This window comes from Mangrovivirga cuniculi (genome assembly GCF_005166025.1).
Lineage (GTDB): Bacteria > Bacteroidota > Bacteroidia > Cytophagales > Cyclobacteriaceae > Mangrovivirga > Mangrovivirga cuniculi.
In genome coordinates, this window is record NZ_CP028923.1 from 2,218,089 (window position 1) to 2,448,774 (window position 230,686).

Annotated in this window: 218 protein-coding genes and 2 pseudogenes (1 of these 220 running past the window's edge); 130 read left to right on the plus strand and 90 right to left on the minus strand. The window is 34.7% G+C overall.

Annotated features, from left to right (window positions below; translation table 11 throughout):
• A protein-coding gene (locus DCC35_RS09705) for a hypothetical protein (RefSeq protein ID WP_137090601.1) crosses the window boundary here: on the plus strand, positions 1 to 66 show its 3' end. Its footprint begins 162 nt before the window's first position; 66 of the gene's 228 nt are visible here — the last part of the coding sequence; its start codon lies beyond the left edge, outside the window; it ends in the stop codon at positions 64 to 66.
• A gap of 71 nt (positions 67 to 137) precedes the next feature.
• The gene (locus DCC35_RS09710) at positions 138 to 1,709 is read left to right on the plus strand and encodes an ATP-binding protein (protein ID WP_137090602.1); all 1,572 of its coding nucleotides are present in this window, start codon (positions 138 to 140) and stop codon (positions 1,707 to 1,709) included.
• On the opposite strand, the gene DCC35_RS09715 is transcribed toward DCC35_RS09710, so the two are convergent.
• Both DCC35_RS09715 and DCC35_RS09720 read right to left on the minus strand, forming a co-directional pair.
• Positions 1,706 to 2,140 carry a BamA/TamA family outer membrane protein gene (locus tag DCC35_RS09715; RefSeq protein ID WP_246070200.1) on the minus strand — a complete coding sequence of 145 codons (435 nt, stop codon included), beginning with the start codon at positions 2,138 to 2,140 and terminating at the stop codon, positions 1,706 to 1,708. The two genes, DCC35_RS09710 and DCC35_RS09715, sit on opposite strands and share 4 nt — an antisense overlap.
• Positions 2,141 to 2,184: 44 nt before the next feature.
• Entirely contained in the window at positions 2,185 to 4,155 is a 1,971-nt protein-coding gene (locus DCC35_RS09720; RefSeq protein WP_137090604.1) for a POTRA domain-containing protein, read from the minus strand.
• 9 nt (positions 4,156 to 4,164) lie between these two features.
• On the opposite strand from DCC35_RS09720, the gene DCC35_RS09725 reads away from it, so the two are divergent.
• The 4 genes from DCC35_RS09725 (at position 4,165) to DCC35_RS09740 (ending at position 12,268) form a co-directional block, all read left to right on the plus strand.
• Positions 4,165 to 4,920, plus strand: coding sequence for an RNA methyltransferase (locus DCC35_RS09725; RefSeq protein ID WP_137090605.1), 756 nt, complete (start codon positions 4,165 to 4,167; stop codon positions 4,918 to 4,920).
• Between the two features lie 60 nt (positions 4,921 to 4,980).
• Positions 4,981 to 7,947 (plus strand): amidohydrolase family protein, encoded by a 2,967-nt coding sequence (locus DCC35_RS09730; protein WP_137090606.1) that lies wholly within the window; start codon positions 4,981 to 4,983, stop codon positions 7,945 to 7,947.
• Positions 7,948 to 7,963: 16 nt separating this feature from the next.
• Positions 7,964 to 9,253, plus strand: coding sequence for an amidohydrolase family protein (locus tag DCC35_RS09735; RefSeq protein WP_137090607.1), 1,290 nt, complete (start codon positions 7,964 to 7,966; stop codon positions 9,251 to 9,253).
• 87 nt (positions 9,254 to 9,340) lie between these two features.
• Positions 9,341 to 12,268, plus strand: a complete 2,928-nt coding sequence (locus DCC35_RS09740; protein WP_137090608.1) for a glycoside hydrolase family 3 N-terminal domain-containing protein — start codon at positions 9,341 to 9,343, stop codon at positions 12,266 to 12,268.
• 109 nt (positions 12,269 to 12,377) lie between these two features.
• Here DCC35_RS09740 and proC read toward each other — a convergent pair whose 3' ends face one another.
• A complete protein-coding gene (proC, locus tag DCC35_RS09745; protein ID WP_137090609.1) occupies positions 12,378 to 13,208 on the minus strand; it encodes a pyrroline-5-carboxylate reductase in 831 nt (276 codons plus the stop codon).
• 129 nt (positions 13,209 to 13,337) lie between these two features.
• Here proC and DCC35_RS09750 point away from each other — a divergent pair, with 129 nt between their 5' ends.
• From DCC35_RS09750 to DCC35_RS09760, 3 genes are all read left to right on the plus strand, one after another.
• Entirely contained in the window at positions 13,338 to 15,713 is a 2,376-nt protein-coding gene (locus DCC35_RS09750; protein WP_137090610.1) for a transglycosylase domain-containing protein, read from the plus strand.
• Between the two features lie 475 nt (positions 15,714 to 16,188).
• A complete protein-coding gene (locus tag DCC35_RS09755; RefSeq protein ID WP_137090611.1) occupies positions 16,189 to 16,773 on the plus strand; it encodes a hypothetical protein in 585 nt (194 codons plus the stop codon).
• A 339-nt stretch (positions 16,774 to 17,112) separates the two neighbouring features.
• Positions 17,113 to 20,112 carry a PAS domain S-box protein gene (locus DCC35_RS09760; RefSeq protein ID WP_137090612.1) on the plus strand — a complete coding sequence of 1,000 codons (3,000 nt, stop codon included), beginning with the start codon at positions 17,113 to 17,115 and terminating at the stop codon, positions 20,110 to 20,112.
• Here the strand turns inward: DCC35_RS09760 and DCC35_RS09765 are convergent.
• The 5 genes from DCC35_RS09765 to DCC35_RS09785 all read right to left on the minus strand — a co-directional run bounded on the left by DCC35_RS09765 (position 20,102) and on the right by DCC35_RS09785 (position 25,253).
• Positions 20,102 to 20,812: a tetratricopeptide repeat protein gene (locus DCC35_RS09765; RefSeq protein WP_137090613.1), complete on the minus strand. Its 711-nt coding sequence runs from the start codon at positions 20,810 to 20,812 to the stop codon at positions 20,102 to 20,104. The genes DCC35_RS09760 and DCC35_RS09765 overlap by 11 nt on opposite strands.
• 444 nt (positions 20,813 to 21,256) lie before the next feature.
• Positions 21,257 to 21,679, minus strand: coding sequence for a DUF2147 domain-containing protein (locus tag DCC35_RS09770; RefSeq protein WP_137090614.1), 423 nt, complete (start codon positions 21,677 to 21,679; stop codon positions 21,257 to 21,259).
• A 127-nt stretch (positions 21,680 to 21,806) separates the two neighbouring features.
• On the minus strand, positions 21,807 to 24,002 hold the full coding sequence (locus tag DCC35_RS09775; RefSeq protein ID WP_137090615.1) for a sodium-translocating pyrophosphatase: 2,196 nt from the start codon (positions 24,000 to 24,002) through the stop codon (positions 21,807 to 21,809).
• 173 nt (positions 24,003 to 24,175) lie between these two features.
• Positions 24,176 to 24,883 carry a GTP cyclohydrolase I FolE gene (gene folE / locus DCC35_RS09780; RefSeq protein WP_137090616.1) on the minus strand — a complete coding sequence of 236 codons (708 nt, stop codon included), beginning with the start codon at positions 24,881 to 24,883 and terminating at the stop codon, positions 24,176 to 24,178.
• On the minus strand, positions 24,846 to 25,253 hold the full coding sequence (locus DCC35_RS09785) for a 6-pyruvoyl trahydropterin synthase family protein (RefSeq protein ID WP_137090617.1): 408 nt from the start codon (positions 25,251 to 25,253) through the stop codon (positions 24,846 to 24,848). The genes folE and DCC35_RS09785 overlap by 38 nt, the downstream gene beginning before the upstream one ends.
• A 72-nt stretch (positions 25,254 to 25,325) precedes the next feature.
• On the opposite strand from DCC35_RS09785, the gene DCC35_RS09790 reads away from it, so the two are divergent.
• The 3 genes from DCC35_RS09790 to DCC35_RS09800 all read left to right on the plus strand — a co-directional run bounded on the left by DCC35_RS09790 (position 25,326) and on the right by DCC35_RS09800 (position 28,517).
• Positions 25,326 to 26,780, plus strand: a complete 1,455-nt coding sequence (locus DCC35_RS09790) for a phytoene desaturase family protein (RefSeq protein ID WP_137090618.1) — start codon at positions 25,326 to 25,328, stop codon at positions 26,778 to 26,780.
• 139 nt (positions 26,781 to 26,919) lie between these two features.
• Positions 26,920 to 27,576 carry a phosphoadenylyl-sulfate reductase gene (locus tag DCC35_RS09795; RefSeq protein WP_137090619.1) on the plus strand — a complete coding sequence of 219 codons (657 nt, stop codon included), beginning with the start codon at positions 26,920 to 26,922 and terminating at the stop codon, positions 27,574 to 27,576.
• 20 nt (positions 27,577 to 27,596) lie between these two features.
• On the plus strand, positions 27,597 to 28,517 hold the full coding sequence (locus tag DCC35_RS09800) for an NAD-dependent epimerase/dehydratase family protein (protein WP_137090620.1): 921 nt from the start codon (positions 27,597 to 27,599) through the stop codon (positions 28,515 to 28,517).
• Here DCC35_RS09800 and DCC35_RS09805 read toward each other — a convergent pair.
• Entirely contained in the window at positions 28,514 to 29,437 is a 924-nt protein-coding gene (locus tag DCC35_RS09805; protein ID WP_137090621.1) for an ion channel, read from the minus strand. The two genes, DCC35_RS09800 and DCC35_RS09805, sit on opposite strands and share 4 nt — an antisense overlap.
• Before the next feature lie 326 nt (positions 29,438 to 29,763).
• On the opposite strand from DCC35_RS09805, the gene DCC35_RS09810 reads away from it, so the two are divergent.
• The 4 genes from DCC35_RS09810 to DCC35_RS09825 all read left to right on the plus strand — a co-directional run bounded on the left by DCC35_RS09810 (position 29,764) and on the right by DCC35_RS09825 (position 33,044).
• Positions 29,764 to 30,282: a hypothetical protein gene (locus DCC35_RS09810; protein WP_137090622.1), complete on the plus strand. Its 519-nt coding sequence runs from the start codon at positions 29,764 to 29,766 to the stop codon at positions 30,280 to 30,282.
• Between the two features lie 413 nt (positions 30,283 to 30,695).
• On the plus strand, positions 30,696 to 31,742 hold the full coding sequence (locus DCC35_RS09815; RefSeq protein ID WP_137090623.1) for a serine protease: 1,047 nt from the start codon (positions 30,696 to 30,698) through the stop codon (positions 31,740 to 31,742).
• Between the two features lie 71 nt (positions 31,743 to 31,813).
• Positions 31,814 to 32,029, plus strand: a complete 216-nt coding sequence (locus tag DCC35_RS09820; protein ID WP_137090624.1) for a hypothetical protein — start codon at positions 31,814 to 31,816, stop codon at positions 32,027 to 32,029.
• 331 nt (positions 32,030 to 32,360) lie between these two features.
• On the plus strand, positions 32,361 to 33,044 hold the full coding sequence (locus DCC35_RS09825) for a hypothetical protein (RefSeq protein WP_137090625.1): 684 nt from the start codon (positions 32,361 to 32,363) through the stop codon (positions 33,042 to 33,044).
• 117 nt (positions 33,045 to 33,161) lie between these two features.
• Here DCC35_RS09825 and DCC35_RS09830 read toward each other — a convergent pair whose 3' ends face one another.
• Positions 33,162 to 33,575, minus strand: a complete 414-nt coding sequence (locus tag DCC35_RS09830; protein WP_137090626.1) for a transposase — start codon at positions 33,573 to 33,575, stop codon at positions 33,162 to 33,164.
• A 511-nt stretch (positions 33,576 to 34,086) separates the two neighbouring features.
• Between DCC35_RS09830 and ltrA the strand changes: the two genes are divergently transcribed.
• On the plus strand, positions 34,087 to 35,349 hold the full coding sequence (gene ltrA / locus DCC35_RS09835; RefSeq protein WP_217495942.1) for a group II intron reverse transcriptase/maturase: 1,263 nt from the start codon (positions 34,087 to 34,089) through the stop codon (positions 35,347 to 35,349).
• Between the two features lie 546 nt (positions 35,350 to 35,895).
• On the opposite strand, the gene DCC35_RS09840 is transcribed toward ltrA, so the two are convergent.
• The 8 genes from DCC35_RS09840 to DCC35_RS09875 all read right to left on the minus strand — a co-directional run bounded on the left by DCC35_RS09840 (position 35,896) and on the right by DCC35_RS09875 (position 42,531).
• Positions 35,896 to 36,312 carry a BrxA/BrxB family bacilliredoxin gene (locus tag DCC35_RS09840; protein WP_137090627.1) on the minus strand — a complete coding sequence of 139 codons (417 nt, stop codon included), beginning with the start codon at positions 36,310 to 36,312 and terminating at the stop codon, positions 35,896 to 35,898.
• 18 nt (positions 36,313 to 36,330) lie between these two features.
• Complete coding sequence (locus DCC35_RS09845; RefSeq protein WP_137090628.1) at positions 36,331 to 36,648, minus strand: SUF system Fe-S cluster assembly protein; 318 nt, start codon at positions 36,646 to 36,648, stop codon at positions 36,331 to 36,333.
• Positions 36,649 to 36,654: 6 nt separating this feature from the next.
• Positions 36,655 to 37,080 (minus strand): SufE family protein, encoded by a 426-nt coding sequence (locus DCC35_RS09850; protein ID WP_137090629.1) that lies wholly within the window; start codon positions 37,078 to 37,080, stop codon positions 36,655 to 36,657.
• A 3-nt stretch (positions 37,081 to 37,083) separates the two neighbouring features.
• Complete coding sequence (locus tag DCC35_RS09855) at positions 37,084 to 38,325, minus strand: aminotransferase class V-fold PLP-dependent enzyme (RefSeq protein ID WP_137090630.1); 1,242 nt, start codon at positions 38,323 to 38,325, stop codon at positions 37,084 to 37,086.
• 3 nt (positions 38,326 to 38,328) lie between these two features.
• Positions 38,329 to 39,654 (minus strand): Fe-S cluster assembly protein SufD, encoded by a 1,326-nt coding sequence (gene sufD / locus DCC35_RS09860; RefSeq protein ID WP_137090631.1) that lies wholly within the window; start codon positions 39,652 to 39,654, stop codon positions 38,329 to 38,331.
• Between the two features lie 31 nt (positions 39,655 to 39,685).
• Positions 39,686 to 40,438, minus strand: coding sequence for a Fe-S cluster assembly ATPase SufC (gene sufC, locus DCC35_RS09865; RefSeq protein ID WP_137090632.1), 753 nt, complete (start codon positions 40,436 to 40,438; stop codon positions 39,686 to 39,688).
• 36 nt (positions 40,439 to 40,474) lie between these two features.
• Positions 40,475 to 41,920 carry a Fe-S cluster assembly protein SufB gene (gene sufB / locus DCC35_RS09870; protein WP_137090633.1) on the minus strand — a complete coding sequence of 482 codons (1,446 nt, stop codon included), beginning with the start codon at positions 41,918 to 41,920 and terminating at the stop codon, positions 40,475 to 40,477.
• 140 nt (positions 41,921 to 42,060) lie between these two features.
• Complete coding sequence (locus tag DCC35_RS09875; RefSeq protein ID WP_137090634.1) at positions 42,061 to 42,531, minus strand: Lrp/AsnC ligand binding domain-containing protein; 471 nt, start codon at positions 42,529 to 42,531, stop codon at positions 42,061 to 42,063.
• 574 nt (positions 42,532 to 43,105) lie between these two features.
• Here DCC35_RS09875 and DCC35_RS09880 point away from each other — a divergent pair.
• Positions 43,106 to 44,788 (plus strand): AMP-binding protein, encoded by a 1,683-nt coding sequence (locus DCC35_RS09880; protein ID WP_137090635.1) that lies wholly within the window; start codon positions 43,106 to 43,108, stop codon positions 44,786 to 44,788.
• Between the two features lie 132 nt (positions 44,789 to 44,920).
• Here the strand turns inward: DCC35_RS09880 and DCC35_RS09885 are convergent, their stop codons facing one another.
• Positions 44,921 to 45,502: a hypothetical protein gene (locus tag DCC35_RS09885; RefSeq protein WP_137090636.1), complete on the minus strand. Its 582-nt coding sequence runs from the start codon at positions 45,500 to 45,502 to the stop codon at positions 44,921 to 44,923.
• Positions 45,503 to 45,636: 134 nt separating this feature from the next.
• On the opposite strand from DCC35_RS09885, the gene DCC35_RS09890 reads away from it, so the two are divergent.
• On the plus strand, positions 45,637 to 46,086 hold the full coding sequence (locus DCC35_RS09890) for a TerB family tellurite resistance protein (RefSeq protein WP_137090637.1): 450 nt from the start codon (positions 45,637 to 45,639) through the stop codon (positions 46,084 to 46,086).
• On the opposite strand, the gene smc is transcribed toward DCC35_RS09890, so the two are convergent.
• Entirely contained in the window at positions 46,075 to 49,626 is a 3,552-nt protein-coding gene (smc, locus tag DCC35_RS09895; RefSeq protein WP_137090638.1) for a chromosome segregation protein SMC, read from the minus strand. The genes DCC35_RS09890 and smc overlap by 12 nt on opposite strands.
• A 142-nt stretch (positions 49,627 to 49,768) precedes the next feature.
• Here smc and DCC35_RS09900 point away from each other — a divergent pair, with 142 nt between their 5' ends.
• Positions 49,769 to 50,260: a hypothetical protein gene (locus tag DCC35_RS09900; RefSeq protein ID WP_137090639.1), complete on the plus strand. Its 492-nt coding sequence runs from the start codon at positions 49,769 to 49,771 to the stop codon at positions 50,258 to 50,260.
• Here DCC35_RS09900 and DCC35_RS09905 read toward each other — a convergent pair whose 3' ends face one another.
• Positions 50,261 to 51,244 carry a phosphatase domain-containing protein gene (locus DCC35_RS09905; protein ID WP_137090640.1) on the minus strand — a complete coding sequence of 328 codons (984 nt, stop codon included), beginning with the start codon at positions 51,242 to 51,244 and terminating at the stop codon, positions 50,261 to 50,263. It lies immediately after the preceding gene.
• Positions 51,245 to 51,293: 49 nt separating this feature from the next.
• On the opposite strand from DCC35_RS09905, the gene DCC35_RS09910 reads away from it, so the two are divergent.
• Positions 51,294 to 52,184 carry a diacylglycerol/lipid kinase family protein gene (locus DCC35_RS09910; protein ID WP_137090641.1) on the plus strand — a complete coding sequence of 297 codons (891 nt, stop codon included), beginning with the start codon at positions 51,294 to 51,296 and terminating at the stop codon, positions 52,182 to 52,184.
• A gap of 8 nt (positions 52,185 to 52,192) precedes the next feature.
• Here the strand turns inward: DCC35_RS09910 and DCC35_RS09915 are convergent, their stop codons facing one another.
• The 3 genes from DCC35_RS09915 to DCC35_RS09925 are packed head-to-tail and all read right to left on the minus strand — an operon-like array spanning position 52,193 to position 54,684.
• The gene (locus tag DCC35_RS09915; RefSeq protein WP_137090642.1) at positions 52,193 to 53,587 is read right to left on the minus strand and encodes a M56 family metallopeptidase; all 1,395 of its coding nucleotides are present in this window, start codon (positions 53,585 to 53,587) and stop codon (positions 52,193 to 52,195) included.
• Complete coding sequence (locus DCC35_RS09920; protein ID WP_137090643.1) at positions 53,584 to 53,979, minus strand: BlaI/MecI/CopY family transcriptional regulator; 396 nt, start codon at positions 53,977 to 53,979, stop codon at positions 53,584 to 53,586. The genes DCC35_RS09915 and DCC35_RS09920 overlap by 4 nt, the downstream gene beginning before the upstream one ends.
• Before the next feature lie 48 nt (positions 53,980 to 54,027).
• Entirely contained in the window at positions 54,028 to 54,684 is a 657-nt protein-coding gene (locus DCC35_RS09925; protein WP_137090644.1) for a DUF4159 domain-containing protein, read from the minus strand.
• Between the two features lie 275 nt (positions 54,685 to 54,959).
• Between DCC35_RS09925 and DCC35_RS09930 the strand changes: the two genes are divergently transcribed.
• From DCC35_RS09930 to DCC35_RS09940, 3 genes are read left to right on the plus strand one after another with little or no spacing between them, the layout of a single operon-like run.
• Entirely contained in the window at positions 54,960 to 56,069 is a 1,110-nt protein-coding gene (locus DCC35_RS09930; RefSeq protein WP_137090645.1) for an NAD(P) transhydrogenase subunit alpha, read from the plus strand.
• Positions 56,045 to 56,359, plus strand: a complete 315-nt coding sequence (locus DCC35_RS09935) for an NAD(P) transhydrogenase subunit alpha (protein ID WP_137090646.1) — start codon at positions 56,045 to 56,047, stop codon at positions 56,357 to 56,359. Before DCC35_RS09930 ends, DCC35_RS09935 begins: the two co-directional genes overlap by 25 nt.
• On the plus strand, positions 56,356 to 57,753 hold the full coding sequence (locus tag DCC35_RS09940) for an NAD(P)(+) transhydrogenase (Re/Si-specific) subunit beta (RefSeq protein ID WP_317129008.1): 1,398 nt from the start codon (positions 56,356 to 56,358) through the stop codon (positions 57,751 to 57,753). Before DCC35_RS09935 ends, DCC35_RS09940 begins: the two co-directional genes overlap by 4 nt.
• A gap of 47 nt (positions 57,754 to 57,800) precedes the next feature.
• Here DCC35_RS09940 and DCC35_RS09945 read toward each other — a convergent pair whose 3' ends face one another.
• Both DCC35_RS09945 and DCC35_RS09950 read right to left on the minus strand, forming a co-directional pair.
• On the minus strand, positions 57,801 to 58,706 hold the full coding sequence (locus DCC35_RS09945) for a mechanosensitive ion channel family protein (RefSeq protein ID WP_137090647.1): 906 nt from the start codon (positions 58,704 to 58,706) through the stop codon (positions 57,801 to 57,803).
• A gap of 3 nt (positions 58,707 to 58,709) precedes the next feature.
• Positions 58,710 to 59,908, minus strand: a pseudogene (locus DCC35_RS09950) (S-adenosylmethionine:tRNA ribosyltransferase-isomerase).
• A gap of 43 nt (positions 59,909 to 59,951) precedes the next feature.
• Between DCC35_RS09950 and DCC35_RS09955 the strand changes: the two are divergent.
• The 3 genes from DCC35_RS09955 to DCC35_RS09965 all read left to right on the plus strand — a co-directional run bounded on the left by DCC35_RS09955 (position 59,952) and on the right by DCC35_RS09965 (position 62,154).
• Positions 59,952 to 60,389: a hypothetical protein gene (locus DCC35_RS09955; RefSeq protein ID WP_137090648.1), complete on the plus strand. Its 438-nt coding sequence runs from the start codon at positions 59,952 to 59,954 to the stop codon at positions 60,387 to 60,389.
• Between the two features lie 12 nt (positions 60,390 to 60,401).
• A complete protein-coding gene (locus DCC35_RS09960) occupies positions 60,402 to 61,787 on the plus strand; it encodes a M28 family peptidase (protein ID WP_137090649.1) in 1,386 nt (461 codons plus the stop codon).
• Positions 61,788 to 61,860: 73 nt separating this feature from the next.
• Entirely contained in the window at positions 61,861 to 62,154 is a 294-nt protein-coding gene (locus tag DCC35_RS09965; protein WP_137090650.1) for a hypothetical protein, read from the plus strand.
• A gap of 61 nt (positions 62,155 to 62,215) precedes the next feature.
• Here the strand turns inward: DCC35_RS09965 and DCC35_RS09970 are convergent, their stop codons facing one another.
• Complete coding sequence (locus DCC35_RS09970; RefSeq protein ID WP_137090651.1) at positions 62,216 to 63,133, minus strand: hypothetical protein; 918 nt, start codon at positions 63,131 to 63,133, stop codon at positions 62,216 to 62,218.
• Between the two features lie 161 nt (positions 63,134 to 63,294).
• Between DCC35_RS09970 and DCC35_RS09975 the strand changes: the two genes are divergently transcribed.
• Together DCC35_RS09975 and DCC35_RS09980 are read left to right on the plus strand one after the other, a co-directional pair.
• The gene (locus DCC35_RS09975) at positions 63,295 to 63,702 is read left to right on the plus strand and encodes a DUF4332 domain-containing protein (RefSeq protein WP_137090652.1); all 408 of its coding nucleotides are present in this window, start codon (positions 63,295 to 63,297) and stop codon (positions 63,700 to 63,702) included.
• 64 nt (positions 63,703 to 63,766) lie between these two features.
• Positions 63,767 to 65,326 (plus strand): helicase HerA-like domain-containing protein, encoded by a 1,560-nt coding sequence (locus DCC35_RS09980; RefSeq protein ID WP_137090653.1) that lies wholly within the window; start codon positions 63,767 to 63,769, stop codon positions 65,324 to 65,326.
• On the opposite strand, the gene DCC35_RS09985 is transcribed toward DCC35_RS09980, so the two are convergent.
• Positions 65,323 to 65,541 (minus strand): hypothetical protein, encoded by a 219-nt coding sequence (locus DCC35_RS09985; RefSeq protein ID WP_137090654.1) that lies wholly within the window; start codon positions 65,539 to 65,541, stop codon positions 65,323 to 65,325. The two genes, DCC35_RS09980 and DCC35_RS09985, sit on opposite strands and share 4 nt — an antisense overlap.
• A gap of 108 nt (positions 65,542 to 65,649) precedes the next feature.
• On the opposite strand from DCC35_RS09985, the gene DCC35_RS09990 reads away from it, so the two are divergent.
• A complete protein-coding gene (locus DCC35_RS09990; RefSeq protein WP_137090655.1) occupies positions 65,650 to 66,732 on the plus strand; it encodes an o-succinylbenzoate synthase in 1,083 nt (360 codons plus the stop codon).
• Here the strand turns inward: DCC35_RS09990 and DCC35_RS09995 are convergent.
• Both DCC35_RS09995 and topA read right to left on the minus strand, forming a co-directional pair.
• On the minus strand, positions 66,716 to 67,408 hold the full coding sequence (locus tag DCC35_RS09995; protein ID WP_137090656.1) for an SIR2 family NAD-dependent protein deacylase: 693 nt from the start codon (positions 67,406 to 67,408) through the stop codon (positions 66,716 to 66,718). The genes DCC35_RS09990 and DCC35_RS09995 overlap by 17 nt on opposite strands.
• Position 67,409: 1 nt before the next feature.
• Complete coding sequence (gene topA / locus DCC35_RS10000) at positions 67,410 to 69,731, minus strand: type I DNA topoisomerase (RefSeq protein ID WP_137090657.1); 2,322 nt, start codon at positions 69,729 to 69,731, stop codon at positions 67,410 to 67,412.
• A 198-nt stretch (positions 69,732 to 69,929) separates the two neighbouring features.
• Here topA and DCC35_RS10005 point away from each other — a divergent pair, with 198 nt between their 5' ends.
• Positions 69,930 to 70,430, plus strand: coding sequence for a SixA phosphatase family protein (locus DCC35_RS10005; protein WP_137090658.1), 501 nt, complete (start codon positions 69,930 to 69,932; stop codon positions 70,428 to 70,430).
• Here DCC35_RS10005 and DCC35_RS10010 read toward each other — a convergent pair whose 3' ends face one another.
• Positions 70,431 to 70,907 (minus strand): TlpA family protein disulfide reductase, encoded by a 477-nt coding sequence (locus DCC35_RS10010; RefSeq protein ID WP_175402779.1) that lies wholly within the window; start codon positions 70,905 to 70,907, stop codon positions 70,431 to 70,433.
• A gap of 102 nt (positions 70,908 to 71,009) precedes the next feature.
• Between DCC35_RS10010 and DCC35_RS10015 the strand changes: the two genes are divergently transcribed.
• A complete protein-coding gene (locus DCC35_RS10015; RefSeq protein ID WP_137090660.1) occupies positions 71,010 to 72,716 on the plus strand; it encodes a hypothetical protein in 1,707 nt (568 codons plus the stop codon).
• 35 nt (positions 72,717 to 72,751) lie between these two features.
• Here the strand turns inward: DCC35_RS10015 and DCC35_RS10020 are convergent, their stop codons facing one another.
• From DCC35_RS10020 to DCC35_RS10035, 4 genes are all read right to left on the minus strand, one after another.
• The gene (locus tag DCC35_RS10020) at positions 72,752 to 73,204 is read right to left on the minus strand and encodes a DUF7832 domain-containing protein (RefSeq protein WP_137090661.1); all 453 of its coding nucleotides are present in this window, start codon (positions 73,202 to 73,204) and stop codon (positions 72,752 to 72,754) included.
• Positions 73,205 to 73,320: 116 nt separating this feature from the next.
• Positions 73,321 to 74,562, minus strand: coding sequence for a nucleoside recognition domain-containing protein (locus DCC35_RS10025; protein WP_137090662.1), 1,242 nt, complete (start codon positions 74,560 to 74,562; stop codon positions 73,321 to 73,323).
• A gap of 54 nt (positions 74,563 to 74,616) precedes the next feature.
• Complete coding sequence (locus DCC35_RS10030) at positions 74,617 to 75,321, minus strand: 16S rRNA (uracil(1498)-N(3))-methyltransferase (protein WP_137090663.1); 705 nt, start codon at positions 75,319 to 75,321, stop codon at positions 74,617 to 74,619.
• A 70-nt stretch (positions 75,322 to 75,391) separates the two neighbouring features.
• Positions 75,392 to 76,678 (minus strand): citrate synthase, encoded by a 1,287-nt coding sequence (locus DCC35_RS10035; RefSeq protein ID WP_137090664.1) that lies wholly within the window; start codon positions 76,676 to 76,678, stop codon positions 75,392 to 75,394.
• 337 nt (positions 76,679 to 77,015) lie between these two features.
• Here DCC35_RS10035 and DCC35_RS10040 point away from each other — a divergent pair, with 337 nt between their 5' ends.
• From DCC35_RS10040 to DCC35_RS10075, 8 genes are all read left to right on the plus strand, one after another.
• Entirely contained in the window at positions 77,016 to 78,470 is a 1,455-nt protein-coding gene (locus tag DCC35_RS10040) for a cryptochrome/deoxyribodipyrimidine photo-lyase family protein (RefSeq protein ID WP_137090665.1), read from the plus strand.
• 28 nt (positions 78,471 to 78,498) lie between these two features.
• Positions 78,499 to 79,734 (plus strand): metallophosphoesterase family protein, encoded by a 1,236-nt coding sequence (locus DCC35_RS10045; protein WP_175402780.1) that lies wholly within the window; start codon positions 78,499 to 78,501, stop codon positions 79,732 to 79,734.
• A complete protein-coding gene (locus DCC35_RS10050) occupies positions 79,721 to 82,327 on the plus strand; it encodes an ATP-binding protein (protein WP_137090667.1) in 2,607 nt (868 codons plus the stop codon). The genes DCC35_RS10045 and DCC35_RS10050 overlap by 14 nt, the downstream gene beginning before the upstream one ends.
• 85 nt (positions 82,328 to 82,412) lie before the next feature.
• Positions 82,413 to 83,270, plus strand: a complete 858-nt coding sequence (locus DCC35_RS10055; RefSeq protein ID WP_449405365.1) for a DUF748 domain-containing protein — start codon at positions 82,413 to 82,415, stop codon at positions 83,268 to 83,270.
• Entirely contained in the window at positions 83,219 to 84,298 is a 1,080-nt protein-coding gene (locus tag DCC35_RS10060) for a DUF748 domain-containing protein (RefSeq protein WP_137090669.1), read from the plus strand. Before DCC35_RS10055 ends, DCC35_RS10060 begins: the two co-directional genes overlap by 52 nt.
• A gap of 163 nt (positions 84,299 to 84,461) precedes the next feature.
• Positions 84,462 to 84,725: a hypothetical protein gene (locus DCC35_RS10065; RefSeq protein ID WP_137090670.1), complete on the plus strand. Its 264-nt coding sequence runs from the start codon at positions 84,462 to 84,464 to the stop codon at positions 84,723 to 84,725.
• Positions 84,726 to 84,856: 131 nt separating this feature from the next.
• On the plus strand, positions 84,857 to 85,747 hold the full coding sequence (locus DCC35_RS10070; RefSeq protein ID WP_137090671.1) for a lysophospholipid acyltransferase family protein: 891 nt from the start codon (positions 84,857 to 84,859) through the stop codon (positions 85,745 to 85,747).
• Positions 85,748 to 85,783: 36 nt separating this feature from the next.
• On the plus strand, positions 85,784 to 87,055 hold the full coding sequence (locus tag DCC35_RS10075) for a BamA/TamA family outer membrane protein (RefSeq protein ID WP_137090672.1): 1,272 nt from the start codon (positions 85,784 to 85,786) through the stop codon (positions 87,053 to 87,055).
• Here the strand turns inward: DCC35_RS10075 and DCC35_RS10080 are convergent.
• Entirely contained in the window at positions 87,052 to 87,321 is a 270-nt protein-coding gene (locus tag DCC35_RS10080) for a hypothetical protein (protein WP_137090673.1), read from the minus strand. The genes DCC35_RS10075 and DCC35_RS10080 overlap by 4 nt on opposite strands.
• 304 nt (positions 87,322 to 87,625) lie before the next feature.
• Between DCC35_RS10080 and DCC35_RS10085 the strand changes: the two genes are divergently transcribed.
• Positions 87,626 to 88,126 carry a hypothetical protein gene (locus DCC35_RS10085; RefSeq protein ID WP_137090674.1) on the plus strand — a complete coding sequence of 167 codons (501 nt, stop codon included), beginning with the start codon at positions 87,626 to 87,628 and terminating at the stop codon, positions 88,124 to 88,126.
• On the opposite strand, the gene DCC35_RS10090 is transcribed toward DCC35_RS10085, so the two are convergent.
• The 12 genes from DCC35_RS10090 to DCC35_RS10140 all read right to left on the minus strand — a co-directional run bounded on the left by DCC35_RS10090 (position 88,117) and on the right by DCC35_RS10140 (position 98,375).
• Positions 88,117 to 88,440, minus strand: a complete 324-nt coding sequence (locus DCC35_RS10090; RefSeq protein ID WP_137090675.1) for a DUF5522 domain-containing protein — start codon at positions 88,438 to 88,440, stop codon at positions 88,117 to 88,119. The two genes, DCC35_RS10085 and DCC35_RS10090, sit on opposite strands and share 10 nt — an antisense overlap.
• Positions 88,441 to 88,481: 41 nt before the next feature.
• Positions 88,482 to 89,309 carry a DUF4249 family protein gene (locus tag DCC35_RS10095; protein WP_137090676.1) on the minus strand — a complete coding sequence of 276 codons (828 nt, stop codon included), beginning with the start codon at positions 89,307 to 89,309 and terminating at the stop codon, positions 88,482 to 88,484.
• Between the two features lies 1 nt (position 89,310).
• Entirely contained in the window at positions 89,311 to 91,608 is a 2,298-nt protein-coding gene (locus DCC35_RS10100) for a TonB-dependent receptor (RefSeq protein WP_137090677.1), read from the minus strand.
• Positions 91,609 to 91,720: 112 nt separating this feature from the next.
• Complete coding sequence (locus tag DCC35_RS10105) at positions 91,721 to 92,200, minus strand: thioredoxin family protein (protein WP_137090678.1); 480 nt, start codon at positions 92,198 to 92,200, stop codon at positions 91,721 to 91,723.
• A gap of 55 nt (positions 92,201 to 92,255) precedes the next feature.
• Entirely contained in the window at positions 92,256 to 92,618 is a 363-nt protein-coding gene (locus tag DCC35_RS10110; RefSeq protein ID WP_137090679.1) for an Hpt domain-containing protein, read from the minus strand.
• 42 nt (positions 92,619 to 92,660) lie between these two features.
• The gene (locus DCC35_RS10115; protein WP_137090680.1) at positions 92,661 to 93,527 is read right to left on the minus strand and encodes a metal ABC transporter permease; all 867 of its coding nucleotides are present in this window, start codon (positions 93,525 to 93,527) and stop codon (positions 92,661 to 92,663) included.
• Complete coding sequence (locus DCC35_RS10120) at positions 93,527 to 94,822, minus strand: metal ABC transporter permease (RefSeq protein ID WP_137090681.1); 1,296 nt, start codon at positions 94,820 to 94,822, stop codon at positions 93,527 to 93,529. The genes DCC35_RS10115 and DCC35_RS10120 overlap by 1 nt, the downstream gene beginning before the upstream one ends.
• 4 nt (positions 94,823 to 94,826) lie before the next feature.
• A complete protein-coding gene (locus tag DCC35_RS10125; RefSeq protein WP_137090682.1) occupies positions 94,827 to 95,603 on the minus strand; it encodes a metal ABC transporter ATP-binding protein in 777 nt (258 codons plus the stop codon).
• Positions 95,600 to 96,292, minus strand: a complete 693-nt coding sequence (locus DCC35_RS10130) for a metal ABC transporter solute-binding protein, Zn/Mn family (RefSeq protein ID WP_246070201.1) — start codon at positions 96,290 to 96,292, stop codon at positions 95,600 to 95,602. Before DCC35_RS10130 ends, DCC35_RS10125 begins: the two co-directional genes overlap by 4 nt.
• Positions 96,289 to 96,516: a metal ABC transporter substrate-binding protein gene (locus DCC35_RS21235; RefSeq protein WP_246070202.1), complete on the minus strand. Its 228-nt coding sequence runs from the start codon at positions 96,514 to 96,516 to the stop codon at positions 96,289 to 96,291. Before DCC35_RS21235 ends, DCC35_RS10130 begins: the two co-directional genes overlap by 4 nt.
• Positions 96,501 to 97,157, minus strand: coding sequence for a metal-dependent transcriptional regulator (locus DCC35_RS10135; RefSeq protein ID WP_137090683.1), 657 nt, complete (start codon positions 97,155 to 97,157; stop codon positions 96,501 to 96,503). Before DCC35_RS10135 ends, DCC35_RS21235 begins: the two co-directional genes overlap by 16 nt.
• A 129-nt stretch (positions 97,158 to 97,286) precedes the next feature.
• Positions 97,287 to 98,375: a glycosyltransferase family protein gene (locus tag DCC35_RS10140; protein WP_137090684.1), complete on the minus strand. Its 1,089-nt coding sequence runs from the start codon at positions 98,373 to 98,375 to the stop codon at positions 97,287 to 97,289.
• 18 nt (positions 98,376 to 98,393) lie between these two features.
• On the opposite strand from DCC35_RS10140, the gene DCC35_RS10145 reads away from it, so the two are divergent.
• Together DCC35_RS10145 and DCC35_RS10150 are read left to right on the plus strand one after the other, a co-directional pair.
• Positions 98,394 to 99,209, plus strand: coding sequence for a 2,3,4,5-tetrahydropyridine-2,6-dicarboxylate N-succinyltransferase (locus tag DCC35_RS10145; RefSeq protein ID WP_137090685.1), 816 nt, complete (start codon positions 98,394 to 98,396; stop codon positions 99,207 to 99,209).
• A 152-nt stretch (positions 99,210 to 99,361) separates the two neighbouring features.
• On the plus strand, positions 99,362 to 101,035 hold the full coding sequence (locus DCC35_RS10150; RefSeq protein ID WP_137090686.1) for a DEAD/DEAH box helicase: 1,674 nt from the start codon (positions 99,362 to 99,364) through the stop codon (positions 101,033 to 101,035).
• Positions 101,036 to 101,077: 42 nt separating this feature from the next.
• On the opposite strand, the gene DCC35_RS10155 is transcribed toward DCC35_RS10150, so the two are convergent.
• From DCC35_RS10155 to DCC35_RS10160, 3 genes are all read right to left on the minus strand, one after another.
• Entirely contained in the window at positions 101,078 to 101,917 is an 840-nt protein-coding gene (locus DCC35_RS10155; RefSeq protein ID WP_137090687.1) for a prephenate dehydrogenase, read from the minus strand.
• A 61-nt stretch (positions 101,918 to 101,978) separates the two neighbouring features.
• Positions 101,979 to 102,182, minus strand: a complete 204-nt coding sequence (locus DCC35_RS20890) for a hypothetical protein (protein ID WP_217495943.1) — start codon at positions 102,180 to 102,182, stop codon at positions 101,979 to 101,981.
• Between the two features lie 2 nt (positions 102,183 to 102,184).
• On the minus strand, positions 102,185 to 103,093 hold the full coding sequence (locus DCC35_RS10160; protein WP_217495944.1) for a pyridoxal phosphate-dependent aminotransferase: 909 nt from the start codon (positions 103,091 to 103,093) through the stop codon (positions 102,185 to 102,187).
• Positions 103,094 to 103,465: 372 nt separating this feature from the next.
• On the opposite strand from DCC35_RS10160, the gene DCC35_RS21830 reads away from it, so the two are divergent.
• The 4 genes from DCC35_RS21830 to DCC35_RS10170 are packed head-to-tail and all read left to right on the plus strand — an operon-like array spanning position 103,466 to position 106,765.
• Positions 103,466 to 103,729: an AAA family ATPase gene (locus DCC35_RS21830; RefSeq protein WP_317129009.1), complete on the plus strand. Its 264-nt coding sequence runs from the start codon at positions 103,466 to 103,468 to the stop codon at positions 103,727 to 103,729.
• A gap of 11 nt (positions 103,730 to 103,740) precedes the next feature.
• Positions 103,741 to 105,558 carry a phosphate acetyltransferase gene (gene pta, locus DCC35_RS10165; protein ID WP_317129020.1) on the plus strand — a complete coding sequence of 606 codons (1,818 nt, stop codon included), beginning with the start codon at positions 103,741 to 103,743 and terminating at the stop codon, positions 105,556 to 105,558.
• Entirely contained in the window at positions 105,558 to 105,731 is a 174-nt protein-coding gene (locus DCC35_RS21500; RefSeq protein ID WP_262710384.1) for a hypothetical protein, read from the plus strand. Before pta ends, DCC35_RS21500 begins: the two co-directional genes overlap by 1 nt.
• Positions 105,732 to 105,784: 53 nt before the next feature.
• Positions 105,785 to 106,765 carry an acetate/propionate family kinase gene (locus DCC35_RS10170; protein WP_262710385.1) on the plus strand — a complete coding sequence of 327 codons (981 nt, stop codon included), beginning with the start codon at positions 105,785 to 105,787 and terminating at the stop codon, positions 106,763 to 106,765.
• 3 nt (positions 106,766 to 106,768) lie between these two features.
• On the opposite strand, the gene DCC35_RS10175 is transcribed toward DCC35_RS10170, so the two are convergent.
• Both DCC35_RS10175 and DCC35_RS10180 read right to left on the minus strand, forming a co-directional pair.
• Entirely contained in the window at positions 106,769 to 107,905 is a 1,137-nt protein-coding gene (locus DCC35_RS10175; protein ID WP_137090688.1) for a sensor histidine kinase, read from the minus strand.
• Between the two features lie 138 nt (positions 107,906 to 108,043).
• A complete protein-coding gene (locus tag DCC35_RS10180; protein ID WP_175402782.1) occupies positions 108,044 to 111,439 on the minus strand; it encodes a sensor histidine kinase in 3,396 nt (1,131 codons plus the stop codon).
• Positions 111,440 to 111,731: 292 nt separating this feature from the next.
• Here DCC35_RS10180 and DCC35_RS10185 point away from each other — a divergent pair, with 292 nt between their 5' ends.
• The 5 genes and pseudogenes from DCC35_RS10185 (at position 111,732) to DCC35_RS10205 (ending at position 116,552) form a co-directional block, all read left to right on the plus strand.
• Entirely contained in the window at positions 111,732 to 112,517 is a 786-nt protein-coding gene (locus DCC35_RS10185; RefSeq protein ID WP_137090690.1) for an SOS response-associated peptidase, read from the plus strand.
• 485 nt (positions 112,518 to 113,002) lie between these two features.
• A pseudogene (locus DCC35_RS21835) lies at positions 113,003 to 114,039 on the plus strand (glutamate synthase-related protein).
• Position 114,040: 1 nt separating this feature from the next.
• The gene (locus tag DCC35_RS10195) at positions 114,041 to 114,577 is read left to right on the plus strand and encodes a hypothetical protein (RefSeq protein ID WP_137090691.1); all 537 of its coding nucleotides are present in this window, start codon (positions 114,041 to 114,043) and stop codon (positions 114,575 to 114,577) included.
• A gap of 1 nt (position 114,578) precedes the next feature.
• On the plus strand, positions 114,579 to 115,106 hold the full coding sequence (gene msrA / locus DCC35_RS10200; RefSeq protein WP_137090692.1) for a peptide-methionine (S)-S-oxide reductase MsrA: 528 nt from the start codon (positions 114,579 to 114,581) through the stop codon (positions 115,104 to 115,106).
• Between the two features lie 6 nt (positions 115,107 to 115,112).
• Positions 115,113 to 116,552 carry an FAD-dependent monooxygenase gene (locus DCC35_RS10205; RefSeq protein WP_137090693.1) on the plus strand — a complete coding sequence of 480 codons (1,440 nt, stop codon included), beginning with the start codon at positions 115,113 to 115,115 and terminating at the stop codon, positions 116,550 to 116,552.
• Here DCC35_RS10205 and DCC35_RS10210 read toward each other — a convergent pair.
• From DCC35_RS10210 to DCC35_RS10220, 3 genes are all read right to left on the minus strand, one after another.
• The gene (locus tag DCC35_RS10210; RefSeq protein ID WP_137090694.1) at positions 116,542 to 117,162 is read right to left on the minus strand and encodes a hypothetical protein; all 621 of its coding nucleotides are present in this window, start codon (positions 117,160 to 117,162) and stop codon (positions 116,542 to 116,544) included. The genes DCC35_RS10205 and DCC35_RS10210 overlap by 11 nt on opposite strands.
• A gap of 274 nt (positions 117,163 to 117,436) precedes the next feature.
• Positions 117,437 to 118,081: a TPM domain-containing protein gene (locus DCC35_RS10215; protein ID WP_137090695.1), complete on the minus strand. Its 645-nt coding sequence runs from the start codon at positions 118,079 to 118,081 to the stop codon at positions 117,437 to 117,439.
• A gap of 14 nt (positions 118,082 to 118,095) precedes the next feature.
• Positions 118,096 to 119,004 carry a TPM domain-containing protein gene (locus DCC35_RS10220; protein ID WP_137090696.1) on the minus strand — a complete coding sequence of 303 codons (909 nt, stop codon included), beginning with the start codon at positions 119,002 to 119,004 and terminating at the stop codon, positions 118,096 to 118,098.
• Positions 119,005 to 119,066: 62 nt separating this feature from the next.
• On the opposite strand from DCC35_RS10220, the gene DCC35_RS10225 reads away from it, so the two are divergent.
• The 5 genes from DCC35_RS10225 to DCC35_RS10245 all read left to right on the plus strand — a co-directional run bounded on the left by DCC35_RS10225 (position 119,067) and on the right by DCC35_RS10245 (position 122,286).
• On the plus strand, positions 119,067 to 119,660 hold the full coding sequence (locus DCC35_RS10225) for a LemA family protein (protein WP_137090697.1): 594 nt from the start codon (positions 119,067 to 119,069) through the stop codon (positions 119,658 to 119,660).
• Between the two features lie 91 nt (positions 119,661 to 119,751).
• The gene (locus tag DCC35_RS10230; RefSeq protein ID WP_137090698.1) at positions 119,752 to 120,216 is read left to right on the plus strand and encodes a hypothetical protein; all 465 of its coding nucleotides are present in this window, start codon (positions 119,752 to 119,754) and stop codon (positions 120,214 to 120,216) included.
• A 101-nt stretch (positions 120,217 to 120,317) separates the two neighbouring features.
• Positions 120,318 to 120,662: a hypothetical protein gene (locus DCC35_RS10235; RefSeq protein WP_137090699.1), complete on the plus strand. Its 345-nt coding sequence runs from the start codon at positions 120,318 to 120,320 to the stop codon at positions 120,660 to 120,662.
• Between the two features lie 108 nt (positions 120,663 to 120,770).
• The gene (locus tag DCC35_RS10240; protein ID WP_137090700.1) at positions 120,771 to 121,421 is read left to right on the plus strand and encodes a sigma-70 family RNA polymerase sigma factor; all 651 of its coding nucleotides are present in this window, start codon (positions 120,771 to 120,773) and stop codon (positions 121,419 to 121,421) included.
• Between the two features lie 88 nt (positions 121,422 to 121,509).
• On the plus strand, positions 121,510 to 122,286 hold the full coding sequence (locus tag DCC35_RS10245; RefSeq protein ID WP_137090701.1) for an acyl-CoA desaturase: 777 nt from the start codon (positions 121,510 to 121,512) through the stop codon (positions 122,284 to 122,286).
• A 458-nt stretch (positions 122,287 to 122,744) separates the two neighbouring features.
• On the opposite strand, the gene DCC35_RS10250 is transcribed toward DCC35_RS10245, so the two are convergent.
• The gene (locus tag DCC35_RS10250) at positions 122,745 to 123,689 is read right to left on the minus strand and encodes a sterol desaturase family protein (protein WP_137090702.1); all 945 of its coding nucleotides are present in this window, start codon (positions 123,687 to 123,689) and stop codon (positions 122,745 to 122,747) included.
• Positions 123,690 to 123,818: 129 nt separating this feature from the next.
• Here DCC35_RS10250 and DCC35_RS10255 point away from each other — a divergent pair, with 129 nt between their 5' ends.
• On the plus strand, positions 123,819 to 124,715 hold the full coding sequence (locus DCC35_RS10255; protein ID WP_137090703.1) for an ATP-binding cassette domain-containing protein: 897 nt from the start codon (positions 123,819 to 123,821) through the stop codon (positions 124,713 to 124,715).
• Positions 124,715 to 126,283, plus strand: a complete 1,569-nt coding sequence (locus DCC35_RS10260; RefSeq protein WP_137090704.1) for an ABC transporter permease/substrate-binding protein — start codon at positions 124,715 to 124,717, stop codon at positions 126,281 to 126,283. The genes DCC35_RS10255 and DCC35_RS10260 overlap by 1 nt, the downstream gene beginning before the upstream one ends.
• Here DCC35_RS10260 and DCC35_RS10265 read toward each other — a convergent pair whose 3' ends face one another.
• Both DCC35_RS10265 and DCC35_RS10270 read right to left on the minus strand, forming a co-directional pair.
• Entirely contained in the window at positions 126,284 to 126,739 is a 456-nt protein-coding gene (locus DCC35_RS10265; RefSeq protein WP_137090705.1) for a DUF4174 domain-containing protein, read from the minus strand. It lies immediately after the preceding gene.
• Positions 126,740 to 127,360, minus strand: a complete 621-nt coding sequence (locus tag DCC35_RS10270) for a DUF6992 family protein (protein WP_137090706.1) — start codon at positions 127,358 to 127,360, stop codon at positions 126,740 to 126,742.
• 164 nt (positions 127,361 to 127,524) lie between these two features.
• On the opposite strand from DCC35_RS10270, the gene DCC35_RS10275 reads away from it, so the two are divergent.
• The 4 genes from DCC35_RS10275 to DCC35_RS10285 all read left to right on the plus strand — a co-directional run bounded on the left by DCC35_RS10275 (position 127,525) and on the right by DCC35_RS10285 (position 130,699).
• Positions 127,525 to 128,832: a DEAD/DEAH box helicase gene (locus DCC35_RS10275; RefSeq protein ID WP_246069988.1), complete on the plus strand. Its 1,308-nt coding sequence runs from the start codon at positions 127,525 to 127,527 to the stop codon at positions 128,830 to 128,832.
• Positions 128,829 to 129,299 (plus strand): DUF6495 family protein, encoded by a 471-nt coding sequence (locus DCC35_RS10280; RefSeq protein WP_137090707.1) that lies wholly within the window; start codon positions 128,829 to 128,831, stop codon positions 129,297 to 129,299. Before DCC35_RS10275 ends, DCC35_RS10280 begins: the two co-directional genes overlap by 4 nt.
• Before the next feature lie 87 nt (positions 129,300 to 129,386).
• Complete coding sequence (locus tag DCC35_RS20895; protein WP_217495808.1) at positions 129,387 to 129,821, plus strand: helix-turn-helix domain-containing protein; 435 nt, start codon at positions 129,387 to 129,389, stop codon at positions 129,819 to 129,821.
• Between the two features lie 14 nt (positions 129,822 to 129,835).
• Positions 129,836 to 130,699, plus strand: coding sequence for an IS3 family transposase (locus tag DCC35_RS10285; protein WP_246069989.1), 864 nt, complete (start codon positions 129,836 to 129,838; stop codon positions 130,697 to 130,699).
• Between the two features lie 33 nt (positions 130,700 to 130,732).
• Here the strand turns inward: DCC35_RS10285 and DCC35_RS10290 are convergent, their stop codons facing one another.
• Positions 130,733 to 132,346 carry an ABC-F family ATP-binding cassette domain-containing protein gene (locus tag DCC35_RS10290; protein WP_137090708.1) on the minus strand — a complete coding sequence of 538 codons (1,614 nt, stop codon included), beginning with the start codon at positions 132,344 to 132,346 and terminating at the stop codon, positions 130,733 to 130,735.
• A 106-nt stretch (positions 132,347 to 132,452) separates the two neighbouring features.
• Here DCC35_RS10290 and DCC35_RS10295 point away from each other — a divergent pair, with 106 nt between their 5' ends.
• Entirely contained in the window at positions 132,453 to 133,055 is a 603-nt protein-coding gene (locus tag DCC35_RS10295; RefSeq protein ID WP_137090709.1) for an FMN-binding negative transcriptional regulator, read from the plus strand.
• Positions 133,056 to 133,161: 106 nt separating this feature from the next.
• Complete coding sequence (locus tag DCC35_RS10300; RefSeq protein WP_137090710.1) at positions 133,162 to 135,153, plus strand: IGHMBP2 family helicase; 1,992 nt, start codon at positions 133,162 to 133,164, stop codon at positions 135,151 to 135,153.
• Here the strand turns inward: DCC35_RS10300 and DCC35_RS10305 are convergent.
• On the minus strand, positions 135,124 to 135,822 hold the full coding sequence (locus tag DCC35_RS10305; protein ID WP_137090711.1) for a uracil-DNA glycosylase family protein: 699 nt from the start codon (positions 135,820 to 135,822) through the stop codon (positions 135,124 to 135,126). The genes DCC35_RS10300 and DCC35_RS10305 overlap by 30 nt on opposite strands.
• Positions 135,819 to 136,973 carry a PAS domain-containing sensor histidine kinase gene (locus tag DCC35_RS10310; RefSeq protein WP_217495809.1) on the minus strand — a complete coding sequence of 385 codons (1,155 nt, stop codon included), beginning with the start codon at positions 136,971 to 136,973 and terminating at the stop codon, positions 135,819 to 135,821. The genes DCC35_RS10305 and DCC35_RS10310 overlap by 4 nt, the downstream gene beginning before the upstream one ends.
• Positions 136,974 to 137,343: 370 nt before the next feature.
• On the opposite strand from DCC35_RS10310, the gene DCC35_RS10315 reads away from it, so the two are divergent.
• The 3 genes from DCC35_RS10315 to DCC35_RS10325 all read left to right on the plus strand — a co-directional run bounded on the left by DCC35_RS10315 (position 137,344) and on the right by DCC35_RS10325 (position 140,859).
• Positions 137,344 to 139,584 (plus strand): heavy metal translocating P-type ATPase, encoded by a 2,241-nt coding sequence (locus tag DCC35_RS10315; protein WP_317128935.1) that lies wholly within the window; start codon positions 137,344 to 137,346, stop codon positions 139,582 to 139,584.
• Between the two features lie 11 nt (positions 139,585 to 139,595).
• Positions 139,596 to 139,808 carry a heavy-metal-associated domain-containing protein gene (locus DCC35_RS10320; protein WP_137090713.1) on the plus strand — a complete coding sequence of 71 codons (213 nt, stop codon included), beginning with the start codon at positions 139,596 to 139,598 and terminating at the stop codon, positions 139,806 to 139,808.
• An 82-nt stretch (positions 139,809 to 139,890) separates the two neighbouring features.
• Complete coding sequence (locus DCC35_RS10325) at positions 139,891 to 140,859, plus strand: glycoside hydrolase family 113 (protein WP_217495810.1); 969 nt, start codon at positions 139,891 to 139,893, stop codon at positions 140,857 to 140,859.
• Here DCC35_RS10325 and msrB read toward each other — a convergent pair whose 3' ends face one another.
• Positions 140,860 to 141,384, minus strand: a complete 525-nt coding sequence (gene msrB, locus DCC35_RS10330; protein WP_246069990.1) for a peptide-methionine (R)-S-oxide reductase MsrB — start codon at positions 141,382 to 141,384, stop codon at positions 140,860 to 140,862. It abuts the gene before it with no gap.
• A gap of 142 nt (positions 141,385 to 141,526) precedes the next feature.
• Here msrB and DCC35_RS10335 point away from each other — a divergent pair, with 142 nt between their 5' ends.
• Positions 141,527 to 142,243 (plus strand): hypothetical protein, encoded by a 717-nt coding sequence (locus tag DCC35_RS10335; RefSeq protein WP_137090715.1) that lies wholly within the window; start codon positions 141,527 to 141,529, stop codon positions 142,241 to 142,243.
• A 58-nt stretch (positions 142,244 to 142,301) separates the two neighbouring features.
• Here the strand turns inward: DCC35_RS10335 and DCC35_RS10340 are convergent, their stop codons facing one another.
• From DCC35_RS10340 to DCC35_RS10355, 4 genes are read right to left on the minus strand one after another with little or no spacing between them, the layout of a single operon-like run.
• Positions 142,302 to 142,523 (minus strand): DUF3820 family protein, encoded by a 222-nt coding sequence (locus DCC35_RS10340; RefSeq protein WP_137090716.1) that lies wholly within the window; start codon positions 142,521 to 142,523, stop codon positions 142,302 to 142,304.
• Positions 142,524 to 142,555: 32 nt separating this feature from the next.
• Positions 142,556 to 143,221, minus strand: coding sequence for a glycosyltransferase (locus DCC35_RS10345; protein ID WP_137090717.1), 666 nt, complete (start codon positions 143,219 to 143,221; stop codon positions 142,556 to 142,558).
• The gene (locus DCC35_RS10350) at positions 143,211 to 143,972 is read right to left on the minus strand and encodes a DUF547 domain-containing protein (RefSeq protein WP_137090718.1); all 762 of its coding nucleotides are present in this window, start codon (positions 143,970 to 143,972) and stop codon (positions 143,211 to 143,213) included. Before DCC35_RS10350 ends, DCC35_RS10345 begins: the two co-directional genes overlap by 11 nt.
• Positions 143,973 to 143,981: 9 nt before the next feature.
• Positions 143,982 to 144,278 carry a GNAT family N-acetyltransferase gene (locus DCC35_RS10355; RefSeq protein WP_137090719.1) on the minus strand — a complete coding sequence of 99 codons (297 nt, stop codon included), beginning with the start codon at positions 144,276 to 144,278 and terminating at the stop codon, positions 143,982 to 143,984.
• A 335-nt stretch (positions 144,279 to 144,613) separates the two neighbouring features.
• Here DCC35_RS10355 and pgmB point away from each other — a divergent pair, with 335 nt between their 5' ends.
• The 5 genes from pgmB to DCC35_RS10380 all read left to right on the plus strand — a co-directional run bounded on the left by pgmB (position 144,614) and on the right by DCC35_RS10380 (position 149,527).
• Positions 144,614 to 145,273, plus strand: coding sequence for a beta-phosphoglucomutase (pgmB, locus tag DCC35_RS10360; RefSeq protein WP_137090720.1), 660 nt, complete (start codon positions 144,614 to 144,616; stop codon positions 145,271 to 145,273).
• An 18-nt stretch (positions 145,274 to 145,291) separates the two neighbouring features.
• On the plus strand, positions 145,292 to 147,601 hold the full coding sequence (locus DCC35_RS10365) for a glycoside hydrolase family 65 protein (RefSeq protein ID WP_137090721.1): 2,310 nt from the start codon (positions 145,292 to 145,294) through the stop codon (positions 147,599 to 147,601).
• Between the two features lie 138 nt (positions 147,602 to 147,739).
• Positions 147,740 to 148,510: an exodeoxyribonuclease III gene (locus DCC35_RS10370; protein WP_137090722.1), complete on the plus strand. Its 771-nt coding sequence runs from the start codon at positions 147,740 to 147,742 to the stop codon at positions 148,508 to 148,510.
• Positions 148,510 to 149,028: a DUF4268 domain-containing protein gene (locus DCC35_RS10375; protein ID WP_137090723.1), complete on the plus strand. Its 519-nt coding sequence runs from the start codon at positions 148,510 to 148,512 to the stop codon at positions 149,026 to 149,028. The genes DCC35_RS10370 and DCC35_RS10375 overlap by 1 nt, the downstream gene beginning before the upstream one ends.
• Positions 148,970 to 149,527, plus strand: a complete 558-nt coding sequence (locus DCC35_RS10380; RefSeq protein WP_137090724.1) for an inorganic diphosphatase — start codon at positions 148,970 to 148,972, stop codon at positions 149,525 to 149,527. Before DCC35_RS10375 ends, DCC35_RS10380 begins: the two co-directional genes overlap by 59 nt.
• Here the strand turns inward: DCC35_RS10380 and DCC35_RS10385 are convergent.
• On the minus strand, positions 149,524 to 150,171 hold the full coding sequence (locus DCC35_RS10385; protein WP_137090725.1) for a hypothetical protein: 648 nt from the start codon (positions 150,169 to 150,171) through the stop codon (positions 149,524 to 149,526). The two genes, DCC35_RS10380 and DCC35_RS10385, sit on opposite strands and share 4 nt — an antisense overlap.
• A 189-nt stretch (positions 150,172 to 150,360) precedes the next feature.
• Here DCC35_RS10385 and DCC35_RS10390 point away from each other — a divergent pair, with 189 nt between their 5' ends.
• From DCC35_RS10390 to DCC35_RS22065, 5 genes are all read left to right on the plus strand, one after another.
• Complete coding sequence (locus DCC35_RS10390; protein WP_137090726.1) at positions 150,361 to 150,567, plus strand: hypothetical protein; 207 nt, start codon at positions 150,361 to 150,363, stop codon at positions 150,565 to 150,567.
• Between the two features lie 93 nt (positions 150,568 to 150,660).
• On the plus strand, positions 150,661 to 152,544 hold the full coding sequence (locus tag DCC35_RS10395; protein ID WP_137090727.1) for a tetratricopeptide repeat protein: 1,884 nt from the start codon (positions 150,661 to 150,663) through the stop codon (positions 152,542 to 152,544).
• A 173-nt stretch (positions 152,545 to 152,717) separates the two neighbouring features.
• Complete coding sequence (locus tag DCC35_RS10400; RefSeq protein WP_137090728.1) at positions 152,718 to 154,802, plus strand: S-layer homology domain-containing protein; 2,085 nt, start codon at positions 152,718 to 152,720, stop codon at positions 154,800 to 154,802.
• A gap of 224 nt (positions 154,803 to 155,026) precedes the next feature.
• A complete protein-coding gene (locus DCC35_RS10405; RefSeq protein WP_137090729.1) occupies positions 155,027 to 155,887 on the plus strand; it encodes a hypothetical protein in 861 nt (286 codons plus the stop codon).
• Positions 155,884 to 156,027, plus strand: a complete 144-nt coding sequence (locus DCC35_RS22065; RefSeq protein WP_394347725.1) for a helix-turn-helix domain-containing protein — start codon at positions 155,884 to 155,886, stop codon at positions 156,025 to 156,027. The genes DCC35_RS10405 and DCC35_RS22065 overlap by 4 nt, the downstream gene beginning before the upstream one ends.
• On the opposite strand, the gene DCC35_RS10415 is transcribed toward DCC35_RS22065, so the two are convergent.
• Both DCC35_RS10415 and DCC35_RS10420 read right to left on the minus strand, forming a co-directional pair.
• Positions 156,011 to 156,322: a hypothetical protein gene (locus tag DCC35_RS10415; RefSeq protein ID WP_137090730.1), complete on the minus strand. Its 312-nt coding sequence runs from the start codon at positions 156,320 to 156,322 to the stop codon at positions 156,011 to 156,013. The two genes, DCC35_RS22065 and DCC35_RS10415, sit on opposite strands and share 17 nt — an antisense overlap.
• A gap of 1 nt (position 156,323) precedes the next feature.
• Positions 156,324 to 156,947 carry a M15 family metallopeptidase gene (locus tag DCC35_RS10420; protein ID WP_137090731.1) on the minus strand — a complete coding sequence of 208 codons (624 nt, stop codon included), beginning with the start codon at positions 156,945 to 156,947 and terminating at the stop codon, positions 156,324 to 156,326.
• Positions 156,948 to 157,093: 146 nt separating this feature from the next.
• On the opposite strand from DCC35_RS10420, the gene DCC35_RS10425 reads away from it, so the two are divergent.
• The 4 genes from DCC35_RS10425 to DCC35_RS10440 all read left to right on the plus strand — a co-directional run bounded on the left by DCC35_RS10425 (position 157,094) and on the right by DCC35_RS10440 (position 160,116).
• On the plus strand, positions 157,094 to 158,032 hold the full coding sequence (locus DCC35_RS10425) for a succinylglutamate desuccinylase/aspartoacylase family protein (RefSeq protein ID WP_137090732.1): 939 nt from the start codon (positions 157,094 to 157,096) through the stop codon (positions 158,030 to 158,032).
• A 176-nt stretch (positions 158,033 to 158,208) separates the two neighbouring features.
• On the plus strand, positions 158,209 to 158,652 hold the full coding sequence (locus tag DCC35_RS10430) for an Hsp20/alpha crystallin family protein (protein WP_137090733.1): 444 nt from the start codon (positions 158,209 to 158,211) through the stop codon (positions 158,650 to 158,652).
• A 121-nt stretch (positions 158,653 to 158,773) separates the two neighbouring features.
• Complete coding sequence (locus DCC35_RS10435; RefSeq protein ID WP_137090734.1) at positions 158,774 to 159,724, plus strand: DnaJ C-terminal domain-containing protein; 951 nt, start codon at positions 158,774 to 158,776, stop codon at positions 159,722 to 159,724.
• A 20-nt stretch (positions 159,725 to 159,744) separates the two neighbouring features.
• Positions 159,745 to 160,116, plus strand: a complete 372-nt coding sequence (locus DCC35_RS10440; RefSeq protein ID WP_137090735.1) for a hypothetical protein — start codon at positions 159,745 to 159,747, stop codon at positions 160,114 to 160,116.
• 5 nt (positions 160,117 to 160,121) lie between these two features.
• On the opposite strand, the gene DCC35_RS10445 is transcribed toward DCC35_RS10440, so the two are convergent.
• Genes DCC35_RS10445 through DCC35_RS10455 form a run of 3 tightly spaced genes read right to left on the minus strand, consistent with a single transcriptional unit; the run spans position 160,122 to position 162,684 of the window.
• Positions 160,122 to 161,033 (minus strand): aminotransferase class IV, encoded by a 912-nt coding sequence (locus tag DCC35_RS10445; protein ID WP_137090736.1) that lies wholly within the window; start codon positions 161,031 to 161,033, stop codon positions 160,122 to 160,124.
• Positions 161,034 to 161,036: 3 nt separating this feature from the next.
• On the minus strand, positions 161,037 to 161,750 hold the full coding sequence (locus DCC35_RS10450; protein ID WP_137090737.1) for a sulfotransferase-like domain-containing protein: 714 nt from the start codon (positions 161,748 to 161,750) through the stop codon (positions 161,037 to 161,039).
• Between the two features lie 10 nt (positions 161,751 to 161,760).
• On the minus strand, positions 161,761 to 162,684 hold the full coding sequence (locus DCC35_RS10455; RefSeq protein WP_137090738.1) for an AraC family transcriptional regulator: 924 nt from the start codon (positions 162,682 to 162,684) through the stop codon (positions 161,761 to 161,763).
• Positions 162,685 to 162,882: 198 nt separating this feature from the next.
• On the opposite strand from DCC35_RS10455, the gene DCC35_RS10460 reads away from it, so the two are divergent.
• The 4 genes from DCC35_RS10460 to DCC35_RS10475 all read left to right on the plus strand — a co-directional run bounded on the left by DCC35_RS10460 (position 162,883) and on the right by DCC35_RS10475 (position 165,620).
• The gene (locus DCC35_RS10460; RefSeq protein WP_137090739.1) at positions 162,883 to 164,406 is read left to right on the plus strand and encodes an aldehyde dehydrogenase family protein; all 1,524 of its coding nucleotides are present in this window, start codon (positions 162,883 to 162,885) and stop codon (positions 164,404 to 164,406) included.
• 75 nt (positions 164,407 to 164,481) lie between these two features.
• Complete coding sequence (locus DCC35_RS10465; RefSeq protein ID WP_137090740.1) at positions 164,482 to 164,856, plus strand: DUF779 domain-containing protein; 375 nt, start codon at positions 164,482 to 164,484, stop codon at positions 164,854 to 164,856.
• A 298-nt stretch (positions 164,857 to 165,154) separates the two neighbouring features.
• Positions 165,155 to 165,412, plus strand: coding sequence for a cold-shock protein (locus DCC35_RS10470; RefSeq protein ID WP_137090741.1), 258 nt, complete (start codon positions 165,155 to 165,157; stop codon positions 165,410 to 165,412).
• Between the two features lie 13 nt (positions 165,413 to 165,425).
• Positions 165,426 to 165,620: a cold-shock protein gene (locus tag DCC35_RS10475; protein ID WP_137090742.1), complete on the plus strand. Its 195-nt coding sequence runs from the start codon at positions 165,426 to 165,428 to the stop codon at positions 165,618 to 165,620.
• Between the two features lie 94 nt (positions 165,621 to 165,714).
• On the opposite strand, the gene DCC35_RS10480 is transcribed toward DCC35_RS10475, so the two are convergent.
• The 4 genes from DCC35_RS10480 to DCC35_RS10495 are packed head-to-tail and all read right to left on the minus strand — an operon-like array spanning position 165,715 to position 170,361.
• On the minus strand, positions 165,715 to 166,800 hold the full coding sequence (locus tag DCC35_RS10480) for an amidohydrolase family protein (RefSeq protein ID WP_137090743.1): 1,086 nt from the start codon (positions 166,798 to 166,800) through the stop codon (positions 165,715 to 165,717).
• Positions 166,801 to 166,807: 7 nt separating this feature from the next.
• Positions 166,808 to 167,842 (minus strand): glutaminase A, encoded by a 1,035-nt coding sequence (glsA, locus tag DCC35_RS10485; RefSeq protein WP_137090744.1) that lies wholly within the window; start codon positions 167,840 to 167,842, stop codon positions 166,808 to 166,810.
• A gap of 18 nt (positions 167,843 to 167,860) precedes the next feature.
• Positions 167,861 to 169,045, minus strand: coding sequence for a porin family protein (locus DCC35_RS10490; RefSeq protein ID WP_137090745.1), 1,185 nt, complete (start codon positions 169,043 to 169,045; stop codon positions 167,861 to 167,863).
• 23 nt (positions 169,046 to 169,068) lie between these two features.
• Positions 169,069 to 170,361 carry a hypothetical protein gene (locus DCC35_RS10495; RefSeq protein WP_137090746.1) on the minus strand — a complete coding sequence of 431 codons (1,293 nt, stop codon included), beginning with the start codon at positions 170,359 to 170,361 and terminating at the stop codon, positions 169,069 to 169,071.
• Between the two features lie 179 nt (positions 170,362 to 170,540).
• Here DCC35_RS10495 and DCC35_RS10500 point away from each other — a divergent pair, with 179 nt between their 5' ends.
• On the plus strand, positions 170,541 to 171,593 hold the full coding sequence (locus DCC35_RS10500) for an App1 family protein (protein ID WP_137090747.1): 1,053 nt from the start codon (positions 170,541 to 170,543) through the stop codon (positions 171,591 to 171,593).
• A gap of 84 nt (positions 171,594 to 171,677) precedes the next feature.
• On the plus strand, positions 171,678 to 172,532 hold the full coding sequence (locus DCC35_RS10505) for a dienelactone hydrolase family protein (RefSeq protein ID WP_137090748.1): 855 nt from the start codon (positions 171,678 to 171,680) through the stop codon (positions 172,530 to 172,532).
• A 49-nt stretch (positions 172,533 to 172,581) separates the two neighbouring features.
• Here DCC35_RS10505 and DCC35_RS10510 read toward each other — a convergent pair whose 3' ends face one another.
• The 4 genes from DCC35_RS10510 to DCC35_RS10525 form a co-directional block, all read right to left on the minus strand.
• Positions 172,582 to 173,472: a cation diffusion facilitator family transporter gene (locus DCC35_RS10510; RefSeq protein WP_137090749.1), complete on the minus strand. Its 891-nt coding sequence runs from the start codon at positions 173,470 to 173,472 to the stop codon at positions 172,582 to 172,584.
• 99 nt (positions 173,473 to 173,571) lie between these two features.
• Entirely contained in the window at positions 173,572 to 174,741 is a 1,170-nt protein-coding gene (locus tag DCC35_RS10515; protein ID WP_137090750.1) for an efflux RND transporter periplasmic adaptor subunit, read from the minus strand.
• A gap of 15 nt (positions 174,742 to 174,756) precedes the next feature.
• The gene (locus DCC35_RS10520; RefSeq protein WP_137090751.1) at positions 174,757 to 179,085 is read right to left on the minus strand and encodes a CusA/CzcA family heavy metal efflux RND transporter; all 4,329 of its coding nucleotides are present in this window, start codon (positions 179,083 to 179,085) and stop codon (positions 174,757 to 174,759) included.
• Positions 179,086 to 179,164: 79 nt separating this feature from the next.
• Positions 179,165 to 179,470, minus strand: coding sequence for a DUF6660 family protein (locus DCC35_RS10525; protein WP_394347704.1), 306 nt, complete (start codon positions 179,468 to 179,470; stop codon positions 179,165 to 179,167).
• A gap of 151 nt (positions 179,471 to 179,621) precedes the next feature.
• Between DCC35_RS10525 and DCC35_RS10530 the strand changes: the two genes are divergently transcribed.
• From DCC35_RS10530 to DCC35_RS10545, 4 genes are all read left to right on the plus strand, one after another.
• Positions 179,622 to 180,302: an aspartate/glutamate racemase family protein gene (locus DCC35_RS10530; protein WP_137090753.1), complete on the plus strand. Its 681-nt coding sequence runs from the start codon at positions 179,622 to 179,624 to the stop codon at positions 180,300 to 180,302.
• A gap of 209 nt (positions 180,303 to 180,511) precedes the next feature.
• Entirely contained in the window at positions 180,512 to 182,737 is a 2,226-nt protein-coding gene (locus tag DCC35_RS10535; RefSeq protein WP_137090754.1) for a hypothetical protein, read from the plus strand.
• A gap of 433 nt (positions 182,738 to 183,170) precedes the next feature.
• The gene (locus DCC35_RS10540) at positions 183,171 to 184,802 is read left to right on the plus strand and encodes a hypothetical protein (RefSeq protein ID WP_137090755.1); all 1,632 of its coding nucleotides are present in this window, start codon (positions 183,171 to 183,173) and stop codon (positions 184,800 to 184,802) included.
• Positions 184,803 to 184,826: 24 nt separating this feature from the next.
• Entirely contained in the window at positions 184,827 to 185,306 is a 480-nt protein-coding gene (locus DCC35_RS10545) for a hypothetical protein (RefSeq protein ID WP_137090756.1), read from the plus strand.
• A 39-nt stretch (positions 185,307 to 185,345) separates the two neighbouring features.
• Here the strand turns inward: DCC35_RS10545 and DCC35_RS10550 are convergent, their stop codons facing one another.
• Complete coding sequence (locus DCC35_RS10550; protein ID WP_137090757.1) at positions 185,346 to 186,053, minus strand: YebC/PmpR family DNA-binding transcriptional regulator; 708 nt, start codon at positions 186,051 to 186,053, stop codon at positions 185,346 to 185,348.
• Between the two features lie 326 nt (positions 186,054 to 186,379).
• Here DCC35_RS10550 and DCC35_RS10555 point away from each other — a divergent pair, with 326 nt between their 5' ends.
• From DCC35_RS10555 to DCC35_RS21525, 5 genes are read left to right on the plus strand one after another with little or no spacing between them, the layout of a single operon-like run.
• Entirely contained in the window at positions 186,380 to 187,726 is a 1,347-nt protein-coding gene (locus tag DCC35_RS10555) for a TolC family protein (protein ID WP_394347726.1), read from the plus strand.
• On the plus strand, positions 187,726 to 188,916 hold the full coding sequence (locus DCC35_RS10560; protein WP_137090759.1) for an efflux RND transporter periplasmic adaptor subunit: 1,191 nt from the start codon (positions 187,726 to 187,728) through the stop codon (positions 188,914 to 188,916). Before DCC35_RS10555 ends, DCC35_RS10560 begins: the two co-directional genes overlap by 1 nt.
• A gap of 3 nt (positions 188,917 to 188,919) precedes the next feature.
• The gene (locus tag DCC35_RS21515; RefSeq protein ID WP_262710336.1) at positions 188,920 to 190,029 is read left to right on the plus strand and encodes an efflux RND transporter permease subunit; all 1,110 of its coding nucleotides are present in this window, start codon (positions 188,920 to 188,922) and stop codon (positions 190,027 to 190,029) included.
• Between the two features lie 8 nt (positions 190,030 to 190,037).
• Positions 190,038 to 190,247, plus strand: a complete 210-nt coding sequence (locus tag DCC35_RS21520) for an efflux RND transporter permease subunit (RefSeq protein WP_262710337.1) — start codon at positions 190,038 to 190,040, stop codon at positions 190,245 to 190,247.
• Positions 190,214 to 192,052: an efflux RND transporter permease subunit gene (locus tag DCC35_RS21525; RefSeq protein WP_262710390.1), complete on the plus strand. Its 1,839-nt coding sequence runs from the start codon at positions 190,214 to 190,216 to the stop codon at positions 192,050 to 192,052. The genes DCC35_RS21520 and DCC35_RS21525 overlap by 34 nt, the downstream gene beginning before the upstream one ends.
• A 12-nt stretch (positions 192,053 to 192,064) precedes the next feature.
• Here DCC35_RS21525 and DCC35_RS10570 read toward each other — a convergent pair whose 3' ends face one another.
• Positions 192,065 to 192,505 (minus strand): hemerythrin domain-containing protein, encoded by a 441-nt coding sequence (locus DCC35_RS10570; protein ID WP_137090760.1) that lies wholly within the window; start codon positions 192,503 to 192,505, stop codon positions 192,065 to 192,067.
• A 202-nt stretch (positions 192,506 to 192,707) separates the two neighbouring features.
• On the opposite strand from DCC35_RS10570, the gene DCC35_RS10575 reads away from it, so the two are divergent.
• The 3 genes from DCC35_RS10575 to DCC35_RS10585 all read left to right on the plus strand — a co-directional run bounded on the left by DCC35_RS10575 (position 192,708) and on the right by DCC35_RS10585 (position 194,990).
• Positions 192,708 to 193,493 (plus strand): glucosaminidase domain-containing protein, encoded by a 786-nt coding sequence (locus DCC35_RS10575; RefSeq protein ID WP_137090761.1) that lies wholly within the window; start codon positions 192,708 to 192,710, stop codon positions 193,491 to 193,493.
• Positions 193,468 to 194,559: a polysaccharide deacetylase family protein gene (locus tag DCC35_RS10580; protein ID WP_175402785.1), complete on the plus strand. Its 1,092-nt coding sequence runs from the start codon at positions 193,468 to 193,470 to the stop codon at positions 194,557 to 194,559. Before DCC35_RS10575 ends, DCC35_RS10580 begins: the two co-directional genes overlap by 26 nt.
• 146 nt (positions 194,560 to 194,705) lie before the next feature.
• Positions 194,706 to 194,990 carry a response regulator transcription factor gene (locus DCC35_RS10585; RefSeq protein ID WP_137090763.1) on the plus strand — a complete coding sequence of 95 codons (285 nt, stop codon included), beginning with the start codon at positions 194,706 to 194,708 and terminating at the stop codon, positions 194,988 to 194,990.
• Here the strand turns inward: DCC35_RS10585 and DCC35_RS10590 are convergent.
• Positions 194,983 to 195,720, minus strand: coding sequence for an EcsC family protein (locus DCC35_RS10590; RefSeq protein WP_137090764.1), 738 nt, complete (start codon positions 195,718 to 195,720; stop codon positions 194,983 to 194,985). The two genes, DCC35_RS10585 and DCC35_RS10590, sit on opposite strands and share 8 nt — an antisense overlap.
• A 269-nt stretch (positions 195,721 to 195,989) precedes the next feature.
• On the opposite strand from DCC35_RS10590, the gene DCC35_RS10595 reads away from it, so the two are divergent.
• The 8 genes from DCC35_RS10595 (at position 195,990) to DCC35_RS10630 (ending at position 206,424) form a co-directional block, all read left to right on the plus strand.
• Positions 195,990 to 196,772: a hypothetical protein gene (locus DCC35_RS10595; RefSeq protein WP_137090765.1), complete on the plus strand. Its 783-nt coding sequence runs from the start codon at positions 195,990 to 195,992 to the stop codon at positions 196,770 to 196,772.
• Positions 196,773 to 196,874: 102 nt separating this feature from the next.
• A complete protein-coding gene (locus DCC35_RS10600; RefSeq protein ID WP_137090766.1) occupies positions 196,875 to 199,748 on the plus strand; it encodes a S8 family serine peptidase in 2,874 nt (957 codons plus the stop codon).
• A 12-nt stretch (positions 199,749 to 199,760) separates the two neighbouring features.
• Positions 199,761 to 201,458, plus strand: a complete 1,698-nt coding sequence (locus tag DCC35_RS10605) for an amidohydrolase family protein (protein WP_137090767.1) — start codon at positions 199,761 to 199,763, stop codon at positions 201,456 to 201,458.
• 48 nt (positions 201,459 to 201,506) lie between these two features.
• A complete protein-coding gene (locus DCC35_RS10610; protein ID WP_137090768.1) occupies positions 201,507 to 202,772 on the plus strand; it encodes a glycosyltransferase in 1,266 nt (421 codons plus the stop codon).
• A 9-nt stretch (positions 202,773 to 202,781) separates the two neighbouring features.
• A complete protein-coding gene (locus tag DCC35_RS10615) occupies positions 202,782 to 203,465 on the plus strand; it encodes a DUF6920 family protein (RefSeq protein WP_137090769.1) in 684 nt (227 codons plus the stop codon).
• Between the two features lie 133 nt (positions 203,466 to 203,598).
• The gene (locus tag DCC35_RS10620; protein ID WP_137092631.1) at positions 203,599 to 205,014 is read left to right on the plus strand and encodes an amidohydrolase family protein; all 1,416 of its coding nucleotides are present in this window, start codon (positions 203,599 to 203,601) and stop codon (positions 205,012 to 205,014) included.
• Positions 205,015 to 205,303: 289 nt separating this feature from the next.
• Positions 205,304 to 205,957, plus strand: a complete 654-nt coding sequence (locus tag DCC35_RS10625; RefSeq protein WP_137090770.1) for a DinB family protein — start codon at positions 205,304 to 205,306, stop codon at positions 205,955 to 205,957.
• Between the two features lie 68 nt (positions 205,958 to 206,025).
• Positions 206,026 to 206,424 (plus strand): hypothetical protein, encoded by a 399-nt coding sequence (locus DCC35_RS10630; RefSeq protein ID WP_137090771.1) that lies wholly within the window; start codon positions 206,026 to 206,028, stop codon positions 206,422 to 206,424.
• Positions 206,425 to 206,433: 9 nt separating this feature from the next.
• Here DCC35_RS10630 and DCC35_RS10635 read toward each other — a convergent pair whose 3' ends face one another.
• Positions 206,434 to 207,648: a multidrug effflux MFS transporter gene (locus DCC35_RS10635; protein WP_137090772.1), complete on the minus strand. Its 1,215-nt coding sequence runs from the start codon at positions 207,646 to 207,648 to the stop codon at positions 206,434 to 206,436.
• 280 nt (positions 207,649 to 207,928) lie between these two features.
• Between DCC35_RS10635 and DCC35_RS10640 the strand changes: the two genes are divergently transcribed.
• The 4 genes from DCC35_RS10640 to DCC35_RS10650 all read left to right on the plus strand — a co-directional run bounded on the left by DCC35_RS10640 (position 207,929) and on the right by DCC35_RS10650 (position 209,574).
• Positions 207,929 to 208,180 (plus strand): hypothetical protein, encoded by a 252-nt coding sequence (locus DCC35_RS10640; protein ID WP_137090773.1) that lies wholly within the window; start codon positions 207,929 to 207,931, stop codon positions 208,178 to 208,180.
• A 133-nt stretch (positions 208,181 to 208,313) separates the two neighbouring features.
• Positions 208,314 to 208,601 carry a hypothetical protein gene (locus DCC35_RS10645; protein ID WP_137090774.1) on the plus strand — a complete coding sequence of 96 codons (288 nt, stop codon included), beginning with the start codon at positions 208,314 to 208,316 and terminating at the stop codon, positions 208,599 to 208,601.
• Positions 208,601 to 209,176, plus strand: a complete 576-nt coding sequence (locus DCC35_RS21240) for a hypothetical protein (protein ID WP_246069991.1) — start codon at positions 208,601 to 208,603, stop codon at positions 209,174 to 209,176. The genes DCC35_RS10645 and DCC35_RS21240 overlap by 1 nt, the downstream gene beginning before the upstream one ends.
• Positions 209,113 to 209,574 carry a DUF3370 family protein gene (locus DCC35_RS10650; protein WP_246069992.1) on the plus strand — a complete coding sequence of 154 codons (462 nt, stop codon included), beginning with the start codon at positions 209,113 to 209,115 and terminating at the stop codon, positions 209,572 to 209,574. Before DCC35_RS21240 ends, DCC35_RS10650 begins: the two co-directional genes overlap by 64 nt.
• Before the next feature lie 53 nt (positions 209,575 to 209,627).
• On the opposite strand, the gene DCC35_RS10655 is transcribed toward DCC35_RS10650, so the two are convergent.
• Together DCC35_RS10655 and DCC35_RS10660 are read right to left on the minus strand one after the other, a co-directional pair.
• A complete protein-coding gene (locus tag DCC35_RS10655; RefSeq protein ID WP_137090776.1) occupies positions 209,628 to 209,939 on the minus strand; it encodes a hypothetical protein in 312 nt (103 codons plus the stop codon).
• 17 nt (positions 209,940 to 209,956) lie between these two features.
• Positions 209,957 to 211,843 (minus strand): TonB-dependent receptor, encoded by a 1,887-nt coding sequence (locus DCC35_RS10660; protein ID WP_137090777.1) that lies wholly within the window; start codon positions 211,841 to 211,843, stop codon positions 209,957 to 209,959.
• Positions 211,844 to 212,418: 575 nt separating this feature from the next.
• Here DCC35_RS10660 and DCC35_RS10665 point away from each other — a divergent pair.
• Positions 212,419 to 212,670, plus strand: coding sequence for a hypothetical protein (locus DCC35_RS10665; RefSeq protein WP_137090778.1), 252 nt, complete (start codon positions 212,419 to 212,421; stop codon positions 212,668 to 212,670).
• A gap of 393 nt (positions 212,671 to 213,063) precedes the next feature.
• Positions 213,064 to 213,351: a hypothetical protein gene (locus DCC35_RS10670; RefSeq protein WP_137090779.1), complete on the plus strand. Its 288-nt coding sequence runs from the start codon at positions 213,064 to 213,066 to the stop codon at positions 213,349 to 213,351.
• Positions 213,352 to 213,355: 4 nt separating this feature from the next.
• Here the strand turns inward: DCC35_RS10670 and DCC35_RS10675 are convergent, their stop codons facing one another.
• Positions 213,356 to 214,729: a transglutaminase-like domain-containing protein gene (locus DCC35_RS10675; RefSeq protein WP_137090780.1), complete on the minus strand. Its 1,374-nt coding sequence runs from the start codon at positions 214,727 to 214,729 to the stop codon at positions 213,356 to 213,358.
• A 148-nt stretch (positions 214,730 to 214,877) separates the two neighbouring features.
• Here DCC35_RS10675 and DCC35_RS10680 point away from each other — a divergent pair, with 148 nt between their 5' ends.
• The 6 genes from DCC35_RS10680 to DCC35_RS10705 all read left to right on the plus strand — a co-directional run bounded on the left by DCC35_RS10680 (position 214,878) and on the right by DCC35_RS10705 (position 221,872).
• The gene (locus tag DCC35_RS10680; protein WP_137090781.1) at positions 214,878 to 215,291 is read left to right on the plus strand and encodes an effector-associated constant component EACC1; all 414 of its coding nucleotides are present in this window, start codon (positions 214,878 to 214,880) and stop codon (positions 215,289 to 215,291) included.
• Positions 215,269 to 216,942: a caspase family protein gene (locus tag DCC35_RS10685; protein WP_175402786.1), complete on the plus strand. Its 1,674-nt coding sequence runs from the start codon at positions 215,269 to 215,271 to the stop codon at positions 216,940 to 216,942. Before DCC35_RS10680 ends, DCC35_RS10685 begins: the two co-directional genes overlap by 23 nt.
• On the plus strand, positions 216,939 to 217,880 hold the full coding sequence (locus tag DCC35_RS10690; protein ID WP_137090783.1) for an nSTAND1 domain-containing NTPase: 942 nt from the start codon (positions 216,939 to 216,941) through the stop codon (positions 217,878 to 217,880). Before DCC35_RS10685 ends, DCC35_RS10690 begins: the two co-directional genes overlap by 4 nt.
• A complete protein-coding gene (locus DCC35_RS10695; protein ID WP_137090784.1) occupies positions 217,877 to 220,129 on the plus strand; it encodes a tetratricopeptide repeat protein in 2,253 nt (750 codons plus the stop codon). Before DCC35_RS10690 ends, DCC35_RS10695 begins: the two co-directional genes overlap by 4 nt.
• A 328-nt stretch (positions 220,130 to 220,457) precedes the next feature.
• On the plus strand, positions 220,458 to 220,886 hold the full coding sequence (locus DCC35_RS10700) for an MlaD family protein (protein WP_137090785.1): 429 nt from the start codon (positions 220,458 to 220,460) through the stop codon (positions 220,884 to 220,886).
• A gap of 248 nt (positions 220,887 to 221,134) precedes the next feature.
• Entirely contained in the window at positions 221,135 to 221,872 is a 738-nt protein-coding gene (locus DCC35_RS10705; protein WP_137090786.1) for a glutamine amidotransferase, read from the plus strand.
• 182 nt (positions 221,873 to 222,054) lie between these two features.
• On the opposite strand, the gene DCC35_RS10710 is transcribed toward DCC35_RS10705, so the two are convergent.
• Positions 222,055 to 223,539, minus strand: coding sequence for a serine hydrolase domain-containing protein (locus DCC35_RS10710; protein ID WP_137090787.1), 1,485 nt, complete (start codon positions 223,537 to 223,539; stop codon positions 222,055 to 222,057).
• Positions 223,540 to 223,707: 168 nt separating this feature from the next.
• On the opposite strand from DCC35_RS10710, the gene DCC35_RS10715 reads away from it, so the two are divergent.
• Positions 223,708 to 224,247: an NADPH-dependent FMN reductase gene (locus DCC35_RS10715; RefSeq protein WP_246069993.1), complete on the plus strand. Its 540-nt coding sequence runs from the start codon at positions 223,708 to 223,710 to the stop codon at positions 224,245 to 224,247.
• A 56-nt stretch (positions 224,248 to 224,303) separates the two neighbouring features.
• On the opposite strand, the gene DCC35_RS10720 is transcribed toward DCC35_RS10715, so the two are convergent.
• Complete coding sequence (locus DCC35_RS10720; protein ID WP_137090788.1) at positions 224,304 to 224,501, minus strand: PLDc N-terminal domain-containing protein; 198 nt, start codon at positions 224,499 to 224,501, stop codon at positions 224,304 to 224,306.
• A 175-nt stretch (positions 224,502 to 224,676) separates the two neighbouring features.
• On the opposite strand from DCC35_RS10720, the gene DCC35_RS10725 reads away from it, so the two are divergent.
• The 8 genes from DCC35_RS10725 to DCC35_RS10760 all read left to right on the plus strand — a co-directional run bounded on the left by DCC35_RS10725 (position 224,677) and on the right by DCC35_RS10760 (position 230,152).
• Positions 224,677 to 225,555, plus strand: a complete 879-nt coding sequence (locus DCC35_RS10725) for a helix-turn-helix domain-containing protein (RefSeq protein WP_137090789.1) — start codon at positions 224,677 to 224,679, stop codon at positions 225,553 to 225,555.
• Between the two features lie 83 nt (positions 225,556 to 225,638).
• Positions 225,639 to 226,235, plus strand: coding sequence for a DapH/DapD/GlmU-related protein (locus tag DCC35_RS10730; RefSeq protein ID WP_246069994.1), 597 nt, complete (start codon positions 225,639 to 225,641; stop codon positions 226,233 to 226,235).
• A gap of 4 nt (positions 226,236 to 226,239) precedes the next feature.
• On the plus strand, positions 226,240 to 226,740 hold the full coding sequence (locus tag DCC35_RS10735) for a cupin domain-containing protein (RefSeq protein WP_137090790.1): 501 nt from the start codon (positions 226,240 to 226,242) through the stop codon (positions 226,738 to 226,740).
• Positions 226,741 to 226,752: 12 nt separating this feature from the next.
• Positions 226,753 to 227,955, plus strand: a complete 1,203-nt coding sequence (locus DCC35_RS10740; protein WP_137090791.1) for an NAD(P)-dependent alcohol dehydrogenase — start codon at positions 226,753 to 226,755, stop codon at positions 227,953 to 227,955.
• A 19-nt stretch (positions 227,956 to 227,974) separates the two neighbouring features.
• Entirely contained in the window at positions 227,975 to 228,835 is an 861-nt protein-coding gene (locus tag DCC35_RS10745) for an aldo/keto reductase (RefSeq protein WP_175402787.1), read from the plus strand.
• A 69-nt stretch (positions 228,836 to 228,904) separates the two neighbouring features.
• Complete coding sequence (locus DCC35_RS10750; protein ID WP_137090792.1) at positions 228,905 to 229,300, plus strand: (R)-mandelonitrile lyase; 396 nt, start codon at positions 228,905 to 228,907, stop codon at positions 229,298 to 229,300.
• Positions 229,281 to 229,679 carry a DUF2255 family protein gene (locus DCC35_RS10755; protein WP_217495811.1) on the plus strand — a complete coding sequence of 133 codons (399 nt, stop codon included), beginning with the start codon at positions 229,281 to 229,283 and terminating at the stop codon, positions 229,677 to 229,679. The genes DCC35_RS10750 and DCC35_RS10755 overlap by 20 nt, the downstream gene beginning before the upstream one ends.
• Before the next feature lie 11 nt (positions 229,680 to 229,690).
• Positions 229,691 to 230,152, plus strand: coding sequence for a cyclophilin-like fold protein (locus DCC35_RS10760; protein WP_217495812.1), 462 nt, complete (start codon positions 229,691 to 229,693; stop codon positions 230,150 to 230,152).
• Positions 230,153 to 230,686 lie beyond the last annotated feature (534 nt).

A 230,686-nucleotide genomic window follows, 5' to 3' on the forward strand; every position in this document is an offset into this window, starting at 1 on the left:
AATTTATATAGGGATAAAAAGGAACCATATGGGTTAGTACCAATGGGCAGGGGCTTTTTAGAATAAAGGAAAAGTCAGTTTCTAAAATAGCAGACAATGATGCAAATGATGGAAATATCGTTTTCAGAGCAACGGAATTGAATGATGGAACTTTAATATTTGGTTCTATTCTGGGACTTTTTAAAATAGAAGGCCATAAACCAAAGTTTATTACTGACAATAAAAACATCCTAAAACAAACTGTCTTTCAGATCATAAAAGGTAAGAGGGGAGACCTATGGTTTACTACTAATAACGGTTTATTACGAGTCAATGAAAAAGAGTTAATAAACTTTATTCATGGGAATACATCCTCTTTGCCATCTGCAAAGATGTATTCTCGAAGTGATGGTATGTTATCTAATGAAATTGCCTCTTTATCTATTGGATTTGCGGATGAAAATGGTGGTACCTGGGTATCTACTTCCCGGGGTATATCCATAATCTATCCTTCAGAGATAAAACAAAATCTATCACCGCCTGCTATACACATTGAAAATATAATTCTTGATGGTGAAAGTGTAGATGAAAATAAAAATATAAAGATCAGTCCCGGGAAACACAGGCTTGAGGTACAATTTACAGGAATTAGTCTCAGTCAACCTGATAAAGTTTCATACGAATATATGTTGGATGGGTATGATGAGACATGGATTAAAAGAGGGAATAACCGATCTGCTTTTTATAATGACATTCCGGAAGGAGAATATACTTTTATGGTGAGAGCCATAAATGGTGATGGCGTCCAAAGTAAAAATGCTGCATCCTTTTCCATAGAAAAGGCAGAGTATTTTTATAAAAAACTCTGGTTTATTATTCTCCTGGCGGGAATTATCATTTTGCTTTTCTTATTTATTCAACGTAGCAGGGTAAATGCTCTTAAGAAGCGAAATAAAATGCTGGAAGAAATGGTCGCTCAGAGAACTTCCGACATAAATAACCAAAAAGAACAAATTCGGAAACATAGAGATGAATTATTACAGTTAAATTCGGTGAAAGACCGTCTGTTTTCTATAATTAGCCATGATCTCAGAGGTCCATTAAATTCATTTGGATCTGTGTTAAGACTATTAGCAAGTGGTAATCTAAGCGCTGATGAATTGAAAATGCTAGCGGGTAATCTAAGCAGGGACGTAGTAAAGATTCAATCATTTTTAGAGAACCTACTACAATGGGCAAAAAGTCAAATGAGTGGGATTAAACCAAAACCGGAATCAGTGAATTTGAGATTAATGGTAGATAGTTGTGCTCAGCTTATTGATATGGATCTTAAATTTAAGAATATTACTTTTGTCAATAATGTAGATGAAAAAATCACTGTTCGTTATGATAATAATATGTTAAAAACAGTGGTTAGGAATCTGGTAAGCAACGCAGTCAAATTCACCAATGAAAATGGTGAAATTATTGTTACTGCTAAAGTTAGGAGTGGAGTACTTTGGCTTTGTGTGAAAGACGATGGTGTAGGTATGAACAAAGAAACAGTTAATAATCTATTCAGTAAAGATGACGTTTTATCTAAGCCAGGCACTTTTCAGGAAGCTGGAACAGGTCTTGGATTAAATTTATGTAAAGATTTTGTGGAGGCACAGGATGGTGAAATAGAAGTTTCATCAGAAGAGAAAAAAGGTACTCAGATATGTTTTAGTATTCCTGATTTTTCTATTTAGAAAGGATATCCAACACCAATATTGAGGACAAATGGATTTGCCGCTCTGGTGTTGTATGGATATTTAGTGAATCCTTCGTCCCATATGAATCTTCTCCCCTCAGCTCTGCCCGGATCGTGGATCTTGACACCGACATCAAATCGAACAACAATATAGGAAAAGTCTAATCTGAGACCGGCTCCGCTACCAACAGCTATTTCTTTATAGAAATTTTCAAATTCGAATTTCCCATTTTCAGTATTAGCGCTTCCTTCGGGGTTAAGATTGACATCCTTCAATCTCCAGACATTTCCTGCATCGATAAAAAATGCGATGTCTATAAAACCTGCCAGGTTTTGTCTGAATTCAATACTTGCTTCTAATAAAATCTCGCCTGGTTGTTCAAATCTATCATCATATGCTAAAGAATCAGTATCTCCTACAAAAAACAAGGGTTGATAATCTCCGGGACCCAGTCTTTTTGATCTCCAGGCTCTTATAGAATTACTCCCCCGGTGAAAAAGTATTTTTCATAAGGTAAGGGGGCAAGATTATCACTACCTGATCCATATGGTACAGCAATCCCACCTTTGATTTTATAAGCTAACTGAGTCCGTTCATCAAAGACTATCAATCGACGAAAATCGACTGAGACCTTATCATATTTAAAAAAGGTTAAGCTGCTATTGAATTCCGGTATTATTCCACCATGCTCTAGTAATAATCTAAAATATGCAGAATTATTATCGCTTCCCTGCCCGTACTGGTTAATGTTTTTGGTGAAAGTAAAATAGGTTGCGCTGACAAAAGATGGGTCAAAACTTCTGATCAAGCTATTTCCTTGTAATTCAAGCTCCCTTAATCTGGCCTGAAACAACGAATCTTTGATTTCTGAGTCAATTAAATATACTTCAAGAGGGGTTAAATTATAATAGTTTTTCTGATTCTTAAACCATTGATAGGAAATGTATGAATTAATATTTTCCCGTTGATATTCTGGAGTTGATACGTAATTGTAACCTGTTAAAATTTTAGTCGTCGGGTTTAATTTACCCATGTTTGTTTTTCTTGCTTCACCCAAAGGAAGAATAAACTGAGGAAATGTTAAACTTAAATTTGCTCCATATTCATTGTTGTTGTAGAACTCATTATTAGCCTCATTTTCAGTAGCCACTCTCTCAAAACCAACCCTTGCATTTAATTGCAGTATCTCAAGTCCTCCAAATGTATTCCTGTTTTTTAAAGTTAGATTATAAAAAGGTCCCGGAACACCCTGGCTTATATTAATGCCCAAACCAAACTCATTCGCCATCTGAAATTTTTTCAACGGGGTAACTGATATAAATACATCAATATTTCCACCTAGAGTGTCATAGGTTATGTTAATAGTCCTGAACATATCAAGTGTTCCTAACTGTCTCTGAGTATCAAAAATATTTTCTCTGCTATATAATTGTCCGGGTTTTACAAAAATACGACTTGTTAAAACTTTGGAAGAATATGTCTTTTCAAAATACTTATAACTGATTCCCCTGTAATATATCTTTTGTCGTTGCTCTTCCTGAGTTTTTACATCTGAATCAGTAACCATAGTTACCGAATCTATTTTATAAAGGCTGTGGGAACTTTTGTTTTCCGGGTTCAGAACGTTGATGTTAATATCTACTACATTCAAAGAGTCATATTTTTTTACGGTTGCCCTGATATATTCCCTGTTAAAATTAAAGTAACCATGGTTTTTAAGATAAGCATCAAGTTCATTTCGCTTGTTTATGAGAATTGCCTGGTCATAAGCTATGCCAGTCTTGATATTTTTTATGTCTTCAGCTTTTGATAAAGTTTCTTTTAATGTTGAATCCTGAATGTCGTAGGATACATCTCTAATCAGGTACCTGGCTTGTGGATTAAGCTCATAAGTAACTGTAACTTTTTCATTGTTGCTGGCCGTATCTATGTTATAATCTACTTTTGCATTGAAATATCCTTTATTTTTTAGAAGCTGCTCAATTGCGGCGGCTGAAGTTTCCGAAAGAGAACTATCATAAACTGCTAAGGGCTCTCCCCAACGCATTAATAAGTTACCTTCCTCCAGCTTCTTATCTATCTTAGATACTTTTTTACGTCTTTTTCTTTGTAGTTTGTTCTTTTTCTTCTCTTTTTCAGCAGCTTCAATTCTACTATTGTATTTTTCGATCACTTCTTGCTTTTCTTCAAGGGTCTCATCTACATCATAATATCTTTCACCGGTTTCATAAAACCATACGTAAATGGCAAATGGAATTATAGGTAATTTTTTATTTGGTTTTTGAATAATTACCGGTTCAATGTCACTATTTGGTATATTTACCTCACCTTTGATCTTATTTTTAACTAATAGCTTTTCATTATCCTCTAAATAACGAGTGCCTAGACAGCCTGATAACAGAAGGGTAATAAGGGGCAATATTATTAGATTATACTTATTCAAATTTGGCCTATGCTATCTAAAAATGCTGTTAAACGAATAAAACAATTGCAATTAAAAAAATACAGGAAGAAAACTCAAAGGTTTTTAGTCGAAGGTGCTAAAAATATTAATGAGTTACTTCATTCCACTGTAAAGATAGAAAAACTGTACCTTACATCTTCGTTTTTTAATACAATTAACACCTCAGACATACAAGATGTAAGTAGTGTACTTGAAATAGTTAAAGAGAACGAACTTGAATCTATTTCATTTTATCAAACAAATAATGCCGGGCTTGCAATTGCGGAGATTCCAGAAAATCAGGTGGATATCAAAAATGATACATGGACTCTACTATTAGATGATATAAGAGACCCCGGGAACCTTGGGACTATTATCCGCATTGCAGATTGGTACGGCATTAAAAATGTGGTATGCTCACAGGAATCAGCGGATTTTTATAATCCCAAAGTGATCAGTGCGACAATGGGATCTTTTACCCGGGTTAATGTTGTATATAGCAATATAGCTGATGTATTAAATAATAACCCAAATATTCCCTCATATGGCGCCTTGCTTGGTGGTGAAAATATTCACTCCTTAGCAGACCTACCCAAAGCAGGGTTTTTAATTATTGGAAATGAAAGTCATGGAATATCTTCTCAGGTGGAATCTTTGTGCAAGAATAAAATATCTATTCCCGGATTTGGTATGACCGAATCTTTAAATGCTGCTGTTGCCACAGGAATTCTTTGCGATAATATCTTTCGATTAAAAAAGAAATAATTTTCCTATATTGTAGCTTAATTGTTTAAACGAATTTTTATAACTCAATAGACTTTATAAATGAGGAAACTTTTATTTTTCTTCTTGTTGATGAATGGGCTGAACATTTTTGCTCAAAACCCTTTTCCAAGAAATGATGTTGAAGATGACCGCAGAGGTCGTTATGCTTTTAAAAATGGTACTGTTCATATTGATCCTTATACTGAAATTGCTAATGCTACTTTGCTGATCGAAGATGGAAGAGTGATCTCAGTAAAAGAGAATGGAACTATTCCTGCTGGATTTAGTATTACTGATCTTAAAGGTAATCATATTTATCCTGCCTTTATTGATCCTAATTCAACCTTTGGTATGCCTGAGGTAAAAGACGGAGGATTTAGCTGGGGTAGAAAAGAGCAGATAACTTCTCCCCGCAAAGGTCCATACAATCCAAATATGGCAATCAGGTCAGATATTCAGGCTTCTCAACTTTTTCAATTTGATAAAAAGAAGGCTGATAAATTAAGGAAAGCCGGATTTTCCAGTGTAGTGAGTTATCATAAAGATGGAATAGCACGAGGAACTTCTGTTTTAATCAACCTGGCTGGAGAACAAACCAATGAAATGATTTTAAAAGCTAATGCGGCTGCCCATTACAGTTTTGATAAAGGATCAAGCAAACAGGATTATCCTGCTTCACTGATGGGAGCTATGGCTTTGCTGCGTCAAACCTTTCTTGATGCTAAATGGTATAATGAAACGGATCCATATTTTGATCTTACTCTTGAAGGACTTAATAATTCTTTAGATCTTCCTCAGATTTTTGAGGTTGAGGATAAGCTATCAGTTCTAAGAGCCGATAAAGTAGGAGATGAATTTGGTATTCAGTTTATCATAAATGGTGTAGGTGACGAATATCAAATGGTAAAGGAAATAAAAGAATCCGGAGCCTCTCTGATTATCCCGGTTAATTTTCCTAAAGCCTTTGATGTTAGCGATCCATATGCTGCTATGGATATCGGTCTTGCTCAAATGAAACATTGGGAAATGGCTCCTGCAAATGCGTCATTATTACATCAAAATGAGATAAGATTTGCATTTACAGCAAGTGGTTTGAAGAATACTACAGATTTTATAAAAAATGTGCGTAAAGCTGTAGAATATGGTTTGCCGTCTGATCAAGCTCTGGCAGCCATGACTACAATTCCTGCAGAAATGATTGGAGTTAATGATGTAGGGAATTTAAAACCCGGATCATATGCGAATTTCATAATCACTGATAAAGAATTATTTGAAGATGAAGCTACTATAATTGAAAACTGGACAGGTGGAGATAAACTAATTGTTCGAGATCTGCCTGAAGTGGATTTAACTGGGTATTTCACACTCAAAGTAGGAGATGAAGAATTTCAATTAGTAGGAAAAGGAAGCCCGGCAAAGGTTAGTCATGAGATCAAAGTAAATGATTCTACCACTGTTAAGACCAAAAGTAGCTGGAAGAATGATCATCTGTCTCTTTCTTTCGATCATAACGGCTTTATATATTTATTGTCAGGATGGAAGTCTGAAGATGGTTTTAAAGGCAGAGGCCAAATTGATTCTGAATGGGTAACCTGGTCTGCAAAACGCGATAGTACATATCAAAAGAAAGAAAAGAAAGAGGAAGAGAAGGATACAAGTATTGGTAATATGATTTATCCTTTTGTTGCTTATGGTAAGGAGAAGTTGGCTGATCAAAAAACATATCTCATTAAAAATGCTACTGTCTGGACAATGGAAGATGAGGGAATCATCGAAAATACAGACATTTTGGTAGAAGGCGGAAAAATTGTTTCCATTGGTGAAAATATAAATTCAAGTAATGCGATTGAAATTGATGGTACAGGAAAGTATGTTACTCCGGGAATTATAGATGAGCATTCGCATATTGCCCTTGATGGCGTCAATGATGTAGCTGTAAACAGTTCGATGGTCAAAATGAAAGATGTTGTCGATAACTCGGATATAAATATTTATCGTCAATTGGCAGGAGGTGTAACTGCAGCACAATTACTACACGGTTCAGCTAACCCAATAGGAGGGCAGTCTGCAATAATTAAAATGAGATGGGGAATGTCTCCGGAGGAAATGCTGATAGAAGATGCAGATGAATTTATAAAGTTTGCCCTAGGTGAAAATGTAAAGAGAAGTCGTAGTAGTAATAGTATTCGATTCCCTCAGACTCGTATGGGAGTTGAACAAGCTTTAGTGGATGCTTTTAACAATGCTCTTGATTATGAAAGAAAGTGGAAATCATATAATGAGCTAAGTAAAAGAGAAAAAGAAAAAACGAATGCCCCACGAAGAGACCTTGCTCTGGAAGCAATTCTTGAAATTATAAACGAAGAAAGGTTTATTACTTGTCACTCCTATGTCCAATCTGAAATAAATATGTTAATGCATGTTGCTGAAAGATTTGGATTTAGAGTAAATACATTTACTCATATACTTGAGGGTTATAAGGTTGCTGATAAAATGGCGGAGCACGGTGTGGGAGGTTCTACATTTGCTGATTGGTGGGCTTATAAATGGGAGGTTCGATATGCAATACCTTATAATGCTTCTTTGATGGCCGAAGCGGGTGTTACTACAGCAATTAATTCAGATGATGCTGAAATGGGGCGCCGATTAAACCAGGAGGCAGCCAAATCGATAAAATATGGAGATATGGATCCATATGAAGCTTTAAAAATGGTAACAATCAACCCGGCTAAGTTATTACACCTTGATGATCGAATGGGGTCGATAAAGGAAGGTAAAGATGCTGATCTTGTTATATGGACTGAAGAGCCAACTTCTGTATATGCACGTGTTGAAAAGACCTTTGTTGATGGAAGAGTAATGTTTGATACAGAGGAGAATGAAAAAATGCAGGAGGAAATAGCTGAAGAGCGAAACAGGCTTATAAAGAAGATGTTAAAGGTGAAAGAAAATGGAGGCGATACTCAGGAACCTTCCAGAAAAGGCCAGAAAAACTTCCACTGTGATGATTTCTACTACCAATTTTAATTCAAAACATTTCGAAATGAGATTCTTAATATATATCGTAATAATTTTTATAGCAGGCTTGAGTAGTGTTTTTGCTCAGGTTCCGGCTCCCGGTGAAACTCAGACCCAACCAATATTAGTCACCAATGTGACTATTCATACAGGTACAGGAGAGGTTATTACCGATGGTGCACTAGTTTTTAATGAAGGAGAAATTATTTCAGTTGGTAAGACAACCGAGGTTGAGACTCCGGAAGGAGCGACTGAGGTTAATGGACAGGGCCAACACATTTATCCTGGTTTTATCTTACCAAACTCAAAAGTCGGGTTAATAGAGGTATCATCTGTTAGTGCCACTGTCGATGCCTCAGAGCCTACTTCAATTTCTCCGAATATCAGAAGTATTGTTGCTTACAACACAGATAGTGAAATTATTCCTACTTTGAGATTCAATGGTATATTATTAGCTCAGGTTACTCCATCAGGAGGATTAATACCGGGGCAATCATCAATAGTACAATTAGATGCCTGGAACTGGGAAGATGCAGTTGTTAGTATGGATGAAGGAATTCATATTAATTGGCCGAGGGCTAAACTGCCACCACGATGGTGGAGAAATGAAACAGAGTGGAGGGATAATGATAATTATGATGAAAGCATAAGTAAAATAAAGCAATTGTTTATTGATGCCGCTGCTTATTCCCAAACTGATCCCACTGATGAGAATCTAAAGCTTGAAGCAATGAAAGGCATATTTGAGGGGTCAAAAACTCTCTATGTGCATGCTAACAGAGCGAAGGAAATTGTATCTTCTCTTTCTTTTGCCTTTGAAAATGGTGCTAAAAAAGTAGTATTGGTAGGAGGTGCAGACTCAAGATATGTATTGGATTTCATCAAAGACAATGAAATATCTATAATACTGGCAGATGTTCACAGACTTCCGATGAGAGCTGAAGAAGGAGTATATGATCCGTATAAGTTGGCCGGATATCTGACCAATGAAGGAGTAAAAGTTGCATTAGCCTATAATAATGTTGCCAATAGTCGAAACCTTGGATTTTATGCAGGAACAACAGCAGCTTATGGCCTGGATAAGGAAGAAGCACTTAAGCTGATTACAGCAAACCCTGCAGAGATTCTTGGGCTGGATAATTATGGAACCATAGAGGAGGGTAAGTCAGCGACCTTTTTTATTTCATCAGGTGATGCAATGGATATGTCCGGAAATAAAATATCTCAAGCTTTTATAAATGGTAGAGAAGTGCCCCTTGAAGCTTTACAGCAGAGATTATATAAAAAGTACAAGAAAAAGTATGACTTAAAATAAGTGTTTTTCTTTTTCGTTGAATTAATGCCCGTTTAAGATTGCAATTTTGTCTTAACGGGCATTAATTTATATGTAAAATCTTAATAAATGAATTTGACTAGCAGGACAAAGTCTATACTAATTTTATTTTTCGTCTTTACATTTTTTAATCTTCTATCCCAGGAAATTAAAAATGATGAGTCCGGGTTTCAAAACAAATTGGATCAACTGACTTTGAAGCAAAAGGTGGGACAATTATTTATTGTTCCTGCTTATCCAAACAGAGGGCAAGCTCATGTGGATTCTATTAATTATCTGATTGATTCATTGAATATAGGCGGGTTAATTTATTTTCAGGGTACTTCTTCTGAATTAAGTGAATTACAGGAAAAACTATCTCAATCAAAATTTCCTCTGGTTCATTCGATGGATGCCGAGTGGGGGGCTGCTATGCGCATACGGGATACCTACAGACTTCCATATGCGATGACTTTAGGAGCAACAAGAGATACTTCCCTGGCTTATGAATATGGTGTATTGGCCGGAAAGAAACTTAAATCAATGGGTATAAATGTTAGTTATGCCCCTGTAGTTGATATAAATAATAATCCTGATAACCCTGTAATAAGTTTCAGGTCTTTTGGAGAAGAAAAAAAGCTAGTTAATGATCTTGCATTTGCTTATGCCAGAGGTCTTATGGATCAAAAGGTTTTACCGGTTTTTAAACATTTCCCGGGTCACGGAGATACTGATTCAGATTCACACAAAGATCTAATTACTTTAAACCATAATTATGATAGATTAAAAAGAGTTGAATTATATCCTTATAATAATTTAACAGAATTACCTGCCGCTGGAATAATGATCGGACATTTAGCAGTACCCGAAGTGACGGGTGATGATGTGCCTGCTTCTATAAGTCCGGAGATCATTACCGGTTTATTAAAAGATAGCTTAGGTGTTGATAATATGGTGTTTAGTGACGCTATGGATATGAAAGGAGCATTAAAATATGCTAAAACAGGAGACCTGGAGTGGAGGGCATTGGTTGCTGGAACAGATTTTTTATTGATGAGTAAGGATGTGATAAAAGCAATCGATTTTATTGTCGATAAAATTGAAGAATCTCCTTATTACGAAAAATTACTTGATGAACATGTATTGAGAATTTTGAAATACAAATCAAATTTACCTGATATACAGGGGAATTATTATTCTATGGCTGAAAAGCAATTAGAATATGAGTATAAGGTGTTTGAAAGAAAGGTGTTGCAAAATGCTACCACGATTCTCGGAGACAGTTCGTTGGTTCCATTAAAAGATCTTGGAACTTATAAAACGGCTTTTGTACAGTTCAGATATAATCCGGATAGCAAGACATTATTAAATACTATCAATAAGTATGATACAGTAGATTTTTATCCGGTTATTAAGGGTGAAAAAATAACTGAAAATATTTTAAATCAACTAAAATCCTATGATCGAATTATAATTCATCATGAGGGATTATGGATGAGTACAGCCGCAAACTATGATCTTGGAGAAGCAGAATTGAAATCGACAGAAGAACTTTTGCAGCTGCCAGGGCAAAAAGTGTTACTGGTGACGGGAAATGCTTATGCAGTTAATGTTCTGGATTCAAATGGAAATGCAGATGTGACAATTCTAACATACCAGGGTAGAGAGGAGGGCGAAAGATCAGCTGTTCAGGCTCTTTATGGTGGATTTTCTTCTAAAGGTCAACTTCCGGTATCTTTAAATAACTATAATTTTGGAGATGGAATAAACACAAAAAAAATACGATTAGGATATAAGTACCCGGAACAATTAAATATTAACTCGGATATCATACATTCAAAAGTTGATTCGATTGTTCAGTATGCTATTAATAGTAGTGCTTTTCCAGGTTGTCAGATTCTTGTGGCAATAGATGGAGATATATTTTTTCATAAAGGATATGGTTATCATACCTATGATAGTATCAATGAAGTATCAATTAGTGATATTTATGATATAGCATCAATTACAAAAATCACTTCAGCATTACCATTGTTAATGAAAATGGTTGATGATGGCAGGATTCAATTAGATAGCAAGTTTTCCAATTATAATGATTATTATAAAAATAGTGTAATTGGTGATGCTTCAATAAGATCAATACTTGCTCATAATGCAAGATTGAAAAGCTGGATACCATATTATAAGGAAGCCCAAAGACGAAATGGGAAATGGAGATGGAGAACCTTCAAGTCTAAACCGTCAAGAAGATTTCCGATCAAGATCACAGATGATCTATATATGCATAGAACATTCAGGAAAAGGTATGTATATAAAGGAATAAAGAAAGCCCCGGCAAATCCCGATTCCGGTTATGTATATTCTGGTTTATCCTTTTATTTATGGCCGGATATTATTAAAAAACAGACCGGAGAAAGAATCGATGTTAAACTTTTTGATGAGTTTACTAGTAGGTTAAGTGCTACGACGCTCACCTACAATCCATTAGAAAGGGGTTTCGAATTAAGACGAATCATTCCTACAGAGCAAGATAATTATTTTAGAAATGAACAAATACATGGTACAGTTCATGATGAAGGAGCGATAATCATGCAGGGGTTGTCTGCAAATGCAGGTCTTTTTAGTAATTCCATGGATTTAGCTAAAATGATGCAGATGTATCTTAATTATGGTTCATATGGTGGAGAAAGATATATATCTGAAGAAACCTTAAAAGAGTTTACAAGGTGTCAATATTGTGATGAAGGAAATCGTCGTGGATTGGGGTTTGATAAACCATTACTTGAAGATAAATGGAAAGGTACACCTTCGCCTGACGCAAGTGACTCAAGCTTTGGCCATACAGGATATACCGGGACTTTTGCCTGGGCAGATCCTCAAAATGGACTGCTTTTCATCTTTTTATCTAACAGGGTTTATCCTACAAGAGATAATAAAAACCTTTACAGGCTAAATATAAGGCCTTCAATTCACCAGGTTTTTTATGATGCTTTAAAAAAAATAAGTTCCGAAAATTAATTCGGAACTTCACAACAAAGGTTTCATCTATGATGGTATCAAAGACCAAATGATTATTTAGTCTTATACCTGTTTATACATCTCGAGTAAGATTTGTAACCTGTCAGGTCTATTTATTTAGAATAATATTTTTCAATTCCTGTCCAAACTCTTCGGATCTTTCATTAGCCCTGTTTATTCCCTGAATAAAATTATCACCAAGATTATATTCATTGAATACCTGGAAAGCAGCTTCAGTGGTTCCTCCCCTGGAAGAAACTTTTTGAATTAGTGTCTCGCAAGTATCTTCACTATTCTCCAGAACTTTCAATGCGCCTTTTAATGTCTGGATGGCTATCATTCTTGCCTGCTCTTTGGAAAAACCTTTATTTATTGCAGCATTTTGCAATTGTTCAATAAAGTAAAAAAAATATGCCGGCCCACTACCACTTAAAGCTGTAATCGCATTGAGGTCATTTTCATCTTCAACTTCCAGGATTTTTCCACCAAGTGTAAGAAGATCTAAGATATTTTTCTTTTCAATGTCAGTGAGTAGGCTTTTCGAGGAAATATAAAATCCCGTTAGTCCTTCTTTAAATGGTATAGCCAGGTTAGGCATAGTGCGAATAATCTTTTTATGTTTCAGGTTTTCTTTGATCAATTCACAACTGATTCCTGCCATTATAGATATAAGCCACTGATTATCTTGAATGTGTTTTTCAAGCGGAGTTGCTATAGAAATAAAGTCCTGAGGTTTTACTGCAAGAATAATGTAATCGTAACTTTTGAAATTTTCGGGAATACTATTTGAACACAAAAATCCGAGAGATTTAATTTTTTTTATATTTTCTTCCCTTTTCTCCACAATAAAAACATGGTCTTTAGCGTGATAATATTCTGAAATGGTTTTAGCATATACTAACCCCATATTTCCACCACCATAAATCAGTATCTTATTCATCACATTTATTATTTATATTATTCTAGCTAATTTTACAGTTATTTAAAACTCTTTTTAACGTTTTTTAGACGTTTGCAGTATTTCGTTACAATTATTTTAATTAGAATAGCTTTTCATTGAAATAAATATATGGGTAGGCCAAAACAAAATAATAAAAAGAAGATCTTTAGAATAATCTTTCGCTGGGCAATCGGGTTGTTTGCTCTGGGCGTTGCAGTCATGGGATTATTTATAGGCGCTATATATGCAGGAGTATTTGGTAAACTTCCTGATAAAGAAGAATTGAGAAGTTTTTCTAATCCTGAGGCGTCGATGGTTTACTCTTCTGATGGAAAAATCCTTGGACAATATTTTTATGTTAACCGGCAAGCTGTTGAAAAAGAAGAAATTCCTGATTATTTGATTAATGCATTGGTAGCAACGGAAGATGTTAGGTTTTATGATCATGAAGGAATTGATTTTCAAAGTTGGTTCAGAGTTTTAATCAGAACAATTATCCTTCAACAGGAATCAGCGGGAGGAGGGAGTACAATTACCCAGCAACTAGTTAAAAATATCTATGGCCGTCAGGAGTATCCTTTTTTGGCCCTTCCGATAAGTAAATTTAAGGAGGCGATTATTGCCGGACGTATTGAAGATATTTACAGTAAAAAGGAGATAGTAGCAATGTATCTCAATACTGTTCCTTTTGGCGAGGAAGTATATGGTATTGCTGCAGCCGCGGATAGGTATTACAGTAAAAATGTTCAGGATCTGACGGTAGATGAAGCTGCAGTATTAGTTGGAATGCTTAAAGCAAACACCTACTACAACCCAAGGCTTAATCCTGAGAATAGCTTTAAGAGAAAGTCTGTTGTTCTAAGTCAAATGGCTAAATATGGTTATATATCAGAGGATCTTAGAAAAGAATTCAGTCAAAAACCGATTGATCTTGATTACAACAATAGAATTATTAATACTAAAGCCGGTTATTTTGTTAAACAAGTCAAAAGTCAGGTTCAGAAAATTTTAGAGGAAAAAACCAAAGAGGATGGGACTCCTTATATACTTGAAAAGGATGGCTTGAGAATTACCACAACCTTAGATAGCCGTTTACAGGAAAGAGCAGAAACATCTGTCAGGGAACATCTTACAAAACTTCAAAAGTTGATGAATGAGGACCAGAGCGTAAAAAATAAGTTATCTCCGGATAATCCTGCCTTTAAAGAAAAGGTGAAAAGAACAGAAGCATTTCAACAACTTAGAAAGAAAGGGTTGTCGGAGAAGGAAATATATGATTCTTTAAGTATTAAGAAGAAAATGAGGGTCTTTACCTGGGATGGTATTGACGATGTGAATTTTTCTGTGTTGGATAGTATAGCCTACTACGAATCTTTTTTGCAATCTGCAGTCTTATCTATTGATCCCGGTACAGGTGATGTCAAGGCCTGGGTAGGAGGTGCGGATTTTAGATTTTTTCCTTACGATAACGTGTTTGCCCGCAGACAGGTAGGTTCCACTATAAAACCATTTATTTATTTAGGAGCATTAAATCAAGGATATAATCCATGCGATTTTGTGGCAAACAGAGTTAAAACCTACGTGGATTACGATGATTGGTCTCCAGAAAATGCAGGGAATAATAACAATGAAGGGAAATTTTCTATGATGGGTGGGCTGGCCAATTCTGTTAATCTGATATCTATTGATTGGTTGTTAACTATTGGTCCGGAATATTTTGTTGAATTGTTACGTTACAGCGGCGTTGAAAGCCCACTCGAACCGGTTCCTTCCCTGGCATTAGGTAGTTTCGAAATTCCGGTATATGAGATGGCCAAAGCATATACTTCTATTTTAAATGATTTCCCAATTGATAAACTGAATCTCATTACTAAAATTGAAGATAGTAATGGGAGAGTGATCTACCCTGAGGCTAAGGAGGTACAAAAAATTGCTACAGTTAAGAATAATAAAACTGACAATGAACCCTTGTTTGATGAATCCGACAGAAGAATAATTATTGAATTCATGCAAGAGGTAGTTAGAAGCGGAACTGCTACCAGGCTTAAAAATTATAAACTAAAGGGAGAGGTAGCTGGAAAAACAGGTACAACCCAGAATGGAGCAGACGGTTGGTTTGTTGGCTATAGTCCGGAATTGCTTACTGTAGTTTGGGTTGGAGCACCCAGCCCTGATGTACATTTTGGTAGTTCTTCAATCGCACAGGGAGCGGCGATGGCATTACCAATATGGGGTAGGATATATTCCTCGATTTCAAAAAAACCTGAAATGAGTGATTTATATCTGGGTAGGTTCAGGAAACTATCTTCTAAAGAGGAAAGAATGATCAACTGCCCTATGTATAAGGAAGATAATATATTCGATGATATAGGAGATATTTTTAGAAAGGATGAAGTGTCTAATGATAAATTAGAAAGAAGAAGAAAGCGAAAACAATTTTTCAGAGACCTCTTTAAAGGTAAAAACGAGGAAAAAGAAAAGGATAAAGATGGCTCTGAGCTTTAAGAATAATCTTTTACCAATATTATAGTTGTATCCTCAATTACGGATTTGTTATTGTGAATTCTATTTAGTTAGGATATTGGCAATTAAATTTCTGATTATTTTAGAATAAGATAGTAAATATCTCAATTTTTTGCATTTCAGATAAATAGTTTAGTTATTATATTTTGTTAAATGACATTTTTGCAAATAATAATTTCCTTCCAACTCCAAACACCTTAATGATTCTATTGTCATTGCACTAAAAACGGAAAGAAAACTGCGTTTACAGTGAGATAGGGTGGTTTTTTTAATAAAAATTTAAAATAAATAGATTCCACATCTCTTTTTTGCCATACTCATAAATAGAAATCGTTTGTATTTTTATATTATTAATAATTAATCTATAACTGGTGTTAATTTTCATTAATTACCCTTATTTGTTGCCAATTCCATAATTCAGGTCTACTTTTGTAATATAATTCAATACCAAACAATTATGAGAAAGTTAACATTAACAATTTTACTTGCAGTAGGAGTTACAATAAGTTCAGTAGCAGCTACGAGCGTTAAGGCGGACACAACTAAAAATGATGATCTGGCTTTAGAAAGAGTTTCTGAAAAAAGTGTATATCATTTATCTTATTATAATAAGGCTTTTGATCTATACACTTTAATAGTAAAGAAAGGCAATACTGTGATTTTCAAAGATCAGGTTACCGGAAATGGAATCGATAAGGTTTATGATTATGGTAAGCTTGAGAGTGGAGAATACAAAGTAGTAGTCAACTCTTCTAAATCTGGAAAATTAATCGAAAAAACAATCACTGTAGTAAGTGACATCGATTTCCTTAAAAGCAGATTCATTGTTTCGAAACAGGACGATGGTCGTGTTTTAATTAAAAATAGAACTGGTGAAAAGGTTGAAGTAATGATTAATATAAATGGTCATAGAGATACAATTACTAAACTTATTACTTTTAATCCTCTTCAAACAAAGATTTTGAAGATTGAAGATGATGTTGATACTTCAGAATTAACAGTATTTTACAACGGTGAAAATTTGGCATCATTAAATTTCTAAAATATTTAAGATCGGTTTTTCATGTTTATTTGGGTTAAAAAGGGGAAGCAATAAGCTTCCCTTTTATTTTTTCAATAAAAGGAGAATTGGACTGGATATAATTTAGTTATTTTCATATTTATGTCTATATTTTTAATAAAATAATAATTATTTTATTTTTAAGTGTTGTATTTGATATGAAAAAGGCTAATTATTTGAAATATATGTAAAAAGTTGCATATTACAATCAAACACACAGTTTTTCATGTTTATTTGGGTTAGTTAAGGGGAGCAAAGCTTCCCTTTTTTTATGTTTATTCGTTAAATAATCATTAAATTTGACGTATAATTTTTGAGAGTATGCTAAGTGAAGGATTTTTTGAGAATTTCAGAGATGTAGCTCTGATAGTGCGGGACAATAATGTGGTCAGTTTAAATAAGACAGCAAGATCTTTATTTGAAACTATTTACCTTCCGGTTTCTCTTGATTCCTTTATCCATTCCAATCTTTATAGTCAACAACCAATAGGGATAGGGTTGGCCTCATTATTTCAGGATTATCTTAAAAAATCCAGTCTGGAAGGAAGTTCTTCTTTTGAATATTTACATAAAAATAGCTGGTATGAAATTACGATTATAAAAAATGATGATAATTCTTTTTTTATATCGTTTAAGGATATTTCATTTTATAAAAAATTCGATCCACAGAACAAGATTAATTATAAAAGCCTTGCGGAGTGTTCTCCTGATACGATCATAAGATTTGATAAAGAATATAAATTTCTTTATGTCAGTGAAAATATTTATGATCTCCTGCATTTAAAAGCTGATAATCTTATTGGTAAATCTATTTTTGATATAGGCTTTAATAATGAGATAATTGATCTTTTGTCTTTTCACGTTTCTTCTGTTTTTATTCATAAAAGTAAGCAACGAGTGGAATTGAGATTACCGACTGGTGTATTCATAGATTTATATATGGTTCCTGAGTTTGCTATAGGAGATGAAATATCTTCGGTTGTAGCTACCGCCAGGGATATAACCGAGTTGAAAGATACCCAGGAGCAAGTGAGTAGAAGTCATGAGGTACTTGCTGATGCATTTCGTATGGCAAAACTATCTACCTGGGAAATTGATGTGAAACTGAATAAAATCACTGTAAATAATTTTCTACAGGAGAACACAACCAGGGATTATCACTTTAAGGATTTTTTAAATCAATTCATCCTGGAAGAATATCATGAAAAAATAATCCAGGCAGTAAAGGATTGTATCTCCGCAAAAGATGAGAGCTTCAAGGCTACATTAAATTACCAAATTGTAGTAGGACAGGAGATCAGAACTTTCATGACCAATTTGAGAATTCGCAAAAATAGTCTGGGAAATACAATTGTTATTTATGGTACCAGTTATGATATAACCGAATTAAAAAAGGCTAAACAAGATTTGAGAGTTTCCAATGAAAAACTCTGGGATGCAATGAAAACTGCCAATTTAACCAACTGGGATTTAAATCTTGTAACTGGTAAAGGTCAGGTCCAAAAGCATTTTCTTTCAAATATCGGTATTGAGGTTGATGATGATGTCTACAGCTTCACTCTAAAGGAATTGTTTAGCTTTGTTGTGGATTCTGATAAAAGAAGGTTATTAAGAACTTTTAATGAATCCTTCAATTCTAATGAGCCACATTCACTGAAGTTTTTCGAATTTAAGGTTAATGTAAATAATAAGGTTTTTACTATTTCAGCTAGCTTCAGAATGAAGTTAAGTTCTAATGGAAAAGCGGTTTATTGTTTTGGAACTGCCCAGGACATAACCAGACTCAAAGAAGCTGAAGATGAGTTAAGAGATTACAGGGAAAACCTGGAATCTTTGATTGAAATAAGGACCCAGGAACTTATAAGTAGTAGAAGAAATCTACAGGACGCACTTGATCTGGCGCAGCTTGGAACCTGGGAAATAGATATAGTAAATAATCCGGGATATTTTTCAGGAAGTAAAATATCACAAAATATTATTGGACTCAGCAGCGCTCATTGGCCAATTGAGGAATATATCAGTCTTATTCATCCTGAAGATTTTCAATATTTCAGGGAGACGCAGGAGAAAACTGTTAATGCCAGGCCAGGAGATAAAATAGATAACATTGAATATAGAATAATTAAACCTAATGGGGATATTGCCCATCTATATATCTCGACTAAAGTTGTGCATGATGACGATGGTAACCTGATCAAGATGTATGGAAATATTCAGGATATAACCCCAATAAAAAAGACTCAGGAAGAAAAGGATAGGCTTACCAAAATAATCGAAAGTTCTTCTGATATAATCTGCCTTATAAATAAGGATAAGACTATTCAATATATGAATAAGGCAGGGAAAATTTTCTATGGAATTGAATCAGAAGATGAACTTAAGGGACAATCCATTGAAAAGTATCAGCCTCAAAAATCAATTAGCCGTGATCCTGAACTTTGGAATTTACTTGAGAGGGATGGCTTCTGGATGGGTGAAAATATTGAAGTTAAATATGATGGAACAGAATTTCCTGTTTCTCAACTATTGATGGCTCACTATGGCAAGGATGATCAGCTTGATTGTTATTCTACCGTTATCAGGGATATATCAATGCAGAAAAAGATTGAAGAGGAGCTGAGATATAAAAATCACGAATTGGATACTTTTGTATATAAAGCCAGCCATGATTTAAAAGGGCCTATTTCATCTCTTATCGGATTATATACATTGGTGAAATACGATGTGACAGATGAAAAATCTCTGGAATATTTTGAAAGGTATAATGCCCAGATTACCAGATTAAATGATCTGCTAAATGATTTATTGAATCTTACAAAGATAAAAGATAAGGAAGCTGAAAAGTCTAAGATAGACCTTAATTCTGAAATCAATGATTTTATTGAAACTTATTCGGATAAATCATCAAATTCGGAACTTGATATCATGTTAGATGTTGAAGAAGAACTGGTTATTTACTCAGATAAATTATTAATCAGAACAATCCTTCAGAATCTAATTGAAAACGCATTTAAATATTCGGATAATAGTAAAGAAAGCTCATTTGTTGGTATAAATGCAAAAATAGATGGTGGTAGTCTTAATTTAATGGTGGAAGATAATGGTATAGGTATCGATGTTGAGCATCAAAAAAATATCTATAACATGTTTTACCGAGCTACTGAGAATAGTTCAGGTTCCGGGTTAGGGTTATACCTATTAAAAAATGCAGTAGATAAGTTAAATGGAACTATAAATTTACATAGTGAACCAGGAAAGGGGACTATTTTTAAATTAAATATTCCATTTTCTCAAAGTCCTAAAGAAGAACCTACTTTTTAGTTAAGGACTTGATGAAATCAAAGAAATCAGCTCTTTCTTTTTTATCAGATATAATGTTACGAGTAGTTTTTAAGAGTTGAGTAAAACTTAACTTTTTACTATTCTTTGATTGACTTGTTTTTATTTCAGTTTTAGGCTCAGGTATTTCAGGAGAAACATTTTCAGAGTTTGAATTTTGTTCTTCAGGTTTCCCATCAGCTATAGAATCAGCCCGCTTAAATGAAATTTGAGCAGCTTCTTTTCTTCCTAGTTTTTCCTCAACTAATCCTCTATTGTTGTAAGCAATCGCATCTTCAGGGTCTAATTCAATTGCTTTAGTGTAATCTTGTATGGCGCCTTCCAAATCACCAAGTCGGTCTTTTATGAAAGCCCTGGAAGAATAACGGTAAGGATTTTCAGGATCTAACTCTGCTGCAAGGTTAAGGTCCTTAATTGCAGCTTCCTGGTTTTTATTAAGAAAATAAGCTAAAGCTCTTTCACTAATCATGGATGGACTGTTAGTTTGATCCACAAGCTTATCAAAATCAGAAATTGATTTTTCAAACATGTTAAGCTTCGAGTATGCTTTTGCCCTGTTATAAAGAGCATCGAGATTTTTATCATTTTCTTCCAGGATCTGGTTAAAATGAAATATAGCCTCTTCAAATTTTTCCTCGCTGCACAACTGTTTTCCCTTTGCTAAAACCTCTTCCACAATCATAATTAATTAATCATTTTGACCCGCTTAGTCCTCTTTTTTCTTTTATGCCTTTTTGAGTCATATAGTTTTTTCCTTGTTTTTGGTTTTACCACGTATATAGTCGATCCTGAATCATTTGATTTACAAGATACTGTGGAAAATGAAAATCCACTGATCAGGATTGTCATTACCAAAGCGGATGAAAAAACTCTGTTTTTAATTCTAAAACCTATTTTCATAGATGGGTGTTACAATTTTGTTGAATTTTATACGGCTCAGGCTTATAAAATCGTAATTCAATGCAAATATGGTAAAAACCACGCACTTTAACTGTTAATAATATGGGTTGGATAGTACCTGGTAAAGAAAAATTTAATTCTTCTATTTTAATTAGAACGTCTTATAAAAAATAAATTATAAAAATACTGAAATAAAAAAAACCGGCATCTGCCGGTTTGTGTTTTCTTAATTGACTGGATACCATGTCTGAGTCCTGAAAAGAAAGGCGAGATAACCTCTTACTTTTAGAGTTTTACCTTCCCTCCAAATCTTACATCTGTAAACACTTCCGTTTTCAGGGTCAAGAATTGTTCCGTCTTCATACTCTCCATCATCATTTTTTTCTAATCCTTTGATGATTTCCATTCCCTGTACAGGTTTCATATATCTTGGATCGTCTTCATCGCACTCTTCACATTTAGCATTTTTACGATCTTCATTTAATATTTCGACAACCTTTCCATAAATCTCACCATTTTTTTCATAGATAGAAACAATGGATTTAGGTTCACCGGTTTCATCATCAATAGTTTTCCATTTCCCGGTTATTTGAGCTGATACTGTTTGGTATCCGAAAACCAGCAGTAAAATCAATAAAAAATTTCGCATATTTTTAAAAGTTGATTAATCGATTACAAGAACGAATTAATGACTAAAATAGTTTAAATAATTTCAAATTAAAGAATTGATGTAAATGAAAATAAAAAAACTCCGGTCGGAACCGGAGTTTTTAAGTTTATTTTTCTGCTTGTTTATTTTCTTTAATTTTTATCTCTACCTTCTCAATCTTTTTATCTACATGAGAAGTATGATGATCATTAACAGATATATAAGGAGCAATAACTAATGCAACAATTGACATCAGCTTTATGAGAATATTCATAGAAGGTCCTGAAGTATCTTTAAATGGATCACCCACTGTATCACCAGTAACTGATGCTTTGTGAGCTTCAGAGCCTTTGTATTCCATTTCCCCATCAATCTCAACACCCTTTTCAAATGACTTTTTAGCATTGTCCCATGCTCCACCTGCGTTGTTTTGGAAAATACCCATAAGGACACCACTTACAGTCGTACCTGCAAGTACCCCACCAAGTACTTCCGGACCAAATGACAATCCGACTATGATTGGAGTTAAGAGTGCAATAGCTCCAGGAAGAATCATTTCTCTGATTGAAGCTCTTGTTGATATTTCAACACATTTGTCATACTCAGGCTCCTGTTTGTATTCCATTATACCAGGCATTTCTTTAAACTGCCTTCTTACCTCATTTACCATATCCATAGCGGCTCTACCAACAGCAGCAATGGCAAGAGAAGAGAATATAAATGGAATCATACCTCCAATAAATAAACCTGAAAGTACATCTGCTTTATAAATATCTATTGAACTGATACCTGCAATTCCTACATAAGCAGCAAATAAAGCAAGTGCTGTAAGTGCTGCAGAAGCAATAGCGAATCCTTTACCTGTAGCAGCAGTTGTGTTACCTACTGCATCAAGGATATCCGTTCTACCACGCACTTCCTCTGGAAGACCGCTCATTTCTGCAATACCACCTGCGTTATCAGCGATCGGACCGAACGCATCTATAGCCAGCTGCATCGCCGTTGTCGCCATCATTCCTGCAGCAGCAATACCTACTCCGTACAGACCCGCAAAAGAATATGAAGCGTAAATACCACATGCAAGGATGATGATTGGAATAAAAGTAGATTCCATACCAACAGATAATCCACCGATCACATTAGTTGCATGTCCGGTAGAAGATTGTTTAATTATCGAATTTACAGGCTTTTTGCCCATTGAAGTATAGTATTCGGTAACTATACTCATTAATGCTCCAACGACCAATCCGGTTACTACAGCATAGAAAATGCCCATTTTAGTAAAACCTGCAGATCCTTCACGCATTAAAACTAACTCACCATCTGGTAATAACCAGTCGATGATAAAATAAGAAGCTGCAACGGTTAAGATAATCGATGCCCAGTTACCAAGATTAAGTGCATTTTGAACACTACTGTTTTCTCCTTTAATTCGAACCATTTGAGCGCCAATAATAGAAAAAACAATACCAACACCACCAATGATCATTGGAAGTAGGATAGGGGCGATACCACCAACAGCATCATCAGATTGAATTTCTCTGCCAAGAACCATTGTAGCCAATATTGTTGCTACATACGATCCGAATAAGTCTGCACCCATACCGGCTACATCACCTACGTTGTCTCCCACGTTATCAGCGATAGTCGCAGGGTTACGAGGATCATCTTCCGGGATTCCGGCTTCTACCTTACCTACAAGGTCAGCTCCAACATCTGCTGCTTTTGTGTAGATACCACCACCTACACGAGCAAATAGGGCGATACTTTCAGCTCCCAGTGAAAAACCAGCAAGAACTTCAAGTGCAGTTTCCATCTCGATGCCATTTGCACTGGCACCGGTAGAAAGGACATAATAATTATAAAAGACGATAAATAAACTACCTAGACCAAGGATCGCCAGTCCGGCAACACCAAGTCCCATTACTGTACCGCCTGTAAAAGAAACGTTTAAGGCTTTCTTGAGTGAGGTTTTAGCAGCTTCAGTCGTTCTTACGTTTGCTTTGGTAGCAATTCGCATTCCAATAAAACCAGCTAATGCAGAGAAAAAAGCTCCAATGAGGAAAGCAACTGCAATCACCCAGTCAGAATTTTCAACAAGACTTCCGGAATAAGCCAGGAGGGCTCCGACAATCACCGCAAAAATCGCTAATACTTTCCATTCGGCTTTAAGAAAAGCCATTGCTCCTTCAGCGATATAACCCGCCAATTTCTGCATCTTATCCTCTCCGGCATCCTGCTTGCTTACCCAAGCTGCTTTCATGTACATGACCAAAAGGCCAACCAAACCAAGTGCCGGCACCACGTAAATTATATTACTCATATTGTCTTAGTTGGATTAGTTAAAAAGTTTAAAGATTCACAAATATATAAGATGAGCGGAGAATAGAAAATAAAATTTTGTTTTCTCTGTTTGCTGTAAGTGGCAATAATTAAAATGAATAGGCATAAAAAAAGCTGCCTTCAAAAGGCAGCTTAACAATTATCAATGTATATTTATCTTGTGCTATCTTTATAGATATGATTTAAAAACTCTTTCTTTTTATCCTCATTTAAGAATTTACCGCTATAATGAGTGGTAACGGTTGAGGAATTGGTGTCATTCACACCTCTTGAAGAAATACACATGTGGTCAGCATCAATAACCACTGCAACATCCTCAGTTTTTAAAACTTCTTTTAATTCATTAGCGATTTGAACAGTCATTCTTTCCTGTACCTGAGGTCTCTTAGCATAATATTGGACTATGCGATTTAATTTGGAAAGACCTATGATGTTTCCATTAGATATATATGCTACATGTGCATGTCCGTAGATAGGTACGAAATGGTGTTCGCAATTTGAGTGAAATGTGATATTTTTTTCAACCAGCATTTCGTGATACCTGAACTTATTCTCAAAAAGTGTAATGTCAGGTTTATTCTCTGGATTTAGTCCGCTAAAAATTTCTTTAACATACATTTTAGCTACTCTCCTTGGAGTTCCTTGTAAGCTGTCATCGCTCAGGTCCAGACCTAAGATGGTCATAATTTCTTTGAAATGTTTCTCGATCAGTTCGATCTTGAGTTCATCATCCTTGTCGAAAGCATCTGCTCTCATCGGGGTTTCAAGTGATGTTCCTACATGCTCATCACCTAAATCATCTATCCTTTTTTCTATTTTCTCGTCAACACGGGTATTCAACGAAGTTTCTCGGTGTTTCATATAATCTGACTGTTAAATCAAGTTTCTTATCAATTTCTTTTCTTAAAATATTCCAAATAACCACAGCAATGTTTTCTGCTGTTGGGTTAACATCCCGAAAGTCGTCGACATCGAGATTGAGGTTTTTGTGATCATAACGTTTTAAAATTTTATCTTTTATAATATTACTTAACTCCTTCATGTCGTAAACGTAACCCGTTTCCGGATCAGGTTCACCCACGAGCTTTACGATTAATTCGTAATTGTGCCCGTGAAAATTAGGATTATTGCACTTACCAAATACTTTATCGTTCTTCTCGTCACTCCAATTCCGATTATATAAACGGTGTGCAGCATTAAAGTGTTCCTTTCTATATACAGCTATTTTCATATTTCTAACATTTTATTAAACCTCATTCTAAAAATTTTGTTTAATTATTGACTTAAAATTATTAAACAAAAAATGAAGAATACTGACGTTGCCATCGTGGGAAGCGGTTTATCATCTCTGGTTTCAGCAGCTTTACTGGCTACTGAAGGCGTAAAAGTAAGTATTTTTGAACAGAATTACCTCCCCGGAGGCTGTACAAGTTCCTATTGGCGAAAAGGATATACTTTTGATAGTGGGGCTACCACCATTGTTGGCTTTGATGATGGAATGCCGATGAAAATCTTTTCTGATCGCACTGGGATTGATTTTCATCTTAGAAAGCTCGATCCACCAATGCAGGTTCACATGCCTGATAAAAAAGTTCTTACCCGGTATAATGACATTAATAGTTGGATCAAAGAAGCAGAGACCTACTGGGGTGGTGATGCTGAGCTGAGAAAGTTTTGGAAAGAAATGCACCAGGTTAGTAAAAGAGTCTGGAAGGTAAGCGGTCAGCAAACCCAATTTCCTCCTTCAAAAGCAAAGGATCTTATTAGTCTGGTTAAGAATTTTAAACCCGGACAGTTAAAATTAGTGCCAGAAGTATTTAAAACTGTACAGCAGGAAATAGATAATTATAAGTTAAATGATCTAAAGCACTTCAAACAATTTATCAATGAACAGCTTTTAATCTCAGCACAGAATTTTGCCGAAGAGGTAAATAAGCCTTTTGGAGCAGCAGCCTTATGCTACACAAATTATTCAAATTACTATGCTGATGGAGGCTTAATGGGATTAATTCAGCCTATTATCGATTATCTTGAAGAGATGGGAGTAGACCTTATGCTGAGAAATCCAGTGGAAAATATCAGCAAAGAAAATGGAGGTTATTCTTTAAAAACCAAGAAAGGAGAGTTTACTTCCAAATATCTTATTTCAGGTATTCCTGTTAATAATACTGTACAACTATGTGATTTTGAGATTAGAAGATCTAACACCTCTAAAATAATGCCATCGGAAAAGCTTTATAGTGCTTTCCAGATGGGGATTGGGTTTAAAGGAAGATTAAATTCAGAGGCTATACATCACCAGATTCTGCTTGATAATAAAATTCAGGAACTTGATGCAGAATCATTTTTTCTTTCTGTAAATCATCCTAAAGATAAATTCAGGGCACCTGAAGGCCACAGTGTGGCAAATATCAGTATGCATATTCGCAATCCCGGAAACACCAGATTTGAAAAAGAAGATGTCGTAGAAAGGGTCTTAAAAGAACTCGATCAAAGAAACCTTATAAAAAGAGATTCCGTTGATTACCTTCATAGCTCCACTCAATTTAGTTGGGAAAAATGGACCAATAGAGCTTTTGGATTTGTTGGTGGTTATCCACAATATTATTCTATCAAGCCCTGGCAAATGATCGATGCGAGAATTGATGGTGATAAAGCTTATCAGTGTGGTGATTCTACCTATCCCGGACAAGGTATACCGGGCGTTGCGTTAAGTGGAATGATTGCTGTTGAAAAGCTGAAAGCAGACTGGTTATAGAATCATTTCTGTTAACAGTTTTGGTGTTTTGTAAGCTAATTATCAATAAATCAGGCTTTTCGTAATAATTATGATAACAAATTATTGATTTGGTGGTGAAATCGTATATTTGTGAACTTAAAATCAATGGGAGGAAATTTTGACATTCGAAGAATTTAAATCCAAAATCGAGTTATATCATCACCAGGGCAAGAAAGTGTTTACTTCGTCCAGTTTTCAAACTCACAGTTTGGTGATGCTTCATATGATCAGTCGAATAGATAATTCTATTCCGATTTACTTTATTAATACTGGATATCACTTTCCTGAAACACTGACTTTTAGAGACCAGGTGGCGAAGGAATTTGGTTTGAACGTGATCGATATCAAATCAACAACTCCCAAAATGATGCAAAAAGACGCAAATGGAAGACTTCTTTTTACAAGCGATCCGGATCATTGTTGCTATTTAAACAAAGTTCAACCAATGGAACCGCTTTTAATGGAGTATGACGTCTGGATTAATGGTGTTCGAGGTGATCAATCTGCCGTTAGAAAAGCAATGACAGTTGAACAGCCAGCACCTAACGGAGCAATTCGTTTTCACCCTATGCTGGACTGGACAATGCGCGATATTTTTGCATACATCAAAGAACACAACCTTCCAAGGCATCCACTTGATGCAAAAGGCTATAGCAGTATTGGTTGCGAGCCTTGTACCAGGAAACCAGACCCTGAAATGCACGAAAGGGAATCAAGATGGTTTGGTATGAAAAAAGTTGAGTGTGGCCTTCACACTGATTTAGTTAAAAAATAAACTCTATTTACCACAACAACATGCGAATATTAATCACTGGAGGTACAGGATACATTGGTACCGCACTGACTTCAACTTTACTTGAAAGAAATGATGTAGAAGAAGTTATCGTGTTTGATAACCTTTCAAAGCAGAATTATAATTTTTTCCTGGGTCATACCTATAGCAATAAAGAAAAACTCACTTTTATTGAAGGAGATCTTCTGGATTCGAGATCACTAAAACAAGCTTTAGATGGTGTAGATGTGGTTTATCACCTGGCAGCTAAAGTAACAACTCCATTTGCTAATTCAGATCCGCATTTTTTCGAACAGGTTAATCATTGGGGAACTGCAGAACTGGTTTATGCCCTGGAAGAAAGTAAAGTTAAAAAACTGATTTATGCCGGGAGTACTTCGGTTTATGGATCCTCCAAGGAGGAAGTAACAGAAGGGACTGAACCCAATCCACGGACTTTTTACGGAATTTCCAAAATGAGAGGAGAGGAGCATGTCCAAAGACTGGTTGATAAGATGGACACATATATTCTTCGTTGTGGAAATGTATATGGATATAATAAATCAATGCGATTTGATGCCGTTATTAACCGTTTCATGTTTGAGGCGAACTGTAACGGCAGAATAACAATTCATGGAAATGGAAAGCAGGGAAGAGCCTTTATTCATATTGATCTATTGACTAAAGTACTAAAAGAAATTGCCTTTAATGAGGTAGAAAAAGGAACTTACAATGTAGTTGATAGAAATTTATCAGTATTAGACCTCGTGGATGTAATGAAAGAAATATATCCTGAGCTTGAATATTTATTTATAAATCAACATCTCAAATTAAGAGAACTGAGAGTATCGCAGGATTCCGCATTGAGATCACAGATTGACTATACCAATGAGAGATCTTTGAAGGATGAATTACTTGATTTTAAAGAAAGGTTCTCTTTTTAATCAACTTTTTCGTATTCGCTAATTTTATTAAGGTCAAAGACTGTATGGCCATGGCGGTCTGAATGATAAGCCGGTACAAACTTGCAACCAAACGCTATTTCATTTGAGGTATACGAATATCGCTGATGTACATGTTCGCTAAATGTATCATCGAAGGCTTTAAAGTGGATCATTAATTCAAAATTGAAATCTTCCTTGTTGCTCTCGTTAAATCCGTATAGTGGACTTTTCTCATCAATTTCATGCACTATTGTCCAGTTCAAAGGGAAAAATAAAATATAATTCCGTTCAAGTTTAAGATTATAGAAATTGTATACAGGTCCTCCGGGACCTATCTCTTTTTTCTGCATGATTACCTCAATTTCAGCTTCCATTAAGGTGTTGCTTTTAATATTACCTATCCTGAATTGAAGCATCTTTTTATCCTTTTTATCAACCAGCAAGGCATGATCGCTAAATAAAATCTTTGCTTTAGGTCTGGAAAAACGACTATAAAGTAAACCAGTAGCGATTGCAAACATCATGAAGCCCAGGAATGCTTCAAAACTGGCAATAATGTTAGTAGTCAATCCCAACGGATGTAAAGCCCCGTATCCTACAGTCGTGAAGGTCTGAAAACTGAAAAAATAAGCAATGAAAAAAGGATTATTGGTAGATAAAGTATCTATTCCACCTATATTTTCAACTCCTATTTTATAGTAGATAATAGCAAAAATCAAATTGGTAAATACATATCCTAGAATCAGGACGAGAAAAAATAAAGACCATCTGATATTTATCAGCCACTCAAAAGTGCTGACAAGGATATAAGTTCTTCCTTTGCGCTTAACATTAAAGCTGCCATCCTTATTAATAGTTCTTCCAGCTCTGTATTGAACTTTATCGCCTGTGCCCGGATCCCGACGTTGATTTTTAATCATAGATTTTTCAGTTGATTAAATTTATTCTGATTACAGATTAAAAGCAACTAATTAATCATACGGTCAATTATTTAAATTAATTTTTTTATTAATTATGTTTAATTTTGACTGTATGTTTTATTTAAACCTATCATAAATAGGCTTAAAGCTATTTTTATATAATTGTTTAAATTATTATTGACTAATTGGTTAATGCTATTGACTGAAAATTAAGTTTTTGTAACTAAATACATTTAGCCAAAATTATATAATTATTACTTTTCTTGTCTTGAGAGTAATAAGGGATTATTTTGGAGCTTTATTTTTTCATTTAGGATTTATTTTTTATGAAACTAGCATTCAGATTTAAAGAGGGATTTAATTTTTTATCCATTATAGGCTTATCGCTTGTTTTATTTACAGCTTGCATGAATAATGGGCCTGTCAAACTGCCTTTGGAGCAAATTGATGAAAGTACTCGTTCATATGGCTCTCATATTGTTCAGGATATTTTAAAATCTATAAGATCAGATGAAGGAGCTCATTATTTGATAGAAAAAGAGTATATCACTCCAAAGATTTACCAGGGAATTAGAAATAGCGGTAGTGCTTTTGGAGAGTCTTATTTTCTAATAAATATGATGCTCGGGAATGTCAAATCATATAAGCTGTTTGGCGGGGAACAAACACAAATTATCAAATCACTCAGATATAAGCTCAAAGTTGAAAATCAAGATTTAAAATTTGTCGAGTTAAAAATCGACTTGAACGCAGAAGATGACCTGGCCGGCTATTATCTATATGTCACCTCTAAAGATGGAAAATTGAAGCATGAAAACCTGCTTCCTAAAATCGTGTTGAGGTAATATAGGTTGAAATAATCTAAAATTTTTGAAACCATTATCTTAAGTATTTTAACATGACTTAGTAAAATAATGGGCTTTTATAGACTTAAATATTACTTGGCTACATTAACCAGGAGACAGTTTGTGATAGTGTGATAACTCTAAATACCCATCCTTGGGTATTGACTTTACCTTATCCACTTCCTATAATTGCTTATCACCTCTTATCAACTATTTCGAAGCTTTCATTACTGTCGATAATCTATGGCAGTTTTCTATGCTTGTAGAACAGGCAAGTTCCATTTAATACCTAAAATTTGAATATTATCAATTAACAGAGTCTGCATACTCACCTCTTTTTAATTCTTTCATTAATCAATAGCAAAATTTGGCTTCAGCAGGCACCAAGTATGCTATATTAATCAAAACTTATCATGGCTAAATCAAATGGAAAGTCACTAGACAAAATTTATGAAGTTCAGGCCCAAATGGAACCTGAGCTATTAGAAAAAGACAATGTTGTTGGCGTTGCGATCGGTCATAAGATCAAAAATGGTTTAGAGAAAAAAGAAGATGTAATGACCTTATTTGTAAACCAGAAACTTCCAGAAAATCTGCTGTCATCCGATCAGATGATTGAAAAGGAGTATGAAGGAATTCAAACTGATGTAGTGGAAGTTGGAGATATTTTTGCAGGATTCATCGATCCTGAGACAGGTGTGGAAGTTGATGTAGAAACTGAAACCCATGTAGATCATGAGCCCATGGCAGATTATATTGTGCAGGCAGGAGCTTCATCAAATTTAAAACGCAGGGTACGGCCTGCTGAGGGAGGCTACAGTTGTGGTCATTATAGAGTAACTGCTGGTACCATTGGCACATGCTGCTACGACCTGACCCCATTCCCGGGTATTCCAAGTAAGTATTACATTTTAAGTAATAATCACGTCATTGCAAATTCCAATGACTGTCGTATTGGAGATCCGATTTTACAGCCGGGACGAATAGATGGGGGGACTTATCCAAAGGATATGATAGCCCGCCTAACCAGGTATGTTCCTATTAAATGGATCAATGGCGACAGAAAGCCGTGCAACTATGTAGATGCAGCGATTGGCGAAGGTAACTTCCAGGATCTGGATAGGGAGATATATTGGCAGGGAACAGTTAAAAAGCTGTATGACGCACCTAAAATAGGGGAGATTGTACAAAAAACCGGTCGAACCACCGGATTCACCACAGGTAAAATCACCAATATCAATGCCACTGTTAATGTAAATTATGGCAGAGGTCGTGTTGCAAGATTTTGCCGGCAAATTGTGACCACCCGTATGAGTGCTCCCGGTGACTCCGGTAGTTTAATCCTGGACAGAGATGAAAACGCAGTAGGATTGTTATTTGCAGGTTCAAGTACAAGGACAATTGTTAACAATATTCTATATGTTCAGTCCTTATTAAAAGTAAGACTTACTGAAAAATAATCTCTTATTATGTAAATTATATAGGCCAGAGCATTCTTAATGTTCTGGCCTATTTAAAAAATTATTTAATTATGGAAGATATAAAGACCGCGATCAATAAAGCAACAAAGTGGATGGATGAGTATGAGGGTGTAGAAGGAGTGGCAGAAGGAAACAAAGGAGGGAAGCAATGTATTACAGTATTCATTTCAGATGAGAAGATAAAAAGCAAATTGCCTGAAGAAGTGGACGGATACCCGGTAGTAATTGAAGTAAGTGACCAATTTAATGCAATTGATGATAAATAAATAATTCCATGTTTAAGTAAAATTTTTTTAAAACTTACATTTAATTTAAAATCATAGTTTCAATTTTGTTTTGATAACAAAGTCATATTATTACTGGCCTTCCTGTAGTTGAATTCCCCCCTGGCGCTCGTTGCTTTTTCAGCAAAACGCGTGCTGTACACTAATCATATCAATTGCATCAATTATTTTGATATAATCTCTATCTGATATAATTTTCCAGAACCAACTATTTAGCCGTTATTATAGTCACGCGTATTGCTTCGCTATGCGCGCCAGCGGGAGTTTTGCTTCACAACGCGCGCCAGCGGGACTTAGAATCTTTATTAAAATAATGGGGACATTTGGATTAAATGAGGTTAAAAGCGTTGTAACTCAAGAATTCATTGGGCATCTATCTCCTGTTAATTGGATAGTGAGAGATGAGAACTATGGTCTGTGGATTGAGAAAGAAACAAGTGAGACGAAAGACTTTATATATTTTACTATCAAAGATCATTATGATGAAAAACACCTTTCAAAATATCATTTAGCCAGACCATCTGCATCAAGACGGTTTCATCGGGTAGAAAAGGTTTTGTCTGAATGTTTTGATCAATTTGATGAAATGGATAAAGCTACCATTTTTCCATTTGACTACTATGATGGAGGGATGGATAATCGTTTGCCACCTCCATTGACAGGCGTTGTTAATGAGGAAGAACTCAAAAGGGATGTGGAAATAATGAAAGAGTATTTAGATCAATACATTCTTCCATTTTTCATTGACTACCCTACTTTAAAGGAAGTGGATGCCAAAATCCAACAGATCCCAATTGTTGACCTGCATAAGTTTATTGGTCAAGAGGTGATCGGTAGGCGCATGGTCATAATGAAACTGGCGGGTAATCCAGGCTATGAAGAATATGTAAAAATGATACTGGATTATTTTGAGGGAGAAGCCAAGAAGGGCAATGCCGAAGCAAAAGCAGACTTGGAGAAGTACACCAAGTTGAAAGAATACCTTGCTAACAATTAAGCAGAAAGATTAAGGGCATTCGTGAGATTGTCCTTTAATTTTTTCTTGGCTATGAGTGAATGCCCCCCCCACCCCCTGGCGCATTCTATGATAAAAGTAAAGTAATTTCTTAATTATTTATGCAGCGAATTTATATGTATTTATGTAGGGTGTTTGTCTATTAATAACGGCAAATACTCTGCTTAAAAGCTTACATCTTATATTGTTTAAGACAAGCATTTTGTTTTTACCTTCTTTGATTTTTCTATCAAAATAATTTTTCATCTGTGGGTCATACTTTTTACTGCTCAATGCACACATGTTTAAAAGCGATTTGAGTTGTTTATCTGCATAATGGCTGACTCTGGTTTTACCTTTAATACTTGATCCAGAAGAATATTCAAATGGCGCTACCCCGGCATAACAAGCTAGTTGCCTCCAATTTGTGAAGTTTTCAAATCCATTTGTTGTACAGATTAATTGGTAAGCCGTTTGTTCCCTCACTAGCGCAAGGTGTGCCGAGAAGTGAAAGCTCGGATTAAGATCTTTCACATGCTGTAATTGAGATGGAGGTAGGTCCTCTGAAGGCGCTGTTCAGGCGGAGCCTTCAAACTACCCTGCGGTGCTGGATGAGTAATTATCTGGTGTTGAGCGGAATAGGGAAAAGGTCTTGTTAAGAGATCAAGTGTGTATATAGGAGATGAACGAAAGTCGAAAGATACTGACCGAAGCGTCAGTGTGAACCATCGAAGACGTGTCGAGAAAGTGGAATATATCGTCAAAACTTGACCTGGCTTGCGAGGGTCTTGGACAAAATCTAGCGGTTACCTGATTACTGGCTAGGTGGCGGTCGTCATTAAGGTGGCATGAACTATATACAGGCTCAATTATGGAACTCGGGAGATCCTTAGAAAATAGAAAGTGAAAGCACAAGTGAAGATCTCACAAGGCGAATAGCAAAGTTTCTAAGGAAGTCGGATGAAGTCGTAGTAGTAAAGAAGTACCTGTAATGGGTATGGAGCAAAGGACTTCAGTTATACAGTTTTAAATACATTAACAACTCATGCAGAGAAGGATTAATGAATTAGAAACAAAATCATTACCCATCACTCAACAGATGGTCAGGAAAGCTTACCGAAAGGTTAAATCGAACCGAGGTAGAGCAGGCATTGATCAGGTAAGTCTGGAAGAATACCAGCAAGACCTGTCAAACAACCTGTACAAACTTTGGAACCGAATGGCTTCAGGAAGCTATTTTCCACCATCAGTGCGAGCGGTGAGTATTCCTAAATCAAATGGGAAAAGACGGAAACTAGGAATTCCAACAGTAGGTGATAGAATAGCCCAACAAGTTATGAAGGACTATCTGGAACCAAGGTTTGAAGAGATATTCCATGAAAACTCCCATGGATATCGCCCTTTAAAAAGTGCCCACCAAGCTGTAGAAAAAGTGAGACAGAATGTCCGCCAATACGCTTGGGTTATCGATATGGATATTAAGAGTTTCTTTGATGAAGTAGATCATAAATTAATGATAAAGGCATTGGAGAAACATGTATCGGAGCGATGGGTACTGATGTATCTCAAGCGATGGCTGGAAGCTCCAAGTGAGGATGCTAAAGGTAATCAGATTGAAAGAAAAGGGAAAGGAACACCTCAAGGAGGAGAAATCAGCCCATTATTAGCCAATTTGTATCTGCACTACACATTTGACAAATGGATGGAGATCAAAAATCCAGGAGTGCCTTTTGTGCGCTATGCGGATGATGTGATTGTCCATTGTCACAGTGAGCAGGAAGCGCAACGTATCTTAACAGCCATTAGAGAAAGATTACAGCAATGTGGTCTCAGGTTGAACGAGGCTAAAACGAAGATTGTTTATTGTCAGGATTACAGACGAGAGAAGAAAGATTACAAGAAGAAGTTTGACTTCTTAGGCTTTAGTTTTCAACCCCGATCGACAGCCTCTCAAAAAGGAGGTATGTTTCTGGGGTATGATTGTGGGATTAGTATTACATCAAAGAAAAGGATCTCAACCAAGTGGAAAGAGATGAAATTTCACAGATGGACAGGAGCTACAATACAAGAAATAGCTAGACTAATCAATCCGATTATGCGTGGTATCTTTCAATATTATGGAAGGTACAAACGGTGGGAACTACAGTCGGTGATTCGCAATTTTCACTTTCGTCTGGTAAAATGGATAGTAAACAAGTATAAGCGTTTTCGAGGTAGATATAAGCGAGCATATGAATGGCTGATAGAGGTAAGAAAAGGGTTCCCAAATCTGTTTTACCATTGGACATTAGGATACAAAACAATGTAATTGTATAACAAGAGCCGTATGATGGGAGACTATCACGTACGGTTCTGTGAGAGGTTTAGGGTGAGATTCCCTTTACCTACTTGACCATGTGCTTGTGCTATTATCGACTAATACTGGTTCAAGATTCCTCTTGGACCAATCGTTATTAGTTCCTTAAAAAGTTTTCCAACCTAAACGTTTAGCCCTGGAATGTGTCTTCACTATCCAGAAAAGATAAAATAGTTGAATTTAATTTCCGGTGCGGGCAGTAAATTCATATTAATTCTATCGTTTCGCTTAACGACGACGGCATAAGAGAATTCTTGCGCCTAGTGGGGTAAGTTATTAATCAAGTTTCACTGCTACCTTCAGGCAGATATCTCACTTTATGCTTCATAGATGATACAGATATATAAAACGAATCCTTCTTTACTCATGCTGCTTATTAAAGTTCGATATGACGATGTAATAGGAGGTAGGTAGTTATAGGATAGGTATCAAAAGATATCACAAATAAAAAAAGCTGCCCTGAAATCAGAACAGCTTTTTATCTTGAAATATTTCTAATTAGCAGTATTCTTCGAATACGCCTTCAAGGTGTCTGGCTATCAATTCTGCCGGTGCACCTTCGATTTGATGTCTTTCTACAAAGTGTACCAAATCTCCATCTTTAAATAAAGCAATACTCGGAGATGATGGAGGGTATGGAAGTGTCATTTCTCTTACTTTGTTTACAGCTTCGCCGTCTACACCAGCAAATACTGTTGTTAAGTGGTCAGGCTTTGCATCTGAATTTTCTACCGCCATTCTCACTCCAGGTCTTGCCGCTCCCGCAGCACAACCACATACAGAGTTAACCACTACCAATGTAGTTCCTTTGTTGTCAGCAAAATGCTGCTCAACGTCCTCTACTGTTTTTAATTCTTTGAATCCTATATCTGTTAATTCAGCACGCATCGGTGCTACTAATTCTGCTGGATACATATCAGTATATTTCTGTTTTTATAAAAATCCTAATTCTAATTTAGCTGCCTCACTCATCATATCCTGAGTAAATGGCGGATCGAAGGTTAGTTCAACCTGAACATCATTAATTCCTTCTACTTGTTTTACTGCCTTTTCTACATCTCCCGGAATCTCTTCCGCTGCAGGGCAGGAAGGAGAAGTCAGCGTCATTAATACATGTACGTTGTTTACCGGGAAGAAATTGATCTCATAGATCAGTCCTAATTCGTAAACATCGACCGGGATTTCCGGATCAAATACAGTCTTAATTGCTGCTACTACCTTATCTTTTAATTCTTTTTGTTCGGCGTCCATAATAATCTAATTTGAAACTTTCTGAAGTACCATCGCATCAAGCTTCATTTGCTTGATCATTGCACCAAAACCATTCGAGCGCTGCGTTCCGATAAATCTGTTCATGCCTATCTTTTCTGCAAAGTATAAATCGGCATTCAGGATATCCTCAGGCTTCTGTTCTGAGAATACTCGTATTAGCAAACTTACAAGCCCTTTGGTGATGGCTGTGTTACTATCTGCTTCATAAACGACTTTTCCGTCTTCAAGTTTAGCATTTAGCCAAACTTTTGACTGGCAGCCTTTTACTATATGTTCTTCGTCTCGTTTGTCTTCAGGAAAATCAGGGAGTTTTTGCCCGAGTTCCATTAGATATACGTTAGACATTTCCATGTCTCCGTCCAACAAACTAAATTCTTCTATTATCTTGTCTTGCGCTTCTTGTATAGTCATTGATTATCCAAAAATTTTCACCACCTTTTCAAGACTGGCGATCATTGCATCCACTTCTTCCTTAGTATTATATACGGCAAATGATGCCCTAACTGTTCCCTCAATGTTAAAAAGATCCATTAGAGGTTGAGTACAGTGGTGTCCGGTACGAACAGCTACACCAGCACTATCAAGCATCTGCCCAATGTCAAAGGGGTGAATGTTGTCAAATAAAAATGATATAACACCTACTTTTTCCGCTGCTGTCCCATAAAATTTGATGTTTTCAAATTTTGAAATCTTTTCCATTGCATAGTCGTGCAATTCCATTTCGTGGCGGATGATATTTTCTTTACCAACTTTATCCACAAATGCAATAGCTTCTTTTAGGGCTACAACATCTGCGATATTCGGTGTTCCTGCTTCAAACTTATATGGAATGTCGTTCCAGCTACTTTTTTCAAAAGTTACCTCACTGATCATTTCACCACCACCCTGGTAGGGAGGCATCGCCTCTAAAAGCTCTCTTTTTCCGTATAGGATACCCACTCCTGTCGGACCGTACATTTTATGTCCGGAGAAAGCAAGAAAGTCACAATTTAGCGCCTGTACATCCAAAGGCAGGTGAGAGGCCGCCTGGGCTCCATCGATCATCACTATAGCTTCATATTTATGAGCTTCATCAATGATCTCCTTAACAGGATTGATTGTGCCAAGAGAATTTGATGCATAAACGACCGAAACGATCTTTACTTTATCAGAAAGCATGGATTTATATGCTTCAAAATCCATTTCTCCTTTATCATTAACCGGGATTATACGAAGTTTTGCACTTTTTTCTTCGCAGATCAGCTGCCACGGAACAATATTACTATGATGTTCCATTGCACTGATGATCACTTCGTCACCTTCCTTCAGGTATTTACGACCATAAGAAGATGCCAGCAGGTTAATGCTATCTGTTGTTCCCTTGGTGAAGATAATCTCTTCTTTTTCAGGAGCGTTGATAAAGTTTCTAACAGCCTCACGGGTATCCTCAAATGCTGAGGTCGCCCTTTCAGCAAGTGTATGAATTCCCCTGTGAATATTCGAGTTATCGCGGCCATAATAATGATCCAGCGAATCAATTACCTGCTTTGGTTTTTGGGTAGTTGCTGCATTGTCAAAATAGGCCAGAGGCTTATTGTTGACGAGCTGATCCAAAACAGGAAATTGGTCTCGAATTTCTTTGATATTAATCGGTGTTGAAGCTGTGTCTACAGACATTTATTAAAAGTTTTTATGTAAACGTTCTGAGATCAGGTTTTCAAGATAATTTCTAACCTGCTCATTCCCGATATGCTCAACAATATCCATGGCAAATGCATAAAGCAGTAGTGCCCTGGCTGATTGTTTGTCCATTCCACGTGATCTAAGATAGAAAAGCTGCTCAGGATCTATCTGGCCTGTTGTCGCTCCGTGAGAACACTTTACGTCGTCTGCCCAGATCTCTAACTGAGGCTTTGTGTTTATCGTAGCGTCTTCTGAAAGAAGTACATTTCTGTTAGACTGGAATGCATTTGTTTTCTGAGCATCCTGTCTTACAAAAATCTTTCCGTTGAAAACACCTGTTGATTTATCATCAAATACACCTTTGTAAAGCTCATTACTATCTGCATGTGGCTTTCTGTGATCCACGGTAGTATGGTGATCCACATGGTGGTTGTCTTTTAGCAGAGAAAGACCGTACATGTTTGCCTCACAATGGCTGGCATCAAGAGCAATATTCAGGTTATTTCTAACCATCATACCACCAAAAGAAAGGGTAGTAGAAGTGAAATTACTGTTTTCGTCCTGCCAAACCTGCGTGTTACCTACGTGAACATTACCGTTGTGCTCACTCTGGATTTTATAGTATTTAACTACAGCACTTCTGTTTACAACGATCTCAGAAACAATATTTGATAAACTGTGGTTTTCGCCAATTGTATCAAATTTTTCTATGATCTCACCCTGAGAATTTTCACCAAATACAAACAAATTGTGAGGATGAGTGATCACCCCGCCTTCTTCTGTGTAATTGAGGTAATAGATCATCACCGGCTTGGTAAGGATCTGACCTTTTTTGATGTTGATGAAAATACCTTCGTCTGTCAGCGCATCGTTGATTGCCGTAAACGGATCAGATTCAGGAGTTGCGTGTTTTCCGAAGTTTTCGATGCAATCTTTTTCATTTGCTTCGAAAGCCTCTTTCACAGTCATCAGGTTGATCTCTTTAGAAAGTTCATCCCAGTGACTTAATTCTTTATTTAAAATACCGTTGACAAAGAAAATGTCATAAGCATCGAGGTCATCGATTACATTTTCCTTTACTTCTTGTTCTGTAACATCAGTAGAGCGGTTCCAGTCGTCTTCAGTAAAGTTTTTTTCGATTACCTTATCAAGGCCGGTATATTTATATTCTTCATGTTTTCTGGAAGGTGTTCCAACTTTGAGATATGAATCAAAGCTTTCCTTTCTGAATGAATGGAAATCACTTGATTTTTCACCATTAAGTTGCTTTTCCCAGTTATCAAATCGAGCCTTCAGCCCTTCTTTGTTATAAAGTTCTGGCATGGAAGTATTTCTTTTTGTCAATTAATGGAAATTATACTGCAGCCTCAGCTTTGATCCAGTCGTAACCTTTTTCTTCAAGCTCGAGAGCGAGATCTTTGGTACCTGATTTTACAATTCTACCGTTGTAAAGAACGTGAACGTAATCAGGAACAATATACTCTAAAAGTCTCTGGTAGTGAGTTACTACAACAGTGGCATTATCCTCATTTCTGAGTTTATTAACACCGTTGGCTACAATTCTTAAGGCATCAATATCAAGTCCTGAGTCAGTTTCATCAAGAATCTTCAACTTAGGCTCTAACATTGCCATTTGAAATACTTCATTTCTTTTCTTTTCACCTCCTGAGAAACCTTCGTTCAGTGCTCTGCTCAATAGAGATTGGTCCATTTCAACCAATTTCATTTTTTCTTTAACCCTTGAAAGGAAAGAAACAGCATCAAGAGGATCCTGGCCTTTGTGTTCTCTGATTTGGTTTATAGATGTTTTAAGGAAGTTCGTTGTACTTACTCCCGGAATTTCTACCGGATACTGAAATGCAAGGAAAACACCTTCACGAGCTCTTTCTTCGGGATCCATATCCAAAAGGTCTTCACCCTGATAAGATACAGAACCACCCGTTACTTCATACTCATCACGACCTGCAAGAACACTGGCTAAAGTACTTTTACCAGAACCGTTAGGTCCCATAATAGCGTGTACTTCGCCTGCTTTAACTTCCAGGTTTATTCCTTTTAGTATTTCCTTTCCTTCAATTGAAGCTTTAAGATCTTCTATCTTTAACATTTTTGTATGTATTGTATTCTTAAGTTGTTTAATTGATTAACCTACACTGCCTTCTAAAGTAAGAGCAAGTAATTTTTGTGCTTCTACAGCAAATTCCATTGGTAACTGATTAAGAACTTCTTTGCAGTAACCGTTTACGATCAAAGCAACAGCACTTTCTTCATCAATACCTCTTTGCTGGCAGTAGAAAATCTGGTCTTCACCAATTTTTGAGGTAGTTGCCTCGTGCTCTACCATTGCCGAAGCATTCTTATTTTCTATATATGGAAAAGTATGGGCTCCACATTTATCTCCCATGAGTAGAGAATCACACTGAGAGAAGTTTCTTGCGTTTTCAGCTCTCTTGTTGATTTTCACTAATCCACGGTATGAATTCTGACTTTTTCCTGCAGATACACCTTTAGAAACGATCCTTGACTTGGTGTTTTTACCAAGGTGAATCATTTTAGTACCGGTATCAGCTTGCTGCATGTTATTGGTAACGGCTACAGAGTAGAATTCACCCTGAGAATAGTCACCCTTAAGAATACAGCTTGGATATTTCCAGGTCACTGCAGATCCGGTCTCAACCTGCGTCCAGCTAATCTTAGAATGGTCACCGGCACATATACCTCTTTTTGTTACGAAGTTGTATATACCACCTTTACCTTCTTTATCACCTGGATACCAGTTTTGAACAGTAGAGTATTTTACTTCAGCATCTTTTTCTGCATAAATTTCAACAACTGCAGCGTGAAGCTGGTTCTCGTCTCTCATTGGGGCAGTACAGCCTTCCAGGTAAGAAACGTAAGAACCTTCCTCAGCAACGATCAGGGTTCTTTCGAACTGACCGGTGTTAGCTGCATTGATACGGAAGTAAGTACTTAACTCCATCGGACATCTCACACCTTTAGGGATGTAGCAGAATGATCCATCAGAGAAAACAGCACTGTTTAGCGCAGCAAAATAATTGTCATTTTGAGGAACGACAGAACCGATGTATTTTTTTACTAATTCTGGATGTTCTTTTACAGCTTCTGAAAAAGAACAGAAGATAATACCCAGTTCGCCTAATTTATCTTTAAAAGTAGTAGCTACCGAAACACTGTCCATTACAGCATCAACAGCTACACCAGTAAGTCTTTTTTGTTCTTCTAGTGAGATACCAAGCCTTTTAAAAGTTTCAAGAAGTTCCGGATCCACCTCATCAAGACTTTTTGGAGTCTTCTTTTGCTTTGGAGCGGAATAATAGATGATATCCTGGTAGTCGATTTTAGGATATTCGACGTTAGGCCAGGTTGGTTCTTTCATAGTTACCCAGTGACGATAAGCTTTTAATCGCCATTCAAGTAACCACTCCGGTTCGTTCTTTTTAGCAGATATAAATCGAATGGTATCCTCATTGAGGCCTTTAGGAGCAGTGTCTGCTTCTATTTTAGTTTCCCACCCGTACTTATACTCGGAATTGGTAAATTCATTAAGAATTTCGGTATCTTTCGCCATGAACTCTCTTATTTAAATTAATTCTTAATAGCAAAACTACAACATATAAACCGTTTATTTGTTTAAACGCAGTAGTATTTTATAGCTATTACGAGATTTTCCGGCGTAAAGATACCATTATTTAGAATATTTATAAATAATTATCTGGATAAGATTTGAACAGGTCGGTTTAAACTCTCTTCAAGTGATATTAACGTTTCGGTTCTTTCAATTCCATCTACCTTTTGAATCTTATCGTGAAGAACTTCTCTAAGGTGATTAGTGTCTTTACAATATAGTTTTACAAAAATACTGTAGTTACCAGTTGTATAATGGATTGAGGCAATTTCAGGAATATCCTTTAAGCGAGATGCTACTTCCTCATAGAGAGATGATTTTTCTAAAAAAATACCCAGAAAGGCAGTGATATCATACCCTAGCTTTGAATAGTCGATGCTCAGGGTAGATCCTTTAACAATACCCATTTCCTCAAGTTTTCTCATTCTAACGTGCACCGTACCACCTGAAACATATACCTTTTTTGCTATTTCTGTATATGGTATTTTAGCATCTTCAGTCAGAAGGCTGAGAATCTTTAAATCAATATTGTCAATTTCGTAATTCTTACTCATTTTCTAGCTTTTGGATTAGTATTTGGGTAAATAACTTCCTCAAAATTAAAAATATTTTAATATCTTTCAAATTTTATTGATAAATTTTTAAAAATATATCCAAGATGTTAATTTTGCGTAGTTGCAATAAGGGAAATACTTACACAAAAGTGAGTACTTGTTGCAATATTTTGGGTTAATGTTGTTTATTGAGAAGGGCTACTTTTAGGGGGGTGGCCTTTTTCTTTTTTTATATAAGCAATTATTAGTTATTTCAACCGTTTGCATAAATATTTTTTGGCATAATTGGATTATTTCGCAATAATATTTTTGCAATTACCAGAAATTCGAATTTAATTACATAATAAGTAAGAGGGTGGAAAGATTTAATCTTTACATACTCGTATTTTGGGTTAATGTTGTTTATTGAGAAGGGCTGCTCCACGAAGGATGCGGCCTTTTTTTATGCCTAAATAAAAAATATTCTTCATGCATACTTTTTTTTGCATTTAAAATTATTTTATTTGCTATTCGGAAAACTGTTTTTATTAATTAATTTCATTAAGACTAACAACTAACGAAACCTGAAATAAACATGACTGAAAGCATATGGTTGAAGAACTACCCTAAGGGTGTGCCTCATACTATCGATCCGGATAAATACAGCTCACTTGTCGATCTTTTTGAAGAATCTGTCAAAACTTACAAAGACAGGGTTGCCTATATTAATATGGGTAAATCGATCACTTTTGGAGAGTTGGATGATCTTTCAAAGCGTTTTGCATCATATTTACAAAATGAGTTGAATATCAAAAAAGGAGACAGAGTTGCTATTCAAATGCCAAATTGTCTTCAATATCCTGTAGCTATGTTTGGCGTACTTCGTGCTGGTGCGATCGTAGTTAATACAAATCCGCTATACACTGCCAGGGAGATGGAGCATCAATTTAAAGATTCCGGAGTTGGAACGGTCATAATGATCGCAAACTTTGCCAGTAATCTTGAAAAGATTATTGATAAGACAAACATTAAGAATGTTATAATTACCGAACTGGGCGATATGCTTGGTTTTCTAAAGGGTAACATTGTAAACCTGGTAGTGAAGTATGTTAAAAAAATGGTGCCGGAATATAATCTGCCTGGCGCTATTAAATTTAAAGATACTTTAAAAGCTGATGCTGAAGGTTACGACAGGGTGCCGGTTTCTGGACAGGATCTTGCTTTTCTTCAGTATACAGGAGGAACTACCGGAGTTTCAAAAGGAGCGATGCTGACTCACCGAAATATCATTGCTAATGCTGAACAAACTCATGGCTGGATGAAGCCAAAGCTGGTAGAGGGAGAGGAGTTGATGGTAACAGCACTGCCTCTATATCACATTTTCGCTCTTACAGTCAATTGCATTTTAATGTTTAAAATAGGTGCATCAAATCTTTTGATTACCAATCCACGGGATATGAAGGCTTATTGCAAGGAGCTGACAAAATATGATTTCACAGTCATGACCGGTGTTAATACCTTATTTAATGGTATGTTAAATCATGAAGATTTTAAAAAGATTGATTTTTCTAAGTTGAAGTTTTCAGTTGGTGGTGGTATGGCTGTTCAGCGTTCAGTTGCAGAAAAATGGCAGAAAGAAACTAATTCAACTCTTATTGAAGGTTACGGATTAACAGAATCTTCTCCCGTATTAAATTGCAACCCCCTGGATGGATCAGATAAGATCGGAACTATCGGATTACCACTTCCGAGTACTCTTATAAAAATTGTTGATGACGAAGGAAATGAATTACCCCAGGGAGAACGTGGTGAGCTTTGTGCTTATGGGCCACAGATAATGAAAGGTTACTGGCAAAATGAAGAAGCAACCGAAAATGTCATGAACGATGGCTGGTTAAAAACTGGTGATATCGCAGAAATGGATACAGACGGATTCTTCAAAATTGTAGATCGTAAAAAAGAAATGATCAATGTTTCCGGATTCAATGTATATCCAAATGAAGTGGAAGATGCAATCGCTGCTCATGATAAAGTTCTGGAGGTTGGAGCTATTGGCGTACCTGACGATAAATCTACTGAAGCAGTTAAGGTTTATGTCGTGAAAAAGGAAGATGATCTGACAGAAGATGAATTACATGCCTATTGTAAAGAAAATCTGACCGGATATAAGCGTCCAAAATATGTTGAGTTTACGGATGAGTTACCTAAATCAAATGTTGGAAAGATTCTTAGAAGAGTTTTAAGAGATAATGATCCAATGGTTAGGGATAATTCCTGATAAAAGTTATATTTGTAAACGGTATTGAATTACAAATTGCGGATTTGCTTAACGATCTCAACTTTTGTAAAAAAATAAAGCCGGATAGTTTCTTAGAAATTATCCGGCTTTTCTCTTTTATATCTTTTTATTCTATACGATCATTAATGAAGGATCTTTCAAAAGATCATTGATCTCTGAAGGAGGACCGAAGTGCTTGTTTTTAAATCCATTAAGCAAATCGATAGTTGGATTAGACATTAAATTGGATAATTCATCCATTACCTCACCACTTAACATGTAAGGAGAAGTATTCGGCATTAATGTCTTTCCTTTACACACAGCGAACAATTGATATTCTTCTACCTCTTTTACATCTGTTCCTTTTATCAGGCAGGAGTTAGTGTTTTGATCAATATTATCAGGATCTATCAATAATTCATCCTGACTTTTACTCATCAGGTGATCCTGGAAATATTCGTCAATACTTTTTCTGCTGTCTTTTGATAATTGTTTCCTGAACATATCTGCACATGATAAACACATAGCATATTCAAATACTACATCTTCAGCATCAAGTTTAGGATAACGTTTTACGACTTTTTCAATAACGTATTGATTGTTAGTAAGGTATAACTCCTTATTACATTCTATACAAAATTGAAAAGGAGCCCTTTCAGCATAAGAATAAAATTGTCTTGGAATTTCAATTAGATTGCTTTCTTGATCAGGCATCTGTCACATTTTTGGCTTTACACACATTGCAAAATTAAGAATAAAATAGGAGAATCCTAAGACTAAATTGCCCGATTTTATTACTTTGATTTATTTCAAGAATTAATTATCTTATTACAATAAAATTTATCGTTATGGTAGGATTTTTCGAAACTGAACACCTGAAATTCAAGAAAGATTACATGTCAAATTTAATAGCGTTGGCTCATGCTGATGGTCATTTGCATGATAAGGAACTGGCATTTATCATTAATGCAGCCAAAAGGTTAAATCTAAAAGACAAGCATCTAAAGGAACTTCTGGACGACGCAGACAATCTGAAAATTAAGGTTCCTGCCAGTATGAATTCAAAACTCGATTTATTACATGATCTGACAATTGTCATCCTTGCTGATGGCAGAGTAGATGAAAATGAAATCGAATTTTGCAGACATGTAGCCGATCTTATGGGATTAAAGGAAACATTCGTGATCGACCTGGTTTATAAGTTTCAATCCGGTCACCCTAATCTTACCCAATGGGAAGAAATAAAAGAGCAATATTTAAACGATAAAAGTATTCTTGATCCGTCATTAAATACCTAGTTCATTCTGCAATTCACGAAGATCTACCGGTACCACCCTCGAAACCCCCTGCTCGATCATTGTAATGCCGTAAATGATATCCGTGGAAGCCATAGTACGCTTATTGTGCGTTACAATGATGAACTGTGAATCCTTACTGAATGTCTTGATGATATTATTGAACTTATCAATATTCGCATCATCTAATGGTGCGTCTACCTCATCAAATATACAGAATGGCGCCGGCTTCAATAAGTAAATCGCAAACAATAAAGATGTTGCTGTAAGGGTTTTTTCACCACCGGAAAGCTGATTAATTGTCAATGGCCGCTTACCTTTTGGCTTAGCCATGATTTCTATTTTGGAATCAAGCGGATTATCAGGGTCTACTAATTTAAGATCACAATCATCTTCCACAGTAAAAAGAGAACGGAATACCTTGAGGAAATTTTCTTTGATCATTTCAAAAGACTCCAGGAAACTTTCCCTTGCCACAGTGTCGATCTCACTAATCGTTTCCAGTAATGATTCTTTAGCTTCAATAAGATCATCGCGTTGCTGGGTGATGAAATCATGTCTTTCTTTGATTTCCTGGTAAGCCTCCATTGCCATCGGGTTGATCGGGCCTATCCGGTCCATTTTATCTTTGATCTTATGAACTCTCGTTCGCAATTCCTCTTCATCCATCCCTGAGTCAGGAAGTTCTTCTGAACTTTTCCTTAAAAGTGAATCCAGGTCAACTTCAAATTCAACAGAAAGTCGCTCTTTTATACTTGTCAGGTTAAGCTTCGCATCGTTGAGACTAGATTTTAATTCCATTACAAGCGTATCGACATCTTCTTTTCTGTGATGAAATTCTTTAAGAGATTTTTCATACTCATCGACATTTCCACGGGCAGCATAATATTCTCTTTCAGCTTCATTCACACCCGCTTCGATCTGCTCTTTTTCCTGATACATTTCGATCAGTTCATCTTCTGCATGTTCTGATCTGTCAAGAAGCCCTTTTACCTCATCTTCAGTTTCTTTTAGTTCCTCTTGATTTTTTTCAATTCTAATCTTACTGCTTTCATGGGCAGACTCCTTAAACGAAATTTCCTGTTCGATAGAATTCAGTTTGTTCTGAATCTGATGGAATTTTATATTTTCGTCATTATAAGCAGCAGATTTTTCTGAAAGAAGTTCATTTTTTTCTTCCAGCTGATCACTGAGAATCGCTATTTGTTCTTCAGTTTCATTGAGCACTGCTTCTTCTTCAGAGACTTTAGGTCTGAGAGTTTCAAGATCCTCTCTGTATTCAGTTATTTTTTCCTGGATATCTTCCCTTCGATTGGCATTACTGCTCAGCATTTCAGAGAACTGCTCATGCTTTGTCTTTAAAGAAACATATTCCTCATTGATCTGAGCAATTTGCTGTTTGAGTTCTTCAATTTCTTCTTTCTCAGAGCTCTCGAGTAGTTTGTGAAGTTCTTTTTGATTTTCTTCCAGGCTCTTGTTTACCTGGTGAATTTTTTTCGAAAAAGTTTCTATCTGTTCCTGAAGCTTTTCCAGGTTTTTTGCTCTACCAATTCTCTTTCCTTCGAAAAGTCCTACAGACCCTCCGGTGATACTGTTTACCCTTCGGGTTATTTTTCCACTGATAGTAATGAAAATGCAATCCGGATCATTTGGGATATCGCTTTCGTCTCCATCTACGATGTAAACATTATCCAGAACATGAGAGACCAGCTTCCTGTATTTCTCATCGTATTCGATTACCTCAGTTGCAGGGAAAGCTTTATCGAAGAATTTATGTTCCGTATTCTTTTTCTTTTCAAAACTGTCGAGAATAAAGAAATGCGCTTTTCCTTTTGAAGCCTCACTTAATAAATTGATCGCCTTATAAGCTTCTGCATAGTCGTTAACTATGTAGTAATTCATATAAGGCTCAAGGAAATTTTCAATGGTTACCCTGTATTTTTCATCTGTAGTCAGGACATCAGAGAGCAGGGGAGCATCAGTTTTCCAATTCTTATGTTTTTTAAGGAATTTAATCGCCTCAGGGAAGCCCTCAAGATTGTCAACCAGGGATTTGGTCAGATTGTACTCGTTTTGTTTTGCATCGAGCTTCCTGTTTGTCTGATGCATTTCCTCTTTGATAACTTCGATTGTCTTTTTTACTGCCTCGAGTCTCTGCTGTAATTGCTCTTCTTTTGCCTGCTTTTGTGCCAGGTTATCTTTTTTCTCGTTCAGATAGTCAGAAAGTTCATTTAGCTTTTCAGCAAACTGCTCGATATTGGCAGTTTTTTCTGACGTTTCATCGGCGGTTTTTTCCAGTTCCTGCTGGAAAGAATTGACTTGAATTTCTTTGATCTCCAGTTCTTTCTTGATCTGGTAGACATTGTTTTGCTTTTCTCTCAGAGTTTTATTTAAAGCAGATACCTTTTCCTGAATTATAGCAGTTTCAGACTTTTGCTCTTCGTATGCAGCTTTTAATTCCTCGACATAAGCAGTTGCCTCGGTAACATTTTTTTCAACGACGGATTTTTCTTCGTTGAGACTTTTAATGCTAAAAGCGGCTCTTTCGTTACTTTTTTTATCGTGGTCTATTTGCTCTCGAAGCTTATCAGTTTTGTCAGTAAGAAAGCGCATTCTTTCGTTTTTGATCTTATTCTCACTTTCGTACTGTCTGATCTTCGCTACATAATTGTTTAATGACTTTTGTCTGCTGGATAAAAGCTTCTCCTTGCCGATAATATCTGCCTTGAGCTTCTCTATCTCCGCTTCCTTTTCTTTCACCTGCTTAGAGATCGCAACTTTTTTGTCATTCTCTTCCTCCAGCCTTTTTTCGATATTATTGATATTGGCCTTTTGCTCTGATACTGATTTTACAGCAAGTTCAATTGAAAGGTCTTTATACTCCTTTTTAAAATTGTAGTATTTCTCAGCCTGCTTTGCCTGTCTTTCTAATGATTTTAAGTTTTTATCTATCTCAAATAAGAGGTCTTCAACCCTGTTAAGGTCATCGTCTGTTCCCTGTAGCTTTCTTAAAGTTTCCTTTTTCCTTATTTTGAATTTTGATACCCCCGCAGCTTCCTCGAATAAATCTCTCCTTGCATTATCCTTATCATTTAGGATATCATCGACCATTTTAAGCTCGATGATAGCATAAGAGTTTGACGAAATACCAGTGTCGAGGAAAAGGCTGGTAATATCTTTTAATCTACAGGTAACACCATTGAGAAGGTATTCACTTTCACCTGACCGATAATATCTTCTGGTAATAGTGACTTGAGAGTATTCTGTTGGTAACAAGTTTTTTGTGTTGTTAAAGGTCATTGAGACCTCAGCCATACCTGCAGCTTTACGTTTTTTAGTACCATTAAAAATGACATTTTCCATCTTATCAGACCGAAGGTTTCTTGTTCTTTGCTCACCAAGTACCCATCTGATCGCATCTACTACATTGGATTTACCACACCCATTAGGACCGACAATTCCTGTAATACCTTCATCAAAGTTGATTACAATCCGATCTCCAAAGCTCTTAAATCCTTTAATCTCAAGTTTCGAAAGCTGCATGCAGGTTTATTTATTAGGTTTTTATTCCGGATTTGATTAAAATTGACTGTTGGCTTAAAGACAACGTCGAAACAATTTATTAAGATAATATTTTTGACCCGGAGCCTTCAAAATTAATATTATTTTTTAAAAAATCTATTTAATGGACATATTAGAATTTCTTCCCTTTATAATTGCCATTATTATATATCTTGTTCAACAAGCATTGAAGGCAAATAAAGACTCGTCAAAGTCCTCTCCACCAATGGATCAGGAGAGTGGGGGAGGTAGACCTAAGTCTTTTGAAGAACTGCTTGAAGAAATTCAGGGTGGAAAAGGATCTTCTGATACAACAGAGGAATACGAGTCATATGAAGAATATGAGCCCGAGCCTGTTCAACAATCCACACGAGAATATACGGGTGAGGAAGAAAGTTCTGTCGTAGAACGCTTCAGGAAATCTGTAAAAGAAGCTGAAAATACAGTTAAAATAGAAGATAAACGTAGTACTGATCTTGATAAAGGCCTGAGATTTGAGGAATTCAAGATCAAAAAGAAAAAAACTGAAGGTTCCAGGTATAAAAAAATGCTTAGAAATAGTAATTCAGCAAAAGACGCAATAATTCTAAGTGAAATACTGAAAAGAAAATACTAATCAAACGTTGACGGTATTAAAATGTTCTTCAAATTTTTCTTTCAATTCGGAACCATCTTCTCCGGTAATAAAAGGAATATTTTTGCTTTCAAGATCTTGACTGATCTTTTCCAATTCATTTTCTCTCTTACTTTTTTGAGAATAAGTTCTGATTAAAACTGCTTTTACTCTATTAGGATATTTTCTGGCAATCTCCTGGTAAATTTCCGGATCATGTTGTGAATTATCACCGACAAGAACAAAACGAGTATTTTTCATTAAGTGCATAACAAACATGATCGAACGGAATTTATGAAAATCATGATCCTTATTTTTATCCTTTTTTTTGAAGAATTCTTTTACAACCTTGTACTCATGAAGTAATAATGGTCCCTCCGGAAACATATGTTTCTTGATGAAAGTCGATATCATCAGAAATAAATTCATCTGACTATTTGAGATGTAAAAGATCATGCTCTTTCCCTGAGTAAGGAAATTATATAACTCAGCCATGTCACTCACTGGTTTACGGCTATGCGGATTCTTTAAAAACAGATGCTTAATTCTTTTTCTTATTCGTGTGCTGTGAGATACTAGAATCGTATCGTCTATATCAGAGATCACAGCTTCATCTGTGAAGTTATCCAGGTTGTAAATGAAGGAACTTGACACTTCAGGAACGATGACTTTAGTTCCGTCATCTAATTTATAATCTATATTTACCTGGTTGATTTTCTTCGATTCCCGAATATCAAAGTCTGTGTGAAAAAAACCATTTTCATCGATTTTGATCTCCTTGCAAACATCATCGACGGTAATATTTATTTGTTTATTCTTTGTAGGCTTTTGAGAAAAATATCTATAAACCAGCTTGATGTTATATAGAGGGTTTGCAGATTTTTTTAACTTCAGGTGCTTTGGCTTCATCCATATTACCTGTCCCTGGATATGAATTTTATTTTCATATTTTAATACAAGTTGCGGTAAAAGATGAGGTTTTTTCACGATATTAGTTTTAGTTAGTAGCTTTCAATACAACAAAAATTTACCCTAAATGTTAGAGAATCCAAAGCTGGAATGGCTATTTGTTATAAATCCGGTTGCAGGAGCTGAAGATAAAACGGTTTTTGTAAAGAGAATTAAAGAAAAACTAAAAAAAGCAAGTAAATCATACCGCTTATATTTTACAACCGGTCATAAGGATTGTGAAATCATAGAGCTTTTTATAAAGAAATTTTCACCTGAAAATATTGCTGTGATCGGAGGTGACGGAACCCTGTTGGATGTGGTTACATCAGTTAAGAATAATCCAATCCCGATAGCTATTATTCCGTTTGGATCAGCCAATGGTATGTCTGCTGAATTAGATATCGAGCCTGATCAGGATATTAGGTTGGATCAAATAATAGGAGGGAGAAAAGTAAAAGATTTTGATCTGATAAAATTTGATGATAACACATATAGTTTGCATATCAGTGATATAGGGTTAAATGCAGAGGTAGTTTATGCCTATGATAAAGATGAGGACAGGGGTATGCGCACTTACCTCAAGCATTTGTTGTCTGTCTGGAGTACTAAAAAAGAATTTAAGGTTAAGATCACAGCTGATGGTGAAACATATGAGAGAACTGTTTTTATGGTAGTTATTGCAAATGCCAGGAAATATGGTTCCGGGATGTTGATCAATCCGAAGGGTAAACCCGATGATGGGAAATTTGAACTTTGCCTGGTTACAGATGTGAGTATTGATGGAATGATCAAAGCAGGGTTATCAAGTATAAATGAGCGATTTGTACCACTGGAATCCCTAGAGACTATTCATTGTAAGAAAGCAACTATTGAACTGGAAGAAGAAAAGATTTTTCAGGTTGATGGAGAGGTCGTCGGGAATGTGACTAAGCTAACTCCTGAAATTCTACCCTCAGCAGTTAAGTTAATGCTTTGACTTTTAATTTATTCAACCAGAATAGGGAGGATCATTGTTATTCTTTTATTGATCTTATCCTGTTGAGGAAACTGTGGGCTATCATCAATGATTTGCTGTAGCTGTATATCGATATTTTCGTCCTTTCTATTTTCCAACTCAGCAAAATCAAGTAACCCATCATGATTAATTGAGAAACGAATATAATACTGACCTTTTTCTTTAAATTCAATCTTATTTGTGATTTCGTTAATAAACCATGATGTAACGAGTCGGTTAATACCTTCATCATTTTTTGTCTCATCCGGAACAGGCTGTTTTTCAGAGCCGATTAATCTTGAAATGATTTTTCTGGCCATTTCTTTATCCTGATCAGTTTTAACCGGTTTTATCATGTATCTATATTCACCAGATTGGGCGATCATCGCTTGTGATTTTAAATCATAGGAAATAAAGCTTGTTGAGTCTGACGCAGGTAATATATCAATCTTAAGATCTGTGAGATTGTCTGTTGGGTTATCAACAGGTGCTTCTATAATACTTTGTTCTTTTTCTTTGATATTAAACGAAAAGCATAGAAATAAAACAGATAAAATAACCCATGTCCACTTTAGTTTTGGAGCCTCACTTTCCAGGCCACTGTATTTCATCATTTCAACCCTTTTGAGGGTTTTATTTTTAGCGAAGAAATTGGCAATAGGAACCCCGATTTTTATTAGGAGCTGCTTTACTATCAATGCACCATAAGCTTCTTTATTTCCTCCTTGATTTTTTAAAACCATACTATCAGCGATGTATTCCTGGATAGATTCTAATGCGTTTTTCTGCCAGTAGATGAAGGGAGAAAACCATAAGATGGCCGAGGCAATTCGATGAATCAATAAATCAATACTATGTCTGTCTTTTATATGATAGTATTCATGGAGTAAAATTTCCTCTTTTTCCTTTTTCTTATATTGTTGGGAGTTATCGAAATAGATGGTATTGATGAATGAGAAGGTCGGAAGCTTGCCTTCTGTTTCTTTGGTCTTGATACCTTTAAAACTAAGGGAGTAATTTAAATTTCTCGCTGAGGAATACAGTCTTAATAATTGTGTTGTAAGGAATATTAAACTAATAATTACACCAATAATGAATAATGTAAACAGCGAAGTGGTGATCATTTCGGTTGTGGTAAAAAGCTCTCCATTTTCCCCTGAAAGAAAATAATAAAGGGTTTTCTGATCACTGATTTTTGGGATAGAAGTGTAAAAATAAACAGGAATAGAAACAAGAGGAATAAGAAATGAAGCCAAAAGTGTGCCTGTCAGGTACAAGCGCAATTTTTGAAAATAGATTTCTGCTGCCAGGAAGATTCTGTAAAATAAATAGAATATCGCCTGACAAATGGAGACCTCGAATACATAAAGTAATATTTCATTCATTCTTCTTTATCCAGGTCCTTCTTCACCATTTTCATCATTTTATCCAACTCACCTGCATCAACATTATTTTCTTTAGCAAAGAAAGAAACCAGGTTTTGAAATGATCCTTTGAAATACTTTCCAATAAAATTCTGGAGGAATTCATTACTGTAGGTTTCTTTGTCAATTATCGGGTAATATTCATGAGTTTTACCATATGCTTTATAACCCACAAAACCTTTCTTTTCAAGAATTCTGACTATTGTGGATACAGTATTGTAAGCAGGTTTCGGTTCGGGTATTTTATCAAGTATATCCTTGACGAAACCCTTTTCCATGTCCCATAATATCTGCATTACCTGTTCTTCTGCTTTGGTAAGAACTTTTGAATCATCTTTATTTACTATTCCCATAACTCAAAAATAAAACTATTGTGTTAGTTTTCAAACTATTGTGTTAGTTTATTGAGAAAGGAAGATATAGCTTATAATATTAGCTCCCATCTGAAGAGCCTTTAGTCTTACGCTTTCCGGGTCACCATGTATCGAAGGATCTTCCCAGCCATTTCCCAGGTCCGATTCGTATGAATAAAATATTACCAGTCGGCCTTCATGGAAAATGCCCAGACCCTGAGCTGGTTTTCCATCGTGTTCATGAATTTTAGGAAGGCCTTCAAAGTCAAATTTCTGATGGTAAATTGGATGATTAAAAGGGATTTCTACAAGTTCTTTATCAGGAAAAACCTTTTTTAACTCAAGCCTGATGAATTGATCCAAGCCATAATTGTCGTCAATATGTAAAAAGCCTCCGGAAGTTAAATAAAGACGTAGATTTTCGGCGTCAGTGTCACTAAAGACCACATTTCCATGTCCGGTCATATATAGATATGGGTATTCAAAAATAGATTTGCTTCCAACTTCGACATAATCATAATTCGGATTTAAAGAAGTGCCTAAATACCTGTTGCAAAATATAGACAGGTTTTTAAGTCCGGTTTTATTTGCATACCAGTCACCACCACCATTGTATTCAAGCTGAGCAAGTTTAAGTTGAGCACTGGCTACATTAATGGAAAAAGCCGTAAGCAGAAAAAATAAGCTAATTTTTAAGACCTTCATAGTAATCAAATCTAATAAAAGCTGAGAGAATATTTTAGCCAATCTGCATAATTATGATTTAAGTCATGGTTGCTATTGATTGTTTTGCTTTATGTATTAATCATAAAATATTTATTATATGATATAAATTTTAATTATTTTGAAAATAGTGATGTAAGAATTACCATTTTTAAAATAATTGGTTTGCTATTTTGAGTTTGTAAAGGGTTTGTCTTTACATTGGTTAAAATTCTTTCATTATTTGTTATTGCTCATAAACAAAATAATATTCTAGTATGATAATCGGAGCTATTAAGCAGCCTGGTGAAAGCAGGGTACCAATAATGCCCGGAATAATTTCAGGCTTTAAAAAACTAGGTCTTAATGTCTCGGTGGAATCGGGTGCCGGTGATGGTGCCTTTGTTTCAGATGAACAATATAAGGAAGCTGGGGCAGACGTCCTTAGCAGGGAGGAGTTACTGAAAAGTGTAGATATATTGCTCGCGATTGTTCCTCCCGAGGCTGAAGACTATGGGTTAATGAAAAAAGGTGCAATAATTATGTCATCTTATGAACCATTTTCTCCCGACCAGAATTATGTTTCAGTAGTAGAGGAATTCCCAGTCCATGCATTGTCTCTCGATATGGTTCCAAGGACCTCGAGAGCTCAATCTATGGATATTCTTTCATCGATGTCTTCTCTTGCAGGATACAAATCCGTAATCAAAGCAGCTGAACATTTACCAAAATATTTTCCGATGCTGACTACAGCAGCCGGAACAGTGGCTCCGGCAAAGGTATTGGTATTAGGTGCAGGTGTTGCCGGACTTCAGGCAATAGCTACAGCAAAAAGACTTGGAGCTGTGGTTGAGGCATTTGATCTGAGAGAAGCAGCAAAAGAAGAAGTAGAAAGTCTGGGTGCTAAATTTGTTGTTGTTGAAGGGGCGAAAGATGATAAGGAAGCCGGAGGGTATGCTGTTGATCAATCAGAAGAATTTAAAAAGAAACAAGCACAGGTTATTGCTGATCATGCTGCTAAATCTGATGTAGTAATTACCACTGCTTTGCTCAGAGGGAAAAAGGCACCTATTCTAATACCAACCACTACCTTAGAACGGATGAAAAGTGGTTCGGTAGTAGTCGATCTTGCCTCCTCATCCGGAGGAAACTGTGAGTTGACTGTCGATAATGAAGTCGTAAACGAAAAAGGCGTTACGATAATTGGTGCTGGAAATTTATCGGCTGAGCTTTCCGTTCACGCCTCAGAGCTTTACGCTAAAAACATATTAAATCTGCTAAAATTATTTGTGTCTGAAGGAGAGACCGATCTTAAGGTCGATGATGATATCATTCAGGCTATAAAAATCAAAAAAGAAGAATCATGGATGCAATCATCAGTTGGATAGGAGAAAACATCCTTTTCATATACTTATTAATTTTCGCTATTTATCTCGGTACGGAGATTATTGGGAAAGTACCCGTGGTGCTTCATACCCCATTAATGTCAGGTGCTAATGCGATTTCAGGAGTAGTGGTAATAGGAGGAATCATTTTAGTAAGATTAACTCCTTCCGATGATTATTTCGGACTGCTTATCGGCTTTTTAGGAATCACCTTTGCTACGATCAATGTTGCAGGTGGATTTGCTGTGACTCAACGTATGTTGTCCATGTTTAATAAGAAAAAGAAATCATGATATATTCTTCTATTACTGATCTATGCTATCTTATTAGTACGGTATTTTTTATTATCGGTTTAAAGAGATTAAGTAGTCCTAAAACTGCCACCAAAGGAAATGCCCTTGCGGCCACCGGTATGATTTTGGGTATTCTTACAGCACTATTTGGTGCCTTAGGTGGCGAACCTGTAAATAATTATGGGGTTATAGCCGTCGCGCTTGCTTTAGGAATTACAATAGGACTAATTGCTGCAAAAAAGGTTGAGATGACTGCTATGCCTGAGCTTGTTTCACTTTTCAATGGTTTTGGAGGGGCAGGTACTCTGGCTTTGGCAGTTGTTGAATTGGTTGGTTATTTATCAGGAGTAGAGGCTTCATTCGGAGTATTGCTTACAGTTTTATCGGCATTATTTATTGGAGCTGTATCATTTACCGGATCATTAGTTGCATTTGGAAAACTTAAGGGGATATGGAATGAGAAACTAAAGTTACCCTTTTCAGCGTACATTAATGTTTTATTGCTATTGATTGTCATGATCGCTTTGATCTATTATTCGATTAATCCATCAGCAATAAGTCTCGGATTTGTACTCGGCCTGATCTTTTTGAGTCTTTTTTACGGATTTAGTTTTGTATCACCAATAGGTGGGGGAGACATGCCTGTTGTAATTGCATTCTTAAACAGTTTGACAGGTATTGGAGCCGCTTTGGCAGGAATAGTATATACGAATAATGTTATGCTGTTTGGAGGTATTTTGGTGGGTGCATCAGGTATAATTCTAACAGTATTGATGTGTAATGCAATGAACAGGTCACTTGCACAGGTTTTAGTAGGTAACTTCGGTGGTACTTCCTCATCTTCTTCAGATGATGGTGATAAAGTAGTAAAAGAAGTAACAATGTCTGACCTTGCTGTTCAGCTTAAATATGCTAAGCGAGTTTTAGTAGTACCTGGTTATGGACTTGCTGTAGCCCAGGCGCAACATGTGTGCAGAGAGCTTGAAGTTCTCCTTGAAGATGAAGGGGTAGAAGTGAAGTATGCTATTCATCCCGTTGCCGGAAGGATGCCAGGTCATATGAATGTTTTACTAGCAGAGTCTGATGTTCCATATGAAAAACTTCTGGACCTCGATGATGCCAATAAATCATTAGAAGGGGCAGATGTTGTACTGGTTATCGGAGCCAATGATGTGGTCAATCCGGCAGCAAAAACTGACTCCGGAAGCCCGATTTATGGGATGCCGATATTAGAAGTAGAAAATGCTCATCAGGTTGTAGTATTCAAACGTAGTATGAATCCCGGATATGCAGGAGTTCAAAATGAACTTTTCTTTAAAGATAAAACCAAGATGTTATTTGGCGATGCTAAACAATCTCTTTCTGGTTTGGTAAAAGAACTGGCAGAGGTATAAAGACAATCCTAATAGATTAATACAGTTGTGAATCTGATGGCGAATAACTATTGTTGTTCGCCATCTTTTTTTATTTCCAGTTCGTTTCTGAAGTTTATATCACGCTGAGGGAATGGAATCTCAATATTTTCTTCTCTGAATCTCTGGAAGATTGCATAATAAAGTTCACTTTGTAAAAAGGCTGGCCTGTCGACATATTTTGTTGACCAGACTAAAAGAGTAAAATCAATACTACTATTTCCGTATTCTGTAAAGAGCAAAAATGGCTCGGGATTAGACAGAACATTATCATTTTTATTAGCTACTTCAAGCACTATTCTCCTTACTCTTTCCGGATCTTCCTTATAACTAACCCCTAAAGGAACTTTAATTCGTATTCTCCGGTCATTGTGAGACCAGTTGATTACCATCTTCGATATAAACTCGGAATTTGGAACGATAACAATAATGTTATCATTTGTTCGGATCGTAGTAGCACGTCCACCGATCTTAATGATATCTCCGACGATCTCACCCACTTCAACACGGTCTCCGACTTTTATTGGTTGATCAAATAAAATGATCATACCCGAAACAATATTATCTACAATAGTTTGTAAACCAAAACCAATACCAACACCCAGGGCACCAACTACAATACCTAAAGTAGTGAAGTTTATACCAAATGAATTCAGAATTATCAGAGTACCGACAGTAAGAACAAATAACCTGAAGATATAGCCATAAGTTTGTCTTATGCCATATTCTATATTGTACCTGGCCATTACTTTTGTGACCAGTAATTTTCGAATCAGATTAGAAATATAAACCAGCGCGACAAAACTGAGAATGAGCGAGAGAATTGTGATCAGCGTAAACTCTGTTTTCCCCAGATTAAAAACCGGATAGGATAAAATATCTATTACAGGTTTAAAAATTTCGCCTAGTTTATCTAATATTTCCTTAAAATCCATTCTTTATTTTTTTCTCCATAGCAGGGAACTGTCCCCATAGCTAAGGAATCTGAAATTGTTATTTAAAGCATAATCATAAACTTTTTTCCAGTCTTCTCCAATAAATGCAGCCACAAGTAATATTAAAGTTGAGTCTGGCTGGTGAAAATTGGTTATTAGAGCATCTGCAAAATGAAATTTATAGCCAGGAAAAATAAAAATTTCAGTTTCGCCATGAATAATTTTGAGATCATTGGATTCCATATATTCAAGAATCGCTTTCAGGGATTCTTCTCTAGAAGGAGTCTCCCTGTTTTCATATGCTATTAATTTAGGGATGAAAAAATCCTTTTCTCCATTTAATAGTTTTACCCCGTACCAGTACAGACTTTCCAGGCTTCTCATGGATGTTGTTCCAACAGGTATGATCTTTCCTTTTTATTTAATAGTGATTCGATAACCACTTTTTTGAACAAAATTTGCTCTTTATGCATAGGGTGATCTTCCGGAGTGGTAACTTTAATCGGACTGAAAGTTCCTGCACCCACATGAAGGGTAATATATTCTTCATTGACCCTCTTATTCTTCAGATCGCTTAATACATCTTTTGTAAAGTGAAGCCCTGCTGTTGGAGCTGCCACTGCTCCATCTTTTTCCGCGTAAACTGTTTGGTATCTAGGAACATCTTCCTCGGTTGCTTCACGGTTTAAATAAGGAGGTAGAGGGACCTGTCCCATATTTTTTACCAGGTCAGCAAATGGTGTATCACTTTTCCAATCAATGCTAACCAGTTTTTGTTCACGGTTCACCCATTTTGCATGAATTTCAATATCCTGACCATCAACATCAATAGATCTTTTCAATACCTCTTCATCTTTCCATTTTCTGGCATTTCCTACCATACATAGCCATGACACAGAGCCTGTTATAGTCATTGCATCATCAATTACAACAGTGGGACTATAAGGCTGGAGTAGAAAAATTTCGATAATTGCACCGGTTTCTCTTCTGAAAAGTAGCCTTGCAGGAATTACTTTAGTATTATTAAAGATCAGAGTTGAATCTTGTGGAATTAGCTGTGGAATATTCTTAAATATTTCTGATTCAATTTTACCGGAATTGTAAGTAAGCAATTTAGCCTCATCGCGCTTTTGCAAGGGATGTTTTGCAATTTTTTCATCCGGTAATTCGTAAGTGTATTTAGAAAGGTCTACTGATTTCACAATTAATAATTTTATGCAAATATAAAATTGCGATAACAAAATAATGAGGAAAACTATTTATTGTTTATTCTTATTGATTGTTTCTGTAGTTATAAATGCTCAAAACGACATAGATTTTTGGGAGATACTAGGGGAAGTCAAATTTGAAACAGGATATATGGAAGGATCTGATGTTCCTTTTGATGTCCCGGTGTTTTCAGATAAACTGAAAAGTATCGAAGGGCAGACTATTCAATTGCAGGGATATATTTTACCCGTAGAGGTTGGTTCAAGCGATCATTATATCTTATCCAAACTCCCATTTAATGTATGTTACTATTGTGGTGGAGCGGGACCCGAAACGATTATAGAAATTATTTCTGATGATAAGTTAGAAGCTTCTGACAACAGAGTGGTTATTCAGGGCAAGCTAATGCTTAACAAAAGGGATATGAATTACCATATGTATGTTTTAAAAAATGCTGAATTAATTGATCAATAATTATTTAATAAAATGAAAAGAATTTTATCTGCTTTAATTTTTTCTACTCTATTTTTCTGCATTCAGGCTCAGCAGGATAAAGCCTTTGTAGATAGCCTTTTTCACATTGCATTAACAAACGGAAGAGCATACGAGGATTTGAGATTTTTAACCAAGAATATTGGAGGGAGACTTACCGGATCGCCAGAAGCGGCAGCAGCTGTCGAGTTTACCCGGCAAAGGATGGAAGCCTATGGTTTTGATACTGTATGGTTACAACCGGTAATGGTACCACATTGGGTTAGAGGGGAGAAACCTGAAAGAGGCAGGGTGCTGTCCAACACTTTTGGAACCATCGACCTACCAGTAACTGCATTAGGCAATACCGTTGGTACTGGTTTTCCAGGGATTACTGCTGAAGTGATCGAAGTTAAAAGTCTTGATGAGGTACTTGAGTTAAAAGAAAAGGATGTAAAAGGTAAGATCGTATTTTTCAACAGGCCTTTTGATGAGACTGAGTTTAGTACATTTTCAGCTTATGGTGGAGCAGTTGATCAGCGGGGTAGTGGACCTGCAGAAGCTGCTAAAAAAGGGGCTGTTGCTGTAGTAGTCCGTTCAATGGGAAATAAGATCAATAAAGTTTTGCACACTGGTATGACTAGATATCAACCAAATGTGCCAAAAATTCCTGCTGTGGCAATAAGTACCTATCATGCAGAAGAATTGAGTGCAATGTTAAAATCAGATAATGAACTAAATATTTATCTTGAGACACATTGTGAATTTTTACCAGACAAATTATCATACAATGTGATTGGGCAAATAAATGGTACAGAGTTTCCTGAAGATTTCATAATAGTTGGTGGCCACCTGGATAGCTGGGACGTTGGTGAGGGTGCTCATGATGACGGAGCAGGCTGTGTACAGTCTATCGATGCTTTAAGGGTACTTAAATTGTCAGGATATCAACCTAAATACTCAATAAGGGCTGTGATGTTTATGAATGAGGAAAACGGACTCAGAGGTGGAAGAAAATATGCTGAATTGGCTCAAAAAAATAATGAGAATCATCTTGCTGCTATTGAATCTGACAGAGGAGGGTTTTCACCCAGGGGATTTACAACTACAGGAACTGATGAGCAGGAAAAAATGATTCAAGGTTGGGCCCCTTTAATGTTTGATTGGGGGTATTATGATTTTAGTAAGCCCGGTGGAGGAGCAGATATTTCTCCACTTGCAGTTCAGAATACATTATTAATCGGTCTGTATCCTGATTCTCAACGATATTTTTATATCCATCACACGCCAAATGATGTCTTTGAAACAGTCAACCAGAGAGAATTAGAATTAGGAGTAGGAGGGCTGGCATCGATGCTGTATTTACTGGATAAAAATTTAGAGAAAAAAAATAAAAAATAATTTTCATCTGATTTCAGAAATTTATCAGATTGATTATTATTACTATATAATCTACCAGTTAAAACAAATCGTCATGGAAAAAAAGCGCATTGTAAAAGATTATGATAAATTACCTGATGAGGTAATTAATCAAGTTAAATTAGAGTACCCTTATGGTTTTGCTGAAAACCTTGTTTCTTTTGTCAATGCTAAGGGTGAAAAAGTTTCTGCCCTGCCTTTTGATACAGAGAATATATATTATTTGATAAGGATGACTAAGCAGGAGGCAGTGCAATTAATTGAGGATGATGACGATTATGATGAGTTTGGTAAGTTGTCTGAAGAGTTTATTGAAGATCAGGACGAAGATGGAGAGGATGAAGATTAAACTAAATTAATACTAATAAAAAAAGAGTGGCTAGCCACTCTTTTTGTTTTAAGTTTTGTAATTAATCTTCTGTTTCTTTTTTATTTTCTAATTCCTTTAAGAAGGATTGAGCCTGATCAATATCACCAAATTCATAGTGATGTGGGTGACCTTCATTATCGAAAACTTCCATTCTGATAAGCTGGATAGCATATTGCTTTTCAGAAATAGCTTCACCAATATGATCTTTGAATCTAAGGAAGAAACTTTCTTTATTAGCTTCAAGCTGGGCTATTTGCTTATTTTCATGTTTTACCCTATTGCAATAACTACATTTATAATGTTTTACGATTTCACCAGGCTCTGTATCTGTAGGTTGCTTTAATATCTCTTCTTTTTTCAATTTAAGAGTCTGCATTCCACACCTGTCACACTCCTGGGCTACTAAGTGGCCTGGATATTTTTCAATTTTAACATAGTCTGAATCATCATCTACCCAAACATCATAGTCAACCGAGAAAATATTTTCTTCAGCCTGCATGGCCTCATCAAGATGGACATCTTCCTCCTGCTCAGTCAATAATCTCATCTGCTTGCCTGATTTAGGAGAAGTCCTCGGTTGGAACCTTAATTTCTTAAGTCTTCCTTTCTGATTGGCAGGAAGCATATATTTCAATAACAGAGATGGGATATATCCTACCAACGTACCGGCACAAAGTGCAACTGCAAGTCGAATAAATATCCAGCCTTTCGATTCTGCTACTGGTTCTCTAAATAAAGTATTCAGATAAAAGAAAACAGCTGCTCCAAGACCAATAAAGAAATAAATGTACATTTTCTTTTCTCGAGAGGATATGTAATCGTATTTCAGTTTTGGATCTTTAAAACGTGCAAGATTCAAAAAATTAATAAACACAGATCCCAATGCAAATAATAATGATATTGCAATGGCTACGTACATCACGGAATGAAAGCCGGATAAAAATGAATCGTAAGACATAGTTAAATATTTAATTTTCCAAAATATAAGGTGAATTGACCGTATTGTCAATATAAAATTCCATTCATGATATTTTTATATATTTTCAAGTGAAAATATGTATTAAATAATAATAATTTGAATTATATTAATATAAAAATAAATTCAAATCTAAAATAATAATGGCTACTAAAATCACCGAAATCGAAGGGATTGGTCCATCCTATGCAGAAAAACTGCAAAAAGCTGATATTACAACAGTAGAAGGACTATTAGAAAAATGTGCATCAAGATCAGGACGAAAGAATGTTGCCGAAGCAACAGGGATTGATGCATCACATTTATTAAAGTGGGCAAATTTGGCTGACTTATTTCGAATTAAAGGCGTTGCAAGTGAAATAAGTGAATTACTGGAAGCTGCAGGCGTTGATACTGTCAAAGAATTGAGAAACAGAAACCCGGAGAACTTGCATAATGCTATTGTTGAAGAAAGTAAAAAGAAAAACCATGTCAGACAAATTCCATCTTTAAGCCAGGTTGAAAAATTCGTAAGCCAGGCTAAAGAACTCGATCCTGTAATAACATATTAACATAAATAATTATAAAAAGTGCACCGGAGAATATATTTCTTCCGGTGTATTTTTATATTGTAATATGAAAGAAAAGTTTATAAGTGATATACAATCGGGATATTATTTTAAGGGTAAGGATTTTATCATCGGTGCTGGTGTTTACGATAATGAGATAATATCTGATGCTAAGATAAAAATACCGCTTTCTACAATTAACAGGCATGGTTTGATTTCAGGAGCTACAGGAACTGGAAAAACCAAGTCATTACAAGTCTTTGCAGAATGTCTGAGTGATAATGGGGTTCCGGTCCTGATGATGGATATTAAAGGAGATCTTAGTGGAATAGCCAAGCCCGGAGAGGTTAATAATCATATAACCACCAGGCATGAGGCGATTGATTTAGAATTTAAACCCTCAGGTTTTCCTGTGGAATTATTATCACTTACTGGAAAAGAAGGGGTGAAGTTACGGGCTACTGTTTCAGAGTTTGGTCCTATAGTATTATCTAAAATGCTAAATCTTAATGATACACAATCCAGTATCTTGTCAGTAATTTTTCAATATGCAGATAAAAATGGTCTTCCTTTACTTGATTTAAAAGATCTCAAAAGGTTATTAAGGTTTATTACTGAGGAAGGGAAGGAAGAGATCCAAAAGGAGTATGGCAGGCTTAGTTCAGCTTCTATTGGAACGATTATGAGAAAAGTTATCGGGCTTGAACAAGAAGGTGCGGAACAATTTTTTGGAGAGCCTTCATTTGATATTAAAGACCTTCTTCATAAAAATGATGAAGGCAAAGGACAAATCAGTGTTTTAAGGGTAAATGATATTCAGGATAAGCCAAAATTGTATTCTTCTTTCATGCTTTCGTTATTAGCAGAAATTTTTAGCACATTTCCGGAAAAAGGAGATAGCGATAAGCCCAGGCTTGTCATGTTTATAGATGAAGCACATCTATTATTTAAGGAAGCCGGGGACGAATTACTCGAACAGATTGACACAGTTATAAAGCTTATAAGATCGAAAGGTGTTGGAATTTATTTCTGTACCCAAAGTCCTACGGATATTCCCGAATCAGTTTTAAGTCAATTGGGTTTAAGAATCCAGCACGCCCTTCGTGCAGTTACAGCAAAAGACAGAAAGGCTATTCGATCAGCTGCAGAAAATTTCCCATTAACTGAGTACTATGAAACTGATAAAATACTCACTTCATTAGGGGTGGGACAGGCTTTGATTACAGTGCTAAATGAAAAAGGAATTCCTACTCCATTGGTGGTTACTCATTTACGAGCTCCTGCTTCCAGAATGAATGTTTTAAAACAAAATGAAATTGAAGATTTACTGAATAAATCTGATTTGGTCGATAAGTATAATGAAACAGTAGACAGAGAAAGTGCTTATGAATTACTCGAGAAAAAGCTCTTTACCGAAGAAAAACAAATAGAAGAATCTAAAGGAATCAATAAGCCACAAAAGCCATTGACAGATGAATCTGTATGGGAGGAACTCTCAAAAAATACAATGGTCAGGCAAATGGGCAGAACATTAATCAGAGAACTTTCAAGAGGGTTATTAGGAGCGGTGTCAGGAAAAAAGACCTCGTCAGGAAGGAAAGGGAATTCAATATTTGATCTTTTTTAGAGATCCTGCTTTTCAATTAGAGCATTTACTGCTTCTTCTTCGCTACTGAAGACTTCCCATTTCATTATGTGAACTATTCCTATTTCATTGATACCCCTGGATTCAGCAGGCTTATCAGTATATGAAGCAATACTAATTTTATTAGGTTGTAATTCTGTCCCGGCTATATAAACGGCCTGGCCTTCTTCTGGCAAATTGTTTTCTTTAAATTTCATTGACTCTTTTTAGTATATACTTTTAGAACAGGTTAGGAAACCCTTTAAATTAAAAAAAAAAGTGGCTGGAAATGGCTTAATTACATTTGATTTTTAATTAAAAGTAATATGAAAATTGACTTTTTGGAGCATACTCTTCAATTTAAATTTGATGCAGGTACATCAAGAGGTGTAATGAGGGAGCATAATGTAGTGTATGTGATTTTAAATGATTCGGAATCCGGAATAAGGGGTATTGGAGAATGTGCACCATTACCAGGTTTAAGTATTGATAACAAGACTCAGGTTATTGATTTTCTCCAAGGCTTAAAGAAGTCAGAGGAGTATCTTAATATTCCATTGACTGCCGAGGAGGTTTTTGAAATAGCAGAAGAATTAGTGCCGGAATATCTTCCTTCCGTACGGTTTGGATTAGAAACAGCATTATTGGATTTAATTTCAGGGGGAAAGAAAGAAATATTTGAAGGAGAATTCTATCAGGGACAGAAACGAATTCCTATTAATGGTTTGATTTGGATGGGGGATGAAGAGTTTATGCTCAGCCAGATTCGAAAAAAAATCGATGCAGGTTTCAATTGTCTTAAAATGAAAATCGGGGCAATAGATTTTGAAACTGAATTGAGTATTTTAAATTATATTAGAAGAAACTTCTCTGAAAAGGACCTTACCATTCGGGTAGATGCTAACGGTGCTTTTACAATTGGTGAAGCTTTGCATAAGCTTGAGAAATTATCTAAACTGAATCTTCACAGCATTGAACAACCCATTGCAGCAGGGAATATAGAAGGAATGAAAGAGCTCTGTGAAAAAACACCTCTTCCAATAGCTTTGGATGAAGAATTAATTGGTGTCAATGCGGTAAAAGGGCTGGAACTTCTATCTGAGATAAATCCTCATTATATAATACTTAAACCCACTTTGTTAGGAGGTCTTAAAGCTTCAGACATATGGATTAAAAATGCTGAGAAATTAGATATAGATTGGTGGATGACTTCAGCTTTAGAGTCAAATATAGGGCTCAATGCCATTTCACAGTTCACTGCGTTTAAAAATGTCAGTCTTCCACAAGGCTTAGGAACAGGGCAGCTTTATCATAATAACATAGCATCTCCTTTGATGATTGAAAATGGAGAGATTTATTATGATACAAAAACGAAATGGGATTTGAGTTTATTTAAGCAAACTCATTGATCAATATCTCTTTTAATTTAGGTAATCCTGTTGAAGCAGGTTCTTCGAAACACTTTACTCGTGTAGCTCTGACTCCGTCTGGTATCTTCGGGTCAACAAGATATACCGGAGTTTCATAAGAACAATATTGAAATAGTCCAGCTGCCGGATAAACCTGAAGGGATGTACCTGCAATAACAAAAATATCCGCCTCAGCAGCTGCTGCAGTAGCCGGTTGCATCATCGGAACTAATTCACCAAACCAAACTATATGTGGCCGTAATTGAGATCCTTTTTCGCAGAGGTCTCCTTTATTTATGAGTGGTTGATCAAGGTCATAGATCAGGCCTTCATCGACCGAACTTCTTGCTTTCATGATTTCACCATGAAGGTGAATGATATTAGATGAACCAGCCTTTTCATGCAGATTATCGACATTTTGAGTAACTACAGTAACATCAAAGTGATCCTCAAGGTCAACCAGTGCTTTGTGGCCTGGGTTGGGTTCTGCTTTTATTACTGCCTTTCTACGTTCGTTATAAAACTTCAGGACCAGGTCTTGATTTGCTTCCCAACCGGCAGGAGATGCTACTTCCATAACATCATGACCTTCCCATAGTCCGTTGGCATCCCGAAAAGTCGGGATGCCACTTTCGGCACTGATTCCAGCCCCAGTTAGAACTACGAGTTTTTTCATACTATTTCTTTTTTCTTCCTCTAGGTTTTTTCGGTTTGTTCTTAGCTTCTTCAGCCAGTTTCAAACATTCTTCGAGAGTCAGTTCCTCTGGTTTTTTGTCTTTAGGTATTTTGACATTTTGTCTTCCTGCCTTAATGTAAGGTCCATAACGGCCATTTAAGACTTGTACAGACTCATCTTCATCAAAAGTTTTGATGTATTTATTCGCTTCAGCTTTTCTTTTTTCTTCTATCAATTCGATCGCTCTGTCCAATTCGATCTCGTATGGATCATCATCTTTATGTAGTGAAGTGAATTTGCCTGCATGTAAAATGTAAGGACCATATCTTCCTATATTTACAGCAACTGGTTCTCCTTCGTATTCTCCTATTTCGCGAGGTAACTTGAAAAGTTCAAGTGCTTCTTCTAGTGTGATGTTTTCAATAAACTGATCTTTACGCATACTTGCGTATTTAGGCTTTTCTTCGTCATCACTTTCTCCAAGCTGGACAATAGGACCGAATTTTCCCAACCTGGCTATTACTGGTTTGCCCGTTTTAGGATCAGTTCCAAGTTCTCTTGAAGTGTTGATCTCTTGTCTAGAGATTGCTTCGGTATCCTCAACCTTTTGATGGAAGTTGCCATAGAAAGCATCGATCATCGCATCCCATTGTTTTATACCGTGGGCGATTTCGTCAAACTCTTTTTCTACAGTCGCTGTAAAAGAATAGTTAGTAACATTTGGAAAATGCTCTACGAGGAAATCATTAACTACCATTGCCGTATTTGTTGGAAATAATTTATTTTTCTCAGCTCCGGTAGTCTCAGTTTTTTCTTCTTTTTTTACCTCTCCATTTTTTAAGGTGATCAAATTGTAATTTCTTTCTTTGCCTGGTCTTGATTCTTTAACAACGTATCCTCTTTTCTGGACGGTACTAATTGTTGGAGCATAGGTAGAAGGTCTACCAATTCCCATTTCTTCCAGTTTTTTGACCAATGAAGCTTCTGAGTACCTTGCCGGAGGTCTTGAGAAAGTTTGTTTGGATACTATTTCTTTTGCATCTAATGATTGTCCTTGCGAAAGCGGAGGTAAAATTCCTTTTGCTTCTTCTTCCTCATCATCGTCTGTAGATTCCAGGTAGACCTTAAGAAATCCATCAAACTTAATTACCTCACCGGTTGCGGTGAAATGGACACTATCATTGGTACTAATATCAATAGTTGCTATCGTTCTCTCAATTTGTGCATCAGACATCTGAGAAGCAATTGCACGTTTCCAGATTAGTTCATATAATCTCTGCTCATTTCTGTCCTTGCCTGCATCCTGTTCAGAGAAGCTGGTAGGTCTGATAGCTTCGTGAGCCTCCTGGGCACCCTGGCTTTTAGATTTATATTTTCTTACCTGAGAATAATTATCTCCATATTCACTTTTAATGGCTCCGGTAGCACTTGAAACAGCCTCGTCAGAAAGATTGACCGAATCAGTTCTCATATATGAAATTTTACCGGCTTCATATAGTCTTTGCGCCAAAGTCATTGTCTGAGATACCGAAAACCCAAGCTTTCTACTTGCTTCCTGCTGAAGTGTGGATGTGGTAAACGGAGGTGCAGGGCTCTTTTTTGATGGTTTTGTTTCCAGCTTACTGATACTAAATTGAGCCTTCGTACAATCGTCTAAGAAATTAACAGCCTCGTCGTATGTACTGAATTTTTTGTTGAGTTCAGCTTTAATCTCCTTATTATTATCATCTTTGAATATGGCTGTAACACGATACGAATCTTTGGAATTAAAAGCCTCGATTTCTCTTTCTCTTTCAACCACCAATCGAACAGCTACTGATTGAACCCTTCCAGCGGAAAGACCTCTTTTAATTTTTTTCCATAGAATTGGAGAAATTTCATAACCAACAATTCTGTCAAGAATTCGTCTTGCTTGTTGAGCATTAACAAGATCATGATCTATCGCTCGAGGATGATTTATTGCATTTAATATGGCATTTTTTGTTATTTCCCTAAAGACAATTCTTTTAGTTTTATCATCTTCGAGCTTCAGAGCCTCCTTTAAGTGCCAGGATATTGCTTCCCCTTCACGGTCATCATCCGATGCCAGGTAGATTGTGTCAGCATCTTTTGATAATTTCTTCAGCTCCTTAATCACATCCTTTTTATCACCGGTGATCTCGTAAGTTGGTTTAAAACCATTTTTTATATCGATAGCCTTATCTCCCTTAGGTAAATCTCTTACATGACCATATGATGAGGTCACTTTGTAGTCTTTACCTAAAAAGCCTTCAATGGTTTTTGCTTTTGCCGGAGACTCCACTATAACTAAATTTTTTGCCATATCCTGTTTGATTTCAATATTAAAGTGCCAAATATCTATAATAAAATGCGAAAAATAAAAGTTGATTTATTGCATTCGAATTATATAATTTACTTACAATTTATATTTTTTGTTTCTTAAACACTTATATTTAGGATAAAGAGTTCTGATTAAAATTCAGATTGTACTGGGAAACAGCTAATTAATAACAAACACAATATGAAGAAATTGATCTTGATCAGGCATGGAAAGGCTCAGGAAGCCGGAAATGCGGAAAAGGATATAGACAGAACATTAACCGGAACTGGCTTTGCTGATTCCAACCGGTTAGGTAGAGCCCTGGAGAATAAAGAGCTATTTCCTGATGTGATTATTTCTTCTAATGCCGAAAGAGCAGCATTAACAAGTAATATTATTGCTGAAGCGGTTAAATATGACTCGTCTCAAATCAGGCATAATGATATGATCTACAATGCCTCAGTTAGAAATCTGCTTGATTTGGTAAATAACTTTAAAGAAGTATGGGATTGTGTTTATATCATAGGACATAATCCAAGTCTTAGCTATTTAGCTGAATATCTGTCTAATGCAGAGATCGGATCTGTGAGTCCGGCCGGAGCAGTAATCCTGAGAGCTGAGGTAGAGCACTGGAATGAAATTTCTAAGAATACGATGTATTTTGAAAATTATTATTCTCCTGAATCAATGAGTAATAGCTGATCAATTAAACAAATTGATTATTTCATCACTGTTATAATTTGCTATTCCTTCCTTCTCGTAAATAATTCTTCCTTGATCATCTACTATCACAGTATATGGTATACTGGTGTGTGATAAAACAGTCGGAATACTGGCTAATGGACTATAAATCGGAAATGTGAATTTTTTTCTTTCCTTTAACTGAATGGCCTTATTAAAATTTTGATCTGAAGAGATCATCAAAAACCTAATATTTCTATTCTCCGTTTTCTTATATAGTTTTTCAATTGATGGCATTTCAGCCAGGCAAGGTGGACACCAGCTTGCCCAAAAATTTATAAAGGTGTAATCATAGTCTGAAAAAATATGGGCTACTCTTTTTCCTGATTCATCAATCAGGTAGATGTTTTCATTTATTTCTTTTGTTGTATTATCAGAATTATCGACTGAAGCTTCATAGAAAGGTATTTTTATTAATAGGCTTTGCAGCGAACTCATTACAAATAACCTTAGAGGAGGGACTAAAAAAATCACCGCAATAAGTAGTATTAAAAAATTATTTTTTATTGCTTTAATAAGTTTTGTTATCTTGCCGTTCATATGAGAAAGCATTTTTTTATTTTCCCGGTTTTATTATTTTTTGTATTAAGTTCTTTCAACGTTACAGGACAGAAAAAAGATTACAAAGATATTTCTCCATTGGTTATTTCAAGACAATATAAGGTAGCCAAACCACTTCTGTCCGAATTATTAAAAGAACACCCTGATTTTCCTGTCGCAAATTTATATTCAGGTAAGATATATCAGGATATTTTTTCTGATTATGATTTCATTGCTGATAGTAGTGGGTTTTTTGAATATTACGACTCTGCCAAATATTATTATCAGCGATTTAAAAGAATCGGCAATGAAAAAGATATTAGGAAGAATGATGATTTTTATAAGGAGTTTTACCGAAGAGACCTCAGGACTGGTGAATATGATATAAAACTTTCAGATATTATTGTCGAGATCGATCAGTCCTTTGATAAAATGGATGCTCATAAAAAAGAGGTAAAGGACTTACTTATTTTTAAATCAGATGTTGAGGATGAATATTCTGAGCTCTTAAAGAAAGTTAAGCAGAAGATTTCGACTTTTTCAAATTACAATGAATTCGTATTACTGGAAGATTCATCAATAATACCTGATTTCCAAAGTTTATCAGATCTTTACAGGGAAAATCTTCAAAAGAGAAAATTGGCCAGTAACAAAGTTATCATCCTTGGACAAAAGCAATATGCTAATACTGCTTCTGACATAAAGACACTCAATATTGAGGAGATAAAAGAAGCTAAATTTCCTGGCTTATTTATTAATGAGAAGACTTATTACCCGGATTTGGGGTATTTCACAGAAACCTCAGTGGATGATTTGGGTAGAGTATTGAATGCGAAAAGAATATTGTATTCTGCTTTTGAGAATGAACAGTTCAACAAAAGTGATATAACTAAAGCTCAGCAAATTCTTGATAAATTTAATGATAATGGATTGATAAGTAGTCTAATTAAATTTAAGATTCATGAAAATGAAATTCTAAATACTTTTAAAGACAGAGCTTTTGATAGCTTATCATCTAAGGAAATAATACCGATTCTACAGGATTACGTAGTTGCTTTGTCTGAAAGTAAGATCCTTCTATCAGATGTGAGTTCTAAGAATACTGATTTTGAGCGCTCAATTCATTTAAACTTTATTTATATAGAGTTTTACGGTAAGGTTGAATTTAATAAATGGATTCAAAAAAATCTTTCTGTAATTGAAAGTCAAATCGATTCATTAAACTCTGAAATCGATCAGCATTATTTTCGATCGAGATATGTGGTATGTGAGTCAGACACTTTTCCTGTATTCTCTTCGAATGATATTGAAAATAAAGAGGTGATATTTAATTATACTGAAGGGGAAAGGATAATTAGCTTAGGAATCTTTTCAGAGCAGGACAGTGTGACTCTTTTGGGAATTTATTTATTGGATTCTGATAGCTTGCTGAAGAATTATACTTTAAAAAAACAGTTTTTAAATGATTCGCTAGGTACTAAATGGAATATTAATTCTTTTGACGAAAAAATCTATTATAAAGAAGGTTCTGCTTTTATTCATATTCTAAGCATAATGGATAATGCTCAAAGTTATCTGAAAGTAATTTATAATACTGATCCATTATTGAAACCAATTGATTATAAAGTGATCAGAAAAGAGGAGTTTGAGGAAATCAGAAAACAGAATGTAAAAGAAAAGTCACCTGATTATGAGGTGTTGAGATAAAAAAAGCCGCTTTAAGCGGCTTTTATTAATATTATTTAATCTTCTATTATTTTTCTCCAGTCATTGAATCTCTCCGTGATCTTTTTAGAGATCTTATCGAAGTTTTCCCAGCTATCTTCAACATGGTATATCGAAGGAAGATCTCCGGCAAGTACTGTTTGATAATCTTTTTTGTAAATACCACCACCATAATAATAGTAGGTGAACATATTTCCCTTTTTATTAAAAAGTTCAAAACCAAGATACCCATCCCATAATTCACTTAAAAGGGCAGGGGAGATCACTTTGTTATTGAACCTGATAATTTGAATTTCACTTTCATCTTCAAAATATTCCGAATAAAGTTCATTTTGAATTATCCATCCTAGATACATGCCGATGTGAACATATGCTTGTTCGATTGGTAAAGTTTCAGGGAAATTACCTAAAAAATGATTTCGTGCATTATCATAAATGGTCTTTTGCTTTGCCGACTTTTCTGAATTCATAATTTGGCTTCTAGAGAGTTTAAAAAAATAAAACGAACTCTAAGTTAATCAAAGGTTAGGTGATTAGGTTCCGTTTGTAATTTATTTCTTTAATTTAAATAAAATGAACTAACAATTTAAACTTTATCTCCAAAAAATAAATAAGCACACATGATAGCTGCAATGATTCCTATAAGGTCAGCTATCAATCCACCAGCTACTGCATACCTTGTATTTCTTATACTAACAGATCCAAAATAAAGGGCGAGTACATAAAATGTTGTTTCAGTACTTCCCAGCATTACTGAAGATAAAAGAGTTTGAAAAGAATCAGGACCAAATTGGTCAGCCATTACTTGTATTGTAGCTAAAGCTCCACTTCCACTCAATGGCCTGATAAAGGCAGTGAGTAGCGAAGGAACGAAAGATGTGTCCAGTGATAGGGATTCAAAAAGATATTCAAACATGACGATGATGTTTTCCAGTATCAGGCTGGATTTCAGCAAGGCAATGGCAGCCAGAATAGCTACCAGGTACGGAATTATTTTTACACTAATCTGAAATCCTTCTTTTGCGCCATCGATAAAGCTTTCATAGACATTGACTTTCTTTTTCCAGGCAATAGAAATAAATACTACAACGATAAGGAGGATTATGAAATTACCCGCAAATGTACTGATCTGTTGTACCTGATCTGAAGAAAGCTTTGTGAAAAAATAGAGAATTCCAACAATAAAAACGGTCATTGATCCGATGTATAGCAAGATAACTCTATTGAGTAAATTGATTTTTTGCCAGATAGCCATCACGATCAATCCACCCATAGAAGAGAAGAAGGTTGCAATTATTATTGGAAGGAATATGACCCCGGGATTTTCTGTTCCTGCTTTTTCAAGTACTGCCAGAGCTGTTATGGGGATTACAGTAAGGCCGCTGGTGTTCAGAACAAGAAACATAATCTGGGCATTAGAAGCTTTGTGCTTATGAGGATTGAGTTCCTGAAGGCCTTGCATTGCTTTTAATCCCAGCGGTGTAGCAGCATTGCCTAATCCGAGAAAATTAGCTGAGAAATTCATTACTATGTTACCTATTACCGGGTGTCCACTTGGGATTTCCGGAAAAATTCTGATAAAGAAAGGGTTTACCAATTTAGAAATAAACCGAATCATTCCGGCTTTTTCACCCACTCTGAGTATCCCGAGCCAAAGTGCAATTGTACCTGTAAGATAAATAGCCAATTCAAATCCATTTTGAGCTGCTTCCATCATACTATTGACCATTGCAGTAAAAATCGCAACGTCCCCAAAGACTATAAACCGGAGTATAGCAGCAACAAAAGAAAGAATAAAAAAAAGTATAAAAATGTAATTGAGTATCATAAAAGGTGGTGCCCTAAACAGATTAACATTATAACGATAATAACTTATTTATAATTATGTTTTAACCATATTTTTTAAAACAGCAATTTGAACAGCCGATATTCCTGCAGTTTCTGTTCTTAGCCTGAATTCCCCTAATGTTACAGGCTTAAAACCATGATTTATCGCGTTATGGTATTCTTCTTTCGAAAAATCACCTTCAGGTCCTATTAGAATATCAGCATCTTCGTCAGCAAGAATCTCTTCATACAGGTGCACAGGCTGTTTTTCTTCCACATAGCAAATGAATTTTTGATGATTATCATTCTTGATTAGAATCTCAGAAAATTTCACCGGACCCTCAAGCTGTGGTAAATGATATCTTCCTGCTTGCTTTGCTGCTGAAATAATTTTTTTTTCTATTCTGTCCGTTTTGAACTTCTTCCTTTCGGTATTATCAGTCAAAACAATAGTTATCTTTCCCACGCCCAACTCTACAGCTTTTTCACTAAACCACTCCATTCTATCAGAGTTTTTAGTAGGAGCAATAATTATATTTATATCAGGAAGATCGTTTTTAAAATATTGTTGGTCAAGAATTGCTAATTCACAAGACTTTTTTGATGTACTTGTAATTTTGCAGGTATACAGATAACCTTTTCCATCCATTACATGAATTTCATCACCGGTAGTTTTTCTAAGTACTCGGACACAGTGAATGGCTTCCTGCTCCGGAAGTTTGCTATCAGTTTTAATTTCTGGATGATAAAATAACTGCATATTGGTATTAGACAACAGACATAAAAAAAGCCCCGAAGTACGGGGCTATAAATTTATAATAATATATCTATTATCGCTTACTCATTTCTACATAATCTCGAACATTTTCACCAGTATAGATCTGACGAGGACGACCAATTGGCTCGTTGTTCTCTCTCATCTCTAACCACTGAGATATCCAGCCCGGAAGACGTCCCATTGCAAACATTACAGTGAACATCTCTGTAGGGATTCCCATCGCTCTATAAATAATACCACTGTAGAAATCTACGTTAGGGAATAATTTTCTTTCGATGAAGTATTCATCTTTAAGAGCTGTTTCTTCCAGTTTTTTAGCAATTTCCAGAACGGGATCTTCAACACCAAGTTTAGCAAGTACTTCATCAGCATGCTTTTTGATGATCTTAGCTCTAGGATCGAAGTTTTTATAAACTCTGTGTCCAAAGCCCATCAGTCTGAATGGATCATTCTTATCTTTTGCTTTCTTAATGTATTTTTCAACATCACCGCCATCTTTTTTGATGTTGTCAAGCATTTCAATCACAGCCTGGTTAGCACCTCCGTGGAGTGGACCCCAAAGTGCGTTTACTCCTGCTGAAATTGAAGTATAAAGTGATGCATGACTTGAACCTACCATTCTTACAGTAGATGTAGAACAGTTTTGCTCATGGTCGGCATGTAAAATTAATAGTGTATCTAATGCATTACTTATAACTGGATCTACTTCATGTTTTTCTGCCGGTAGGGCAAACATCATTTTAAGGAAGTTTGAAACGTAGTCAAGAGTATTGTCCGGATAATTGACAGGATGTCCTACTTCATTTTTATATGCCCATGCAGCCATTGTAGGAAGTTTTGCCAACAACCTAACAATGCTCAGTTTAACGCCATCTATCGATCTGTTTGGATCTAAGCTTTCAGGGTAAAATGCCGTTAAAGAAGTAATTAAAGAAGATAAAACGCCCATTGGATGAGCATTTGAAGGAAAACCTTCTAAAATGCGTTTGATATCCTCGTGCACCATTGTATGCATTTTGATATCATAAATCCACTGATCGTATTCTTCAGCAGTTGGAAGTTTACCGTAAATTAGTAAGTAAGCTACCTCCAGAAAATTTGATTTATCACAAAGATCTTCAATCGAATAACCCCTGTATCTTAAAATCCCTTCTTCACCATTCAGGAATGTGATCTTACTAGTAGTAGAACCTGTGTTTTTAAATCCATAATCCAAAGTGATGTAGCCGGACTGAGCACGTAATTTACTTATGTCAAGCGCCTTTTCACCTTCGGTTCCTTCTATTACAGGTAAATCATATTTTTTACCCTCTATAATTATTTCCGCAGATTTAGACATATTTATTGCGATCTTATTTATTGTTAGACAAAAATCAAATTCTCTATCAGTGCTTTATGAGGTATCACTACTAGTGCATACTAAAATTACCTGCATAAAGTTTAATTCCAGTATAAAAATTAATTCAACCAACCGATTGTTAGGTTTTGATTGAATTGCAGCGAAATTAATTAAAAGTGACTCAATTTGAAAGTTGTTTAAACGAAATCTGTAACGTTTTCTGAAACATTTATTATGGTAATCAAATCAAATTGAAATTTATCGTTTGAAAATGCTTGTTACCCATCTGTCAAACAATTATTCACTATTCTTATTTATATAGGTTATAAAAAGGTTTATGAATATTGTCTGGTTTAAACGAGATTTAAGATTAAGTGATCACTTACCCTTGTTGGAAGCTATTAAAGCTGATGAGCCAACATTACTACTATATATTTATGAACCATCACTGATTAATGACAGGCATTATTCTATAAGACATTGGCGTTTCGTTCAACAATCATTAAATGTACTTAATGAAGTGCTAATTAAAGCAGGGAATAAGATTTATATATTTTATGGGAATGCCACAGAGGTATTTGGTTATCTGATTAAAAATTACCCTGTCAAAAATATCTATTCACATGTTGAAACAGGATTAAAATTAACTTATCAAAGGGACCTTGATTTAAATGATTTATTTAAAAACAATAAAATTCAGTGGTTTGAGTATAATCAAAATGGTGTAAAAAGAGGATTGAAAAACCGGGAAGGGTGGGTGAAAAACTGGTATGACTTTATGCAGAAAGAAATCCCTCATATTGAAGTTAATAAAGTCAGGCCAGTTGATTTAACTATTCCGGAAGTATTCCAAATTCGCAAATCTTTTCAAAAGAAACTCCTGACACTAAACAATGAGATGCAAAGGGGAGGATTTAATTATGCCCGGAGATATTTAAGAAGTTTTCTATTAAAGCGACACCAGGATTATAATAAAAATATAAGTAAGCCAAATTTATCTTTTAAATCCTGTAGCAGATTGTCGCCATATTTAGCATGGGGTAATATTTCTGTTAGAGAGGTCTATCAATATGTGGGATCTAAACAAAATTTAGCTAATAAACGTAGCATTTCAGCATTTAAATCCAGGTTGCGTTGGCATTGCCATTTTATTCAAAAGTTTGAAATGGAACACGAAATGGAATGGCGTCCGATTAATAAAGGATATGATTTGTTAGAGTATGATTTTGATCAAAAAATATATAATGCCTGGAGAACAGGGAATACAGGTTTTCCAATGGTTGATGCATCTATGAGGAGCCTTATCAGAAAAGGCTATGTAAATTTTAGAATGAGAGCAATGCTGATTTCATTTTTATGCCATTTATGTAATCAGTCATGGGAAAATGCTTCAACCTGGTTATCAAAGTTGTTTCTCGATTTTGAGCCTGGAATACATTACCCTCAAATTCAAATGCAGGCTGGCCTAACAGGCATTAATACCATTAGAATTTATAATCCTGTTAAACAAGCATATGAAAATGATGAGAAGGGAAATTTTATTAAAGAATTCGTTCCTGAATTAAAAGATGTTCCTGTTCCATTGCTATTTGAACCCCATAAATTAACTGCTTCAGAGCAAATAATGTACAATTGCAGAATTGGAGAGGATTATCCAAAACCACTTTTTGAACTTTCAAAGGCATATTCAGCAGCCAGAGAAAGGTTATGGAAGCTTCATAAATCTGCTCCGGTAAAAAATGACAAGAATCGAATTCTTAAGAAACATACTGTCAAAGACCGGAAAGTATAATTCAGATTGTTATATTAAATTTGTTTTGATGAATGAGCCAATAATTTTTTTACATACGGGTGATGTCCACCTTGATAGTCCGTTCAAGGGAATTAAAGAAAACAATCGTATTCTGGCAAAGAAACTCACTGATGCATCTTATGATTCATTTAAACTATTAATAAGCCATGCTATCAGCGATAATGTAGATTTTGTTTTGATTTCGGGTGATCTTTTTGATTCAGAAAAGAAGAGCCTTAAAACCATTTTATTTTTAAAGGAACAGTTTGATTTACTTTTAGAAAGGAATATTAAAGTGATAGCTATAGCAGGAAATCACGATCCTTACTTCTCATGGCCTGATGATCTGATTTCTCATAAAGCTCTTCACCTATTTGAGCCGGGAAAAGTTTCATCTTTAGTTCTTGAATCAAAGAAAGGACTGAAAGTTAATTTTACCGGGTATTCATATAATTCAAAAGTATTGAGAGAATCAATACATGGTCAGTATGAAATCTCAAAAGATGCCGATTTTAATATAGCCTTGCTCCATGGAAGTGTGGGTGATATTAAAAATGAGCATCATCGGTATGCTCCATTTAATATTAGTGATTTAAAAGATACAGAATTCGATTATTGGGCATTAGGACATATACATAAGCCGGAAATTCTTGGGGATCGAATAGCTTACTGTGGGATTCCTCAACCAAGAAATTTTAAGGAGTTATCAGGGGGTAATTATCTAAAAGTAAATTTAAACGATAATAAAAAACCCGAACTGAACTATATAAATATTAGTAAGGTTGAATTTAGAAGTATTGAAGTAGCCGTAACTGAAAAAGATAATATAACCTCATGTATAAAAGCAATAAAAGATGCCCTTACGGATTCTGATGATGACAAGTTTTATGTGAATAGGGTGAATTTATACGGAGATTCAAACTCCTTGTATAATTACTTTAAAGTAGAATCTAACAAAGAGGACTTTATCGATAATTTGAATGAGTTTTATGACAATCAGTTAGTGGATGATATTTTCCCCAATCTGGAACAGTACATCGAAAGAGAAAAGTTTTTTAATGCAAATTCTTTTTTTAAAGAATTAAGTAATCTATTGGAAAAATATCCTTTTGCTGAACACCTTGAGACTGGCTACTTAAAAAATAAAAGTTTAAAACGGATCACTGATAAAATCTTAGCTGAGGAAGAGAAAAGACCAAGCAAACAGGATTTAGAACGAATTTTGATTGATTTATTTAAAGCAGAGTTTGATGAGGATATTTGAAATTCATATTGAAGGTTTTGGTAAGCTATCAAACTTTAAAATTAAAAATCTTTCCTCCGGCATTAATTTGATCTTTGGGAAAAATGAGTCCGGTAAGTCTACTGTGATGAAATTTGTCATTTATACTTTGTTTGGCTATCCGACCACTAAGCGGTCTATTTCTAATATGGAACCAGTAAATGGAGGAGCTCACGGAGGAAGGATATTAATTGAACATGCCAAATATGGAAAAATATGGTTTGAAAGATATTATGGGCCAAATGGTGGGCAACTGAGGATATATGATCAGAAGGGTGGTCTTTATGAGAATACAGATGAGCTTTTATATGATATCACCGAGAATCAATTCAGGAATATCTATGCAATAACAATTGATGAACTCAACTCTTCAGGATCAATTGGCGGAAGTGAGTTTTTCGAAATGCTTATTAGCAGAAATATGGGATTGAGAAATGTAAATTTGACTGAGGTTAAAGATCAATTAAAATCTGAGAAAAAGAACTTGCTGGGACATGGCAAAAAAGGGTTGATTAATGAAATTCTTGAAGAGAAAGAACAGCTTGAACATATAAAAGAAGTAGAAACACAAAAATATGATCATTATTATACTTTAATAAATACGATTAAAACTGAAAAGAAGGTTTTAGTCAGTAAACGGGAACAACTAGGTGGCCTTGAAAGAGAATTGATCGATCATCAAAGGATATTGGATATGTATCCTGAGTATTTAAGGTTTGCTGAAAATAATAAGGAAATTTCTAATATGCCTTTGCATGAATCGCTGACTACAGATCAGTTAAAGAAGGCCATATTACTTAAAAATAGTATTGTTAAACTAACCGATGAAATAGATACTTTAGACCAGGAGCTAACAGAAGCTGATTCTGAACGAAGACTACTGCAATACGATGATACTCTGATTTCGAAAAAAGATGAAATTGAAGAATTAAAGTCTAATTATAAATACCTGGAAAACCTGACTACCCGAGTAAAAAGTGAAAAAATAAGGTTGACAAGTCTGAAAAAGGAAATAGACAAGGAAGCGAGGGAGCTGGGATTTGATGATAAGAAAGTTCTTCAATTAGCATCTAATAATAATATCAATAAGTCACGGGCTTTTGTTAATGAATATAAAAATATCAAAGCTGAATTATCTGAGAAAGAAAAGTCACAAAACGAAAAGTTAAGGATTATACAATCAGATCCTGTATATAAAAAGTTTAATATTCTATTTATATCACTGTCAGTTTTGTTTTTTCTGACGAGTTTTTTTCTTTTCGAAAAGAGTATTATCCTCCTATCGATTGGCAGCTTAGTCTTATCTGTCAGTTTTGTGGTTTATCTTATAATGCGACACAGACATCGAACAGCCCTCGTTTCCGGATTGTTTGATGAAATTGAGGAAGCAAAAAATCAATTGGACGAAAGGTTGGATCGACATCTGAACACGGTATTGAACGGAAGAAACTTTGCGACCATATATGATCTTGACCAATGGCTTGACAAATCTGAAAATTTAATAAAAAGTGTATCTGAGTGGATATTAAATGTTAAAACATATAAATCTCAGGAATCAGAATTACATCAGTTAGAAGAACAAATAGAGCAATTGCAGGGTAGGGAAATCAATAAAAATGATATAGTTAATGAGCTAAAGAATTTATTAACTGAATTTGAAGAGGCCCAGTTAAAGGAGCGGGAATTATTTAAAATCAAGCAGAGGGTAGTAGATAAAGAAAGATTGTGGAACGAAAAGTTAAGAGAAAGGCAGGAGTTTATAAGTGAATTAAATAAAATATCAGAAGCATCCAACCTGGATAGTGATTCGGATTTAAATAAGCTGTTAAAGACATCGGAAATGAGAGACGAATTACAAAAACAAAATTCAGAAATAATTTTTGCCTGTGGAAAGGTGTTTGGTTTGGAAAGGATAACTAATCTGGAGGAGATATTTAAAGAAATTCAGCCAATAGCTCTTGAAAATAAGATTAACTCGATTAAAGGAATATGTGCTGAGCTTAGAATTGAAATAGATCATATTACTGAAAGCCTGGCAAGAAACACTCAAACAGTAGAAAATCTTGAAAAAGAATCTCAAGAATCCATATTCCAAAAGTTGGCTATGAACGAAGCCAGTTTACTTGAGAAAACCCGGGAATATTATCAGTTAGATTATCTACTATATTTGATAGAAAAGGCTACTGAAAACCTAGAGAATTCCATTAAGCCAACCATAGTAAAAGAAGCAGAAGACATCTTTTCCAGGATTACGGAAGGAAAGTATTCATTTGTTCAGGAGGAAAGGAATAAATTTGTAAGTGTTTCTGGGAAAAATGGTAAAAAAATCAAAGTCGATGACCTTAGTCGGGGAACAAAGGAACAACTGTACCTATCTATACGATTAGCTATGATCAAAGTAAAGAAAGACCCTATTCCAATATTACTTGATGATATTTTAGTCAATTTTGATGATTTGCGATTGAATACTACTATTGATGAACTTAAAAGAATTTCCATCAATCATCAGATTCTTCTTTTTTCATGTCACCCATCTATGAAGAATTACCTTGGGGATAATACCATTGAAATTTAAAAAAAATAATGGGTGTAATGACCATTAGTTAGTAACTTATTTAACTCTTAGAAACAATGAAGTACCATGAATAATATTCATGAAAATGGATGTTAATTTGCTTGCTTTCCTAAAAAAATATCGGACCCTTACTAAGATCGTAATATCACTATCAGTATTCTATGTTATAAGCATATTGGTAATTGATTTTTTCGGCAGGAACTTCATAATAAAGACCGTAGAGGAACAAACTTCAAGAAAGGTGGATGTTAGTAGTTTTCGTATCAATCCATTCACTTCGTCATGTGCTATTAATGAAATGGTTATTTATGAAAAAGATGAGGAAACTCCCTTTTTAAGTATTCAAAATTTCACTATCGATGTTTCTTTTTTTTCATTATTTAGAACTGATTTACACATATCTGAAGTTTCAGTTAATGAGTTAAAAATTTATGTTATTCAGGGTGCTGATGATATTAATATAGAAGATCTGAAAGAATCAATGGAAAGATCTTTGTCTCAAATGGAGTCAAAGGGAATAAAATATGAAAATATTGTTGTAGATAAGTTAATCTTTAATGGGGGAGAGGCTGGTTATAGAAATACCCTGTTTAATGGAGAGGCTAACTTTAATCATATTAAACTTGCAGTTGAAAAAAGTAAAAAGAATTCAAATAAATATTTCTTATCCGGTAGTTGTCAATCAGTAGCTGGTGGCAATATCGAATTATCTGGAGTCTTTGATCAGTCTAGCGGAGATTATAATAATAGAATTATTATAGATCAGTTTAATATAAATTTTTTAAAGCCTTTTATTGATAAAGCATTATACGTTGAAAATTTAACGGGAAAGGTTAACCTTAATATATTTCTAGGGGAAATATTGATTCGCTTATTTCAGAAGCAAGCGGAGTGGTCCATCTTTATGATTTTTCAGTTAATGGAGAAAATAAAATGGAATTAGCAGCCTTAAGTGAAATCGAGTTTATTATTGATACAATTTCAGCTTATCAGGGTAATTATCATATTTCCAGATTAAACCTAAAAGAGCCTTCATTAGAAATATACAGGGTAAGCACAGGAAACAATATAGTTAGAAAGTTTTCTATGGATATGTTGACCACTTCAGATTTTGATTCTTTACTAAATCTAAGTCACTCTGATCCTGATAGTATGATAGCTCATTATGATAAATTAAATTTTATCCACAGTTCCTATCTGAAATTTTACAATACTGTATACACAGGGGCAATTAATGTAATCAAGCAATATTCCTTCAAGGAATTAAAATTAGATAGTTTACATATAGAAAGAGGCAGGTTAGAATATAGTGATTATTCTTCTGGAGAGCCTTTTTATTTACAATTAGAAGAAGGATTTGCTAAAATGAATTCGTTTAATTCTAATTCGGATAATTCAAAGTTATTTTTTAATGCAGAAATGAATTATTCAGGTCATCTTTCTGGAAGAGTTGTATTTAAATCTTTAAAAGACAGGGAAATTCAAATTTCGCATAAAATTAAAGATATAAAGATAGTTGATTTTTCTCCATTCACTGATTTTTATATTGACCAGCCTTTTTGGGATGGCATAATTAATCTTCAGGCAGAAACCGAAATTGACGATGACTATATGTATAGTACAAATGATGTTGTTATCACACATCTGGAAGTGGGTGATAAGATTCCGGGGACAAAAAATAAGAAAATCCCTTCCCGGTTTGCGGTTGGATTAATGAAGGATGTAAAAGGGGAAGTGAAGTTGTCAATTCCTATAAAAGGCAAGGTGGGACATCCCGAATCAGATTTCATACCCAATGTTGGTAAAGTAGTGAAGGATCTTGTGGTAAAAACAGCAGCAACACCTGTGAAATTAATTTCAAAACCATTTAAAGATAAATCAAATAAAATCCGGGAAATCAAATTTAATTATTTGGATAGTGTAATATCAATTAAACAAAAAAGGAACTCAATACTATTTCAAAATTATTAAAAAAGAGGCCGTCAGGGTCGAACTTATTCATACCTATAATAAAGATTGGGAAGCAAGACAGTATGCATTGTTTCAATTAAAGAATCTTTATTATAAACAAAGAATAAACAAGGGCCCTGATCTGACTATAATTGATACCTTGAAAATAGTTAGCATTGGGAAAATGGATGCAGATTTTAATGAATTCATATCAAATTTGATGCAAAAAGAAGGGGTTGTCTATGATCCTGAAGAATTAGCTTTAAATTATTTTGGTAAAGAAGAAATCTATTCATTAATCAATTCATTAAAACATTCAAGGGAGGTTAATACATTAGAATATTTAGAAGAAAAAACAGGAATTGATCAAAACGAGAAAAGATATTTTATCAGTTATCAGAATGAAAAAGAAATAAAAAATACCAGGATAGACCAAGTTTTAGGGTGATTGTCCATTCAGGTAAATAATCTAAAATGACTTCAAAATCGAACTAAAAAAATTAGTTAATAAAAAGTAGTTTTTTCTTTATTCATAATCTGATAATTAGGATTTTTGTGCAGGAATAGAACCAGGGTCTAATGATGTATTACGTAACTGCATTTTTTTATTATTTATTTATAAAGCCTTTATCCTTATTACCACTAAGAGTACTTTATGTATTTTCTGATTTTTTATTTCTGATAATGTATTATTTGATCAGTTATCGGAAAGAAGTAGTTTTCGGTAATATGAAAAGGGTGTTTTCAGACAAATCCGAAAATGAGATAGAGCCTATTGCAAAAGAGTTTTACAGGCATTTTTGTGACCTGATAATTGAAAGTTTAAAATTATTCAGTATTTCAAAAAAGGAAGTAATTAATAGATGTAGAATAGTTAACCCTGAAGTACTTAATAAATATTTTGAGAAGGGGAAAAATGTATCTCTGGTTTGTGCTCATCACAATAACTGGGAAATGGCTGCTGTAGCATTTCCCCCACAGGTAGGCAATGGTTTAATCTCAGTAATTTACTCCCCCTTGTCAAATAAATTTTTTGATAAGAAAATGCAGAAATCGAGGTCAAAATACGGAATGTATTTGATACCAAAGCAAGAAGTTTTGAAGTTTTTTAATACGAAAAGAGAAAGACCAACGATGGTAGCTTTTGCTGCTGATCAATCACCCCAGAGGTCAAATAAAAATGTTTACTGGATGGACTTTCTAGGGCAGGAAACAGCAGTTATGTATGGAACAGAAAGGTACTCTACCCGATACGATTACTCAATAGTGTATCTTCATATAAAAAAGGTAAAAAGAGGTTATTATGAGCTTATTCTTGAAGATTTAATAGCGGATTCACAAGCTACTGAAAAAGGGGAGATTACAGAAAAATACACTAGGCTCATGGAGCAGGACATTTATGACCAGCCTGCATATTGGTTATGGACGCATAAGCGATGGAAAAAGAAACGTTCTGAAGATGAAGCTTAGGACTTAAATAATATATGATTCACAAATAATTTTTTAATGAATAAAGTAAACTTCGCTGGTCAATTATTAATAGTAATGTTGATCACATTGATTTGTGGATGTCCTGCTTTGGCTCAAAATCAGGATACAACATCAACTTCCCGGGATAGTGAATTGAAGCAAGGTAAATTATATATTACTCCCTTACCTGCAATTGCATCAAACCCTACTTCCGGTTTTATTTATGGTGTGGCTGCTTCTGCCGGAATGTATCTCGGAGAGCCAGATGATACTCGAATTTCTTCTGCGTTCCTTGCCTTTACTTATTCTACAAAAGAACAACTGGCGCTAATATTAAAGAGTAATGTCTTTTCAAATAAAGAAAAATGGAATCTTCTGGGTGATTGGAGATATTTGGTCACAAATCAACCTACTTATGGTTTAGGTACCGGGCCTCAAAGCGCTAAACCTATAGGAGAGGGGATAGAAATAAATGGTGTGAAAGGGCGACCAGATCTTGATGATCAATTAATGTATTTTAATTTATTGAGGTTCCATGAAACTGCATTTAGAAAGGTAAAGAATAATTTTTATCTGGGGCTAGGATATCATTTGGACTATCACTTTAATATAGATGATGTAGAACTCGATTTGAGTACTAATGATGGTGATGGAGTGAAATATACAAGCCATTATAAATATAGTGTAGAGAACGGTTTTGATCCGGAAAAATACATATTATCTGGAGTTAGTTTAAATGCAGCATATGATAGCAGAGATAATGCAATTAACCCTTATTCGGGTATGTATTCTTTACTTACTTTTAGGATTAATCCCACATTTTTAGGGAGCGATGCTAATTCAACCAGTCTTTGGGCAGAATTTCGTGATTATTACAATCTATCAAAGAATAGGCCTCGGCATTTGATTGCCTTATGGGCTTTTACACATATTCAAACAAGTGGAACACATCCATATATGAATTTACCTGCAATTGGCTGGGATGTTTATGGCAGATCAGGAAGAGCATATACTCAGGGGAGATTCAGGGGAGAAAAGATTGGTTATGCAGAGCTGGAGTACAGAGTTCCGCTTCCTCCTATAATTAAAAAATATCCTGAATTATTTGGCTTAGTTGCTTTCGTTAATGCAACAACGGCAAGTAGTAAGCCTGCTGGTATCAAATTTATGGAATACATTGATCCGGCTGCGGGCGTAGGCTTGAGATTTATGCTAAATACCAAAAGCAGAGCTAATGTCACCATCGATTACGCCTGGGGCAGGTATGGAGAAAGAGGACTTTATTTCAATTTGAATGAAACATTTTAAACCATATACAGGTCATCATATCGATATATCTGTTTTTGAAGTTTCCATTTGATCCAGGCAAGAACCTCATGATGTTTCTCATTTTCCAGTAAAGTGGTTTCGAGTACTTCTAGTAAATGATCGAACTGGTCATTTGTTATCTGCATTGAGCCGCCTCTCTTAGGGTCTATGATATAGTGATAGAAATCATAGCCTTTCTTTTTATCATAATCTACAAGCTTTATTAATAGTAGATATTCACTTTTCCAGCAATTAATTTGAACCATAACTATCTGTTTTTTGCAAATTTGATGATTGAATATTAATAAACAGAAAATCGAATGTTGTGAAAACTTTATTAATTAACCTCAATTATTAATTATTTCTTTCTTAAATAAGAATCAATTATAAACCCTCTTTTATTAAGTATACTTAATATTTGTTTTTGTCGTGCTTTAATAAATTCCATTTAGATTCTATAATGCAGTAATTATATCGTAAATTATGAAGCTAATATTTATAAATACTTTGATTACAGGTTATAAAATCCTTATAAACTGTATCTTTAGAGTAAAGACGTTGATAAACTAAATGGGAAGTATCAGATTTTTTAGGACACAGAATGGGTTTTGCTATTTAAATGATGAAGAGATAATAGTCTCAGATAAGGATAGCGCCAGTATTATTCTTGCTAATGATTTTAAACTAACAAAGACATTCAATTTACTTTTCTATGGTGTTTTCTCTGTAGGTATGCTTTTTCTGGCCTATGAATTTTATAAAAATGGGAAATTAATACCAGTTGGAATATTTACTATGGTCAGCATATACTTTGCTTATGGGCTTTTTGACTGCATAATAAATGTTTCTATAAAAAAGATTCAAAAGAAAAATATCAGTCATGTTTCCTTCCACAAAGGGATAGCCGGTCTTACCAGGTCTAAATTCGTAGTCCATTTTATTGATGGAGAAGATAAGGAGCGAAAACGAAATATTTATTTAGCTGATACCCTATTCAATATGACTGATTATAATCCGGTCATCGAACTTTTGAAGGATGCAGGGTATCTTGATGAGGATGATCAATTATAAGGACAATGTCTGCAATTGTTCTTGCAGCAATATCCTTTTTTCAAATGAAAATATTCTGTAAAAACCATTAATCCATTTTCAAGATAATAGTCTAAATTTTCTAAAAGTTTTTTCTTATTCCATTTAGGATCTTTAAGGATATTGTCTATCTGACCGGCTTTTATTAGCTCTATTTTTAGTTCTAATTCTTCTTTAGAGCATTTTCCACAAGTATTTGATTCTGATTTCAATTCTTCTTTAATATCGTTTACTAGATAATTTTGAGAATCTGTAATTAAATAACTACCACACCTACTACAAACTTGATTAGTCATTAGCGACAATAAATATTTGCTTCAAAAGTATCTAATAATTTTTATTCCAACCTAATTAATTCAATATCCGGTTGAAACAAAGTAAAAAAACCAAGACCATTTATCACATTACTATTATAATTGATAGGTTCAGACAATTCATCAATTAAGATTAATCTTTGACTATCTTTTTGTTTTAAATAATCAAAATAATTTTTTTCAATATTAGATAGAGATACTAATATGGTATCTTCTGAGGCAAAGTCTTCAAAAGGAATGATAAAAGAACTGGAAATAATATGTTCAGATGAATCTGTATTGTCTTCAATTAGTTCAACATAAGGAGATTTAAGCAAGTAATAATCTGAAGTTACCCGCTGAACATTTATCATATAAAAATTTTTACCCAACGGATCGTTAATTGTATATTCAATATTAAGAAGAGTATCAAATTCTGTGTATAGCAATGAAGTTTCAAGTTCTGAAAAACTAATTTTTTCCATTAAAATAGAATTAGCTTTAACAGTATCACTAGTATAAGGATCCGGAAAGCTTAATTTGTATTCGTTACCAGGTTTTCCCGGGATTTCAGGATTAAAGTAAATCCCGTCAACATATTCCGTTAGAAGAAATTGCTGTTCATCAGTTGTTATTGTGATTTCTAAATCTTCTATTAAAAGTGATTCGATAAGTGAATCAATATTGTCATTTGAAACCCTGGATTCAACTGTAAAGTTTTGAGTTACTATCAGATTGAGAAAAGTTCCATCGAAATTAACTGTCGTAATTACTGGTTGTTTTTTAAGAGGTGGTATATTGTCCACCTCCAGCGGTTCTGGTAAACAACCCTGAATTAAAATTATTGATATGATGAAAATTAATATTCTCATTTCAAAATGTTGCGTTAAAAGTTAATGATGGTAGAAAACCCAATAGCCCTGGCTGTTCATATTTATACTTTTCACTTTTTGTATCATAAACTACATCTATTGCGACCGGAGAAGTCCTGTTGTAGACATTATAAAGATTTAATTTAACCGACCAATCAAATTTATGCTTAGTTTCATGATCATATGTTAAGCTCAGGTCTAACCTGTGACTATCATTTAGTTTGACACTGTTTCTATCGGGATATTGAGGTGTAAGGCTAACTCCTGTCGAGGAAGAATTTACCATTGCATAATATCCCAGGATAGGAGTAAAGCGTGCACCACTTAAGTATTCCCATAGTACTGAGACCGACCATCTTTCATTAAATGTATATTGATTTAACAAAATCAAATTATGCCGACGATCATATCTTGATCGGAAAGTTTTGCCTTTATTAATCTCATCGAAATTTCTATTAGACCAGGATAATGTATAGGATAAATTGCCCAGCCATTTCCCTTCATTTTTTTGAACAAACAATTCCCATCCATACGAATACCCAATACCCTGAATCAATTTTGATTCAAAATCATTGCTTAATGTTAAATTAGTTCCTTCCTCAAATTCTATGAGATTTTTCATGTACTTATAAAATACTCCGGACTTTACTATAAACGGTAGACTCTCAGGATTCCATGTCGCTCCCAGAGTGAATTGATCTGATTTCTGAGGTTTAATTGATTTGGTAACAGGATACCATAAATCAGTTGGTAAAGTGAATGCATTGCTCGAAACCCGATGTAGATACTGAACCATTCTGGAATATGACAGGTTCAATGTGATTTTATTATTAACGAGATAGTTAAGACTAAATCTTGGCTCGGGATTAAAATAGAATATGTTTTTAGATAATATAATATTGCTTAACCTTAATCCCAGATCAACTTTTAGCCTGTTAAATCTGTATTCACCTGTACCGTAAACCGACCATTCCGGTACTTCTCTTGATTTGCCGTTTGAAGAAGGGATAAAGTCAGAAATTTCTCCTGAAGTGTTTAATAAATTTGGTGATATATCATGATTGATTATTTCATAGCCAAATTCTGTTTTTATTTTATTATTGAATGAATAAATCAGATTATGTTTAATTCCATATTCTTTGATATCTGAGACAGCTGAAAGTGAGTTATCTTCAAATTGACTATTAATTTTATATTTGAACTCAGTATAATATATATTAAGTATACTGAATAATTTTTGATTTAGATCACCTTTGATTGATAGGGTATGTGTGAAATTTTGAAGAACAAAATCAGTTTTATTAGTTGATGATGTATCATTTCTGTTTCTTCTTAAGTTCATAATATCTTCGCCCATATAAAAATGATACTGAGCAGAGAATCTTTTATTTATATTAAAATCAAGCTGAGCATTAACATCGGTGAAATAATAAGGTACCTCTGATGAAAATGCTTTGGCTAATTGATCGATATAAGTTCTTCTTACAGCACCCATAAAACTTAATTTCTTTTTAATTACCGGTCCTTCAGCTTTTAAAGAAGTTGAAACGGTGCCAACATTGAGATTATAATTCCATTCTGATGTATCTGATTTCTTTGAGTTTATGGCAATTATTGAAGAAAGTCTTCCCCCATAATTAGCCGGGAAGCCTCCGGTGTGCATCGTTACATCACCCAACACATCAGGGTTGAAAACGGAAAGAAATCCAAATAGGTGACCGGTTATAAAAACTGGGGCTCCGTTAAAAATTATTAGGTTTTGGTCAGCATCACCGCCTCTGACAAAAAGATCAGGAGACCCTTCAATTCCTTTAACTGTACCGGGTAGAATAGTTAATGATTTTATGATGTCGGCTTCTCCCGAAATACTAGGAAGATTTTTGATTTGCTGAGCATTGATTGAGTATTGATTATTGGAAATTGTGTTTATAAACTGTTTTTTATTTATCCTGTCAGCAATGACCGAAATCTCTTCAAGATTTGTGTTTAAGGGTTCCAGGTATATATTGATATCTTTTCTCTTTATTAAATCCTTTATCACTAATAACTTTCTGGAATATCCAATTGATGATATTATAATTGAATCTTCGGGAGACTCGAACTCCAGTTTAAAATCACCATTTAAGTCACTTGTCGTTCCTTTTTCAGATTTTATTAAGCGAATATGTGTATAAGGTACAGGAGTATTGGAGTTTTTGTCAATTATTTTACCTTTTACAAAAGATTCCTGAGCATACAATAAAGAATTGATGCCGGATAAGATAATTACAAAAATGAGGAAGCGACCAATGTATCCCATTCGTAAAGATTTAAAAGTAAAAGGTCAGGCATAAAGGTTAGGTCTTATTAATAATTTAACACAAAAAAAGGGCAACTGATAACAGCTACCCTTATATATTTTTATTGGACTTTTAATTACTTCCTTGTTGTGGATTGTTCTGACCTAATTTCATTTCGTCAAGCTTTTTCAAAACATCCATGAATTCATTAGCCTTTCTGAATCCCGGGACAGGAAATATAGTTGTCATTTTTTCGTCCATGAAAACAATAGTAGGATATGAATTTACCTTAAAAGATCTAGCAAGACCAACACCACTGGCTTGTTGGCCCATAAAATTGAACGTTTCCTGGCTTTCGGCATCCAGTTTTACTGCGTAAAAGTTTTCATTGACGTATTCTACAACATCAGGATCAGAAAATGTTTTCTTATCCATTACTTTACACCATCCACACCAATCAGTATAGACGTCAAAGAATATTTTTCTGGGTTCTTCTTTTACTTTAGCCTCAAGTTGTTCCGGAGTGAGCCAGTTTATTTCTGTATCCTGAGCAAAAAGGCTATTTATATTAAAAGTAATTGTTATTGCAAATAGACTAAATAGTATTTTCATGTTATAATAATTTGTTGTTATAACGGCTATAGTTCAAAAAAGATACCAAAGAAAGTCAGATTCCCTGGAGTAAAGTAAGTTTTTTCTTGATTTCTTCAATTATTACCGGTTCTATAGCAATAATTTCTTCAATTTCTCCAATTACAGAGTCAAGTTCGCCACCATCTGCCAGGTGATCCTGTACTTTTTTTGCCAGGTCTCCAAAATGATCTGATCCAAGGGTATAAAAAGTAGGTTTTATTTTATGAACAGCTTGTTTTGAAGCTTCCGAATCCTTTTTTTCAAGAGCTGTTTTTATTTCCCTGGTAATCTTAGGTATTTCCTGAATGGAAATATTAAGGATTTCTTTTGTAAAATCAGGATCCTGATATGCTATTTTTCTTACCTGGTTTAAATCGATTAACTCTTTATCAGCCATTTAACTTTAGTTTTTTACAAATTACAAATTTTATTAAAATTCTCATTCGCTTTCTGACATTATAACCCGCTTATTATATTGATTAGAAATATAAAATACCAATAAAAAGATTGTACCACTTACTGTTATCATCGCACCTGCTACAGAAACATTGAGCAGGAATGCCAGGTAATACCCTAATATTGAAGTCATTAAGGCAATAATTGTTGTGTAAATAAGCATTTTATTAAACCTTTCTGTGATTAAATAAGCAGTGGCAGGTGGAATAATTATTAATCCAACTACTAAAACAGCACCAACAGATTCGAAACTTGAAACAGCAGTGTAACTTACAAGACCCATCAATACATAATGCCAGACAATGGGTTTTATTCCAACAGATTCTGCAAAATCAGGATTAAATGATGTAATTAGAAGTTCCTTGTAAAAACTTAATACAATAATTATTACAATCAAAGAATTTAAACCGACTATCCATAGGGCAGTGGGGCCCAAATTAAGGCCACCTTCTGTTACCCAAACATTAAAAGGAATATAAATGATCTCTCCATACAAAACACATTGCTCATCTATGTCAACATCATCTGCAAATGCAGTAAGTAAAATTATACCAATTGCAAAAAGGAAAGTAAAGCTATAACCAATTGCTGCATCGACTGGTATTTTTCCTTTTCTGGTAAATACTTCTATCATAATAGTCACAAAAACACCTATTACACCTGCACCTATCATCATGAAAATGTTTTCCCTGCTGCCGGAAAGCATAAATGCAATTACAATTCCGGGCAGAACAGCATGGGAAATTGCATCACCGATCATGGCCATTTTTCTGAGTACAAGAAAACTACCTAGAATACCGCAATTAAACGCGACAAGGAAACCAACTGTTATAATTATAAGTGCATCCATTAGATATTCTTTTTTCTAGGGATTTTAGCTTCATGTGGGTCAGCCTCAGGGTAATCAAGAAGCTTATCCAGCTTTGCCTCCAGTTCAGGAGTCAGTACATGCTCTATCGCTTCAGCATCATCATGGACATGGTCTGGAGCAATATTAAGATAGGTGGCCAGATAGGCCTCCCATAGTCTGTGTAATCGGACAATACGTTGTCCTTCTTCAACACCTTTCTTAGTAAGTTGTATTTGGTTATTTATTAAGTATTCCAAATAATTATTCTTGTATAGCTTATTTAGCTTATTAAAAAACTCTTTATTACTTAACGAATATCTTTTAGCTGCTTCATATTTATCAATGCTGCATTGAATGTTTCCTTTCTTTTCACAGATCTTATAAAGTAGTTTCAGGATATTTTCATTATGAATTTTTTGTTTGTTTTTTCTTTGATTGAACCATTTACTGATTATTCCGGTCTGAGGTGCAATTAAAAAAGATATTAGTGCGATGACACTTAATACGACAACAACCCATGGCCCTGTAGGCATTTGAGGAGCAGAGTAGGAGATAAGTACTCCAATTCCACCACCTAAACCGGCGATCAATGAAGAGATGATCAGTAATTTATTAATATTGTTGGTCCAGAACCTTCCTGCAGCAGCAGGAGTTATCACTAAAGCGGACATTAAAACCACACCTACGGCTTGTATTCCCGATACTATTGCCATTACATAGAGTCCGGTCATAATTTTATTGATCATCGAAACATTCATTCCGGAGGTATGAGCAAAATCTTCATCGAAAGAGATAATCGTAAATTCTTTTTTCATCAATAAAACGACAATAATAATTATAACAGAAAGCCCGATAAATAAATTGATATCTTTCTGAACCAGGGTCGCCGCTTTACCAAAAATAAAATCCTCTAATCCACTTTGTCCTGCATGACCTGATTGCTGAATGTAAGTCAGTAAGACAATCCCAATTCCAAAGAAAAAAGTTAATACGAACCCGATTGCCGTATCCTTGCTGATTTTAGGATGTTCCGACAATTTGACCACAAGATATTGAGAGATTATTCCCGATATAAAAGCCCCGGTTAACAAAACAGGCAATGATTTTATTTCGATTAGCATAAAAGCAATCGCCACACCCGGTAAAACTGAGTGGGAAATAGCATCTCCGATAAGTGCTTTTTTCTGTAAATAGGCAAAGCAACCGATCAGCCCGGCAGAGAAACTCAATAAAATACACCCCCATAAAACATATTGGAGATTCGGGTCTTTCAGAAATGATAGAAATTCAATCATCTGATTATTTTTCTCTTTGTGGCATTTGATTTTTACTTAATATCTGTCCGACTTCATTGAGCAGGGTTAATTTCCCTCCATATGTGTCATTGAGATTCTTTTCTATGAATACATCCTGTGTTTTTCCGCATGCTACAAGACGTTGATTTAGCATCATTACCCAATCGAAAAAATCCATTACAGTTTGAAGGTCGTGATGAACGACTATTACAGTTTTTCCCTGTTCTCCCATTTCCTTCATTAGTTCCAGTATCGCTTTTTCGGTAGAAGCATCGACCCCTGCAAAAGGTTCATCCATTAAGTATATATCTGCATCCTGAATCAATGCCCGGGCAATAAAAACCCTTTGTTGCTGCCCACCACTTAATTGAGAAATTTGTCTGTCCCGGTATTGATACATATCGACTTTCTCCAGGGCCTGTTTTGCTTTTTCTCTATCACTTTTTCCGGGATTTTTAAATAGTCCGATCTTTTTGTACCAGCCCATTAACACCACATCAAATACTGTGACCGGAAACTGCCAGTCTACCGATTCACGTTGCGGCACATAAGCAACTCTTTCACGTACTTCGTCCAGGGGTTTATCAAAGAATAGGATTCTACCACTCGCAGGCTTTAGAAGCCCCATCATTGCTTTAATTAATGTGCTTTTACCCGCACCATTAGGGCCTATAATTCCAATTATCTTTCCGGCAGGAAGATGGGCATCGATATTCCATAAAACCGGTTTACGATTATATGCAACTACCAGGTCGTGTATTTCAACTGCAGTTTTATTCATTTCAGTGAATTAACAATTGTGTTGACATTGTGTCTTACCATTCCTTCGTAAGTCCCTTCCGGAGTATCTTCTGCTCCCATTGCATCTGAAAAAAGGGTTCCCCCGATTTGAACATTATGTCCTTTCTCTTTGGATCCTTCAACTACAGCACGTAGACTTTTTTCAGAAACTGAACTTTCCACAAAAACAGCTTTAATTTTATTTTCAGTTATGTATTGGGTTAAGTTGGTTATATCTCGGATACCAGGTTCAGATCTTGTAGAAATTCCTTGTAATCCACGGACCTCGATATTGTATGCCTCACCAAAATATCCGAAAGCATCATGAGCAGTGATCATAACTCGTTGCTTTTCAGGAATAGTAGATATCGATTGCTTAACCCATGCATCTAAAGCAGTAAGGGCTGCCAGGTAATCTTTCGCATTATTGAGATAATATTGCTCGTTTTTCTCATCAGCCTTTATCAGAGTGTTTGTAACCACGTTAACGGCTTGCTTCCAAAGTGAAACATCAAACCAAATATGCGGGTCATATACGCCTCCAAAGTCTTCACTTTCTTTTAGCAGAGATTTTTTTATCCCGGAAGAAACGGCGATCACAGGTTTGGAATTGGCTATCTTTTCAAGTGTTTCCTGCATTTTTCCCTCGAGATGAAGGCCATTGTAAAATATGATCTCAGCTTCTCTCATTTTAGAAAGGTCATTTTGAGTAGCCTTATATAAATGGGGTCTACTCCGGGACCCATAAGGAATTGAGCGTTAACCTTTTCACCTCCTACATTTAAGACAATATCATAGATCATACCCGTGGTTGAAAGCACATTGATCTTATTACTGTTATCTTTTTTCTCAGTTTTACCACAGGAAAAAAGTAAGGCAGAAATAAAAAATAAAATTATTAATCGGTTACCCATATATTTTCTGATACTTCTTTTGATACATTAATTTTTTGATCTCCATCAAGTAAAAGCTGCATTGAATTATCAAATTCAAGCTTGTCTATTGCTTTAAGAGGAGTACCAATTTTTATTCCCAGTTTGCTGCAATATTGCAGAAAGGCAGGATTATCATCTGAAACAGCTACAACTATCGCTTCATTTCCTTCCTCCAGATCTTTTAATAGTATTTTGGCTTTATCTTTTATAACTCCAAATTCATCTGGGATCGGATCCCCATGAGGATCGAAGCTAGGATAGCCCAGGAATTCATCAAGGCGTTTAATTAGTAGGGGAGACTTTATATGCTCCAATTGTTCTGCAACTTCGTGAACCTCATCCCAATTAAATTTTAAATTGTTTACAAGAAAGACTTCCCAAAGCCGATGCTTTCTTATGATCTTGAGCGCTTCCTTTTTGCCATCTTCTGATATATTTACTCCTTTATATCGCCGGTATTCTACTAACTCCTTCACCGAAAGTTTTTTCAACATATCACTTACTGAAGCCGCTTTAGTTTGTAGTGATTCGGCAATTGAGTTTGTCGATACCTCATGCTCTCCACCAGAGGACAGGTGATAAATGGCTTTGAGGTAATTTTCTTCGGTGTAACTAAGCATTTACTTAATGTTGTTTCTGTAAAAATATTAATTTAGATTATCCTAAAAAAATATTTTAACATAAATAAATTTGTCAAAAATGCTTGAAATTTTTATTATAATGCTTTTTTAGATAAAAATAAAAATTATTTAAGGCATATCTAATTTAGTGAAAAAGTCTTTTAATTCATTCCTGTTTGCCAGATAGCGAGCGGTATTATATTCTTTCCCATTGAATTGCAGAATGCGATTTTTTTGAGATGCTTCAAGAGCAGTCTGGAAGTCTGTTTCAATTAGCCAGGCATCTTTAAAGTAGCTATTCCATGAAGCGTTTTTTCTTGATATAATAATTTTATGGTTTGCTGCAGCTTCAAAAAGTTTGGTAGGCAATTTCCCCTCGAATGCAGTTAAATTATGGTAAGGAGAGATTATATGCGTTGAACTAATCAACTTTTCTTGTATTAACCAATGGCTAATAGGGAATCTGGACAAGAAGAGATCGACATTCTCAACATTGTTTGTTAAGGATAACAACTCATTGAGTACTGCAATATCATGATATTGGCCGATTATTGTGAGTTTTACCTGATTATCAGAAAATGAATTTAAAAACCATTTAACTGCATCCACAGTACCATGAATTGTAGAAAGTGTACCCGAAAGGAGAAAGTGTGGTGGTTGAACATTTTTGCTTTCGGATTTGATAATAGCTTTATTTTCAAATAATAGGGAGGGTGTATGTGACGGAATATCAAATTGCTCAGAGTAAATTCTTTCAGCCAGAATTAATGCGTCAGCTTTATTAATAAGAGATCTTTCGATTTTGCCTGATACACTTAACAATTTCAATATATGGTTACCGCTTCCTTCATTTCTTACCTTTTTGTTAAGGGAGTAATTTTCTCGTATATCGTATACTAAATACGCGCCAAATATTATTTGGTATACCTTCATAACTAGCAGTGTTTCAGTATTACTAGCTATAACTATGTCAGGTTTAACTTTAATAAGTATTCTTAATATGTAAAGTAAAGCTTTAAGTCTTTTTCCAAATGAAAATTCTGCTTTAGGAATATTGAAAAAGTTTATATTTGAATAGACGGGTTTGAATTTTGATGGGAATCCAATTACGTAAATAGTATATTTGTGCACTTCTGCCAGCGTGGCTGCAATCTTGTCTGTCATCCTGGTATCGTCGACCGGTTTGGTGGTGGACGCAATAAGAATTTTTCTATTCATAGAATAAAAGTAAAAACAATGACTGAATTACAAAAAGTAATTGAAGAAGCCTGGGAAAACAGAGAGTTATTGAAAGAGCAGAAAACTCAGCAAGCGATCGAAGAAGTTATCGAAGGTTTGGATAAAGGAACTATGAGGACGGCAGAGCCTAAAGGTGAAGACTGGCAGGTAAACGACTGGATCAAAAAAGCCGTGATATTATATTTCCCAATTCGTAAAATGGAGAGGATAGAAGTAGGGCCTTTTGAATTTCATGATAAGATGATGCTCAAAAGCGATTACGATAAATTAGGTGTAAGGGTCGTTCCTCATGCAGTGGCCAGGTATGGTGCTTACATATCAAAAGGAGTTGTAATGATGCCTTCATATGTTAATATCGGAGCATATGTAGATGAAGGAACGATGGTTGATACCTGGGCAACTGTAGGAAGCTGTGCTCAAATTGGTAAAAATGTTCATCTGAGTGGTGGTGTTGGTATTGGTGGTGTACTTGAGCCGGTACAGGCTGCACCTGTAATAGTAGAAGATGGAGCTTTTATCGGTTCGAGGTGTATCCTGGTAGAAGGAGTCAAAGTAGGAAAAGAAGCAGTTCTTGGTGCAAATGTAACACTGACAGGTTCAACCAAGATTATAGATGTGACTAAAGAGGAGCCTGTTATCTATAAAGGATATGTTCCACCGAGGTCTGTTGTAATTCCGGGGTCTTATACAAAAGAATTTCCAGCCGGGAATTACCAGGTTCCAGCAGCCCTGATTATCGGGCAGAGAAAGGCTAGTACCGACCTGAAAACCTCACTGAACGATGCTTTACGTGAAAATGACGTAGCTGTTTGATAAATAATAACTTAGATAAACAGACCGGGAGGGATACCTTCCGGTTTTTTTATTTTCAATAAAATTCTGTCTTCGTAATTAATATTTGAATAAAACCTGCTATTTCATTTTAAAAATCCTATCTTTGCGCTTTAAAAAATATAAATATTCTATTGAAACAATTCATTGATCTGGGTCTTTCTCCAGTAGTTGTTCAAGCGATTGAAAAACTAGGATTTGAAGAACCCACTCCGATTCAAAAGGAAGCAATTCCTTTCTTATTAGCAAACCAAAAGGATATAACAGCGTTGGCACAGACCGGCACCGGTAAAACGGCTGCATTCGGTTTACCGTTGCTTGAGAAGGTTGATTCAACCATCTCCAACACCCAGGGCTTAATCCTTGTGCCGACGCGTGAATTGGGGCAACAGGTAGCTTCGCAACTAAAACAATTTGCTGCTTTTGCGAAAGCAGTACATATTGAAGTTGTTTACGGAGGTGCCTCAATTGAGCAGCAAATCAGAGCGCTGCGCAAAGCTCCACATATAATAATAGCAACGCCCGGAAGACTTATTGATTTGATCAACCGAAGAAAAGTTGATCTTTCAAACGTAAACTATGTAGTATTAGATGAAGCTGATGAAATGTTAAACATGGGCTTCAAAGAGGATATTGATACAATCCTTGAAACTACACCAAATGAAAAGAATACCTGGTTATTCTCTGCAACAATGTCAAAAGGTATCAGGCATATTGCATCTAACTATCTGAATAATCCTCATGAGATCAAAATTGATAGCAGGGAAACAGTAAATGAGGGAATAACTCACGCTTACATCGAAACTAATCGTGAAACCAGGGTAGATATCATTAAAAACATTCTACTTGTTGAAAACGAAACTGGTGGAATTCTTTTTTGCCGAACAAAGGCTGAATCTGAAGATGTAGGACAGGCATTACAAAATGCTGGTATACATACTGAAGTGTTACACGGTGGCTTCACTCAGGCACATCGAGATAAAGTAATGCGCAAATTCAGGGAAAAGAAAATTCAATTGTTAGTTGCTACTGATGTTGCAGCAAGAGGAATTGATGTGAAAGATATCGGATATGTATTTAATTTCGGTATTCCTGACAATATGGAGTTTTATACTCACAGAAGTGGACGTACTGCAAGAGCAGGTTCTAAAGGAACTTCAGTTGTCTTTATAGGCAGAAGAGATCGTTCAAAACTGAAAAATCTTGCCAGGAGACTGAGAATTGACTTCGAACCTTTCAAAATGCCTGATGTAAACGACATCATTCAGGAAAAATTAAGTGATTGGGTAAACGGACTTCAAAAGAAAGTAGATAAAGCTGAAAAACGCATTCCTTCAGAAATTACTGAAAATGTAGCTAAGCAGCTTAATCACTTTTCAAGAGAACAGCTTATTTCAATGCTTGTAGATACTGAATTTGGTAAAATGTATAAAGCTGTTAACAACATCGGAAAAATAAAAGAGAAAAAGAAATTCGATGATGTTAGAGGTGGAAAACGAAATGACCGAAGAAAAGATAACAAGTCTGAGAGATCAAGAAACTCAAATATGCCTTCCAGAGGTGATAAAGACTTTCCTAGATACTTTATCAACATCGGAAAGATGGACAGTATGAGTAAGAAAGATCTCGCAGTGTTTATCAGCCAGCAGGCGGGCATTCCTCAAAGAGATCTTGTTTCTATCGATATTTTCAGAACTCACTCTTATTTCTCAGTTAATAAGAAGTTTACGGATCGAATTGCGTCATCGATGCGAGGTGTAGAAGTAAACGGAAGACAATTAAGAGTAAATAGAGATAATGTTAAGTAATCTTAATATAAATTCTTTTAAAGCCCCTTTTTAGGGGCTTTTTTATTTCAATATTTTTTTAATCTCACTTGCCCTGGACATAAGTTTTATAAGTTCTTCCGAATCTTCATTTTCAAGGGCCTTCTGTATTCCTGCGAGTTGATTTTGATATTCTTTGACGGCTACTAAGAGGTTTTCTTTATTGGATAGAAAAATCGATTTCCAGGTGACAGGATTACTTTTTGCAAGCCTGACTGTTGAGGCAAATCCGGATCCACTAAGGTTGAGTATATGTTCATTATTTTTTTCGATCTCAAGTGCTGTTAAGCTCAAAGCAAAAGAAGAAACGTGTGATAAATGGGAGACATATGCCAGATGAATATCATGCTCGCCTGAAGGCATATAGATGATTTCCATTCCCAAATCAGTAAATAGGCTTTTAGCTATCAGTGCTGATCTTTTATTCGAGTTTTCGATGTCACATAATATCATTTTTTGCCCTTCAAATAAATCAGTGATTGCAGCTGCAGGGCCACTATATTCTGTACCAGCTATGGGGTGGGCCGCAACAAATCTATCCCTGTGAGGACTTTGATCAGCAGTTTCACATATGGATCTTTTTGTTGAACCGCAATCAATAATCACCTGATCCGGCCGGGATGCGGATAATAATGAAATGACCAAATGTTCAATTGCTTTCACTGGTGTAGCTAATAATATAATTTCACATTCATTGAGCAGTAATTTTATATCATCAGTTTGCTCATGAATCAAACCATATTTTAAAGCAGCAGCCAGATGCTTCTGATTAGAATCAAATCCTACTATTTTATAGTTAAGCTTTTTAAGGGCTAAACCTAATGAACCTCCGATTAGACCAAGCCCGATTATACCAATTTTCATGATTATATAGCCATTTTATTAGGTATACTTAATATTCTATTCAATGCATCATTAAATTTCTCTAATGAAGAGCAGAGAGATATCCTAATGTGGTTATTTCCTTGTTCTCCGAAGATAAATCCCGGGTTATAAATATACCCGTAGAATCGAGTATATGGTCTGAAAACGCTTCGCCATTTTTAAAAGCAGGAGGGACTTTCGCCCAAACAAACATACCAGAAGCATCTTTATCATAACTACATTCTAATTCATCAAGAATTTGCATTACTAAATGTTTTCTTTTTGATATTCCTGGTTCAGATGATCGAACCAGCTCTTAGGGTTTCTTAATGCGCGTGCTGCTGCAACCTGAACAGGAAGAAACATGCCGGAGTCCATGTTGGTCTTGAATTTCAGAATATTTGAAATATGTTCTTCATGTGTTACCATAAATCCTATTCTCCAACCTGCCATATTGTGTGATTTAGAAAGAGAGTTAAGTTCTATCAAATTCGGATGTATTCCATAAGCCTGGATAGCACTTATCGGTTTATTATTTAGGATTAATGAATATGGATTATCATTAATTATCAGAATATTGTGTTTTTCAGCTAAATCAAGAATTTTTCTGAACATTTTAAGATTACCGGAAGCTCCTGTTGGCATGTGAGGGTAATTCATAAAAATCACTTTAACAGGAAAGCTGTTTATAAGGTTTTCTAAATATACTGCATCAATTAGCCATTTATTATCTTCTTTCAGCTTGTACTTTACCGGTGTAGCTTCAGCTATTCTGGTTACAGCTTCATAAGTAGGATAGCCTGGATCAGGCACAAGCGCGATATCTCCTTTTTCAAGATAGGTCATTGCTATATGCATCAATCCTTCTTTTGAGCCTATTAGTGGTAAGACATTACTCTCTGAAATATTGCATTGAAAAAAAGTATCATAAAATTCTGATACAGCATATCTGAAATCTGGTAAACCTCGATAACTCTGATATCCGTGAGTATTCTTTTTGCCACTTTCCCTGATTAGTGAAAGAACAGCATTTTCTGGAGGAGCCATATCAGGGCTTCCAATGCCAAGGTTTAATATATCGATCCCGTTTGCCTGCTTATCTGAAAGCTGCCTGAGTTTAGTTGAAAAATAGTATTCTTTACTGCCGGATAATCTGTTTGCAATTTTAATACTCATAACATCAAAGTTTGGACATAAAAAAAAGAGGCCTTTCGGGCCTCTTTCATAAATAGTATTTTAACATATATTATCTATTACGAGAACCCAGTGGTTTCGAGAATGTAGTAATAGTAATAATATGTAGTAGTTTTCTTGTTCATTAGGTGCAATAAAAGGAATTATTATTAATTTAAAAAACAAATCATATAATTTTTAACCATTAAATTAACGATAATTTAAGTTAACAATCGTTAGGTTAGTAATTTCATAAATATTTATTTGATTTCTTTATAAATCATTAGATTGTAAAATTATAAAATTGGAGACATTTTATCAGTCATTTCGCTATTCAATTGTTATTTTTAAATAAAATAAGATCAAAAAAGCGATATGGCCGGATCTCTATATTTAACTACCTCAGAATCAGGATGTGGTAAATCACTCGTTTTACTTGGTATATCCGAGATACTCCTAAGAAAGACAAATAAGATTGGAATATTCAGACCATTTATCAGTAGAAAGGCAGGACAGCGGGATAAGAATATTGACCTGATCCTAAAGCATTTCAATCTTCAAATTAATTATGAAGATACTTATGCCTTTTATTTGGATGAGGGATTAAAGCTAATCCAGGAAGGAAAAAAGACTGGGTAATAGAAAAAGTAATAGAGAAGTTTAAGCACCTTGAGCAGAAATGCGATTTTGTAATTTGTGAGGGATCAGACTTTTCTGTTGACAGTGTTTCATTTGAATTTGATATAAATGCCACCCTGGCTAAAAATTTAGGATGCCCTGTTGTAGTAGTAGGAAAAGGAACAGGAAGAAATCTCGACGAAACATTAAATCCGTTGTTTCTAGCATATGACAGCTTTCTTGATAAAGGTTGTCGAATTATGGGGGTGATTATTAATAAGGTGTCTGAAAAGAATATTCAACCATTATTGACGAACCTCAATAATAGAATTACTGATGAATCCATAATTAAGGCTGTAATACCGAATAATAAGATATTGGAAAGTCCGACCATGAAAGAAATCGCAGAACAGCTGAATGCGGAAGTTCTTTATGGAGAAGATAATTTAGACAATCAGGCATTTCATATAACTACTGCAGCAATGCAAGTTCAAAACTTTCTTCCCAGGTTATTAGAAAATTCTCTTGTAATTACCCCGGGAGACAGGGCTGATGTTATATTAGGTGTTCTTCAGGCTCATGCATCGGTTAACTATCCAGCAGTTTCAGGAATATTATTAAGTACAGGTTTTAAGCCTGATCATTCAATAGATAAATTATTGAGAGGAGTTTCAGATTTAATTCCAATTATGTCTGTAAAAACAAATACTTTTGAAACTGTTTCTGATTATAACAAAATTCACTCATATATTACTCATGACAATGGGCTTAAAATAAAGAATAGCCTTTCAATTTTCGAGAAATATATTGATACCGATAAATTAGAAAAAGAGCTGGCGGACATAAAAATAGAAGGATTAACTCCAAAAATGTTCGAATACCAATTAATTCAAAAGGCAAAATCAGATATAAAAAGGATTGTTTTACCAGAAGGAGATGACCCGCGAGTTCTACGGGCTGCTTCAATTCTGGCAGAACGAAATATAGTTGATTTAATCTTAATTGGAGATGAGGAAGAACTCAAGCTTAAAGCCAATAAATTAGCTATTTCACTTGATTCGGAACACATTATTATAACAAACCCGAAAATAAATGCTAAAACTCCACAATACATCAATAAGATTGTCGAATTGAGGAAGCATAAGGGAGTTAACCATGATATGGCCCGTGATTTAATAAACGATGTTTCCTATTTTGGTACCATGATGGTATTAGAAGGAGATGCCGATGGCATGGTAAGTGGTGCAGTACATACAACTCAACATACGATTAGACCTGCTTTACAGTTGATTAAGACTAAACCAGACTATAATGTAGTTTCGTCTGTGTTCTTTATGAGTCTGTCGGACAGGGTTTTAGTTTATGGTGACTGTGCGGTCAATCCAAATCCTGACGCTGAAGCCCTGGCTGAAATTGCTATTGCATCAGCTGAAACATCGCAAAATTTTGGAATCCAGCCTAGAGTGGCTATGCTTAGTTACAGTAGTGGCAGCAGTGGTAAGGGAGAAGAGGTTGAAAAAGTACGGAAGGCGACAGAAAACGTGAAATCAAAATTACCTGATCTGCCTATAGACGGACCCATCCAATATGATGCAGCGGTTGATGCATCTGTGGGAGCTAAAAAATTACCGGGTTCACCAGTTGCCGGCAAAGCAACCGTTTTGATTTTTCCTGATTTAAATACAGGTAATAACACTTATAAAGCAGTTCAAAGAGAAACCGGAGCGATTGCTATCGGTCCGGTGCTACAAGGACTCAATAAGCCGGTTAATGATCTTAGCAGAGGGTGTAAAGTAGATGATATAGTAAACACAGTTATAATTACAGCAATACAGGCACAAGATAAATAATGAAAATTTTAGTCTTAAATTCAGGTAGTTCATCAATAAAATATAAGCTTTTTGATATATATAATTCGTCTTATAATGTTTTAGCAGAGGGGATGGTAGACCGATTAGGTCAGGATGGTTCAGTTTTGAAATATGACAGGCGAGTAGAAGACAACATTATTTCTGAAAGTTAGAAAGAGAAATAAAAGATCATCAGGAAGGATTAAAGCAAATTTCTGATTTGTTAATGGATCCTGAGATCGGTGTTCTTAATGATTCAAAAGACTTAAATGCAATTGGGCATCGAATTGTTCATGGAGGAGAAAAGATTTCGGGTCAAATGATTATTGACCAGGAAGTCAAAAATCAAATTAAAAGTCTATTTGATCTTGCCCCATTACATAATCCTCCAAATTATACAGGTATTGAGGTATGTGAAGAGGTCTTTCCAGGTATTCCTCAAGTGGGGGTTTTTGATACTGCCTTTCATCAAACTATTCCGGAAGTTGCCTATCGTTATGCAATACCAGAATCATGGTATAAGAATTATCATATCAGAGCTTATGGTTTCCATGGAACCTCTCACAGATATGTTTCTGAAAAGGCTCGAAAATTTATAGGTGGAGAGAATTCGAAAAATATAATCACTCTTCACCTTGGTAACGGTGCCAGTATGGCTGCTATCAAAGATGGAAAATGTATTGATACTTCAATGGGGTTTTCTCCATTAGCAGGATTAATGATGGGTACCAGAAGTGGCGACCTTGATCCTTCGGTTCCGATTTACATGATAAATAATCATAATTTATCAGCAGGAGAAGTTGATAAAATTCTTAATAAAGAAAGTGGACTTTTGGGAATAGGAGGTGAAAGCGATATGAGAGATCTTGAAAAACGTATGAAATCTGGTGACCAATCAGCTTCGCTGGCTATCAATATGTACACTTATCGTATCAAGCAATACATTGGTAATTTCACAGCTATTATGAACGGCCTGGATACCCTTGTATTTACCGCTGGAGTAGGAGAGAACAGTGATTTCATTAGAAATGAAATATGTCGAAATCTTGATTATTTTGGAATAGAGTTGGATGAGAATTTAAATTCTGATAGAAGTGATGTTGTAAGGAAAATTAATTCTGAAAATAGTAAAGTGAATATTCTGATTGTTCCTACTAATGAAGAATTGGCGATAGCACAAAGAACTTATGATTTATTAGAAAATTAATTTTTATTTATCAAGTAATTCGTCTGCAGGTAATTCAACGAAAAAGGTAGTTCCTCTATTGGATCTACTGGTTACAGAGATATTACCATGTATCTTTATTAAGGCCTCTTTTACTATATATAAGCCCAGTCCAGAGCCATTATTAATATCTGAACCTCTATAGAACATATCAAAAATCTTGTCCAGGTGTCCTTTTTCTATACCTGTACCATTGTCTTCAATCTCAATAATAACCTTTTCCTGATCGGCGGATTTATATATGTCAATTTTAATATATGGTATATCACTTCGATGATATGCATGAAATTTAATTGCATTTGATATCAGGTTGTTAAGAATTATTTTTAGTCTGAGCTGATCACAATTAATAATTTTTAATTCATCTGGTATAGAAACCTGAAATTCAATTTTATCAAAGTTGTTATTGAAAGATTGATTGTCAATTATTGAATTAACAAGGTTATCAAGATTGATCTTTTCGTATTCAATTTCCTGGCGGGTGTTCCGGCTAAAATTTATTATCTCTACAATAAACTCATCAAGCTTATGAACACTTTTTTCCATTAATTGCAGATACTGAATCATCTGATTATCTTTTGTGTCTAATTTAGCTACATTAATCAGACCCAGAAGTGATTTTAGCGGTGCACTTAAATCATGGGAGGCACTATATACAAACCTGTCAAGCTCCTGGTTTGTTTTTTGCAATTCATGATATTGCTTAGTTAATAATTTATCAGCTTCTTTTTTAGCTTTAACAAGGTTCCATTCCCTTAAAGTTCTGTTTACAATCCTTGGTAATTCCTGAAAAACAGATTCTGATTTAACTACATAATCAATTGCTCCTTTTTTTATTGCTTCTACTGCAATATGTTCATCTCCCTGGCTAGTCATTAATATCACTGGAAGATCATTTTCAAAATTACCTTTTAATCTGATAAGTTCAATTCCTTCACCATCAGGAAGAAGGTAATCAGTAATTATTAAATCCAGGGAATTATTATTGATCTGATTAATAGCTGACTTTAAATCGGTCACGGTTAACACATTAAAATTCTCGGATCTCTCCAAAAATCTTTTTATCAATTCGGCATGTGCTTCTTCGTCCTCGACTAAAAGTATATTTACGGTTTCCTGCATGAGGGTGAATGAAAATAACTAATTCCTATATTCAAATATGTTGAATATTATTGAAAATAGATAGATTATGACCGTGAATTGTATTCTCCGTAGTTAATAAACGCAACACGTAGGACTAATTGACGTTTCTATTGTATTTTAACTATAAGTTTGTGAGGTGTCTTCTTTTTTAGAACCCGACGAAGCAACAGATTCTTTCAAATTAATAGTAAAATAAAATGTTGAACCTCTTCTAGGACCATCAGATTCCACCCAAATCTTACCATTATGCATTGTAACAATTTTATCTACAAGGGCAAGACCGATTCCAGTTCCTTCAATATTTTTTTCTAGTCTGTCAAATAAATTGAATATCCTTTCCTGATGTTCTTTTGCTATACCGGCACCATTATCTTTTACATAAAATATTCTTTTAACCCCTTCTTTAATTCCGATCTCAACTTGTGGTTCATCTTGTGATCCCATATACTTAAGTGCATTTTCTATCAGATTCTGGAAGACCTGAAGAAGCCTTGATTTATCTCCGTAAATCTCAAGATCGGATGGATAAGATTTAACAATGGTTGCATTTTTATTATGGATATGTCCCTTCACTGCAGAAAGGGATTCTTCTATAATATCATCTAACAGGCAATGATCAAAGTGATTAACAACCATACCAATTCTTGAAAGCTCCAGTAGGTCATTGATCAGGGTTTGCATTCTGCCGGTAGCCCTTTCTAGCTGATCAAGGTCACCTTCAACCTGGGATAAATTTCCATTTGTAAGATCATGTTTTAAGATTGAAACAAATCCCTGTACAGTAACTAAAGGACTTTTTAAATCATGTGAGACAGTATAAGTGAATTTTTCCATCTCATCATTTTTGATTTGTAATTCTTTATTAATGTCCTCTAACTGATCTTTTTGATGGGCTAATTCATGGGTATGAATTCTAATTTGCTTTTCAAGATGGATTTTTTGCGCTTTAATTTTGCGTATTCTAAAATATATAAATGATGTTATTGAAGTGGAAATTACAACAAAGACTAATGCATAAAACCATAATGTTTTCCAAAACGGAGGTTTTACAAAAATCACAATTTCGGTGGTCTTGCTTTCTTCGGGTTTAAGCTTATTTATTGCTTTTACCTGTAAAATATATTTTCCTGGTTCCAAATTGGTATAAGTGACCTCACTTTTCTCACCTGCTTCTATCCAGTTTTTATCAAAATTAACCATGCGGTATTCATAGTCAATATTTTTATCCGGATTAGAAATTATAGAGGTCCACTTTATGCTGACAACACTTTGATCGTAATTAAGGAATAATGTGTCAACATGGCTCAGAGATTTACTTATGATGCTACTATCTGAGGGAATTACTCTTTCATTAAAAAGAAAAAGATCAGTGAAAATAGGTTTAGGTGAGTTGGAATAAAAACTTACAGAATCTGTGTTTAGATAAGTAATTCCCCCAAGTCCACCAAAAAAGATATTATTAGTTTCCGGGTTAAAGTAAGAGGCATTTTCGTTAAACTCATCAATGCTGATTCCATCTTTTTTATCAAAATTAATAAAAGTCTCATCTTTTTTACTAAAACGAGAAATCCCCAGATCGGTCGTTACCCAAACTTGATCGTTTTGATCAATTAAAACATCGTAAACAATATTAACCGGTAATCCTGATTCTTTATTATATATTGAAATATCACCATTTTTTGGATTGTAGATAGCTAACCCAAAATCAGTTGCTATCAATAAATTACCTTCTGAATCTGAAGTAATATCAAAGATATCAATATCCTTTAATGAGAATTTATCTGATTCAATAAAACCAAAAGTATTTCCTTCCTTATAATCTCTTTTAATAAGACCCATTGGTGTACCGAGGTAAACAACGGAATCAGAAGAATTTATAAAAGCAGTATTAACCCCATAATTAAGTAAAAGAGTATCCAAAGAACTATTAAAAAGGATTTCCTCAAGTTTGCCCGTTTCCTTGTTGAGTTTATTAAGATTGAAAGTTGATATAGTATAAATATTCCCTTTGTCATCAGAAATCACATCTCCGACATAATTTAGATAGCTACCTTTAAAAGTAGCTTCTTCATGGAAAATATTCTGAATTTTACCTGTCTTTTCGTTGTAAAAATTTAATCCTTCTTCAGTACCGATATAAATTCCATTTTCTTCCGGAACTCTTTTTAATATCGTAACACCATCGAAAGAAAGACTATTTTCTTTAGTGCTATCATGAGTCAGATATTCAAATTTTTTTAATTTTTTATTAAAAATGTTTACCCCATGATTTTGAGTACCAATGAAAATTTTATCCTCATTTTCAGCTATACCCCAAATAATTTTATCGTTGAGACCCATGTTCTCATTTGGAGAATAACTGATGTTTTCAAAACCAAGTTGATTTGCATAACAAACTTGAACACCATTTGTCGTAGCAAACCAAATATTATCATTTGAATCCTGATAAATGTTATAAATCTGGTCACTCTTTAAAGCAAAAGAAGCCTCTTCATTATAGCGATAATTTTTGGTTTTTTTAGTTTTAGGATCATAGCTTATCAAGCCGTTGGCCTGAGTACCAAATAAAAATAAATTTCTCAGGCTATCATAATGAGTTTCAATAACCTGAAAAGATTCCTTTTCATAGATCGGTTCAACTTGTGCTGAATTCACATTCAAAAAGTATGCACCCTGATAATATGATGTAATAATTGCTATAGAGTCATTGATTTTATCAAAATCCGCTACTAAAAGGTTTTTATCTCTTAAAGAACTTTCCTTTAACGTATCAAATTCAAAGGTTTTAGTATTAATAAATTTTAAACCATTGCTGGTACTTACAACCAAGTCGTCTTTAAATAGAGCAAAGCCAATTATTGATGGATATTTGAATTTAATTGCGTCCTTTTCAGAATTATTAATCGTTTCAACTTCATTAGTTTTTCTGTTAATAATTGACAGATAACCATTATATCCTGCTACGACCAGTCTGGTATCCGGTAGTTCTTCAACATCAACAATATAGCGACCGCTGAATAATATAGAATCAGTGTTGAGATTTTTATAATGTTTGAAATAATCATGTTTATAATCATAAATACTCAAACCATTATGTGTACAGATGGCTAATTGATCATTACTTAACCTTTTAATTTTACGGATACTATTGTTGGGGATTGAATGTAAAGAGTCGCTGCTATGCCTGTAGATCCTGAAATTTTTCCCATCATATTTGTTAAGACCATTTTGCGTAGATATCCAAATAAAACCAAGATCATCTTCGACAATGTCGGTTACGGCAGTTTGTGAAAGCCCGTCTTCAACAGACAAATGGTGGAATTTATACTCATTTTGAGCATAAATTACCGTATTACCTATCCCTGGAAGTAGAAAACAGAAAAAAAAGTTTAAAAGAAGTATCTTAAAAAAATATTTTGGCGCCATCACTTTGTTAATACCAAAACTTAATAATAGGTAAACACTTATTTTCAGAATTTTTGGCATGAAATCTGAAAAAGAATAATTTCTCACTGATTATTTAAAACTATTTTAGCAATCAAAATGCTAATATAATGACAATAATCAGTTAATCAAGGCTTTACATAAGAAGTATATTTTTGATCAAAACTTTAAAAAATGAAAAAAATAATTGAAAGAATTTTTGTAAGTTCATTTTCAGCGGCAATAGCTTTTTTATTTATTATTCTTTCTTTTGCCGACAAAATTTTATTGAAGGATGAAATTGTAAATGAAACTTCATCTTAATACAGGTTTTCTTTACATTTTTCATTGTTAATCGGTCCAGATTAATTTAATTTAAAATATGTGTGGCCGATATGTTCAAGTATTTACAGCTGAGCAGGTGAAAAAAACATTACCTGCCATAATTGTACCCTCTTCATTTAAAGGAGTCCAAAATTACAATACTTCTCCAACTCAAAACGTATTTATTGTAAGCGAAGACTCAAAGCCGCAACTTTTTGAAACCAGGTGGGGCTTATTACCACCCTGGGAATCAGATAAGAAAAAAACCGGACTATTTAATATTCGCTCTGAAACTATAACTGAGCCATGGAAGCAAAAGCCTGGTTATGCTCGTTTTATTGGTTCGATTTTAAAAGAACAACGTTGCTTATTTTTGGCAAACGGGTTTTACGAGTGGGCAGAAGGATCAAATCCAAAACAACCATATTTTATTTATTCCCGAAAAGAATTAGAAGAAAGTAATTTGATGACCCTTGGTGGCTTAAGTTATGAATGGGTAAATAAAGATACCGGCGAGGTTTTTAAGACAAGTGGTATATTAACTCAGCCTGCCAATGAATTATTAAAAAAAGTAAAGCATCATCGAATGCCGCTTATTATTAATGAAAAATATCGCAATTCGTGGCTAAATCCTGAAATTGACCTAGGTGAAATAAAACAAATTGTAAAGCAAACAAAACCTTCTAAAGAAATGAACGCCTATCCGGTTGGTAAAATTGGCAGGGAAAATTCGCCATCCTATGTAATGCCCTCCGGTGAAACAATTTTCCCTGAGGAAGAAACTAAAATTAATCATCATTTAAGTCTTCTCGGAATGGGGGGAAGACGGAATAATCCCAGATAAAATATATGAGAAAGCATTTCATTTATTATTCAATTTTTTTCCTAATACTATTAATCATTCTTGGTTTATGGTTAAGTAATGTTTTTTTTATCATTCTGATAGCACTTTCACCAATACTGATTTTAGGATGGTATGATATTCTTCAACCCTGGCATTCCATTAAGCGTAATTTCCCGATCGTTGGTAGATTGAGGTATGTGTTAGAATCAATGGGGCCAAAAGTTTATCAATATTTTATTGAAGGAGAAACTAATGGAACGCCAATAAATCGAAATTTAAGATCGCTTGTATATCAGCGTGCTAAGGAAGAAGTAGATACATTACCATTTGGAACAAGGGAAATGGTTTATGCTGAGGGTTATGAATGGATGCATCATTCGATGAATCCCTTACCTTTAGAAGATGTGCCGATTGACCAAAGAGTCATGATTGGAGAAAAAAATTGTAAGAAGCCTTATGATGCTTCGATATTAAACATTTCCGCAATGAGTTACGGTTCTCTTTCTTCTAATGCTGTGTTGGCATTAAATGGCGGAGCCAATTTAGGTGGATTTGCCCATAATACTGGAGAGGGAGGAATCAGCAGATATCATCTGGCATATAAAGGAGACTTAATCTGGCAGATTGGAACTGGTTATTTTGGATGTCGAACAACTGAAGGAGATTTTGATGAGGAAGTTTTTAAGAAGAATGCCTCAGAAGAATCTGTAAAAATGATCGAGATTAAACTTTCACAGGGTGCAAAACCTGGTCATGGAGGAATTTTACCTGCCAAAAAAAATAATTACGAAATTGCTAAAATAAGAGGTGTCGAGCCGCATACTCAGGTAGTTTCACCACCTTATCATAAAGCTTTTAATGGTAAAGGAAATGTTGGTTTATTGGAATTTGTGAAAAGGCTTAGGGATGCTTCAGGAGGTAAACCTGTAGGAATTAAGTTATGTATGGGCATTCCTTCAGAATTTGAAGCGTTGTGCGACGATATAATCAACACGGGAATTTATCCCGATTACATTGCCATTGATGGGGGTGAAGGAGGAACCGGAGCGGCTCCTTTAGAATTTAGTAATGCGGTAGGTATGCCTTTTAAAGAAGGGTTAGCTACTGCTTATGATATATTAGTTAAAAAAGATCTCAAAAAAGATATAGTACTTGGGGGTCTGGAAAAATTGTAACCAGCTTTGATTTGTTTAGAGCATTTGCTTTAGGTGCGGATTTTTGTTATTCTGCCCGTGCTATGATGCTTGCTATCGGATGTATTCAGGCGCTTGAATGTAATTTAAATTCCTGTCCTTCCGGCGTAGCTACGCAGGATCCTTTTCTCGCCCAGGGTTTAGTAGTTAAACACAAGATCAAGAGGGTAAAGAATTTTCATCATGAAACTATTTACAGTTTCAGAGAATTATTAGCTTCAGCAGGGGTAAAATCTCCTTCAGAATTGACTAGAGATCATATTTATAGAAGGATAAGCTTATCTAAGATTAAATCGTACACAGAAATTTATGGAAATGTAGGAAGTTGATATGGAAATTTATAATACTTATGAGGTAAGATGGTTCTGGCGATCAGAAAGGGAATACAAGAAAATCGCCTCTGCTATTGATATGTTGGATTATCAAAAGGAACCCGAAGTACGAACAGATAAATACCTGATAAGTAATAATAAAAATATCTCATTTAAATTAAGAGAAGGGGCTTTTGAAGCTAAATATCCAACAGGAGATCATTTTTCATTATTTAATATAAAGTTAGACTCTTTTAGAAAATATTCCATATTGCCTCAACAAATGAATGTTGATACGGAATTAAGTATTGAAGTTGAAAAAAACAGGGTTTTATTGTTAGCAATGGGCGGTAATTTTCGGATAGAGCGATCTTCTTTAAAGGTTAAAGAAGAAACTTATTATAGCCTAAATGTAGAAATTGAATCTGATTTATTACTAAATATTCCAGGTTTGGAAAAACATAGTCCTCCAATAACTGGTTTAGTTGAGCAAGTTAAAAACATAACTACGGTCAAAAGATGTAGTTATTCAGAATTTATTAGTCATTATTATTGAGATGAAAAAAATTACTTTAGGGGCAGGCTGTTTTTGGTGTATAGAGGCTGTTTTTCAACGAATGAAAGGGGTCGAAAGTGTTAAAAATGGATTTATGGGAGGCACAGTAAAAAATCCGCCTTATCGAGAAGTGGTTACAGGAACTACAGGCCATGCTGAGGTGGTTCAGCTAGAATATGATCCGGAAGTAGTATCAATAGAGGAAATACTGGAAGTATTTTGGAATACTCACGATCCCACAACCTTAAATCGACAAGGCTATGATGTTGGAACTCAATATAGATCGGCAATTTTTTATCATAATGATCAGCAGAAAGCAGTAGCAGAAGCTTATAAAGAACAACTAGATAAGTCCGGGGTTTTTGATAATCCGATCGTAACAGAAATTACAGAGGCAAGTGAATTTTATCCGGCTGAATCAGAACATGATAATTTTTATAACGAACATCCAGAACAACCTTATTGTAATATTATAATACAACCTAAAATTGATAAGTTCAATCGGTTATATGGTGATAAGGCTAAATAATTATAAGTGAACCATCCGGTTATAATAGTAGGAGCAGGCCCTGTTGGAATGATTACAGCCTTACTTTTAGATAGGTTAGGAGTTCCAAGTTTATTAATAGAGAAAAGGAAACAACTTCCTGATATCCCTCGTGCAATTCATCTTGACAGTGAAATTATCAACATTCTTAGCCTTATCGGTCTGGATAACTTTATTAAAAACCAGGTATACCCATCACAAGGATTATTTTTATATAGTAAGAGCTCCAGAAAGAAATTTCTTCAGGCTACCCTTAATTTTAATGTAAAATGCTCCTCTTTTTTATTTGAACAGAATCAATTAGAGCAATTATTGCTGGAAGAGATAAATAAATCCATAAATATAAGTTTAAAATATAATTGTGAATTTATTCGAATAAATAATCAAGAAGCTGAATATTCAATACAAGGCCAGATAGTTGACCAGCCGTTCAGTTATTTAATCGGTACAGATGGGGCAAATAGCAAGGTTGCCAGCGTTTCAGGTATTGAGTATACTCAATATCCTTACCGTAAATTTAATTACAAGGTAGATTTTATAACAGATCAACCTCCGGAATATCAAAATCGGATTGAAAAGTTCTGCTCTACAAATAATAGTTTTGTTAGAATGGCTTTTAAAGACCGTGTGAGAGTCGAAATAACAGAAGCGGCAATAAATGGAAATGGATCCGAATTTCCTGTAAAGTTGATTGAAGATCTTGCTGAAACAAGAATTAAAAAAGTATTACATGCAGATAAATACTATTTTAATAGTAAAATAGCTAATAATTGGATAGTTGGTAAAACCATTATTGCCGGGGATGCTGCTCATACAATGCCTCCTTATATAGGGGAAGGATTATGTAATGGAATTCGAGACGCTTTTAATTTGAGCTGGAAGGTAGCATATTGCTTTTACAATGGTCATAAAGAAAAATTGCTTAATTCTTATTCAGAAGAAAGAAAGGTCCATGTTAATAAATACATTGGCTTAACTTTATTAACGGGGTTATTATTTACATCCTCTTTAAGATATGTTCTAAAGCCATTGGAATTGATTGGTGTTCCTTTAAAGATTAATCAGAAGCCTGTAAAAAAAGGAAATAGTGATATAAATGTTCCCAAATACGACTTACTTACGAATTTTGCATCAGAAGGTAGTCATTGGGATTATATCAGACCATTATTTAATTCTTTTACAATCATAGCTAATGAACAGTTGTCTGAGAAAACAATTGAAGAAATGACGAAGTTGTTTAGTCCTTTAAACGTTTCTTTCTATTCGACTAAAGATGAGGTTGCTCAAACTATATTTAGAATACTTAAAATCAAAAAGGTCAAGTCTATTATAATTAGACCTGACCTTTCAGTATTATTTTGTGGAACTCTGAATCAGGCAAGTAGAATTAAGATTCAGAAGACCTTTAAAAATGAAATTATTTCATAGATAGTTTTTTTCTCAGTTCATCAACAGTATTTCGCTGATCCTGTAATTCACGCATGATTTTAATTTCTTTCTCTTGTGTTCTTTGCCTGAAATCCTGAAGTTCGTCTTCTTTAGCATTTAAGTTCTTTTTAGCTTCTTTGGTAAGGGAGTTGCTTCTTTTAAATTGCCAGAAGAAAAACCCAGCTAATAAAGCTAATATAGCAAACAGCAATAAACTAAATGTAACATAACCAGTTTTACTAACCGGAATTCCCAGGAACATTAAGTTGTCAACCTTTGTCTGTAACTCCTCGTTTTGCGAGGTTAAGTTAGCAACCTGGGATTTTAATGTTTCAATTTCTGAAGATTGAGTTTGTATAACGCTTTGTAAACTGTCAATTCTTGAATTAAACGAGTTTATGGAATCATTTAGAGATTGCTTAAAATAGGCTAGTCTATCTAACCTGACTGTTTTAACAGTATTGTATGTTTTTGACTTATCTAAAAGATCATTATACTGACCTTTCAGATCACCCTCAAGCAAATCTTCCTCTTCATCTTGTGCTATAGTATTTAATCCTGTGAATAAAATAAGGATTAATAATGCAATTCTAAATTTTAAGCTGGTCATTATTTAAGATAGAATTATGTGTTAAACTTTAAGTCAATGCAAATTTAATAAGCGCCTTAGACTATATTAATATAATAAATAAAAATCTGTGCTTATAACTATGCTCAACATTCTTTTATTTTATGTTTAGTGAATTTTTTCATCGTCATAGGCAAAATTTCTTTATTTAAACCTGATATTTATTTTTCAATTCACTTAATTAAGCATTAGTCAAACTAAAATAGTTGAACTATTACCTGACCGTTAAAACAGTTTAATGTTAGATCACAATAAATTAAGACCTATATCGTATCCTGTCAGAAATTTCATTTTCAGGGCTTTGCGAAGCTGGAAATTTGTGTTCTTTAAGAAGGTTTTCTGACCTTTGAATTGCTTTAACCATAGAGTTAGCCAGATCTTTCTTCTTTATACCCTCAACTACTATCTCAACGATTTCTTTCCAATCCTCAAATTTTACTTGTGAATTGATACCTGAATCACCCATGATCAAAACTTGTTTTTCAGCTACAGAAATATATAGTAATATCCCGGTTCGATGGTCTGTATTAAATATTTCTTCTTCCAGAAATGCGGTTTCGGCTGCAGAAACTACTCTTTCGTATTTCTTATCTAGTGAGACAAAAAGTAATCGTACGGGTATGCTGAATTTCGCCAGTAAAATACCAAATCCCATTAAAATTAGAGAATATAAACCTAATTCAAAAAAAGTTATCTGAGTTGGAATTAACCACAAATAACTGGCAACTGCAGTGAAGGCAAATATTACTAAGGCGAGAACAGTTGCTAAGAACCAGGTCCCTTCATCATAATCGTCAGATTTTTTAGAAATATAGGGAACAAATTCGCCTGAAGTATTATTTTCCAGATCTCTGATTGCTTTCAGAATTTTTTCTTCTTGTTCTTTATTGAATTTTTTCATGTTTTTCAGTTTTATTACCAACCACCTGATGCGCCTCCGCCTCCGAAGCCACCTCCACCACCGGAGAAACCACCGAAGCCGCCTCCACCGCTGCTTCCGCCTCCGAAGCCACCACCAAAGCCGCCGTAGTATCTTCCTCCGCGACCTCCATGGCCACCACTACTATCAACGAATGCCGCAAAGACACCTGCAATTAGACCTACAACCAGGTTAAAAATAATTGTAATGATTATGACAGTTAAAATGAAAACAATAATTCGACTAGCTGTCTTACCGACAGTTTTTCTCAAAATTGCTTTTATAATAGATAAAAATATTAATCCAAAGATGATTATGAATGGTAAGAATTTAAATATACTGTTATCTTCTGAAGATTGAGTAGCTTCTGGTAGTGGTAATTCTTCACCTCGAATTAATTTGAAAAGAGCATCAGTAGCATGGTTTATGCCTTCGTAAAATTCTCCATTCCTAAAATCTGGTTTAATTATACCTTCAATAATTCTTTTGGCATATATGTCTGGGATAGCACCTTCTAATCCATAACCAACTTCAATTCTTACCCTTCGGTCATTTTTTGCTACTAAAAGAATTACTCCATCATCTATTCCTTCACGCCCTACATTGAGTTTATCAGCCAATCGAATAGAAAATTGTTCTATTTCTTCAGGTTTGGTGGATTTTACCATAACAGCAATTACCTGGGAACCGGTCTCTTTCTCAAAATTTGCTAACTTTGTATTTAAGGTTTCAATCTCAGATGAAGAAAGTGTATTAGTTTTATCGACAGCAAATTTTTTAACATCAGGAAGTTCTGCTAATTGAGCATAACTATTAATCTGGGTTAAATAAAATGTAAAAACCGAGAAAAATAATAATATATATCTGTTAAGGTAAAAAATAGTCGAAGAGCTTTTATTTATCATTGTTCAGATTGAATTTTGTCAGTAATTTATAGCATCAAAAACAGGTTACAAAATAAAAAAGTATGAAAAAAGGATTAATAATATTTTTGGCTGTAGTAGTTATCCTGGGATTAATAGGATATAACTTTTTTGCAGGAAATTTTAACAAAATGGTTACTTCACAGGAATCTGTTGAAGAACAATGGGCTCAGGTTGAAACACAATACCAAAGAAGAGCAGATCTTATTCCTAACCTGGTTAACACCGTAAAAGGATATGCAGATTTTGAAAAGGAGACTCTCACTCAGGTAATAGAGGCGAGAGCTAAAGCAACCAGCGTCAATATAGATGCTAATAATCTAAATGAACAATCAATGGCTCAGTTCCAGGAAGCACAGGGTGAACTAAATGGAGCATTATCAAGATTGTTAGTCGCTGTTGAACGATATCCTGATTTAAAGGCTAATCAAAACTTCCTTGAACTACAGGCACAGTTAGAAGGAACTGAGAATAGAATTCAGGTTGCCAGAAGCAGGTACAATGATCAGGTAAAAGTTCACAATGCATTAGTAAAAACTTTTCCGAGAAATATGCTTGCAAATATGTACGGATTTGAGCCTAAACCATATTTTGAAGCAGCCGAAGGAACAGAGAATGTTCCGGAAGTTCAATTTTAATATAAAATATTGTAACCTTTTAGGTTAAAAAACAGTTATAATAATATCGAGGTGAGGCTCACTGATTTATTCAGTGGGCTTTTCTTTTTTTATGGAAACATTCGCATTATCCACACATTATAAAGAAACCTGGGATAAGATTAAATATCTTTATGGAGACACTTTTACCTTTTGGGAAAGTTTAAAACTAGGAGGTATAGGAAGTCCAAGACTTATTTTAGTCAATTCTTCAGATGAAGAAACTGAAGAGTTGATAAAGAGAACCAATGCTTCAAAAAACTGTAATATTCAGTTATTGAAAAATGGATTTTTAATCAGGTTTCGATCTAAGAATGATGAATATGGCATTGGAATAAGCTTTAATGACGTTAAAGTTTTAAAAATTAGTCGGTTTGAAGGAGATGAAAGTCTTGATGATGCCAGAATAGCTACTTTCTTTATTGAGGCTAATCAACAGATAGACCTTATTGTCAGAAAGTTCGAATTAAACAGATTTAATCGTTTCGTAGAAAAATTTTTTTCTAATAAGGGATTTGATATTATTAGGAATACTTAATTAGACCTATTTATCTGTAGTTTTCTTAATAAATAAATAAAAATCTTGCTTATTAAGTATACTTATTATTATATTTGAATTATTAAGTATACTATTAAAAAATGCCAAAAGGAGAACATTTTAAAAAGGATAATCCAAGAATTCATCAGGTTAGCTTTAAAGTTAATGCTACCGAATTAAGTTCGTTAAAGCAGATTATTGAGAAAGAAAACATGGGAATGGCTGAATGGTTCAGGCATCAGATAACTCAGTATTCTGAAAACGGTAGTCCTACAGTTAATAGTAAACTAAATGGCAGTTCTGAAAAGACCGACAAAAAGGAGGTAAAAGTTAAAACTGAAAAGCCTGTTGAGAAGATTGCCAAAAAGAGCGAAGTTAAAGAAAAGGAGAATAAACAAAATCAGCCTGTTTCTCAAAAAGATCAGTCTCAAATGTCTCTTTTTTAGGAAAAATTCAATTTAATCAGTCTTTTTTCCAATAATTTATTTTAATTGAACAATTGTTATATTAATACTTTTCTATAAGGTATTAAATTCCAATTGTATTTTATATTTTTGAATAGTATCCAAAAGGGTAGAGGTGTGGGAGCAGAATTAACATCAGAAGTATATAAATATCGAAACGTTTTAGAAACGATAGCTTACAAAATGGTAGGCTCATTAGAGGATGCCCAGGATATTGTCCAGGATGCATTTCTTAAGTGGTTTACTATCGATAAATCTAAAATTGAAAATGCTAAGGCATATCTCGTTCGTATTGTCACCAATAAATGCCTGAATCACCTGGATTCATTGAAGCACAAAAGAACTGAATATTTTGATAATCTTCAACAAGCTGAATGGGTACAAAAGATCAAGGATAGCGATATTTTAAAATTTGATCTTGATACAGAAGTATCTTCAGCACTTAATTATTTACAGCATAAATTGGAACCTGTTGAGAAAGCAGTATTCTTAATGCGTGAGGTATTTAATTTTGAATATGAAGAAATTCAGGAAGTAATAGATAAAAAGGTTGATAACTGTAGAAAATTATTCAGCCGCGCCAGTAATAAATTGAAAGAAAAATCTGAATATTCAGATTCAAATTCTATTAGTGGCCATTCACATCTTACCGATAGTTTCAAAAATGCCTGTTCAGGCAATTCTTCTGCATTTTTAGCTGATCTTAGAAAAGATATTGAAGCTAAATTCAGAAAAAAATAAATTTTTCACATCATTTTGTCACAAATTCCAAAATTGTCTGTCTTATAATAAAGGGATAGATATATTTAAAATTTTACTATTTTATTCTATGGAAGTTATTTTAACGTTTTTTGTGGCACATTGGTACTTGTCGCTATTTTTCCAGACATTTTTCCTTCATCGCTACGCGTCACACGCAGCATTTACTATGTCGAAGGGGATGGAAAAAGTTTTCTTTGTATTAACCTGGATTTTCCAGGGATCTAATTATTTAAGTCCTTATGGTTATGGAGTAATGCACAGAATGCACCACGCATATGCAGATACACCAAATGATCCTCATTCCCCTAAATATGATGAAAGCATATTTAAGATGATGTGGAAGACAAAGACTATATATTCTGCTATTGCAAATAGAAAAATGAAAGTAGATTCAAGATTTACTGATGGTGTTCCTCAGTGGGAGCCATTTGATAAATTTGCAAGATCATGGGTATCAAGAGTATTCTGGGGGGCCATATATGTATTCATCTATTGGCAATATGCTGATGTATGGTGGTTATGGTTATTATTGCCTCTTCAATTTGCATTATCACCAATTCACGGTGCTATTATAAACTGGTTTGCTCATAAGTATGGGTATACCAATTTTAAAGTAGGAGATACTTCTAAAAACTTTTTACCGGTTGACTTTCTGATGATGGGTGAGAGTTATCATAATAATCATCATAAATACGGAAACAGAGCCAACTTTGGTGGATTCAGATGGCATGAGATTGATCCGACTTACTTAGTTATCAAAGGTTTTGATAAGGTAGGGATCATCAAATTAAAGGAGCAAAAGCAAGTTTCAATATCTGAACAAGAAAAAAGAAAAGCTGCATAAAAAACGTATCTATTAAATAAATCACAAGGCTGCCTGATATCAGGTGGCCTTTTTTATATCCCTGGTATATTAAAAAGTAATTGTTATTAAAGTGGCTCACTTGCAATTAACAGATAGTAACTAAGATAAAATTTAAGCACTTAGATATTTTTAGGAATACTTAATAAAAATAAGATTAAACGTGATTATTTAGTGCTGAATATTTCAAACACCGCAGTAAGTATTCACTAGAATTCAGAAGTTAAGAGAAGGATATGATATTAATGAACATATTTTTGTCGATATGCAGGTTATTTTAATTACGTAGTAAGGTACAGTTTTAAGTACTCTTGAATAGCTAAAGTGTTAGTAATTAGAATAGAGACAGCCTGATGCCAACAAAAAAACCGAAGAAGATATAGTCTCCTTCGGTTAAATAATCTTGTTTTTGATTAGTTCTAATTAAAATATTATATTTTTTATGCAGCGGCTTTTTTACTATCCTTTTTACCACTATTATCTTTACTCTCAGTTTCAAATGATGGAAGTTTACCTTCTTCCTGTAACACACTAATTTTTGTTGGTGAGCTAAAAGTAAGAGTCCAGGCCTGCTTTAAGGATTTTGCTTTTTTAATATCGCGAACAATATCCATCCATTCATGGAAGCATAAATAGACCGGGTTATAAGGCTTATCTAATTCTTTAGTGATACCGTAAATAGGCTTTTCAACTTCAGGCTCAAAGGTTCCGAACATTCTATCCCAGATAATTAATGTAGAACCATAGTTCTTATCAATATATTGTGGATTTGTAGCGTGATGAACCCTGTGATGAGAAGGAGTTGTGAATATATACTCAATCGGTCTGGGTAGCTTTTTAATATATGCACTGTGAATCCAGAATTGGTAAAGAACTTCAATCTGGTGACAGATAAAGAAAACGACCGGATTAAAACCTACGATAAATACTGGTATAAAGAAAATTACCTTTAAGTATTGAGTCCATCCTAAACGGAAAGAAACTGATAAATTGTATTTTTTGGAACTATGATGTGTTACATGAGTTGCCCACCAAAATCTGCTTTCATGTCCAATTCTGTGTGATACATATCTCCAGAAATCAATCCATACTATGCATAGAATAAAAGACCACCATGTCGGAGGAACATTCCAAGGCACTAAATTATAGAAAAATATTGCCAGTCCGAAGGTCACTATTTTTATTGATGCTCCTAATGCCACATTTACTAACCCAACAGCAGTTGCTGCAACAGTATCCTTTCCGTCGTATTTATCTTTATTTTGATAATAACTTACTACCCACTCGATTATGACCAAGGTTATCATTACAGGAGCTGCGTAAGCAATGATATTCGGCAAGCCCATATTCTGGACCATTTCATAGGTCAATTTTTCTTCCTGCATAAAATGTGTTTTGTTTGTATTAAATTAATCAGCCTAAGTGTTAAAAATAATAATTAATGTTTTTGAAATAAAGTCAGCATGCATAATATTTAGAATTATAGCTAAATTACAAAAATCGTCATATTATTTATGGTTTCAATCCACTTTGATAATGTAAGTAAATCGTTCGGCAATAATCAAGCCGTCAGTAAGTTATCATTCATAGCTGATAAAAGCCAGAAAATTGTCTTTTTAGGTACGAGTGGAAGTGGTAAAACTACCGGGCTTCGCTTAATTAATAGGCTAATATCCCACGATAGTGGTCATATTTATATAAATGGTGAATCAATAGAAAATGTTGATCCTGTAAAACACCGAAGAAATATTGGCTACATTATTCAAAAAGGAGGACTTTTCCCACATAAAACTGTAGAAGAAAATATTCTGACTGTTCCTAGGTTGATTGGAATGGATAAAAAGACCTCAAAAGAAAGGCTTTATCAATTATTAAAACTTATTAAACTTGATGAATCTTATTTGAATAAAATGCCTGCAGAACTAAGTGGCGGGGAGCAACAGCGAGTAGGTATCGCCCGAGCTTTGATCAGTCAGGCAAATCTCATACTAATGGATGAACCATTTGGTGCGTTGGATCCCATTACCGCAGATTCAGTATTAAGAGATTTTCTGGCAATTCAGAATGAATTAAAATTTACTGCAGTTATTGTAACCCATAATGTCATGGAAGCTATAAAAGCTTCTGATTTCATCATCTTACTACATATGGGTAAATTGCAACAAAAAGGCAGTGCAAAGGAGTTATTATTTAATCCGGTAAATAATTTTGTAAGAAGATTTTTTGACTCAAATAGATTTGAGCTCGAGCTTGAAGCAATTTCGCTTGAAGATCTAACACCTTATATTTCAAAAGATATTATTTCCGAGTTAGGAAGTAAATTAAGTATCCGGGAATGCATGAATAAAGGATTACATAGAGAACAATTATTGAAAGCAACAGAAGAATTTAAGGCAAATTATATTAATTGATGGAAATAGGTGAATTTTTTGAATTTGTTAAAAATCAATGGCTTGAGATAATGTCTCAGACCTATGAACATCTGTACTTAACTATCATCAGTTTGCTCATAGCCTGCTTTTTGGGGATACTTACCGGAATTTTTATTTCTCAAAAAGAAAAATTTGCCTCTTCAGTAATTTCGGTAGTTAATGTGATACAAACTATTCCGAGTCTTGCATTACTGGGGTTTATGATCCCCTTACTTGGAATTGGCAAAATACCTGCTATAACCGCCCTGTTTTTATATGCTTTACTACCGATAGTCAGAAATACCTACACCGGTATAACTAATGTAGACCCTGCAATTACAGAAGCAGGTAGAGGTATGGGAATGACCGAAAATCAGATTCTTTTTCAGGTAAAATTGCCACTGGCTCTTCCAGTCATTTTTGCAGGCATCAGGACTGCATCAGTGATAAACGTAGGTGTTGCGACACTTAGTGCTTTAATTGGAGCAGGAGGTCTTGGCGAATTCATATTCAAAGGGATACAATTGAATAACAGCTATATGATTCTGGCAGGAGCGATCCCCGCATCATTACTCGCCCTGGCATTTGATTTTTCTCTGGGGCAGCTCTCTAATTTAAAAGTTAGAGTTCTGACTAAAATATCCAGTTGGGTAGCAGTAATTTTAATTGCTATATTTTCTCTTATATGGTATTTACAATTTGACAATAACAGAACAGAATTTCTGGGAGGTTTTCCATCTGAATTTATTGAGAGAGAAGATGGGTTAAAAGGACTATTCGAAAAATATAATTTTGAAATTGATTACATCGAAATGGAAATTGGCCTGATGTATAAAGCTCTAAATGAAAATGAGGTGGATGTGATCAGTGGATTTTCTACAGATGGTCGTATTCTTGAATATGGATTATCTTCTCTTGAGGATGATCAGTCTTATTTTTCTCCCTATTATGCAGCACCAGTAATTCGAGATGAGATTCATCAAAAATATCCATTTATTAAAACTATTCTCGGCCAGGTTCGCATTGATGATAGTACTATGACAGCTTTAAATTACCAGGTGGATATTGAAAAGGAAACCCCACTTGAAGTGGCTCAAAGGTTTTTGGTAGATAAAGATTTATTGAATATTCATTCAAAAAACATATATGTAGGTAGAGGAGCGATTAAGGTAGGTTCTAAGGCATTTACAGAGAATTATATACTAGCAAATATTTTTACCTTGTTAATAGATCATCAATCAACATTAGAGGTGGATAAGCTATTGGGATTCGGTGGAACCAAGTTAATCATTGAAGCAATGAAGAATGATGAATTGGATATTTATCCGGAGTATACAGGAACTGCATTATTGTTGATGTTACAGCCTGATGATCGTGTGATTGATTCGTTAGGGTTTGGGCGTGAAGAAGTTTACAACTACGTCTCAAAAGAGTCACTTAAAAGGTTTGATCTCAAATGGCTAAATGAAATAGGCCTGAATAATACTTTTGCTCTAATGGTAAGAGATGAATTCGCTGATAAATACAAATTGGAAACAATTTCAGACTTGGCAGAAAGGTCAAAATGATCAATGCTTTTTCATCTCGGATTTACGCATAGGCATTTGATCTATTTGGTTAAACCAGTATTGACTATCCTTTATTTCGTGAGTAATATCTTTTACCCCTGTATCTTTACCTATGAGAATAATGTTTAGCTTACTACTGTCCAATTCGAATTTATGAATAATTTTTTTGTTTGGGACAAAGTGTGTTTCTATATCAGCCTGGTTTGTGGTTATCATCCATTTTGCTTCTTTAGGAGCAATAATAATAAGGTCCCGATCAATTAGTCCTGGAAGTTCTTTTTTCCATTTAGTATACTGTTCTCTGATTAATGAATGTTTATCACTACTTGAGGAAATTATTAATACCCTCTTTTCCCATGCAGCGTCGTCTAAAATCTTATTTAGATTATTAAATGTAATCATAGAAGTTAAAGCAATGAATATCATTATGCTTGGTAGAAAGAAATATTGTTTCATTTAGAAATTAAATTTAAATCCAACACCATTTTCGTTCAGGCTAATCATTTCAACAATATTATTTAATTGTTCTGAATGGTTACTATGTATAAAATATAAAACGAGATCAAATCCTAACAGGAAGCCTCCTTGTAGAATTAACGATTTTCCAAAACCTTTCCATCTTTCAGGATTTTTAGAAGAATTCTTACCTTTTTCTCTTAGCCAAAACCCTCCGGCTATATAAGCTACATCGAGTCCAGTGTTAAGTAGTAAAATTTTTTCGATACTGGATTGTTCAGTAATTGAATTAGCCAGGCTTAAGTTATTATTTCCATTTATTGCTGAGTAAAGCCCAAAACCTCCTATTACTAAATTTACTGCATTCCAGTAAATATTCATCTGCATAAAATATTTATTTTCCTTAGAAAATGAATCAGAACCTAGTAGTATTCCTCCATTTATCGCAATATTAGAAACCGCCCAGGAACTTAAAATGATCATTCCGGTCTGATTGATTTTGTTTCTTTCCTTATTATAAGAAGCAAGATCGGGGAGGCTAATATCATCTGAATTATTTTGAGAGTAAGCTGCAAAAAACAAAAAGAGGAAAAAGAAAAATAGGTTTATTTTAAGTTTCATATAGTAAGTAATAAGATTAATATTGTTGACAGATGATACAATTTAAATTTAATCCGCTTAAATTTGTAGACTGAGCATCAATAGTTTGATATTAGCTTAACAACTTTTTGGTAAATCAGATAAATATTTTAGGTTATAGATTTACACTAATAAATTATTAACATTTGAAATTTCAAGAACTTAATTTAAACGAAAGCCTTTTGGATGGATTGATGTCCATGGGTTTTGAAGAAGCAACACCTATACAAGAACAGGCTATTCCTAAAGTACTTGAAGGAAAAGATCTTATTGGATGTGCCCAAACAGGTACAGGTAAGACTGCAGCATATTTACTTCCTGTCTTAAATAAAATAGCAGAAAGCAATTCTAACAAAATCAATACGCTTATACTTGCGCCCACCAGGGAGCTGGTACAACAAATAGATCAACAGTTACAGGGGTTTGGGTATTTCGTAAATACATCCAGTATTCCAATTTATGGAGGAGGAGATGGTGCTACCTGGACCAGGCAGAAACATGCGATGAAACAGGGTGTCGATATTATTGTAGCCACGCCTGGCAGGTTGTTATCTCAATTGAATACTGTTGATTTCGATTTTTCCGGTCTGGAGCATTTAATTCTCGATGAAGCAGATAGAATGCTGGATATGGGATTTTACGATGATATCATCAGGATCATATCTTTTATTCCTAAAAAGAGGCAAACACTTCTTTTTAGTGCTACAATGCCGCGAAAGATCAGAGAACTTGCTAACAAAATTCTTCATAATCCTGCAGAAGTAAATATTTCAATATCCAAACCAGCAGCGGGAGTTGATCAGGTAGGATATTCTGTTTACAATAAGCAAAAGACACCTCTTTTAATGAACCTACTTGATGAAGGTAATTACGAGAGCATAATTATTTTTGCTTCAAGAAAGGAGATAGTAAAAGACCTGGAGAAAGAAATGATCAGGAAAAAGTATGATGTGAGAGCATTTCATTCTGATCTTGAACAACCGGAAAGAGAATCTCTTATGAGAGATTTTAAAAATAAGCAGGTTAGAGTATTAATCGGTACTGACATTTTAGCCAGAGGAATAGATGTTGATGGAATTGACCTTGTAGTTAACTATGATTCGCCATCTGATCCGGAAGATTATGTCCACAGGGTAGGTAGAACTGCCAGGGCATCCAGAACGGGAAAAGCGGTAACCTTTATAAATGAGGATGACCAGCGAAAATTTTATAAAATCGAGCGGATGATCGAGACGGTAGTTCCTAAAGGTGAATTACCTGAAGAGTTGGGAGAAGGGCCAAAGTATAATCCTCAGCCTTTTCGTAATAAAAAAAGAAAGAACTATAAGAAGTCGAATAATTACAAAGGGAAAGGTAATAGTCAAAACAAAAGGCACCACAGAGGTAAAAAATCAGGTCAAAAGCCTTATAGTAAAGGAAGGAATAAACAGCAGAATAAGAAAAGCGGAGAATGAAAAAATACAGAGTACTGACTAAAACTGAACTTAAAAAATTAAAAGACGAGTTTATTGAGTTTTTATCGGTCCAAACAATTACAGCAGATGATTGGAAAAAGATAAAGGAGGAAGAACCTGAAAAAGCAGACGAAATAATCGCCTGGTTCAGTGAAGTAATGTATGAGCAATGGATGCGAAAGATACACTTTGCTGTGAAGTTTGATCCTCAAAGCATTACTGCATTCAGATTTTCAGCTTCGAATATGGTATTAGTTTCTCTGAAAGCTGAAAGTAATCAAATAAACTTTACTGAAATGGCTCTTTCAGATCTTAGTAAAGAAGATATAAAAAAATTGAAGGTTTTTACTTCTACCAAAAATTATGAAAAGAGTAGAGAAGAAGAAATTTTTCAATTAATCGAGCGGGGATGCGTCCCTGATGATGGAAGCTATTTTAAAAAACTATTACAGTTATTACCTAACTGACCAAAAAAAAGCCGGATTTAATAACCCGGCTTTTTCATTTCAGATTTTTGTCTCGTCCTGAAATAGCGTTACACAAAAAGTAATGTTATGAAGCAAAAAGATGAGAACCAGCACGTTAAGCGAACACAAAAAGACTACAGTTACACTTTTAAATTATCAGTGGTCGAAGAGATAGAAAGAGGAGAGCTTGGCATAAGAGCCGCATCCAGGAAGTATGGAATACAATCTCACTCTACCATTACAAATTGGTTAAGAAAATATGGTACCTTTGATTGGTACAACAAAACCCATTTAAACTTGTCAAAGAGCCCAGAACAGAAATTATTGGAGCTTGAACAAAAAGTCAAGCTCTTGGAGAAACAGAAAGCTTCATTGGAAAAGAAACTAGAGTTTACTGATAAAAAGGCTATTTTCTTTGATATGATGATCGATATTGCAGAAGAAGAGCTAAAGATTCCTATTAGAAAAAAGTACTCACCCGAACAATCGAACGATTCAAAGAACAGTACAAAGAAAGCTTAACAGCTACCTGTAGATTGTTTGGGAAGAGTAGGCAGGTTTATTATCGAGCAAAGAAATCTGAGGCTAAAAGAAGAGAAACAGCTTCTGTAGTAGTGAAAAAGGTTCAACAAGTGCGGATGAGAATGTCTGAATTAGGCACAAGAAAGCTCTACGAAAAGCTTTATGATGAGCTTCGGGAACTTGGGGTTGGTAGAGACCGGTTGTTTGCCATTATGAAAGCTAATCACATGCAAATACTCCCAAAACGGCAATACCACATCACGACCGACTCCCATCATAGATTCAGAAAACATCGCAACTTGGTTGAGAACTTAACCCTTAATAGGCCCGAGCAGTTGTGGGTTAGTGATATTACCTATATAGGGAACCGACAAAATCCAATGTATCTATCTCTGGTGACAGATGCTTATTCAAAGAAAATAATGGGGTTTAATGTATCTAACAGCCTCCATGCGCAAGGGGCAATCAAGGCATTAAAACAAGCGATTAAAAATAGAAAGTATTATGATCGAGAACTAATTCATCATTCAGACCGAGGTTTGCAATACTGTTGTGATGATTACCAAAAGGAACTTGATAAAGGTAATCTGTTGTGTAGTATGACAGAAAAGTATGATCCCTACCAAAATGCTATTGCAGAACGAGTGAATGGTATTTTAAAGCAAGAATTTATTAAGGGCATACTGGTAAATGATATAGTTCTAATGAATAAATTGATCAAACAATCTATTGATATTTATAACAGAGAACGTCCTCATTACAGCTGCTATATGAAGACTCCAGAATTTATGCATGGACAAGAAAAAATTAAAATAAGAACCTATAAAAAAATAGCACCGCAAAATTGTGCGATGCTACTTAATTATTTATCCTTGTAAAAACTGTAACGTTTATTCAGGACTAGTCATTTTTTATTGATGTAAAGTTTCTCTTTGCTCTGAGATCTTAGCATCTTCGATATAGTCATCGTATGACATTAATTTGTCAAGCATTCCATTTGGCCCGATCTCAATAATTCTATTAGCTACTGACTGAGTAAAGGCATGGTCATGAGAAGTAAATAGAATAGTTCCCGGGAAATCCATTAAGGCATTATTTAATGCGGTGATCGACTCGAGGTCAAGGTGGTTAGTTGGCTCATCGAGTAATAATACATTACCACCGGTAAGCATCATTTTAGATAGCATACAACGAACCTTTTCACCTCCGGATAATACATTAACCTCTTTTAGTACTTCTTCACCACTGAAGAGCATTTTTCCGAGGAATCCTCTGACATATACTTCCTCTTTATTCTCTGAATAATCTCTTAGCCAATCGATAAGATTATCATTGCCAGTGAAAAAGTCTTTATTTTCGTTTGGTAAATATGCCGGAGTGATCGTTTGACCAAATTTATAATTTCCACCGTCTGGTTCAATTTCACCTGCAAGAATCTGGAAAAAAGAGGTAGTTGTTAAACTGTCCTTAGCAAGAACCGCAATTTTATCTCCTTTATTCACATTTAGGTCGATCTTATCAAAAAGTAGTCGTCCTTCTCTGCTTTTTGATAGGTTATCGATGGCCAGGATTTGATCACCTGCTTCTCTGTTTTGAGAGAAAATTATAGCGGGATACCTTCTACTTGATGGTTTGATATCATCAAGATTAATCTTTTCTAAAAGTTTCCTTCTACTGGTTGCCTGCTTTGATTTTGCTGCATTGGCAGAGAATCTGGCAATAAATTCCTGTAATTCTTTTTTCTTTTCTTCAGCCTTTTTATTTGCAGAGCTTCTTTGCTGTGCAGCAAGCTGAGATGATTCGTACCAGAAAGTATAATTACCCGTAAAAAGGTTTATTTCTTTATAATCGATATCGACAATGTGAGTACACACTGTATCCAGGAAATGCCTGTCGTGAGAAACTACGATAACTGTGTTTTTGAAATCCAGAAGAAAATCTTCCAGCCATGATATCGTATTAAGGTCAAGGTCGTTGGTAGGCTCATCCAGAATCAGCACATCCGGATCTCCAAATAAAGCCTGGGCAAGCAAGACACGAACTTTAAGCGTACCAGGCAGGTCTTTCATAAGTGAATAATGATGATCCTCATGAATACCAAGGCCGCTTAATAAAGCAGCTGCTTCAGGTTCTGCATTCCAACCGTCCATTTCTGCAAATTCAGCTTCCAGTTCAGAAGCTTTTATTCCATCTTCTTCAGAAAAATCTTCTTTTGCATAGATGGCATCTTTTTCCTGCATGATAGACCATAGTTTTTGGTGCCCCATCAACACAGTGTTCATTACAGTTTCTTCATCGAACTCAAAATGGTTCTGCTTAAGAACAGCCATTCTTTTACCGGGTTCCATGGCTACCTGGCCTGCTGTTGGTGATATTTCGCCCGAAAGAATCTTTAGAAAAGTAGATTTTCCTGCTCCGTTAGCACCAATTACACCATAGCAGTTTCCATTAACGAATTTGATGTTAACATCATCAAAAAGAATGCGTTTACCAAACTGTAAGGATAAGTTATTTGCTGAAATCATTCGTAATTATTTGTTAGCCCTGAGGCATTTGATAATTTTAAAGCTGCAAAGGTATAAAATTCAAACCGTTCGGCAGTACATCCTGTAATAATTAATCAATATATAAATGAAATATCCTCCCAAACATTATAATGAATCTTCAATAGCCATGTCACTGAAAGTGATGAGGTTATTCCCACTTGCTACTGTTATTAGTTCAAATACTGATTCTTTACCTGATGTAACCCTGATGCCCTTGCTGACAGATGAAAATTCGAAAGGAATGGAACTGTTAGGGCATATTGATAAAAACAATCCACAAACCAGTTCATTATCAGGAGCAGAAGTTAAGGTTCTTTTTAAAGGCCCGGATACATACATCTCTCCATTGAATTATATCAGTGAAAATCAACTCCCCACCTGGAATTACGCTTATGTTGAAGTGATTGGGAAATCTGAATTTATCTCTGATGAAGAGTGTCGAAAATTGTTGGTTAGAATGGTTGATGAATTAGATACGAAGGATTGGAAACTCAATTACAATGATCCCAGAATTGATAAACTATTACCCTACATTCAGGGTTTTAAAATTAAGGTTTCAAGTTTGAAAAACAGGTTTAAACTTTCACAGGATAAATCAATTGAAGATCAGAAAGCTGTAAACAATGTAATGATGGAGGATTCGAGAAAGGAAAGTTTTGTTTCTGATCTTAAGAAAATATTTTCTTGAAAATTTGGTTGATTATTTATTTAGTTAACTTAATATAATTTGTTGATATTCAGTATACTTATTTGTCAGTTGTTTTAGGTGAAGTTAAGGGTAAACAATAGCAAAATTGGAAGAAATTAAAAGTATAAAGCGATACCAAAAGTATTTTAAAAAGCTTATTGACCTTGAGCGAGAGGAAGAAATGATGACTCAACTTAATGAGATCAGGGTTTTATCCGGAGCAGAGCGTCAGCGAAAAGGCAGAGCGTTACTCGATCTTCGCGGTAAGGATGCCGGGGCAGGTCTTGGAGGTACTTATCTTGTTCGATTAGGTGGAAGAGGAAAGTTGCCTGATACACAAATCAGTGTGGGTGATTTGGTAATATTGAGTAGTGGAAATCCTTCCGGGAGAGAAGAACATGCTGTTGTTCATGAGTTAACAAAAGGAACGATAACAGTAGCCTATCAGACACTGCCACCACATTATGTTTATGGCAGAGGAGTAAGGGTGGATCTATTTGCCAATGATGTTACCTTTAAGAGGATGCAGGAGGCTGTAGGAAAACTAAAACCACATCAAATCCTGTCCGATCTTTTACTTTTCCATCGTGAACCACGAGAAGAGAATGAAAAACCACTTGAAGAATTATCCTATTCAAATTCCAAATTGAATAGTAAGCAAAAATTTGCAATTGAAAAGTGCCTCCAAAGTAAGGATTTATTCTTATTACACGGACCTCCCGGGACGGGTAAAACGACTACTTTAACCGAAATTATCTATCAGGAAGTTAAAGTGGGAAAGAAAGTATTAGCCACAGCGGATTCTAATACTGCAGTGGATAATATGGTTGAAAAATTAATGAAATCAGGTCTGAAGGTTCTGCGAATTGGTAATCCTGCCAGAATTCATCAGGAGCTCATTCCTGTGTGCCTGGATTATAAAATTCAGAATACCGAAGGTTTTCAATCAGCTACAGCTATGTGGAATTCTATTCATGAACTAAAACAAGATCAGGATAAATTTACTGTTCCAAACGGGCAAAACAAAAGAGGATTATCTGATCAGGAGATACTAAAGCTTTCAAAGAAAAAGGCTTCTACCAGGGGTATTCCAATCCCAAAGATCCATAGAATGGCCAATTGGTTAAAGCTACAGGTTAAAGTAAATAAACTTGTGGAGGAAGCTAAGAAAGCTGAGGATGAAGCTGTGAAGCAACTTATATCGCAATCTGATGTAGTGCTTTCAACGAATAGTGCAGCAGGGAGTGAAGTTTTGGAACCATTTAGTTTTGATATTTCGGTAATTGATGAATGTACTCAATCTGTTGAACCATCCTCATTAATAGCCATGACAAAGGCCAAAAAGTGGATCATGGCAGGAGATCATAAGCAATTACCACCGACTGTAATTTGTGAAGAAGCTGAAGATCTTTATTTGTCATTGTTTGAAAGATGGATCTCCGGATATAAGGAATGGAGCGTAATGCTCGAAGTGCAATATCGAATGAATTCAGAAATCATGAAGTTTTCAAACAGATCATTCTATGGCGGTCAATTGATTGCTGCGGAGCAGGCTAAAGACAAGACTCTCAATGATCTGAATGGATTTATGCCACCTGATGAACAATATGATCCTGAGAAATTCAAACTACTGAGCTCTGATAAGCCGATTAGCTTTCTTCATGTTGAAGGTAGAGAGGAAAGGAAGGAGGGAGCTTATTCCTATTTTAACTTAGAAGAAGCTGAGAAAGTAAAGCAGGTTATTGAAGCTTTATTATTTTCCCGTGTATTTCCTGAGGATATCGGAATTATAAGTCCTTATGAAGGCCAGGTAGCTCTAATGAAAAGAATGATCGAAATCGAAGGGATAGAAATAAAATCGATTGATGGATTTCAGGGTAGAGAGAAAGAAATTATTATTCTATCACTGGTAAGATCAAATAATAAGGGAAGAATTGGGTTTTTAACTGATTACAGGCGTTTAAATGTTGCCTTAACAAGGGCGAAGAAAAAGCTGATAATCATTGGTAATGAGAATACATTAAAGGAAAATAAATATTACTCCGCATTAGTTAGACAGATCAGCAAATCAGACAGATCTATTCTTGTCAACAACTGAACTAATAGTGTTTATATAGTGTGAAGTGTAGTCTTTTAAATACCGCCTTTTGTATTGCATAATATATCTGGGGTGGGGAAGAGCGACTATTTCTTCTGCTAGTTGTTCTTTTTTATTAAGATCTTCCAGGTATTTTTGATTTTTGCCGCCTCCGAGACTTATAATTGATTTTTGAGGACCAACTATAGCAATAAGCTTTTTTAGTTGATGTACAGAATAATCATAAATCAGACTTTTCAGGTTTTTATCATCGTAGTAATTTAAGTTTTTGCCGTCTTTTTCAAATCCGAGAGGAGAAACTGCACTGACAACCACATCTCCATAATACTTCTCAGGACCGCCATAATCACTAATCATTTGATAGATATATTGCGATGATAACTCATGTCTTTTATTGTAATTATTAGGAATACCTAATTCAGAGTCCATATAAATTGGATCTGTGAAAGGTATACCCGTTACACCTGCACCAAATCTTCCCGGATTAATTCCAAGGATTACAGTTCGATGCTCTTTATCTTTGTAATACTTATCAAAGAAGATTTCTATATTTTCTATTGTTTTATCGTCTTCGTACGGATCAAGGACATTAATAGATGAATCTATTTTATCCGTTGGAAATTTTTCTTTCAGTTCTTTATGGTATTCAAAAAGTAACTTATTGTTCATGAGTAATAATAATATGCCGGTAATGTATTGATGATTTTAAAATTAGGCATTTGATCAGGATTTGATAAAGATAATGGAGGTATTTTAATTTTAAATTCAGTAACTAAATCATTTGAAAGCTTTATTTTTTCGTAAAAAATAGATGCATTTATTTTGGATGCTGCCTGCTTTGAAATTGATAATCCGATTCCCGGACCTTCAGATTTTGAGGTTCCCCTGAAGTAATAGTCAAAAATTTTAGACCTGATTTTTTCTTCGATACCAATACCATTATCATAAACATGAATATAAAAGTTCTGATCTTTTTTATATGCAGTAATAAGTATAAATGAATCATTAATATTTTTAGAGTATTTAAATGCATTTTCAATGATATTTTCAAGTATAATCCTTAAAAGCTGTTCATCTGTATAGACAATAAGATTATGTTGAAAATCATAGATCAAATTAATTCCCGCACCCTGATGCTGTATTTTTTCTACACTGCAAATTTTCTTAATCAAGTCTTTTACATCAATTTTTGAGGGAATAGGATCAATATTTTTAATATTGTTTAAACTCAATAACCTCTTTAAGTTATGATCGAGTACAGTAGCGGTATTTTCAATTAGTTCTGAGAATTTTTTTGCTTTACCTTCATCTTTCTTCATGATATTAGAAAGTCCTATAATTCGGGCTAGGGGTCCTCTAATATCATGCGATGCCCGATAGACAAAGTCGTTCAGTTCATTTATTGAAGCTGTTAACTTTTTATTTGCTTCTAATCTTGAAGTAACATCAATAATGATTTCCAGTACGGCATCTTCGTTTTTGTATTTAACTTTATAGGATCTTTTTTCGACGATCAATTGATCATTTTCTGAGGTATAGTGAATCCAGGTTTTTTTATCTTTAGAATCATTTTGTCTGAGCCCCAAATAGTTTCTATATGACTTATTTACATCAGCTTCTTTGATAATATCTATTAGACTAAGGTTGAGAAATTCCTTTAATGTATATCCGTATTTAGATATTGCGGCCTCATTTACATCCAGAAATTGAAGTGTCTTTTTGCAATAAATCCACATCGGGCTTGGATTGAAATAAAATAATGTCTTATGATTTTTAATAGATCTTTTTTTGTATTGGTTATGCGATCTGATAATTGACATTGTTGAAACTAATAAAACAATGCAGCATGTAACAAGTATAATAACACTTGGCAAATGAGAGCCTGAATAAAAATTAAAAAAGAATAAAGAAAGAATAGTTATAACGCATAGTTTTATCACGATGCAATGCCATAAAATCGTTTTAGATTGGTAGAATACAAGCATACAATGAAAAGGTTGATAAAAAATGATTTTGGTTGAGTATAAATTAATGAATTATAATTTCTTTATAAAGAAAACTTATAGTAAAGCGTAATTGTTTGAAAAATGAGCCGAAATAAACTCATGTTTGATATTCGCGACTTATGATAATAAATGTTCAAACAATAGTTGTGATTAATCGTATTTATGAAGAGTTAAAAACAGACTTGTGGAAGAAACAATAAAGAATATAAAAACTTCAGTTACTGGAATGACATGCGCTGCATGTGCGAATTCGCTGGAAACATTTCTTTCTGAGCTTGATGGGGTAGATTCTGTTAAAATAAATTATGCAGACCAATCTGCTAATATCTCCTTTCGTAAAGATCTTATTTCAGAAGATGTCCTAAACGATGCAGCATCAAAAATAGGTTATGGATTAATACTTGGTACTGCCCAAAAACAGGTTGAACAAACTGAATACATAGAGGAAGAAAGATTAAACACTCTTAAAAAGAAGTTAATAATCGCATTAACTCTTACTACACCGATATTTGTCATTTCAATGATTTTGAATAACAGTATCGCGTATGCTAATGAAATTTCATTGGTTTTAAGTATTCCGGTTTTGTTTTATTCAGGCAATGAATTTTTTATAAATGCTTATAAAAGAATACGTCATGGTCAGATGAATATGGATACTCTGGTAGCTTTAAGTACCGGTATTGCATTTCTATATAGTCTGTTTAATACAGTTTACCCTGAATTTTTAATCTCCAGGGGATTAGAACCGCATGTGTATTTTGAGTCTGCTGTAGTTATCATTTCGTTAATATTATTAGGCAGATATCTGGAAGAAAGAGCAAAATCCAAAACCTCATCTTCCATTAAAAATCTCATTAAGCTTCAACCGTCTGTAGTAACCATTTTTCGAAATGGAGAGGAAACTGAAGTACCGGTTGAGGAAGTAATTACAGGAGACCTTGTGATAATTAAGCCAGGAGGAAGAATACCTGTAGATGGAAAGATTAAAAAAGGGGAAACTTATGTTGATGAGAGCATGATTACTGGTGAACCGATTCCCGTATTTAAAACTAAGAAAGACCAGGTTTTTACAGGAACAATCAATGGAAACGGGACTTTAAGGGTATTGGCCACCGGCGTGGGCAATGATACCTTACTTTCACAGATTATTGAAATGGTAAGAAATGCCCAGGCAGAAAAGCCTAAAGTTCAGAAAATTGCGGATAAGATAGCATCAGTATTTGTTCCTGTAGTTATTTTAATAGCCATTTTTTCAGCTGCTATCTGGTATTTTGTTGGTCCTCAACCAGAATTGACACATGCTGTTTCAGTATTGGTTACTGTATTAATTATTGCATGTCCGTGTGCACTTGGACTGGCAACTCCAACGGCTTTAATGGCCGGTATTGGAAACGGAGCTGAACAAGGTATCCTAATAAGGAATGCTGATAGCCTTGAATCTCTGCAAAAATCTAATATTCTAGTTTTAGATAAAACAGGAACAATTACTGAAGGTAAGCCCAGATTGAAAGAAATTATTTGGGCAGGTAATGTCCCTGAGGAGGATAAAGTATATTATAAAAATGTTTTCTTAAGTATAGAGAAAGAATCTGAGCATCCTCTCGGAAAAGCAATTATCAGTGGATTTTTAAAAGATCTTAAAAATCCTGAGGTATTCGAAATTGAAAACTCTCAGAATGTACCAGGAAAGGGTATGGTAGCAGATTGTAAGGGCAGTAAATATGTTATTGGTAATCTAAAAATGATGGACGATCATGACGCCTTCACCAATGACCCGATAATAAAAGCCAAGCATATTGAGTATGAGCGTAGGGCCGGTACGAAAGTGTATATGGCTAAAGGCCAGGAAGTTTTATGCTTTGCTGTGATCGAAGATATGGTTAAGCCTGGAGTAAAAGAAACCATAAAGCAACTGAGAAAAGAAGGGATTGAAGCAGAAATGCTAACCGGTGACAATGAAGTTACTGCAAAAGCTGTTGCCAGAGAAGTTGGTATTGAACATTACAAGGCGAATTTATTGCCCTCAGACAAAGGTAAAACCATCAAAGAACTACAATCAAGAAATTTTAAGGTAGCTATGGCGGGTGATGGAATAAATGATGCTGAGGCCCTCGCCCTGGCCGATACCGGAATTGCTATGGGTACCGGTACAGATATTGCAATTGACAGCGCAGGTATTATCTTAATGAAAGGAGACCTATCGAAGGTTCTACAGGCTGTTAAGTTGAGCCGAAATGCCTCAAAAACTATCAAGCAGAATTTATTTTGGGCATTTATATATAATATTATAGCCATTCCAATTGCTGCTGGAGTATTATATCCTTTTACAGGATGGCTTTTAAGCCCAATGATTGCAGGTGCAGCAATGGCCTTTAGTTCTGTGTCAGTTGTGTTAAATAGTTTATTTTTACGTAATAAAAGATAGATTATCAAATAATGGAGAGTATAAAATTTAAGACTAATATTAATTGCGGTAATTGTATAAAGTCAGTGACCCCTCATTTGAATGATTTGGATGATGTGGATTTCTGGAAAGTTGACACGGATAATCCGGATAAAGTCCTGGAAGTCACTTTTGATGATGAAGCAAATGAAGAAGAAGTGATAAAAGCAGTTGAAAAAGCTGGTTTTAACATAGAGAAAATATAGTATATTAAGTTTTCTTAATAAAATGTTGAGGATCTTATCATATTTGATCATTTCTGCAAGTATCCTATCGTCATGTACAGGTATGAAAGATTCCTCAACAGAGAATAAAATAAAAATACGAGGAGTTAATCTAGTAGCACCACCTGAACCGTTTGATCCGGTTTATTTTGATTCCTTAGTAGAAATGGGAGTGTCTCATGTTGCTGTTGTTCCATTTGGATTTTCTCGTAAAGGGGTTCAAAAAGTAGTATTTAATCATGAAAGACAATGGTGGGGAGAAAAGGATAAGGGTGTTATTAAAACTATAGAGCTAGCTCATCAAAATGATCTTGAAGTCCTTCTTAAACCTCATTTGTGGATATTTGGTGATGGTTGGCCGGGTGATTTTATAGTTGAGAAAGATTCAATTGACCAATGGTTTACTGATTATAATCATTATATCCTTCATTACGCTGAAATAGCAGATTCAATGAATGTGGATATGTTTTCTATAGGTAATGAACTCAGAAAGCTGGTTGTAAGCTATCCTGAACACTGGAAAGATTTGATTGAAAAAGTCAGAAAGGTCTATAAGGGAAAATTAATTTATTCTGCTAATTGGGATAATTATTCTCAAATCAGTTTTTGGGATGAGCTAGACTTTGTCGGCATTAATGCATATTTTCCTTTACCCAAAAATAAAGCAGAGGAATTATCTGACTTTGAATCAATTAAAAGTTCCTGGACTCCTTGGGTTGAGGATCTCAAAGAGTTAAATCTAAGAGTAAATAAGCCAATTATATTTACTGAGTATGGATATATGAGTAAGGATGGTTCATATAATGGGCATTGGCAAGTTTCAGATTCAGCTTATAATGAAGAGGATCAGGCTTTAGCTTATGATGCTCTCTTAAGTGTCTTCAGATCAAAAGAGTGGTGGGTAGGAGGTTATAGCTGGAAATATTTTATGAAATCTATTCCCAGGGAAGAATATGATCGTCGAGATGCTTTTATTTTCCAGGGTAAAAAAGCAGAGAAAATATTAAAGAAGCATTACACTACCGGATATTAATTAAAGCTTGTCTTTAGGAATAAAATCTAAAGCAGCTGAATTAATACAATACCTTAATCCCGTAGGTTGAGGTCCATCTTTAAAAACGTGACCTAAGTGCCCTCCACAAGTACCACAAACAACTTCAGTTCTGACCATTCCCATTGATCTGTCTTCAACCAGAAGCAAGTTTTCTTCATTATATACATCATAATAACTGGGCCATCCGGTTCCACTGTCAAACTTGGTTTTCGAGCTGAATACTTTCGTTCCACAACCTGCACAGGTATATACTCCTTTCTTTTTGAAGTTGTCATATTTTCCTGAGAATGCTCTTTCAGTTCCTTTTTCTCTCAATATATTATATTCTTCCTGAGTAAGTTCTTTCTTCCATTCCTGCTCAGATTTGACAACTTCAAAATTGTGGTTGTTTACTGATTCCACAGACTGTGTACCCTCTTGCCCACAAGCAGATACAAAAACGAAGGCGCTCAAAAGTATGATTACATTAAAACGATACATATTTAGTTTTTTATTTATTAACATGTTTCATCTAATTGTGTTTAACGGATATAGAATATAATCCGGTAAATAAAATGATAACATTTGTATAACAATTTATCACAAAAGGATTGTACTGGCATGGTGTTTGAATTTTAGCCAATAGACAAACAATAATCATTCACTTATGACAAACACCAGATTAAATTTTTTCGGAATTTTGGCATTTGCCTCATTACTTACTTTTTCATCATGTGATGATGAAGAATCAACAAGACCGGAAGACAATAAACTTATCTACGAAGTTTATATGGATCCACAGGGTACTACATTAAATTCCGGTAGGGTCGCTGCCAGTGAAATTATTTTTACATCGGGAACTCTTAATCTCGAAGAGGTTGATTTCGAAGCAGAGAGCTCAAATACTGAGATTGAGATTGAAAGTAACACTAAAACTTCAGTTAATCTAATTACAGGTGAATCTACTCCTGAATTACCTCAGGTTAGTTTAGGAGAAGGTATTTACAATGAACTCGAATTAGGTTTAAAGCTTGATGGAAGTTCTGAAAATACTGCCTTTATACTTGAAGGTACTTTTACCGATTCTGAAAATAATTCGGTGCCATTTAAATTTTTATTTAATGAGTATCTTGAAATAGAGCTGGAAGCTGAAGGACAATTTACATTTGACGGAACCGGATTAGTGGAAATTGAACTATTCCCGTATTTATGGTTTAATCAAATCGATCCGTTAGCATTCGAATCTGCTTCCAGAAATCAGGATGGTGAAATAATTATAAGTAAGGATCAGAACCTTGATTTGTTTCAAACTATATCTGACAGTTTTAAAACAAACGTATTTACTGATTCAGAGGTTAAGTTAGAAATAGAAGTAGAAGATTAATAATATACTTGTTTGATGCTTGATTACTTGCACGTAAAGAGGTCCAATTTGGGCCTCTTTATTTTTTAATGGACTTTAATTTATAGAGGATATCATCAAGGCCATTAAGTTTGATCTCGTAAGTAGTTTCAAGCCATATTCCAAGTTTTCCATCAGGAAAACCTTTTCTTTTAAACCACTCCAGGTAACTAATGGGCAGATCTGCAATCAGCCTGTTGTTATACTTACCAAAAGGCATTTTTTTTGTTACTATATCGATTAAAATTTGTTTATCAAACATCAGCTATTTAAGCATCTTATTGTAAAAGGATTTTATTTTATCCGGGGAGTGTCCCAAGAAAAGCGAAGTAAAGCTATTGCATTAATAAAATTTACTTTTAACCAACTATTATTTATATATTTTCTGGATGAAACCAGAATATCTTCCTGAATAATATGATATCCAAACCTACCTTTATTTCTGAGGTAGAAGTTGAAATCCTCCATAATACAAAATCGTTCATCATACTTACCGCCTTCGTAAAAATCACTTTTTCTAATAAAAAGGGATTGATCTCCACCACCATTAAAAACTCCTTTTTTTCCAGAGAAATAAGAATTAATCACAAGTAATTTAGAATTTGCCTGATCCAGATTCATTTTAAAGCCACCCATTCTATGACCGTGGTTCAGGGCATCTATAATTTTATTCCGAAAGTTTTCTGGAGGGAGAGTGTCGGCATGAAGAAAATATAAAATGTTGTTTATGGCATTATTAGCACCAATATTCAACTGAATAGCTCTCGAGCATTTATCTGAATGGTAATATCTGACTTTGGAATACTTTTTTATTAATGTTTGGGTATTATCTGAACTACCTCCATCAACTATAATTATTTCATCCCTTGAGTCAATATTGTTCAATAGGAATGGAAGAAGCTTTATTAAGTTTAATTCTTCATTAATAACAGGGATTATTATAGAGAAATTATTGTTCATTCAAGCTCCAGTCGTATTCCATATAATTTATATCTGCACTTTCTTTAATTGTTGTTTCAGAATATTTATTCAAATACTCGATTAATGAGCCGTTTGCCTTAAAATCTCCTGTAAACCATTTAAATATCTTAGAAATTTTGATTTTATCAGTGGTGATTTTGTTCTTTTTCGGATCATTTATGAATTTGCGAGCTTGTTCATCCAATTGTTCATTTATTCTGGAGGCAACATATGCTTCATTTCTTAGTGGAGGGCATGAATAAGAAGCACAGTTTATTGCAAAATGAATTCTCGGTTCATCAAATTTCTTTCTTAAAATACCGTGTTCAATTTCATCTAGATTGAAATCGATGCCGTTGATTTTAAAGAACTTTTTATGCCAGACGGTATTGAGCAAAGGTATATTAACTGTCGGGTGTAGGTCCTTTATACTTTCCACAGGATAATTGTCCAAAATAAGCTTTAATGTAAAGCCATTATACGCATTGATCCAGTAAGCCAATTGTTCTTCTCTTGACCAGTCTTTCGAGGGAGCATTATTACTTAACTCATTTAGATAACTATCTAACCTGGTTCTATCATTTAGCATGCCTTCATAATCTACCAAATAATCATCATCAACATATTTTTGCAGGATTTGTGTGAAACCAGAATGATCAGGAGGTGTAGTGTTTTGAGCGTATTGAAAATCCTGACTATTACAATTAATAAATAAAATAGAAATAGAAAGAATCGATATTAGTTTATCCATAATAATCTTTTATGCAAGTATATGATTATATGCTGAATCATTCTTCATTAATTTGTTGGCATACGGACATTTGGGTATGATTTTTTTATTTTGTTTCTCTGCCAGTTCCACAACTTTATTAACCAGGCTTTCACCGATCTCCTGTCCTCTTAGGGAGTTAGTGACAAATGTGTGATCAATAATAATGTATTTTTCTCCTGATTTAGAATAGGTTATCTCAGCTAATCGTCTTCTTTCTTTGCCAGGAATATAAAAAACACCTTTAGATTGCCCATCACGATGAATAATTTCTAATGAGTTGTTCATATATGATTTTGATGAATTAAATTATAAATAATAAACATCTATATAATTTGATAATGTTACTGTAACCGTTTGCATAAATCGTAAAATCAGCGTAGTAATTTCTTATAAATTAACGAATCGTAAAATTTTATGAGCAAAAATGAAAAAAAATAAAATTTTGTGTATTTGGGTAAAATGGCATTTAATCAATTATCAAACGTTTGCATAAAATTATTGGTGAAATAATGCTATTTAGAGTTGGCCCAAGTTTTCTTATGAATGTTTGCTGAATTTAACCAACAGTTTATATTTGACAACTGTATAACCTAAATAAACACTAATTACAACCGCTTAAAATGGATGTGAAAGCATGTATATTTGACCTGGATGGGGTCATTGTAGATACAGCTAAATATCATTATTTAGCATGGAAAAGACTGGCGCAAGAACTGGGTATTACTTTTACTGAAGAGGATAATGAAGAATTAAAAGGAGTGTCAAGAATGGACTCACTCGACATTATACTTAAAAAGGGTAAAAAAGAAATTTCTCAGGAGAAAAAGGAAGAACTAGCTGCCAGGAAAAATGAATGGTACCTGGAATTTGTAAATGAAATGAAGCCCGGTGATGAATTACCTGGAGCACGCCAGTTTCTGGATACTTTAAAACAAAATGACATCAAAATTGGCTTGGGATCTTCCAGTAAAAATGCAAAGTTGTGTCTTAACTTACTGAATATGACCGATTATTTTGACGTCATAGTTGATGGGACAATGATTACTAAAGCAAAGCCTGATCCACAGATATTTATAATGGGCGCAGAAAAGCTTGACGTTAAAGTTGAAAACAGCATTGTATTTGAAGACGCTCTGGCAGGAATTGAAGCTGCACAGAACGGAAGATTTAAAGTAGTAGGTATTGGTGATCCTGACATTTTAGGCAAAGCTGACATTGTAAGAAGCTCTTTGGCCGATATTACACTTGATGAATTAAAATCCTTGAATAACCCCAAATAAGATAAATTCTAAAACTGTATGAAAGACTACATCATCCATGATGAATGGAATATAATCGAGGAAGGATTTGTTCCCGAACTCAATCGTGTTTCTGAGAGTATTTTTTCACTTGGAAATGGCCGAATGGGACAAAGGGCAAACTTTGAAGAACAGTACAGTGGTGACTCTCTACAAGGCAACTATATTGCTGGCGTTTATTATCCGGATAAAACACGTGTGGGCTGGTGGAAAAACGGGTACCCAGAATATTTTGCCAAAGTACTTAATGCCAGTAACTGGATAGGTATAAATATTTGGATAGATGGTATAGCTCTGGATCTGGCCAAAGCAAAAGTGTCTGACTTCAAAAGAGTTCTCAATATGAAAGAAGGCTACCTGGAAAGGTCTTTTACGGCTACTCTCGAAAATGGAAATCAGGTAGAAGTTAAGTCAACCAGGTTTTGTAGCATAGTAGATGATCAGACAGGGGCAATCGAATACTCGATCAAAGCAAAGAATTTTTCAGCTCCGATTAAAATTGAGCCTTTTATAGATTTTGATGTAGTTAATGAAGATTCAAATTATGACGAAAAATTCTGGAATGCATTAGATCAGTCTGCTTCAAACGGTAGGGCATGGGTAAAAGCTTCGACTAAGAAGACAAATTTCGTGGTATGCTCAGCGATGAGCTATTCTATAATTCACCAGGGTAAAGAGCTTACTTTAAATTCTGAGTTAGTTGAAAAAGAAAAATATGCATCTAATATCATTGAATCAGTAATTAAAGAAGGAGAGACATTAACAGTTTATAAATATGCTGCTAATATTTCTTCTCAAAATCACGATGAAAATAAACTGGTAGAGGTAGCTGAAGATGAGATTTCCAAAATTTCTACAAAGGGGTTTGCGAATTTAAAGAAAGAACAGGCGGAGGCCTGGAAAAGCAAATGGACCGAAGCAGATATAGTTATCAAAGGCGATGTCGCAGCTCAACAGGGTATCAGATTTAATATTTTTCAATTATACCAGACTTATACAGGTGAAGACCCTAGGCTGAATATTGGACCTAAAGGATTTACCGGTGAAAAATACGGAGGAAGCACATACTGGGATACGGAGGCCTATTGTCTGCCTTTTTATATGAGTACTGCTGATAGTCACGTAGCACGAAATTTATTAGTTTATCGTTATAATCATCTTCAAAAAGCTATTGAGAATGCAGAAAAACTAGGTTTTACAAATGGCGCTGCATTATACCCAATGGTGACAATGAATGGTGAAGAATGCCATAATGAATGGGAGATCACATTTGAAGAAATCCATAGAAATGGTGCGATAGCTTATGCTATATATGACTATGCAAGATATACCGGAGATCAGGCATATCTGGCGGAGTATGGCCTAGAAGTTTTAATTGGAATTTCAAGATTTTGGGCACAGAGAGTAAACTGGTCTGAAGCAAAACAAAAATATGTTATGCTTGGCGTTACCGGTCCGAATGAATATGAAAATAACGTTAACAATAACTGGTACACTAATTATATAGCTTCATGGACTATGAAGTATACATTGGATGCGCTGGATTATGTTAAGGTAAATCATTCTTCTGATTACGACCGGGTTTTGAATAAAGTCAATTTTGATCTTGATTCGGAAACAGGTAAATGGAATGATGTAATTGATAAGATGTATTTTCCTTATGATGAGGAAAAAGAGGTATACCTGCAGCAAGATGGATTTCTTGATAAAGTATTGATGCCTGTTGATGAACTTGACGGAGAGGACAGACCTATTAACCAAAACTGGTCATGGGACAGAATCTTGAGATCATGTTTCATCAAACAAGCGGATGTGTTACAGGGCCTCTACTTTTTTGAGGATGACTTCTCAATAGATGAAATTAAAAGGAATTTTGAGTTTTATGAGCCAATGACAGTTCATGAATCTTCATTATCTCCATGCGTACATTCAATTCTTGCCTCTAAACTTGGAATGGAGGAAAAAGCGTATGAAATGTATCTACGCACAGCCAGGCTGGACCTTGATGATTACAACAATGATACAGAGGATGGTTGTCACACTACTTCGATGGCAGGTACATGGATGGCTGTGATAAAAGGGTTTGGAGGCATGGTAATTAAAGACGGAAAATTGCATCTTAATCCGTTTTTACCCTCTAAATGGGAAGGATATTCATTTAAAATTAACTTCAGAGATATAGTTTTAAAAGTAGATATAACTAAAGATAATGTTGAGATCACTAATGAATCAGAGAATGATCTTTCATTAATTCTAAAAGGAGAAGATACTCTTATTTCAGGAAAAGGTAAAAAAGAACTGGCTACTTGATTAAATTAATCTTATTAATATTTTTAAACCCGGTCTAGCCGGGTTTTTTTTATTACAGTCAATCTACGAATACTTGTAAGAAAGACTGATACGAATTAGTTTTAAATTCTTAAAATTTGAATTTAAAATTAATATATAATGGCACTAAATATTGTATCCTGGAATTTGAATGGAATAAGAGCTGCAGTAAGAAAAGGATTTTTAGATTCGTTGGGCAAGATCAGTCCTGATATTTTATGTATACAGGAAACTAAGGCTCAGGATGACCAGGTGAAAGAAGCTTTGAATGAATTGGAAGGATTTCATATATATTCGAATAGTGCCATAAAAAAAGGGTATTCAGGAACGGCCATCTTATCAAAAGAAGAACCGCTTGGTGTTAATTATGGGATCGGGGTGGAAGATCATGATAATGAAGGACGTGTGATCGCTGCGGAATACGCAGATTTTTATTTAGTAAGTGTATATGTTCCGAATTCATCATCCGGATTAAAGAGGTTGCCTTACAGAACAGAATGGGATAAAGATTTTTTAAATTATCTAAAGAATTTAGAAGAACATAAACCCGTTGTAGTATGTGGAGATTTTAATGTTGCACATCAACCTATTGATATAGCCAGGCCAAAATCAAATTACAATAAAACAGCAGGATATACCCAGCAGGAAATAGATGGGATGACAACATTTCTTGAATCTGGATTCACTGACACATTCAGACATTTTAATCCGGAGGAAGTAGCTTATAGTTGGTGGAGCTATCGGGCCAATGCCAGGGAAAAGAATATTGGATGGCGTCTTGATTATTTTCTCGTTAGTGATTCACTGGTTAGTAATGTTGAAGAGACTGGTATTCACCCTGATTACTTTGAATCTGATCATTGCCCTGTTAGTATAAAGCTAAACGTTTAATGTACTCAAAAGAGGCGGCATCGGCCAAAAGGAGGGAGTTCTGGACAAAGCTTGGCCAGTTTATGCGGCCTGTACCTTCTGCAGAAGGAGATAAGGTTAACTGGATTAATTACAAAACTGAAGTTAAAGGAGTTCGTTTTAAACTCGATGCTGTAGATAAAAAGGCCTGGTGCGGGATAGCAATAGATCACAAAGATCCGGATATCAATTCCCTGCTATTGGAACAACTTAAGGAATTAAGGTTGATGCTTGAGTCTGAAACTGGTAAAGAATGGATATTTAATGATAAAGGTGATTATTTATATGGTATACCACTTCCAGGCTATTACCAGGTTTTAGAAGGAGTAAAGGTGATGAATGAAAACGACTGGCCTGATCTTATTTCTTTTTCAAACAAAATCTTATCGATCTTGATGAATTTTGGTCAACTGCTAATTATGCGTTTGAAATTTTTAAATCATGAAAATATATCTCCTTGTTTTCATTTTATCGGGGATTCCGATTCTTGGCCAGAATAATATTGAAATGTTGGTCGAAATACCTGCAGGTACAATTACTAAATATGAAATGAATAAAGAATCCGGAGAATTATTGCCGGATAGCCTTAATGGTAAAATCCGGATCATTGATTTTTTAGGGTACCCCGGAAATTATGGTTTTATAAAAAACACAATGTTATCTAAGAATGAGGGTGGAGATGGAGATCCTTTGGATGTTTTACTTATTTCTGCACCCCTTTCAGGAGGTAGATCAATTGAAATTAGGCCAATAGCAATATTGAAATTAATTGACAATGGGGAAAAAGACGATAAGATTATAGCTGTTCCCGAAAGCGGAAGTGTTAGTAATCTTCAAAATATAGATTCATTTGAAGAATTTAAATTAAACTATCCCAAAGTAATGGAAATTATCAAGTTATGGTTTACAAATTATAAAGGTAAAGGCACGGTGAGTTTTGTGGGATGGGAAAATGAGCTGGAAGCCATCAAACTAATAGAAAGATCAACAATCCATTAAACTTCCAAAATAAAATTATCACTTTCAGTAAATAGCTCTCCTGAAATTAGATACTCATAAGTTTCAAGCATTTCTTCATATCCGGGAGTGTCTACATATTTTGGAATCTTATAAAGACGGTCATCTTTTTTATCAAATGGAGGCTCAACTTTAGAGTTATAAAGAAATGGGAGAATAGTTTTATTACAGCTTAAAGCAATAATATCTATGGAGTATTCATCTTCGTAATCATTTAAACGAGTATTGATGTTTTCGAAGAATTCCAGTGCATTGGCTAATCTGACTCTCGAGCCAGCACGTGATTTCCCTTTAGTTTTAAGGTATTTCAACTGACTTTTACCTTGCTTTTTTCTGACCATATATGATTTAAATACTTTATGATTGAGAATTTCTTCTTCATCACATAAAGCAAGTGCGGCATGCCCAGTTTCGATTAAAGCAATAACAAAGTGTCTGGAGACAGGAACAACTTCATTTTCTTCATAAATTGTTGTTATGGGAATTCTTAGATAATCTTTTTTATTATCTTTTAAAATTGTAAAGCGCCATTTGTCATTGTCAAAAATCAATTTTATATCAGAGTCATTTTGAAGTTCAAATAGTAACTCATTTATTTCTGTTATCTCTAGTTCCTTCCGCTTCATAGCTTAAAATTATAGACAATATTTCAAATTTATATACCAAAAATTAATTCAGAAATGTACACTTATGAACAAAACATGTACACAAACGAATACTTTTTAATATTAATTAAATCATAAAATATTGTAAGTCAGTTAGTTGAGAGTTTGGTTTGATAGTTGAAGTATAGCTTGTAAACTAACTAAATAGATATGAGAACACTTTTAGGTTTTTTACTTTGGATGATTTTACTTGCAATTTGCTGGCCATTAGCTCTATTAGTATTCTTTTTGTTTCCAGTAGTATGGGTTTTATCCCTACCGTTTACAATCCTGGGTCTTTCCATTGAATTAGCTTTCGATCTGTTAAAGGAATTAATTATGCTTCCATTTAAAATCCTGAATATGGCATTTAAGTAATTAAAATCCTTGACTTTTAAGTTCATGGGTATGATATTATTGAATTAGACTTTTCTCAGTCTAATAATTCTTTCAACCATACCATGATTTTAAATGCGAGTGATTTTTTTATTTTTCCTACTGAGTAGTTTATTAATTTCCAATTCATATGGTAATCATAATTTACAAGAAAGCTGTCTGGCTCAGAAATTTATAAAAGAAGGTCTTAAAATTAGAAAGTCAGACCCTAAAAAGGCTTTAAATTCATTTCTGAAAGGCTTTAATGAAGCTATTTCCTGTGGATCGAAAGAGAAAATTATACTTTCGAGAATATATGGAGCAGAAACTTTGCTTTTGCTTAATCAATTCGATTCTGCTATTTTCTTATTAAATAAAAATAAAGACTTATTAATTGCGGATCCCTCACAAATACTGTTTTCTAAAAATAACCTTACCCTGGGCGTCACTTATTATTATAAGAATCAGTTAATTAAAGCTGAACAAACGCTAAAAATGGTTATGGATGCAGAATCAATCCGTGATAGTTTAATGTTTGCTAAGGTTTTAAATAATCTAGGATTAGTTAAATACGCAGAATATCAATATGACTCTGCACTTTATTATTTTATAAGAGGTTTTGAAATTAAAAAACAGCTTGGAGAGGAGTCAAAATTGTCAACAACTGCAAGTAACATTGGTTCTGTTTTAAAAAAGGTAGAAAGATATGATGAAGCCATTTCTTATCTCAATGAAGCAATGCACTACGATTCCCTGGATGAAAACTATATAGGTGTCGCTCAATGTCTGAACAATATTGCTGCTGTTTATATAGAAAGTAAAAAGCCAGACCTTGCAATACCAATTTTACTCAATGCTTCTTCAATGTTTAAAAATTATGGATATGCCAGAGGATTTGCATCAACTCAATATAATTTAGGGAAATTATATTATGAAAATCAATCAAATGTCTCGTTATCTGAAGGTTTTTATCTTTCTGCTGCAGAGATTTATGACACGTTAAACTCACCAGCAAATTTGTTTTCTTCTTATTTAAGTTTGGCGGAACTGAAAATACAATCTGGGAACAACCAAGAGGCACAAAAATATCTTGATTGGGCAAGAGGTAATTTGAATAATGTGGATTCTAATCGGGTAGAATTAGAAAAATATTATTTTTTAAAAAGTGAATTAAATAAGGGTAATTCAAATTATAAAAAGGCCTATCAATTTCTTCAACTTTCTAATAAAGCCGAGGCAAAGCGTCGTCTTAATGAACAAAAAAACCGGGTAAATGAAATCGCCGAAGAACAAAAATATCTATTGGCTATTCAAAAACTTCAGATAGCGAATAAGGAAGAAGAATTGAAGATTATTAGCAATCGAATAGCATTAATATCAATATCATTTTTATTTATATCACTAGCTTTTGGAATAGTATATTATTCCCAACGAAAGAAAAGGAAAAAAGCTGAAGTAAACTATAACATTGAATTTAATAGGGCAAAGGAGAATAGTCTGAAAATACTGGAATTAGAAAAGCAGAATTTGACAAACCAATTAGCTCAAAAACAAGAGAATTTATTAAGTCAACGATCATTATTACTGGAGAAAAACAAAATACTCGTTGATTTTGGAAATGAAATTGAAAAATACTTGAATCAGGAAAAAGAGGGAGATAACAACTTTATAAAGGGAATTAGGGAGAAATTAACTCAATATCAAAAACGATTAAACTTCGATTCTGAAAAATGGTATAAGAGTTATTTGGAAGACACTGCATGGAATGAATTTATTCAGAATTTGCAGGATAAAGCTGAAAAATTAACAGTTAATGAAAAACGGTTAGCGATTTTACTCAGATCGGATTTTAATTCAAAAGAAATTGCTATAGCAATGGGGGTTGCACCAAAGACTATTGATATGAACCGGTATAGATTGAGGAAGAAGTTAGGTCTTGAAAAAGGAAAGAACCTGGTGGAATATTTAAAAGCATTGTAGAGATCAGATATTACTTTAAATAACTTATAAAGCCTTATTTTGAATATTTGTAGATATATACAGGTTTTGGGATTTGCAATCTGTAGACAATTAATAGATATCTTAATTTTTGAGTGATTCAGTCTTGGTGATACATTAGAGATTTACTAATAATCTTAAACCAAAATTGAATTATGATTAAGAACAGATTATGCTATCTACTGGTATTGATGATAATGCTGGTATTTCATGGGTGTAACAATGAGCAAGTAGATCCAATTTCTGAAACCAATGAAAAAACTTCCTCCATCAGAACAACTCCGCCAAAAGAACATGGTCGTGATGTAATTGAAAAAGGCATTCCGCCAGGAGTTAGCGGTAGGAAAAGTGCACGAATTTCTGGCAATAACAAATTAGGGATGTGGCTTTGGTACCTGGAGGGTACAGGATATTCTAGTCACTCTGCTTTAGCAAGCGATCTGGTAGATATGGGCGTATCCAGAATTTATGTTAAAGTTGCTGATGGCACTAATATTTGGAAAGAAAATAAGGATCAAGCCGTTGTAAACGCATATAAAAATGCGGGCTTGGAAGTTTGGGCATGGGCTTACAACTATCCAGGAAATGAATATTCTCAGGCGAACGCAGTATATTATGCTGCTCAAGCAGGTTTTCAGGGTTTTGTTAGTGATATTGAAGTAGAGTTTGATGGTAAAACTTCTGAGCTGCATAGTTTATTTGGTGAATTTAGAAAGGCCATTAATGAAGCTAATAGTGATGGATATGGTAATGGATTTAAACTTTATTGTACTAGCTGGGGCAACCCGAAAGATCATGGAATGCGCGTTGATATTATAGATCAATATGTAGATGCACATATGCCACAAACATATCTGGAGGTATGGGGAGGATCTTATATGTCAAATGCAAAATACTGGGTTGATTATGGTACAAATGAGTACCGATCACTAGGGTGTAAAAAACCTGTTCATCATATAATTAGTACAGAATATGATCAGATAACATCAAGTCAGATTAATGATGCAATTGCAGCATCTGGCGCTGAAACTTCAATTTGGAGAATTCCAGGAGGAGGAACGTCCCTTAGTATTTGGAATACTCTAGAAAATGTAAATTGGGCTGCTGATTTTGGAAATCAAAATAACGGATTAGCCGATATAGATGGTCATTGGGCTGAGTCTGAAATTTCAGAGTTAATTAACAAAGGTTATCTATCTGGATATAGCGACGGAACCTTCAGGCCTGACCAAAGTTTAACTAGAGCGGAGTTTGCCGCTATGATTTCTGCTACAATTAATCCCGATTTGAATCCAAATTACCAAAACAGGTCATTTATAGATATTTCAGGACATTGGGCAGAAAATCAAATTTTACAGGTAGCCAGAGCTGGTTATTTATCTGGATATCCTGATGGGACCTTCAGGCCGAATGACAGGATTTCTAAATATCAAATGTTAATAGCTTTGGCAAGCCATTCAGGGTTAGATAATGCTAATGAGTCAATTTTAAGCTACTTTTCAGATTATACGGATATCCCTTCCTGGGCGAGAGGTGCTATGGCAAGAGCAGCTTTTAATAAACTAATTGCTAATTACCCTACAAAAGCAAAACTTGATCCATTAAGAAATGCCTCCAGAGCTGAATCGGTAATGGCTATTTACCAAATTTTAGTTAAAGAAGGCGTTGTACCTCCTGTATCAAACAGTTTTAGAGTTACCAGTCTTAAATCTTCTTCTACTTATATTGCCGGAGTTCCTTATTTTTATCAATTAGACAATGATTACAATCCTTATGGCTCATGTCAAAATACAGCGATTGCCATGGTAATTAACTATTACGGAGGAAATACAACTCCAGACGATATTTCTAATTATTATGGAGGTACAGATAGAGCACAAACTGTTCCTGGGCTTGAATCAGTTTTTAATTCTGAGGCTGCGTATTTTGGGTTAAATGTGAGGGTAAAGGGAACAACCCGAGGATCACTGTCAAAAATGAATCAAGTTTTAAAAGAGGGCAAACCTGTAATTGCTCATGGTTATACAACTAGCTATGGGCATGTATTGGTATTCCTTGGATTTGATGGGACCTATTATACCGTACATGATCCGTACGGAAAATGGGATCAGAATGCTTATAGTTCGGGATATTATAATAGTCCATCAGCGGGTAAAGTAATTAAATATCACAAAGATGCAGTTAGAGCGGCTTTCTCTCCAGATGGTTTGCTATGGATGCATGAGATTTATTATCAATAATGTAAACAAACCAGTTAATTAAAAAAATAGCATCAAGAATTTCCTTGATGCTATTTTTTGTCCTTAATTCTTGACTTTTACTGTAATATATTTTTCAAATAAAAATTGTATTAAAATAAAAATTGAATTATTTCAATTTTAATTTTAAATTAAGTAATATTTAGGCTGTGCTTATTCAACTAAGTCAACTACGTTATATTTAATTTTTCCAGGGATCTGTAAGAATGTATTTAATTAAATATCAAATTGATCATTTAGATAATATCTGCAAAAGCATTGTAAATAGATTTACAGGTGAATGGAAAAATGATTGCCTATTAGTGGAAGATGATGGAGTAAATGGTTTTACCTATAAGCTTAATTTAACTCCAGAGTTATCTTTTATGTATAACAAATTCAATACAGATGCTCCTGTAAATATTCTGCGAAAATCTGACAGTTCCTCTTTTCTCATTCAGATTGACTTTCATTTAAAGGGGCAAAGTGATATAGTTTACCTTCCGGAACCTAATTCCCAAATTGGAAAACTAACATCTAAAAACTTCAATGTTTTACTATCGAATTCTTATCTGGATTGTGAATTGAAATATCATGAAGATCAGGATCATCACAATTTTTCCATAGTGGCAAATCAGGATTATATTCGAAGAAACTTTCTGGATTTAATGAATCTTAAAGAGGAACTACATAACCTATTGACATATCGTGATAAGCTTTACTTAGGAGGTAAAGTACAATTAAATGTAGTAGAGATAATCCATTCTATCATTACAGATTTAAATGAAGAAAAGAGAAATTACCCACTGTTAAAAGCAAAAGTCGATCAAATTCTGGCTTTATATTTGGAATACTTAAATGATTATGATTTTAAAAGTTTGCGTTTTAAAGATGTAGATAGTGATTTATTAAATCACGCTATTCAAGTTATTAATGAACATATCAATGAGGTAATTACTGTTGAGGGGCTGGCAGAAGAACTTGAGATTAGTTCGGCCAAACTAAAAAAGTTATTTGCTGATAACCTGGATATAAGTGTGGGCAGATATATTCGAAAATCCAAACTAAAAAAGCTTATCAGTGGATAGAATCAAATGAATGTAACGTGACAGAAGCGGGCAAAAAAATAGGCTATGCTAATTTGAGTCATTTCACCTCAGCCTTTAGAAAAGAATTTGGAGTCTTACCCAAAGAAGTAAAAAGCCAGGATCTTAAAAAATACTTTTAAAAAATAATTTTACAAAAAAGTTAAGTTTTGTAATCTTAAATTCCCCATTTACAATTTTTGCTATCTCTTTTCCTTTATGAGTTATTATTACCAGTTCTTTTGCCTTTTTGAGTTGATCATTGCTTTTTAGGCTTGACATAAGTAGCTTAAATGGCAAATCAGGTGTTTTTTCTGACAAAATATCAATATGAATTTTATCAGTTATTGTTGTGTAAACAGTAATCGATTTATCCGATTTGGGTAGTCTGATCGCTGAACCTATCTCGATCTGATTTTTTCCAAGATTATTATCCATTTTAATCACATTCTGTTTTTTGGTTAGAAATTGAATATTTCCTGGCGTTGTTAAAATTATAGTGCCACCATTCGGTGTTAATGTGCTTAAAACCGTGCTTAGCCATTACTGTTTTTAGTAATAATCTGTTTTGTAAAATATTATCAGATAGATTTTTGTATGTGTGATTAGCTTTTTTTCCAAAAAAATCAAAATCCGTTCCCATTTCCAGTTCATTCCCCGCTTCATCTACAAGAGTGATATCCACTGCTCCCCCGCGATTGTGAATTGATCCACCGTTATATGGGTTTGCTACGTATCCGGGTTTTGGATATATTTTCCACATTTCCTTCTGGACATCCAATGGTCTATAGCAATCAAAAAATTTGATCCTGTATCCTTTTTCCATGAATTCTTTATTAGCTTCGATCAGTGCCTTTGCTACCTCTTTTCGGATCATGCACTTATTACAGTCATAAACTTTTTTGTTGATAAAGTTATTTTCAGTAGCATACCTCATGTCATAAACAAAGTCATCAGAAAGCTCGTCAATGAAGACAAATGAAGATTGATCCTGAATATCAGTAGGTATCTGTACCTCTGAGGAAAGTATCAGAAGAATAAAAAAAGAAAATATTGTTTTCATAGAGTTAGAATGATTTGATTTTGGTCTGTTACTACAAACTTACAAATATTTAGTTGACCATTCATTTAGTAATTGTAATTGTTAACTTCAGGTTAATTAATTAGTTATAAATTTTATTTTTGAAAAGAAATATCTAATAGCCAATAATGGAAATAAATAAAATCCCTGTTTTGCCCGGTGAAGAGAAGAAGATAGATGTGAATATAGCCAAGCTACCTTCACATTCGCCGATAGATATAACGATAACTACATATCGTTCTACTAATCCCGGGCCGGTATTATTATTAACAGGAGGAATGCACGGAGATGAGATTAACGGGGTCGAAATAATCAGGAGAATTATTGAAAGAGGTCTTCATAGGTGCTCTGCCGGATCGGTAATTTGTATCCCGGTTATAAATATTTATGGATTCATACATTTTTCCAGGTATGTACCAGATGGAAAAGATGTTAACCGTTCCTTTCCAGGCAATAAAAATGGTTCATTAGCATCAAGGATAGCATATTACCTCATGAAAGATATAGTACCTTTGATTGATTTTGGTATTGATTTTCATACAGGAGGTGCAGACAGGACAAATTACCCCCAGGTTAGATGTAAGTTAGATGATGAACGCAACAAAACACTGGCTGATGCTTTTTGCGCTCCATTTACTTTAAGTAGTCCTTACCGGCCAAATTCATTAAGAAGATCTGCAGCTAAGGAGGGAAAGCAAATTATTGTATATGAAGGAGGGGAGTCTTCTCGATTCGATGAATTTGCTATAAATGAAGGGATAAATGGTACTGTTCGTCTAATGAATAAAATGGGGATGACTGATAACTATATTGATCCAGTCGATGAAACACATGTAATTAAAAATTCATCATGGGTTAGAGCGGGTAACTCGGGAGTATTTTTATCAACCGTTAAATATGGTGAGTTGGTACAAAAAAACCAGGTTGTCGGAAATATCTTTGATCCATTTGGGGATTTTGAATTAAAGGTGAAAGCTCCAGCAGCAGGTTATGTTATTGGTCTCAACCATAACCCAATCGTTCACCAGGGCGATGCTTTAATGCATATAGGTGTGGTAAAGCGTTGAGTAAATGTGACACTTTTGCAGCAATTTATTCCACATAAATCTGACATTTTAACTTTTTAATACCTTGATTTTAAGCGTTTTGTGTCAAAATGACATTTAAACCAATACTGCTGATAATTGGAATATTTTTTGCCTTTATATAAGTGAAATAGATGTTGAACCAAAACCAGCTAAATATGACACTTATTAGATCCAGAAGAGACATGTTTCCAACATTAAATGGTTTGTTTGATGACTTCTTCAACCAGGATGAAAGTTGGGGAACAGGAAACGCTATGGCAAATCGAACCTCACTTCCTGCAGTGAATGTGAAGGAATCTGAGGACAGCTACAACATAGAGTTAGCTGCACCCGGTATGAAGAAAAAAGATTTTAATATAGAATTAGAAGATAATGTTCTAACTATATCAGCTGATAAGAAAGAACAGGAAACTGAAGAGGATGAGAATTATACTCGAAGAGAGTTCTTATACACTTCTTTCTTGAGAAAATTCACACTACCTGAATCAGCAGATGGAGAAAAAATTAAAGCTTCATACACTGATGGAGTTCTTGATATTTTTGTACCTAAAAAGGAAGAGGCAAAACCAAGACCTCCAAAAAATATTGATGTATCATAGAATATTTGAGCGGGAGGATATTATCCCGCTCTTTTTTTATGTGATTTTTCTCACATTAAAAGACGGGCATTTTGGTCCGTTTTTTTGTTCAAATGATTAACTTTAATATAAACCTTTCAAGATGGATTATAAGGATTATTACGATATTTTGGGAGTAAATAAGAAAGCATCTCAGGATGAAATAAAAAAAGCATATAGAAAACTTGCTGTAAAATACCATCCTGATAAAAACCCGGATGATAAAGCTGCTGAAGATAAATTTAAAGACATTAGCGAAGCTTATGAGGTTTTGGGTGATCCTGAAAAAAGAAACCAGTATGATAAATTAGGTAAAAACTGGAAACAATATCAAAATGCAGGATTTGATCCAAATGCAGCTGGCGGACCATTTGGTGGACGAGGTGGAGGTTTTGAATATCAATTTCAAGGCGATCCATCTGAATTTTTCGGAGGAAGTGGATTCTCAGATTTCTTTGAATCGTTCTTCGGTGGTGGCGGCAGACGTTCTTCAGGTAGGAGCAGAGGAGGTTTTGGAGGGTTTGGTGAACAAAATGTTCCTGGAAGTGATTTAACAGGAGATCTGAATATTTCGCTTCACGAAGCATTTCAGGGTACAGAAAGGATTATTACGGTTGGCTCTGAAAAGATCAAAGTAAAAATTAAGCCGGGAGCCTATGAAGGTCTTAAATTAAGAATAAAAGGTAAAGGTCAGCCAGGTCCTACAGGTACAAGAGGAAACTTAATTTTAAATGTTAAAGTCAGGGAAGACAGCAGATATAATAGAAAAGGTGATGATCTCTATCTCGACCATGATGTAGATATTTTCACAATGATGCTAGGTGGAGGAACAGAAGTAGACACTTTATCGGGAAAAGTAAAGATAAAACTTCCGGAAGGAACACAAAACGGTAAAACTTTCCGTCTTAAAGGAAAGGGAATGCCTGTGTATGGTCAGCAAGGTAATGGTGATCTGTATATTAAAATACAAGCCAAACTACCAGAAAAACTAAATAGTGAACAAAAAGAAATTCTTAAAAACTTTAAAGAAAGTCTTAGAAAACAATATGTTTAAACAGCAACCGAATTCTAATTATGATCTATGAAATTATAAATTACGGCACTGTCCGCACTAATCCTACTTTTAGTCGGTTTGAAGAAGCTTTAAGGGATAAAAATCTGTCTTATAATGCATCTAATATAATTGAGATCACAGGTAAGGATGTCTCAGAGGACATGTCTGAGGCAATAAGTAAAGCAATTCAAGTCTGTATGAATAGTGGTATTCCTGTTGAGGAACACTTCAGAAAATATTTTATTTCTGACGAAAATAAGCATACACTATCACATGACTGGAAGCTTTCTAAATTTGCTTATACGCTGGTCTTATTAAATAAAGCTCCCGATCACCCATATGTAAGCCAGTTACAGGCTCAGATGATCAAAGAGTTCGTGGACAGACATTAATTAATTCATTTAAGATCATCTATTCTTTCTCCTAATGTTGGGATTAATTCATGGATTTTATCAACCAGAAATCCTCGAAGGTTAGTTCCTGTTTTATTTTCTATTTTCCTTCCGTCTATCTCCATGACAGGAGTTAACTCGCCCATTGTACCAGTACAAAAAACTTCATCACCATTATAAAATTCATTGATCGATAAGTTTCTTTCAACAACTTCAAGACCTGAATCCCGCGCTACATCAATAACCAATCCCCGGGTAATCCCTGGTAAGCACGCATCTGCGTAAGGAGTGTAGATTTTATTTTTATGCACCATAAATAAATTAGTATCATTTAGTTCTGATACAAAACCATTGGTATCCAGCATTACTCCGGCATCAACTCCAGCGAAATTTGCCTGGACTTTTGCAAGTATGTTATTTAACAAATTGTTATGATGGATTTTACTATCCAGATGCCTTGGAGAGTTTCTTTGTATAGATGAAGTAATCACTCTTATGCCATTTTCATTATCATAAACCAGTGGTTTCCATTCGGCGAGGATAATTAGGTTTGAGCCTTTTGTATTAAGTCGGGGATCCATTCCCGAAGTGATTTTTTCTCCTCGGGTTAGTGTAAGCCTGACATGGGTTTGATCAGTCATCCCATTTGCTCTCAAGGTTTCAGCTAAGGCCTTTTTTATAAATTGCCTGTCAGGAATATCTTCGAATGCCAGCGCTTTTGCTGAATATTCAAGCCTTTCAAGATGTTGATCAAGACAAAAAATATGATCATTATATATACGTAATCCTTCCCAGACACCATCTCCTCCTTGTACAATACTGTCAAAAACGGATACTTTGGCCTCATTACGGGGATACAGTTTATTTCCTACCCAAACTTTTATGTCTTTATTTTTCGGATTAAATTGTTGTAGCATGGTTTATCTAATAGCGTGTTTTAATAATTTATTATAGTATTTCAATGACTGTTTATAAAGAGAAAGGTACTTTTCAGGCACATCTTTTGGTTCTTCAGTCTTTTGTTTTAATCCAGAACTATTATGGACATTTGCGTACCAATATTTTCCCCATATCCCATCTTCCGGCCTTGGGCCGGGTTCCCAGGAAAGCATTGAACTGTCATACTCAATATTAAGAGCTCCGCAAATTTTCTTCAAAGATGATTCAGGACTCTGAAGAACAATTCCGGAATCAATAACCAGCGGATTTTTACCCTTTTTGGTCAGGTGGTTAAAAAGATCAAGAGAGTAACTATATCCTATTTCTTTTTCAGGGATTTGATCGACAACCTTAGAAAAAGAAGTGATAATATGAGATGGTTCTCGTATTAGAAAGACATTATGCATTTCGTTCATAAAATCCCTGTTAAGTCCTTGAATATGTTTTGCCATATCCTTTATAAACAATACTGGAGTCTTTTCAGCAATTGAATAGAGATTATTGGTTACTTTTTCAGGGTCATACTCCATAGAATTTAAGATTTCCTCCCTGCCCGGATGAACGATATTAGTATTTTTTAAGTAATAACCATAAAAAGGTTCGTCAATAACACTTGTATCAGATCGTTGTGCAAAAGCATACATTAATGCGGTAGAGATGTTCCGTGGACCGGAAATCAAATGTATTATACTCATTTACCTTCGGTTAAAAAGTTTTTGAAGTCTGAAAGCTTTTAGGTGTATAGCCGGTTTCCTGTTTAAATGCTTTAATAAAATGAGATAGATTTTCAAATCCACAGGAATAGCAGACAGCAGTAATATTTTGGGATGTATTTTTCAATTCATTTTTAGCGAGTTTAATTCTCTCTTTGAGAATATAATGAGCCGGGGTTTGACCCATCGATTCTTTAAATTTTTTAAAAAAAGTTGCTCTACTCATGCAGGCTACCTCGGCAACTTTGCCAAGATCTATATTATTTCTAAGGTTGGTTTTAATGAACTGGATTGCCGCTGCAAGACTATTATTTCCTGCTAGTTGATTGTAAGAGGATTCAAAGACCACCCTTGCCTGGGTTTGCATAAGCCTGACGAGCATTTCTTTTAAGGTCAGGTCGATCATTATATCCTTAATTTTACCCTTTTCACTCTTAGTGATTCTGACAATTCTATTAATTGCATCAGCAAGATCAAAGTTATTGTTCATATGAAATATTGACGGGTCAATATCCCAATCTCCCCATGAGTCTTCTTTTGGATGAAGTTCTTTCAGTTTATGGACCGTATCTAAAATTATTTCATCAGATATTGTCAAGGCGATACATTGAGTTGGATTCCCTTTTTCTGCTTCTGGAAAATCAATATTCATTAATTCTCCAGGTGGCAATATTACAGATTCTCCCGGCAGGTATTCAAATGATGGTCTATCCGGTAAAGTCATTATCTTTTTTCCTTTGAGCATGCTCGTAAATACAAAATGATCAAAGACCAGATTTACATTTTCGACTGTCTGATGGGTTTCAAATAAGTTTAATTCACATGAGTCAAAGGAATAGGAAGTCCTGTTTTCAACAAGAGTAAGTAAAGACCTTTTTTCATTAAAGGGGAAAGTATCAATGAGATGCTTTTTCACAGGTTTGAGCTAGTTAGGATTTATTTTAATGTAATATTTTTTTTGATTATAATCCACTAAAAAAGTGTTTTTGGTTGGAATAATATTTTGAATTTTCGATCAAATACAGACTAATAGAATATGTAAACAGACTGTGGGCAAAGTTTAAGTTAAATATTTGGGAGAAATTAGAAATTTAATACTAAAACAACCCCAAACATGAAAACAGCAACTAAAAAACAAACTACGGTTGACAGGCCGCAATTCAAACCTCATTATGATCATTTCATTGGAGGTAAATGGGTTGCTCCGTCGAGTGGAGAGTATTTTGATAATATTAGTCCAATTGATGGAGAAGCCTTCACCCGTGCAGCGCGAGGTAATAAGGATGATGTAGAAAAAGCTATTGATGCAGCTCATAAGGCTTTTACCACATGGTCTAAAACTCCTGCTGCAGAAAGAGCTAAAGTACTTCTTGATATTGCAGATGTTATCGAAGAAAACCTGGAGCAACTGGCTCGTGTTGAAACTATTGATAATGGTAAGGCTTTACGCGAAACTAGAGCAGCTGATCTTCCTTTATGTGTTGACCATTTCAGGTATTTTGCCGGAGCAATTCGTGCAGATGAATCAAGCATTTCCGAACATGATCCAAATACAGTTAGTATCAATCTCCAGGAACCATTAGGTGTTGTGGGGCAGATAATTCCCTGGAATTTCCCATTATTGATGGCAACGTGGAAGATTGCCCCTGCACTAGCCGCCGGATGCTGTACAGTAGTTAAACCTGCGGAGCAGACTCCTACAAGTATAATGATACTTATGGATCTTATTAAAGATATAGTTCCTGATGGAGTTATAAATATTGTAACAGGCTACGGTCCTGAAGCAGGAAAGCCATTAGCTACTTCATCAAGAATTTCAAAAGTCGCATTTACTGGGGAAACCACAACAGGTAGATTGATTATGCAGTATGCTTCTGAAAACCTGATTCCGGTAACTATGGAGCTTGGAGGTAAATCCCCAAATATTTTTATGCCGAGTATAATGGAAGCAGATGACGAATATTTTGATAAATGTATTGAAGGTGCAGTAATGTTTGCACTTAACCAGGGTGAAGTTTGTACCTGTCCTTCAAGAATACTGGTTCACGAATCTATTTATGATGCCTTTATGGAAAGAGTGGTCGATCGAACAAAAGCAATCAAAATGGGACATCCTCTTGCCGAAGATACCATGATGGGCGCCCAGGCTTCAAATGATCAGTTTGAAAAAATCTTATCCTACTTGGATATAGGTAAACAAGAGGGAGCCGAAGTATTATGTGGAGGAAAAAAAGCAGAATTAGATGGTGATCTTGAAAATGGATACTATATCGAACCGACCATATTTAAAGGGCATAATAAAATGCGTGTTTTCCAGGAAGAGATATTTGGCCCTGTAACATGTGTAACCACCTTTAAAGACATGGAAGAGGCCATTGAGATTGCTAACGACACATTGTATGGTCTCGGAGCAGGATTATGGACAAGAGATGCACACGAGATCTACCAGATGCCAAGAGCGATAAAAGCTGGTAGAGTTTGGGTTAATTGCTATCATGCATACCCGGCTCATGCTCCATTTGGTGGATATAAAAAATCAGGTTTCGGTAGAGAGAACCACAAAATGATGTTAAATCATTATCGAAATACAAAGAACATGCTCATTTCGTATGATAAAAATAAGTTGGGTTTCTTTTAGTAGATTTTATTGCGTGGTAAGTGAAAGAAGGAGAAGGTAAGTTGCCTTCTCTTCTTTTATTAATTAAATTATACTATGGAGAAGGTAGAAAAGATCAGTCAGACTAAAGAGGCTTCAGAAGTAATTAAGCAACTTAAAGACCGTTATGGACCTTTAATGTTTCATCAGAGTGGAGGGTGTTGTGATGGATCGTCTCCAATGTGTTTTGAAGATGGAGATTTTAAAGTAGGTGAAAGCGATGTATTACTAGGAGAGATTGATGACTGTAAATTTTATATGTCTAAAGATCAGTATGAGTATTGGAAACATACCCATTTAACGCTTGATGTTACTAAAGGAAGGGGTTCTAGCTTTTCGTTGGAAATACCGCTTGGAATCCGTTTTATAATACGTTCAAGGATGTTTACCGAAGAAGAAGTGAACCAGCTCAAAGAAGCCGGTGAACTCTGAGTAATATTTAAGGCAAGAGAGACGAATAATATTTAATAACAAAGTTCTTTATTTCAGATAAATATTTGTACATTTGTATCGTAGTAATATTATTAACCTTGATGACCTGTTTTGTTAGTCAGGTTTTTTGTTTATATTTATTCCTACCAAGGCATAATTGATTCATAGGATAAGCTCTCTCAATTAATATTGTTTCAAGTATTATTTTCTGAATCCGGAAGCTGGTTTTACCAGGAAATTCCATATGTCAATAATCCGGAAAAGCCGGGTTGTTTATTTATAATTCAAAGGATAGTTCATGGCAAGATCTCAAAACAGCTTTATTAAAAGGCAAAAAGAGAAAAAGAAGTTACAAAAGAAAAAAGAAAAAGAAGAGAGGAAGAAGGAACGCCAGGAAAATAACGACAAAGGTGGTGATTTGGAGGATATGTTAGCTTATGTTGACGAAAACGGAAATATAACAACAACTCCACCCGAGGAGAGAGAAGAGAAAAAAGAGAAGAAAGAGCAGAGAAGGGATCAATCAAGACCTAATAACAGAAAAGAGAATTACTAATAACAATTAATATATAATGGAAGGTACAGTTAAGTTTTTTAATGAAACCAAAGGTTTCGGTTTCATTAAACCATCAGATTCAAGTGAAGACATTTTCGTACACGCATCAGGTTTGATCGATGAGATCAGAGAAGATGATCACGTAGAGTTCGAACTTGAGCAAGGAAGAAAAGGCATGAATGCAGTAAATGTTCGAGTTATTGATTAATAACTCCTCTAGTTTATATATTCAAAGTCATTACAAAAGCAGCCTCTGGCTGCTTTTTTTATTTAATTGCGGATTGATATTTCGCTGCTAAATCTTATTTATCCATATTGTCTGCCTCCCAGGCCCTGACTTTTTTATTTGCTGCATCAAAAAGCCTGATGTAGTTTTCCTTGGTTACTTTATTTTTAGCTTCAGTATTTAATTTATCCCAAAGAGGTTGATACATCTTATATACTGCCAAATACATATCTTTCGAATCAGGAGCTACAACGTCAGTTCCAAATAAAAACCTGTCAGGATACTTATTTATCAGATCAGCAGTTTTCTGGATGTTTTCAGGACTGGAAACTACATATTTAGCTACTTCATCCCATGAAATATCAAAGTATAGATTTTTAAATTCACCCAAAGTCAATGCTTTTTCGATAATTTCCAGATGTCCAGGTGTTCTTTCTCCAGGTGAAATAGCTCCGCTTTTTGCAGGATGAACAACTCTTCCCAAACCAGTATGTGCCCAAATTATGGTAGTATTAGGATGTCTGCTAAAGAGATCCCGCATTTGCTTTACATAGGTAGGTAATTGATTTGGTTTTTGAAAAGGAACATCGATATCGCTATGTAAAATAACCAGTAAGCCTGATTCTTCACAAAAATCCAGAATCTTGTCGAGAGCAGGATTATTAATGCTAGCAGTCGGTCCTGCCACTTTTGCGGAAACAAATTCCTTATGGATAGAAAATTCTCCAATACCGCTAAATACACCCGGAAATGTTTTTAATACCCTTTTAATGTGATCTACTGCATACATATCTGCAGGATTAAAACCAGTGATCATCGGGTCAAATCTTTGCTTCTCATCCTCTGACAAAGATTTGTAAGCCATTGCGATATGAGCATCAGTAAAAGAGTAATAATAAAGCGGAGCATCAGATTGAAGGTAATAACCCGGAGCGTAATCTCCTGTATTTTCATAAGACCATGTTTGTTGAAGAGGTATGCCAAATAGTGCAACCCTTCCAACAGCATTACCCATAATTTTCAGAAATTCCTGGATATCTGTGCCTTTTTGAATGTAATTGGTCAAGTGAAAATGGGAGTCATTGAATAAGTATTCGTCTTGTGCATTAACAGAATGATGAGAGATTAAAAATATTCCAATGAAAAAGGCAATGATTTTCATAATCCAATTATTTAACTGTGAAAAGATTTACTCCTAATTTTCTCGAAACTTCTATTATAGCCCTCACACCACGAACGCTATTTCCTGCGACATCGAGACGTGGGGAAAATGCTGCAATTCCAAAACGACCCGGAGCCACTGCAATTACACCTCCGCCAACACCACTCTTTCCAGGCAACCCTACATAATAAAGCCATAGTCCTGAATCATCGTAAAGTCCGGCGGTACACATCACAGCCATAATGTGAGGCAGGTATTTTTCATCAATTATTTTTTCTTTAGTTTGTGGATTTACCCCTCCATTAGCCAGAGTAGCACTCATAACGGCTAAGTCATGAGAATTAACACTAATGGCACATTGCTTAGTGTAAATATCAGTTGCTTCAACAGGATCAAAGTACATTCTGTTATAAGCTTCAAGTAAATGAGCTATAGCGCGATTTCTGTTATTTGTTGCAGCTTCAGATTCATATACTTCCTGATCGACATCAAGATCTCTTCCGGCAAACTTGCTAAAAGTTGTAATGATGTTATTCCATTTTTCATCATAAGTATCCCCTTCAACAAGGCTGGTTGTAGCAATAGCTCCTGCGTTTACACATGAATTTGATGGCCTGTCAGGCTGAACTTCTATAGCAACTATCGAATTGAAAGGACGGCCAGTTGCATTCACACCGATTGTATCAGGAATTGCTCTAATCCCTAATCTTTGCATAACCATTGCTAAAGTAAAAACCTTGCTTATTGATTGTATGGAAAAACGATGTTCTGAATCACCAATGTCATAGATTTCACCATCTACAGTACAGATGGAAATACCAAATAAATCTGAGGGGACTTCAGCTAAAACAGGTATATAATCTGCATTAGCACCATCCTTATTTTGAAGTAATTTTTCATGTGCCTCTTTAAGGGCTTCATTATATTCGTCTGCTGTAAATTTGGTCTTTTGAGCTACAGCAGGTATTAAAGTAAGTATACTCAGGCAAACGATTACCGTGAGTTGCCTGCATTGCTTGTTTTTGAAAAGATTAAAGTTCATAACTAGTATATTTAGATTTTAAAAACCGAATTGTGCCTGAAATCTTATTGAGCTTTGAGGTCCGTAAGAGGATTCTATTACCCCTAGCTGACCATCAGGCTGTACTAAGGTATTATTAACCGGATTGGTTAAATGATTATATTCGAGAGTGAATCTGTATCGATTTGACCATGTAAAAGGGTAGAGGCTAATTCCTATTCCCGGACTTACATAGTCTTCGTTGATATCTTCCCTGTCACCATTGGAAATGTAATCAAATCGCGCATATGAAAACCATTTTTTTGAAAGCCAGTAGCCAAAAGTACTGTATACACCACCGGTCGTATTGTCATTACCGACACCTTCGTCAAATTGAAGGCTAGTTAAAATTCCCTGCGTAAAGAAATGAAAGCCATCACCAGAAACACTAAAGTCTAAGTTTACCTGTGTTCCACTCTTTGGATCAGTAAGCCTGGCCTCATCATCCCTTCTTAATAATTGTCCAACGCCAAGTCCGGCCATCATTCCAAATGGTTGCCCTTTTCTTCCTAGCATATCACCCCAGATACCCCAGTTATCTCCCACAATATTATATTCAAGTCTTGTGGTGAGAGTCAGATCCGAATCTTTTGGCGCCGGAAACGTCCTTCTACCTCCATATGCACCATTACCGATACCAAACCAATACCTGAATTTGTCAGAGGTAGTATGGCCGAATTGAAAACCAAAAGATGACCAGAGTGCATAAGTGAAGTCATTGGCTGAAAACTCTATTGCAGCAAGATCCTGGGGATAAATCCAGTCTTCACGGCCCAGGGCCATAAATTGTCGTCCTATACGTAAATACATACCATTTTTGATATTGTATTGCAGGAAAGCAACGAAAAACTCAAAATTTCCAGATGGATTAATATTGGTTCTGAAGTGGTAATAAAATTTGTCTGTCATATTACCTTCAAAAAATAATCTGGTCCGGGCTAAGTTATATCCTCTGCTAATATTATCTATTGAATCAGGCACATCACTTCTGATATTAAAATTATAACGGAATTGAGTATATAAACCGATATTTAAGCTAAAATTCCCATCGTCAGACTTTACATACATAGGATGAAATTGTGTGGTGTCAAACCCTGCGTTTTGAGCTGATAATCCTATGTTGCTAAAGAAAATAAGCCAAAGAAAGATAATTAGAGGGGGAATATACTTTTTGTAAGATTTCATAATTGGTATAGTTTTTATTCATATTAAAACCTTATTTCTGCTGTGACCATTAATGTGTTACCGGTAGCACCTAATAATAAAGGATAGCTTAAGTATCCTACCGGGCTATTTTTAACATACATGATTTCAGGGTTTATCCTGAAAACCTCATTTTTGAAAGGGTAAATGTTTAAGCCAACTCCATAGTCATATGGATCACCTTGATTACCATAGATCTTTGAGTAATATCCATAAAGCATCAATGTTTTACTAATTAACATCTTGGATGCCTGAACCTGGAATCCATTATCATCAAAATTTGTAAATGGTACAGGCCCATTGGCTTCTAATTTTGATATCCACCTCATATAAAATTCGGTGAAGAGAGAAAATCCATGGTATTTGATAGTGAAGTGGGGTGAGAACATTTCATATTTAGCATCAGTAACACGAATGTTTTCTCCAAATGTTCCGGTGGAAAAAAGAGTTCGTCCATCAGATAATCTTATTTGTGAGTTTTCCGGGGCTTCAGTTCCAGGTTGCGATTGATCTGTTTCATTACTTCTGGTAAACGCTGCTGAGATTTTAAATGCCGGATCCTCAGAATAATTAAAATCACCAAAACGGGCTATTTGTCCAAAATTTTCAGAAGCGTAGTATATCAAGCCACTAAAAGTATCGAATCCATCATCTAATTGACCTGCATCGATACCAAGTTGAGATAAGTTATTTCCAAGCATAACCTTGTAATACAGGTTTTTGGCAATCTCTCCCTGGACCCATATTCCGGTAGTAAATGAAGCCCTGAAATATTCTTCACTTATGGGGCGGGCATCCGTTCTTAACCATCCCGGAAATTGTCCATGCAAAGTTCTGGTACTTGGTAATCCGGTTATCCCGACTCCTAAATCCAGATACTTATTAAATTTGTACTGCAAATTACCACCCACGACCACTTGAGCACCTAGTCCCTGACTGGTATTAGAAGTCCAGACATATAGCAAATACCTGAATTTAGGAGTATGAACAAAGCCATTAAAATAGAGCATGATTTTTTGAAACTGGAGGTCATTTCTCGGGTCAAGAGTAATTTGGTTTCCATTTTCAAATGTGTAAGTATCGTTATCATAAAATTGGTTTAGATACCTCATTTGTCCATAAAAGCTAAATTTTACAGAGGCAAAATTTCCTTTATATAAATTTATTCCCTGGCCAGGCTTATGAACATCTGTTGTAGATGTGTCGGAAGAATATGGTGCTGAAGGTATTTGCGAATAAACTGGTTGAAATAACAAGATGAATGCTATCAACAGATATAATCTTAATTGATTTTCCATGTGTAGTAAATAAAAATGAGCGGCAACATAAATATCACCCTATTAATTTAACATATTGTTTCTGAAATTATAATAAAAGCATATATTTTTGTATTAAAATAATATATTATCGATTACTGTTTCGGTTATGTGTTTTAATAGTTCTATTAATATTGTAAATTCTTGCAAAAGAAATTTGAATGGGATTACTAAAGAAAATCATAAGAAAGACAGAAAGCCAGTTTGATAAAATACAGTACGAAGTCAAAGAAAAGTTTGGCTTGTTTGACGAGGTCATCATTTATCCTTTCAGGGGATATGGAAATCAAAACCGCGCTGTAATTCAGGGGAGAATATTAGAAAAGGAACCAATCATACACGAAGATAAAGAGTTGCCTGATACTTTCTGGACGAATTTAAAGAAAACCTGGAAACGATATGAAAGTGATGAAATTCCCGGGGTAAGCATTAAAGGAGAATTATATGGTTATGAAGCCCGTTGTACCAGTGATAATGAAGGGTACTTTACTTTAGAATTTAATGATATCGAATCTGTCTCTCTTGTCAATGGATGGCATAATGTCAATTTGGAGATAACAGACATGCCTTTTGATCTCGATTATAATAAAACAGCATTGGGAGAGATATTGATTTGTGAACAGCAAAATCCATTTGGGATAATTTCAGATGTTGATGATACCATAATAGTTTCAGATGCAATGCATTCAATTAAACGTATCATTACAATGATTTCTAATGATGCACCCTCACGGGTACCATTTGAAGGGGTGAGTGAATTTTATCATGGGTTGATCCACCATAACAGGAATCCTTTATTTTTTGTTTCAGGGAGTTCTTATAATTTATATGATATGCTTGTAAACTTTTGTGAACATCATGATATTCCCAAAGCACCATTTATTTTACGAGATCTTGGAATCGATAAAACACAGTGGATAAGACAAGATTCGGAACCCTATAAAATCTCCAATATTGAAAAAATATTTGAAATGTATCCCAAATTAAAGTTTATATTAATAGGAGATAGCGGTCAACACGATCCGGAAATTTATTTAAAAGTATACCAGGAGTATCCGGATAGAGTGTTAGCTATTTACATCAGGCATGTTTATACTGATGAAAGAAAAGTGGAAGTGGAGAAAATGTCAGATCAGACCAAGGTTCCATTCTTAATTATGGAAACATCAAAAGATGCATATTCACATGCAAAAGAAAATGGCTGGATAAATTAATGAATTCTAAACAATATTAAATTAATAGCTGTTTGAGTTATTAGTATAATTTATTATAATTAAATCAATCAACATCAATATTCTATGATCAAATTAAACAACCTTATCGGATTAATGGCCTTCATATTGATATTAACATCATGTGGGCAAAAATCAGATGATTCCGGAAGCTTTGAAGAAACATCGGAAGAAGCGGCGGAAGAAATGGAAGCATCCATAAGTACTGAAGAAGTAACCTATGAAACTGACACCACAAGTATGGTAGGTTATATTGCTTACAATGAAAGTATTGAAGATAAAAGGCCTGGAATTATTATCGTGCACGAATGGTGGGGACACAACGAATATGTCAGGGAAAGAGCTGAGATGCTTGCGGGCATGGGATATACTGCCATGGCAATCGATATGTACGGAAACGGAAAACAAGCTGCCCACCCGGAAGATGCTCAAAAGTTTTCGGGTATGGTTATGAGTAACATTGATGCTGCAAAGGCACGTTTTAGTGCAGCTATGGAAATGTTAAAAGAACACCATTCTGTTGATTCGAAACAAATTGCTGCAATCGGATACTGTTTTGGTGGTAGTGTAGTATTGACTATGGCTAACGCAGGAATGGACCTGGATGCAGTTGCTGCTTTTCACAGTGGTGTACAACTTCCGATCATGCCAAATGAAGACCTTACAGCTAAAGTATTGGTTTGTAACGGAGCAGCTGATCCATTTGTAACCCCGGAATCCGTTGCTGCATTTACATCTGCAATGGACAGTATAAAAGCAGATTATAAATACGTAGCTTATGAAGGAGCCAAGCATGCTTTTACAAGTAAAGGTGCTGACTCTTTAGGCCAGAAGTTTGAACTACCTCTTGAGTATAATGCTGAAGCTGATGAGCAATCATGGGATGAGCTTCAGGAATTATTAAATGAGACTTTTAATTAAGAATACTTAATAAAAGGTTAAAAGAGGATGTTTTTGGCATCCTCTTTTTTTATATTTTTTCCCGATATTCATGGTCTTCAAAAGTCTTTTCAATCTGAAGAGTGGAGTGATCAATACCGAATTTATCTTTTAGCATTTCACGTATTTTGAAAATATCCTGATCTTCGCATCCTCCTGGAATCACTAAATGTGCAGTTAAAGCAGTTTCAGTAGTACTCATTGCCCAGATATGAAGATCATGCACCTCCTCAACTCCCTCAAGCCGGCTTAGCATTTCCTGAACTTTATCAATATCAATATCACCGGGAACCGCATCAACAGCTAGTTTTATGGAGTCTGAGAGTAAATTCCATGCTCCATATAAGATCACCAATACAATCAGGATACTCAGAGTAGGATCTACCCAATATGCTCCGGTAAATTTCATAACCAAACCACCGATCAATACTCCCAGGGTAACCGCCGCATCAGCAGCCATATGAAGAAACGCTCCTTTGATATTCAGGTCATTCTGACCTTTCATAAAAAGCAGGGCAGTTGCAGTATTGATCACAATACCTATAGCTGCGACGATCATTATCGTATTACCCGGTACCTCCACGGGAGACTGAAATTTCTGGACAGCATCATAAAGAATAAAAACGGCAGCCCCAATTATAAGTAGCCCATTAAACATCGAGGCCAGAATTGTCGTTTTTCTCAGGCCATATGTATATTTCCCGGAAGGTTTTTTCTCACAAATCCAAATTGCTGCCCAGGCTAATATCAGGCTAAAAACATCGGATGCGTTATGGCCGGCATCTGCAAGCAGGGCAGAGGAATTAATAAGAATTCCATAAAAAGCTTCAATTGCAACGTAGGCGGAATTTAATATAATACCGATTGCAAATGCTTTACCAAAGCTTTTTGGTGTATGAGAATGACTGTGATCGTGCGCCATAATATTAGCAAAATAAATATTGCCTATTAAATCACCTAACTAATTTTACCTAAAACACACCTTAAATATATTAGTTGCGAGTTTAGATATTATAATTAATCAATGATGATGTCCACCTCCTTCACCTTTAGTCATTTCAGCTAAAATATAATAAGCATTGTTCCAGGCGAATTCTGTATTATCAGTGATATCTTCCAGTAATTTTACTTCTATCCAACCATTATTTTTAAACCCTGTTTTGACCTCAACAGGTTGAAATTCCCATTCTTCGGTTCTTTTTTTAACTTTAAAAACAAGGTGATTTTCTCCTTTTCTCGCTATTGCCGATTCAGGTAATGCCGTGGTTTTTTGATCTCCCGTCAATATTCTCCCTCTTACATACATTCCAGGAATCAAAAGGCCCTCTTTATTTTCAATCTCTGCATGAAGATGAATCGCTTTTGGATCCTGCTCAAATGCCTTTCCAACCGAATAGACATTTGCAGTTAGTTCCCCATCAACAGATTCAACATTAAATACCACTTTCTGACCAACTGCTACTTTATGTACGTCTTTTTCAAATATCATGAGATCTGCGTGAATATGATCTGTGTTAACGATTTCAAACATAGCAGTTTGGGGAGCGACATATTGCCCGGTCATTACTTCCACAGACAGGATGGATCCTTTTATCGGACTGTATACCGGGACTCTTTCAAAGATTGTTCCTCCCTGGATTCGTTTAAGGTTCAAGCCCAATAGCTTTAATTGTGCTTCGTAGCTTTTTAATAGTGCTTTTGCTGAATTGAATTCGGCTTTGGTTTTTTGATATTCTTTTCCCGAACCAACATTTTCATCATACAAGTTCTTCTGCCTGGTAAACTCATCTTCCAGATATTGAAGCTCATTCCATTTTTCTAAGTATTGAGCCTGAATTTTTATCAGGTCTGGATGAGTTAACCAGGCTAAAATTTTTCCTTTTTCTACAATATCTCCCTCAATTACATTGATCGAAGTGATATTCGCACCAATTATTGCAGTGACACGGGCTTCATTTTGTGGAGGTACCTTTAATTGGCCATTAGATTCAACATAATCAGACATATTGATCATTGGTAATTTACCGGTTTTTATATTCAGGGCTTCAACTTGTTGATTAGATAAATGAACTACATTACCGGTGCTTTCTTCATGATCGTGATGATCTTCTTCCTTTCCAGCCTGCTGATCATTACAAGCGCCCAATAGCAGAATACTGCTTATAAATATTATCGATCTATATATATGCATTTTATTTAATTTAAATCATTGATTAATTAAGAATTCCAGGTGATATCTACTTTTTACATAATTAGAAAAAGCATTCCAGGCATTAATCTCTATTTGCATGGCATCTTTAACATTCTGTAAAAAGGTAACATAGTTAATTGCTCCCTGCTTATAAGAAATTGAAGCACCTCTAATCTGTTCGTCAGCTAATTCAAGCGTTTCTGTTCTATAATATTCCCATGAATTTTTCCATTTAAGGTATTCATTTAGCCTGTTTTGATATTCAGTTTTTAGTTTTAACCTGGTAAGCTGAAGATTTTGCTCGGCTTTTAATTTTTCAATTTTAGCAGATTGTACTCTTCCACTATTATTGATAAAAAACAACGGTATTGTCAAGCCTATTTGGTATTGGTAAAAACCCGATTGATCATTGACCTCCTGAATACCATATTGCAAGTTTAATTCAGGTAAATATTCCGCGTTTGTCGTTTTGATCTTTTGTTCTGCTACAACATTTTCCTGTTGACTATATTTAATTATCGGATGTTCGTCAGAAAATCCTGTGGGAACCAGCGGATTTTTAATTTTTTCCGGAAAATCCTCACTAACTGTGAATACTGTATCACTAACCATCCAAAGATTGAATTTTGCCAGTGCGATTTTATAGTCATACATAATTTGATCTTTTTGAATTTTTATTTGCCGGGTTTGATTTACTGCAGATAAATATTCAAGTCGGGAAGTAGCTTCGTTTTCAAACCTGATCTTGGCCGCTCTTTCAAAATCTGAAAACACAGAGTCAAGACTTTTATATAAGTCAAGGCTTTTTTTTGCAGCAAAAAGATTTCCATATGCTGTTTTGACTTCACGTTCCAATTCTAAATAATCCAGTTCAAGAGCTGTAGAAGCTAGAGCAATCTGCTCATTTTGTAACTTAGATTTTGAAGGAACGCTAAAAATATCGATATTTTGAAGCTGGATACCCACCACTGTATAAACTCCCTGGTTTTCTCCAATTTCCTCTCCATTTGTAAATACTCGTGTATTTCCCAGGTCCCAGGCTGTTTTTTTAAGTGCCTCTTGATTTTGTATTTCGAGAACTGATGATTTGATATCAGGGAATCGATTTTTTGCTCTTTCTACCGCTTCTTCAATAGATAAAGATTGAATTGTATCTTTTTCCTGCGCAGTTAGAGGAAATGCAGTTAAAGCAAATAAAATTATCAGGGTTGTAGATTTAGAAATCTTACTCTTTTTAATAGTACCAGTTTCAAGGAATCTGTATAAAACAGGTAATACCAATAAAGTTAGTAGTGTAGCTGAAATCATTCCACCAATTACTACCGTAGCAAGTGGCCTCTGTACTTCTGCCCCAGATGACTGGGATAAAGCCATAGGTAAAAAACCCAATATGTCAGTTAAAGCTGTCAGAAGAATTGGTCTTATCCTCCTTTTTGAACCGATTAAAATTCTTTTGTCCAGATTCATGTTTTTGTCTTCTTTTAAATCATTCCAGGAACTAATTAGCACGAGGCCGTTTAACACTGCTACTCCAAATAAAACGATAAATCCGATTCCGGCAGATATACTAAAAGGCATCCCCCTGAGAGCTAAAGCAAATACCCCACCGATGGCAGCCATCGGAATAGATAAATAGATCATTGCTGTCTGTTTTATTGAACCTAGAGCAAAATAGATTAACAAAAAGATAAGCCCCAGCGCTATTGGTACAACTAGTCGAAGTCTTTTAGTCGCTCTTTCCAGGTTTTCAAAAGCTCCGCCATATCGAATATAATACCCGGGAGGAAGATTAAGTTGTTGGTCGAGTTTTGTCCGTATTTCTTCCACTAAAGATTTTACATCCCGTCCCCGTACATTAATACCTACATACACCCTGCGATTAGTATTATCTCTACTTATTTGCATTGGCCCGGGCTCATAACTGACATTAGCCACCTCTCGAAGTGGAATTTGGTAACTGTTTGGCAGGTTAATATAGAGGTTTTTTAAGTCTTCAATACTTTCCCGGTTTTCTTCACTAAGTCTGACAACGAGATCAAATCTTTTTTCGCCTTCAAAGATCACACCTGCCGTTATCCCTGCAAAAGCAGATTTAATCGTTTTATTGATGTCGTCAATATTTAAACCATATTGGGCTATTTTAGACCTGTTATAATTAACTGTCATTTGAGGCAATCCACTAGTTGCTTCAACACGCATATCACCAACACCCTGAATATTAGAAATTATCTGTCCCATTTCTTCTGCCTTAGAAGCCAATAAATCCAGATCTTCTCCAAACAATTTAACAGCAATGTCTTCCCTGACACCCGTAATTAATTCATTAAATCTCATTTCGATCGGCTGAGTAAATTCGTAATTGATACCTGGCACGACACTGATCTTTTCTTTTATTTTATTTATTAATTCTTCTTTCGTTTCAGCAGACTCCCATTCGCTTTTAGGTTTTAAAATCACAAAACAATCTGCAATATCCATTGGCATGGGGTCTGTCGCTACATCAGCCACACCAAACCGTGAGATAGCATGTTCAATTTCAGGGAAATTGTTTAGTAGAATCTTCTCGATTTGAGTAGAAGTCTTAACGGATTCATCTAATGAACTACCGGGTCTGAGAATAATGTGAAATGCAATATCACCTTCATCAAGTTGAGGGATAAATTCTCCTCCCATTTTTGAAAATGTGATGATCGCGCTAATTAGTAGTGCTAATGAAATTCCAATTAATACAAATGAATATTTTATCGTTTTTTTAAGAGTAGATTCATAAATATTCTCAATCCATTTAATTAATCGATCTCCATATGTTGTTTTTCTTTGATCCTTTATTCTCAGTACCAGCGCTGACATCATTGGGACATAGGTAAGACAAAGAATCATCACACCGATCATGGCAAACATGAAAGTAAGAGCCATTGGTTGAAACATTTTTCCTTCAACACCTTCGAGTGCCAGTATCGGAATGAAAACGATCAAGATGATCAGCTGACCGAAGAATGCTGCATTCATCATTTTGCTCGAAGCTTTGTATGCTACTTCATCCCGCTCTTTCTGATTTAGATATTTGGTTTTTGATAATTTGTCGTGAAAAATAAAGACAGTTCCTTCAACAATTATCACTGCTCCATCCACGATAATACCAAAATCTATCGCTCCCAGACTCATCAGATTTGCCCAGACATCAAATACATTCATTAAAATGAAAGCAAAAAGGAGTGATAAAGGAATAGTTGAAGCCACTATTAAGCCACCTCGCCAGTTTCCGAGTAGAAAAACCAGGACAAAAATTACGATCAATGCTCCTTCAATCAGGTTACTGCTTACCGTAGAGGTGGTATTAGAAATTAATTCACTTCGATCAAGAAATGGTTCTATTGAAATACCTTCAGGAAGTGATTTTTCAATTTCAGCCATTCTCACTTTAACAGCTTCAATTACCTCATCAGAATTAGCCCCTTTAAGCATGAGTATCATGCCACCTACCGCTTCTCCCTGGCCGTCTTTTGTTAGAACACCAAATCGGATTGCATTTCCAAATTTTACAGTGCTAATATCTCCAATTGTTATTGGGATATTGTTTTTAGTGGTAACCGCTATATCCCTTATTTCATCAAGGCTTCTGATTAACCCTTCTCCGCGAATGAAATTAGCCATGTGGTTTTTCTCAATATATGCACCACCGGTATTTTGATTGTTTTTCTGTAATGCCTTATAGATGTCTGTAATGGTAAGTCCCATTGCGTTAAGATCATCCGGATTAATAGCTACTTCGTATTGCTTTATTTTACCTCCAAAACCATTTACCTCGACCACACCGGGTACCATGGCCATTTGTCTTTTTATAATCCAGTCTTGTATGGATCTTAATTCAGTAACAGAATATTCATTTACATAATCGGGGGCAATTTTCAGAGTATACTGATAAATCTCGCTCAAACCAGTTGAAATCGGTCCCATCTGAGGATCGCCATAACCTTCCGGAATATTATTTTTTACAGCATTTAGCTTTTCTCCAACTAGCTGACGAGGGAGATAAGTACCCATTTCATCTTCAAACACTATTGTAACTAATGACAATCCAAACCTGGAAACTGATCTGATTTCTTTTACCCCGGGGATATTAGCCATTTCGATTTCGACCGGATAGGTTATAAACTGCTCGATCTCTTCAGTACCAAGATTGGGTGAACGAGTAATAATCTGAACCTGGTTATTGGTAATATCAGGTACAGCATCAACAGGAACTTTAGTCATACTCCAAACACCGGCGATTATCATTCCCAATGTCAATAAACCTATTATAAGTTTATTATTAATTGAGAATGAAATGATTTTATTGATCATATTATCATTTCATTTACATTATTGACAAGGTTATAATCGTTAATTAACGATTAAATTAAATACTAATATAAAATGATTATTATAACCTGGGTGGTTGTAGGGGTACTCCTTTAAAGTAATCGATAATTGAAGAAATGTATAATGAATTTCCAACTGTATTAAAGCGTATTACCCCGGAATCGAAATTGTAGGTAGCAAAAACCAGATTTGTGTGACAGCAGTTGCAAACACATAAAGGAGAGCAACTTTCATGATCATTTTCATGGTCATGATCATCCACATTTATAGCGATTTCATTATCCTGATGAGAATCATGTTGGTCGTCACAAGGTATAAATGATATCGAGATAATTATCACAGTTAATATGTGTGCTATCACTTTCACATATCAAATGTACAAAAAAAATAATGCAACAATATTGCAAGATCGAGTCACTTTTGTGAAATCCTTTAGGGCCATGTTACAGACATTATATAATTATTAATATGTGATTTACATCACCAAGTTTACTTATGTATTTTCCTATCTTATCACTATGAAAACATTAGGTTTGATCGGAGGTACATCCTGGTATTCTACCCTGGTTTATTACAGGGAGATCAACAAGAGGGTAGGAGATTTAATCGGAAGTCAGGGTAATCCCGAATTGATTTTATATAGTATTAATATTGAATTGATGAGGGAAATGGATAAAGAGAAAATTAAATCTAAATACCTTACTGTTTCAAAAAAATTACAGGATGCAGGCGCAGAAGCTATTATGATATGTGCAAACACTCCCCATCTGGTTTATGAATATGTACAGCCAAAAATTGATATACCTATTTTACATATTGGTGATGCTATTGGTCGCAATGCCATAAAAAGAGAATTGAAAACCTTAGGGCTTTTAGGTAATAAGCCAACGATGACCGGGGATTTTATTTCAGGTTATTTAAAAAGAAACTTTGATATCGATGTAATTCTTCCGCAAGATGGTTCGATCAATAAAAGTCATTATTTCGTATCAAAAGAATTAACTCAAGGCAAATTTACAAAGAATGCCGAAGAATTTTACCTTGAAAAAATCAAGGAATTTGAAAAAGCTAATGTTGATGGAGTGATATTGGGATGCACAGAATTACCACTACTAATTAAGCACTCTTCAACTAATCTTCCATTATTAGCTACCACAGATCTACACATTGAAATGGCAGTCGAATTTATTTTAAGTTAAATTTTAGGTACAATAATTATTCTGCTTTAACGATTAAGTATGTTCGATACCGTTACTTTATTTTATTTTTTTTGTATATTAAAATAGCAATGCTGTTACGATATCATTTTTAGGTTTATTAATTGGATTGAGACGATACCTGAAAATGTGTCGATAAAATAAAGGGTTTTAATAAATATTGTTTTAATAGAATTATTGGCTTTTTACTAATGAAATTTTCCAACCGTGGCTGGGTCATTTTATCAACTATGATCCTGATTACCCTGGCATTTATGTATTATTTTTTGATTTACACAGAAAATAAGGAGAAAGAGATTATCAAAGATAATTATCGAGTGTTGGTTCAGATAAGTGAAAATATTCATCAGCTTATTGATGGAGTTAAAAGACAAGCTGAAACAAAATTATATTCAGAAAAGGTTAATGATATACTTCAGAATAAATCAGATACTTCTAAATTTTTAAGTTTTTATTTAGATTCTATCCGAATAAATTTTGATTCTTTACGTGTTTCATTTCATAAAGAAAAGTTAAGTATTAAGTATTTAAATAGGGCTTCTGATAAAAATAAATCTAATCGTGCGATACGGGTAAAAAAGACAGAATATGATATTCTTAAATTGTCAAAAATGGAATCAAGTGATTCCCTGATAAAGTATAAGAATTCAATATCTATCACCACTGATTCGATCAAAAATAGAAATTCAAAAGAATTAAAAAATGATACTAATGCAAAAGCAGATAGTGAAAATAAAGAGGGTCAAATACCCGATATCAAATATGATCAGTTATTTGCCAATGACTTGATACAACGAAAGGATGTATTCAATTTCATCGTAATATCTAAATTAAATAAAGTAGATAATAACAATAGCCTGGATATTATTTACACAAATCGCAAAGGAGTAAGTTTTATATCATTTGGTGATTCTTTGTTAAACCAAGGGTACCAAAAGGAAATATATAAGGTAGATCTCGGTGCCGCTCAGTATGTTACCTTTAATACTAAAATAGAGCTTGAAGGAGGAGAAGTTTTATATCTAACAGGCTTTATAAGCCAGGAAAAAATGAGGGATATGAAAAGGAGTGTGTCTGTTTATTTTTTGACATTTGCTATTATCATTACTGTCTTGATTCTTATCGGATTACCCCTGATCAAGTTAAAAGTGATGAGTACATTTGAAAGACTTTATAGAAGGGACGTAACTCTTACCGGGTTTTCATTAATATTTGGTCCGGCTTTATTTATTATTATGATCTTTTTTATTAATTCAAATTTTATTCATAATAAATATGAACAACGAGATGCTTTAAAAAGATTAAACTATAAACTTGAAGAAAATTTAAACGAAGAAATTAATAGTGCTATTATACAAGCAAAATCCATTGATAATAGAAGGGATGATCTACTGGAAGAAAATAAATACAGGTATGATGCAGATTCACTTCTATTAGAATTTAATTATCAATATTTTAATGCGATTTTTTGGACTGACATAAGAGCTAATCTGCTTTATTTGGTTTCTTTTGAATCATATGAAAATATATATGTTCCAAATTTGATGCATAGGAAATATGTCCGGGGTCCATTAACCGATGAGGGTTATCTATTTAAGTCAAATGGAAATAAAGCAACTTTAGAATCGATTAGGTCAGTTACGGATGGCAATTATGAGGTCGGACTTGGGATGAAAATAGAACCTAAAATACTTAAAGAATCTAAAGATACCTTAAATATACTCACAACAGTATTTAATTCTGCAGCAGTAATGAATCCAGTGATTCCAGCAGGTTATGGATATGCAATATTTGATAAAAAAGGAAATACGATATTCCATTCTGATATCACCAAAAATTTGAATGAAAATTTCCTGATGGAAACAGATGGAAAATTATCGAGTTATACTTTGATTCAGGAGGAATTTTTTACTGTGGTATCCTATTATAGGAATGATCATTATATTTACTTAAATCCGCTTAAAGGGTTTGAAGATTTATATTTAGTGACCTTTGTCAGTAGGGATTATATAAGTTCTCCTAATAGTATTGCACTTTCATCTACATTTGTAGTTTTATTATTTTACTTTATTACTTTAGCAATAATCTATTACCTGGTTTATTATTATTTTAAAACGTCTAACAGGTTAAAGCAAAAAATATTTGCCTTCAATTGGCTCAGACCATACATGAGTGATCCGCTTTGGTTTGAAAAACGATATCTGTCGTTAATTTATTTGAATATAGTCTCCATTCTTTTCATGATAATATTTGCCCAATTTGTAAATGAAGGGGGATTTATTCTTATAAATATCTTTTTCATCTCAATAATATGTATTATCACATACTTTTTTGTTCTGTCAGATAATATGCCTTATCAGAAAAAATTATATTCAGGGTTTTTAAAACATAATACAAAAAAACTTATCGGAAAGTAATCTTAATTTTCTTAGTATTATTCCTCCTTATTAAAGTGTTGTATTACTTATCAGCAGAGATTAAGAATTTTGATGTTAAAGTGAAAGTTATGGATGCTGCTTTAACAATTATTTTTGTAACAATATTCTTTTTAATATTAAGAATAAGGAGTAAAAAGAAGCTGGTTAATAAGTTTAATTCTGGAAAATATGGTTTTAACCTCTATTTTTATTTTTTAGTATCCACGGTAGTATTAATTTCAGTATTACCAACCCTCCTCTTCTATTTTTCATATAATAAAAAGAATACGAGATTTTTCAAAATGTAAATAATCAATATAGAAATGTTCAAATAGAAAATTGGAGTAGGCAAAAACAGGCTCAATTTACGCAAATAGGAAATGATGAAATTGTTAGCTATTCAATAGATAATATTCATTCATTTATTGATGAAATGAAAATTAGTGGTTTATGGAACTACAGTGAAACTATTGAAACACAACCACTCTTTACTGAAGCCTTACCATTTTTTACTCCAAAGTATAGTGATTTATTTAATGCCTTTTACAGAAAAATCAGAGTGGAATTTAATCAATATGCAGAGGTGAGTGGTGCTTATATTTCCAATGCTGGCTCTGTGGAGAAAACTGAAAAGAAAGATAATAAATGCAATCGTATTAGTGAATCTGCTTCTTACAATAGCCTAACCCATTCCAAATGGGCTGATTATATTAAAGAGGTAAAAAAATATATTAACAGAAGCTATTTTAGTTTGGCAGCAGGTATATTAATTACCCTTTTAATACTTTATTATTTTATTAAATTCTCTACTTACAGGATATATGGTCTTGATTTTAAGAGTTATGCAGATAACCTGGTACCAAGACAACGACTAGGATATGTAGCTGAAAGATTAAAAATATTATTTAAGGAAAACTCAGGAAGTGCTAATTCATTTAATAATACAATGCTTATAGGAGTTAATGCCTCTCACATATTTGAAATAAGAAATAGTTTTAAGTCCTGGGAAGAAATTGAATTTTATTGTCTAGACTTTTTAGAATTACAAAACCTTAATATTGATTTTGAAACTGTTAAGCTTGATAATCCTACCTTATCACTATTCTTTAAGGAAAAAAATGAAAAAAGAATAAATGATCTTGTATCTATTCTTGATGAAAAATCAAGTGATCATGGTAAATGGGTAATGATATTCATTGAGCATTTTGAGTTTGGATATAATGATTTATTTTTTAATAAAATTAAATTAAGAATACTTAAAAGATTTGTAGACAACCCCAATATTAGAGTTATAATTTCTTCAGAAATAAGTCCTGCTAAAATCTATGATTTTTATGAAGGATCAATCAGAAGGCTTGAGAAGTCAATTAAAAAAGGAGATGAAAAACTGCTCGAGAAAAGAAAAGAAATAGCCATTTATAAAATTGACTATAAGATGTGGCTTCATTTATTGGGAGGGTTTTACCGGTTGACCATTCCTTTTGAATACAATAATAAGTTTCACTCTAATAATAAATTACTAAAAGAGGAATTAGATCATGGCAGGTACCTTTATAAAATAAATGAGGCATTTAAGAAAGGTCCCTTAGAAAAGGATATTCCTCCTGAGCATCAAATTTTATTGATTCAGGAGATTGCTTATTCTTATTACTTTTCTATTTGGAATTCACTGACCAAAGAAGAAAGATATACAGTATTTGATATTGCAAAAGACAAATTTGTTAATACGAATAATGTTGATGGAATCATAGATCTCTTACACAAAGGAGTGTTAGTTTATGACCATTCATTGAGATTAATGAATGAAAGCTTTACAAATTTTGTGCTTTCAAAGGTCGATTCTGATGAAGCATTAGCTCGTGAACTTGAACAACGAAAAGGAGGTAGTTGGAGCACAACCTCTTCAGTTTTGTTTTTAGTAGTAATTAGTTTAATAGTTTTTATCAGTTTTGGGGAAGTAAGCTTTCTAAATGATATAAATGCATTAATAGGATCAATAGCAGCGGTGTTTACCTTGATTTTAAGAATTGGTGGGATATTTACTTTTGGGAAATCCAGTGGGTAAAAACTGAATTCTTATCTTTGAGGCATGAAAGCAGCGACTTTAGCCCAGATAAAAAAAGAATTGATTACTCGGGACCCACACGAATTATTTGAAATCTGTCTTCGGTTAGCCCGGTTTAAAAAAGACAATAAAGAACTCTTAACCTATTTACTCTTTGAAGCAGCTGATGAACAGGGGTATATCAATTTAATAAAAGAAACGATCGATGATGAGATCTCTGAAATTAACCGGTCGCATATTTATTATGCTAAAAAGAGCTTAAGAAAGATTCAAAGAAATCTTAATAAATACATCAGGTACTCCGGGAATAAACAAACCGAAATAGAGATACTGATTTATTTTGCAAAATCAATTAAAGAATCCGGGTTAGATATCAGAAGTTATACAGCTTTATTCAATATGTACGAACGTTTATTGGTAAGAATCAATAAAGTAAAGAAAAAGCTTCATGAGGATCTACAGGCAGATTACCAGGTTGAGATTGACGAATTGGTAGGAATGTAAAAGGCGCCGATTCCAGCACCTTTTTAATTTTATTATTTGCTAAGCCATATTGTGGTAAACGTTCTGGACGTCATCGTCTTCTTCCAGCTTCTCCAAAAGTTTATCGACATCAGCTGTTTGTTCTTCATTTAATTCTTTGGTTACATTAGGAATTCGCTCAAAGCCTGAAGACAAGATTTCAATTCCTTTTTCTTCCAAAGCTTTTTGAATAGCTCCGAAGCTTTCGAAAGAACCATAGATCATGATACCATCTTCATCATCGAAAATTTCTTCAGCACCATAATCAATCATTTCCAGTTCCAGTTCCTCTATATCAATACCTTCCTTTGCTATTCTAAAGTGACAGGTGTGATCAAACATGAATTCCACTGATCCGGAAGTTCCGAGACTGCCATCAACTTTATTAAAATAACTTCTGACATTAGCTACTGTACGATTGTTGTTATCTGTAGCTGCTTCTACCAGAACAGCTATTCCGTGTGGAGCATATCCTTCAAATAACACCTCTTTGTAATCTCCTTGTTCTTTAGATGAAGCTCGTTTTATGGCTCTTTCAACATTATCCTTTGGCATGTTGGCAGCCTTGGCATTTTGGATTACAGCTCTGAGTTTTGCATTCGTCTCCGGATCTGGTCCTCCTGCTTTAACCGCTATAACTATATCCTTACCAATACGGGTAAATGTTTTGGCCATGTGGCCCCAGCGCTTTAGCTTACGCGCTTTTCTGAATTCAAATGCTCTTCCCATGATCTAATAATATAAAACAGGCAAATATAATATTTTGCCCGAATTTAAAGATTATCACCCTCCCTAATTTTTATTTATGTGAATTAATCGATCATTATTTCTGAATTAAAACAATTCAATTATTAGCAGGTTATGATTAAGTAAAATGGCTTGTAATTAGAAGAAATAATTTTTATTGTACTTATAAATAACTTAAATTAAAAAGAGTTCCACAGTATCTGAAACAGATATCTGTTTAAGGTTTAAACATTGAAATGCCCAAATATAAAAATATTGCAGTTGTTTAGAATTACGGTCTTTTTAAGTCTATTATCAGGATTTTTCTAATTGAAAGTTGCTCACCTAAAGTTGCCAAGGTAGATCTTCCCTACGACAGTCTTGAAAATTTTTCTGTATCAGGAGATTCACTTCAGCCGGACAGATGGTGGACAGCATTTAATGATGATACACTCAATATTCTGATAGATTCAGCTTTAGAAGATAACCTTTCCCTAAAGTCTGTATGGTATCAATTAATTGAATCCAGAGCCTCAGTTGCTGTTGTTAATGCTGGTGTTTTACCTCAGATTGATCTTCAGCTTCGCAGTGGTATAAGTCGCCCGGAACCTGACTTCGTAGGTGGTGAAAATATGCAGCTTTCTCTCGGAGCTAATTATGAACTCGACCTTTGGGGAAGGATCAGGTACAGTATTCATGCGGAGGAGTATCGATTTAAAGCATCCTATTATGATTATAAAACTGCAGCAATAACACTATCATCACAAATTACATTGAATTGGTTTCGGTTAAAAGCCTGGAACCAGCAATATAAATTAATTAAGAATCAGATAGCAACAAATGAGAAGGTCCTATCTTTAATTCGAGCCAGGTTTGTAAGTGGACAGGTAAAAGGAGTAGATATTCTCAGACAAAAGCAGTTGATCGAGTCCACCAAAGCTCAAAAGGTGTTTATTGAAACACAAATTTATACGCTACAAAATCAATTATCCGTATTACTGGGTCAACCACCAGAGGGTACTGTGGATAGTATCAGTTCATCCCTTCCTGAATTACCCGATCTGCCCAGCACCGGTGTTCCATTAAAGCTGGTCAACAGACGGCCAGATGTACAAAGTGCTTATTTTAATTTACAGGCTTCTGATAGAGACCTTGCTGCAGCAATCAGTAATAAATACCCAAGATTACAATTTTCTCTGACGGCTGCTATCAGATCAAATACCTTTGAAAATTTGTTTCAAAACCAGGCTGTCGCTGTTACCGGAAGTTTATTGGCACCGTTATTTTACGGAGGGCGTTTACAAGCAGAAGTAGATAGAAATGAAGCAGTGAGACAGCAGCAAGTGAATAATTATGCCAATGTAGTGTTAACTGCCTTTCAGGAAATTGAAAATTCATTAATAAGTGAACAAAAACAAATTGAAAATATTACTCTGGTTGAAAATCAAATAGACCTATTACAAAAAACGATCGGACAGTTAAGATATGAATATCTGAATGGATCATTACCTTACCTTGATGTACTGGTAGCAATTAACCAGGAGCAACAACTCAGAAGAGATCTGATAAATGCCAGGTTACAGTTATTAGAAATCAGAGTGGGACTTTACAGAGCACTTGCAGGAGGCTTTGAAACCGATAGAGAATCAGAACTTAAAGAAGAAGAATCACTTTAATGACTAAGAAAAAAACCATATTTATATCAATTGCAATTTTGATTGGAGCTGTGGCAACTACTGTGATCATATTTTTAACAGAACCTGAGGCTGAAAAGGAAGGGGCGACAAAGAAAACAGCGATGTTAGTAAACGTTGAAAACGTTGAAAAAGGAGATTACAATCCCGTTGTCGTAGCTACCGGTACCGTACAGGGATCAAAAGATATTGTGATCAGTCCGGAAGTAAGTGGTCTGATCGTATCTATTTCTGAAAAATTTACCCCGGGTACCCTGGTAAAAAAAGGGGAAATGCTGGTTCAGATTGATCCGGCTGATTTTGAAAATAATTTAATGCTTCGCCAGAGTGATCTTAAACTCGCCAAAGCTAATCTCGCAATAGAAAAAGGACGTCAGGATGTTGCTGAAAAAGATTATGAGTTAATTGGAGAAGATATGTCTCCGGAAAACAAATCTCTTGTGTTAAGAGAACCTCAACTGGAGATAGCTAAAGCTAATGTGGCTGCGGCTGAAGCTGCGGTTAAACAATCCAGGGAAGACTTAATCAGTACTTCAATCAAAGCACCGTTTGATGCCCAAATCATAACCAGAAATGCCAATAAGGGTTCAATGGTTTCGCCAGGAGATAACCTGGGAAGATTGGTAGGAGTCGAAGAATACTGGATTGTTGCGAATATTCCTGTCAATAAAGTAAGGTATCTGAGATTTCCAGGCGATGATAATCAACCTGCTTCCACAGTAGATATTAAAAGTAGTTCAGGTGGGACGATCAGTCGTAAAGGAAAGCTTTATAAGCTGATCGGTGCATTAAATAATGAAACACGACTAGCCAGGGTACTTATTACTATCGATGATCCCCTCGGCTTTGAAGCGGGTGATATTGTAGAAGATCCACTACTAATTGGGTCTTTTGTTGAGGTACATATCCAGGCTAATGAGATTAAGGATGTTGTCAGGTTAAACAGGGACTATTTGAGAAAAGAAAATACGGTCTGGGTAATGCAGGATGGTAAATTGCAGATTAAAGATGCTGAGGTGATGCTTCAGGATTCCAAGTATGCTTATATCGTTAATGGGCTTAATGATGGTGATAAAGTTGTGACCACTAATATATCTACTGTAGTTGAAGGATCCAGTTTAAGAGTAAAGGAAGAAACAAGAGAAGATACATCGGTAACCGAACTAAGATAACTGATGAAGGAAGGAAATCAAAATATAGATAAAGACCTGAATAGCGGGCCGATAGCCTATATGGCCAGAAACCCTATTATTGCTAATCTTCTGATGTTCATTTTGCTGGGTGGTGGCATTTATACGATGTACACTATCCAAAAAGAAGTTTATCCTCAATTTCAATTAGATGTAGTCAATATTAGCGTTGTATATCCCGGAGCGGCTCCTACTGAGGTAGAACAAGGGATTTTATTACCAGTAGAGGAGACCATTAAAGGTGTTCAGGGTATAAAAGAAATTACTTCCACCGCTAATGAAGGTTCTGGTACCGTTTCGGTAGAATTGGTCATTGGCACTGACAGAATGAAAGCCTTCCAGGATATCGATCAGGCTGTGAGTAGAATTCAAACATTTCCAGATGATATTGAGCAACCCCAGGTAAGTCTCGAATCTCAACAAAGGGATGTATTAGAAATCGGATTATTTGGAAATGTTGATATATGGACTTTAAGACAAATTGCTGAAAGACTTCGAAATAGATTGTTAAGTAACGATGAGATAACACAGGTAGAGATCGGTAATGTTCCAGAATTCGTTACTCATATAGAAATTCCTCGAAACACTTTAAGAGAATATAACCTGACTCTAGGTCAGGTGGCAGATATAATCAGGGCTTCAAGTTCGGATGTGCCTGCCGGGGCACTGGAAACTCAATCAGGAGAGATCCTTTTGAGAATGGAAGAGAGAAAATTATGGGCGGAGGAATTCGGCAGGGTAGATGTTATTGCCTCAGAATCCGGTGCGACAATTAAATTACGAGAAATAGCCAAAATAGAAGATGGATTTGAAGAGACAGGTTTTCATGGGAAATTCAACCGTCAGAATACGGTTGATCTGCAGATTTTCCGGATAGGAGATCAATCACCTTTAGAAATTGAAGATATTGTAAAACAAATACTAGCTGATTTTGAGCCAACCCTTCCTCAAGGAGTCAATGTCAGAATCGATAGTAACAGGGCACAGGACTACAGACAAAGGCTTTCATTACTAACAGAAAACGGACTATATGCAATCGTGATTGTCCTGGTGATCCTGGGTTATTCCTTGAATACAGGCTTGCTTTCTGGGTAATGATGGGAATGGCGATCTCTTTCATTGGAGGGATGATCTTTTTCCCTTCACTGGATATCAGCGTTAATATGATATCGATGTTCGGGTTTTTAATAGTTCTCGGTATTGTGGTAGATGATGCAGTTGTAGTCGGGGAAATATATACGAATACAGGCAGAAGGGCTACAACTATCTGGATGCAGCCATTGCAGGTGCAAAAGATGTATCCAGGCCGGTAATATTTAGTATAATCACCACGATTGTAGCGTTTATACCATTGTTATTTATTCCGGGAAGAACCGGTAAATACTGGTGGCCGCTTCCAGTAGTGGTGATCGTGGTTCTGGCAGTATCTCTCTTCGAGGCATTATTTATTTTGCCTTCACACGTATCTCATAAACCTAAAGATAAAAAGCTGGCTATCGTCAAAAAGTTGGAAGAATGGCAGCAAAAGATAGCCGACTCATTTACTTATTTTGTAGAAAACTATTACAGACCATTTCTGGACAGAAGTTTAAGAAACCGGTACATAACCTTAAGTATTGCCGTAGCTTTGTTAGTCGTGATTGGTGGGTTTGGATATAGTGACCACATGGGAATGGTAATGATGCCGGAAGATGCTGCAAATGAGATTGAAGCAGGGGTGAGGTTGCCAGTTGGCACTACTTCTTTTCAGGCCGCTGAAACTGCTCTCGAGATTACTGACAATACCTTTAAGATGTTTGAAAAGCACAATCTTTTCGAAGTTGCTGATGGAGTAAAGACCAATGTTCGGGGTAGCAATTTTATAGATGTTGAAATTGTAATGAAGCCACCGGATCAAAGGGATATGTCAGCTAAAGAAGTAATAGAATTATGGCGTGATAATATCGGGGATATCGAAGGAGTTGATCAGATCACTTTTGAAGCAGAAAGAGGCCCGGGTGGCTGGAGACAGGATATCAGTGTTGATATTAGTCATACAGATGTGGAAGTCCTGGAAAAGGCCAGTAAAGCCTTCGTGCAAAGAATGGAGGAATTTAAAGAAACCCGGGATATTAGCGATAATTATAACAAAGGAAAAGTGCAGCTTGGGTTTGAACTGTTACCTGAAGGCAGAAGTCTGGGACTTACGCCGGCAATAGTTGGTCAGCAGGTCAGGGATGCTTTTTTTGGAGCCTTAGCAATCAGGCAGTTAAGGGGGATAAACGAAACAGAAGTTCGGGTAAAGCTTCCAAGGCATGAGCGCATGGATATGAATAATCTTGAGGATTTTATTATTCGTACTCAGGATGGAACTGAAGTTCCTTTGCTTAATGTAGTTAAGGTTAGGAGAGGAGAGACCTTTACCAGTATTAATCGAAGGGACGGAAAGAGAATCATTTCTGTGGGTATGGATGTAGAGCCTGCAAGTGCCCAAACTAGGGTACTGGAATCGATAAATACTGAAGTTCTGCCCCAGTTGAGGGCTGATTTTCCTGGCATTACCTGGAGTTTTGAGGGTAGTCAGGCAGATATGCGAGAATCTACTGAAGCACTTTGGTCAGGATTTTTAATCGCAATGATGGTGATTTACGCCTTGTTAGCTGTGGCCTTAAATAGTTATTCGCAACCACTTATTGTGATGCTAGCTATTCCATTTGGTATTGTGGGTGCAGTGATTGGACACATATTGCTTGGTTATAATTTATCACTTGTTAGTTTGATGGGTGTTATAGCGTTGTCTGGTGTGGTAGTAAACGATTCACTGATAATGATCGATCATGCTAATAAAAACAGGGGAGACCTTAAAGTTTATGAAGCAATCAGGGATGCAGGGGTAAGAAGATTCAGACCGATTATTTTAACCACCCTGACTACTTTTGGTGGGTTAACACCAATTATCCTGGAAACATCCAGGCAGGCGTATCAGTTAATCCCGATGGCAATTTCACTGGGTTTCGGAATTATATTTGCCACGTCGATCATCCTGGTGATTGTCCCTTGTCTTTATATGGCTTTATATGATTTGAAAGTAAAAGCAGGAAAAATCCCCCAGGAGGAAAAAGCTCCTGCCACTACTTAGTTGGATTAAGATTTAATTATTATCCAGCCTGTTTCTCATTTCTCTGAAAGAAGTAGCTAGTTCGTTTTTTTGGGTGTCAGATAAAACTTTACCTGCCATCTGAAAAACTTCCTGTTCCTCTTCGTCTAAATGATGTATTACCTGGTCTTTTAATTTTTTAGCGGTAGTTAACCATCCTGGAGAACTGAAATCCTTTTCACGTAATTCTTCGACTAATTCTTCGATATCATGATGCTCTGCAATGCTATGCCGGGATTTATCTCTCGTCATGTCTGCTTCCATTAATGGAACATAAAAGTATTTTTCTTCAGCTTCGGCATGATTATTTAGTTCTTTATCCACTTTTTCAAAGATCTCCCGCCTTCCGTCACTGTCTCCTTCGGTTTTTACAAGAATGTCGAGCAGGGTTCGTTGCTTTTCATGATCCTCTCTGATTGTTTCGAAAATATTCATGGTTTTATAATTAATTGTTGATAGATGAATTACATTAAATATAACAAAAATTTAATGCTGTAAAGCTGATTTAAACCTATAATCTGACAGATATTTTTGTATAATTTTTTGAAAGGGTAACCGGAACTTGTTAAAATGAAATAAAGATTTCATTTAGACGTTCCATACAATTGAATAGATTTGTGTTGAACTATAATTGTTAATGAATAAATCATACTGGTTATTAGTGCTTTTGATCCTTGTTTTTTCATCATGTAGTGATGAAGAAAAGATACTCAGAACTATTTCGGTTGAGATAAATACTCCTGATGATATTGTAGAGCCTGAGGATTCAATTGTTGACCCCATTTTATATAAAAATACAGAGATTTTATCTTCTTTGCCTGTCGAAGAATCAAAAGATAAATTCATCCAGGTCGTTTTACCGGCTATTTTAATTTCAAAATACTTCATTACCCGGGATCAGAATAAGATTAAAAAGTTAAGTGACAAAAAGAGATGGAACAATTCAGATTCAACTTTTTATTATCAGCAAATTGAAAAATTTAATGCTGAAAATATTACCGACCTGATTGATAGAATGAATGTACATCCGACAAGCATTGTGATGGCACAAGCTGCAGTAGAAAGTGGATGGGGAAGTTCCAGGTTCTTTAACGAGGCAAATAATCTTTTTGGAATCTGGTCATTTGATCCGAAAGAGCCCAGGATTCCGGCTATTGGTTCTAACGTTTTTTTGAGGAAGTATAATAACATATCACAATCTATTAATGATTATTTTATTACGATCGGAAGGTCTTTCGCATATAAAAAGTTCAGAGAGAAAAGGAAGAATACTGATGATATAGATGAATTATTACCTCTGTTAAATCGTTATTCTGAAAGAGGAATGGCCTATGTAAATCAGTTGAATAGGATAATAGACCAGAATGAATTAACCAGGTATGATAATTATAAAATTAATGAAGAATATATTATTAGTCGCTAATTTATTTCTCTTCTTATTTTTTCTTATTACCGGTTGTGATAATCAAACTAAAAAGAGGTTAATAACTTACGAATCCATAACTAACGAAGTTTATAAGGACGTAGTTTGCTTTGTTTACCACAGGTTTGGCGATCACCGATTTCCCTCAACTAATATATCATTATCAGATTTCGAGGCTCATCTTAAATACTTAAAAGATAATAATTTTGAAGTGGTGACATTTTCTGAAGCACTTGATTATATAAAGTCTGGTTCTGAAAATAAAAAAGTGGCTGTAATCACTATAGACGATGGGTATAAGAGTTTTTTTAATAATGGTTTACCTCTTTTAAAAAAGTATGATTTTCCGGCTACTTTATTTGTCAATTCTGAGAGTGTAGGAGGTAAGGATTATATGACATGGGGTGAAATAAATAAGGCCAATAATGAAGGAGTAGAAATAGGGAATCATACTCACACACACGAATATTTTCTTAATATTGATCCTGAAGACAGGTATACTGAATTTGAAAAGGAAATAACGATTTCTCAACAGCTTTTCGAAGTCAAACTTGGACATAAACCAGAAACTTTTGCTTATCCGTTTGGTGAATATGATAATGAGATGAAAGCAATTGTAAAAAAGTTAGGATTTAAGGGTGCTGCAGCTCAGAACTCCGGAGTAATATATTCAGATACGGATTTAATGGAATGCCCCAGGTTTCCTATGTCAGAATCTTATGCCGACATTAACAGTTTTATATCGAAAGCTAATATGAAACCACTTAAAATAATTGGTGAAAAACCTTCTGATCAGATCATTTCTAAAAGTATCCCACAGCCTGTTTTGGAACTTAAAATTCAGGGAGATGCTATAAAATCTGATGAAATACAGTGTTTTATACAAGGTGCAGAATGTGAAATGTCAATTCAAAATGATACTATAAAAAATATTATCGAAGTGGAACTAAAGGCTTCATCTTCTATACTCCTAAGACGAAGGACCCTTTATACTTTAACAGCAAAAAATAGTAACGGAGATTGGTGTTGGTTTAGTCATTTATGGGTAAACCCTTCAATCAATTAACTAAAATTTCGTTTTTATAATTTTTTTAATATTTAATTTAATTTTTCTTTTATTTTTTTATATATTAAGAAGAACTAAATCCTGTATTTTCAATCGTGAAGATATAGTGACTGTCGTAATAAGTTTCACGAGGTTATTATTCAACAATGAAGACGTTAGATTATTCCAGCCTAATGGATCACAAGATCAGAAGGATTATCAGACAAGAAGAGTTTCGTTTAAGTCATATTAAACATTTTCAAAAATTAACACCAAGAGAAAAGGAAATCATTGAATTGGTAATCGAAGGTTTAAGTAATAAAGAGATTGGTGAAATGCTTTTTATAAGCAGATGCACGGTAGAACAACATCGGAAAAACATCAATCGAAAATTAAGTATCAGAAATGCAATGCAATTGTATTCATATGCATTGGCATTTGATCTTATTTAATTTGTTGATCTAACAATCGCAGTCGATATCCATTCATTGCATACCTACCCAAAATTTTAGTGTATTTATGGTTCACATACGCTCCTGCAATTGCTCCCACGCCCGGTATAAGCTGAATAAGTTTAGCCAGGTCAATAAAGTCCCTGTATTCCAGCTGAAAGGTCTTCCAGTCAAAATCATTGATATCCGTAGGTAAAGATTCAGAATTCTTTTCCCAGTCTTTCATAATTTTAAAAATCTCATTGCGGTGTTTCTGACTGGAAAATGTTAACTGAAATATATGGAGTATATATAATCTCTCTTTGTAATCTTTCACATCATACCCATAACCGTTAGCAACTTCAAACAATAACTTCATTTTTAGGGATAGCCATAGAGGAAAATCAGCTAAGCCAGAAATAAAACCACCAAAACCGGTAATAGCACCCTCTGCGGCAGATGAGGAAGCGTAGAAATCAATTCTTCTTAATGCGAACTGTTCAGCTTCACTGAAAAACCTGAAATCTTTTTGGTGGAGAGTCGTATACTCGGCACCAAATATTACTGTTCTGGTTATTTCTTTTATTGCCCTGGTAACAAAATCATGCACCTTATCGGGAATGAGTGTGTTTATTTTATGTTGAATACCTTTTGTAGCCTGATTCATGAGCGATGGACTCTGGCTCATTTTCAATTGCCATAGTCGATATTCTGATTGGATGGTATCAACGTAATCCTGATCGATTTTCATTGTGTTTAATTATCTGGCTTTTCAATATAATTAACAAATTCAACTTAAAACACAAGAATTATATTAGCTAAATAAATTAGTTATGAATGGATAAAAGGTTAATTGGAGATATAAAATAAGTATCTGTACTAAGAAGTCATTATTAATAATGACGGAAATGCAACATCCAGCTACGAATATACCCAACCTTGGGTATTGACAAGTTGATTTTAGAGTGTAATTTGAATATTTAATATTAATGCCAATTACCGTTTAAAAATACATCTATCATGACCACAGATGATCCAATAAAATTTGTTTCCGATCTGGAATTGGAATTTCCAAAACAAGAAGTAAACTCTCTGGAGATTCAGGATCCCTTTTCTATTGCTTTTGAGAGTGCCCAACAGGAAAATGAAGAAAGCTTTATGAGCAATAAAGGGCTTATTTCATTTGTCTCAGAGGTAGAAGGGCAAAACCGAAAGGATGTTCTTAATTCGGTTTTAATATCTCAACTGGCTGCTGATAAAAAGTTTCCTGTCACTGATGAGATCACTTCTGAAGAAATGAAAAACTGGTATAAGGAATTTAACCGGGTTATGCGAGGTGTAGGCTGGACTATCGAAAATGAAGAGTTTTCAAAACTGGAATCCAGTAAATCAGTTTTCGAAATGGAAAATGTTATCCTGGATATATTAGGAGCCTCGATAGGAGGAAGCGCTTTAAAGATCGTTATGAAAACACTTGAAGCGTTTAAGGGTATGAGTAATTCGGATAATAAGCTCATCGCATTTGAGAAAAACACTCATACCATGAACAAAGGAAATTTTCAGGTTGGCCTTGCCAATGAAACCAATGAGAGTTTGTCTCTTAATTTAAGTGCTTTTACACTATCTACCAGTAAGCAGATCAAACAGATTTTGTTTTTCAGGTCTACTAAAGACGAAACAGAAGTCCATGTATACTCAATGAAATACACACTAAATAAAGAGATCTATAAGGAGGTCAGGGATACTGTGATTGAAAAGTTAGGTAATAAGGTGCAAAACTTTGTTGCTGAAATTGAAATCTAATTAAAGTCATAATTTAGGTTTAAGCTATGGGTTTAATTGTTTTTAAACTCTATTATTAGTTAATTGTATTATATGAATTAAACGGTCATCAGACTTAAAAATATGAGTATGGCACGCATTTCCAGCCTTCAGCAATTAGGGATAGACCACGCTGCACAAGAGTATTACAATCTGGAAGAACAGATTGAACAGGTAAGAAGAGATATTAGTCTGTTACGTACCGGTCAGAAAAAATTAACTGATATTTCTAAAAACAAGGATCGGTTAGAAGCTCGTTTAAACAGGGAGAAAAAGATTCTGAGAGAATCTGATCAACCAATAGATATATTACTGGAGCGGGTAATTAATAATCCGGATTTTCAGGATGCTTGTATTTTAGACAGAATGGTCGGTTTTGCCCGAACCGTAGGAAGAATAATCCTTGGTAATGGAGGATATGGTACAGGATGGTTAATCGGGGAAAACCTTCTAATGACTAACCAGCATGTATTTCCCGATGCCAATACAGCATCACGTTCCAAATTGCATATGGCTTATGAAAGAGATGTAAATGGGGAAGTAAACAGCGGGTATTATTATGATCTGAGACCGGATGTTTTTTTTATGACTCCAGCACACCCTTCTGATAACCGGGAAGAATTTCTGGATTTTGCAATTGTTGCTGTAGAACCAGTGAGTGAAGAAAAAAATAAATCACTTTCTGATTTTGGACATGTGATCCTTGATCAAAATATCGGTAAGGTTATAGAAGGAGAAAATTGTATGATTATCCAGCATCCTAAAGGCGATTACAAAAAGGTGGTGCTGAGGGATATTCGCCTGTTAACTGTAGAAGATGCTCCTGGGGCAGATTCACACCTTTTCTATGAAAGTGATACACTACCCGGCTCTAGTGGGAGTATGGTAGTAGCACTTGGAACGGGTGAAATAATTGCTCTTCACAATGCAGGAGTACCTAAAAGAGACTCCCAGGGAAATTACCTTAAAAAGGATGGTTCGATATGGAATTCAGCAGTTGATACTGATACTGATATAGATTGGATAGCCAATCAGGGTGTCCGAATCAGCCGGATCGTAAAAGCAATTAAAAACCTTCCTCTTCCGGCTAACATGGAAGATAAGAGAAAGAACCTGCTAAATCTAATGATAACTTCTGAAGAACCTCTTCAGGATTCAGTTAATTCTCCAGCTGTGGTTAGAGATGCACAACAGGTGGTGCCACAAAGTACTATGTCTGATATCAGTCCTTCTGATAATGGCCAGCCAGGGGGAATTGAAAAAGAATTTGTCGTAAAACTTAATGGAGGGCCATTTTCTTTTGAGTTTGTTAGCAAGGTGATTAAAAACGAATTCCCTCAATCTAGTATTAAGCCTTTTTCGAACTATAATATGTCAACCCTTCTGGAAGATTATATTACAGTTAAGATTAAATCATCTGATAATATCTGGGACCTTGCGGCCAGACTTGAATCTCTCGAAGGTATTGAAGAGGCAGAACCTGAAGTGCCTCGGTTTACTACAATGAAAAGTAGTGAAGATGAATTGTTCTCACCCTCTGACAACCCTTTCCTTGAAAGCTCAGGTAGTGAGATAACAGATATGAGAATTTACAATAGTAAATATTTCTCAAAGAAGGATCACGATTCAATAGAGGGACGATTAAAAGTTCGAAAATGGAATCATCAGGCAGTAAAGTACGATCCGGTTAAAATATTAAAAGTATTAAAGGATAATAATTCACTAGACAATCTACTGGATTTGAAAATTGCTCAATTTGATACCGGTAATTATCCACATTCTAAAGTGAAAGGTGGCTTTAACAGTGTATTAGATTATGATTTTGTGGATCTGGACGATGAGGCACAGGATGAAAAAAGTAAATTAAAATTCCTGGCTCATTTTGGTCATGGTATGCGAACAGGTAGTTTGATCATAGGAAATGAGGATAGTGACCTTTCTCCTGATAAAGAGGGAAACTTTGGTCTGTTAAAAGGAATAGCTGATAAAGTAAATGAAGAGTTTAAAATAGTTCCTTTCAGAGTGACTAAAAATGTCATACTTGTTGGTAGAGTAGGAGAAGTAGTCAGAGCTGCTGATAAAGTGATTACAGACAGGTATGATGTTATAACAATGAGTCTCGGGATATTACCGGGTACCCGCGCATTAAAAGATATAGTGAGGGCTGCCTATGATCGAGGTGTAATCTGGTGTTGTGCAGCAGGAAATCAGGTTAAATTTGTTGTAGAACCTGCTAAATATCCTGGTACTATTTGTATTGCGGCAACCAATCCGGAGGATAAACCCTGGACAGGAAGTTGTAGTGGAAGAAACGTAGATATTGCAGCTCCTGGAGAAGACGTTTACGTTCCTATTTTCACAAAAAAAGGAGAAAGTATGATTTACGGAAACGGGACGAGTTATGCTACTCCACATGTTGCTTCTGCAGCTGCCTTGTGGTTAGCCAAAAATAGAAATGCCATATCAGAAAAATATACCCAGGGATGGCAGAGAGTAGAAGCATTCAGATGGTGCCTTCACAAGTCTGCCCGAAAAATGGATTCTATACCGAAGCAATATGGGAAGGGACTATTAAATATTGAAGCCCTGCTAAACACTGATTTGCCAGAACCCGGGGAGTTGAGATATGCTTATGACAGCAGGTTTGAATCTGTTAATACAGGTACTACTCTTGCAGCCCGTGAAGACAGATATAAAAATATAGCAAATGTTCTTAGTGGTATAAACAAGGAGGAAGTAAGGCCGGGCAGTAACCTGGAGATTAATGAGAATTTTGTAAAGTCTACTTCAACAGGAAGAAGTAAATCTCTTGAATTATTCAGAAATGCTGCTGCATACACTAAAGGCAGAACCATTTTGACAGAATCCCTTTCATCAGGATCATTTGTTGAATCCTGGGAACGAGTTAGAAAACTAGACTCTAATACAGATAACGATAAACCGGATTATTCAAATTAATTTAAGGCCAACATGTTTGATTTTCATTTTCACCCTTTAGGAAAACAATTTCTCTCCAATTATGATGTAGAGGAATTAAAAAATGACACGTATTCTCATCCGGTACAACTTCCGCCTTTGGGAGCCACTTTAAACGATCTGTTGAGCCGAATTTTAAATAGCCAGGCTTCAGTTTCCCAATCAATAAAAGGAGGAGTAAGCCTTGGTATAGCAAATGTTATTACCCCGGAGTATGTTTTTGCATCTAAGAGAGGGGTATTAAAGCTATTGGAACTTGATTTGTTTGATCGGGATGTGATCGCACCACTTGATAACAGAATTTTTGATTTTATCCGGAATGATGAAAATTATAATTTCTTGTTTGAAAGGGAGTTAAACTTTTATGGTTGGGCTTCAGGATATCCAAATAAGACTAATTCGCTGATAAAAATATTAACGAGGAAGGGTGGAGCTAACAACAGGCTTAAGATGGACTCCAAAAAACTGAACCTGGTCATGGCTATAGAAGGCGGACATAATTTGATCGCTGAATCAATTAATGATCCTTTTCCAAAAGGAACTATTCTGGATAAGGTCAAAGAATACCGCGATAAGGATTATGGGTATGATTTTTTGTATTTAACTCTAACTCACTTATCCCATGTACCCAGAGCGTCATTATGTAGTCATGCATTTGGGTTTAAGTTAGTGAAAGCCAGTAAAGTAACAGAAGCTGTTCCGTCGATACCGGGACTTAGTAGAAAAGGCAAAAAAGTGATCCGTGAATTAATGGATTGCTCATCCAACGACTATCCAATATTGATCGATATTAAGCATATGAGTCTCAAAAGCAGGTTTGACTTTTATAAGGAAAGAAAAGATCTGCTGAATGATGAAACATTCAAAAGTAAAGAAAAAGAGGGCAATGCCTGGTGGCCTATTATTGCTACACATATGGGGATTTCCGGTTATCGATTTTCGGAAATGACAGACCTGTTTGGTGAGATAGGTTTTGAAAAAGGACTGGAGTTTTCAGTAAGAATCAGATTTGACAGGCATCGAAAAATGAAGATTCCTGAGGGACTGGGTATAGATAACGTTTATTTCAATCCGATGACAATCAATTTATGTGACGATGATATCGAAGAAATAGCCCAGAGCAACGGATTAATTGGTATAAGTCTTGATGCACGTATTCTTGGATTTGAAAACTTCAATAAACGGCATAATGATGAAGAATACGACTATATGTCCAAAGACGATTTTGCTCTTTTATTTCCCGAGGAGGCCAAAAAGATCATACCATTAAATGAAATACCTGTTGAAGTCAGTGAGGAAGAAGGATTTTTAGGAATTGCCGGAAGAAAAGAAAGAGAGCTTTATCTGTATTGTTTTACATTACTTCATACAGCAAGGGTAATTGATCAACTTGATAAGAAAGAAAGGCATAATAAAAGTGGCTGGGATTTCATTTCCATCGGTTCAGATTTTGATGGTTTGATAGATAGTCTTAAAGAGGCAGAGACTATAGAAGATCTGAATGATTTCAGAAAGGAGGTCAGAAAAGTAATTGTTGATGCGGAAGAATCATATAAAGATGCTTATGACCTACCAAAGGAATTAGAGATCATTCCACGAAAGTCAGGCAAACCACAAGTGGATCTTATTCTCGATAAAGTCTTTAGTCAAAACGGAATCAACTTTGTGAAGGAATGGTGGGGAGAATCATGATTAATAACGAACTTTCCTTATAACCTTCAGTAATTGGAATTTTTTTATATGAAAATACTTCTTACTTCACTTGGTACACGGGGTGATATTGAACCTTTTCTCGCCATTGGTGAATTACTGCTTAAAAGAGGGCATGAAGTTACTTGTTTGTTTCCTGAACAATTCAGGCAATTGGTTGATGGTGCAGGTCTTAAATTCGAATCATTGGGTCCCGAGTTTCTCGAGTTATTAGATACTGAACTTGGTATGGCGGCAATGGGCGGAGATGTTAGCCAAATCAAAAAAATACTGGCTTATATAAAGCTGGCCAAAATCGGAAGGACTACTAGTAAAAAAATGTTTTTGATTCAGCATGATATAATTGAAAATCAAAAATTTGACAAAATCGTCTATCACCCTAAAACTATTTTTCCGGTTATTTGGGAAATAAAGAATCCGGGGACTACTATGCTGTTAAGTCCGGTTCCTTATATTCATTACACTAAAGGTCATACTCATCTTGCTTTTAATAGTAATTATGGAGAGTTTTTTAATAAGATGACCTATAAATTGGCAGATTGGGGATTATATAAAACGATTTCCTCTTCTATAAAGTGGATAGAAAACCTTAATATTAGTAATGATGAAATCAAAAGGATTATAAAAACCCGTAGACTACTTTATGCTATTTCACCTCAATTATTCGAGATCGATGATCATAAAGATGAACGGGCAATAGTACTGGGATACAGGCAAAGGGAATATCAGAGTGAATGGCATCCAGATGAAAAATTATTAAGCTTTTTATCCAGGCATAAAAAGCCTCTGTTCATAACTTTCGGAAGCATGACTAATCCCGAACCTGAGAATAAAACCAGGATATTTATGGAGGTACTTGCTAAAAATAAAATACCTGCCATATTTAATACTGCTTCAGGAGGTATTCAAGAACCAGATAAATACAATCAGGATTTATTCTTTTTTGTCAATAATATACCATATGACTGGATCCTTAAAAGAGTTCATGCGGTGATTCATCACGGTGGTTCGGGCACTACACATAGTGGCTTGAAATTTGGATGTCCAACTTTAATTGTGCCTCATATAATAGACCAGTTTTTATGGAATAAATTGATTTATGAAAAAGGGGCAGGCCCCAGGGGTATAAAAATAGGTAAAATCTCTACTGAAAACCTGGAACCAAAAATATTAGGCCTTATGCATAATAGTAATTATCGTAAAAAAGCTGATGAAATTGCTGAGAAAATGCAAAATGAAGATTATGAGGAGGTCTTATTATCTCTAATCGAAGAAAAAGTAAAAGTCCACATTTGAGAGCAATATATGGAAAGTAACAGACTACCGAATGTTATTAAAAAGTGGTTGGAAATATCAAATTCACAGAATATTGAAGGTATCAATACTGTAGAGTTAAAGCAAAGGCTGCAGATGAAATTAAAGCCTGATCAGAAGAAGTGGTATTCCGGGAAAGCTATTCAGCATTTTACTATTGATCCTCCTTTTTTTGAATGGAACTCTAAAATAAACATTAATCCACTGGTGACTGTATCAGGACAGGATAGATTCCAGAATGGGGTAGGAGAAATGTTGATCAAATTATTTGATATTTTTCCTGTCGTTAATGAGAAAAATAATCCTAAAATTGACCAGGGTACAATGCAACGTTTTCTTGCAGAAATTTCCTGGTTTCCTATTGCTGCTACGAAAAAGTATCTAATATGGGAGCAGATCGATAATCTTACTGCTAAAGCAACTATGGAACTTTACGGCGTTTCTGTTACCGGTACCTTTGTTTTTGATGAAAACGGTCATTTTAAACAGTTTAAAACACTCAGGTATAAAGGCGCAGATAAAAGCTCTAAGAGAATCCCCTGGATAGTTACTGCTTTAAAATATGGGGAATTTCAAGGTGTTACAGTCCCTGTTGAATTAAAGGCTGAATGGGAATTAGAAAATAGCTTATGGACCTGGCTTCAACTGGAAGTGACCGATATTAAATATAGCTAGTTTTATAAAGTATACTTAAATTATTTGGTTTAAAAAGTAATATTTTTATCAGCCATAAACAAAGCTTATATTTTATTTGTCGTATTTGGTTATGGCAATTTTAATCGATGAAATATTCTATTATCTTAATAAGATGAATAGAAAAGTACAATCATTGTTAAAAGCCAATAAAATTGATAGGTTTTGTTTATCTGCTATTTTACTTATTATAGTTTTTAGCTGTGGAAAACCTTATTTAGAAGATGCTGATGTAGTTATCAAAAATGCTTCATTAATTAAAGTGGAAACCGGTGAGATTTTTCATAACAGAACTATACTTATTTCAGGAGATACAATTCTGAAAGTTATCCATTCAAAAGAGGAAAGTGAATTTTCTGCTGATACAATTATTGATGCTAAAGGTAGTTACGTTATGCCTGGGCTATGGGATAATCATGTTCATTTTCGGGGAGGAGATTCACTTATAAATGAAAATAAGGATTTGCTGAAATTATTTCTTGCTCATGGAGTGACTACAGTTCGTGATGCAGGAGGAGATATTACTCCGGCAGTAATTGAATGGAGAGAAAGGATCAAAAAAAACCAGATGGATGGTCCAAGGATATATACTCCCGGGCCTAAGCTGGACGGTAAAGATCCGGCCTGGGAAGGCTCAATAAAAGTTACTAACTCAGAGGAAGTGGCAAAAGCTCTGGATTCACTTAAATCGATAGGAGTGGATTATGTGAAAACTTACGATGGTAGCCTTACCCGAGAAGCTTATTATATGATAATTGAACAGGCTGAGCAGATTGGATTAAAAGTTACCGGACATATGCCTTTATCAGCAGATGTATTACAGTCAGAAGAATATGGTTTGGATGGAACCGAACATTTGTATTATATAATGAAAGCGTGTTCTCCGGTCGCAGACAGTCTGGAAAAGACTAATCCAGGATACTCAATGATTTCTCCATTACTCGAAACCTACAACGAAGATCTGGCAGAGGTAATATTTGAAAAACTTGGTGCCAGGGAACACTTTTTTACCCCAACATTGTACATCGGAAAAGTATTAGCGAGACTGGCAGATGAAGATCACTCGCAGGATCCTCTTTTAAGATTTATTGGTCCTGGAGTACGAAAGACCTATAATGGCCGTATTGAAAGAGCAAAAAGGGCAAAAGAATCCGGAAGCACATTCAGATTAAAAGCTGAAGAGATTTTTGGTAAAATGATCAGGGGAATGCACGATGCAGGAATAATTATTATGGCAGGATCAGATTGTGGTCCTTATAATTCATTTGTCTATCCGGGACAGTCTCTTCATGGAGAGCTTCAAATGCTGGTAAACAAAGGGTTGACTCCTCAGGAAGCTTTGTTAACTTCAATAACTAATGGACCAAGGTTTTTTGATATAGAAGATAAATACAGCAAGATTGAAGAGGGGAAGGTAGCAGATATTATCATTTTATCTCAAAACCCCTTAACTGATATAAAAAATCTTGAAACTGTGAATACTATAATTATGGGTGAGAGAATTTACAATCCTAAAAGTCTGTTGAAATAAATTTTTAATTGATGATGTTTTTAAAAAGACATGTATTTTAAATATTACTATATCTGACTAACATGTACGAGATCGGTAGCTGGCTAACGTTAAATTACAAAGCAAAATTATTAGAATCTTAAAGTAGGAGTAGAAAATCACCTTCTATTGGGGGATTTACAATATTAGCTGATAACCAACTTACAGGTAATTATAAAAATATAATCATTGGTATTCATTGAATTTATCCAGGAAAATAAAAATTCACATTTCAGAAAAAATGATTATTTTAAGATAAAATGTATTGACTATGAATAAAACAAATCAAACTAATGGTCGCAGAAATTTTCTTTTAAAATCTGCTGCCGTAACTGCTGGAATTGCCGGACTACCTTTTGTTTCTATTAGTGCCGAAAATGAATCAATATTATCGGATTCTGATCTTCATATTATTGGTCCTAAACCAGGGTTTACACACCAGGTAGGAACATTGTATTCAATGATGAACTGGATGAGGGAAACGTTATTAAATTCGCTAAAAGGACTGACTGTAGAAGAATTAGATTACCAGGTTGATGAACAATCAAATTCAATCGGTGCAATGCTCTATCATCTGGCTTCCACAGAACGCTATTATCAGCTGAATACCTTTGATAATATGAAATGGGGTACATGGGATCATTCGATTAAAGATAAATGGGATGTTGGAATGAACCTGGGAGAAGCTGCGAGGGATAAAATCAAAGGTAATGATCTTCAGGATTATCTGGATTTGTTGTCAGAAGTACGTCAGGCTACGATTGATGAATTTAAGAAAAGAGACGATGGCTGGTTGTTTACTCGAGATATGGATTGGCCTTGGGGACCAACCAATAATTATTGTAAATGGTTTCATGTATGTGAACACGAATCAAACCATAATGGACAAATAAAGTGGATCAAAAAACGATTAAAAGGCCGATAAACTGTGGTTTATAATTTGATTCGTTAAAATTAGTTTGATATATTATATAGCAGTAAACTTTTGCATTTATGAAGAGAGCCTCTTTTTTATTCATATTCCTGATTAATATTAGCCTCATTGCTCAAAAAGATAATTCATCAACTAATTCATTTGAAATAATAATAGAAAAGAATGGGGATGAGATCAAATTGGAATGTCAAAAAGGATGTTCCTGGGATAGGTTACATTTCACTATCGCGGAAAATGTATATCAAAAGATTGATAAAAATGGAATGATCGGACTTAGAGGTGATAGTTCTATAAGCGGAATAAACTATAAAAAGTTTTTATTTGCAATAGCTCAATCAGGCAATGAAATAAAATTGATAGGACTTAGTGGAATGGCATGGAATGAACTTCATATTCCATTAAGGCCAAACAAATCTCAGGCAATTAATCAAAATGGTTTGCTTCCCGGAAACAGGTAGTTCGAACTGCTAACTATTTTGTTTTACATATTCAGGAATTATTCTCTGGTGACCGTACATAAATAATCCAAGAGCTAATAAAGGACAGAATCCCATTACGATAGTCATAGGCACATAGGCATTGGAATCGAATAATCCGACCAGGGCAGAGGCTCCGGCTCCAACCAGCATTTGCAATGATCCCATTAAGGCTGAGGCATTCCCGGCGACATGGCCCATAGGCTCAAGAGATAATGCCGAAGCATTGGGAAATATGAATCCAAGAAAAAATAAAAAGCTGAATATCAAAGTAGTATTAACAATCAGATCAGGTTCCATGAAGAGAGTATAACCCATCAAAATCAAACCAACGAATCCCTGTGCTGCTAATGCCAGTTTGATGATATGATCCATATCTCTTTTACGTAGAAATCTATTGTTTAACTGTGTCGCAGTAATCAAACCGGTTGCGATTAGGGCAAAAATCCATCCATATTGTTGTTCTGTAAGACCCAAAACATCCATATATAGTTCTGGAGAACCACTTAGATAAGCATACAATCCGGAATAAGCAATAGCACCAGTCATTGCATTAATGATAAATGAAGGGTGTTTTATAACCTTAAAATATGTCCTGAACACTGATATTAAGTTTAGGGAATACCCTTTGTCACTGGATTTAGTTTCTGGTAGAATAAATATTGCTCCGATCAGAATTAATATTGACATTATACCCAGGACAATAAAGATAGATCTCCAACCAAATTGGGCATTTAATAAACCACCGGCTGTCGGAGCGATGATAGGAGAGATCGCCACCACCATGATCAGGGTAGAAAATATTTTAGCGACTTTTTTTCCTTTAAACAGATCTCTAACAATAGCCCTGGCAGAAACTAATCCTGCACAACTTCCCAGTGCCTGGAAAAATCTGTAAACGATCATCTCCTCAAGACTTGAGGAAAGAGCACAGGCTATGCTTGCCAAGACATAGATCAACATTCCTGTATAGATAGGTTTTTTTCTCCCGAAGCGTTCAAGGATTGGGCCATAGATTAATTGTCCTACAGCCAGTCCGATAAAGAAACTAGAAAGAGTAAGTGGAACACGGCTGATATTAGTATCCATATCTTGAGCAATATCGCTAAAAGCAGGGAGGTACATATCGATTGAAAATGGACCTACCGTGGTTAGTAGTCCTAGAATTAGTATCAATAGTATATGGTCTTTCTTTTCTTTAGTCACTTTATGTATTTTTCCAGCTTTGAGCAGTGATTTATTTTGATACAGATATATTCAATTTACCTATTTGAAATACTTATTCTTGAAGTAATGTTATAATTACGTTCTATTTCTATACTTTTTTCGAGTCTGTAAGTTGTCTGTTTATGCAATTAAATTTTTTTTAATAAACGAGGACTTTGATAGTGAGGGATTTAAATAATTATAACCTGAATTGATAATTATTTATAGTGGATAACAAAATTGCATCTAATGCTGTTTTAATAGGTAAATACTTTAGATTATGACAAAGCAAGAAGTTGAAGATGCGATAAAGGATATTCCACTTGGATCAAAAATACAGTTGATTAAGAAAAATGGTGAGATCGTAGAGGTGCGGTTGGCCAGTCATGTGATTACCAGTTCGGATAAAAAAGACTATGGAGAGGTGGTAGTTCCGGAGTTACCACCAGCTATTCTTGTAAGGGGAGGAACACGATTTGGTAACTTCCGAATGGAAACTGATGACCTGGTGAAAATTGCGTGGATTGAGTAATTTCTTAATTAATTAATAATTTTACGAAACTAAATAATTTTTTAAATTAAGTTTTGGTTAAATAAAAATATTCTTATCTTATTGTTTAATAGATAGTTGTGCGGATTTATTTAACTATTTAACCAAAATAATCATGATTAAATTATTCAAATTCGTGCAATTAGCTGTGTTGGTTTTTTGCGTTTTCGTTTTTACAAGCTGTGAAGAAGAGCCAATATCAAAAGATGAAAAGATCCGGATTATCCATCCCAATTCTACCTCCGATATTTCTAGTCGAACTGTTTCAACCTCTGAATGGACATCAGGAACTATATCCAGTATTGTTTCTCCGGATAACTTAGTTGATCTCGGTGGTCAGCTTTCGGGGGAGATATATGGAAAAGTAACAATCCGGAAATATTTAGAGGTACCGGATGGTTAATGCAAAATTCCCGCAACGATGCTCAAAGAGGAGGTGCTGCAACTCCTATTTCAGGCACTTTTCCTGTTTATTTATTTCATATTAATAAATCAGGAAGTCAGAAATATGTTCACGTTCTGGTTACTAATCCAAATAGTTCTTCGATAACTATTTCCGGAAAGGGTTCTATGTACACTAATTCAGAAAAACCTTTATACGGTTCTGGTACTGGTCAGAGCTACCATGTTTCTAGAGACTGGTTGGATAATACGCCGAGATATTCTTTCACGAATGTGACTCTACAGCCTTATAAAGCTTATGAAGTTGCCAAACTTCCGGTGGCACAAGGAGCAATGGTCGACGGACGTTTTGAAGTAACTGCCAGTGCTGGAGCGTATGTTTATACTGTGGTAACCTCAGGGGGAGTTTTACAGATGCTGTCAATAAATCTCAGGGTGGTCCCGCAAATGGGGATATTTTCTCTCCGGGACCTAATGCTTATGGTAGAGAAGCTGGCGTTTATGAAGATGGTATGTGGAGCGGGAGCACAAATATTTCTCTACCATCCTCAACTTCTTATCTGGGACTGGCATTGAATACCAGCAGTAAGTTTGCAGTGAACGGAGTTTTTCTTCAGGATCAAAATGCTACTTATGTTATGAAACTCTCCGATTCATCAGAAAAAACCTATGGTAATTACGGTCATAAATATGACATCACGCTGGCTATGTATAATCCTCACAGTACCTCGAAACAAGTGACATTATATTTTGGATCAAATTATACAAACAGCTCCAATAGCCCCTCATTTACTTATAATGGTCCATTAAAAATGAATGGGGTAATTAAGAATATTTATACTACTCCAACAGCTCCAAGACAATGGCTGGCGACCTGGACGGTACCAGCAAACAGTCCTTTTAATGCTAACCTGGATTTTTATGTGCCTGGTTTAATCACTACTGGTCAACAACTAATTCTACAGGTTAATTAAAGATTAAATATCAAAGCAGCTTAAATCTGAAGCTGCTTTGATATTATTAAATTTTAAAACCTTACACCTACCTGGACTCTGAAAGTCAGCGGATAACCCGGTGTGAAATTCATTTCAGTAACTGATTGAGCTTCTCCTCTTAGTCTTGATTCTGTTGCAAATTGTGCTTCAGCCCATTCTTCATCGAGAATATTCTCCAAAGTTAATGTCGCAAAAAACTTTTCTCTTTCATACTTAATGTTTGAATCCAGTAGAAAGTAGCCTTCCGCTATTAATGTATTGGTTTCGTCGCCTGGTCTGTCGCCAAGGTATCGATATCTTAGATTGGCTCTCCATTGATTTTTTCTATAAGTAATTCCTCCCATAGAAGTTACAGCGGGCGCTAATGGAACATAGTTTTGACCTTCGGGGCATCTACCATCCGGGCTTCTGTCACATTAAGGTCAAAATCGATCCTCAGAGAAGGTATAATATCATAACGCGCTGCAAAATCAATTCCCTTTCTTGTGGTTTCTCCGGAGGGTTCAACTATTCCGGCATCACCAACATATACCAATTCGGATTCAAGATCTAAAGTCCATAATCCACCATGGATTAATAAGTTTGGTAGAGGCTTCCATTGAGCAATCAGATCCAGACCATTCGCTCTGGGTAATAGAGGTAACTCACTATCTGATAAGATGGCCCGCGAGTCATTACTGTGAAACCCTAAACTATAATTTGCACTTAACTTTAGCTTTCTGCTAACATTATATGCCACTTTAAACTTTGGTGAGAAAATTCCATTATCCTGGTATTCGAATAATGCCGTGGAGTCCAATTTATTTAGATATCCAAAACGGAAATTATCATATCTGATTCCAGATGAAATTGTTAAATCTTTCCATAGATAACTAGTTTCAACAAACGCAAACAGGTTGGTTTCCTGGATATCCCCAAACATTTGGTACCCCAAAAATGTATTTCGACGATAGGTGTTTTCAAGACTTACATCGTCTGAATTATCCTGTCTGAATCCCACTCCACCAGTCAAATTAAATTGAGAGTTATTATTTAGATAAAAAGGCGTCTGAATCTTAGTCTCTCCTCCGTAAAGCAGCCTGTTTTCACGTTGCCTAATCTGGTCGCCGTATACCGGGTTTTCCAGAAAAAAAGTGAAATTTGAAAACAGATCGAAATCATATTGAGATATATAATAATCGTTAGAAAGCTTTAGACCGTCAGTGTTAAGAATGGTTTCACTATTTATTATTATGGATGCCCGTGAAGTTTCCCCGCCTTCAGTAGGGTCGAGACTGCCAAACCTTCCGATTACTCCATTTTCGACTGCTCTGGGAGGTATTTGGCCACTGGCATTCCAGTCTGAATATAAATACATACCCGTAATAGACAAAATCGAATTTTCTGTATTACTGGTGTATTTTCCCTGAATATTTATTCGATCGTAATTTTGAGGATTATCAAAAGGGCCATCATTAAGTAAATATTCAGAAGCAATATAAAATTGTTGATTTTTAGATTCTGATTCAAAAAGTTTCAGGGCTGAAAATAAACGGTAAGTGTTAAAATTTCCTACCCAGGCATTGACCTCGTTTTGTTCCAGGTAATCTATAGTTTCAAAATTAATAGCTCCGGCAGTAGCAAAATTACCTTCATCTATCGCATGTGGACCAAAACGGTAGTTTACATCTTTTACCAATTCCGGAATTAAAAAATGTAAATCAGCATAACCCTGTCCATGTGCGTGACTAACCATATTTACAGGCATTCCATCAACATTTAATGCCAGGTCTGTGCCGTGGTCTATGTCAAATCCACGCGTAAAGATCTGTTCCGCTTTGCCTCCACCTGCGTGTTGTGCGATAAAAACTCCAGGTACCAATCTTAAAATTTCCTGGCTGTTTGATGGATTGCGAAGCTCGATATCAAGCCTTGAAATAGTTTCCATTGGGCTTTCATTGCTTGCACTGATTTCCACCTGGCTGAGCATAGCAGTAGATTGTTTTAAAGCAACATTAGAAGCCTCACTGGCGATTACTTTATGTGGTTCGTATCCAACATGAGTTAGAAATAAGGTGTCTGAAGCATTAGCCCGAATTCTCCAGGTGCCATTTTTACCTGAGTGATAAATGGTATTATTGTTCAAATTAATTATGTGAACACCGGCCAAAGGCTGATTGGTCTTTTCATCGTAGACTTTTCCCGTTACTACATTTTGGGCAAAAGTATTCCACGACAAAAAGAATATCGTATATAGTAGATATTTCATTTTGATTTTTTAATAATTCTTAATAATTAATTCTCAATTAATTATTAGGAAATAGGAGGCGGTTTTGGAGGGCAAATACTCAGCCCTGAATAAAGAATTGAATAATTAGAACTTGATTTTTTTAAAACGATTAAAAAAAGTAGTTCAAATGAAAAATCTGAACCAGTTATATGGTCTGAAAATCTGAAATGAAAAGTTTGATTAACAGTGTTCGCATCTTTATTCTCACTGATTATTTCAGATATCTTATCGAATAATATCTCCAGATAATACCGATCATGCGAATGACTTCTCTTATGGTGGTCATGATGATGCGTGTGATGTTTAGTAATATTTTTTTCGTGGGAATGAAAGGGATTTTCTCCCTGGAAACTATGATTAGTGAGGTGAATTAGTGGATTGATAAATTCATTAAGCAGAGGTGAAATATAAATAAATAACAGTAATATGGTAAGTGCGTTCTTCAATGCTATTTCAGGTGTCCGCTTTTATCAACAATAATTCAATCAAAATTCTGTTGCTAAGGTAAGCATAGCAAATTAAATTGCTTAAGAAATTACATAACTATTATTAAAATGTTCGATGGCTTAGGATTTCCAAAATCGTTAGATGAAGAAGTATTTGACCAATGGCTTGAAGAAGGCCGTGAGAGTAAATTGAGCTACCATTATATGCTGGTAATCTGGGATGAAGCAGATTCAATATATAAACCAGTTTATCTCGAAGAACGGGAGAAGATCAAGCAATACGATAATTACGGAGAAGCAACAGGCAGAGAATCACTTATTGCCGCATATGACCTGTATTCTGAATCGAGGATAACCTGATTCAAAATCTTTCGCTCGACTAAAATAATCACGTTTTATCCTCATAAACCTTTTTAGGAGAACTAAATTATCCGGGGACATGTGTTGGTAAGATTCTCCAACCTTTTCTAATTGGAATTACTACCTACTTAAGTTATTTTCTTCTTTAAATTATTCATAAATAATTGAGAAAAATACCCAAGGTTGGGAATTGAGTTATCAGGATTATATAGCCAACTTTATGATAGAAAAATATTCCAGAAATTGAATGCTACCGTAAAAAATTGATGGAGTACTGAATCATGTTTAAGAAAGGTTTGCTTTTAGAGGCAAACCTTTTTTGATTTAAGGTTTAACAAGTCTATATTTATCTTTTAAACAACCATTTTTAATAGTTACTAAACTTTTGAAATCATGTTAAAATTAATCAAAGACTTTAAGTCACTAAATTTAAGCGTTCTGGCCTTGTTTTTTGCTTTGACATTTACTTTAGCTTCTTGTGGGTCAGGATCAACTGATTCTGCTGATGAAGACGAAATGGAGCAAATGGACGAAGAAATGCCAATGGAAGAAGAGGAAATGCCGATGGAAGAGGAGCACATGAATGATAGCACTCACGAAGATCACGATCATGATGCAGAACATCCTGAAGGAGAGCATCCATCTTCAGATGAAGACGGAGATGAGCATCCTTCGAACTAATCGATCAGATATTTAAATTATCTCTTTTAAAGGTGAACTTAGTGTCAACGCGCACAGGTTCACCTTTTATTTCTAATACCGGGTATGCCAGGAAGTTTATCGATCCTGATTGTGGCATTATTTCCGGTTTGATATCCCTTCCACGACTAAATTCAATACGATTTGCCGGGTGATGTCCAAAATAATAAGTAGCAAGCGCTGTGTACTTATCTGCTTCACTAATATCCACCGGCCACCATTTACCCTCAGCGTAAAATTCTGCCCAGCAGTGATATCCATTAACTCCTCCTTCATCACGTGAAGATGGAATCGCAGCACCAACGGCAAAACGAGCAGGAATATCTGCAGAGCGTGCCAGGGAAATGAATAATGAGTGAAATTCCGTGCAATTACCCGATTTTGAATCACAGGCATAATCAGCATCTCCGGTACCATAAGTACCTTGTTTTGCGTAACGTACTTCTTCTATGACATGATCGTACAGAGCACGTGCTTTCGTGAGTGGGGTAGAGGCAGTTTTCTTTTCAATTGCTTCATCTGCAATTAACTTAAAACGATCCCCGATAGGGAGTAGCTTATTAGCCTTAAGGTATTTTTCCGGAACAGAATCTTCTTCATAAGGTCCTTTTTCCAGTCTGTTTACCTGGTAATTGATGCTGATCTTTTTACCGCTATGAGATGGATCAAGATTCATATAGAGTATCGAATTATCAAAATCCGGATCACTGATCATCTTATGTTTACCCGGAGTTTCGATTGATAATATTTCGATGGTCTGAAATTCATCAGATTGTGCGACCGGAATCCATATTTCAGCATTGTCAGCGATTTCAGGTAAAGAGGCTTCGTAAGTAAAAGAAAAATTATCCTGACCTTCAATAACCCCCATTAACTTATTAGAAGCCTTTTCTACCGGTACGGTAACCCAGGTTTTATCTTTATTTTGCTTCCAGGTGTAGTATGGTTTTCCATTTAACTTATGAAGATCCGTTCGTGTCACTTTCATGTCATTTTTTGATCCCTTCAAAAAGAAATCAACATCGTAAACATCGCCGCTTTCAGTAGCCAGGTCTACACAGGCAAAAAATTCATTTGGGCCAAGAACAGAGAGGTATTCTGTATGAACGCGAACCAATTTTAAATTGAAATCGGTTGTGTCATTGCTAAATTTAAAGAAGCCATTGCCTTCTTTGGTTTTAGCCATGATATTCTCTCGGATACCTCGTTCGACATCTTGGACAGATACTTTTTCAGTCTTTGATTCTTCCTCCTTTTCTTCTTTGTCCTTGTCATTAGAATCATTTTGTTTCTGATAATTACAGGAGGTTATCAGGAAAAATGAAAAGCAAAAGAAAGTAAAAAGCTGTGCAATGCGCATAATTTGGATTCGGATTTAATACAACATAAAGATAATGAAAGGAGAGGGGAATGTGAATATTTATTAGGTGTTTAAGAGGGAGAAAATGCCGGAGGTTGGGTATTGATACTTTTACTTTAAAGTAATTAATTAATAGAAAAAAAATCAAATGGGTGATGTTATTGTTAATTTAAGACTTAGTTCAAATGATGATCAATTTGCTAAAGTCCAAACTACATTATTAAAAAAACATCTTGTTCATAATCAAAATATAGAAAAGGTTGATCAAGAATTTGAGGAATTGAAGGAATATGAAAGTGGTGGAAGTTGGTTAGAAATTTTAAATGTATCAGTTATTAATTCAGGTGTAATTATTGCCTTAATAAGAATGATTCACGCTTGGCTTGCAAATAAGAAAGAAGCAATTAAAAATTCCAATAAAGAATTGTCAATTATTATAACTGTACCTAACGGTAAAAAGATTGAGATTCATTCTAACAATATGGAGGATTTAAATAAATTAACTGAAGAAATTCAGCGAATTTTAAATGACAGTAAGGATGGGAAAGTTGAAACAAAATGAGACCTATTGTTTTTTGGTGGGTGTTGAAAAATATAATGAATCCTGCTTCCCTAATTTACCTGCAGCAGCAAGTAATGTGTTTGATTTAAGAAAAATATTGATTAAACATGGGTTCAGCCCGGATAAGATTGATATAGAAATTAACCCTTATAATAAGGATGATCTAAGAATTAAATTAACTAAAATATTAGAATCAAAGAACACAAAAAATTTGCTGTTTTATTTTTCAGGTCATGGTGCTTGTGATTCTTATGAAAATTTTGCTCTTGTACTATCAAATACTCTATACACAGATGATGAGTTTAAGCATACAGGTTTGCTAGTGCCCTTTCTGAATGACTTATTTGGTAGGCGATTAAAAGATTTAAATCTTATTTTTATTCTTGATTGTTGTTTTAGTGATAGGGTGGTCGAAGATTTAACTATGCATAATCAATATGTTATAGTTTCCTCAGCATCTGATTCCAAATCGATATATCCTGTTGGTGAAGAGAATTCTATTTTTACGAGAGAGTTTTTAAATGTTTTGGAAAATGGAATTCCTGGTGGTGAAAAATATTTGACATTAGATGATATTTATGATTTTATAGACCAAAAATTAAATTCACAGCAGCCAAGAAGGCAGCGAAGAGGAGAAATAGGTAATAAGGAATTTATTAGAAATATAGCCTTCAACGCTAATAAAAAGAGCAAACAAACAATAGCTGATGAAGATAATTTAAATTTTATTTTTGAGGAATTAATTAAAGTGAATCCAAACTATACAGGCTTTAGGTCTTTTTCCGAGAGAAAAATTAAAATTTTAGAATCGTTTCCCTTCTTTATAAGCTATCATTTAAAAAATCTTTTACCAAAATCTGATATTATAAAAGGTCATTATTTAAAACATTTTTATTTAATAATTAAAGAATTATTATGCTTTTCTTTTCTCTCTCAATATTTACAGGTGAAGAATATAAAGAGTACTGGTCTTATTAATCAAATTCTTGATTCACAGAATAGAGACTATGTGAAAATAATAGATATAATAACAAATTATTTAAATAGGGTTCCTAATGAATTGGTTTTTAATGAATCAAATAGATGGTCAGATAGTTTGAGGAAATTATTTATTAAAATGGATTCTTTATTGGAAGAAAATGATTTGGAGGAACAAAAATTTTATGATCTATTAATTAATTTAATTGGATACTTATCATTTTTAACTGAATATTCATATATCTCTGTAAGGCTAATAGATGTGATTTATCGAAAATATGAATCTCAACCTTATTATTATCATGAAGGTAGTCTGCTGCATGGTGAAAGACTCGAGCCCTACAGGGAGTCTATAAAAAACATTCGGTTGATATGGGAAAAACCTAGAAATAGTAATTCTATATTATTATTTAAAAACAAGGAATTCGGAACTGATAAGTATATAAATTTATGGCCCTTTTTTGTTGATTGCCAAGCTTTTGCTGTTAGAGATGGAGCCATTAGTAATCCTGACCCACGGATTTTTGTAAAAAAAGAAAATGGCTCATATTGGTATAAATCTTTAAATTTTGCCACCGATTCAAATCTTAAGGCATTTAAAGAGCTTGATTCCTTTTCTTCATTTAATAACCGCGAAAAATTATTTGAGATGTTTGAAAAAAATTTATTATGAAATGGCCATTAAAATATTTAGAACCATACCAAAAACATGATCAATCAATATTCTTTGGTAGAAATGAAGAAATTGAAAAATTATTTAAGTTAATTTCTGTACATAGAATAGCGATATTATATGGTAAGTCTGGTACTGGCAAGACAAGTTTGGTGAAATGTGGTCTTGCAGGAAAGTATAGTGAATTAGATTTTTTGGATATTTATATTAGAAGGGAGAATGATATAAATATTTCATTGAAGAAAAATATAAGGGAAAAGGGTTCAGATTTAATTCGTAGAGGAACTTCAATTGTTGAATCGTTAGATATACTTTATCATTCCACCTACCAAACCCTATTTTTGATATTTGATCAATTTGAAGAAATATTTATTTCAGGGACAGATAATGAAATATCTCAATTTAAAAATGATCTTCAAAAAATTATCACTCAATGTTCATATGTCAAGATCATACTTATTCTAAGAGAAGAATATTTAGGTAGGTTAAATTTTTTTGAAGATGATATTCCTGATATTGGTAATGGTGGCCTAAGGATGCGTTTGGAGAAAATGGGTAAACAAAAAATAGAAAATGTAATACGTGAAATTATTTCTGAAACAATATTTAAAAGTCAAATATCTAGAGAAAATATAGATACTATTTTTGATGAACTTTCGGATAATCATGGTGAAGTAGATCTTCCATATTTGCAGATATATTTGAAAAAATTATTCGATGAAGTTGAAAGAAAAAATCTTGAAACAATTGACATTAATAAAATAGTTACCAGTACAAATCTTGAGGATATATTAGATCAATTTCTTGAAGAACAATTATTAAAAGCTGGTAGAGAGTTTGGTGACGAACATTATTTATGGGAATTGTTAAAACGGAATTTTATAACGGAAGAAGGAACCAAATGTGTTTACTACCCAAATAACACTAGTAAATTATGAGGGATAAGAAATTATATTTAGCTCTGGAATTATTAAAAAAATATCAAATCATTAATTCTAATGGAGATGGTTTTGAGCTTACCCATGATATATTAGCTGAGAAAATTGTTTCTAGAATATCTGAGGAAGAACATAAAATTATTTTAGCTGAAAATAAAATAAGAAGAAGATTTAAGGAGTATCTAAAATCAAAAGAGTCTAGAAGGTTTTTAATTGAGTCAGGGGATCTAAGTCTGATACCAGAAAATTTGGGAATTTTAGATTTAACTGATGAAGAAATAAAATTTACGATTAAATCAAGAAAAAGGCATATTAGGAAAAAAAGAACTTTATATACTTTTGTAGTGATGACAATTGTCTTACTAGTGGGATTAATAGCTGATAAGTTTTATACAATTGAAATCAAAGAATTAAATGAAAGTTTACGTATAAAAAACGAAATACTTGAAGCTACTAATAAGGATTTAAAAACTACAAAAGTTAAATTAAATTCCACTAATTACAAATTGAATGAAACTATAGAAACTTTGTCTAAAGAGAAACAAAAAAATGATAATTTACTCAAAGAAGCAAATATTCTTAATAATAGACTTCGCCTAAAGCAAAAAGCAGTTGAAGATTTTATTAAAGGAGAATATTTTTCTTCATCATATTATTCTAATAGTTTATTCAATTTATTCTATATGGATTTATTGCCAAATGAACCTTATAACAGTAAAAAAGAAAAGCAAGAAAATTTAAAAACAACTGGTAAAACTAATGGAAATAGATTGATAAAAAATGATAATGTTATGATTTTTTTGTTAGATACTACTGCGAATTTTACTAAAGCTATGGAATTATATAAATCATCTATTAACACTTCTCCAAATTTTGGTTTATCCTATGCAGGTCTTTTTGACTTATTATTCAATAAACAAGATTTCGCTCAAATACTTCGATACTATGATAAGGCTTTAAAGAATGATGAAAAAAATCTATATCTATACAAAGAAATTATTGACAAGATAGGTGGTACTAGTGATGAAGAACAGGAATTTACTTATGAATTACTTAATCTTATTGATAGTAATCTTAGAGATTTCAGTAAAATAGATGAATCTTCAGTAACTACTTTATATGTTGATTTTATGTTATTATTAAATGAAAATTGGTCAGAATTTTCTATTCATAGAATTAGATCAAAACTTGATAATTTTCTTGATTATTATGATGAAAGCTCGGGGAAATATATTTCAATAATTGCATACTTAAATTTATTATATTTATCTGAATTTAAAGATAGATATTATAAAGATATTTTTGATAATGTAGTAAATAGAATTAGTAATCCTCGTGAACTTAGTCAACTATATATAATCGCAGGTGATATTGTTTATGATTCTTCATTATATTATTACAAAAAAGCTTTATTAGTTGATTCTAATTCTTATCTACCTTTTTACAAAATCGGTTTATTTTTTTATAATAATGAAAGTTACAGGGAAGCTATTAAATATTTAAAAAAGGCAATCGATAAAGGAGTCTATGAACCATATTATTATTTATCCGAATGTTATAGAGAAATAGACAATCATAAAGAAGTTATTATGGTTTTAAATAGTGCGTACAATTCAAAATTAATTTCTAAATCGGAATTGCTTTTTGAGTTAAATTTCAATTATCTCTATTACATAAATCTTCAAAATTTATCTGCTGCTTTGTTGTATTTAAATAAATATTTAGAAATTTACCCAACGGATTTAAATTACCATATGTTTAGGGGATTAATTTATGAAAGTCTTGGAAATACAGAACTAGCTTTAAAAGATTATAAATATTATTTAAAAAATATTAATTGTAATAGCACTATAAATATTAACGAAGATTCTTTAAACATCCGCTATTCTGATAATATTTTTACTAAAATAGAAGAATGTATTTTAAAATCAGATCTATCTGAATATGATCAAGGAAATAGGCTTAATGAAATAGCCTGGTATTTAGCGCTTTTTGACCTAAATCTAGATGCAGCATTAGACTTTTCAATTACATCTTTAAATATTGATTCAACTAATTCGGATTTTTGGGATACTTCAGCTGAGATATATTTTAAAAGAAAAAATTTCCTGAAGGCACAATATTCTAATAACATGGCAAGGAAAAACTTAACGGATGAGTATGATTATTTGAAGGATAATATTGATGAACGTTCAAAAATTTTAGATGAGACATTTTTATTAATTGAGAATTATAATTTAGAGAAATAAAAATAGAGTACTTGAGATTTCTAGTTATAATAATCTTTTCTAAGATTAAAATTCTTAATGAAAAACACCCTTTCAAGTAAATTCTTACAGATTTATTTATTCTTTAAGATTGATTTCACTAAATATTTATTTTAAACCTTAATTGGTTTATATGAAATTTTTTAATGAGAATTAATATATTGTTTTTTCTAAAAGTTTATTTAAGGTTAAGAATTATCATTTTCCCACATAATAAAATGTATGTCTTAAATTTGTCGATCATCAAATTATTATGGGCTTTTTTTAATATAGAATAAATAATTGGGAGTTATTTAATACCATTTACTACATGAAAAAATACCTTATTTCTCTTAATATAATATTTATTCTTCTTTTACTGATATCCTGCTTCAAAAGTGATAGAATAATTTATCTAAAAACCGAAAAGGTAAACGGTCTCACAACCGAATCCAGGGTGCTTGTAAAAGATTTTCAGATTGGAAAGGTTGATGATATTGGTATTAACAACCAGGGAGAGATAATTATAAAGTTAGATCTGGATGAAGTACCTAAATTGGCTGCTGACTCAAAGTTCAAAGTTGAAAATACATACCTATTTGGTACTAAAGTTATTGCTGTTACTCTTGGTAAGGGAAATGAATATATAAATTCCGGAGATACGATCAATTTGATCAAAAAAGAGAAAGAAAATTCCTACCAATTAGATTCTTTACTGGATAAGAGCAAAGATTATATTAAAAATCTGTTTGAGGAGTGATTAACGGCACTATTTTTATTAAACGGTCAGTCAATTACACATTTATTAAAAGCAATCAATAACACTTTTGCAAAAATCTAAATATTTGGATAAGTAAAATATAAGTTATTGAGCTATTAAAAATTGTTCAATATCAAGGGTATTTAATAGCATATATATTAAGTACTTTATACTTTTTGGATGCTTTTTCCTGGAAATTTGCGGGGAAAATCTTTTGCTATTAATTTCATTGATATAATGAATGATAAATGAAACCATTTCTGATTTTACAATTACGTGTTATTGATGAGGCTGCTGATCAGGAGTTTGAAGCTATTTTGAAATATGGGGGATTGGAAAGAAATGAAGTCGTACGGATCAGAATGGAAAAAGAATCTTTCAATGATCTCAATGCATGTGATTTTGCTGGAATCATCGTAGGGGGAGGTCCCAGTAACGTCAGTGATGAAGCCGATAAAAAACCAGATTTTCAAAAGCGATTTGAAAATGAATTAGAAAAGCTTTACGCTACAATTATCGAAAATGATTTGCCATTTTTCGGGACTTGCTATGGATTAGGATCAATGGTTAAATATGCTGGAGGGAAAGTTTCAAAAGAAAAATATTCAGAGCCAGTAGGTTATACAAAAATCTATTTAAATGATGAAGGGAGGGGAGATCCACTTTTTACCGGACTGCCTGATTCATTTATTGGCTTTTGTGGTCACAAAGAAGCGTGTCAGACTATTCCAGCGGGAGCCGTTTTATTAGGAAGTTCTGACAGTTCTCCGGTGCAAATAATTCGGATGAAGCAAAATATCTATGCTTTACAGTTTCACTGTGAACTCGATGGTCCTGGTATGGCTAAAAGGATTGTTTATTATAAAAATCACGGGTATTTTGATCCTGAAGAATCTAAACAAATGATCACGAAATATCAGAAAGTAAAAACTGAAATACCTCACAAGATCCTGAAAAGATTTGTTGAAAGATACTGTAACTTATAAATGAGATTATATACCATTTTTATTATCAATACGGAATAATTAAGGTAAATAAAACGACTTTAAAAGAAGGAGTTCATTGCATAGTACTTTATTTTCATATTATTCAATAATTGGTTTACATATAAGATTCAAACTCTAATTTTTATAATGAAATTAGATAGAATTATAAAACTAAATATTAGTTAATTATTTATTTGTGTTAAAGGTAGTTTGTGAGTACCGAGTATCCATTTCACATTATCATCTTCAATTTCGAATTGAGGTAGAAATGGTATTTTTGGAAAAAAATATGCATCTGAATAACCTAAAAATCTGCCATTTTTAATTTTTATCAATTCGCAAACTAATCCTTGTAACATGACATAATATTTATTTTCTTTTTCAAAAAAATCCAGATATAACTCCGTAGGGAAGGGTTCTTTGATTTTATATCTTCCGATTATGGATATCTCTTTGTTTTCGATAACCTCATTAACCTGCATTTTATTTAATAAAATTTGCGGATCAAGTTCATCTAAAATACCAAGTGATTCTGCGATAAGGTTGGTTAAGCCATTTGGTGAAAAACTCATACCATGATTTGTAAGCACTACTAAATCAATATTATATTCAGGGAATTTCCAATAATGTGTACCGGAAATACCTTCATGTCCAACAGCATAACCTCCCGGATACTCAATGATTATCATTCCAAGTCCCATATCGATCTTTCTTCCGTTAGCAAGTTCAATTTTTTTCCATAATAGTTCTTTAGATGATTTATCAATAATCAGGTTTTCATTAAGTGCGTGATTCCAGTTGATCATATCATCGAGTGTTACAAATAAGCTTCCGCCACCGCCAAAAGCTTTTTGATTCAATTTAAGGACAGATTCACGGTTTTGATCTTTACCTAATTCCCAATTAGCATAGGTATATCCGGTAACCTGCTCAGGTCTTGATTCAGATGGATCATATATATAAGCAGACATTTTAGCTGGTTGAAAAATATATTCCTCCATTAATAGATCAAATGGTCTATCTGCAGCTTCTGAAGCCACAGCTGATAAGACGAGCATACCAATGTCACTGTAGAAATAATTTTCTCCTGCAGGATATTCAATATTAATTTTATTCATGATCGCTTCAAATTCAGCTAAAGTGGGAGCTTCAGGTACATATGAGAATAACTGGTTTAAGAATGTTTCTGGATTGTTTGGTTGGTGGATATCTTTTATTCCGCTAGTGTGACTCATTAGGTGTTTGATCTTAATATCATTCCATTTTTCCGGAAGATCAGGAATATATTTTATAACCAGGTCTTCATTAGAGATCACACCTTCTTCTTCAAGTGCTAAAATAAGGACAGACGTTAAGTGTTTACTGACGGAGGAGAGCCAGAATTCAGATTCTTCTGTTATTGGAACCTTTTTAGACACATTGCCATATCCATAAAAAGATCTTTTAACCACTTTTCCATTTTTGATAATAGCCAGAGCAAGACCAGGAGTATGACTCAATTCCATGTATTCAATAACTTTTTTATCAATATCATCAGAAAGCGATTGATTCCAGTTTATTAAATCAGGTTGAGACTCAGTATGCTGAGAATATACTTGATGATTTGTGAAAATTAAGGAAATGCAAAATGCAGCAATTAAGAACGGGTTTATCCTGATTTTGGTCATTATAAAAGGGTGTAGTAGTTAATATAGAGATTAAATGTCTTTAAGTCAAAAATTAGTAGTTGGTTAACAAGGAGAAAGGTTTTATAAACATTCTTTCTTTATGAAGGATTACTTATATATTAGTAGAGTTACATAAGAATACCAGAGTTGTATTAGAAAAATAAACCGATGATAAAAATTGTAGCCTTTGCCGGAAGTAATAGTTCAACTTCAATCAACATGCAGCTTGTGAATTATGTTTTAAGCCAATTGGATGATGATCTGTTTGAGACTACACGATTGAATTTGAATAATTTCGAAATGCCAATATATTCCATAGACAGGGAAAAGGAGAGTGGCATACCCGAAAAAGCGCATAAATTCAGAGGTCAATTCGAGGGTGCAGGTGCAATTATCTGTTCGATGGCTGAGCATAACCGGAGTTATACAGTGGGATTCAAAAATATCCTTGACTGGTCATCACGAGTGGACCTGAATATTTTTGGAGGAAATAAAATGCTTTTAATGAGTGCTTCCCCGGGTGGATATGGCGGAGGTAATGTAATGAAAGCAGCCAGTGGATTCTTTCCCAAATGTGGTGCGGAGGTAGTCGATACTTTTTCCTTACCTAAATTCTATGATAATTTTAAGGATGGTGAAATTGTTGATCAAGAATTAAATTATGAATTAAAAAGTAAAGTCGAAGCATTTAAAAATACCTTAAAATAGTAGTAATATTTGGGTCTAACTGCTTATCTGTAAGTTATTTTTACAAGGATTACCTATTAGATTTTCTTTTCAACTGGGGCAAGGAAAAGGTAAAATAAGAAAGCAATCCATGATATAAACAATACAGCCAGAATCCATAGTGTTTTTTCTGTTCCTGATGTTTTATCCGATTTGGCAATAATTAAAATAGGTATTAAATATACTAGTACGGCACCGGCTATAAACAGTAATATCACTACAATTGAAAATTCCATAATTTGATATTTTAGTAGTTGCTAAATTGATATTTACTTAATGTAATGAATTTTTGATGGTTTGTGGCATGCTTTTACCAATAGGAGAAGAATTCAAGTTTATTAATAATAAAAGCATTTTAATTAACTTATCTTTCTATTAAGAATCATGTTTTGATTTTCTTAACTTTAGTATATGGCAGAGAAAACCTTGCGATCGGTATCGGAATTCAATGATAGCCTTAAACTAAAAGGCTTTAAAGTTTTTCAAATTGAAAAAGATTCTAATTCTACTAAAATATATAGCAGGAAGGATTTCTACAAAATCTGTCTTACTACCGGGAATAGTATGATTCATTATGCTGATAAGAGTTATGAGCAGGAGGGGACCATTCTTTTCTTTGGCAATCCCCATATACCTTATTCCTGGGAAACAATATCGACTACTTATGCCGGATATACCTGTTTGTTCTCAGAGGATTTTTTGCAAGTTTCAGAACGTTCGGAAAGTATATTTAATTCTCCATTATTAAAGCTGGATGGAACACCGATCTTAAAGATCACCGAAGTTCAAAGAGAGTTTTTAAATGGGATATTTAAAAAAATGCTTGAAGAACAGGATAGTGATTATGAATTTAAAGATGATGTGATCCGGAATTATATCCATCTTATTATCCATGAAGCGATGAAAATGGAACCATCGGAGCAATATGAGGAAAAAAAAGATGCTTCCTCTCGTTTAACGGCTGTATTTCTTGAACTGCTTGAAAGGCAGTTTCCCATCGAAACTCCTGATACTCCACTTAATCTTAAATCTGCCCAGGATTATGCCAATGAGTTGGCTGTTCATGCAAATTATTTAAACAGGGCAGTTAAAAAGACAACCGGAAAAACAACTTCACAACATATAGCTGAACGGATCAGCAGTGAGGCAAAAGCGCTTTTACAGCATACCGACTGGAATATAAGCGAAATAGCATATTCTTTGGGATTTGAATACCCTACTTATTTCAATAATTTTTTCAAAAAGATTACTGGAAGTACCCCTAAAGAACTTCGAACAACTAATGTTTGAATATCTTAATTTCTAGTTTGAAAATCTTTAACGTCCAGGGTATTATTTGAAATACCTTTGTAATACAAGATAGAAATAGACCTGTGGAATACTTAAAAAATTATAAAGGAGATAATTATAAAATCTTTGAAAGATTACGGGCCGGTACGCCTATACCCATGAATGATCCTGATTATGGACATATAAGAAAGCAGGTTATAAAAACAAAAAGTCTTTTGAACAGACTTAATATAGCCGAAAGCGTTACAGATTCAAGATCTATATTGAGTGAAATTATTGGAGAAGAGGTAGATGAAACTATAACCATATTTACTCCATTTTATACCAATTTTGGCAAACATATTTCACTGGGTAAAAATGTTTTTATCAATCATGCCTGTAGTTTCCTTGATCTGGGTTGTATAACTATAGAAGATGGAGTGATGATTGGCCCGAGAGTAAATATTATTTCGGAGGATCATCCGGTAGAACCTGAAAACCGAAATACTTTGGTTCCAAAGGCTGTGATAATCAAAAAGAATGCCTGGATTGGAGCTGCTGCAACAATTCTTCCTGGAGTTATAGTAGGTGAGAATTCAGTTATCGCTGCCGGATCAGTAGTTAAGAAAGATGTTCCAACTAATACAGTTGTCGGTGGTATTCCTGCTAAGATTCTTAAAAAATTAACCAATAAAAAATAGAATTATGAAGAAGTTGATAATCGTATTTACATTCTTGTTATTCTTCATTGTCGGATGTGGAAAGCAAAATTCCGAAACAACAAATGAAGCAGAGGAAGAAAATATGGATCATTCCGAACCCATTTTTCCGAAGGGTGAAAAAGGATCTTCAGAATACTTTACAGGTAATGCCTATAATTATGGCCTTGTTTCAATTGATTCTGTTTATACCACACTAGTAGGAAATGTGTATTTTGAACCCGGAGCAAGAAGTAATTGGCATACTCATCCAGGAGGACAGATTTTAATAATTACTGATGGAGAAGGATATCACCAGATCGAAGGTGAGCCTATCCAGGTAATGAAAAGGGGAGACGTTGTTAAATGTCCACCAAATACAAAGCATTGGCATGGAGCCAGTCCGGAAAGCAGTCTACAGCAAATGTATATTGTTCCTAATACTGAAAAGGGAATTGTCAATTGGATGGAGCCTGTAACAGATGAGGTTTATACCAATGTCAATTAAAAACCTACTAAAATGAAAACAGATAATAATTTAAATAAGTCGCGAAGAAATTTTCTTCAAAAGTCCGCATTAACCGGAGCTGTGATGTTATCAAATCCCTATGAGATTTTTTCTGGTGAAAGGTTGTCAATGGGTTCACTATTAAATCTTCAAGCAGGTCAGAATGTGAAAACCAGGGGATATGCAGCTAAAGATGAATCAGGAAAACTCAGCCCTTGGGAGTTTGAACGTCGTCCGGTTGGAGATGATGATGTTTTAATTGATGTAAAATATGCAAGTATTTGTCATTCAGATATTCACCAATTGAAAGGTCATTGGGGTGAACAGCAATACCCACAAGTCCCGGGTCATGAAATCGTTGGAGTGGTGGCAGCCGTGGGTAAAAATGTTACTAAATTTAAAGTAGGAGACCGGGCTGGTGTTGGATGTATGGTCGATAGTTGCATGGAATGTGATCATTGTAAGCACGGTGAAGAACATTACTGTGAAAATGGAGAAACCCTCTTTACCTATGGTTATCCGGATAAAAATTCACCAACTGGCATTTCACAAGGTGGTTATTCGGATAAAATAGTGGTAAGAGATCATTTTGCAGTTCATATTCCAGAAAATATTAGCTTCCAGGAAGCGGCGCCTTTATTATGTGCCGGGATTACTACCTATTCTCCTTTAATTAGAGCTGATTTTAACATAGGTGATAAAGTAGGTGTAGCCGGAATTGGTGGACTTGGTCATATGGCTATAAAGCTTGCCGTAGCAAAAGGAGCTGAAGTTTATGCTTTTACTACCTCTCCTGATAAAGTTGATGATATAAAAGCATTTGGTGCTAAAGAAGTTATTGTAGTCGATTCTCTTGAAAAATTACAACCTTACAGAGGTAAAATGGATTATATGATTTCGACTATTCCATATGCTTATGAAATGTCTTCTTATGCAGATTGTGTTAAACCTTATGGCTTCTTTACCCAGGTAGGAGTTCCAGTTGGGGGTGAATATACCATCAATAATTTTAATATGATGTTTAACAGAGTCAATTATAATACATCGCTTATTGGAGGGATACCCGAAACACAAGAGGTAATATATTTCTGTGCTGATAACGGAATAAAACCACAGATAGAAATCATAAAGGCGGAACAGGTAAATCATGCCTGGGAAAAAGTAGTTAGCAAAGACGCCAGATACAGATTTGTAATTGATGCGTCAACATTTTAAAAATTAAAACTCAATTATTATGATATTAAACGAAAATTTTAAACTTTCAAACGGAGTAGAAATCCCTAAATTAGGACTGGGGACATGGTTAATTAGCGATGAGGATGTTGCTGAACCAGTACAAAAAGCGATTGAATTAGGTTACAGACATATTGATACTGCGCAAGCCTACCAAAACGAAAATGGAGTTGGTAAAGGAATTAAGTCCAGTAATGTTAAAAGGGAGGAACTTTTTATAACGACGAAGCTTGCAGCAGAAGTAAAATCTTATGATGAAGCTATTTCTGCAATTGACGAATCATTAGAAAAGCTAGGATTGGACTATTTAGATTTGATGATAATTCACAGTCCAAAACCATGGAAAGAATTTCAGGGAGATGACCATTATTTTGAAGGAAATATTGAAGCCTGGAAGGCGCTTGAAAAAGCTTATGAAGATGGAAAATTACGTGCAATTGGATTGTCAAATTTTGAAAAGGAAGATGTGGACAACATATTAAAAAATTGTAATGTGAAGCCGATGGTCAATCAGATACTGGCTCATATCGGAAATACTCCAAAAGAACTTATTCAGCATTGTAAGGATAATGATATTCTGGTCGAGGCATATTCACCTATCGGCCATGGTGAATTGTTTAATATTGATGAAGTAGAAAGTATGGCAAACAAATATAATGTGTCTGTACCTCAGTTGGGAATTAGATACGATTTGCAACTAGGTCTGTTACCATTACCAAAATCATCTAATCCGGATCATATTAAAAGCAATGCTGAAGTGGATTTTGAAATCTCAGATGAAGATATGGATACGTTGCGAAATATGGAACCGATTAAAGATTACGGTGAAGCCAGTAAGTTTCCAGTCTATGCAAAAGAATAATTGAAACAGGAAAGGGGAAGAGAGTTCATCTTCCCCTTTTTAGCTTTTAAATATTTAAAATTCACTAGTATGGAAATAATTAAAAATGAATCCATTCCTTCAATGAAGGGACCAGAGGATTGGTTTACTGGGTCAGTTCGAATAGACCCTTTATTTCAAAAAAAGGATGTAACCAAAGGAGCCGGAGCATTAGTAACCTTTGAGCCGGGTGCAAGAACTGCCTGGCATACTCACCCCGCAGGTCAAACACTGATTATTACAAGTGGTTTAGGCTGGGTTCAAAAGGAAGGAGGAGCAATACAAGAAGTTCGTCCTGGCGATGTTATATGGTTCGAAGCCGGTGAAAAACATTGGCATGGTGCAAGCGAACAAAAGGCGATGAGTCACATTGCAATTCAGGAAGAAGTAAATGGTGAGGTAGTGACCTGGATGGAAAAGGTGACAGATGAACAATATTCAAAATAAGATGGAAATTAATAAACAAGAAATATCTAAGGAAGAAGTAGCTAAAATTGCCGCTCATGATGATTTTCATATCGCACCATTCAGAGCAGATGGTAAAACCTATGGTACTCCAACATGGATTTGGGTAGTCTCTGTTGATGATCAGTTATTTGTGAGGGCTTATAATAGTGTTAATTCAAGATGGTATCAATCTGCCATGAGCCAGCATGCAGGAAAAATAGAAGCTGCGGGATTGATTAAAAATGTGGCCTTTGAGCCTGTGATAGGAGAAATCAATGAGAAGATTGACGAGGCTTATAAAAATAAATATGGAGGAAGTCCTTATTTAAATGCAATGATTAGTGATAGAGCAAAGGCTGCAACAGTTAAGGTGTTGTAAAATCATTTATGATGAAAAGTATTCAACTTTATATTTTATTACTGGATGTTAGTTTTGCATTGATAAGCTTAGAATCCAGGAATGAGGATCCAAAAACAACGCCTATTATGGAAAACATGAAACTCAAAATAACAATAGGAGAGGATGTGCTGACTGCTATTTTGTATGATAACCCGACTACCAGAGATTGGATCTCAACTTTGCCAGTTACGACTACTTTAGAAGATCACGCTGGTAATGAGAAAATATATTATCCGCAAAAAAAGCTGACCACAGATGGTGCGCCCAGTGGTTATAAACCTTCAAAAGGTGATATCACTTATTATGCACCCTGGGGTGATATAGCTATTTTTTATAAAGATTTTAATTATGCTTCAGGACTGATTAGTTTGGGGAAAATTGAAGGCAATGGAATTGAAAAGTTGATGAGAGTCAATAATGGTGAAACAATTAAGCTTGAATTAGAGGAGTAATAAAGATAAAGCCACCACTCGTTAAGTTATGGCTATAATGGGAATAATGAAATAGTGATTGAGCAACCTCAATATTTCTACTTCATTTCTCTAACTTGTTTTTTATACCCTTTATAATTTTAGTATCCCATAAAAAATGTTGATTATTTCTCTCTTGAGCATTGAAAATGTTGATGTAACAGTGATCAATAATTAATCTGTACAATTAAAATGTTGAATAATAGTGCTGACTAATTCTATCTTTGAATATAGCAGTGTGATTTTAACTGAATTAGTTGATCCTATTTTTCCACAGAAGGTAATCGTTGATACTATTTTTGTGGCCTCCTGTTAAAAATGGTGAATTTCCCTTCTCGGGCACATTGCTTTTTCAGCAAAACGCGTTCGGCTAATTTTTTCAGGACCAATATTAAGGATTAAAAATGGTAGCATTTTAGTTTGTCAGTAATGTGTAAAGCACTGAGAGTGTGGTAGGTAAAGAAAGAACATCAAGAAACAGGAGATAACTCATAGATATCTGATTATTATTGGTTT

Bases quoted from the DNA above. Each gene is read 5' to 3' on its own strand.
- DCC35_RS09890 (WP_137090637.1), top strand. From the start codon at position 45,637: ATGGTAGGATTTTTCGAAACTGAACACCTGAAATTCAAGAAAGATTAC.
- DCC35_RS10585 (WP_137090763.1), top strand. From the start codon at position 194,706: ATGAAGACGTTAGATTATTCCAGCCTAATGGATCACAAGATCAGAAGG.
- DCC35_RS10245 (WP_137090701.1), top strand. From the start codon at position 121,510: ATGGAAGTTATTTTAACGTTTTTTGTGGCACATTGGTACTTGTCGCTA.
- DCC35_RS10175 (WP_137090688.1), bottom strand. From the start codon at position 107,905: ATGCAGGAAACCGTAAATATACTTTTAGTCGAGGACGAAGAAGCACAT.
- DCC35_RS10620 (WP_137092631.1), top strand. From the start codon at position 203,599: ATGAATAGAAAAGTACAATCATTGTTAAAAGCCAATAAAATTGATAGG.
- DCC35_RS10660 (WP_137090777.1), bottom strand. From the start codon at position 211,843: ATGAAATATCTACTATATACGATATTCTTTTTGTCGTGGAATACTTTT.
- msrA (WP_137090692.1), top strand. From the start codon at position 114,579: ATGAAAAAAATTACTTTAGGGGCAGGCTGTTTTTGGTGTATAGAGGCT.
- DCC35_RS10500 (WP_137090747.1), top strand. From the start codon at position 170,541: ATGGGATTACTAAAGAAAATCATAAGAAAGACAGAAAGCCAGTTTGAT.
- DCC35_RS10395 (WP_137090727.1), top strand. From the start codon at position 150,661: ATGCGAGTGATTTTTTTATTTTTCCTACTGAGTAGTTTATTAATTTCC.
- DCC35_RS10210 (WP_137090694.1), bottom strand. From the start codon at position 117,162: ATGACCAGCTTAAAATTTAGAATTGCATTATTAATCCTTATTTTATTC.
- DCC35_RS10050 (WP_137090667.1), top strand. From the start codon at position 79,721: ATGAGGATATTTGAAATTCATATTGAAGGTTTTGGTAAGCTATCAAAC.
- DCC35_RS10170 (WP_262710385.1), top strand. From the start codon at position 105,785: ATGGATCCTGAGATCGGTGTTCTTAATGATTCAAAAGACTTAAATGCA.
- DCC35_RS10580 (WP_175402785.1), top strand. From the start codon at position 193,468: ATGAAGAATATATTATTAGTCGCTAATTTATTTCTCTTCTTATTTTTT.
- DCC35_RS10370 (WP_137090722.1), top strand. From the start codon at position 147,740: ATGGCACTAAATATTGTATCCTGGAATTTGAATGGAATAAGAGCTGCA.
- sufD (WP_137090631.1), bottom strand. From the start codon at position 39,654: ATGCCAGAACTTTATAACAAAGAAGGGCTGAAGGCTCGATTTGATAAC.
- DCC35_RS10220 (WP_137090696.1), bottom strand. From the start codon at position 119,004: ATGATAAATAAAAGCTCTTCGACTATTTTTTACCTTAACAGATATATA.
- DCC35_RS09840 (WP_137090627.1), bottom strand. From the start codon at position 36,312: ATGTATCCAGCAGAATTAGTAGCACCGATGCGTGCTGAATTAACAGAT.
- DCC35_RS09735 (WP_137090607.1), top strand. From the start codon at position 7,964: ATGAGATTCTTAATATATATCGTAATAATTTTTATAGCAGGCTTGAGT.
- DCC35_RS09955 (WP_137090648.1), top strand. From the start codon at position 59,952: ATGAGGAAAACTATTTATTGTTTATTCTTATTGATTGTTTCTGTAGTT.
- DCC35_RS10195 (WP_137090691.1), top strand. From the start codon at position 114,041: ATGGAAATTTATAATACTTATGAGGTAAGATGGTTCTGGCGATCAGAA.
- DCC35_RS10225 (WP_137090697.1), top strand. From the start codon at position 119,067: ATGAAAAAAGGATTAATAATATTTTTGGCTGTAGTAGTTATCCTGGGA.
- DCC35_RS10400 (WP_137090728.1), top strand. From the start codon at position 152,718: ATGATTAAGAACAGATTATGCTATCTACTGGTATTGATGATAATGCTG.
- DCC35_RS10035 (WP_137090664.1), bottom strand. From the start codon at position 76,678: ATGTCTAAATCTGCGGAAATAATTATAGAGGGTAAAAAATATGATTTA.
- DCC35_RS10280 (WP_137090707.1), top strand. From the start codon at position 128,829: ATGAAAAAATACAGAGTACTGACTAAAACTGAACTTAAAAAATTAAAA.
- DCC35_RS10390 (WP_137090726.1), top strand. From the start codon at position 150,361: ATGAGAACACTTTTAGGTTTTTTACTTTGGATGATTTTACTTGCAATT.
- DCC35_RS10675 (WP_137090780.1), bottom strand. From the start codon at position 214,729: ATGCGCATTGCACAGCTTTTTACTTTCTTTTGCTTTTCATTTTTCCTG.
- DCC35_RS10480 (WP_137090743.1), bottom strand. From the start codon at position 166,800: ATGAAAATCATTGCCTTTTTCATTGGAATATTTTTAATCTCTCATCAT.
- DCC35_RS21520 (WP_262710337.1), top strand. From the start codon at position 190,038: ATGGCGATCTCTTTCATTGGAGGGATGATCTTTTTCCCTTCACTGGAT.
- DCC35_RS10705 (WP_137090786.1), top strand. From the start codon at position 221,135: ATGAAACCATTTCTGATTTTACAATTACGTGTTATTGATGAGGCTGCT.
- DCC35_RS10140 (WP_137090684.1), bottom strand. From the start codon at position 98,375: ATGAATAGAAAAATTCTTATTGCGTCCACCACCAAACCGGTCGACGAT.
- topA (WP_137090657.1), bottom strand. From the start codon at position 69,731: ATGGCAAAAAATTTAGTTATAGTGGAGTCTCCGGCAAAAGCAAAAACC.
- DCC35_RS10415 (WP_137090730.1), bottom strand. From the start codon at position 156,322: ATGGATAATAATCTTGGAAAAAATCAGATCGAGATAGGTTCAGCGATC.
- DCC35_RS10155 (WP_137090687.1), bottom strand. From the start codon at position 101,917: ATGAAAATTGGTATAATCGGGCTTGGTCTAATCGGAGGTTCATTAGGT.
- DCC35_RS10760 (WP_217495812.1), top strand. From the start codon at position 229,691: ATGAAAAGTATTCAACTTTATATTTTATTACTGGATGTTAGTTTTGCA.
- DCC35_RS10665 (WP_137090778.1), top strand. From the start codon at position 212,419: ATGTTCGATGGCTTAGGATTTCCAAAATCGTTAGATGAAGAAGTATTT.
- DCC35_RS20890 (WP_217495943.1), bottom strand. From the start codon at position 102,182: ATGCAAATTCTTGATGAATTAGAATGTAGTTATGATAAAGATGCTTCT.
- DCC35_RS10340 (WP_137090716.1), bottom strand. From the start codon at position 142,523: ATGTTTGATAAACAAATTTTAATCGATATAGTAACAAAAAAAATGCCT.
- DCC35_RS10130 (WP_246070201.1), bottom strand. From the start codon at position 96,292: ATGAGAGAAGCTGAGATCATATTTTACAATGGCCTTCATCTCGAGGGA.
- DCC35_RS09755 (WP_137090611.1), top strand. From the start codon at position 16,189: ATGAGAAAGTTAACATTAACAATTTTACTTGCAGTAGGAGTTACAATA.
- DCC35_RS10740 (WP_137090791.1), top strand. From the start codon at position 226,753: ATGAAAACAGATAATAATTTAAATAAGTCGCGAAGAAATTTTCTTCAA.
- DCC35_RS21240 (WP_246069991.1), top strand. From the start codon at position 208,601: ATGCAAAATTCCCGCAACGATGCTCAAAGAGGAGGTGCTGCAACTCCT.
- DCC35_RS10005 (WP_137090658.1), top strand. From the start codon at position 69,930: ATGAAGAAATTGATCTTGATCAGGCATGGAAAGGCTCAGGAAGCCGGA.
- DCC35_RS09885 (WP_137090636.1), bottom strand. From the start codon at position 45,502: ATGCCTGATCAAGAAAGCAATCTAATTGAAATTCCAAGACAATTTTAT.
- DCC35_RS10065 (WP_137090670.1), top strand. From the start codon at position 84,462: ATGGATGCAGATTTTAATGAATTCATATCAAATTTGATGCAAAAAGAA.
- DCC35_RS21500 (WP_262710384.1), top strand. From the start codon at position 105,558: ATGAAAATTTTAGTCTTAAATTCAGGTAGTTCATCAATAAAATATAAG.
- DCC35_RS09740 (WP_137090608.1), top strand. From the start codon at position 9,341: ATGAATTTGACTAGCAGGACAAAGTCTATACTAATTTTATTTTTCGTC.
- DCC35_RS09920 (WP_137090643.1), bottom strand. From the start codon at position 53,979: ATGGGAATAGTAAATAAAGATGATTCAAAAGTTCTTACCAAAGCAGAA.
- DCC35_RS09990 (WP_137090655.1), top strand. From the start codon at position 65,650: ATGAAAATTGACTTTTTGGAGCATACTCTTCAATTTAAATTTGATGCA.
- DCC35_RS10590 (WP_137090764.1), bottom strand. From the start codon at position 195,720: ATGAAAATCGATCAGGATTACGTTGATACCATCCAATCAGAATATCGA.
- DCC35_RS10460 (WP_137090739.1), top strand. From the start codon at position 162,883: ATGAAAACAGCAACTAAAAAACAAACTACGGTTGACAGGCCGCAATTC.
- DCC35_RS10025 (WP_137090662.1), bottom strand. From the start codon at position 74,562: ATGATACTCAATTACATTTTTATACTTTTTTTTATTCTTTCTTTTGTT.
- DCC35_RS10560 (WP_137090759.1), top strand. From the start codon at position 187,726: ATGACTAAGAAAAAAACCATATTTATATCAATTGCAATTTTGATTGGA.
- DCC35_RS10640 (WP_137090773.1), top strand. From the start codon at position 207,929: ATGACAAAGCAAGAAGTTGAAGATGCGATAAAGGATATTCCACTTGGA.
- DCC35_RS10010 (WP_175402779.1), bottom strand. From the start codon at position 70,907: ATGAGTTCGCTGCAAAGCCTATTAATAAAAATACCTTTCTATGAAGCT.
- DCC35_RS10055 (WP_449405365.1), top strand. From the start codon at position 82,413: ATGGATGTTAATTTGCTTGCTTTCCTAAAAAAATATCGGACCCTTACT.
- DCC35_RS10260 (WP_137090704.1), top strand. From the start codon at position 124,715: ATGGAAATAGGTGAATTTTTTGAATTTGTTAAAAATCAATGGCTTGAG.
- DCC35_RS10685 (WP_175402786.1), top strand. From the start codon at position 215,269: ATGGGAAAGTTGAAACAAAATGAGACCTATTGTTTTTTGGTGGGTGTT.
- DCC35_RS10420 (WP_137090731.1), bottom strand. From the start codon at position 156,947: ATGAAAACAATATTTTCTTTTTTTATTCTTCTGATACTTTCCTCAGAG.
- DCC35_RS10075 (WP_137090672.1), top strand. From the start codon at position 85,784: ATGAATAAAGTAAACTTCGCTGGTCAATTATTAATAGTAATGTTGATC.
- DCC35_RS09815 (WP_137090623.1), top strand. From the start codon at position 30,696: ATGGCTAAATCAAATGGAAAGTCACTAGACAAAATTTATGAAGTTCAG.
- DCC35_RS10030 (WP_137090663.1), bottom strand. From the start codon at position 75,321: ATGCAGTTATTTTATCATCCAGAAATTAAAACTGATAGCAAACTTCCG.
- DCC35_RS10020 (WP_137090661.1), bottom strand. From the start codon at position 73,204: ATGAATTCAGAAAAGTCGGCAAAGCAAAAGACCATTTATGATAATGCA.
- DCC35_RS10095 (WP_137090676.1), bottom strand. From the start codon at position 89,309: ATGAGAATATTAATTTTCATCATATCAATAATTTTAATTCAGGGTTGT.
- DCC35_RS09965 (WP_137090650.1), top strand. From the start codon at position 61,861: ATGGAAAAAAAGCGCATTGTAAAAGATTATGATAAATTACCTGATGAG.
- DCC35_RS10100 (WP_137090677.1), bottom strand. From the start codon at position 91,608: ATGGGATACATTGGTCGCTTCCTCATTTTTGTAATTATCTTATCCGGC.
- DCC35_RS10290 (WP_137090708.1), bottom strand. From the start codon at position 132,346: ATGATTTCAGCAAATAACTTATCCTTACAGTTTGGTAAACGCATTCTT.
- DCC35_RS10495 (WP_137090746.1), bottom strand. From the start codon at position 170,361: ATGGAAAATCAATTAAGATTATATCTGTTGATAGCATTCATCTTGTTA.
- DCC35_RS09770 (WP_137090614.1), bottom strand. From the start codon at position 21,679: ATGCGAAATTTTTTATTGATTTTACTGCTGGTTTTCGGATACCAAACA.
- DCC35_RS10725 (WP_137090789.1), top strand. From the start codon at position 224,677: ATGGCAGAGAAAACCTTGCGATCGGTATCGGAATTCAATGATAGCCTT.
- DCC35_RS10695 (WP_137090784.1), top strand. From the start codon at position 217,877: ATGAGGGATAAGAAATTATATTTAGCTCTGGAATTATTAAAAAAATAT.
- DCC35_RS10255 (WP_137090703.1), top strand. From the start codon at position 123,819: ATGGTTTCAATCCACTTTGATAATGTAAGTAAATCGTTCGGCAATAAT.
- DCC35_RS09750 (WP_137090610.1), top strand. From the start codon at position 13,338: ATGGGTAGGCCAAAACAAAATAATAAAAAGAAGATCTTTAGAATAATC.
- DCC35_RS10570 (WP_137090760.1), bottom strand. From the start codon at position 192,505: ATGAATATTTTCGAAACAATCAGAGAGGATCATGAAAAGCAACGAACC.
- DCC35_RS10125 (WP_137090682.1), bottom strand. From the start codon at position 95,603: ATGAATAAAACTGCAGTTGAAATACACGACCTGGTAGTTGCATATAAT.
- DCC35_RS10295 (WP_137090709.1), top strand. From the start codon at position 132,453: ATGAAATATCCTCCCAAACATTATAATGAATCTTCAATAGCCATGTCA.
- smc (WP_137090638.1), bottom strand. From the start codon at position 49,626: ATGCAGCTTTCGAAACTTGAGATTAAAGGATTTAAGAGCTTTGGAGAT.
- DCC35_RS10230 (WP_137090698.1), top strand. From the start codon at position 119,752: ATGGAAACATTCGCATTATCCACACATTATAAAGAAACCTGGGATAAG.
- DCC35_RS09995 (WP_137090656.1), bottom strand. From the start codon at position 67,408: ATGAAAAAACTCGTAGTTCTAACTGGGGCTGGAATCAGTGCCGAAAGT.
- DCC35_RS10215 (WP_137090695.1), bottom strand. From the start codon at position 118,081: ATGAAAAAATTCAATAAAGAACAAGAAGAAAAAATTCTGAAAGCAATC.
- DCC35_RS09810 (WP_137090622.1), top strand. From the start codon at position 29,764: ATGAAACTAGCATTCAGATTTAAAGAGGGATTTAATTTTTTATCCATT.
- DCC35_RS10615 (WP_137090769.1), top strand. From the start codon at position 202,782: ATGGAAAGTAACAGACTACCGAATGTTATTAAAAAGTGGTTGGAAATA.
- DCC35_RS09915 (WP_137090642.1), bottom strand. From the start codon at position 53,587: ATGAATGAAATATTACTTTATGTATTCGAGGTCTCCATTTGTCAGGCG.
- DCC35_RS10630 (WP_137090771.1), top strand. From the start codon at position 206,026: ATGAAGAGAGCCTCTTTTTTATTCATATTCCTGATTAATATTAGCCTC.
- DCC35_RS10430 (WP_137090733.1), top strand. From the start codon at position 158,209: ATGACACTTATTAGATCCAGAAGAGACATGTTTCCAACATTAAATGGT.
- DCC35_RS10070 (WP_137090671.1), top strand. From the start codon at position 84,857: ATGATGTATTACGTAACTGCATTTTTTTATTATTTATTTATAAAGCCT.
- msrB (WP_246069990.1), bottom strand. From the start codon at position 141,384: ATGTTAATAAATAAAAAACTAAATATGTATCGTTTTAATGTAATCATA.
- DCC35_RS10755 (WP_217495811.1), top strand. From the start codon at position 229,281: ATGAACAATATTCAAAATAAGATGGAAATTAATAAACAAGAAATATCT.
- DCC35_RS10320 (WP_137090713.1), top strand. From the start codon at position 139,596: ATGGAGAGTATAAAATTTAAGACTAATATTAATTGCGGTAATTGTATA.
- DCC35_RS10575 (WP_137090761.1), top strand. From the start codon at position 192,708: ATGAATAAATCATACTGGTTATTAGTGCTTTTGATCCTTGTTTTTTCA.
- DCC35_RS10600 (WP_137090766.1), top strand. From the start codon at position 196,875: ATGAGTATGGCACGCATTTCCAGCCTTCAGCAATTAGGGATAGACCAC.
- DCC35_RS10470 (WP_137090741.1), top strand. From the start codon at position 165,155: ATGGCAAGATCTCAAAACAGCTTTATTAAAAGGCAAAAAGAGAAAAAG.
- DCC35_RS10110 (WP_137090679.1), bottom strand. From the start codon at position 92,618: ATGGCTGATAAAGAGTTAATCGATTTAAACCAGGTAAGAAAAATAGCA.
- DCC35_RS09875 (WP_137090634.1), bottom strand. From the start codon at position 42,531: ATGAGTAAGAATTACGAAATTGACAATATTGATTTAAAGATTCTCAGC.
- DCC35_RS09910 (WP_137090641.1), top strand. From the start codon at position 51,294: ATGTTAGAGAATCCAAAGCTGGAATGGCTATTTGTTATAAATCCGGTT.
- DCC35_RS09930 (WP_137090645.1), top strand. From the start codon at position 54,960: ATGATAATCGGAGCTATTAAGCAGCCTGGTGAAAGCAGGGTACCAATA.
- DCC35_RS09945 (WP_137090647.1), bottom strand. From the start codon at position 58,706: ATGGATTTTAAGGAAATATTAGATAAACTAGGCGAAATTTTTAAACCT.
- DCC35_RS10700 (WP_137090785.1), top strand. From the start codon at position 220,458: ATGAAAAAATACCTTATTTCTCTTAATATAATATTTATTCTTCTTTTA.
- DCC35_RS10680 (WP_137090781.1), top strand. From the start codon at position 214,878: ATGGGTGATGTTATTGTTAATTTAAGACTTAGTTCAAATGATGATCAA.
- DCC35_RS10745 (WP_175402787.1), top strand. From the start codon at position 227,975: ATGATATTAAACGAAAATTTTAAACTTTCAAACGGAGTAGAAATCCCT.
- DCC35_RS10650 (WP_246069992.1), top strand. From the start codon at position 209,113: ATGTGGAGCGGGAGCACAAATATTTCTCTACCATCCTCAACTTCTTAT.
- DCC35_RS09765 (WP_137090613.1), bottom strand. From the start codon at position 20,812: ATGATTGTGGAAGAGGTTTTAGCAAAGGGAAAACAGTTGTGCAGCGAG.
- DCC35_RS10265 (WP_137090705.1), bottom strand. From the start codon at position 126,739: ATGAAACAATATTTCTTTCTACCAAGCATAATGATATTCATTGCTTTA.
- DCC35_RS10605 (WP_137090767.1), top strand. From the start codon at position 199,761: ATGTTTGATTTTCATTTTCACCCTTTAGGAAAACAATTTCTCTCCAAT.
- DCC35_RS10105 (WP_137090678.1), bottom strand. From the start codon at position 92,200: ATGAAAATACTATTTAGTCTATTTGCAATAACAATTACTTTTAATATA.
- pgmB (WP_137090720.1), top strand. From the start codon at position 144,614: ATGGATGTGAAAGCATGTATATTTGACCTGGATGGGGTCATTGTAGAT.
- DCC35_RS10610 (WP_137090768.1), top strand. From the start codon at position 201,507: ATGAAAATACTTCTTACTTCACTTGGTACACGGGGTGATATTGAACCT.
- DCC35_RS10515 (WP_137090750.1), bottom strand. From the start codon at position 174,741: ATGCATATATATAGATCGATAATATTTATAAGCAGTATTCTGCTATTG.
- sufC (WP_137090632.1), bottom strand. From the start codon at position 40,438: ATGTTAAAGATAGAAGATCTTAAAGCTTCAATTGAAGGAAAGGAAATA.
- DCC35_RS10305 (WP_137090711.1), bottom strand. From the start codon at position 135,822: ATGAACAATAAGTTACTTTTTGAATACCATAAAGAACTGAAAGAAAAA.
- DCC35_RS10160 (WP_217495944.1), bottom strand. From the start codon at position 103,093: ATGAGTATTAAAATTGCAAACAGATTATCCGGCAGTAAAGAATACTAT.
- DCC35_RS10090 (WP_137090675.1), bottom strand. From the start codon at position 88,440: ATGACTAATCAAGTTTGTAGTAGGTGTGGTAGTTATTTAATTACAGAT.
- DCC35_RS10310 (WP_217495809.1), bottom strand. From the start codon at position 136,973: ATGTCAATTATCAGATCGCATAACCAATACAAAAAAAGATCTATTAAA.
- DCC35_RS10250 (WP_137090702.1), bottom strand. From the start codon at position 123,689: ATGCAGGAAGAAAAATTGACCTATGAAATGGTCCAGAATATGGGCTTG.
- DCC35_RS09855 (WP_137090630.1), bottom strand. From the start codon at position 38,325: ATGTCTGTAGACACAGCTTCAACACCGATTAATATCAAAGAAATTCGA.
- DCC35_RS10405 (WP_137090729.1), top strand. From the start codon at position 155,027: ATGTATTTAATTAAATATCAAATTGATCATTTAGATAATATCTGCAAA.
- DCC35_RS10120 (WP_137090681.1), bottom strand. From the start codon at position 94,822: ATGATTGAATTTCTATCATTTCTGAAAGACCCGAATCTCCAATATGTT.
- DCC35_RS20895 (WP_217495808.1), top strand. From the start codon at position 129,387: ATGAAGCAAAAAGATGAGAACCAGCACGTTAAGCGAACACAAAAAGAC.
- DCC35_RS10545 (WP_137090756.1), top strand. From the start codon at position 184,827: ATGAAAGCAGCGACTTTAGCCCAGATAAAAAAAGAATTGATTACTCGG.
- DCC35_RS09845 (WP_137090628.1), bottom strand. From the start codon at position 36,648: ATGGACGCCGAACAAAAAGAATTAAAAGATAAGGTAGTAGCAGCAATT.
- DCC35_RS21830 (WP_317129009.1), top strand. From the start codon at position 103,466: ATGGCCGGATCTCTATATTTAACTACCTCAGAATCAGGATGTGGTAAA.
- DCC35_RS10445 (WP_137090736.1), bottom strand. From the start codon at position 161,033: ATGCTACAACAATTTAATCCGAAAAATAAAGACATAAAAGTTTGGGTA.
- DCC35_RS09975 (WP_137090652.1), top strand. From the start codon at position 63,295: ATGGCTACTAAAATCACCGAAATCGAAGGGATTGGTCCATCCTATGCA.
- DCC35_RS10490 (WP_137090745.1), bottom strand. From the start codon at position 169,045: ATGAAATCTTACAAAAAGTATATTCCCCCTCTAATTATCTTTCTTTGG.
- DCC35_RS09800 (WP_137090620.1), top strand. From the start codon at position 27,597: ATGCGAATATTAATCACTGGAGGTACAGGATACATTGGTACCGCACTG.
- DCC35_RS09825 (WP_137090625.1), top strand. From the start codon at position 32,361: ATGGGGACATTTGGATTAAATGAGGTTAAAAGCGTTGTAACTCAAGAA.
- DCC35_RS21235 (WP_246070202.1), bottom strand. From the start codon at position 96,516: ATGGGTAACCGATTAATAATTTTATTTTTTATTTCTGCCTTACTTTTT.
- DCC35_RS09980 (WP_137090653.1), top strand. From the start codon at position 63,767: ATGAAAGAAAAGTTTATAAGTGATATACAATCGGGATATTATTTTAAG.
- DCC35_RS09785 (WP_137090617.1), bottom strand. From the start codon at position 25,253: ATGAAAATAGCTGTATATAGAAAGGAACACTTTAATGCTGCACACCGT.
- DCC35_RS10710 (WP_137090787.1), bottom strand. From the start codon at position 223,539: ATGACCAAAATCAGGATAAACCCGTTCTTAATTGCTGCATTTTGCATT.
- DCC35_RS10080 (WP_137090673.1), bottom strand. From the start codon at position 87,321: ATGGTTCAAATTAATTGCTGGAAAAGTGAATATCTACTATTAATAAAG.
- ltrA (WP_217495942.1), top strand. From the start codon at position 34,087: ATGCAGAGAAGGATTAATGAATTAGAAACAAAATCATTACCCATCACT.
- DCC35_RS21515 (WP_262710336.1), top strand. From the start codon at position 188,920: ATGAAGGAAGGAAATCAAAATATAGATAAAGACCTGAATAGCGGGCCG.
- DCC35_RS10720 (WP_137090788.1), bottom strand. From the start codon at position 224,501: ATGGAATTTTCAATTGTAGTGATATTACTGTTTATAGCCGGTGCCGTA.
- DCC35_RS10380 (WP_137090724.1), top strand. From the start codon at position 148,970: ATGAAAATATATCTCCTTGTTTTCATTTTATCGGGGATTCCGATTCTT.
- DCC35_RS10550 (WP_137090757.1), bottom strand. From the start codon at position 186,053: ATGGGAAGAGCATTTGAATTCAGAAAAGCGCGTAAGCTAAAGCGCTGG.
- DCC35_RS10535 (WP_137090754.1), top strand. From the start codon at position 180,512: ATGAAATTTTCCAACCGTGGCTGGGTCATTTTATCAACTATGATCCTG.
- DCC35_RS09935 (WP_137090646.1), top strand. From the start codon at position 56,045: ATGGATGCAATCATCAGTTGGATAGGAGAAAACATCCTTTTCATATAC.
- DCC35_RS10115 (WP_137090680.1), bottom strand. From the start codon at position 93,527: ATGGATGCACTTATAATTATAACAGTTGGTTTCCTTGTCGCGTTTAAT.
- DCC35_RS09960 (WP_137090649.1), top strand. From the start codon at position 60,402: ATGAAAAGAATTTTATCTGCTTTAATTTTTTCTACTCTATTTTTCTGC.
- DCC35_RS10530 (WP_137090753.1), top strand. From the start codon at position 179,622: ATGAAAACATTAGGTTTGATCGGAGGTACATCCTGGTATTCTACCCTG.
- DCC35_RS09730 (WP_137090606.1), top strand. From the start codon at position 4,981: ATGAGGAAACTTTTATTTTTCTTCTTGTTGATGAATGGGCTGAACATT.
- DCC35_RS10425 (WP_137090732.1), top strand. From the start codon at position 157,094: ATGGAAATAAATAAAATCCCTGTTTTGCCCGGTGAAGAGAAGAAGATA.
- DCC35_RS10750 (WP_137090792.1), top strand. From the start codon at position 228,905: ATGGAAATAATTAAAAATGAATCCATTCCTTCAATGAAGGGACCAGAG.
- DCC35_RS10385 (WP_137090725.1), bottom strand. From the start codon at position 150,171: ATGAAGCGGAAGGAACTAGAGATAACAGAAATAAATGAGTTACTATTT.
- DCC35_RS09775 (WP_137090615.1), bottom strand. From the start codon at position 24,002: ATGAGTAATATAATTTACGTGGTGCCGGCACTTGGTTTGGTTGGCCTT.
- DCC35_RS10335 (WP_137090715.1), top strand. From the start codon at position 141,527: ATGACAAACACCAGATTAAATTTTTTCGGAATTTTGGCATTTGCCTCA.
- DCC35_RS10270 (WP_137090706.1), bottom strand. From the start codon at position 127,360: ATGAAACTTAAAATAAACCTATTTTTCTTTTTCCTCTTTTTGTTTTTT.
- DCC35_RS10350 (WP_137090718.1), bottom strand. From the start codon at position 143,972: ATGGATAAACTAATATCGATTCTTTCTATTTCTATTTTATTTATTAAT.
- DCC35_RS09850 (WP_137090629.1), bottom strand. From the start codon at position 37,080: ATGACTATACAAGAAGCGCAAGACAAGATAATAGAAGAATTTAGTTTG.
- sufB (WP_137090633.1), bottom strand. From the start codon at position 41,920: ATGGCGAAAGATACCGAAATTCTTAATGAATTTACCAATTCCGAGTAT.
- DCC35_RS09805 (WP_137090621.1), bottom strand. From the start codon at position 29,437: ATGATTAAAAATCAACGTCGGGATCCGGGCACAGGCGATAAAGTTCAA.
- DCC35_RS10440 (WP_137090735.1), top strand. From the start codon at position 159,745: ATGATCTATGAAATTATAAATTACGGCACTGTCCGCACTAATCCTACT.
- DCC35_RS09985 (WP_137090654.1), bottom strand. From the start codon at position 65,541: ATGAAATTTAAAGAAAACAATTTGCCAGAAGAAGGCCAGGCCGTTTAT.
- DCC35_RS09790 (WP_137090618.1), top strand. From the start codon at position 25,326: ATGAAGAATACTGACGTTGCCATCGTGGGAAGCGGTTTATCATCTCTG.
- DCC35_RS10625 (WP_137090770.1), top strand. From the start codon at position 205,304: ATGAATAAAACAAATCAAACTAATGGTCGCAGAAATTTTCTTTTAAAA.
- DCC35_RS10505 (WP_137090748.1), top strand. From the start codon at position 171,678: ATGATCAAATTAAACAACCTTATCGGATTAATGGCCTTCATATTGATA.
- DCC35_RS10375 (WP_137090723.1), top strand. From the start codon at position 148,510: ATGTACTCAAAAGAGGCGGCATCGGCCAAAAGGAGGGAGTTCTGGACA.
- DCC35_RS10510 (WP_137090749.1), bottom strand. From the start codon at position 173,472: ATGGCGCACGATCACAGTCATTCTCATACACCAAAAAGCTTTGGTAAA.
- DCC35_RS10715 (WP_246069993.1), top strand. From the start codon at position 223,708: ATGATAAAAATTGTAGCCTTTGCCGGAAGTAATAGTTCAACTTCAATC.
- DCC35_RS09900 (WP_137090639.1), top strand. From the start codon at position 49,769: ATGGACATATTAGAATTTCTTCCCTTTATAATTGCCATTATTATATAT.
- DCC35_RS10540 (WP_137090755.1), top strand. From the start codon at position 183,171: ATGAAAATTAGTGGTTTATGGAACTACAGTGAAACTATTGAAACACAA.
- DCC35_RS10040 (WP_137090665.1), top strand. From the start codon at position 77,016: ATGAATATTGTCTGGTTTAAACGAGATTTAAGATTAAGTGATCACTTA.
- DCC35_RS10645 (WP_137090774.1), top strand. From the start codon at position 208,314: ATGATTAAATTATTCAAATTCGTGCAATTAGCTGTGTTGGTTTTTTGC.
- DCC35_RS10355 (WP_137090719.1), bottom strand. From the start codon at position 144,278: ATGAACAACTCATTAGAAATTATTCATCGTGATGGGCAATCTAAAGGT.
- DCC35_RS10325 (WP_217495810.1), top strand. From the start codon at position 139,891: ATGAAAGATTCCTCAACAGAGAATAAAATAAAAATACGAGGAGTTAAT.
- DCC35_RS10345 (WP_137090717.1), bottom strand. From the start codon at position 143,221: ATGAACAATAATTTCTCTATAATAATCCCTGTTATTAATGAAGAATTA.
- DCC35_RS10015 (WP_137090660.1), top strand. From the start codon at position 71,010: ATGAGAAAGCATTTTTTTATTTTCCCGGTTTTATTATTTTTTGTATTA.
- DCC35_RS10735 (WP_137090790.1), top strand. From the start codon at position 226,240: ATGAAGAAGTTGATAATCGTATTTACATTCTTGTTATTCTTCATTGTC.
- glsA (WP_137090744.1), bottom strand. From the start codon at position 167,842: ATGAACTTTAATCTTTTCAAAAACAAGCAATGCAGGCAACTCACGGTA.
- folE (WP_137090616.1), bottom strand. From the start codon at position 24,883: ATGAAACACCGAGAAACTTCGTTGAATACCCGTGTTGACGAGAAAATA.
- DCC35_RS09820 (WP_137090624.1), top strand. From the start codon at position 31,814: ATGGAAGATATAAAGACCGCGATCAATAAAGCAACAAAGTGGATGGAT.
- DCC35_RS10465 (WP_137090740.1), top strand. From the start codon at position 164,482: ATGGAGAAGGTAGAAAAGATCAGTCAGACTAAAGAGGCTTCAGAAGTA.
- DCC35_RS10520 (WP_137090751.1), bottom strand. From the start codon at position 179,085: ATGATCAATAAAATCATTTCATTCTCAATTAATAATAAACTTATAATA.
- DCC35_RS10185 (WP_137090690.1), top strand. From the start codon at position 111,732: ATGTGTGGCCGATATGTTCAAGTATTTACAGCTGAGCAGGTGAAAAAA.
- DCC35_RS10145 (WP_137090685.1), top strand. From the start codon at position 98,394: ATGACTGAATTACAAAAAGTAATTGAAGAAGCCTGGGAAAACAGAGAG.
- DCC35_RS09725 (WP_137090605.1), top strand. From the start codon at position 4,165: ATGCTATCTAAAAATGCTGTTAAACGAATAAAACAATTGCAATTAAAA.
- DCC35_RS10045 (WP_175402780.1), top strand. From the start codon at position 78,499: ATGAATGAGCCAATAATTTTTTTACATACGGGTGATGTCCACCTTGAT.
- DCC35_RS10670 (WP_137090779.1), top strand. From the start codon at position 213,064: ATGTTAAAATTAATCAAAGACTTTAAGTCACTAAATTTAAGCGTTCTG.
- DCC35_RS09880 (WP_137090635.1), top strand. From the start codon at position 43,106: ATGACTGAAAGCATATGGTTGAAGAACTACCCTAAGGGTGTGCCTCAT.
- DCC35_RS10435 (WP_137090734.1), top strand. From the start codon at position 158,774: ATGGATTATAAGGATTATTACGATATTTTGGGAGTAAATAAGAAAGCA.
- DCC35_RS10450 (WP_137090737.1), bottom strand. From the start codon at position 161,750: ATGAGTATAATACATTTGATTTCCGGTCCACGGAACATCTCTACCGCA.
- DCC35_RS10085 (WP_137090674.1), top strand. From the start codon at position 87,626: ATGGGAAGTATCAGATTTTTTAGGACACAGAATGGGTTTTGCTATTTA.
- DCC35_RS10655 (WP_137090776.1), bottom strand. From the start codon at position 209,939: ATGGGAGGAATTACTTATAGAAAAAATCAATGGAGAGCCAATCTAAGA.
- DCC35_RS10235 (WP_137090699.1), top strand. From the start codon at position 120,318: ATGCCAAAAGGAGAACATTTTAAAAAGGATAATCCAAGAATTCATCAG.
- DCC35_RS09940 (WP_317129008.1), top strand. From the start codon at position 56,356: ATGATATATTCTTCTATTACTGATCTATGCTATCTTATTAGTACGGTA.
- DCC35_RS09760 (WP_137090612.1), top strand. From the start codon at position 17,113: ATGCTAAGTGAAGGATTTTTTGAGAATTTCAGAGATGTAGCTCTGATA.
- DCC35_RS09925 (WP_137090644.1), bottom strand. From the start codon at position 54,684: ATGAAGGTCTTAAAAATTAGCTTATTTTTTCTGCTTACGGCTTTTTCC.
- proC (WP_137090609.1), bottom strand. From the start codon at position 13,208: ATGAATAAGATACTGATTTATGGTGGTGGAAATATGGGGTTAGTATAT.
- DCC35_RS09970 (WP_137090651.1), bottom strand. From the start codon at position 63,133: ATGTCTTACGATTCATTTTTATCCGGCTTTCATTCCGTGATGTACGTA.
- DCC35_RS10365 (WP_137090721.1), top strand. From the start codon at position 145,292: ATGAAAGACTACATCATCCATGATGAATGGAATATAATCGAGGAAGGA.
- DCC35_RS10135 (WP_137090683.1), bottom strand. From the start codon at position 97,157: ATGCTTAGTTACACCGAAGAAAATTACCTCAAAGCCATTTATCACCTG.
- DCC35_RS10690 (WP_137090783.1), top strand. From the start codon at position 216,939: ATGAAATGGCCATTAAAATATTTAGAACCATACCAAAAACATGATCAA.
- DCC35_RS10595 (WP_137090765.1), top strand. From the start codon at position 195,990: ATGACCACAGATGATCCAATAAAATTTGTTTCCGATCTGGAATTGGAA.